The following is a 223,436-nucleotide window of genomic DNA, read 5'->3' as shown; positions in this document are numbered from 1 at the left end:
GATCAGACCTCGGACAGCTCCGAGCTTCTCTACGTCTCGGCGACGTTCGGCGGCCAGACCCGCAACTTCTACCGCTTCCAGATGCAGGACGGCGGCACCGACTATTTCGATGAGGACGGTTCGAGTGCCGAGCAGTTCCTGTTGCGCAATCCCCTGCCCGCCGGGAAATTCCGCTCCGGGTTCGGCGCCCGCAGGCATCCGATCCTCGGCTATGTCCGCATGCACACCGGCGTCGACTGGGCAGCCCCCATCGGCACGCCGATCATCGCCGCCGGCAACGGCACGGTCGAGAAGGTCGGCTGGGCCGGCGGTTACGGCAAGCAGATCATCATCCGCCACGCCAATGGCTACGAAACCTCATACAATCACCAGAGCGCCTTTGCCAAAGGCATCGAACCGGGCGTGCACGTCCGCCAGGGCCAGACCATCGGCTTCCTCGGCCAGACCGGCCTCGCCACCGGCCCGCATCTTCACTACGAGCTGATCGTCAACGGCACCAAGGTCGATCCGATGCGTGTCCGCCTGCCGGTCGGCAAGGTGCTGAAGGGCGATGACCTCGTCGCCTTCAAGCGCGAACGCGAACGCATCGACGAACTGTTGAAGCAGGAAGACAGCGATTCGCTGAAGGTTGCGAGCGCCAAGATCGACGGTTGATCGGCTTCATTCTGGCGTATCTTCGGCCCGTCGCGGCCATGGCAATCGATCACCGGGAATGGTCGTCCAGGCGATGACAGCCGCAAGCAGGCAAAGCAGCGCGGTCACCGAAGAAACCGCGGCAAACGCGGCGTCGCTGGCGGCGAGCCTTGTCGCATCGATGGCCGGGGCAAGCCCGGCTGGCGCCGGTTCACCAAATCCCGGGATGCCGGACGTTGCGCTCGCGTCCAGTGCATTCGCGTAGACCCACGCGGCAAGCGAGCCCATCGCCGCCACCGCGATCAGACCGCCGATGCGTGAGACGGCATTGTTGATGCCGGAGGCCGCCCCCGTGTCCTTGTCCTCCACCGCCGTCATGATCGCGGTCGACAAGGGCGACACGACCAGAGCCATGCCGAGCCCCATCAGCCCCATCAGCGGAAATGTTCCCGTCCAGAAATTGTGGATGCCGGCGTAGGTGAGCAAGGCCAGCCCGGCAAACGCAAAAGCCACGACCAGGCTGCCGCAGGCGATCGGAAAACGCGGTCCGATCCGGTCCGACAGCTTGCCGACAGGTCCCGACAAAAGCGCGATCGATGCCGACAAGGGCAGGAAGATGAAGCCGACCTCGGCCGTGCTCAGCCCCCAGCCGGCGATCAGCAGCATTGGCAGATAGAAAAGGTTGGCCGACAGCGCAAAATAGAGGAAGAACGTCGCCACATTGGCGCCGGCGAAAGCACCGACGCGAAACAGGCTGAGGTCGATCATCGGCTCGCCCTGACGAAGCTCGAAGACGATGAAGACAGCCAGCAATACGACGCCGGCGGCAATGCTCGGCCCTGCCATGAGGCCCTCGCCGCTGGCGCTCATCGAGGTCAGCCCATAGGCAAGCGCACCGAAAGCCAATGTCGCGAGCGCTGCACCGCCGAGATCCAGGCTGCGTTTCTCCGTCGGCGCATCGGCCGGAACCTTGGCCAGCAGAAGCCAGATCGAAATCAAGCCCAGCGGCAGGTTGATGGCGAAGATCGCCCGCCAGATGCCGTCACCGAAGGCCGACAGCACGAAGCCGCCGAACACCGGGCCAAGTGCCGTGGTCAGCGCCGAAGCCGCCGCCCAGATGCCGATCGCGCGGCCGCGTTCTTTCTTCGGGTAGGCCTTGGCGATGATGGCGAGGCTGCCAGGCACCATGATTGCCGCACCGATGCCCTGCAACGCGCGAAATGCGATCAGCACAATTGCATTCGGCGCCAGCGCACAGGCAAGCGAAGCGAGGATGAACAGCGCGATGCCGGCCACGAAGGCGCGGCGCAGACCGAATCGGTCGCCGGCAGCGCCCCCGGCCAAAATCAGCGCCGAGAGCGTCAACGCATAGGCATTGGAAATCCACTGCGCCTCGGCAAGGCTTGCGCCGAGATTGACGCGGATCGCTGGTGTAGCGATGGCCAGGATGGAGCCGTCTATGAAGCCAAGCGCCGAGGCCAGAATTGCCGCGACCAGCACAAATCGTCGCCGCGACTGCGGACAAAACGTTCCATTCGTGACCGGATTGGTCAGCGGGACGGCGGCGGCTTCACTTGGTGAATGCATGAAACCTTGCTTAAACCCCTGGCGCACCGGCAACAACCAGCCAGTGGCTTGCTGTCGCTGAAACCAGCCGTTTGGCCAGGGTCGCACCCTGTCAGATGCAAATGGCGGCAACCATGCTAGGTTTCCGGAAGGTGCCGATGGGGAAACATCGATGAAGCGGCCACTTGAAGCATCGGCTGAGGGACGCGGCCGTATCGTCGGGATCACCGACGGCGTATTCGCCATCGCGCTCACCCTGATCGTTCTCGAAATCAGGGTGCCGGCGCACGAGGCGATCCATTCCGAACGCGAGCTGCTCGCCGCGATCGCCGACCTGGCGCCGCGTTTCCTGACCTACGCCTTGAGCTTCCTGACGCTGACCATCTTCTGGTTTGGCCAGCAGGCGCAGCATGGTCTGATCGCCAAATCCGATCGACGGCTTGCCACGCTGAACCTTTGCTTTCTCGCCTTCATCGCCTTGTTGCCCTTCTCGACCGACCTTCTGGCCGACTTCCTCGAGTTCAGAACCGCGGTGCTGGTCTACTGGCTCAATCTGCTGGCGCTCGGCGTCACGCTGTTCGCGAGCTGGCGTTATGCGGAGAAAAGCGGCTTCGTAGCAGAGGATATCGATGCGGAAACCAAACGCACGGTCTATCTGCGCATCATCAAGGCACAGATCCTGTGGGCGGCCGGCGCCGCACTCTCGCTTGTCAGTCCCTTGCTCAGCGTCGGCTTCATCCTGATCGTGCAGTTGGTCTATGCCGCCGCGCTTCGCGGTTCACTGCTGCGCAAGGTTATCGGCTGAGGGCCCGCCGACAAACTCCACCGTCACGCCCGGCGAAACCAATTTGGCCAGCTCCCGCGCATCCCAGTTGGTCAGGCGTACGCAGCCATGGCTCTCGGTCTTGCCGATCTTCGACGGATCGGGCGTGCCGTGGATGCCGTAGGTCGGCTTATCCAGGGCGATCCAGACCGAACCGACGGGACCGTTCGGGCCCGGCGGAATGGTCAGGACCTTGTCGTTTTGACCCTGCTTGAAATTGATGCTGGGATTGTAGGTGTAGTTCGGATCGAGCGCCACGCGCGACACCGTGTGTATGCCGGACGGTGACGGCGTATCCGACGAGCCGATGGTTGCGGGATAGGCCGCGACCAGTTTGCCGCCGGCGTCATAGGCGAAAACCTCTTTCTTGTCCTTGTCGGCGACGATACGCGCCACCGGCGTCGAAACCAGCCTGCCGAAATTGGCGACCTTGATGATCGTGCCGGGACGATTGAAATCGACCTCCGGGTTGAGCGCCTTGAGATAATTCTCGTCCATGTGAAAGCGCTCCGCGAGCGCCTCGGTCACCGACGTATAACCCATGCGGTCGAGTTGCGCCTTCTGGCTGTAGTCTTCCGGGATCGACGCGACATAGGGACCGGCCGCGTCCTCCGCTGTAATCGTGTAGTTGGCGAAGGCATCGCCGCCGGATTGCGCAAGTGCCGCCTGGATGGCGACCGCGTCGGTCGATCGCAGATTGGCGCCGGTGATCTGGTTGTAGGCGGCGAGCGCCTTGTCGACATTCGAACCGAAACGCCCGTCGATGACGCCAGGCGAAGCGCCACCCCGGTCGAGCAGCACCTGAAGGGCGGCGACATCCTGGCCCGCTCCCAGCGAAAGTGCCGGGGCAACGGTGGTCTTGTCGCCGGCCTTTGGCGGCAGAGCCGCCTGATCGGCGGGTGTCGTCGGCTGGGCAGGGTCTATCGCGGCCTCGTTCAGCGGCTGGCGCTTGATTGTACCCGGCTTAGCCGGCTGCGGCGCGTCGGGATAATTGTCGTCGTAATTGCCATCGTCCTGCGGCGCCGGCGGGTAGGCTTCGGCGGAATTGTCCCCATAGGGATCGTACTCATCCGCCGGCGGCGGGATAACGCGGCCTTCCTCTTCCAACTGCTTGCGCCGGAACCGCGCCATGTCTTCCGGATCGTCGAGATAGTAGCGGTCGTCGCCTTCGGGGGCGCGGCCCAGTTCGCGCAGTCGTGTCTCGCGGCGCAAGGCGCGGCGGTCGAGCCGGGTCTGCGGCGGCTGGATGGCGATGACCTTGCCGGTATCGGCATCGACGATCACGCGGTTGCCCCTGGCGTCGTAGTAGATGTCGAGATTACCGTCCTGGGCGACAAGGATGCCCCCGGTATCGGCAGCGCGGACAACCCTTGGCGCATTGTCCGTCGTCGGCGCGGCGAACGCCCCGGAAGACACAAGCCCGGCGGCTAGCGCCGAGAGGGCAAAGATCGTGCGGAACATCGTGGCCAAATTCTCCGGTCCGTAAATTTGCCGCCGCCGGCATTGTCTTCTGGCGAACCCCTTCGCCAGCAAACCAGTTACACCATCCTATGGTTCCAACATGAACCGGGCATGAAGATGGCGGTTTTCCGGCGCCTCAAGGAATATAGGCTAGCTTTCGGCAAGTCCCAATTCCTTGCGCGCCTGCCTGGTAAGCTTCAGGGCGACAAGGCGATGGCTCTCGCGCAGATAGTCCTTCAGCGCGGCATCATCCATGCTCTGGCTTGTCCGACGCTGGATCCATGTCATGCCGCGCGAGGCAAGATAGGGTGCGGGCCGTAGCCCCGGCTGTTCCTTGAGCACATCATAGGCGATATCGGAACATTTGAAGGTGACGAAGAGCTGCTGGCCATCGTCCCAGCCGCCGATCGCGAAGACCTTGGCCCCCACCTTCCAAACATGGGCGCCACCCCACTGGACGACATGGGTCGTCGAAGGCAGCGAGTCGCAGAAGCTGTTGTAGTCGTCCAGTGTCATCCCCGCCCCACGTTTTATATGAAAACGCCGCGCGTCCAGGAAGGACGCGCGGCGCAGGATCAGGCTGCCGCTTCCGCCGCGACGATCGTCGGTTTGGAGCGGAAATTCAGCCGGTCGGAACCGGCTGTCACTTTGACGGTCGAGCCGTCGAGGATGTCGCCGAGCAGGATCTTCTCCGCCAGTGGGTCCTGCAATTCCTTCTGCATCACCCGCTTCAGCGGCCGCGCGCCATAGGCCGGGTCGTAGCCCTTGGCCGCCAGCCAATCCACCGCCTCCTGGTCCAGCGATAGCGTGATCTTGCGGTCGACAAGCAGGCTCTCGAGCCGCTTGAGCTGGATCTCGACGATGCGGCCCATATCCTGCCGGCGCAGCCGGTGGAACAGGATCACCTCATCGACGCGGTTGAGGAACTCCGGCCGGAACGATGCCCTGACGACGTTCATCACCTCGTCGCGCACCAGATCGACATCCTGGTCCTCGGTGAGGTTGACGAGATATTCGGCGCCGAGGTTCGACGTCATGATGATCAGCGTGTTGCGGAAGTCGACCGTGCGGCCCTGGCCGTCGGTCAGACGGCCGTCGTCGAGCACCTGCAAAAGCACGTTGAACACATCCGGATGCGCCTTCTCGATCTCGTCGAACAGCACGACCTGATAGGGCCTGCGCCGCACCGCTTCGGTCAGCGCGCCGCCTTCCTCATAGCCGACATAGCCGGGAGGCGCGCCGATCAGCCGGGCGACCGAGTGCTTTTCCATGAACTCCGACATATCGATGCGCACCATGGCGCTCTCGTCGTCGAACAGGAAGCTCGCCAGCGCCTTGGTCAACTCGGTCTTGCCGACACCCGTCGGTCCGAGGAACATGAACGAGCCGATCGGCCGGTTCGGATCCTGCAGGCCCGCGCGGGCGCGGCGCACCGCTTTCGACACAGCTTGCACCGCCTCGCCCTGGCCAACGACGCGCTTGCCGATCTCGTCTTCCATGCGCAGCAGCTTGTCGCGCTCGCCCTGCAGCATCTTGTCGACCGGAATGCCGGTCCAGCGCGAGACGATATGGGCGACGTGGTCGGGGGTAACCACCTCTTCGACCATGCCGGCTTTGCCGTCCTGGGCCTCGGCCTCCTTCAGCTTCTTTTCCAGTTCCGGAATCTTGCCATAGGCAAGCTCGCCGGCGCGCTGGAATTCACCCTTGCGCTGGGCAATGGCAAGGTCGTTGCGCGCCTCGTCGAGCTGCTTCTTCAGGTCGGCGGCGAGCCCGAGCTTCTGCTTCTCGGCCTGCCACTTGGCGGTGATCTCGGTCGATTCCTCCTCAAGGCCGACGAGTTCCTTTTCCAGGCGGGCGAGCCGGTCCTTCGAAGCATCGTCCGTCTCGACCTTCAGCGCCTCGCGCTCGATCTTGAGCTGCATGATGCGGCGATCGATCTCGTCCAGCGCCTCGGGCTTGGAATCGACCTGCATGCGCAGCCGCGATGCGGCTTCGTCGACCAGGTCGATCGCCTTGTCCGGCAGGAAGCGATCGGCGATGTAGCGGTTGGACAGCGTCGCCGCCGCCACCAGCGCTGAATCCGAAATGCGCACCTTGTGGTGCTGCTCGTATTTCTCCTTCAGGCCGCGCAGGATCGAAACGGTGTCTTCCACCGTCGGCTCGTCGACGAAAACCGGCTGGAAGCGCCGGGCAAGGGCTGCATCCTTCTCGACATGCTTGCGATACTCGTCGAGCGTGGTGGCGCCGACGCAGTGCAGTTCGCCGCGCGCCAGCGCCGGCTTCAACAGGTTGGACGCATCCATGGCGCCATCCGCCTTGCCGGCGCCGACCAGCGTGTGCATCTCGTCGATGAACAGGATGATGTTGCCGCTGGCCGAGGTGACTTCGGAGAGCACGGCCTTCAGCCGCTCCTCGAACTCGCCGCGATATTTGGCACCGGCAATCAGCGCGCCCATGTCGAGCGCCATCAGCTGCTTGTCCTTCAGCGATTCCGGTACGTCGCCATTGACGATGCGCAGTGCCAGGCCTTCGGCGATCGCCGTCTTGCCGACGCCGGGTTCGCCGATCAGCACCGGATTGTTCTTGGTGCGGCGCGACAGCACCTGGATGGTGCGGCGGATCTCGTCGTCACGGCCGATCACGGGGTCCAGCTTGCCGGCACGGGCATCCGCAGTCAGGTCGCGCGCGTACTTCTTCAGCGCGTCGTAGCCCTGTTCGGCACTCGCCGAATCGGCGGTGCGGCCCTTGCGGACATCGTTGATGACCTGGTTGAGCGCCTGCGCGGTGACGCCGGCCTTGGCCAATATGTCGGCGGTCTTGGCCGACTTTTCCATGGCGAGCGCCTGCAAGAGCCGCTCGACCGTGACAAAACTGTCGCCGGCTTTCTTGGCCAGTTCCTCGGCGGTCGAAAACACTTTCGCCAGCGGCTGGGCCAGATAGAGCTGGCCATTGCCGCCCTCGACCTTGGGCATCGCTTCGAGCGCCGTCTCGACGCCAAGCTTGACGTCGCGGACGTTGCCGCCGGCGCGTTCGATCAGCGACGCGGCCAAGCCCTCGTCGTCGTCGACGAGCACTTTCAGGATATGTTCAGGGGTGAATTGCTGGTGGTTGCGGGAAAGCGCCATAGTCTGCGCGGACTGGATAAAGCCGCGCACGCGCTCTGAGTATTTCTCAAGGTTCATATCTGTCTCCTTCCATCACCGGCCCGCTTTGCGGCACCGGATCCGATTGCGGTGACGGACCCGCTCATTCGAGCCGGGTCCAGTTGAGGCTGATATGGTGCACAGGCCCTGAACCCTCAAGACGTCCCGATATCGGCAACCACATAATATTGCACGGCCGCCCAAACGAAAACGGCGGAGATTTCTCTCCGCCGCTCAATGCCTTGAAATGCCGTTGGGTCAGTTGTCGATATCGACATTGACCGGTTGGGCGTTGCCGCTGTCGGCCGGGGCCGCAGCCACCTCGCCGGCGTCGGTCCCGGAATTGGCATTGTCACTACCGCCATCAACCTGATCGGCGTTGACGCGCGGGCGGCGCGGACGACGCGGACGACGGGCAGCACCGCTTTCGGCGGCCGCCTCGTTGAGTTCGGCCTGGGCGGCAAGACCTGCCGGGGAAAGGTTCTCGAACGACGGAGCCGGTTCGGCCGGCGTCACAGATTCGGCCGGCGAAACGGCTTCGCCCTGGATCGGGGTCTCGTTGCCCTGGGGCTGACCACCTTGCTCGGCGGACGATGAAAAGTCGCGCTGGCCGTTCTGGCCATAGCCGCCATTGGGGCGGCGATCACGATGGCGCCCGCCATTGTTGTCGCGGCCGCCATTGTTGCGCCCGCCATTGTTATCGCGGGCCTCGCGGCCACCTTCCCGGTTCAGCGCGACCTCGGCCGGCGTACCTTCGATAACCGGCTGCGGGCCGGCGCCATGGTTGACCACCGGGATCTGGACGTCGGAAGCAGCGTTGCTGTTGTTGCCGCTATTGTCGAAATCGTCGCGGTCCTCATCGCCGTCATCGTCGAAATCATCGCGATTCTGCTGCGTGTTCTGGATTGGCATCTGCGCCTGTGCGGCCGCGATGATGCGATTGTAATGCTCGGCGTGCTGGAGATAGTTCTCCGCCATGACCCGGTCGCCGGAGCTGTGTGAATCACGGGCAAGGGTGGCGTATTTTTCGGCGATCTGCTGAGCCGAACCGCGGATCTTCACGTCCGGGCCATTGCTCTCGTAGTTGCGCGTCAGGGGATTAGGCCCCTTGCGGTTGTTGTTGTTATTGTTGTTATTGTTACCACCGCCGCCGCCATTGTTGTTGCGACCGCGCATGCGCCTGTTCTGCTGTTGTGGCCTCATCAAACTCTCTTCATTTTGAAATTTTCGAAAAACTCTTCACGAACGGAGGCGCTCATGCAGCCAGCCGTTTCGTCTCTTCACCGGCGTTCGCCCGCATCGATTGCGTTGGCGCCACGTGTCATCCTGTTCCGGTTACATCACTTGCCGGACGATTCCCGCACGAAGCTTGGGCATCGTTTGCGCAAGAAGGCAGCTATTTCCAAGGAAAACCGAATCGCTAAGAGCACTGCCTGCTTCGTCTCATCCGGTTAAGGCGACCCTAGCCGCATTCCCCGGCATTGCCAAGCGCTTTTTTGCACTGCGTCAAGGCTTTATCCTTTCAAAGACAATAACCCTGTCGTTTCCACCGAGGTCACAGAAAACACTGCCCGGCGCATAGCCGGCTGCAGTGAATATCTCGCAGACCTCGTTGCGTTGCGTATGGCCGATCTCGACCGCAATTCTGCCTTCAATTTCCAAAAACCTTGCCGCTTCCGCAGCGATGGTTCTGTAGGGGTTCAGACCGTCCGCGCCGCCATCCAGGGCTAGGCGCGGGTCGAAATTGCGGACTTCGTCCTGCAGATTTCCAATGTCTTCGGAAGATATATAGGGAGGGTTTGCGACAATTACATGGTACCGGCCGGAAACTTTTTCGAACCAGTCCGACTGCAGCGCCGTGAACCGGCCCGCAAGGCCCAGTTGCCCGGCATTGCGGGCCGCCGTCGCCAGCGCACCCGCGGACAGATCGACGCCGGTGGCATTAGCCGTCGGCACGACGCTGAGCAGCGCCAGCGCAATGGCGCCGGTGCCGGTGCCAAGATCGAGGATGCGACACTCGCCTTCCTGCGTCGCAACCGCCTTGACGAAGGACAATATCGCCTCGACCAGCGTTTCGGTATCCGGCCGCGGTTCCAGCGTTTCCGGCGACAGCGACAGGCGCAAACCGTAGAATTCACGATAGCCGAGGATGCGATGCACAGGTTCGCCGCCGGCGCGGCGTCTCAAGGCGGCATCGATTTCGGCAACAGCGCCGGCGCCGACCCTGCGTTCGGGGTCCGCAATGGCTTGCGTGCGCGTCGTGCCCGAGAAATGCTCGACGATCAGCCTGGCATCGAGCGCCGGGTCGTCGACGGTGCTGCCGAGCCGAGCCCGCGCTTCCCGCAGCAGCGGCCCGAGCGCGTTGGGCAGGTCAGTCATCGATGCCGATGTCGGCGAGCAGCTTGGACTGATGATCGGCGATCAGCGCGTTGATGATCTCGTCGAGTTCGCCCATCATCACCCGGTCGAGCTTGTAGAGCGTCAAATTGATGCGATGGTCGGTGACGCGCCCTTGCGGGAAATTATAGGTGCGGATGCGTTCCGAGCGGTCACCGGAGCCGACCTGTGACTTGCGCGATTCGGAGCGCTCCTCGTCAGCCTTGCCGCGTTCGAGATCATAGAGGCGGGCGCGCAGGATCTGCATCGCCTTGGCGCGGTTCTGGTGCTGCGATTTCTCAGCCTGCACGACCATGATGCCGGTCGGCAGATGGGTGATGCGGACGGCCGAATCGGTGGTGTTGACGTGCTGGCCGCCCGAACCCGAGGCGCGCATCGTGTCGATGCGGATGTCTTCGGCCCTGATGTCGATGTCGACCTCTTCGGCCTCGGGCAGCACCGCGACGGTTGCCGCCGACGTGTGGATGCGCCCGCTGGCCTCGGTCGCCGGCACGCGCTGCACGCGATGCACGCCGGATTCGAATTTCAGATGCGCAAAGACGCCCTTGCCCGACACCGTGGCGATGATTTCCTTGTAGCCGCCGGCATCGCCATCGCTGGCCGAGGCGGTCTCGAAACGCCAGCCGCGTTCGGCGGCGTAGCGTTCGTACATGCGAAACAGGTCGCCGGCGAAAAGCGCGGCCTCATCGCCGCCGGTGCCGGCGCGGATTTCGAGAATGGCGTTCTTGTCGTCGGCGGCATCCCTGGGCAACAGCAGGATCTGAATGTCCTTCTGCAGCGCCTCGATGCGGTCCTCGACCCCTGGCAGCTCGGCCTCGGCCAGCGCCCGCATCTCGGCGTCGGTGCCCCTGTCGGCAAGCATGGCTTCGAGGTCGGCCTGTTCATGCTCGGCCGCGCGCAGCGCCCTGACCTTGGCCACCATGTCCTGGATTTCGGCATATTCGGACGCCATCCGCACATAGGCGTCCGGCGCCGGGCCGGCCGACATCTGCGCTTCGAGCATCTCGAAACGCTTGACGACTTGATCCATACGATCGCGGGGCAAATTGACCATGATGAGGCTGCTATAACGGGATCGAACGGTCGTCGGCAAAGGCCTGCAGCAGCGCCCGCATCGGCAGGCCCTGTGCCGGAGCCATCAGATTGTCGTCGAAAAACGCCTTCAATTCGTCCAGCGGCAGTTCCGTCAGCATCGCCTTGACCGGCCCGATCGAAGCCGGCGACATCGAGATCGAGCGGAAACCGAGTCCGATCAACGCCATCGCCGAGATCGGCTTGCCGGCGAGTTCGCCGCACAGCGTCACCGGCGTGTGATTGCGGACGCCGGCATCGGCGATCTGCTTGAGGACGCGCAAGAAGGGTGCCGACAGCGTGTCGAAGCGGTTGGCCAGTTGCGTGTTGCCGCGGTCGACGGCCATGACGAACTGGAACAAATCGTTCGAACCGACCGAGACGAAATCGACCGCTTTCATCAATTCATCGAGTTGGAACAGCAGCGATGGCACTTCAAGCATCGCCCCCAGCTTCAGGCTGGTCGGCAAATGATGGGCAAAGCGCGACAAATGCCGCACCTCGCGGTCGATGATCTCGCGCGCCTGGGTAATCTCGCCGAGCTCGGTCACCATCGGCAGCATCAGCTTCAATTCGCGGCCGCCGCTGGCCTTGAGCAAAGCGCGGATCTGGGTGCGCAGCAGGCCCGGCCGGTCGAGCGTCAGGCGGATCGCCCGCCAGCCAAGCGCCGGGTTCTCTTCCTGGATCGCGCCCTTGAAATAGGGCAGCACCTTGTCGCCGCCAATGTCGATGGTGCGGAAGGTGACGGGCTTGCCGCGCGCCGCTTCGAGCACGTCGCGGTAGAGCTTTTCCTGGGCCTCGGCCCGGGGAAAGGTGGAAGCGACCATGAATTGCAATTCGGTACGGAACAGACCGATGCCGGCCGCACCCGCTTCGGCAAGCTGCGGCAGGTCGACGGCAAGACCGGCATTCATCAACAGGTCGACCTGGACACCATCCCTGGTCGTCGACGGCTTCTTGCGCAGTTCGCGGTAGACCTCTTGCCGGCGCGCCCTGAAACGCACTTTTTCGGCATAAGCGGCCTCGAGATCTGGCTGCGGCCGCAAATGGATCACGCCCTCCTCGCCGTCGACGATGATGGCATCGCCGTTTTCCGCCATGGAAACAGCGCCCTTCATCTGGCCGGCGACGGGGATGCCCATGGCACGCGCGACGATGACGACGTGGCTGGTCGCTGCACCGTCCTCGAGCACCAGCCCGCGCATCTTGTCGCGGGGATAATCGAGCAGTTCGGCAGCCCCCATCGAACGGGCGACGATGATGGCGTCCTTAGGCAGCGATGCCGCGACATCTTCCGGCCCGCGCCCCATCAGCTGGCGCAGCAGGCGGTTGGCGAGGTCGTCGAAATCGCTCATCCGCTCGCGCAGATAGGGATCGGTCATGTGCAGCATGCGGGCGCGCATGTCGCTCTGCACCTTTTCCACAGCGGCTTCGGCCGTCAGGCCGTTGCGGATCGCCTCTTCCAGCCGGCGCACCCAGCCGCGATCGTTGGCGAACATGCGATAGGCTTCCAGCACCTGGCGATGCTCGCCCTCGAAGGCGACGTCGCGGCGTTCCAGCATGTCGTCGATGGACAGCCTGAGCGAGCTGAGTGAGGTCTCCAACCGGCGAACCTCTTCCTCGCTGTCCTCGTTGAACAGATTGGTGACGACGATGCGCGGCTCGTGCAGCACGACATGGCCAAGCCCGACGCCTTCATTGAAGGACAGGCCGGTGAAGCTGACAGGACGGCGCAGATCGAGTTCGAGGCCGGGCCGGGTCAGCCGCGCCAGATCGCCGGTGGCGATCATCTCGGCGATCACCATCGCCGTGGTTTCCAGCGCCTCGACCTCGTCGTCGCGGTAGTGGCGCATGGTCTTGTTCTGCACCACCAGCACGCCCAGCGTGCGCCCTGCCCGCAGCACCGGCACGCCCAGGAACGAGTTGTAGATCTCTTCCCCGGTCTCCGGCAGGTAGGCGAAGGCAGGGTGTTCCTGCGCATTGGACAGGTTGAGCGGCCGCGCGCTGGCGGCGATGGTGCCGACCAGGCCTTGGCCCAGCCGCAACTGCGCCAAATGGACGGCGTTCGGGTTCAGGCCTTCGGTGGCGTAGAGTTCGAGCACCGAATCGGCGCGCAGCACATAGAGCGAGCAGACTTCCGCGACCATGTTGGAGGCGATGTCGCGCACAATCCGGTCAAGCCGCTCCTGCGGCTCCAGCGGCTCCTGCATGAGCTCGCGGAGCCGTTTGAGCAAAACGCGCGGGCCACTGGCCTGATCACGCATCGCGGCTTGTTCTCCAATGGGCATTCTGCCCGCCGCAGTTTCCACCGCGACCGGCGCACACGCAACAACTCAAATCGTTCTCGCTACTGCTTATCCAGACCGTAGACGGAATGCAAAGTACGAACCGCAAGTTCCGTATACGGGCCGTCGATCAGGATCGAAATCTTGATCTCCGAGGTCGTGATGGCGCGGATGTTGATCGATTTGTCGGCCAGCGCCTTGAAAGCGGTGGCGGCGACGCCGGCATGGCTCCTCATGCCGATCCCGATGACCGAAACCTTCGACATGCCGGCTTCCGACTGCACGACATCGTAGCCGATCGAGGCCTTGAGGCGTTCAAGCACGGCCAGCGCCTTGTCGACATCGCCCGACGGCACGGTAAAGGTCATGTCGGTGAACTTGCCGTCCTCGGAAATGTTCTGGACGATCATGTCGACATTGATGTTGGCCTCGGCCAGCGGCCCGAAGATGCCGGCGGCAACGCCCGGCCGGTCGCCGACCCGGCGCAGTGAAATCTGCGCTTCGTCCTTGGCGTAGGCAATTCCGGTGACGACCTGCTGTTCCACGATCTCTTCCTCGTCGCAAATGAGCGTTCCGGGCGGATTGAGCAAATCCCCCATTCCGGGCGCATCGGGATCGTCAAAGGACGACCGCACGAAGGTACGCACCCTGTGCACCATGGCAAGCTCGACCGAACGCACCTGCAGAACCTTGGCGCCGAGCGAGGCCATTTCAAGCATTTCCTCGAACGAGATCTTGGCCAGCCGCCGCGCCTTGGGCTCGATGCGTGGATCGGTGGTGTAGACCCCGTCGACATCGGTGTAGATGTCGCAGCGATCGGCTTTGACCGCCGCAGCGATGGCGACAGCACTGGTGTCGGAGCCGCCGCGGCCGAGAGTGGCAATACGATTGTCCGGGCCGATGCCCTGGAACCCGGCAATCACCGCCACCTGGCCCTCGCCGAAGCGCTTGATCAGGAACGCACCGTCAATGTCGAGGATGCGCGCCGCCCCATGCGCATTATCGGTCTTGATCGGGATCTGCCAGCCCTGCCAAGAGCGGGCGTGCACGCCCATGTTCTGCAAAGTGATGGCCAGCAGGCCGGCCGTGACCTGCTCGCCGGAAGCGACGACCGCATCATATTCGCGTGCGTCATGCATCGGCGAGGCCTCACGCGTCCAGCCGACCAGTTCGTTGGTCTTCCCGGCCATCGCCGAAACGACCACCGCCACCTCATGGCCGGCGTCGACCTCGCGTTTGACGTGACGCGCCACGTTGCGGATGCGGGCGATGTCGGCGACGGAGGTTCCGCCGAATTTCATCACGATGCGCGCCATGGGAGCGAAATGCCTTTGACTGAAGCCGGATCCCAGCCAAAAGCCGGAATCCCGAAAAGCGGAAGGCCGGCTGACGCCGGCCGCTGAATGCGCGGCCTCCTTAGCCAAATGACGAAGGTTTCGCAAGGCTGGCGGCCAATTGCCGGCTCCAGAAGCCGGCATATTGCCTTCCGCCCCGGCGCCGCCTACGAAATGCTGCCTGCGGGGAATTCTTTTGGTTCGGCATAGCAGATGATGATTGCTCGGTTTCGACGTGCCATGCGATGGCAATCGCTCCCGCTTGTCGCAGGCTTTGCGGTGCTGGCGCTTATTGTCGGCAGCCGTGCCATGCTGGTCGAGGAACAGCGGGCCAACCGCGCCGCCGCGCGCGAGGCAATCGAATATCAGCAATTGCTTTCGGGTCTGCTTTCTCTGGCACAGGAAGCCGAGAACGGCCAGCGTGGCTACCTGCTGACCGGCGAGAAATCCTATCTCGAACCCTATCGGAGCGCTGTCGGCGCCATTCCGGGGCAACTTGCCCGTATCGACAGCTTGACCGCCCCCGACGACCAGTTCGTCCAGCCGATCAACCACATCAAGGACGCGCTTTCGCAAAAGCAGGCTGAACTGGCCGAGACGATTGCCCTGTACGACCAGGGCAATGCGACGAAAGCGCTGGATTTGATTCGCAGCGGCCAGGGCAAGGCAGTCATGGACGAAATCCGAACCAGCATGGATACGGTCCGACGCATCAGCGCCGCAGCCGTCGCCGCGCGCGACGCGCATACCGACCAGGTCGAGACCTGGCTACGCATCGGTTCGGTGGCGGCACTGCTGGCGATCTTCCTGCTTGCCGGCTACGCGATCAGGGAATCGCGCCGCCGCTTCCTTGAGGTGGCGGTCGCCCAGGAGGAGTTGGTGCGCAAGAACGTCGCGCTCGGCAGTGAGATCGAGACACGTGAAAAGGCAGAATCCCAGATCCGCCAGATGCACAAGATGGAGGCGGTCGGCCAGCTTACAGGCGGCATCGCCCACGACTTCAACAACATGCTGGCGGTGATCATCAGCGCCATGAACCTCGCCCAGCGCAAGCTGGCGCGCGGCGAGCACGACATCGCACAATTCATCGACGCGGCGATCGATGCCGCGACCCGCGCCGCCAATCTGACGGCCCGGCTGCTCGCCTTCTCGCGTCAGCAGCCGCTGGCGCCGCAGATCGTCGACGCCAACCGCCTGCTGACCGGGATGTCCGACCTGATCCGACGGGCACTCGGCGAAACCATCCGCATCGAAACGGTGCTGGCGGGAGGCTTGTGGAAAACCCATGCCGACCCGAGCCAGATCGAGAACGCCGTTCTCAACCTGGCCGTCAACGCCCGCGACGCCATGGGCGATGACGGCAAGCTGACCATCGAGACCGCCAACAGCCATCTCGACGACAGCTACGCCGCCGCCCATGCCGAAGTCGCGGCCGGCCAGTATGTGATGATCGCCGTCAGCGATACCGGTTCGGGCATGACCCCCGATGTCATGGCCAAGGCCTTCGAACCCTTCTTCACCACCAAGCCGGTCAACAAGGGCACCGGCCTTGGATTGAGCCAGGTGTTCGGCTTCGTCAAACAGTCGGGCGGCCACGTCAACATCTATTCCGAGCCCGGCGAAGGCACGACAATCAAGATCTACTTGCCGCGGTATTTCGGCGCCGAAGAGCCGGCCGTGCCCACCGGGCGCGGCGACAACCCCGCCGCACCGGTCGCCGAAACGATCCTTGTCGTCGAGGATGATGCCCGCGTGCGGGTCTCCACCACCGAGGCCATACGCGAACTCGGATACACCGTCATTGATGCCGCGAGTGGCGAGGAAGCGTTGCAGAAACTGGCGGAAAACCCGAAGGTCGCCCTGCTGTTCACCGACATCGTCATGCCCGTCATGAACGGCCGCAAGCTGGCGGAAGAGGCCGTTGCCCGCATGCCGCTGCTGAAGGTGATCTTCACCACCGGCTTCACCAGGAACGCCGTGGTCCACAACGGCGTGCTCGACCACGACGTGCATTTCCTCGCCAAGCCCTTCACCATCGAGCAACTGGCAGCGAAACTGCGTGACGTGCTTGGCACGACGCAGGTCGCAGCGGGCTGATCACAATCGCTTCAGCCTGACGCAGCCGCGCGTCTCCAAAGGCCGGGATAGTCGACAACGAAGCCGTGCGGCGAGACGTTGAGGGTCTCGTCATAGCCGAACACCGGCGCGGCATAGGCATAGCGAACCGTGTCGAGACGCCGATAGGTCTGATCGAGGCGCACCAGCCTCAGTTCAGGGAAAGTCAGGTAGGCGGCCGGGGCAGGCGACGCTTCGCCGATCCCGAGGCCATACCGGCGGATCGCCAGCAGGTTCGATGCCGGTGTGAAGCCAAGATCGACGTCGACAAGACCGTCGACACCCTGCTGGACTTCGCCGTTCAGCGTCCACTGGCCGTTGAAATCGCGTTCGATCGCATAATGCAGCTGGCGCGTGCCGAGAAAGCCTTCGACAAGCGCCGCCCGTGTGTGCCAGCCGGCATCGCAATCCACCCCGTAGGCGAGGCAGCACGGCTTGCCGTCCTGGATGAAGATGGCTTGTCCCTTGAGGCTGTGCCCGCCATCGGTCTGCGCAAGCAGACAGGCATCATGCCCCTCCACGTCCAGCCGATGCCAGAGGATCGAAGCCGTCATTGCTGTCATCGTCACCTCCTTCGAGTTCAAAACGATGATGTGTTCCTTCGCCCGCCAGGCCAATTGTGTTTCACCGCGGCGCACTCCAGCTGACATGCCCTGACAGAATCCGGCTCCCTGCCGGCAGAGGAAAATTGTTGCCTTGACATTCGCGGCTTCACGCCCGACTTCCTAGCGCATGGCCCCGAAATCGAAGTCGATTTCGGAAAGGATCATGCGCAGAATCTAAAGTGCTACAGCGTCCTTTGCGCGTCCAAGAGGACGCGCGGCGCTGTAGTGTCGAGGAGACCAACCTATGCCAGAGCCCCGACGATCGACGATCGATGCCGGAGAAGTGGAACGCTTTTCCGCCCTTGCCGCCGAATGGTGGAACCCGAACGGCAAGTTCCGTCCCCTGCACAAATTCAATCCGGTCCGGCTGGCCTATATCCGCGACCAGATAGCGACGCGCTTCGGCCGTGACCCACGCGCTGCAAGGCCTTTCGAGGGACTGCGCATCCTCGACATCGGTTGCGGCGGCGGACTTTTGTGCGAGCCGATGGCGCGGCTTGGCGCCGAGGTTGTGGGCGCGGATGCCTCCGAAACCAACATCGAAGTGGCCAAGCTGCACGCCGCCGAAGGCAATGTCAGCGTCGACTATCGCGCCACGACGGCCGAGGACCTTGCCGACGCCGGCGAGAAATTCGACGTCATCCTCAACATGGAAGTGGTCGAGCATGTCGCCGACATCGACCTGTTCGTCGCCAAATGCGGCGAGATGGTGCGGCCCGGCGGCATCATGTTCGTGGCCACCATCAACCGCACGCTGAAGGCGCTGGGCTTAGCCATCATCGGCGCCGAATATGTGCTGCGCTGGCTGCCGCGCGGCACCCACCAGTTCGGCAAGCTGGTGCGGCCGGAAGAGCTCGAAAAGGCGCTTGCCGGCGCCGGCCTGACCATCATCGACCGCACCGGCGTCACCTACAATCCGCTGGCCGACCGCTGGGCGCGGTCGAAGGACATGGACGTCAACTACATGGTCCTGGCGGAAAAAGGCTCGGTCTGACCTTATTCAGAATTCAGCGGCCTGTAGCCGCCGCGCCAGTAGATCAGCGCCTGGCCGGCATCGGACGTGCGCACGGCCTCGACCGAACCGATGACGGTAGAATGCGTTCCGCGATCGATCATTTCATCGAGGCTGCAGTCGAATGCGGCCACCGCATCCGAAAGCAGCAAAGCTCCGGTCTTGAGCGTCACCCATTCGGCGCCCTCATAGCGGTCCTTGCCCTTGATGCCGCCGAAGCCGGAGAACCGCTCGGCCACGCGCTGATGCTGGGGGCCAAGCGAGTTGACGCCGAAATGCCGGTAGCGTTCGATCACCGGCCAGGTCGACGATGACCGGTTGACACAGGCGATCACCCTGGGCGGCTCGGCCGACAGCGAGACGACCGAAATGACCACCAGACCGGAGCGATCCTCGCCGGTGCCGGCGGTGATGACGCTGACATTGCCGACGATCAGCCGCATCGCGGCGCGAAAATCAGCTACATCGACGGCAGTCTCCTCGGATGTCTTCGGTTCGGTCATGGCTTGCTCCAGAGCACGATTCCAAAAAGGGAAAGGTCCTCGGAAAAGACCACGCTCAAACAAGAAGATAAAGCAGATCTGGATACAAATTCAGGTGAGATCGGCTCCAGGCACGAAGGCAGTTCGGATCCCCTGCGACCGCTCACGCCTTCTGGCTTTGTGCCCTGGTGGTGATGAACACGCCGGCGGTGATGATGAGCGCGCCTGCCCAGGTCAGCAGTTGATAGTGCTCGCCGAGGAAGAGGGTTCCGGCAAACAGGCCGACGGCCGCCGCCACATAACCGATCTGGCTGAGATAGACCGGACCGCCGACCGCCTGCAGCCGGAAGAAGAACGCGAACATCGCCGATGCCGACGCAACCTGCGCGACGACGACCAGCGGCACGCCGCCGAGTGGGACGAAAGCTTCGCCGCCGAACAGGAGGAGAATGCCGGCAAGCAGCATCGCCGCCGACGCCAGATGGCTGCCGACGGCAAGCTCGATCGGGCCGGTACCGTCCGGCCAGTCGACCGTGCGATAGATGTTGCCGGCGGCAAGGCTGACCGGGATGAGCAACCCCATCGCCACCCAGAACAAATCGGCCGGCTGGCCGGCCTCGCCGCGCGTCACCGCGACCATGACGGCGCCGACGAAGCCGACGGCGATGCCGGCAATGCCCAGCATGTTGGGGCGCCGGACACGCAGCAGGATCGAGAACACCAGCGTGATGACCGGCGACAGCGTGAACATGATGCCGGTGTAGCCGGCGCCCAGATGCGGGATGGCCGAGAACATCAGGAGATTGGGGACAGCATAGGACACCGCGGCGGTGACGAAGAAATAGCGCAATTTGTGCGCGGTGAGCCGGACCCGCTTGCCGCGAGCCAAGAGCATGCACAGCAAGACCCCGCCGGCGCCGAGCGAGATGACGAAGGCCCAGACCATGGCCGGCACGCCGGCAGCCGTGGCGAGCTTGCCGAACGGCAGCGTCAGGCCGAGCAGGCCGCCGGTGACGACCAGCAGGCCGAGCGCCGAATCCCAGAGAAGCTTCATTGACCGAATCCTGTAGCGCGGCTCTTGGCCGGCATTGCATCTTGCAGTAAGATAACGGAAAGATTCTTAACGTCAAGATAAATGATGGTGAGACAGTTGGACAGGGCAGCACGGGCGATCGAGCAATGGAAGCGGGAACGACCCGATCTGGACGTCTCGCCGATGGGTGTGCTCGGGCGGCTGAACGAGGCCGCCTCGCTGATCGCCCGCGAGCGCCTGGCGCCGTTGTTTGCCCGTTATGGATTGCAGTCCGGGGAATTCGACGTGCTGGCAACGCTGCGCCGCTCTGGATCACCCTACGCCCTGACGCCGACCGCCCTCTATGAAGCGACGATGGTGACGTCAGGCGCCATGACCAACCGGCTCGACCGGCTCGAAACGTCCGGATTGATCTTGCGCGGGCCGCACCCCAACGATCGGCGCGGCATTGTCGTGCGGCTGACCGAAAAGGGTCTCGCGTTGATCGATGAGGCTATTGCCGCCCATGTTGCCAACGAGCATGAGATTCTTTCCGGCCTGACACCGGCCGAACGGGAGACGCTCTCTCGGCTGCTTGAGAAATTGATCGGGAGCGTGAGCTAAGCCGGGTCAGTTCGTAGGCTGCCGCGAGAACCGGCGCCGGTGTTTCCAGCGGCGGTATGATACGGTGAGGTCGACAAGCCGGGTCGGCATGTTGAGGTAGAGCAGAGCATTCCGCAAACCGCTGAGATAGCGCTCACTCATCGCCTTGTCGGAAAAGTCCGGCATGGCCTCGAGTGTCGCTTCGGCTTGCTGGCTCCGGCCCTTTCCGGTCGGCAATCTGGCCGCAAAGGCTATTTCTCGACGCAGACAGACCTGCTCCACGCGATCCCGCAGCGCCTCTTCGTAGCCGATACCACATCGCATAAGCCGCGCGTGGGTGGCTTCATGGACGATAATCGAAGCGACCAATTCCGGCGTCGTCCCTTCGCTGATGATATGGCGCTCGTCCAATTCGCATGCCTTGGAAGAGTTTGCCCATTGCGCGACGGAAGCAGGAAGGGTTGTGACAAATACCTGTCTTACGTCACCAAGCAGCCGTCTGTAGCGCACTGGATCAAAATCACGAATAAGCTGAAGCGCCTCGACGATCTTGTCGGTGCCCTTGTCGCTGATGATGAGCAACCCGTCGATCGTTCGGGTACCGCTAAGCTTGACGGCGCCCCAGCGGGCCAATCGGCCAACGACGGCTCTTATGCTGCGTCGCGGCTCAATCGCTTCTGGGTCGCGCAAAGCTCCCTCGGAACTCAGTTGCGGTCGTCCGGAAACACCGGGATCGGCATGAACTCGACGCCGTCCTCGACCAGGCTCTTGGCCTCGTCCAGCGTCGCCTCGCCATAGATGCCGCGCGGGTCGCTCTCGCCGAAATGGATCTTTCGCGCTTCCTCGGCGAACTTGTCGCCGACATAATCGGCATTCTCGCGCACCTTCTCGGCTATCGCCTTGAGCTGCGCCAAAGCCTGCTTCTGCGCCTCGCCCATGGCCAGCGCTATGGTTTCCTGCTTGCGCGCCGTGGAGACGGCCGGCGCCATCAGTGCTTTCTGCACCTTGTGCGAACCGCAGCTCGGGCAATCGACGAAGCCGCGCTTCTTCTGGGTGTCGAAATCGTCGTTGCTGCGGAACCAGCCTTCGAATTCGTGCTCGTGCTCGCAGATCAGGGCAAAACGGATCAAGAGGCTGCACCCCTGAGCCGCGGCGCCTCGCCCGAGCCGGCATTGACGGCGAAATCCCGCGCATTCCTGAGATTGGGGATCTTCTTGCGCGCGGCAAGCGACTGCGCCGGATCGATCTCGGCGACGATCACCGCCGGTTCGTCATGCGCGGCTTCCGCAATGATCCGGCCCCACGGATCGACGATCAGCGAATGGCCGTAAGTCTCGCGGCCGTCTTCATGCAAGCCGCCTTGCGCGGCGGCGACGACATAGGCGCCGTTCTCGATGGCGCGGGCCCTGAGCAGCACGTGCCAGTGCGCCTCGCCCGTCTGGCGGGTGAAGGCAGCCGGTACGGAAAGCAGGTCTGCGCCGGCCAACGCCTCGGCGCGGAAGAGTTGCGGAAAGCGCAGATCGTAGCAAACGGCGAAGCCGAGCTTTGCACCCTCGATGTCGGTGACGACGGCCTCGGTTCCCGGTTCATAGGCGGCGGACTCACGCCAGCTCTCGCCATTGTCGAGATCGACGTCGAACATGTGGATCTTGTCGTAGGCGGCGAGCGCAGCACCATCCGGCCCGAACAGCAGCGCCCGGTTGGCGAGCTTGCCGTCGGCGCGCAGAATGGCGGTCGAGCCGATATGCAGGAAGATGCCGAGCTCCCTGGCCAGCCTGCGCGCGGTCGCGACGACGATGTCCTTGTCTTCCGACGTGAACGATGCGGCGCGAGCTTCCTTGTCGCGGATCAGCGCGCCGGTCATTTCCGGCGTCTGGATGTAGGTAGCACCCAGGCTGGCTGCTTCACGCACCAGCCGTTCGAGATCGGCGGCGTTGCGCTCGGGGCTCTCGCCTGAGCGCATCTGGATCGCAGCGGCCTTGAAAACACCCATCGTCATTCCCTTAATTCGTCGCGCCGTTGGCGAGCAATTTGTCCAGCCGGCCTTCGGCCTCCAGCTCGTGGAGGTCGTCACAGCCGCCGACATGCGTATCGCCGATGAAAATCTGCGGAAAGGTCGTGCGGCCATGCGCCCGGGAGATCATCTCCTGGCGCAATTCCGGCGAGAAGGAGGCATCGTGCTCGGTAAAGGCGACGCCCTTGCGCTCGAGCAGCCGCTTGGCTGCCGTGCAATAGCCGCACATCATGCGGGTGTAGATCGTGACATCGGTCATGACGAATTTCCGCTGTTCGTTGCCGACTTATATAGTCGCGGACTCGTCCGCCCGAAAGTCCCCCGGCAACACACGCGCAAAGGTCAGCACGTCGACGGCGGCCGCACCTCCCCTTTTCAGCGCCTTGGTGGCGGAACGCACCGTGGCGCCGGTGGTGTAGACATCGTCGATCAAAAGTACCCTGCGGCCGGCGATCTCGATTTCCGCCTCGGCGGGCACCCGGAACGCGGCCCGCACATTCTCCTCGCGTTCGCCGCGCTCCAGCCCGACCTGCTGGCGGGTGAGTTTCACGCGCCGCACCGCCGAGGGGGCGAAGGGCAATCCGCTAAGTGCCGAGACCGCCCTTGCCAGTTCCGCCGACTGGTTGAAGCGCCGCCTGAAAAACCGCCGCCAGTGCAGCGGCACCGGCACCACCACATCCGCTTCGGCGATGAGATCGGCACCCGCACGCATCATCCAGCGCGCCATCCAAGGTGCCAGATCCGTGCGATCCTGGTATTTCAACCCTTGCACCATCTGGCGCGCAACGCCGGAATAGGCGACCGCCGCCCGCGCCCGCTCGAAAGGCGGCGGATCGGCAATCGCCTCGGCCGACAGAAAGCCTTCGCCCATATGGTGGGTGAACCGCGTACCCATGACAGGGCACCATGGCCGCTCCAGCAGCCTGAGCTTCGGCCAGCAGGCGCCGCACAGCACGCCCGGCTGCGAGACATGCCGGCGGCAACCGGCGCAGACCGGCGGAAACAGCATCCGCGCCGGCCAGCCGACAACCGACCGGGCCAGGTTCGTGATCCCGATGGACTTGATCTTGGGCATCGGATCGGCCACGTGGTTGCTCCTGCGCGCCACTATATCAACGATCTCGGAGCGTGGACAAACAAAGGATCTGCCCGTTGCAGCCAATAATGGATACCTCTCTGTGGCTGACGCACAAGCGGCGCGCGCTTGCCCGTCCGGTCGACGGCGCGGACTTCCTCATGCGCCGCACGGCCGAGGACCTTGCCGAACGGCTGGGCGCCGTCGAGCGCCGGTTCGGCAAGGCGGCCGTGCTGTTTTGCCAGACGCCGGCGGCGGCCGAAACGCTCGCCGAAAGCGGCAAGGTCGCCGACATTGTCCGCGTCGAGACGGATACGGCTTTCCTGAGCGGTGGCGATGCCGGCCTGATCGCACCGCTTGAAACCGTGCCGTTCGAGCCGGAAAGCCTCGATCTGGCGGTGTCGCTCTTGTCGCTGCAGGCCGTGAACGACATCCCAGGCATGCTGATCCAGATCCGCCGTGCGTTGCGGCCGGATGGGCTTTTCCTCGGCGCCTTTGCCGGCGCCGGTACGCTTTTCGAGTTGCGCGAAAGCCTGCTTGCGGCCGAGACCGAGCTTTACGGCGGCGCCAGCCCGCGTGTCGCCCCGTTCACCGACGTGCGCGATGCCGGTGCGCTGCTGCAGCGCGCCGGTCTCGCTCTGCCGGTCGCCGACGTCGAGACGGTGACGGTGCGCTATGCCAGCCTGTTCAACCTGATCGCGGATCTGCGGGCCATGGGCGAGACCAATGCGCTCACCGATCGCAGCCGGCGCCCGGGCTCGCGCAAGCTGTTTGCCCGTGCGGCGGAAATCTACGCCGAGCGGTTTTCCGACCCCGACGGCCGCGTCAGGGCAAGTTTCTCGATTGTCTGGATGTCCGGCTGGGCGCCCGACGCTTCGCAGCAAAAACCGCTGAAGCCAGGGTCGGCCAAGGTCTCGCTGAAAACAATCCTGGAGGCGCCCGACGGGCAATGATCCTGCCCCAGGCGCGGGAAAGCCGGATCAGGGAGTGGGTGCGAAAGCGTTCGCAAGCTTGCTGTTGTTGTCGCTGAACAGCCAGATGATCCCGTCGCGGACCTCACCGATACCGCCGACGATGGCCAGCGACAGCACGGCGATGATCACGCCATATTCGACGGCCGTGGCGCCGGTCTCGTCGTTCAGAAAACCCAGCAGCACTGCTTTCATGGCCTCAACCCCTCTGTCCGGGACCTTACAGCCGACCTGTTAAGAAAGGTTAACGGCAAAGGCTTAACAGGCGGTGAAACCGCCGCCTTTGCGAAATTTCTTAACCATGTCAGCAGTCGCCGCTGCTCCGGCCATTGGACCTGATGATGCAGACCGAACTCGGCTGCGACTGCAGCACGCTGCGGCGCAGCGTGTAGGTTTCGCGATGGCCGATCGAGCCTGTGGCCGCCATGTCGAGCCCGCCGAAACCCTCACGGGCCGACAGCGAGCGTGTCTGGCTGTCGAGGAAAGGGGTTGCGATCAGCGCCAGCGCCACCGCGGCCGAACCGAACAGAAGCGTGATGCGCAATATGCCCATGCCCGCATCGGCGGCGCGAAAGCCGCGCTCGGGCCTGATCGAGTCCCAATCCCTGTCTAGGCTCATGCTATCGCTCCCCGGCAAATCGACGGCTCGGCCGCGAACGGCCATGCTTCAATTTTTCACGACGAGATAAATCTTCCATTAACGCTGGCTGATACAACGCCTCGGCCAGGAACCGGCCGGACGGGAGCCTCAGAGAAGATCGATGAGGAACGGGATCAGCGGCTCATCGGCCGGCGGCATCGGGTAATCGCGCATCTGCTTCGGCCGCACCCATTTCAGCGTCTGCCCTTCCCTGGGCTGCGCGATACCGCGAAAGCGGCGACAGATGAACAGCGGCATCAGCAGGTGGAAATCGTCGTAGGAATGGCTGGCGAAAGTGAGCGGCGCCAGGCACGGGATGTCGGTTTCGATGCCGATTTCCTCATGCAGTTCGCGAATGATGCATTGTTCGGGCGTCTCGCCCGGCTCGACCTTGCCGCCGGGAAATTCCCACAGCCCGGCAAGTTGCTTGCCCTGAGGCCGCTGCGCCAGAAGCACCCGGCCGTCGGCATCGACCAGCGCGCAGGCGGCGACCAGCAGCAGGCGCTTGCCGGCGGTCACGACATCATTCATGACCCGGCGGCCGCCGGTAGTGGTAGCGATAGACTTCCTCGAAGCCGAGCGAATGGTAGAGCGCCAGTGCCGGCACATTGTTGGCCTCGACCTGCAGCCAGGCTTCCCGTGCGCCCCGCAGCCGTGCCCATTTCAGTGCCGACAGGATCAGGTTGCGGCCGTGGCCCCTGTTGCGTGCCGACTTGTCGGTGGCGACCTCGAACAGGCCGGCGAGATCGCCGTCATGCACGCAGATCAGCGTCGCCAGCGCTTCTGATCCATCTTCGAGCGCGAACAGCCCGGCTTCGGGCTGGATGGCGCCGATGATCTCCGACAGGCCGGGGCGCAGCGAAACATCCGAACCGCTGACCTTGAGCGACGCGCCGATGAAGCGGCTGATGTCTTTGAGCGGGATCTGGTCCATGGCAGCGTCGAGTTGCGCATCGGCCAGCGGCAGCCGCATGACCAGCGACTCGTCGAACCGGCTCCATCCCTCACGGTCGAGATGACTGGCAAGATCGGGACCCGACAACGGCGACATGCGGAATGTCAGCGGCCTGCCATAGGCATCGAAACGGCGGCTGGCCCGGCCGATACGGTCGGCAATGTGCTGGATGTCGCCGGGATCGAGCGGATTGACCGAGTTCAGCCGCTTGGCCGGATGGCCGGCGGTCAGCCGCACCACCCAGGTGCCGTCATAGTGGACGGCGGCCGCCGGCCAGGCGCGAAAGCCGGCCGCCTCGTAACGGCGTACGATCGCCAGCATGCTTGCCGGATGCCTGGAGCTCAAAACCGTCAGCTCCGGTAATCGCCATTGATGGCGACATATTCCTTGGTGAGGTCGCAGGTCCACACCGTCGCCTTGCCGCGGCCGATGCCGATATCGGCGCGGATGCGGATGTCGTCGCGCTTCATGTAGGCCGACGTCGCCGCCTCGGAATAGCCGGGGTCGCGCTCGCCTTCATGCGCCAGCCTGTTGTCGCCGAACCAGATCGACAGCCGGTCGCGATCGGCGGGCTCGCCGGCCTTGCCGACGGCCATGACGACGCGGCCCCAATTGGCGTCCTCGCCGGCGACTGCCGTCTTGACCAGCGGCGAATTGGCGATCGACAGCGCGATGCGCTTGGCCGAGCGCGCCGATTTGGCGCCGGTGACGGTGACTTCGACCTGCTTGCGGGCGCCTTCGCCGTCGCGCACCACCTGCAGCGCCAGCGATTTCAGCACCTTGCCGAGCGCCCGTCGGAACGTGCCGAGACGGGCATCCTTGGGATCGGTTATCTCCGGCGCGCCGCGCCTGGCGGCCTTGCCGGTGGCGAAGATCAGCAGCGTGTCGCTGGTCGAGGTGTCGCTGTCGACGGTGACCGCGTTGAAAGTCTTGGCCGTGCCGCGCGACAACAGATCCTGCAGGACAGGGGCGGCGATCGGCGCGTCGGTGGCGATGAAGGAGAGCATCGTCGCCATGTCGGGCGCGATCATGCCGGCGCCCTTGGAAATGCCGTTGATGGTGACATCGGTGTCGCCGAGCTTGACGGTCGCGGTCGCCACTTTCGGATAGGTATCCGTGGTCATGATCGCCTTTGCCGCTTCGGTCCACAGCTCGGGCTTGCCGTTGCTGACCAGCCCCGCGAGCAGATGGCTGAATTTGCTGGTGTCGAGCGGCTCGCCGATGACGCCGGTCGAGGCCATGAAAACCTCCGCTGCCGTGCAGCCGGCCGCCTTCGCCGCCGCCTCGCCGGTCAGTGCGGTCGACTCGCGGCCCTTCTTGCCGGTGAAGGCGTTGGCGTTGCCGGAATTGACGACCAGCACCCGCGCCTTGCCCGCGCCGAGATTCTGCCGGCAGAAATCGACCGGCGCCGAGGGGCATTTCGATTTCGTGAACACGCCGGCGACCGCAGTGCCTTCATCGAAGACCATGGTCAAAAGATCGGTGCGGCCCTTGTACTTTATCCCTGCCTCGGCGGTGGCGATGCGCACCCCCTCGATTTCTGGCATTTTCGGGTATTTCTTCGGCGCAAGCGGCGAAATCGTCGTGGACATGGAGGCCTCGGGCGGGAAAATCGCAAGGGAAGGCCGGTTTGCCCGATAGACCGCGCCGGCGCAAGGGCGTTTTCGTTGCTCTTGTCCGGGAGCTCGAACTCGCCCCTCGGAGCAGGGCTCCGAGACGTCGCAAGCCATGCAGTAGACATTGTCCGACGGCCGGTCCGGCGGTGTCAGCCAGTTTGCGCCGGCCGCGGTCATGTTATTAGGAATTTATTCTTGACAGGGTGAGAGCAGCTATGCTACATTTTCGTCCATGGTGCTGATTTGCGCCAGTGACCCGCCTCCGGCGGGTTTTTCTTTTGGGGCCTCGCCAACCAAGACGCCGGTAAGGTTCCAGAAAAACGACCAACCCCTGCCCCGACTAGCCAGTCTCCAGAAGCTTGAAAACGCGCCGTTTCGTTTGAGCGTCGGGTCACCTATATTGCCGGCGAAGTGTTTGGCGAGGACGACAGAGATGGCCGAGGACGCCGATCCGGCGCGCAGATCGATCGGTGCGCGGCGCAATCCCGACAGCGCCGAGGCCATTCTCCAAGCCGCCGAGACCGTACTGGTCGAAGCCGGTTATGCCGGTTTCTCGATCGAGGCGGTGGCGCGGCGGGCCCGCGCCGGCAAACCCACCATCTATCGCTGGTGGCCGAGCAAGGCGGCGTTGCTGCTTGAGGTCTACCAGCGCCAGAAGCGCGTCGATGTTCCCGATACCGGGGTGTTGGAGGAGGATCTCGTCGGCTTCCTGAAGAACCTGTTCGCCCACTGGCGCGAGACATCGTCGGGAAGCGTGTTCCGGTCGCTGATCGCCGAGGCACAGTCGGACGAGACCGCGGCCGCGGCCCTTGCCGACTACTCACTGGGCCGACGGTCCCATACCGCCCAGATCATCGAACGCGCCAAGGCAAGGGGCGAAATCCCGGCCGAAATCGATTCGGCTGTCGTCGCCGACCTGATCGCCTCCTTCGCCTGGAGACATCTGCTGACCAACCGGCTCGACGAGGACGAAGCGACCATCGGCAAGGCCGTCAACTACGTGATGCGAGGCATAGCGGCGCCTGCCTCGTAAAGACGGCAATGAATGAAAAGGGCGCGGCAACCCCTGGCTGCCGCGCCCCTTTTCAAAAAAGCTGCCAGTCTTACTTGGCGCTTTCCAGCGTATCGACCGCCTTCTTCAGGTTGGCGTCGGGGATCTCGACCTTGGCGCCGGCGCGCAGCGACTTGACCAGCGCGAAATACTTGTCGCGGATGACCGCCTGCTTGGCCTGGTCCTTGACGTCGTCGAAGGCCGGCGGCTGCTTGGTGCGCTTGTCCTCGAGCTTGATGACATGCCAGCCGAACTGCGTTTGCACCGGCTGCTCGGTGTATTTGCCGACCTCGAGCGCGGAGGCCGCCTTGTCGAACTCCGGCACCATCTGGCCAGGTCCGAACCAGCCGAGATCGCCGCCGCTGGTCTTGCCTGACGGATCGCTGGTGTGCTCGTTGGCGAGCTTCTGGAAGTCGGCGCCGCCGTCGAGCTGCTTGATGATCGCCTCGGCCTCTTCCTTCGTCTTCACGAGGATGTGACGGGCATGCAGCTCGTTGGTGGGCGGCGTGTTGGCGATTTCCTGGTCGTAACGGGCGCGGACTTCGGCGTCGGTGACCTTGTCGACGACACCCTTCTCGACCATCTCGCCATGCAGCGCGCGCTGCTGCAGGAAGGCCATGCGGCGCTGGAAGTCGGGATCCTTGTCGAGCCCTGTGGTGACCGCCTGGGCGGCCATGACGCGGATCTCGATGGCAGCCGAAAGGGCGGCGGCACGGCGCTGCTCGGGCGGCAATTGTGCGAACTGCTGCGACAATTCCCCTTCGGCAAGCACCAGATCTGCTTCGGTCAGGGGCTGACCGTTGACCGTGGCGATAACCTTATTGGGATCGACCGGTGCCGCGGCTGGCGCTGCTGCATCCGCTGGAGCGGGAGCGGTTTGCTGCGCCATCACAGGCGAGAGCGAAAGGGCCGACAGGCCGACGGCCAAGCCAAGGCTGGCGAGCGACGCGCGGCGAAACAACAGGGACATAGGGGGACTCCGGTGGGGATTGTTAAGAGGGGTGCTTCCAGATCGGCCAGATTGTGGCGGAATTTGGCGCAGCCAGCAGGGCCAGCGCGGCGTTGACATCAGTTGAGCCCCCTCTTATCTGTCCAACGACTTTGCGTCCAGAACCGTTTTCCGGGCGCTTTTTGTGTTTGTCCACGTTCACGTGGAATTGATGGGGCCGCCCGGCGCTCATCTCAAGATTGAGAATTCTATCGAAAGGACCATTGGATGGTCAGTCTCGGCGGTCTCGCCCGTAAGGTTTTCGGTTCCTCCAACGACCGTCGGGTCAAATCGACCCGGCCCCGTGTCGAGGCGATCAACGCCATGGAAAACGAGATGCGGGCGCTTTCCGATGAGGAATTGGTCGGCCGCACCGCGAAATTCCGCCAGGACATCGCCAACGGCGCCACGCTCGACGACCTGTTGGTGCCGGCCTTCGCCACCGCCCGCGAGGCCGCGCGCCGCGTGCTCGGCATGCGCCCCTTCGATGTCCAGCTGATCGGCGGCATGGTGCTGCACAATGGCGGCATTGCCGAGATGCGCACCGGCGAGGGCAAGACCCTGGTCGCGACGCTGCCGGTCTACCTCAACGCGCTTGCCGGCAAGGGCGTCCACGTCGTCACCGTCAACGACTATCTGGCCACCCGCGACTCCGAATGGATGGGCCGCGTCTACAAATTCCTCGGCCTCTCGGTGGGCGTCATCGTCCACGGCCTGTCCGACGAGGAGCGCAGCGCCGCCTACGCCGCCGATGTCACCTACGCCACCAACAACGAGCTCGGCTTCGACTATCTGCGCGACAACATGAAATACGAGCGCGCCCAGATGGTGCAGCGCGGTCACAATTACGCGATCGTCGACGAAGTCGATTCCATCCTGGTCGACGAGGCACGCACGCCGTTGATCATTTCCGGTCCGCTCGAGGACCGTTCGGAAATGTACAACACCATCGACACCTTCATCATCCAGCTGCAGCCGCAGGATTATGAGATCGACGAGAAGCAGAAGACCTCGATCTTCACCGAGGAAGGCACCGAGAAGCTCGAGAACCTTTTGCGCGACGCCGGCCTGCTCAAGGGCGAGTCGCTCTACGACGTCGAGAACGTCGCCATCGTCCACCACGTCAACAACGCGCTGAAGGCGCACCGGCTGTTCCAGAAGGACAAGGACTATATCGTCCGCAACGGCGAGATCGTCATCATCGACGAGTTCACCGGCCGCATGATGCCGGGCCGCCGCTATTCGGAAGGCCTGCACCAGGCGCTCGAAGCCAAGGAGCATGTGGCGATCCAGCCGGAGAACCAGACGCTCGCCTCCGTCACCTTCCAGAACTATTTCCGCCTCTACAGGAAGCTGTCCGGCATGACCGGCACGGCGCTGACCGAGGCAGAGGAATTCGGCAACATCTACGGCCTCGAAGTCACCGAGATCCCGACCAATCTGCCGGTGATCCGCATCGACGAGGACGACGAGGTCTACCGGACGGTCGAGGAGAAATACAAGGCGATCGTCAGGGAGATCCGCGAAGCCAGCGCCAAGGGCCAGCCGACGCTGGTCGGCACCACCTCCATCGAAAAGTCCGAGCAGCTGGCCGAGCGCCTGCGCAAGGAAGGTTTTACCGATTTCGAAGTGCTGAACGCCCGCCATCACGAGCGCGAGGCGGCGATCGTCGCCCAGGCCGGCAAGCCCGGCGCCATCACCATCGCCACCAACATGGCCGGCCGCGGCACCGACATCAAGCTCGGCGGCAATGCCGAGATGCGGATCGAGGAAGAGCTGGGCGACATGCCGGCCGGCCCCGAACGCGAGGCGCGGGAAAAGGAAATCATTGCCGACATTGAGCGGCTGAAGGAAAAGGCATTGGCCGCCGGCGGCCTCTATGTGCTGGCCACCGAACGCCACGAATCGCGCCGCATCGACAACCAGCTTAGAGGTCGTTCAGGAAGACAAGGCGACCCCGGCCGCTCGAAATTCTTCCTGTCCCTGCAAGACGATCTGATGCGCATCTTCGGCTCCGAGCGCATGGACGGCATGCTGCAGAAGCTCGGCCTCAAGGAAGACGAGGCGATCATCCATCCGTGGATCAACAAGGCGCTGGAAAAGGCGCAGAAGAAGGTCGAGGCGCGCAACTTCGACATCCGCAAGAACCTGTTGAAATATGACGACGTCTCCAACGACCAGCGCAAGGTGGTGTTCGAGCAGCGCATCGAACTGATGGACGGCGAAGGCCTCTCCGAAACGATCGCCGAGATGCGCGAAGGCGTCATCGACGAGATCGTCGCCAAGGCCATTCCCGAAAACGCCTATGCCGAGCAGTGGAACGTTGCCGGGCTGAAGGCCGAGATCGCCGAGTTCCTGAACCTCGACCTGCCGGTCGAGGACTGGGCCAAGGAAGAGGGCATCGCCGAGGACGACATCCGCGAGCGCATCGCGCAGGCCGCCGAAGCCGCCGCCAAGGAGCGCGCCGAGCGTTTTGGCCCCGAGGTGATGAACTATGTCGAGCGCTCGGTGGTGCTGCAGACGCTCGACCATCTGTGGCGCGAGCACATCGTCAATCTCGACCATCTGCGCTCGGTCGTCGGCTTCCGCGGCTACGCCCAGCGCGATCCGCTGCAGGAGTACAAGGGCGAGGCGTTCGAGCTGTTCCAGGCGATGCTTGGCAATCTGCGCCAGGCCGTCACCGCGCAGCTGATGCGCGTCGAACTGGTCCGTCAGGCCGCCGAAGCGCCACCTCCGGAAGCCCCCGACATGTTCGGCACCCATATCGACGGCACCACCGGCGAAAACGACTTCGAAGGCGGCGAAACCGCCCTCCTGGTCCGCCCGGAGACAACCGCAATCGTCGCCCCCGAAGACCGCGACCCCAACAACCAGGCCACCTGGGGCAAGGTAGGCCGCAACGAAGCCTGCCCCTGCGGATCGGGGAAGAAGTACAAGCATTGCCACGGGGCGTTTGCGTAAGGGGCGCTTTTCCTTCTCCCCGTTCACGGGGGTGAGGCGTGGTCCGCGTAACGGACGAAAAGCCAATTGCTTGGCTTTTCGAACGACGAACGCCCGGAGCGATAGCGAGGGGCTGGAGTGGCGACGTTCGCGATTTGCCAATCTCCCCACCTGAGGGGGAGATGGCCGGCAGGCCAGAGGGGGGCGCTGTCCCGCCGACTAAGCCGCCTCGAACTCGAACTTCAGCTGCGCGGCCTCATCCTCTGGCAGCCAAGGCACGATCTTGCGATAAAGCCGGGTGCTATCCTGATCGGCAACGTCTCCGTGCTGCGCGCCTCGGCGATGATGAAACAGCGGCGCAACCTCAAACGCCTGCGCCGCCCCTCATCCGCCTGCCGGCACGTTCTCCCCGTATAGGGACGGGGCGAAGGAACTTCTCACCCAACCGTTTCTTAATGTGTCTCCGCTACACCAACGCCTGAAAAAGAAGCGGAAAACGGAGAGAAATCGGGGTGCGCTTTTCCGCGGCCACGACTGCCGGGCGGTTCTTGCCGCAGCGTTGGGCGCTGCGCATGGGGCCGTTGCTTGGCCGCATCGATGCCGTGCTGTTCACCGCCGACGAGCGCGGCGAGGCCAGCCGCATGTCGGTCATCGCCTTCTCGGTCCGCATCGTCAGCGCCGTCATTGCCTTCGTCAGCCAGGTGCTGATGGCACGCTGGATGGGCTCGTTCGAGTACGGCATCTTCGTCTTAGTCTGGGTGACGATGGTCATCGTCGGCAATCTCGCCTGCCTGGGCTTCCACACCTCGGTCATCCGCTACATTCCCGAATACCGCGAGCGCGGCTTGATGGACGAGTTGCGCGGCATCGTGCTGGCCAGCCGTCTGTTCGTGCTGATCGCCTCGACGCTGATCGCCGGGCTCGGCGCGCTCGGCGTCTGGCTGGCGGCACCCTGGATCGAGAACTACTATGTGATCCCGTTCATCCTCGGCGTCATCTGCCTGCCGATGATCGCCATGTCCGACCTCCTGTCGGGACTGGCGCGCGCCAACAGCTGGGCTCTGTTTGCCCTGTCGCCGACCTATCTGGTGCGCCCCATCCTGATCCTGCTGTTCATGGCGCTGATGCTGTTTGCGGGCTACGCACCCGATGCCAGGACCGCAATCTTTGCTTCGATCGCCGCCACCTACGCCACAACGCTCGGCCAGCTTATCGGTGTCACCCAGCGCATGGAACGGCAGATTCCGGCCGGGCCGATGAAGGTCCATTTCGCGCAATGGTTCATCGTCTCGCTGCCCATCTTCCTGGTCGAGAGCTTCTTCTTCCTGCTGACCAATGCCGATGTGCTGATGGTCGGCGCCTATATGGATCCCAACGACGTCGCCGTTTATTTCGCCACGGTGAAAACGCTGGCGCTGGTGCATTTCGTCTATTTCGCCGTTAAGGCCGGCGTTGCCCAGCGCTATGCGCAGTTCACCCATGGCGATCCGCAAAGGCTCGCCGCCTTTGCCCGCGAGACGGTGTCGTGGACGTTCTGGCCTTCGCTGTTGATGGCGCTGCTGGTGCTGGCGCTCGGCGAGCCGATGCTGGTGCTGTTCGGCCCGGAATTCAGCAGCGGCTATCCCTTGCTGTTCCTGCTCGTCTTCGGCGTCGCGGCGCGCGCCGCCGTCGGCCCCTGCGAAAGCCTGCTGACGATGAGCGGCAACCAGAACATCTGCGCCGCCGTCTATGCCATGACGCTGGCCTTCAACATCGCCCTCAACGTGATGCTGATCCCGATGTTCGGCCTGTGGGGCGCGGCCATGGCCACCGCCTTTGCCATGATCTTCGAAGCCGGCGCGCTGTCCTTCACGGTGTGGCGCAAGCTCGGCATCGTCATGCTTATCTTCGTGCCTGCGAAAGGAGCCGCGTGATGGCTGCCATCCCGTTGCTTGAGGAAACCAGCGGCGGCACCGCCGGCGCCATGGTGTCGGGCCTTGCCGGGCTGACCCGTGACGCCGACCCCGCCCATATCGAGATTCTCGCCAACAACCGGCCCGAGCGCAAGCTCGCCATCTACCCGGCATCCGCCGGCTTCGACCTGGTCGAGGAACTGGATTATCTCTGCGCCCGCACGGTCGAGCCCAACGTGTTCTTCAACCCGCGTTTCCTTGCGCCCGCCATGCCGCGGCTGGAAGATCGCGAGGTGCGGCTGGCGGTCATCCGCGACGGCGACGAATACCGCAACCGGCTGCGCCTTCTGGTGCCGTTCTCGGTGGAACGGCCGGTGGTGCCGCTCGGCGTGCCGGTGATGCGCACATGGTCGAGCCCGTTCGGTCCGCTCGGCACGCCGCTGGTTGACCGCGACGACCCGGTGGGCGTCGTCGAGGATTTCTTCTCGATGCTGTCGCGCCCGCATCTCAAGCTGCCGAAAGTGTTCGTCCTGCCCGATGTCCGGCTCGATGGCCCGGTGGCGAGCCTGTTTGCCACCGTGGCCGAGACGCGCGGCCTGATGCTGGTCACCACCGGCCAGACCCTGCGCCCGGCGCTGGAGAGCGAGCTCGACGGCGATGACTATCTGAAGGCCTCGCTGCGTTCGCACCATTATCGCGAGTTCCGCAGGCTGAAGCGGCGCCTTGGCGACCTCGGCAGGCTGGAGCATGTCGTGGCGCGCGGCCCCGAAGACATCCGCCACGCCATCGAAGGCTTCCTGACGCTGGAAGCGGCCGGCTGGAAGGGCCGCGAACGCACCGCCATGGCGATCGACCGTTTCCGCGCCGCCTTCGCCCGCGAAGCCGTGCACCGGCTGGCCGAGCAGGACATGTGCCGCATCCATTCGCTGACGCTCGACGGCCGCACCATCGCCTGCCTGATCGTCTTCGTCGAAGCCGGTATCGCCTACACCTGGAAGACCGCCTATGACGAGACGCTGGCCAGCTATTCGCCGGGCACCTTGCTGATGATCGAGGTGACCAGGCAGCATCTCGACGATCCCAACATCATGATGACCGATTCCTGCGCCGTGCCCGACCATCCGGTGATGAGCCGGCTATGGGCCGAGCGCAAGCCGATGGGCACGCTGGTGATCGGTCTGACGCCGGACGCCGACCGCCTCACCCGCCAGGCCGCCTCGCAACTGCACCTCTACCGCGAAACCCGCAACATGGCCCGCCTGCTGCGCAACCGCATGAAGAGCTTGTTGGGGCGGTGCTGAGAAAAGGCAAGGGTGCGGTTCTGGAAGGATGGCACATTTTCGCTGCAATATTTGACACAGAGGTGGCCGGGACTTTACTTCGATTACCCAAGAGGCAAGCGCTAAGATCGACTTCCGCTTCAAAAAAACGAGATTTCTTGCAGCAATTTTCCGGTGAAACCCGGCAAGATCTACTCGCATTCTTGTCCTTGATGCACGATAGTCTAGTGATTCGGTCCGCGATGAGAGAAAAATGTCGCTGAATCATGAGGCCAACGGCGCCCGGCACATCAGTGCGAACGACAGCGCCGTTGTCCGAAGGGCCGACGAAGACTTCGAAGAACTGATTCGAAGCATCCGAGCCGCCACGCATCAAGCTTTGCCTCTCTTCGAAGAGGAGCCCGTGACCGGATTGGCCCAGTCAGACACGCTGGCCGCCTCCCTCGGCTCGACTTCGGCCCGGACGGGCTCGAGTCAGGCCCACGCCATGCGCGGCTCCTCGCTCTTGTCCAACGATGACGACTTGGCGTGGTCGTTGGTTGAGGACTATGTGGCCAGGCTCGATGCGCAAACGCACGATGCCGACGCTCCCGATACGGACAAATGGGACTTGCAGGAAGAGGTGGCGAAGCTGCAACGCTTGCAGGATCGCACCTCGAAAGAGCTTGGGCGAAAATCGCGCGAGCTATCGATCGCAAGCAAGACCATCGCCGACCTGGAGGTCCAACTCAACAGGGCACGGCAGACCATTGCGCAGGCGGATAGGCATGCCGGCCAGCGCGCAACACGGTTCCTCGAAGCGAATGTCGAGGTCGAGCGCCTGGGACGGAACCTGGCGCGCGTGTCGGGGCAACTCCGCGGCGAGACCATGGCCAGGCAAGCCGCCGAGCAGGCGCGTGAGGACGTTGCATCGCGGCTCGCCAGCTTGCAACAGGCCGCCATGCTGCTTCGTTCCAAGGTCGCGGACTATCAGCTCCACAACGAACGACTGACCGGCAAACTATCTGCGCAGATGCTTGTACAGCAGGACCTGCAAGCGCGGCTGTCCACGGTCGAGCATCAGCGCGGCGTTCTCGGCGATTGCGCCGCCGCCGCGCAGGAACGGGCCGTGGAACTTGAAAAGAGGTTGCGCTCGCTCCAGCGCAGCGCCCCCGATCAAAGCGTGGTCCGCGCAACGCCGAGCGCCGGGCAGCGCGCCGAGGACGTGGCCGAGCATCGGCGCCAAACCTCGGAAACCGAGATTGCGAATTTACGCCAGGAGCGCGACGCGGCGCGCCGGGACTGTGGCGCGGTGAAGGTTCAACTCGCCGATCTCCGCTTGCGCGGCATGACCGACGAACTCGCGCATGCCCGTTGCCGCAACGAGAACCGCCAGCTTCACCAAAGGCTGGAAACGCTGACACGCCAGGATCCGCCCAGCGGACCGGCAGCCGATGACAGCGCCGACCTAGAACGGACATTCGACGAATTGCTGGCAGCTGGCGAGATCGGCCCAGCCAATGACGGCGACCCCAGCGTGGCGCGCAAAGCGTGTTGATCGCCTGCTGAGACGTATCGGGAGCCAAAGCGACCGTGACGCCCTTCGTCTATTGAACTTCGAGTGGCCTGCCACCCGAAGCTCGGAGAGCGAAGGGTGGTGCCCCTAGCCGGGATCGAACCAGCACTCCTTGCGGAACTCGATTTTGAGTCGAGCGCGTCTACCAATTCCGCCATAGGGGCTCAGGCCGGGCGGCCTGGATGGCGCGGGACTATACGGTTGCAGGCCTGTTCGTCAACTGGCCAATTCCTCGTCGCCCCGGATGCGACCAAACTGCGCCTTTCGATTTCGTGACGGGGCTGCCATTGTGCAGCGCGGAAAATCTTTCTAGACAGGCGGCGCATCAAAGCGCGGCACGTCTGCGGGGACGGATGGCGTGCGCTGGGTCTTTGTTCTGTGCATGCCGTTACACCCCAACCTGCCTGCGCAATTGAACGACACGCATTAGGAGTGCCGATGCTTCGCGGACTTTACGACTGGACCCTGTCGCTGGCGGCCCGCAAATCCGCCGAATGGTGGCTGGCCTTCATCGCCTTCGTCGAAAGCTCGGTGTTCCTGGTGCCGGCCGACGTGCTCTATCTGCCGATGGCGCTGTCGCGGCCGGACCGCGCCTACCGCTATGCGCTGATCGCCACCGTCGCCTCGGTGCTGGGCGGCATCGCCGGCTGGTTCATCGGCCACTATGCCTATGACGCGGTCGCCAGGCCGATCCTCGAATTCTACGGCAAGTACGACGAGTTCGAGCAACTGCGCGCGGGCGCCGGCGTCGGCTTCATCGTCCTGATGCTGATCACATCGGGTGCCGCCCACCTGCCGCCGATCAAGGTGGTGACGATCCTGTCCGGCGTCATCGGCGTCAATTTGCTGCTGTTCATCGTGCTGGCGATCGTGGCCCGCGGCGCCCGCTTCCTGCTGCTCGCCTGGCTGCTGCGCCGCTATGGCGAACCGATCCGCGAATTCATCGAAAAGCGCCTCGGTCTGATCGCCGGCGCCGGCGCGGTTGCCCTGATTTTGCTCTATATCCTGGTCAAATACGCGTTCTGAACATTACCATTGCGAGCCGGACGGACCGATTGAAATGACAGCGACCATGAATGCCGACACCGGACGCCAGCGCACGCTGACCGCCTTGTTCCTCGCCGTCGCCATGGCCGCCACTGTCGGCTCGGCGCTCGGCTTCCAGTATCTCGGCGGCTACATCCCCTGCCACCTCTGCCTCGAACAGCGCACACCCTACTATATCGGCGTGCCGCTGATGGTGCTGGCGGTGATTGCGTCGATGCTGCACGCACCCAGCTGGCTGACACGCGGCCTGCTGGCCGTCGGCGGCATCCTGATGCTCTACGGCCTCTATCTCGGCGTCTACCACTCCGGCGTCGAATGGCAGTGGTGGGCCGGCCCGACCGATTGCACGGCGGGCGCCGGGCCGGTCGACACCGGCGGCAAGGGCGTGCTCGACGCGCTCGACAAATTCGTGCCGCCATCCTGCGACAAGGCCGCCTTGCGCATCCTCGGCCTGTCGCTGGCCGGCTGGAACGCCATCGCCAGCCTGATCCTCGCCGCCGTCGCCTTCCGCGGCGCCCTCACCCGCGACTAAGCCAATTCGATTGAACGGCGTGACGCAGAGTTCGCGCAAAAATTCGCCGGGCTGAGTCGGATAGGCGCGGCTTTCGACATCCGAGCCAAGTCGACCCCCACTCCGTCTCGGCTTCGCCGAGCCACCTCTCCCCCGATCGACGGCGTAGAGGAAGGGCGCGAGCCTGTTGTAGCCAGGACTCCTCTAAGAGAGGCTCCCTTCCTCTCCCTCCGGGGGGGAGAGGTGGCGCTGCGAAGCAGCGACGAAGTGGGGGAAGCCGGTCCTTAAGCGCGAAGCGGCTGATAAGTGAGCGCGACTGAGCCCGCGATATCGGGGAGCGTCAGATTATCATGGTCTGAGGAACCCGTGAGCACCGGCCTATGCCGACCGTAGCCTTAACCGCCACGAACACCACGAGTGCTTCGGCCTGCGAAGGCCGGAAGCGCAGACAATTGCTCCAGACGGCCAGCCTCCCGACTTCTCGAACGATCTCAGGGTTCGAGTTCGACATCCCAGTACAGATAATCCATCCAGCTTTCGTGCAGATGGTTGGGCGGGAACAGGCGGCCATTGTTGTGCAGATCGTGAACCGTCGGCTGGAAAGGCTTCTGCAGCGGCCACATCTTGGCATGCGCCGGCATCATGCCGCCCTTCCTCAAATTGCACGGCGAGCAGGCGGCAACGACATTCTCCCACGTCGTCGCGCCGCCGCGATGGCGGGGGATGACGTGATCGAAGGTCAGGTCCTCCGGCGTGCCGCAATATTGGCACTGGAAGCGATCGCGCAGGAAGACGTTGAAGCGGGTGAAGGCCGGGTGCCTGGAGGGCTTCACATAGGCCTTAAGACTGACAACGCTCGGCAGCTTCATCGAGAAGGTCGGCGAGGAGACGGCGTGCTCGTATTCGGCGACGATGTTCACCCGGTCGAGGAACACCGCCTTGATGGCGTCCTGCCACGACCAGAGCGACAAGGGGTAATAGCTGAGCGGACGGTAATCCGCATTCAGCACCAGTGCTGGAAGCCCATCCGGAGATACGGCAACCGTCACGTGTTCACCTCCTTGGTTCTAGACCCGAACGGCACGGATACTGTAAGCCCGACATGACAGGGATGTGAAGCGGATTGTCGCGTCGCTGAAGCGCCAAAAATGCATGATTTTTATGATTTTTCGCGGATTCAGGCCGGTGGCGCGGCGTCCCGCCCTCTGGTTTCACGATAATAGGACCAGAAAAGCCGCGATGCGACACCTCGCCACGGGCTCCATGATTCGGCCAATGCGATCAGCGTTTTCTCCGGCGGACGCGGCTCGATGCCGAGCGCGTGGCCGACCGCGCTCTGCAGCGCGACATCACGCGCGGGGAAAATGTCGGGGTGCCCGGCGGCAAACAACAGGTACACTTCCGCCGTCCACGGGCCGATGCCGGACACCGCCGTCATCGTCGTGATCGCCTCCTCGGCATCGAGCGAACAGAGGTGATGCAGGTCGAGGCCGTCGACCACGGCCTGCGCAATTGCGATCAGGCCGCGCTGCTTCGGCCGCGACAGGCCGGCCTCGCGAAACATGTCCTCGCCGGCGGCCAGGATCGCCTGCGGCGTCAGCGGATCGACGAGCTTGGTCAGCCGGCCGAAGATCGCATCGGCGCTGGCGCGGGACACTTGCTGCGAGACGACGATCGACGCCAGGCTTCGAAACCCCGGTTCGGACAGCCGCAGCGGCACCTCGCCGGCCATGCCGCGCACCTTTTCCAGGCGCGGGTCGATCACGCAAAGCGCATCGAGCCCCCGGGCAATGTCGTCTGATGTCGCGATACGCTGCATGCTTTCTTGTTCCTGAACCGGCAGCACGGTAGCAATTGGCAAAACCGCCGCACAACCCGATTGCCGCCGCAGAGATGACACTCCTGACATTCCGCTTCGCGCCCAGCCCCAATGGCGACCTGCATCTCGGCCACGCCTATTCGGCGCTGCTCAACCAGAAGCTGGCGGCACGGGCGGACGGCCGCCTGCTGCTGCGCATCGAGGATATCGACACGACGCGCTGCACGCCGCAATTCGAGGCCGGCGTGCTTGCCGACCTGAAATGGCTGGGGCTTGGCTGGGAAGAGCCGGTGCGCCGCCAGTCCGAGCATTTCGCCGAATACCAGGCGGTGCTCGAGCGGCTGGTCCGGGAGGAACTCGTCTATCCCGCCTTCATGAGCCGTGGCGAGATCCGCGCCTTCATCGCCGACAGCGAAAAGCGTGGGCGCGATTGGCCGCGCGATCCCGATGGCGTGCCGCTCTACCCCGCCGCGGACAAGGCGCTGCCAGTCAAGGAACGCCAGCGGCGGATCGCCGGGAATGCGCCCTTCGCCTGGCGGCTGGATGTCGATGCCGCCTTGGCGCGTGTCGGCAAGGACCTGTCTTGGACCGAATTCGCCGACGAGACGCTTTCCGCGACACGCTCGATCGAAGCCCGTCCGCAGGACTGGGGCGACGTGATCGTGGCGCGCCGCGATATCCCGACCAGCTACCACCTCGCCGTCGTCATGGACGATGCCCTGCAAGGTGTCAGCCACGTCGTGCGTGGCCAGGATCTGTTTTCCGCCACCGGCGTGCAGCGCCTGCTGCAGCAACTCCTGGGACTGCCGCAACCCGCCTATTTCCATCATCGTCTCATCCTCGGGCCCGACGGGCGAAAACTGTCGAAGAGCCTGGGCGATACCGGCCTTGCCGCCTTGCGCCATGCCGGCGCATCGCCTGACGACATCAGGCGAATGGTCGGGCTTTGAGCTCGGTGAGACCAAGAAGCCACCCCCAGATGGGCCGGCGTTGAATTCCGGTGATCTATGGATCAACCGTTTCGCTTTGCGCGCCGGGGTGAACGGGATTAGAGCATCGCCACGGCAATTCTCTCCAGTGCGGCGGACTCCGGAACATGCACAGCATCAAGCGGTTCATTCCCGCCACCTTCGTCGTTCTGTGGGCGACCGGCTTCATTGGCGCACGCTACGCCATGCCATGGGCGGAGCCGTTCACCTTCCTCGCCGCGCGGTTCGTCATCGCCGCCATCCTGCTGGCCGTCCTGATGCTTGTATTGGGTTCGAAAAAAGCCACCCGCGAGGAGGCGCTGCATGCCACCGGCGCGGGCATCCTGATGCATGGCGTCTATCTCGGCGCTGTGTTCTGGGCCATCCACAGGGGCATGCCGGCCGGCTTTTCGGCCCTCATCGTCGGCCTGCAGCCGCTGATCACGGCGGTGCTGGCCGGCAAATTCCTCGGCGAGGCGATCCTGCCGCGTCACTGGCTTGGCCTTGGCATCGGCCTCATCGGTATCGTCATCGTGCTGTGGCCGAAGCTCGGCGCGCTCGGCGGCGGCGTGACCGCGGCGACATTGACCGCCTCGCTGGTTTCGGTGCTCGGCATGAGCGCCGGCACCATCTGGCAGAAGCGCTTTGCCTCCGGCGGCGACCTCGTCGCGGCGACCATGTGGCAATATGTCGGCGGTGGCTCGCTGATGCTCGTCGCCTCCCTCGCCTTCGAAACCCACACGGTCGTCATCAATGGCGAACTCATCTTCGCCATGGCCTGGCTGGTGCTGGTGCTGTCGCTCGGCGCCATCTTCCTGCTGATGGTGATGATCCGCGACGGCGAGATGTCGAAGGTCGCCTCGCTGTTCTACCTGGTGCCGGCGGTGACGGCGATCATCGCCTGGGCCCTGTTCGACGAGCAGCTCAACGCACTTCAGATTGCCGGCATGGCGATCACGACATTCGGCGTCGGCCTGGCAACGGCGCGGCAGGCCAAGGGAAGAACTGTGGAATTGAGAAATTGAGAAAGAAGCACAGACAGCGCCGGATATGGCCCGCTTTTTCTCCAATTCTTCAATTCCTCAATTCGACCTGTCATCCCACCCGCGCACGCGCCTCCAGATAGCGGCTGATCGCGGCATTGAGCTCGCCGCCGAGGATGAAGATCGCCGAGACCATGTAGAGGAAGACCACGGCGATCATGATCGAGGCCAGGCCGGCATAGGTCGTCACATAGGACGAGAAGTGGTCGAGATAGGTGGCGAAGATGGTCGAACCGATAAGCCATGCCGCCAGCGTGAAGACGATGCCCGGCACCAGCGAGACGAAGCGGCGCTTGCCCGCCGGCAGCCAGAAATGGACGGCAAACAATCCGCCGACAATGACCGCCGAAGCGATGACGTAACGCCATAGCGTAATGGTGCCCATATAGGGCTTGATCCAGTCGATATGGGCTTCCGCGAGCCGCGCCAGCAGCGGCGCGAACACCAGGAGCACGCTGATCGCCAGGAAACCGGCCGTGGCGATGAGAACGAAGATGATGCTCTGCACCCGGCGGTAGATGATGCCGCGCGTTTCCGAGACGCGGTAGGCGCGGTTGAGCGACGTGCGCAGCGCCTCGATGCCGTTCGACGCAAAATAGGCCGCAAGCACCACACCATAGGTCAAAAGGTCGGTGCGCCTGACGGTCAGCACATTGAGCACTTCGCGCGCGATCGGCTTGGCGATCTGTTCGGGCCAGGTGTCGAAGACCAGATGCACGGCCGTGTCGGAGAACGCCTGCGCGCCGAGGAAGCTCGCCAGCGTCGTCGCGAAGATCAGGAACGGGAACAGCGCCATCAGCGAGGTGATCGCTAGATGGCTGGCCATCGCCCAGCCGTCATCGGTGTTGAAATGGCCAAGTGCGTCGTAGAGGACCCGCTTGAGGGCTACGATCTTCCGCAACAAGAACCGCGCCCTCCAATTGTCTCCACGCCGGGAATATGGGAAGGGATTGCGGCAAATGGCAACCCTTGGCGAAACCACGAACAGTCCGGCGCAGAAGTTGCGCTCGATTATCATCACCGGTGCGTCTTCGGGAATAGGCGCGTACTGCGCCCGCGCGTTGAAGGCGGAAGGCTGGCGGGTGTTCGCAACGGCGCGCAAGCCACAGGACCTCGCCGCGCTCGAAGCCGATGGCATCGAGGCCTTCTATCTCGATTATTGCGAGCCGGACTCCATCGCCGCGCTGGTGGCGGCGGTGCTCGACCGCACCGGCGGCCGCCTCGACGCCCTGTTCAACAACGGCGCGTATGCGCAGCCGGGCGCCGTCGAGGATCTGCCCGTTGCCGCGCTCAAGCAGCAGTTCGAGGCGAATTTCTTCGGCTGGCATGATTTGACCCGCCGGCTGGTGCCGGTGATGCGCCGCCAGGGTCAGGGCCGCATCGTCCACTGCTCGTCGATCCTTGGCCTCGTGCCGGTGCGCTTTCGCGGCGCCTATTCGGCGTCGAAGCACGCACTGGAGGCCTTAATGCTCTGCCAGCGCCAGGAACTGGCGGGCAGCGGCGTCCACGTTTCGCTGATCGAGCCGGGGCCGGTGAAGTCGAAGATCGCCAGCAATGGCCTCATTTGGTTTCTCAGCAACATCGACCACGAGAATTCCGTGCACCGCGTGGACTATGCGGCGCAACTCGAGCGACTGCGGGCCGGCGGCAGCCAATCGGCCTTGAAGCCAGGGCCGGAAGTGGTTCATGCGGCGCTGCGCCATGCACTTCTGTCGCGGCGCCCACGCCCGCACTATGTGGTAACAGTGCCCGCCAGGATCGGCGCGGTGCTCAGACGCATCCTGCCGGCATCGATGCTTTACCGCCTGATGGCCAAACGCGCCTGAACGCCAACCAACTGGAACGAAGCAATGGCAACCGTCTTCAACATTCTCGCCATTCTGGTCATGGTCGCCGTTGCGGTCGTGCTTGTTCGCGGCCTCATCAACATGATGCGCGGCGGCTCCGGCGTCACCTCGAACAAGCTGATGCAGGCACGAGTCATGCTGCAGGCCGTGGCGCTGGTGCTGATCCTGCTGGCGGTGTATTTCACCCGCAAGTGAGGATGCCGGCGGCCGGGGAGGCGAAATGGTCAAGCTCAACAAGATCTACACCCGCACCGGCGATGATGGCACCACGGGTCTCGGCACCGGCGAGAGGCGGCTGAAATCCGATCTGCGGGTAGAGGCCTACGGCACGGTCGACGAGGCCAATGCCTGCATCGGCATCGCAAGGGTCCACACGGCCGCGGCCCATCCCGCGATCGACGCCATGCTGTCCCGCATCCAGAACGATCTGTTCGATCTCGGCGCCGATCTCGCCGTACCCGACGACGGCAAGCCGCTCGGCTATGAGCCGCTTCGCATCGTCGCCGTGCAGACCGACCGGGTCGAAAAGGACATCGACCTTCTCAACAAGGAGCTTCAGCCGCTCAAATCCTTCGTGCTCAATGGCGGCACAGCGGCGGCGGCGGCACTTCACCTTGCCCGCACCGTGGCAAGGCGAGCCGAAAGGCTGATGGTCGCACTGGCCCAGGACCCGAACGAGCACGTCAACCGCGACGGTCTGAAATACATCAACCGCGTCTCGGATTTCCTGTTTGTCGCCGCCCGGGCGGTCAATGACAACGGAAACGCCGACGTGCTATGGGTTCCCGGCAAGAACCGCTGATTGTCGAAAGCGGAAGAGGGCCTGGGGCATGTTCATCCCGCTTTACGACACCAACAGGCTGCGCCACATCCGCCTGCAATATGTGACCATCGGGCTGATCGTGGTCAACGCCCTGGTCTACCTCGCCACCGCGCTCGGCGGCGAGAGTTTCTCCAATGCCGCCGTGCTTGGTCTCGGCTTCATCCCGTCGGTCGTCCATGACACCGCCGAGCTCGATCCCCGTTTTATCGTCATCCCCGAAAGCCTGAGCTACCTCACCTATTCCTTCCTGCATGCCGACATCTTCCACCTCGGCGGCAACATGCTGTTCCTGTGGGTGTTCGGCGACAATGTCGAGGACGCGCTCGGTCACATCCGCTACCTCATCTTCTACCTGTTGTGCGCGATCGCCGGCGCCGCCTTCCAGGGCCTCGTCGCCTGGAACTCGCAGGTGCCGCTGATCGGTGCCTCGGGCGCCATCGCCGGCGTGGTCGTCGCCTATCTGATCCTTTATCCCAGGGTGAAGGTCTGGGTGTTGGCCTTCGCCCGCATCCCGCTGCGCATTCCGGCCTTCATCCCGCTCATCCTGTGGGTCCTTTTCCAGGTGGTGATGTTTGCCGCCGGCGGCGAGGATCAGATCTCCTGGGCCTGCCATATCGGCGGCATCATCGCCGGCGCCGTTCTGGTGCTTGTCTTGCGTAGCCGCGGCGTGCCGCTGTTTGCCGGCGCCGACGAAGACGTCGCGCCCGCCGCGCCCGACCAGCCGCCGGTTGCCACGGAACCGTTGATCCCCGATCAACCCGCCGCGACACCGCGCTGGGGACGCGGAAACGCTTCCAGTTCGGACTGAACCGATTTGAGCCACTTGCAGCGTATTGACGTGCAGGGTTGCCGCAACTACGGAAACGTCTCCGCCGCAACCTAAGGCGGGCAAAGACCAGAATTTCCATCCGGCCAGAATTTCCACCTGGAATGTCGGCTTTCGACAACTCAGAACGGGCGCAGGCTGTTATAGCGCGCCCAATTAGCGTGAAGAGGTGACAGGCAAATGAAGATCCTTGTGCCCGTGAAGCGGGTTGTGGATGCGAACGTCAAGGTTCGCGTGAAGGCTGATGGTTCGGCGGTGGAGCTCGCCAACGTCAAGATGGCGATGAACCCGTTCGACGAGATCGCGGTTGAAGAAGCGATCCGGCTGAAGGAAGCTGGCAAGGCGGAAGAAATCATCGTCGTCTCGATCGGCCCGCAGCAGGCGCAGGAAACCCTGCGCACGGCGCTCGCCATGGGCGCTGACCGCGCCATCCTGGTCAAGACCGACGAACAGACCGAGCCGCTCGGCGTCGCCAAGGTGCTGAAGGGCGTCGTCGACGCCGAGCAGCCCGGCCTCGTCATCCTCGGCAAGCAGGCGATCGACGACGATTCCAACCAGACCGGCCAGATGCTGGCGGCACTGTTGGGATGGGCGCAGGGAACCTTCGCCTCCAAGATCGTGCTCGACGGCGACAAGGCCAAGGTGACGCGCGAAGTCGATGGCGGCCTGCAGACGGTGGAACTGAAGATGCCGGTGATCGTCACCGCCGACCTTCGCCTCAACCAGCCGCGCTATGCCTCGCTGCCCAACATCATGAAGGCCAAGAAGAAGCAGCTCGACGAGAAGAGCCCGGCCGACTACGGCGCCGACGTCAAGCCGCGGCTGAAGGTCATCAAGACCGAAGAGCCGAGCGGCCGCAAGGCAGGCGTCAAGGTCAAGAGCGTCGCTGAGCTGGTCGACAAGCTGAAGAACGAAGCCGGCGTGCTGTAAGGAAATCCGATGAGGCCGGCCTGCAAACGGCTGGCTTCTCCGCTTCCGGTGCTCACGTACAGAAGTACGCTCCGCTCCGGTTCTCGAAACCAACCGTTTTCGACTCGGCCTGACCGGATTTCAGGGAGCCGCGAAGACGAAAGTCAGGAATATCATCAATGGCTATTCTTCTGATTGCAGAACACGACAACGCAACCCTTTCCGACCAGACCGCCAAGGCGCTGTCGGCCGCGCTGCAGATCGGCTCGGACGTGCATGTGCTGGTTGCCGGCAAGGGCGCCAAGCCGGCAGCCGACGCTGCCGCCAAGCTGAAGGGCGTGAGCAAGGTGCTGTTGGCCGAGGCCGACGAGCTTGCCGAGCGTCTGGCCGAACCGACGGCAGCGCTCATTGTGTCGCTGGCGGGCGCCTACGACACCATCATCGCGCCGGCGACCTCGTCGGGCAAGAATGTCGCGCCGCGCGTGGCTGCGCTCCTCGATGTCGCGCAGGTGTCCGAGATCATCGAAGTCGTATCGCCCGACACCTTCAAGCGGCCGATCTATGCCGGCAACGCCATCCAGACGGTGCAGTCGAGCGACGCCAAGAAGGTGATCACCGTGCGCACCGCCTCCTTCCAGGCAGCCCCCGAGGGCGGCTCGGCAGCCGTCGAGACCGTTAAGGCCGCGGCCAATCCGGGCCTCTCCACCTTCATCGAGAACAAGCTTTCCGAGACCGACCGTCCGGAGTTGACCTCGGCCAAGATCATCATCTCGGGCGGCCGCGCGCTGGGCTCCTCGGAGAAATTCCAGGAGGTCATCCTGCCGGTTGCCGACAAGCTCGGCGCCGCGGTCGGCGCTTCCCGCGCCGCCGTCGACGCCGGCTATGCGCCGAACGATTGGCAGGTCGGCCAGACCGGCAAGGTGGTTGCCCCCGATCTCTACATCGCGGTCGGCATCTCCGGCGCCATCCAGCACCTTGCCGGCATGAAGGATTCCAAGGTCATCGTCGCCATCAACAAGGACGAGGAGGCGCCGATTTTCCAGGTTGCCGACTACGGCCTCGTCGGCGACCTGTTCGTCATCCTGCCGGAACTGCAAAAGGCGCTTTGACGCTTTCTGCCAAAGCGTATTAAATGGTGAGGGTGGGGTAGACGAAGTCGCCCCGCCCTTTTAGTTTGCACCGCACAAAAAGCAGGCCGCAAAGGCTGAAAGCAATCCAGCAAAGTGCGCAGCGGTTTTGCGTCCGGGATTGCGGTAAAATAAAAGGTGGAGCGCTTTCGCAGTTCAAGCGGAAGGGTTCAGGACGGGATCGGTGTAATGAGCAAGATCGAGACGATCGGCATCATCGGCGCGGGCCAGATGGGTGGCGGCATCGCCCATGTCTCCGCGCTTTCAGGCTACAAGGTATTGATCTACGATATCTCGCCCGACCGCATCGAGAAGGGCATCGCCACGATCAGCGGCAACATGGCCCGCCAGGTGGGGTCCGGCAAGCTCGACGAGAAGGTGCGCAACGATGCGATGGGCCGCATTTCGGCCGCGCCCGCGATGGCCGATCTTGCGGGTGCTGACCTGGTGATCGAGGCGGCGACCGAGGACGAGACGGTCAAGCGCAAGATCTACGCCCAGCTTTGTCCGCAGCTCAATCCCGAAGCCATCCTGGCGACCAACACCTCGTCGATCTCGATCACGCGGCTTGCCGCGCAGACCGACCGGCCCGAGCGGTTCATCGGCATACATTTCATGAACCCGGTACCGCTGATGAAGCTGGTCGAACTGGTGCGCGGCATCGCCACCGAGGACCAGACCTTCGAGGCAGCCAAAACCTATGTGAAGCAGCTCGACAAGACGATCACGGTCTCGGAGGATTTTCCTGCCTTCATCGTCAACCGCATCCTGCTGCCGATGATCAACGAGGCGATCTACACGCTCTATGAGGGTGTCGGCTCGGTCGACGCCATCGACACGGCCATGCGGCTCGGCGCCAACCATCCGATGGGGCCGCTGCAGCTGGCTGACTTCATCGGGCTCGATACCTGCCTGTCGATCATGCAGGTGCTGCATGACGGCCTGTCGGACTCCAAGTACCGCCCTTGCCCGCTACTGGTGAAGTATGTCGAGGCCGGCTGGCTCGGCCGCAAGACCGGGCGCGGCTTCTACGACTATCGCGGCGAGCATCCCGTCCCGACGCGCTGAGCGGATCGTCGGCGCAAATCAGGGACAAGCCTTTCGGTTCAACGGCGACGGGTCTATCAGGAGGCCACCGCCAGTGGCTCTGTCCGGCCATCCACGATCTGTTGTGCGTCGGGCGCCACGGAGACACAGCCACGGCCCGCCGCCTTGGCGGCATAGCAAGCCGCATCGGCCCTGGCGATGATCTCGTCGACCTCGCCACAATTGGCATTGATCGCAGCCAACCCGATGCTGGCGCCGATCACGTGAGGACGGCCGTCCCAGGTGAAGTCTAGCCCGCCGATCGCATCGATGATGGAGCGCGCCGCGATCTTGGCGCCGGCTGCCGAACCCGATTTCAAAATGACCGCGAATTCGTCGCCGCCGAGGCGAGCGACGATGTCGTCTGGACCAAGCACGCCGCGAATAGCCACGGCAACCCGCTTCAGCAGCGCGTCTCCCGCCGCGTGGCCACCCGTGTCGTTGACCAGTTTGAAGTGGTCGAGGTCGATGAACATGAACTGATGTCCGGCGCCTCCGACCGACCTTGTCGTGTCGCCGACCGACCTTGTCGTGTCGCCGACCGACCTTGTCGTGTCGGCGGTGCCGTCCTTGCGCGCCTGGTCGACGAGGTCCTCCATGGCGCGGATGAAGCTGGAGCGGTTGGCAAGGCCGGTCAGCGCATCGTGTGCCGCGGCGTGGGCGAGCTGGCGCTGCAGCGCGCGCGCATCGGTAAAGTCCTGGAAGACGATGACCAGCCCGCAGAATTCGTGGCGGTCGTTGACGATCGGCGACACCACCTGGCGGATGCTGCAGCGCGTGTCGTCGCGCCGGATGAGGACGGCGCGGCTGTTCTGGTCGGCGGGCGCATGAACGCCAACCGCGGGCCGGGTCACGCCGATCCTGTGCCCCGTCTCCTCATCGACCGCCCAGTAGACATGGCCAAGCATCTTGCCGAGAGCCTCGCCGCCGGCAATCCCGGTCAGCTTTTCGGCGACCGGGTTCATGAAGGTGATACGGTTTGCGGCATCGGTGCAGATCACGGCATCGCCGATCGATTGCAGCGTCACCCTCAGCCGCTCCTTTTCATCGGCAAGCATTGCCGCCGACACGGTGAGGCGCTCTTCGGCCTCCTTGCGGCGGGTGATGTCGGTCAAGCTGCCGATGGCCCTGATCAGCCGTCCATCCTCATCACGTTCGATGGCCTTGCCGCGGTCGAGGATCCACACCCAGTGGCCATCCTTGTGGCGCATCCTGAACTCGGCCTCAAAGAACGGTGTCTTGCCCTCGAGATGAGCGCGATCCGCTTCGGCGACAGTCTCGCGATCATCAGGATGGATCATCGTCAGCCAGCGGTCGGTGTCGCCATCGAGCTCGCCATCCGCATAGCCCAGCATCTTGACCCAGGTCGAGGAATAGGTCGTGCCGCCCTTGCGCATGTCGAGGTCCCAGACGCCCTGGCCGGCGCCGGCGAGCGCGAAATTCCAACGCGTTTCCGCTTCGGCAATGCGCGCCTCGGCCTGCTTGCGAGCGTCGATGTTTTCGATTTGCGAGACGAGATAGAGCGGGCGGCCGCTGGTCTCATCGCGAATGACCGAACCGGCAAGATGGGCCCAGACAGGCGTTCCGTCCTTGCGGAGATAGCGCTTCTCGAAATGGAAGGAATTGACCGTGCCCGCCTTCAGATCGTCCATCGTCTTCCGCCCGATCTGCTGGTCGTCGGGATGCGTGATCTGGAAGAAAGTCAGCGCCTCGATCTCTTCGCTTGTGTAGCCAAGCATGGCCGCGAAGGCCGGATTGGTCTGGCGGATGCGCCCATCGAGACCGACAACGACGATACCGATCGCTGAATCCTCCATGGCGCGGCGGAAGCGCAGCTCGCTCTCGGCGATCTGTTGGCGATCCATGCTGATCCTGCGGGTGGACAGGGCGGCGAGGAACAGCGCGCCCGCCGCCACTGCCATCGCGATCTGCAGGCAGAGTTTCAAGGCTTCGGTGCCCAGGTCCAGGTGCGACAGCAGGATCGAGGCCGCCAGCACGCCCAGGCCGGCGACGAGCAACGCCAGCCCTGCACGCCCAAGAGATTCTCGGCTGGTCAATCCTCGCCACATCACGATACGTGCCACCCCCGTGCGCAAACGCATGTTCTCGCCTCAACCTTGGCGGATCGATTTTAAGGAAAGGTTGCGTCAGGCATTCCGGTGCCATCGCTAACCGGCAAACAATTGCCGGCATGATTAAGGATCGGTATGCGCGAGCGGGCGAGCGTGGCGCAACGCTACCAGCGCACGAAAAACCGTCCGCCGAGCGCGCCAAGCAATGCGAGCGCTGCAATCGCTATCGTGTACCAGGTGGCGACGAAAAGCGGCGAATCGTCGAAGCAGTGGGCGGCATAGAAGGTTGCCGCCAGCCCGCCGGCGAGCAGGCCTGCCACCGCACCGGCAAGCACCGGCCGTGTCGGCGCCCCGTAGCGCAGCATCCACAGGAAGATGGCAAGCGGACCGAGGCCGATCAGCGGGATGAATGCCATGCAGATCATCATGTTGGAGCCGACCATTTTGGTTCCCCACAGCGCCTCCGGCACCATGAAAAGCTCCAGAACCACCGCCACGGCTACCAGCACTGGCGCCGCAGCCATCCCAACCATTGCCCGGCCCGTTGATGCACCCGGCGTCGACAAGGCACGGATCAGGGCGAAGGCGCTGACGGCAAGCACGATGGTGAAGACGAATTTGGAAAGGAAGCGCATCGTGTGCGCGGCCGCCATGAAATCCGGGCGTGGGCCGATGGTCAGCAGGAAAACGACGGCCGCGATCACCGCTGCCGCACCGGCGGCCAGCCACCAGGCCGATTGCAGCGGCATCGCCTTGCTGGTTGCATCGGCGTCCAGCGCCTTGATGAGATCGTCCGTTCTCATGTCATTCCCGCCCGAATCGCTTGGCTATCGCGGCAAGTCCGCGATGCAGCGACACCCGCACCGCCGTCTCGCTGATGCCGAACTTTGCCGCCGTCTCGCCGATGGACCGCCCTTCCACCGACACGGCCGAGACCACGGAGCGCTGAGCCGGCGACAGACCGTCCAATGCACGGTTGATGTCGCGCTCGCTGACGGTCTCGGTTTCCGGCTCGGCGAACGTCTCGGCGATATCGTCGACGTCGATCTCGATGCGCCGTCCGCGCCGCCTGAACGCATCGATCAGCTTGAAGCGGGCAATCGCATAGACCCACGGCAACACCGGCGCATCCTGACGCCAGGTATGCCGTTTCACATGAATGGCCAGCAAGGTTTCCTGCACGACATCCTCGGGATCGACCCCGCCCTGCACGATCTTGCGCCTGGCAAAACCGCGAACCAGCGCGGCAATCCGGTGCAGAAAGTCGGCGTAAGCCCTTTCATCTCCCGCGATCGCGGCCCGCATCAGCCGGGAAAGTTCGGCCTCGTCCTTGCCGCTCACAAGAGTTCACTCCCCGATTTTCGCGTCTCGGCGCTGATTTGTTACGTGGCCGGCGAAATAATGTCCAAGCCAAACTGTCGGCAAGTCACGAAAGTTTGCGGCACCGCCGAACCGTGAGCATCACGCGGAATTGTCCGTTCGGCACCGACCTTTGCACGTCAGCGACCGATTGAAGCACACCAACAATGTTGACTATAGCTGTCATGTATCGATAGGTGCAGCCGTGACAGACCTAGGACCCCCGAAATCGAGGACAATGCCATGAAATACGCTCTTTCCACCCTCGCCGGCGCCGCCGCGCTGGCAATCAGCCTCATCGCCGGTCCGGCAAAGGCGGAAGAGGATGGCATCATTGTCTACAACGCCCAGCACGAAAGCCTGACCAAGGCGTGGGCCGAAGGCTTCACCAAGGAAACAGGCATCAAGGTCACCGTGCGCAATGGCGGCGACAGCGATTTCTCCAACCAGATCGTCGCCGAGGGCGCTGCTTCGCCCGCAGACGTCTTCCTGACCGAAAACTCACCGGCCATGGCGCTGGTCGAAAGCGCCGGCCTGTTCGCGCCGGTCGACGCGGACACGCTGGCGCAGGTTCCCCAGGACTATCAGCCGGCCAGCGGCAAATGGGTCGGCGTTGCCGCGCGCAGCACGGTCTTTGCCTATAACAAGACCAAGCTGACTGCCGACCAGTTGCCCAAGTCGATGCTGGACCTCGCCGATCCGAGCTGGAAAGGCCGTTGGGCCGCCTCCCCCTCGGGCGCTGATTTCCAGGCCATCGTCAGCGCCCTGCTCCAGCTCAAAGGTGAAGCCGCTACCGCCGACTGGCTGAAAGCGATGAAAACCAATTTCACCGCCTACAAGGGCAACAGCACGGTGATGAAGGCGGTCAATGCCGGCGAGATCGAAGGCGGCGTGATCTATCACTATTACTATTTCGGCGATCAGGCCAAGACCGGCGAAAACAGCAAGAATGTCGCGCTGCACTATTTCAAGAACCAGGATCCGGGCGCCTTCGTCTCGATCTCCGGCGGCGGTGTGCTGGCTTCGAGCAAGCATCCGAAGGAAGCCCAGGCGTTCCTGAAATGGCTGACAGGCAAAGGCGGTCAGGACGTGCTGAAAACCGGCGATTCCTTCGAGTACGCGGTCGGCAAGGGTGCGGACTCCAACCCGAAGCTGGTGCCGCTCGCCGATCTGCAGGCGCCGAAGGTCGATGCCACGACGCTGAACTCCAAGAAGGTGACCGATCTGATGACGGCAGCCGGCTTGCTTTAGTTGCCATTCGTCCTAAAAGGACACCCGACCACGCTCCCGCGGGAATTCGCCTTCCGCGGGAGTGATTTTGTTTTTCGAGATGGCATTCGTCGATGACGACACGCTGTGTTCCCGACCGCGATCGCGGTCTTTCAATTGCTGCCGCTGGACGGCAACGGCACGGCGTCTGACCTGATGCAGTCCGCGGTCGATCTCGCGCATTCGGGCCTGCCTTCGGGCACAGGCCGAAGGGCTCGGCGACGCGCACCGCTTTGGCTGGTCCTCGCCGCCATCTTCGTTGCGCTGCTGGCGCTGGTGCCGCTTGCCTTCATCATCTGGATCGCGGTGCAGACCGGCTGGGAAACAGTCTCGGCACTGGTCTTCCGGCCGCGTGTCGGCGAGCTTCTGGTCAACACTGTCCTGCTGGTCGCGCTCTCGGTGCCGATCACCATCGTGCTGTCGGTTTCGCTGGCCTGGTTGACCGAGCGCAGCGACCTGCCGGGCGCCCGGCTCTGGGCCTGGCTGTGCGTGGCGCCGCTCGCCATCCCGGCTTTTGTGCACAGCTATGCCTGGGTCACCATGGTGCCGGGACTGCACGGCCTGTGGGCCGGCGTGCTGGTTTCCGTGATCGCCTATTTCCCGTTCCTGTATCTGCCGGTGTCGGCGGCGTTGCGCCGTCTCGATCCCGCCCTGGAAGACGCCGCCGCCGCACTCGGACTTGGGCCCCGGCGCGTGTTCTGGCGGGTCGTGCTGCCGCAATTGCGGCTCGCCATCTGCGGCGGCTCGCTGCTGGTCGGCCTGCATCTGCTGGCCGAGTACGGCCTCTATGTCTTCATCCGCTTCGACACCTTCACCACGGCGATCGTCGACCAGTTCCAGTCGACCTTCAATGGACCGGCCGCCAACATGCTGGCCGGCGTGTTGGTCAGCTGCTGCTTCGTGCTGCTCGGCCTCGAAGTGCTGGTGCGCGGCGAGGAGCGCTATGCCCGTGTCGGCTCCGGCGCGGCGCGCCATCAGCAACGCACAAGCCTCGGACGCGCCACCCTGCCTAGCCTGCTCTTGCTTGTCGTCATCACGCTTTTGGCGCTCGGCGTGCCGTTCGTCACCATTGGCGGCTGGCTTGCCGCCGGCGGCTCCGCTGTCTGGCGCTTGGACGAGATCGGCCTGGCGCTTGGCCAGACGCTGTTCCTGGCGCTCGCCGGCGCGTTGCTCGCCACCGTCGCCGCCATGCCGATGGCCTGGATCTCGATCCGCGCGCCGGGGCCATTGCAGCGTCTTCTGGAGGGCTGCAACTACATCGTCGGCTCGCTGCCCGGGGTCGTCATCGCACTGGCGCTGGTCACCATCACCGTACGCATCGCGCTGCCGCTCTACCAGACCTTGTTCACCATCCTGGTTGCCTATGCGCTGATGTTCCTGCCGCGCGCGCTGGTCAGCCTGCGGGCATCGATCGCGCAGGCGCCGGTCGAGCTCGAACGCGCCGCTTCCAGCCTCGGCCGGCCGCCGCTGCAGGCGCTGTGGTCGACGACGATCCGCCTGTCGGCGCCGGGTGCCGCGGCCGGCATGGCCCTGGTGGCGCTCGGCATCATGAACGAACTGACCGCCACCCAGATGCTGGCACCGAACGGCACCCACACGCTGGCGATGGCTTTCTGGTCCTACAGTGGCGAGATTGATTATGCCTCGGCGGCACCCTACGCCTTCATCATGGTGGCGATGTCGCTGCCCTTGACCTGGCTGCTCTATGTCCAGTCGAAACGGATGGCCGGACGATGAGCTTTCTCGAAATCAGCGGCCTGCACAAGCAATACGGTCCCGTGGCGGCCCTTGCCGGCGTCGACCTGAGCGTCGCCAGCGGCAGCCGCACGGCGATCGTCGGTCCTTCCGGTTGCGGCAAGACGACCCTGCTGCGGCTGATTGCCGGCTTCGAGGCTCCGGACCAGGGCCACATCACGCTCGACGGTGCCATATTGGCCAACGGCGGCGCTGCGGTGCCGGCGTATCGCCGAGGCATCGGTGTGGTGGCGCAGGATGGTGCCCTGTTTCCGCATCTGACCATTGGCGACAATATCGGTTTCGGCATGGGCCGCGGCGAGGACAAGCGCGCTGAGCGCATCGTCGAGCTCGCCTATATCGTCGGGCTCGACAAGGCGATCCTCAAACGCCGCCCGCACGAGCTTTCCGGCGGCCAGCAGCAGCGTGTGGCGCTGGCCCGGGCCATGGCGATGAAGCCCAGGCTGATGCTTCTCGACGAGCCGTTCTCGGCGCTCGATACCGGCCTGCGCGCCTCGATGCGCAAGGCGGTGGCCGAGCTTCTGGAGGCCGCCGGCATCACCACCATCCTGGTGACGCACGACCAGGCCGAAGCGCTGTCCTTCGCCAGCCAGGTCGCGGTGATGCGCGACGGCAAGTTCTCGCAAATCGGCACGCCGCGCGAGCTCTATCTCAAGCCGAAGGACAGGATGATCGCCGAATTCCTCGGCGACGCCATCATCCTGCCGGCCAAGATATCAAATGGCTTCGCCAACTCGCCGCTCGGCCGCATCGCGGTCGACACCCATGACAGCCGCGATATCGCCCGCATCATGCTTCGCCCGGAGCAGATCGCGCTGAAGAGAACGTCGCGCGAGGGTATGTCCGGCACCTCGGACATGCTGTTCGGCGAGGTGACGGAATCCGAATTCGCCGGCTCGATGTGCACGGTCGCGGTGCGGCTCTTGAACAATGCCGATCCGCCCGATGCGGCAGCGATCGGCAACACGCCGCTGGTCCTGCGCAAACCGGGCATGGACGCGCCGGCGGTCGGCGAGATCGTCCGGCTGACTGTATCGGGAAAGGCGCATGTCTTCGCCTGAACGCCGCGTGGGTGGAGCGTAGGCATATCTTTCTGATTAGCCGACGCGCTTTCCGGCCTGATCGAACCAGTGCAGCTTTTCTGCCTTGGCAACCACGCGCAATTGGTTGCCAACCGTGGCGGTGGCGCGACCCGCGACCCGCACGACGATCCTGCTGCCACCTGCAGCACAGTGAAGGAAACTTTCGGCGCCTACCGGTTCGACTGCCTCGACCAGCGCCGGCAGGATGAGCGCGCCGGACGGTGCCTCGGCCCCGAAGGTGACGTCGGCATCCTCGGGGCGGAAGCCGAGCGTGACGGCGTTCGCAGGCGCAAATTCAATCGTCTTGCCATCAGCCAGCGCCGGACCAGCCGGCCCTTGCGAAAGGGGCAGGAGATTCATCGGCGGCGCGCCAATGAAGGAAGCGACGAAGGTCGAGGCCGGCCTTTCGTAGACGTCGAGCGGCGCCCCCATTTGCTCGACCAGTCCGGCATTCATGACGACGAGGATGTCGGCCAACGTCATCGCCTCGAGCTGGTCATGTGTGACATAGACCGACGTGACGCCAAGCGAGCGCTGCAGGTTCTTTATCTCGACGCGCATCTGGCCACGCAATTTGGCATCGAGATTGGAAAGCGGCTCGTCGAAAAGGAAAACCCTCGGATTGCGCACAATGGCACGACCCATGGCGACACGCTGGCGCTGGCCGCCGGAAAGCTCGCGCGGGCGGCGGTCGAGCAGCGCCGAAAGTTCCAGTATTTTCGCCGTCGCGCGGACCCGGCTGTCGATCTCATCTTTCGGCGTGCCGCGGTTGCGCAGCCCATAGGCCATGTTGTCGTAGACTTTCATATGCGGATAGAGCGCGTAGTTCTGGAACACCATGGCGATGTCACGCTCGGTCGGACCGGTTGAATTTACGATCTTGCCGTCGATCGCAACTGTTCCCGAGGAGATGGTTTCAAGCCCGGCGATCATTCTGAGCAGCGTGGACTTGCCGCAACCCGACGGGCCGACCAGCACGCAAAGCTCCTTGTCGGGAACCGCGATTGAAACGCCCTTCACGGCCTCGAAACCGCTGGGGTAGACCTTCTTCACATCCTTCAGATCGACGGTCGCCATCAGCTTCTCACTTTTCGGAATCGACCAGGCCGCGAACGAACCAGCGTTGCATCAGCACCACGACCAGGATCGGCGGCACGATGGCCAGCATCGCTGTAACCATGACCAGGTGCCATTGCGTATCGGCATCGGCGAAGGAGACCATCTTTCTGAGCGCGATGACGATCGTGTTCATGTTGCTGCTGTTGGTGACGAGCAACGGCCACAGATACTGTGTCCAGCCATAAATGAAGAGGATGACGAACAGCGCCGCGATATTTGTCCGCGACAGCGGCAACAGGATATCGAAGAAGAAGCGCCACGGCCCCGCACCGTCGACCCGCGCCGCCTCAACCAATTCGCCAGGAATCGTCATGAAGAACTGGCGGAACAGCAGCGTGGCGGTGGCCGAGGCGATCAGCGGGATGATCAGGCCCGCATAAGTGTCGATCATGCCGAGATCGACCATCACCTTGTAGGTTGGCAGGATGCGCACCTCGACGGGGAGCATCAGGGTGATGAAGATCAGCCAGAAGAAGGTCATGCGCAGCGGAAAGCGGAAGAACACGATCGCATAGGCAGACAGGATCGAGATGAATATCTTTCCCACCGCGATGCCGAGCGCCATGATCGTCGTGTTGAGCAGCAGCCTGCCGACGCTGACGCCGCCGATGCGGCCGACACCGCCGAACAATGCCTCGCTGTAATTGTTCCAGAACTGATCGCCGGGCAGGAGCGGCAATGGCGGCCTGAGGATCGTTTGCAGCGTCTGCGTCGAGGCAACGAACGTGTAGTAGATCGGGAAGGCGACGATCAATATGCCGAGGATCAGCATGGCGTGGGCGATGACGGTGCGGAGCGGTGACTGGCCGATCATCGCTCGCCCTCAGCCGTAATGGACTTTGCGTTCCACATAGCGGAACTGGATGGCGGTGAGCGAGATGACGATGATCATCAGGATGACCGACTGCGCCGCCGAGTCACCGAGGATCAGATTGACGAAGCCGTCATTGTAGACCTTGTAGACCAGCGTCTCAGTCGTCTTGCCCGGACCGCCCCCGGTGACGGCATGGACGATGCCGAACGTGTCGAACAGGGCATAGACGGTGTTGACGACCAGCAGGAAGAAGGTCGTCGGCGCAAGCAGCGGGAAGACGATGGTCCAGAATCGCTTGGTCTCGCCGGCGCCGTCCATGGCCGCCGCCTCGATCAAGGCTTTCGGCACCGCCTGCAGGCCGGCGACGAAGAACAGGAAATTGTAGCTGATCTGCTTCCAGGCAGCGGCGGACACCAGCAGGATCATGGCGTGGGTGCCATTGAGCAGTGGATCCCAGGCGATGCCGAAACTCCTCAGCATGTAGGCCAGCGACCCGATCGAAGGGTTGAAGAGGAATAGCCACAGCATACCGGCAATCGCCGGCGCCACCGCGTAGGGCCAGATCAAGAGCGTGCGGTAGAGACCTTTGCCGCGCACCACCTTCTCTGCCATGACCGCCAGCAGGAGCGCCACGCACATGGCGACGATAGCGGTCGCAAGGGAAAACACCACCGTGACCTTGATCGAGTTCAGGTAGGCCGGATCGGCAAGCACTTTCCTGAAATTGGCGAACCAGACGAACTTGGTCCTCAGCCCGAACGGATCCTGCCTGAGCATGGATTGGTAGAACGCCTGACCGGCCGGCCAGTAGAAAAAAACGAGCGTGATGGCCAGTTGCGGCGCCACAAGCAGGTAGGGAAGGACCTTGTTGGGGAACACGACGCGAGGGGTCACGGAGCCACTCCGAGGTGATGAGGCGGGGGGCACCATGCGGCACCCCTCTCCGCCAAGATGGCTTTGATGAGCGTTTCGGACTGGGCATCATCGACCATTGGCGAAATCGCAAAGCACGGCAAAACTCCCCTCACGAGGGGAGATGCCCGGCGGGACAGATGGGTTCGCCGTAGAGCAAGGACCTGCGCTCGCTCTAATTCCCCAGCGCTTCCTTGATCGCGGCATTGCCACGCGTAACCGCATTGTCGAGCGCCTGCTGCGCGGTCTGCTGGCCGGCGAGCATCTTCTCGAACTCCTCGTTCTGGATATCGCGCACCTGCGGCAGATTCGGCAGACGTACGCCCTTGGAATTGTCGGTCGGCGTCTTACCCGTCATCTGCAGGATCGGGGTCTCGCGGCCGACATTCTTGTCATAGAAACCGGACTTCTTGGTCGCTTCATAAGCCGCCAGCGTTACCGGCAGATAACCCGACTTCTGGTGCAGGTATTCTTGCACCTCGGTCTTCGACAGGTAGGCGAAGAAGGCCGCGACGCCCTTGTATTCCTCATCGGATTTGTCCGCGAAAACCCACAGGCTGGCGCCACCCGGCGTCGTGTTCTGCGGCGCACCCTTGGCGTCGCTGTCATACGGCAATTGGCCAATGCCGTAATTCATGCCGGACTTGACGATATCGCCAAGTCCGCCGGACGATTCGGTCATGATCCCGCATTCGCCCGCAAGGAAGATCTGCTTGGCTTCGGAGGTGCGGCCGCCATATTTGAAGGTGCCGTCCTTGGCGAGGTCCGCCAGCGCCTGGAAATGGTTGACGAAAATCGGCGCGTTGATCTTGAGCTCGACATCGCCGCCGGCCAGACCGTTCTGCTGGGTGGCCCATGACACGTCATTCCAGGCCGCGAAATTCTCCAGATGTATCCAGGTCAGCCAGGTCGAGGTGTAGCCGCAGGCGGCCGCGCCGCTCGCCTTGATCTTCTTGGCGTCTTCCCACACTTCATTCCAGGTCTTGGGTGGGCTATCGACGTCGAGACCAGCCTTCTTGAAGATATCCTTGTTGTAATAAAGGATCGGCGAGGAGGAGTTGTAGGGGAAGGAGAGCATGGTGCCGTCCGGCTTCGAATAATAGCCGACTATGCCTGGCAGATACTGGCGCTTGTCGAAGGTCATTCCAGCGCTGGTCAACACATCGGCTGCGGGCTTGATGGCACCTTCGGCCGCCATCATCACGCCGGTGCCGACGTCGAACACCTGGATGATGTCTGGCGCCTGGCCCGCGCGGTAGGCGGCAATGCCGGCATTCAGCGTCTCGGGATACGTGCCTTTGAACACCGGAACGAGCTCATAGTCGCTCTGGCTGGCATTGAAATCTTTGGAGATCTTGTCGACGACTTCGGCATTGGCGCCAGTCATGGCGTGCCACCAACTGATCTGCGTGACGGCAAAAGCGGAGGTTGAGGAAAGCGTCATAAAGGTAGCGGCAACACCGGCCGCGAAGCCGAAGGACTTCATGTTTCATCTCCCGTTTGTCATTGGCGAAAGGGGGCACTCCCGCGAAGGCAATATGTGTCGCTCATGACAATCAGACAACGGTTTTGTTGCAGATCGACGAACTTCACCCTTTACCTGACGCAACGCTCGCCTCCGCTTGGAGGCATGGAGAGCGATACGGTTAGCCGGCTTAGCGCGACGACAAGCGCGCCAGGAAGCACCGTCGGGACCGTCAAGCTGGCTTTCGGCGTGTCAGCCCTGATTGCAGCCGCAGCAACCCGAAGAGACACGCCAAGGTTGCAGCCGACTTTATCGATCCCTCAACGGCAACGCGCTACTCAATCCTGCTGCCCTGTTTATTTCCAAAGATCAGGTGAAATAAATGCTGACGGTCTACAATTGTATCGTCAACGAACATGATCTGAGACTGGTCGCACTCGCCGCGCTGATCTGCGGAATTTCCTGCTTCTCTGCTGTCAACCTGCTTCAGCACATAAGCCGTTCCACAGATCGGAACCGGCTTGCCTGGCTGATGATCGCGGCCACTTCGACCGGCTTTGGCATCTGGGCAACGCACTTCATCGCCATGCTCGCATTCACACCGGGCATACCCAGTGCTTATGATCCGGCACTCTCCGTGCTTTCGCTCGCTGCTTCGGTCACTTTGACGGCAGCCGGCATGTGGATCGCCACCTTGCGGGATGAGTTCGACTATCATCTCGTCGGCGGCGCCGTGCTGGGCGGCGGTATCGCAGCCATGCACTACATCGGCATGGCGGCGTTCGAGGTTCAGGGCCGTATCGAGTGGAACCTCTTGCTTGTCGCCGTTTCCCTGCTGGCCGGCGTAACGCTCGCGGCGCTGGCGCTGCGTGTCGTGCAGCGCCGCCCCTCCTTGAAGGCGACATCCGGCGGCGCGGTGCTGCTGACGCTGGCGATCTGCACCCTGCATTTCATCGGTATGGGTGCCGTCTCGATCTTCCCCGACCCCTCGATCGTCATATCCGAATACACGATCGAGCCGACCTCGCAGGCTTTCGCCGCCGCCGCCGCCACACTGGTGATCCTGGTTCTGTCGGCATCGGCGCTGTGGATCGATTTACGCTTCCGTCGCCAGAAGCTCGAGGTCGACCGCATGCACGGCCTGGCCAATGCCGCCGTGGAGGGGCTGATCGTCTGCGACGGCAACCGCATCATCAGTGCCAATGACAGTATTGCGGCACTGACGGGCATCGCAACAGCGACGCTGAACGGAATGCAGCTTGGCGATCTCTTCGGATCCGATATGTCGGGCTTCGGCGAACAGCCGCAGGAGGCCGAATTGAGCGGTCGCGATGGCACGAGCATTCCTGTCGAGCTGATCGCCAGGAGCATCGACTACTGTGGCAAACCGCACAACGTGGTCGCGGTCCGCGACATTCGCGAGCGCAAGAAGGCGGAACAGGAGATCCTGCGGCTTGCCCATTTCGATCCATTGACCGGACTGGCCAATCGCCGCAGCTTTTCCGGCCGGCTGGAGACGGAAATCGCTGCGATGGTCCGGACCAGGAAAGGCGGCCAGCTTGCGCTTCTGCTGCTTGATCTCGACCGGTTCAAGGAGGTCAACGACCTGTATGGGCACGGCGCAGGCGACGCCATGCTGCAGAAGGTTGCGCAGTGCGCGACCGGTATCCTTCGTCAAGGGCAGATGGTGGCGCGGCTGGGCGGCGATGAGTTCGCCATCATCGCGCCGAACCTGGCCGACCCGTTGGAGGCGGGCCGTATCGCCAACGCCGTGCTGACAGCCATGCGCGAGGAAAACCGGCTCTCGGTCGGCGGCGGCCTTGTGTCGGCAAGCATCGGCATTGCGCTGTATCCGTCGGATGCCGAAAACCAGGCCAGCCTGATAAGCCACGCCGATACGGCACTCTACCGGGCCAAGACCGAAGGCAAGGACACTTACCGTTATTTCGAAGCATCGATGGGGGCCGAGGCCCGCGACAAGCGCGTCATGGAGCACGAACTGCGCCAGGCGGTCGCACGCCAGGAGTTCTATCTCGTCTACCAGCCGCAGAAAGAGATCAGCAGCGGAAAGATGGTCGGCTTCGAAGCGTTGGTCCGCTGGCGGCATCCGACGCGCGGCGACGTGTCGCCGGCCATATTCATCCCGGTGGCCGAAGACAGCGGCGCCATTGGCCAGATTGGCGAATGGGTGCTGACGGCTGCCTGCGAGGAAGCCGCCCGCTGGGAAAATCCGCTGACAGTGGCCGTCAACGTTTCGGCGGTGCAGCTCCACAACACGAATTTCAGCCGCAAGGTCCACGAAACATTGCTGAATTCCGGCCTGGCGCCCGGCAGGCTCGAGCTTGAGATCACCGAGACGGCGCTTGTCAAGGACATGCCGCGGGCGCTGGCCACCTTGCGGCAGGTCAAGGCGCTGGGCGTGCGCGTGGCCATGGACGATTTTGGAACCGGCTATTCCTCGCTCTCCAACCTCCGCGCCTTCCCCTTCGACAAGATCAAGATCGATGGCTCCTTCATCAAGTCGGTCGACAAGAACGGCCAGGTCGCGGCGATCGTGCGCGCCGTCCTGGGACTTGGACGTGGTCTCGGCCTGCCGGTTCTGGCGGAGGGGGTCGAGACGCTCGGCGAACTGAAATTCCTGGACGCCGAAGCCTGCGAGATCGGCCAGGGCTATTATATCGGCAGGCCAGCTCTCATCGAAGAATTCGGCGAGCTGACCGGTGTCGTCGCACCCGCTGTCGGCAGCAAACCCGCTACCTTGCGCGACAGAAGCGTTCTGGCCTTCGCACCGGCACCTGCGCTAGCCACACGCTAGACTAGAGGCTCTCGGGCTTGAGTGCCGTCTCGACCAGCCGCCTGGCGTCCGGCCCCGACCATTCGGCCGGGCCGTTCATATGGGCGATCAGGCAGCCCTCGCCGTCGACCAGCATGGTGACAGGAAGGCCTAGCGCCAGGCCGCGCTTCTTGAGGTCGTTGAACAGCGCCATCGTCGAATCCCGGTAATAGCCAAGCGTCGCGACGCCGGTATCGCTGAGGAACTTCTTCGGCTTCACATCGTCGCCGGCATCGACATTGACGGCGATCACTTGAAAGGCGTCGCTGCCCTTTTCCTTCTGCAGCGCATCGAGCGCCGGCATTTCGGCACGGCACGGCGCGCACCATGTCGCCCACAGATTGAGCAGCACCGTCTTGCCGGCATGATCGGCAATCGTCATCGGCTTGCCGTCCGGACCGTTGAAGGCAAGGCTCTTCAGGGATTGTGGCGGATCGGCGGGCAAAAGTGCCGCGACCTCACCGGTGGCCGAAGCCGCGACCTTCTTGGCGCGGTCGCTCTTGGCCGCGCAGGCCACGTCGTCCTTGCTCTCACCCACGGCAGCTTGTGCCGGTGCATTGTTGCCAGACCGGCTCTCGCTGACATATACCGCGACCGCGCCCGCCAGCGCGCCCGCCACCAAGGCGGCGAGGATCAGGCGCGGGGCCGGGAAGAATCTACTACCGTCTGCCATTTTCTCAAAACTGCTCCGAAGCACGGGTTATAGCCATGAGCGATAAGAAAACCAGCAACCAGATGTGGGGCGGACGTTTTGCCTCGGGTCCGGCCGCCATCATGGAAGCGATCAACGCGTCTATCTCCTTCGACCGCAAACTCTATGCGCAGGACATCAAAGGCTCGATCGCCCATAGCGAGATGCTGGCGCAAACGGGCATTATTTCGGCGGCCGATCAAGAAAAAATCGCTGACGGGCTGAACACGATCCTGAGAGAGATCGAGGCCGGCAGCTTCGAGTTCTCGACGCGGCTCGAAGACATCCACATGAACATCGAGGCGCGCCTTGCCGATCTGATCGGCCCGGCGGCCGGCCGCCTGCACACCGCCCGCTCGCGCAACGATCAGGTCGCGGTCGATTTGCGGCTCTGGGTCAAGGAGGAGTGCTTTCGCGTCGCCGAGGCGTTGAAGGGGTTGATTGAGACGTTGCTGGAGCGGGCCGAGGAGCATGCGGCGACCGTGATGCCGGGCTTCACCCATATGCAGGCGGCCCAGCCGGTGACCTTCGGCCATCACTGCATGGCCTATGTCGAGATGTTTTCGCGCGACCTGTCGCGCGTACGCGATGCGATCGAACGGATGGATGAAAGCCCGCTCGGTGCCGCCGCACTTGCCGGCACAAGCTTCCCGATCGACCGCCACCGGACCGCCAAGGGGCTCGGCTTCCGCGAGCCGATGCGCAATTCGCTCGACAGCGTCTCGGATCGCGATTTCGCGCTCGAGTTCCTCGCTCTTGCCGCGATCTGCGCCACGCATCTGTCGCGGCTGGCCGAAGAGATCATCATCTGGTCGACGCCGCAATTCGGCTTCGTCAGGCTGTCGGACTCGTTTTCCACCGGCTCGTCGATCATGCCGCAGAAGAAGAATCCCGATGCCGCCGAACTGGTGCGCGGCAAGACCGGCCGCATCACCGGCCATCTGGTCGGCCTGCTGACGGTGATGAAGGGCATGCCTTTGACCTATGGCAAGGACATGCAGGAAGACAAGGAATCGGTGTTCGACGCCGCCGAGACGCTCGACCTGATGCTGGCGGCGATGACCGGCATGGTCTCGGACATGACGGTCAACGCAGCCGCGATGAAGAAGGCCGCCGGCTCCGGCCACGCGACAGCAACCGACCTTGCCGACTGGCTGGTGCGCACGCTCGGCCTGCCGTTCCGAGAGGCGCATCATGTCACCGGCCGGGCGGTGGCGCTGGCCGAAGACAAGAAGGTGGGGCTGGAGAAGCTTTCGCTGGAGGATCTGCAGTCGATCGATCCCGGCATCACGGCCGACATATTCTCAGTGCTGGCGGTGCAGAACTCGGTCAAGAGCCGCACCAGTTTCGGCGGCACCGCGCCGTCGGAAGTGAGGAAGCAGATCCGCGCCTGGAAAAAGCGACTGGCGAAAGCGTAATGCCGGATGTTGCGCCAGCAATATCCCGGACATGCGACCAGCAATATCCGGACGTTGCGCCAGATATTGCGACGAGCAATATCTCGGGGTGCAATGCGCCGAGAACTCGGCTAAAAGCGGCGGCTGACAAACGTTTCGGACGGATGGATCGATGACCGGAAGCAGGATTTTGGTGACGCTGACGCTGCTGGTGGCGATCGCGGCCGTCTCGGCCTGCGGCAGGAGGGGCGGTCTCGACACGCCCTATGAGGCGGCCGTGCAGGCGCGCAAGGATGCCTCGAAGGCCCATCAGCCCGTGCCGCCGGAGCCGGAAAAACCGGTCAAGGACAAGAAGTTCATCCTCGACCCGCTGATCTAGGCCGACGAGAGCGGGGCCTTCCAACCCGATCTCATCGTGCCGCAACTTCCGGAATCACTCCCGTGAACCATTTCGACTACCGCGACGGCGTGCTCCATGCCGAGGACGTGGCGATACCAGATATCGCCGCACAGGTCGGCACGCCATTCTACTGCTACTCGACGGCCACCCTGACCAGGCACTACCGGGTGTTTGCGCAAGCCTTTGCCGGGCTCGACGCGCTGGTCTGCTACGCCATGAAGGCCAATTCCAACCAGGCCGTCCTGCGGACGCTGGCGAAGCTCGGCGCCGGCGCCGACGTGGTTTCGGAAGGTGAATTGCGCCGGGCGCTGGCCGCCGGCATTCCGGCCGGCAAGATCCTGTTTTCGGGCGTCGGCAAGACCGCGCGCGAAATGGACTTTGCCCTTGCCGCCGGCATCCTCTGCTTCAACGTCGAGTCCGAGCCTGAACTCGAGTTGTTGTCGGCGCGAGCCGTTGCTCTTGGCAAGGTGGCGCCGATCTCGCTGCGCATCAATCCCGATGTCGACGCCAGGACCCACAAGAAGATCTCCACTGGCAAGGCCGAGAACAAGTTCGGCATCCCGTGGCAGCGGGCGCGGCAGGTCTATGCCCGCGCGGCAAAGCTTCCCGGCATCAGGATCACCGGCATCGACACCCATATCGGCAGCCAGATCACCGAGCTGCAGCCCTTCGACGACGCCTTCGCCCTGCTTGTCGATCTGGTCGGCGCGCTGCGGGCGGACGGCCATGCCATCGAGCATATCGACCTCGGCGGCGGCCTCGGCATCCCCTATCGCGTCGACAACAACCCGCCGCCGCTGCCCGATGCCTATGCCCAGATCGTCAGGAAGCATGTCACCAAGCTCGGGCTGAAGGTGATGTTCGAGCCGGGCCGGCTGATCGTAGGCAATGCCGGTATCCTCGTCTCGGAAGTGATCTTCGTAAAGGAAGGCGACGCCAAGAACTTCCTCGTCGTCGACGCCGCCATGAACGATCTCATCCGGCCGACGCTCTACGATGCCTTCCACGATATCCGTCCGGTCGTGCAGCCGCCGGCGGACACGCCGCGCATGATGGTCGACGTCGTCGGCCCGGTCTGCGAGACCGGCGATTATATCGGCCTGGACCGCGATCTGCCCATGCTGAAGGCCGGCGACATGATTGCCGTCTCCACCGCGGGCGCCTATGGCGCGGTGCAGGCCGGCACCTACAACACCCGTCTGCTGGTTCCGGAGGTGCTGGTCGACGGCGACCGGTTCCACGTCGTGCGCCCACGCCTGACCTATGACGACCTGATCGGACTGGATTCGATGCCCGACTGGCTTGCATAGAAGCGCCGGAAACACACCTACCCGTCACAGGAAGCAATCATGACGAACGGCATCACCGTCACACGCGAGCGCATTGCCGCGATGGAACCGCGCATCCGCCCCTATATCAGGCACACGCCGGTGCTGCGCGTCGACATGGCCGACTTCGATCGGCCGCCGTTGGCCGTCGACCTGAAGCTCGAATGCCTGCAGCATTCCGGCTCGTTCAAGGCGCGCGGCGCCTTCACCAACCTGCTGGAGCGTGCGGTCCCAAAGGCCGGTGTCGTCGCAGCATCGGGCGGCAACCATGGCGCGGCCGTCGCCTATGCCGCCATGCGGCTTGGCCACAAGGCGACCATCTTCGTTCCCGAAGTGAGCCCGGCGGCCAAGCTGGAACGGATCCGCTCCTATGGCGCCGAGCTGATCGTCGGCGGCGCCCGCTATGCCGAAGCGCTGGCCGCCAGCGAACGGTTCGCCGAGGAGACCGGCGCTTTGCAGATTCATGCCTTCAACCAGGAGGAAACGCTCGTCGGCCAGGGCACGCTTGGGCTCGAAATCGAGGCCGATTTGCCTCGGATCGACACGCTGCTGGTCGCTGTCGGCGGCGGCGGTCTGATCGGCGGCATCGCTGCCTGGTTCGCGGGCCGCATCCGCATCATCGCCGTCGAGCCGGAAGGAGCGCCGACGCTGCATCGCGCCTTCGAGGCCGGACACCCCGTCGACGCGCCGGCCGAGGGCATCGCCGCCGATTCACTGGCGCCAAAGCGCGTCGGCGAAATGATGTTCCCGATCGCCGAGGCCTATGTCGAACGCTCGATCCTGGTCGGCGACGACGACATCGTCGCCGCGCAGAAGGCGCTGTGGAACCGAACCCGCATCATCTCCGAGCCGGGAGGTGCGGCCGCCTTTGCCGCGATCCTGTCGGGCCGCTATGCGCCGGCACAGGGCGAACGGGTCGCCGTGCTGGTCTGCGGGGCGAATGCGGACCCCGCTACCTTCTAAAGGGCCTGCTGCCTTCTAAAGCGATGCAGGATGGAACTATAACGGTCCACTTCACGTTTTTTCGAACCGCCTCGCCTTTGCCGTGTTTGCTGGTATTCTTTGAGTCGTGAGGCGTCGGGCTATCTGCCCGCTCCACAGCGTGATCCCGAAAAATGGAATCCCTTTCGGAACAGATCATGCTCAAAGGGATAGGGCCGCATCCCGGTTTCGGGATGCCATAGGCTCAAGGAAGGGCCGATGACGCAACGACCCACCTTCAGCAGCGATCGCGGCCTCGCCGGGCGGCTGGCTTTGAGCAGGCTGGCCACGCGGGTCTCGATGGTGGTCGAGCGCGGCTGGCCGTTGCTGCTTCCCCTCGTCATCGTTGCCAGCCTGTTCCTCAGCATCTCCTGGCTCGGGCTATTCTCCCGGCTGCCGGATATGACGCGCATCGGCCTGGTCGCTGCCTTTGCCATAGCGGCACTGGCCGCGCTTTATCCCCTGCGTTTCTTCCGCCTGCCGGGCGCCGGCGAAATCGACCGCCGCATCGAGGCAGCCAATCAACTGTTGCACAGCCCGGTGCTGGTGCAGACCGACCGGCCAAGCGGCCGGGAAAGCAGCTTCTCGCAGGCGCTATGGCGCGAACACCAGAAGCGCATGGCCGGAAAGCTCGACAACCTCGGCGCCGACCTGCCGCGCACGCGCGTGCCGGAGCGCGACCCTTGGGCCCTGCGCGCGGTAGCGGCCCTTTTGCTCGTTACCGCCTTCGCCTTCTCCTTCGGGCCGACGGGCGGCAGGATCAGCGACGGGTTCAATGCCCATGGCGCGCGCGATATCGTGCCGCCGCGCATCGACGCCTGGGTGACGCCGCCGTCCTACACCGGCAAGCCGCCGATCTTCCTGACCGCCGACGCCAACCAGGCCATCCCGACCTTTACGGTTCCCGAAGGCAGTGACGTTTCGCTGCGCGTGACGGGCGGCTCAGGCGAGGAAACGCTCGGCTACGCCGACAAGAATGGCAATTCCCGCGCCATCGACCCGGCTGCGCCGCAGGCCGCCGCCAAGCCGGCAAGCCCGGCGACGCCGTCCAAGGTGCGCCAGTTCACCAGCAAGCTGACCGGCGACGGCACGCTGACGCTGACGTCGGGCGAGGACCAGCTCGGCCGCTGGGCCTTCGCGGTCGTACCGGACAAGCCGCCGCAGATCCGCTTCGTCGGCGAGCCCAAGCGCGCCGCCAACGGCGCCTTCGAGCTCAACTACCAGATCGACGACGACTATGGCGCCGCCACCGCCAAGGCGGTGTTCGCGCTTGCCGATCCGCAGGCGCCGAATGCGCGTCCACTGTACGGTGCACCTGAAATGCCGCTGACGCTGCCGCGCCGCGGCGGCAAGTCGAACGCCGCCAGGACCTCGAAGGACCTGACCGAGCATGTCTGGGCCGGCAGCAGCATCAAGCTGACGCTGGTCGCCACCGACGATGCCGGGCACACCGCATCGAGCGAAACCAAGACGCTGCTGATGCCGGAGCGGCCTTTCGCCAATCCGCTGGCACGCGCCGTGATCGAACAGCGCCGCCTGCTGGCGCTCGACGCCAACGCCAAGCCGCGCGTGCTCGACCTGATGGACGCCATCACGCTGCGGCCGGAAGACACCTTCGACAACATGTCCCACTACCTCGCCATCATGAGCGCCCGCACCCGGCTGAAGATGGCCGACAGCGACGATCAATTGCGCAGCGAGGTCTCCTATCTCTGGGAAATCGCGCTCGGCATCGAGGAAGGCAATCTTTCGGCCGCCGAAAAGCGGCTGCGCCAGGCGCAACAGGCGCTGCAGGACGCCATCAAGAATGGCGCCAGCGACGCTGAAATCGAAAAGGCGATGAAGGAACTGCGCGAGGCGATGAACCAGTTCCTGCAGGAATTCGCGGAGCGCGCCAAGCAAAATCCCAACGCCCCGCAGATGCAGCAGAATGGCCAGGAACTGCGCCAGAGCGACATCGATCGCATGATGGACCAGATCGAGAACCTGGCGAAGTCCGGTGATCGCGACAAGGCCCAGCAATTGCTGTCGCAACTGCAGGACATGATGAACAATCTGCAGGCCGGCCGTCAGCAGCAAGGCGGCCAGCAGGACAGCGAGATGCGCCAGCAGATGGACAAGCTGGGCGAGATCCTGCGCCGTCAGCAGGAGATGATGAACGACACCTTCCGCATGGATCAGATGCAGCGCGGCGAGCGCCAGCGCGGGCAGAACCGTGACGAGCAGCTCGGCGAAGGCGGCCAGGATGAGGACAGACCCGGCGTCGGCGAAGACCGCGATCCGCTAGCCCGGCAAAAGCCGATGACGCCCCAGGAATTCGCCGATGCGCTGAAACAGCTGCAGCAGGGTCAGGGCCAGTTGCAGAGCGACCTCGAACAGCTGAAGAAGGGCCTCGAAGGCATGGGTATGGAGCCCAATGAAGGATTTGGCGAGGCCGGCAAGTCCATGGGCAATGCCGAACAGGCACTCGGCGAGGGCGAAGGCGATGCGGCCGTCGGCCATCAGGGCCGGGCGCTGGAAGCGCTGCGCAAGGGCGCCAAGGACATGATGAAGCAGATGCAGGCCATGCAGGGCGACCAGGGTGGCGGCGAGGAAGGCGGCCGCCAGCAGAACGCCGATCGCGATCCGCTCGGCCGGCCGCGCGCCAGCCAGGGTCCCGATTTCGGCGATTCGGTGAAGGTGCCCGACGAGATCGACGTCCAGCGCGCCCGCCAGATTCTGGAAGCGATCCGCAAGCGGCTCGGCAATGCGCTCAGCCCTGACATCGAACGCAGCTATCTGGAACGGCTGCTCGAGCTGAAATAGAGCAATTCCAGGAAATGTGTGAAGCGGTTTTCCGTCCGGAATTGCGAAAAAACAAGGGGATCGCCGCCCCCGTCCATCCCACCTGAAAACCCTCTCGCACGGTTGCACCACCATGCCCAGACTTGGCGCCGTCACACCCATCCTGCGCATCTTCGACATTGCCAAGGCGCGTGAATTCTATGTCGGCTTCCTCGACTTCAAGGTGCAGTGGGAACATCGCTTCGCCGACGACGCGCCGCTCTACATGGCGATCGGCCGCGACGGCTGCGTCCTGCATCTCAGCGAACATCATGGCGACGGTGCACCCGGCATCGCCCTGCGCATCGAGGTCGAGGACATCACGGCTCTTCATGGCGAGCTGACCGGCAAAAACTACCGCTTCGCCAGGCCAGGCGTGGAAGAGACGCCTTGGAAGACCCGCGAGGTATCGGTCGTCGATCCGTTCGGCAACAGGCTGCATTTCTACGAGGATGCCGCCGGCTGACTGAGCCTGTTGACGAAGGCTTCGCGGATCGCATCCTGCATGCCGTCGATCGCCTCGCCTGACGCGTTCGGGTTGCGGTGCATCACCACGTTCGAGGAATCGATGGCGCCGAATCCGTCCGCCGTGGTCAGTTCACGACAGCCGTCCGGAATGTTGCTGCGCGAGATCGGCGCGATCGCCAGTCCGGAGGTGACGGCGAGCTTGAGGCCGCCGGTGGTGTCGCTGGTATAGGCGACACGATAGGCAAGATCGCGCTGCTCCAACGATTTGATGGCGAAGTCCTTGCACCAGCCGGCCCGGTTGTAGAGCGCGATCGGCACCGGCTGTTCCTCATGCATGTGATGCAGGGACGATGTCACCCACACGGTCGGGTCGTGCATCAGCACTTCGCCGCCGGCGGGATCCTGCCATTCGAACACCACGCACAGATCGAGCTCGCCGGCAGCGAGCGCCGCCATCTGCGCCCCGGAATGGGCATAGCGCACGGTGACCTCGACCTGCGTATGACGCTTCGAGAAAGCGCCGAGCGCGCGCGACAGGATGGCGTGGCCATATTCCTCCGGAATGCCGATGCGCACCGGCCCGCCAAGCGGCGCTGCCGCCATCGATGCCGACGTCTCGTCGAGCAGCGAGACAATGCGGCGGGCGTTGACGATGAGTTCGCCGCCGCGCCGCGTCAACGCGACGCCGCGCGAACCGCGCTCGAACAGGCTGGCGCCGATCAGATCTTCGAGCTTCTTCATCTGCATCGACACCGCGGATTGGGTGCGGCCGGCCTGCTCCGCCGCCTTGGTGAAATTGCCGGTCTCGGCAATCGCCACGAAGGTGCGCAGGAGGTCGCTGTCGAGGGTCGGCCGCATGAAATCCGTCATAAGAGAATTTGATTGCTGGCATCATTCCAATTCGTTTGCAACATGTCAAACGGCGGATGATAGTCGCCTCACCCATTGGATATGCGGCTGCGAAATCAGCCGCGGACCAATCAAGAGTCCTCACTCGTGCCCGCTGCCCGAAACGGTGGCGGGTTCTTTTTACCCCGCAGGCGGCAGCTTCGGATCGTACGCGCAGGAGCCTGGATACAGATGCAAAATCGGATGGTGGGCGGCATCCTGAGCCTGTGCCTCGGCGTGCTGGTCTTTTCGCTGCAGGATCCGCTCGTCAAAGCCGTGTCGAGCGGTTATCCAGTGACCGAGGTGATGGCGATCCGCTCGATCGTCGCTCTGCCGATCCTCATCGTTCTGGTCCATGCTGATGTTGGCTTGCGGGCGATCCTGTCGAAGCGATTCGGCATGCTGACGGTGCGCGCCTTCATCCAGTTCACCTCCTATACGATGTACTATCTGGCCATCGCCGCCTTGCCGCTTGCCGATGCGGTGGCGCTTTATTTCATGGCGCCGCTGTTCATCATGGTGCTCGCCGGGCCCTACCTTGGCGAGCGCGTCTCCTGGCAGACACTGGCAACCGTGCTGATCGGCTTGTTCGGCGTCCTCGTGATGCTGCGCCCCGGCGCAGGGCTGTTCGACTGGGCAGCGCTGCTGTCGCTGGGCTCGGCGGCGCTCTATGGTTTTTCGCAGCTGATGGCCCGCAAGATCGGCGACACCGAATCGTCCACCGTGATGGCCTTCTATCAGAACGGCGCCTATCTGGTTGGCGCCGCCGTGGTTGCCGGCGCGTTTCACCTTGCCGGCATAACCCACGCCGTCCACCCCAGCCTGGAATTCCTGGTACGGCCATGGCTTTGGCCGACGCTGCCGGATTTTCTCAAGATGGCCGCCTGCGGTTTCGTCGCCTCCGCCGGCATGATCCTGCTGTCGCAGGCTTACCGGATGGCGCCGGCCAACCGCGTTGCCACCTTCGAATATACCGGCATCCTGTGGTCGCCGCTGTGGGGTTTCCTGTTCTTCGCCGAGGTGCCGCGGTCGACGACCGTGATCGGTGCCGCCTTGATCATCGGCGCCGGCCTGCTGGCGCTCAGCACCGAACGGCGCAAGAGTACTCCACCTGTGCTCGCTGCCGCCGACCCAGCCTGATCAGGCGAAGCAGATCAGCGCCCGTTCGACGCGCGAGCGGATTTCAGCCAGCGTGAAAGGCTTCTGCACGACATCGAGGATGATGCCGTTCAATTCCTCGGCGCGCTCGCGCTGGTCGGCATAGCCGGTCATCAGCACGATCTTGATGGCGGGAAACAATGTCGCCGCCGCTATCGCCATCTCGATGCCGTCCATCTCCGGCATGCGGATATCGGAGACGACGAGATCATAGCCGCCACGCGCGGCCTGGATCAGCGCAAGCCCCTGCGCGCCATCCGCCGCGATATCGATTGTGTGCCCGGCGCGTTCAAGCGCGCGGGCGGCCAGGGTGCGGACGGACTCATCGTCCTCGACGATCAGAAGCTTTGCCATGGCCGGCATATTTGGCCGCCAAAAGTTGACTTTTCCTGAAAGCGCTGAGGATCAGCAAACCTTTTTGCTGCCGCTCAGGCATCCCCTTTGACGACACCGACAAAGGGCAACTCGCGAAAGGCATGGGCTACATCCATGCCGTAGCCGACGACGAAATAGTCGGGGCAGTCGAAGCCGACATAGTCGGCATTGAGTTCGGTCTGGCGGCGCATGCGCTTGTCGAGCAGCACGGCGATCGAACAGCTCTTGGCGCCCCGCGACAGCATCAGCTCCCGGGTGAAGCTCAGCGTCTTGCCCGATTCGAGAATGTCGTCGATCAGCAGCACGTCGCGGCCGGCGACCTCATTGTCGATGTCGCGCAGCACCCTCACCTCGCCGCTGCTGGTGCCGGCGCCATAGCTGGAGATGAAGATGAATTCCACCTCCGGCGACAGGCCGACATCGTGCATGGCGCGGATGAGATCTGCGGCGAAGATGAACGACCCCTTCAGCACCGAGATCACCAGGAGGTCATGGTAGTCGTGTCCGGCAATCTCCTTGGCGAGTTCGAGATTGCGCCGCGCGATCGCCGATGCAGAAAACAGGACTTCGATGTCCTTGCCGCGTACAATTGGCATTTTTCGCCCCGCTGATTTTCTTGCCTAAACGCGTTCACGCCCAGCATGTGTTGAGATTCAGGTCAGGCTGAGTCGAAAACGGTGGTTTCCGAGAACCGGAGCGGAGCGTACTGAAGTACGTGAGCACCGGAAGCGCAGGAAACCGCCGTTTGCGGCCAGTCTCACCTGAATATCAGCACACGCTATTCGGCGAAGGTGACCGATACAGTTCTTACACCGTTTCTAGGCACGTCGAGCCGGCTGGCAAAGCCGAATCTTTCGCCAGAGGCCAGCGAACGGCCGGATGTCCCCAACGTATAGCGGGTGATGTGCCCGTCATTGCCGGTCACCCGGATTTCAAGCGGCGGCAGCTGCGCCGGTTTGGCGCCGTCATTGGCGGCCTCGCCATCGACGAACAGCGCAGGGTTCGGTCCGGAAGCATCGACGCGTGACGTGACGCCCGAAATGCTGAGCGCCGACGCTTGCGCGCTGGACAGGAACGGCACCTGGCGCACCAGCGCGTGCCCGCCCGAAACCCAGAAGGCGGCCAAGGCAGCGCCGATGCCGGCGATCCAGAAGATCGGCCCGCCGCGCGAGGCTGGCGGCCGCTCCGGCGGGGCTTCGGGCTTGCGCAGCATGTCCATGCCCTCGATGGGTGGCATGACGATCGCACGCGGCAGCGGCGAAACGCTTTCCACGGCAGGTGCAGGGCGCGGCATCACCACGTAATCGGCATCGATGATGTCGGCGGCCGAACCGCGCATGAACCGGTCCGCCGCGGCAATTGCCGCCGGATCGGTCATGATTTCGCCGGAAACCGGGCGCGCGGTTCGATCGTCAGCCATCATGGCCCCAGCATTGCAGCACGTGTTCGCTTTTCGTTTCTTTTGCGTAAACACAAATGGTTAACGCTTCCCCACCGGAGCCCTCGTGACGAGTCGAAAGAGCCTAGGAATTAACCGCCGGTTAACCATGCCGGCCGATGGTCTTTACCCAGAACAGGCCGGCTCGCTGCCGTGCCGAATTTCAGGTCGTCGAAATTGATTCGCTTCGAAAATGTCGGCCTCCGCTATGGCATGGGTCCGGAAATCCTCCGCGACATCTCCCTGCACATTCCGGAGCGCTCCTTCCAGTTCCTCAGCGGGCCTTCGGGCGCCGGCAAGACGACCTTGCTGCGCCTGCTGTTCATGTCGCTGAAGCCGACGCGCGGGCTGATCACCATCTTCGGCAAGGATCGCTCCCGCATTTCCCGCACCGAGCTGCCGCATCTCAGACGCCGGATCGGCGTGGTGTTCCAGGATTTTCGGCTGCTCGACCACATGACCACCTATGAGAACGTCGCGCTGCCGCTGCGCGTGCGCGGGCGCGAGGAGGCGAGCTACCGCACCGATGTCACCGAGCTGTTGAAGTGGGTCGGGCTGGGCGAACGCATGCATGTGCTGCCGCCGGTTCTGTCCGGTGGCGAGAAGCAGCGCGCCGCGATCGCGCGGGCGCTGATCGAGCAGCCGGAAATCCTGCTCGCCGACGAACCGACCGGCAATGTCGATCCGCCGCTGGCGCGACGCCTGCTGCGGCTGTTCATCGAACTCAACCGTCTCGGCACCGCCGTGGTGATCGCCACCCACGACCTCGGCTTGATGGAGCAGGTCGACGCGCGCCGCATGATCCTGGCCGGGGGAAGGCTGGACATCTATGACTGAACTGTCCGCCGAACATTTTGTGGAAAGGGAGCAGGACGCCGAGGCGACCGAAGCAAAGCCGCGCGCCCAGCGCAGGATGGCGCCGATCGTGCCGGCGCAGAACATCGCCGGCCGGGCGCTGGTGCTGGTCATCGCCATCATGACCTTCCTGTCCTGCCTGACTTTCGGCGCGGTGACGCTGGTGCGCGACACAGCGTCCGTCTGGGAGAACCAGATTTCACGTGAGGCAACGATCCAGATCAAGCCGGTCGACGGCCTCGACATGGAAGCAGCCCTTACCCAGGCCTCGCAGATCGCCGGCGAATTCCCCGGCGTCAAGGCGACCCGGATCATCGACCGCGAGGCGACCGCGCGGCTCCTTGAGCCCTGGCTGGGCTCGGGCCTCAACATCGACGAATTGCCGGTGCCGCGACTGATCATCGTCACCATCGACGAGAACAGCCCGCCCGATTTCGCCGCCATACGCGCCGCGATCACCCCGAAACTGCCGAGCGCATCGCTCGACGATCACCGCACTTGGGTCGACCGGCTGGTGGCGATGGCCCGCACCACGGTGACCATCGGCATCGCCGTGCTGGCGCTGATGCTGTCGGCGACCGTGCTGACCGTGGTGTTCGCGACGCGCGGCGCCATGGCCGGCAACGGTCACATCATCGAAGTCCTGCATTTCGTCGGCGCCGAGGCACGCTTTATCGCGCGCGAATTCCGCCGGCATTTCCTGGTCACCGGCATGAAGGGAGCGGCGGCCGGCGGTGCCGCCGCAGTGCTCGTGTTCATCGTCTTTTCCTGGTGGTCGTCGCGCAATATGGCGACGCCGCAGGCCGACCAGGCGACCGCCCTGTTCGGCAATTTCGCCATCGGTTCGGCAGGCTATCTCGGTGTCGTCTTGATGGTGCTGGTGATCGGCGGACTGACGGCGGCAACCTCGCACGCCACCGTCGTTGCCTATCTCAGCGACATCGATGTCCGCCAACCGGATGCAGGTTAATTCATGTCGCCCAAAAGTGGGAACGGGTTTTGGGACAACGACATGGATAAAACAGGGTGATCACGAATAGAGAATTCGCGTAACGCAAAGTGCGTCTTTTACCTACCCAAGGCCGCATTTCAGGATTAACCATATGGCGATGGACGCGCGGGATTCGACCGGTACGGCTGGGCAGATGCCAGTGGTGGTTGCACGTTCGCATGACCGCCGCGCTGTGAGCCGTCTAAGAGCAACGTTGCGCCTGTCCGCCCTCTCCGTCCTCATCCTCGCAACTTTGTTTGCCGGCGGTTTCGGTTGGTTCGCCAACAAGGTCAGTCACCTGACGACGCCCGCCAATCCGGCCAGGGCAGACGCGATCATTGTCTTGACCGGGGGCCAGTCCCGCCTCGATGCCGCGATGGATCTGCTGGCGTCCGGCAAGGGCGAACGGCTGCTGATCAGCGGCGTGCATCCTTCGGCCAGCCGTCGCCAGCTGCAGGCGGCAACCGGCGGCGACAAGAATCTGTTCTCCTGTTGCGTCGACATCGACCGCGCCGCGCTCGATACGATCGGCAATGCCGAGGAAAGCGCCAAATGGGTCGAGAGCCACGCCTATGGCACGGTGATCCTCGTCACCAACAATTATCATATGCCGCGCAGCCTGCTGGAAATGGGCAGGCTGCTGCATGGCGCCAAGCTCGAGCCCTATCCGGTGGTCAATTCCAACCTCGACAATGGCGGCTGGCTGACCAAGCCGCGGGCATTGCGCGTGCTGTTCACCGAATACAACAAATATCTGCTTGCGCTGGCGCGCGGCATCGTGCCTGTCAAGCCGACGCCCAACGGCATCGCGCTGGCCGAAACCGCGGCCGGCGGCTGATTATTCCCCTGCGGCCGCGCCCGAATTTCCCCTGAGCCGTGCGATCTCCTGCTCAAGGCGTTCGATACGCTTGTCCCGCTCGCCGAGTGCCGCCGCGACGTCGGCTGCCTCGAACCGTTGTGGAATATGCTGCGGGCAGTTGGCATCCCAGGCCGAGACCGTGAACAGGACGACCTGCTCGGGGCGCGCTCCGTAGCCTTGCGGCATCAGCTTCGCCATCAGTTCGGCATCGTTCTCGACGACGCGCGCGGTGCCCCAGAGCTTGATGCGCTGGCGGTGCATATAGTCGATCAGGAACAGGAACGCCCTTGGATTGTCGGCCAGATTGCCCTGCGTGATGAACTGCCGGTTGCCGGAAAAATCCGCGAAGCCGATCGTATGTTCATCCAGCACCTTGAGGAAGCCGGCCGGCCCGCCGCGATGCTGGACATAGGGCTGCCCCTCGCGGTTGGCGGTCGACAGGAAGACGCTGGTCTGCATTTCGATCAAGGCGGCAAGGTCCGGGGTGATGCCGGCCTGCCAGCCGCCACGCTCCTCGACGCGGGCATAGGACTGACGTGAGCCCTTGCGGGCCTGGATCGCCTTGACGGTCGGCGTGAAGGCGACGTCGCTGGTGAAAGCATGCGCGTTCATCGAAAGCTTCCTTGCGGCAAGATGCTAAAGGCCGAGCTCCGGCAATGTCGGGTGGTCGTCCGGCCGCCGGCCGAGCGGCCAGTGATACTTACGATCGGCCTCGCCGATCGGCAGGTCGTTGATGCTGGCGATGCGCAGACGCATCAGCCCCTGTTCGTCGAATTCCCAGTTCTCGTTGCCGTAGCTGCGGAACCATGAACCGCTGTCGTCGCGCCATTCGTAGGCGAAACGCACGGCGATGCGGTTGCCGTGGAAGGCCCAGACCTCCTTGATCAGCCGGTAGTCGAGCTCGCGGCTCCATTTGCGCGTCAGGAAGGCCTGGATGGCGTCGCGCCCTTGCAGGAACTCGGCGCGGTTGCGCCAGCGGCTGTCCTTTGTATAGGCGAGCGCAACCCGCGCTGGATCGCGTGAATTCCAGGCATCCTCGGCCATGCGCGCCTTCTGCGCTGCGGTCTCGGCGGTAAACGGCGGCAGCGGCGGGCGGGCTTCGGACATGGCAACTCCTGTGCGAGGCCATGCTGCAGGCAGGGCCGACAGACCGGAATATAAGCCTTCCATCATTCAAAGGCAGGTGGCATATTCGTAACTTGTCCTTCCATTTTTCGGAAGAAGCTATGGATCGTCTCGAGGCCATGTCGCTCTTCGTCGCCGCGGTGGAGGCCGGCAGCCTTTCCGCGGCCAGCCGCCGTTTCGGCATTCCGCTGGCGACGGTCAGCCGCAAGATTTCCGATCTCGAGCGCCATCTGAACACACGCCTCCTGAATCGTTCGACGCGACGGCTGACACCGACCGATGCCGGCCAGGCCTATCTTGCCGCCTGCCGCCGCATCCTGGACGACGTCGGCGAGGCCGAACGCACGGCCGCCGGCGAATACAGTGTTCCGACCGGCGAACTGGCCATCACCGCGCCGGTCGTCTTTGGCCGCCTGCACGTGCTGCCGATCGTCACCGGCTTTCTCGCCGCCTATCCCGACGTGGACATCCGCCTGACATTGGCCGATCGCATAACCCAGCTGGTCGAGGACCATTTCGATCTCGCCATCCGCATCGGCCGATTGCCCGATTCGAGCCTGGTCGCCATCGGCGTCGGCGCGATCCGCCGCGTCGTCTGCGCCAGCCCGGCCTATCTGGCCGAACACGGCACGCCAACGACCCCGGAGGATCTGGAAACACACGATTGCATCACCTTCGAGGGGCTCGCCTCCGCCGCCAGTTGGAGCTTCATCAAGGGCAAGGCCGAAATCCCGGTTCGGGTCCGCTCGCGGCTTCAGGTCAACACCGCCGAAGCGGCCATCGATGCCGCGATTGCCGGCGTCGGGCTGACGCGTGTGCTTTCCTACCAGATCGAAGCCGCGCTGCGGTCCGGCGCGCTGCGCGTCCTGCTGCAGGAATTCGAGCCGGCGCCATGGCCGGTAAGCCTGGTGCATGCGGGCCATGGCCTGCTGCCGGTCAAGCTGCGCGCCTTCCTCGATTTTGCCGCTCCGCGCCTGAAGGCGCGGCTGGCGCGGCTGATGTAGCGGAACCAGGCCAACCCATCGGTGGCCGTTCTTCGTCGCCACCCAAAGCGCCCTGCGGCCATTTCCTTTTTTCCCGCGCTTGGTGTAACCAACGCTCACCTCCTCACCGGGCTCCCCCAATGCTCTACATCAGATCGCTGACGTTCAATTTCGTCTTCTACGTCAACCTGATCGTCCAGATGATCCTCTGGACCCCCTACTATTTCCTGTCGCCCCGGCACCGCGCCTGGTTCGTGCCGAAATTCTGGTCGCGCACCTCGATGTGGCTTTACGAAAAGATCGCCGGAACGAAGAACGAGATCACCGGCCGGGAAAACCTGCCCGAAGGCTCCTTCATCCTGGCACCAAAGCACCAGTCGTTCTGGGACGCGATCGCCTTCTTCCCCTTCCTTCAGGACCCGCTCTACATCCTCAAGCGCGAGCTGACCTGGATCCCGTTCTTCGGCTGGTACATCATGAAGATGCGCATGATCCCGGTTCATCGCGGCAGCCGTTCGAAAGCACTGAAGGCCGTGGTCGCCGCGACCAAGGAAGAGATGGCGCGCAACCCTCGCCAGCTCATCATCTACCCCGAAGGGACAAGACGCGCGCCGGGCGACGAACCGGCCTACAAATACGGCATCGTTGAAATCTACACGCAGCTTGGTGTTCCGGTGGTGCCGGTTGCCCATGTCGCCGGCCTCTATTGGCCGCGCCGCAAATTCCTGCGCTATCCCGGCACCATCAAGGCGCGTTTCCTGCCGCCGATCCCACCGGGACTGAGCAAGGACGAATTCATGGCCCGGCTGATCGGCGAGACCGAAGCTGCCTGCGACCAGTTCCTGATGGATGCGGCGCGCGGCCCGAACCCGCCTGCCTTGCCGCCGACAGCGGCGAAAAGGCTGCAAGAGCTGGACAACGCCGCAAGAACCAAAGTCTGAACCGGAAGTCTCCGGCCGGCAGTTCTCAGCCGAACACCGCCAGCGCGGTGGTCAACACCAGCGTCACGGCAAAGATCAGATTGATGATCCGCGAGGCCGCCGGCCGGCGCAGGAAGCGCGCGAACCCAGCCCCCGCGACAAGCCACAGAGCGTGGATGGCAACGATCATCAGGGCGAGAACCGCCAGCTTCAGCCATAGACCAGGCTCAGTGGCGCCCTGTTTGGACGAAGCACCGGCGAACACGGCGGCGATCGCCACATAGGCCTTTGGATTGGCGACCGCGAGAAGAAATCCAGCCAGCCATGTGGGACGCGAAGTCTCGGCGGCGCGCGCGGCCAGCGGCGGCGCCGTAGCGATCTTGAAGGCGAGATAGAGGATGTAGGCCGCGGAAGCCAAAGCCAGCAACGGCGCCAGCTTCGGCATCGAGGTGAGCACTGCCATGACCCCGGTCGCGACAACCAAAAGCACGGCGATCGTGCCCAGGATGATTCCCCAGGCATAGCCCAGGGAATGGCGCAAACCGAAGGCGGCACCAACGGCGGTGACGCTTATCGTTGCCGGCCCCGGGCTGCCCATGACGACGGCGGAGGCAAGCACGAGCGCGCACAACTGGCGCCAAAGATCCGGCTGCAAAAGAAGCGGCTCAGTCATCTCACCCTCTGTCTTGCCCCGTGCGAAGGAGGCTATGGCAAGACAAGAGGGTCGTCTTGGACGTTCGTGCGAGGAGCGGCCGCCGAAACTTCAGTCGCTTGCTTTGTCGAGTTCGGCCATGTCGGCGGCGCTCAGCTTCAGCGACGCCGCCTTGATCAGGCTGTCCATCTGCTCGGGCTTGGTGGCGCTGGCGATCGGCGCGGTGACGCCCGGCCGAGCGATCACCCAGGCAAGCGCGACTTCCGCCTGCTTGGCCGAATGCCTTGATGACACCGCGTCGAGTGCCGCAAGGATGCGCATGCCGCGCGCATTGAGATAGTCCTTCACGCCGCCGCCACGCGGGCTTTGGCCGAGATCGGCCTCGCTGCGGTATTTGCCGCTGAGGAAACCTTTGGCCAGGCTGAAATAGGTGATGACGCCGATGTCCCCGGCCACGCACAGATCGCGCAACGGCCCGTCAAAGGATGAGCGATCGTAGAGATTGTATTCCGGCTGCAGCACCTCGTAGCGCGGCAGACTGCGCAGGCTCGCCACATCGAGTGCCGCACGCAACTGGCCGGCGTCGAGGTTAGAGCACCCGGCATAGCGAATCTTGCCCTTGGCGAGCAGCTTCTCGTAGGCGCCAAGCGTTTCCTCATAGGGCGTCGCAGGATCCGGCCAATGCGACAGATAGAGATCGATGAATTCGGTCTGCAGCCGCTTCAACGATGCGTCGACGGCTTTTTCGATGTAGGCGGCGGACAGGTCCTTGTGCCCCTGTCCCATATCCGAACCGACCTTGGTGATCACCACGACCTTGTCGCGATTGCCACGGTCTTTCATCCATTTACCGATGATGGTTTCCGATTCGCCGCCCTTGTGGCCTGGAACCCAGCGCGAATAGGCGTCCGCCGTATCGATGGCGTTGAGGCCGGCGCCGACGAAGCGGTCGAGCAGGTCGAACGAGGTTTTCTCGTCGGCAGTCCAGCCGAAGACGTTGCCGCCCAGAACCAGCGGCGCGATGGACAAGTCGGTGCGACCGAGACGACGTTTCTGCAAGGCGGATCTCCGGGATGATTGGGCGGGCAAATGGCGCCCGCGGTCTGAGGTTGGAGCCTAACCTAGGTCTTGCCTGAACGAGGTCAAAGGCCTGACGGCCTTTTTCCGCAGAGCCAGCTTCACAAAGGCGCGACCTGCAGCGCCACCTCTTCCAGCCAATGATCGCGAATGCCCAGCGCCTCGAGATGCTCCAGCGTGCTCAGCACATAGTCCTCGTTGTTGCCGGACTGGCCGACCGCACCGCGCACCACGGCCGCCGCATCTGCAGCGTCGAGCGCTCCGGCATATTGCTCGTGCTGGCGGTCGACAATGTAAACCACCGCGTCGACCGTACCGCCGCCGTCGAGGCGAACCTTGAGCAGACGCTCCAGATAGACATTGGTGACCAGCTCGCGCTCGCGCAGATAGGCCATAACCTCGTCGCGCAAGTCGCCGGGGACGCGGAATGCGAGGCCGACGCAGGACCCGCCACGATCGAGGCCGAGCACCAGCCCCGGCCGCTCGCGCGTGCCGCGATGCACGAAGGAATAGACGCACAGCGAGCGCCGGTAGCCATGCAGGCGGGCACGCTGTGTTTCGACATGCGCGAATCCCGGCCGCCAGATCAGCGAGCCATAGCCAAACACCCAAAAATCGCCCATATCGCCGCGCCTGATTGCAAAAGATGCCAACACCGCACCCGGACCGGTGTTTTTTCCGCCCGTCCCGTCTAACTATTCGTCTGTCCACCTGGCGGAATCGACTACCCGTCCGCAATACCCATGCGTTAACGAGAGCCAAAGCATGACGTCAAGTGACGAACGCCAGCCGAACAAACGTCGCCGCCTGATCTGGCTTGCAGCATTCATCGTCGTGCTGTTCGCCCTCTACAGCGGCGGCTGGTTCTATCTGGCTGACCGCGTCAGGAGCGAGGCCGACAAGGCGGTTGCCACGCTCAACAAGAATGGCGTCGAGGCCGGCTGCGCCAATCTCCAGGTCAGCGGCTATCCCTTGAGCTTTACCGTCTCCTGCGACAACCTCGCCTATGAGGACGATGCCAAGAACATTGCGGCCTCGGCCGGCAGTTTCAACGCAGCCGCCCAGATCATCCAGCCTCTGTCGCCGGTTGCCAATCTGCGCGGCCCGCTCAGGACCTCCGTTCCGGACATGGTGCCGCTGTGGATCGACTGGGACAATCTGCAGGCCAACTTCAAATTGTGGTGGCCGCTGCCGCGGCGGATTTCGCTGGAGGCAGAGGGCCTTTCCGGCCAGACCGATCCGGCCGACGATACCGATCCGGTGCAACTGTTCAGTGCCGGCAAAGCATCAGGTCAGTTGCAGCCCAACGGCGAGGATATCGACTATCTCGGCAGTTTCGGCGATCTCGAGGTCGACCCCGACGCAATTGGAGGGCGCGTGCTTCCGGCGCTCGATGCCAGCGGCGACGTGACATTGAAGAACGGCGTCGCACTGATCGGCACGCGGGTGAAGAGCCTTCGTGGCCAGGCGATCGAAATCCGCAACCTTGACCTGTCGTCGGGGACGGCGCGCATCACCGTTTCGGGACCGCTCTCGGTCGATGCCGAGGGCCTGGTCAACGCCGACCTGATGATCAGGTTGAAGGACCCGAAAGCGGTGGCGGCCATCCTCGGCACCGCCATACCCGAGCAGAAAAGCCAGATCGAACAGGGTTTTTCTGCCCTGGCGGTGCTCGGCAACGAACCGTCCATGCCGCTGAAGGTGGTCAGGGGCAAGGCCTCGCTCGGCTTCATTCCGCTGGGCAAGATCAAGCCGGTCGAATAGCTCAGCCATGGCAAAACCGGTGAAGCTGCTGAGCGTTGGCGCATTGACGCTGGACACCATCCTGCGCGTCGAGACGCTGCCCATACATCAGGGCAAGTTCATGGCCTCCGACGGCGTCCAGATCGCCTCGGGCATGCCACCAGCGCCGCCTGCGCCGCCCATCGCCTGGGCGCCGAGGTATCGCTGTGGGCGAGTGCCGGCGACGATGCCGTCGCCGACCAGCTCATCGCCGGCATAGAGGCCGAAGGCGTCGATTGCACCTTCGTGCGGCGCGTCAGAGGTGCCCGCTCGGCGCTGGCCTCGATCCTGGTCGACGCGCATGGCGAGCGCATCATCGTGCCGTTCTATGACAGGCTTGCCCAGGCCGATACCGACGTCCTGCCGGTCGCCGACCTCATGGCATTCGATGCCGTTCTGGCCGATGTCCGCTGGCCGGGTGCGGCGGCACTCGCCCTGAAGGCGGCGCGCGCCATCGGCCGTCCGGCGATCCTCGATGCCGACACCGCGCCGCTGGAGGTCCTTGAGCAGTTGTTGCCGCTCGCTACGCACATCATCGCTTCGGAGCCGGCAGCGCGCATCGTCTGCGGCCAGGCGCTCGATCCGGAAACGGCTTGCGCCGATCTCGCCAGCCGCACCGACGCTTTTGTCGCAGTGACAGGCGGCGCGGCGGGCAGTTGGTGGCACGACCGTCGCGCTGGCTGCGTGCGCCATGTCGCGGCGCCGAAAATCAAGGCGGTCGATACGCTCGCCGCCGGCGATGTCTTTCACGGCGCCTTCACCGTCGGGCTGGCGGAAGCCATGCCGGTCGAGCAGGCTTTGCGGTTTGCCAGTGCGGCCGCGGCGCTCAAATGCCTGCGCTTCGGCGGCAGGCTTGGCGCGCCGAACCGAGCCGAGACGCTGGCCATGGTTGCGCAGACCTGGCCTGCCTGAGACAGACCTAGCCTTTCGCGGGGTGCTCGACCGCCTGACGGCCGAAATCGGGAACGTCGATGTCCTGGCCGGCTTCGATGATCGAGCGGCGCACGGCGCGGGTGCGGGTGAACAGGTCGAAGAGTTTTTCGCCGTCGCCCCAGCGGATTGCGCGCTGCAGCGACGCCAGATCTTCCGAGAACCGCGCCAGCATTTCGAGGATGGCGTCCTTGTTGTGCAGACAGACATCCCGCCACATGGTCGGATCGGAGGCGGCAAGGCGGGTGAAGTCGCGGAAGCCGGAAGCCGAATATTTGATCACTTCGGATTTGGTCACCGACTGCAGATCATCGGCGGTGCCGACGATGTTGTAGGCGATGATGTGCGGCAGATGCGAGACGATGGCCAGCGTCATATCGTGATGCTGGGGATCCATCGTGTCGATGTTGGCGCCGCAGCGCCGCCAGAACTCCGACAGCCTCTCCAACGCGTCCGGGTCGGTGTCGGGCAGCGGCGTGAAGATGCACCAGCGATTGTCGAACAGGTCGGCGAAACCGGCGTCGGGGCCGGATTTTTCTGTGCCCGCCAGCGGGTGGCCGGGAATGAAATGGACACCTTCAGGCACATAAGGCTGCATTTGCGCAATGACAGACGCCTTGGTCGAGCCGACATCGGTGAGGATCGCGCCCGACTTCAGCGCCGGCGCGATTTCCTCGGCAACCGCGCCGGACGATCCAACCGGCACCGAAATGATGACCAGGTCGGCATCGTGCACAGCTTCTCTCGCATCGGTGCTATAGCTATCGCCCAGCCCAAGCTCCTCAGCCCGCGCCAGCGTCGCCGCACTGCGCGTTGATATGGCCACGTGGCGGGCGAGGCCCTCGCGGCGGATGACGCGGGCCAGCGACGAGCCGATCAGGCCGATGCCGACCAGCGCGATCTTTTCAAACATCGGTGATGTCATGGTTCCTAGCTTTTCAGGAATGTCGTGAGAGCGGCGACAACGCCGCGATTGGCCTCTTCGGTGCCGACGGTCATGCGCAGCGCGTTGGGAAAGCCATAGCCCGAAACGCGCCGCAATATATAGCCGCGCGCCGTCAGATAGTCGTCCGCCGCCGCCGCCGAATGTTTCTGGTCCTCGGGAAAATGAATGAGGATGAAATTGCCGACGCTGGGCGTCACCCGCAACCCAAGCTTTGTGAATTCCTCACTCAGCCAGGCCAGCCAGGTCTCGTTGTGCGCCACGCTGCGCTCGACATGGGCGCGATCGCGAATGGCGGCGATGCCGGCCTCGATCGCCGTCGCATTGACGTTGAAGGGGCCGCGCACGCGGTTGATGGCGTCGACGATGTGCATCGGCGCATACATCCAACCGATCCGCGCGCCGCCGAGGCCGATCTTGGAGAAGGTCCGGGTCATCACCACGTTCTCTGCGCTGCCGACCAGTTCGATGCCGGCCTCATAGTCGTTGCGGCGGACATATTCGGCATAGGCCGCGTCGAGCACCAGAAGCACGTGCCTGGGCAGACCGGCATGCAGCCGGCGCACCTCCTGGAACGGCACATAGGTGCCGGTCGGGTTGTTGGGATTGGCGAGGAACACGATCTTGGTGCGTGGCGTGACGGCGGCCAGGATGGCGTCGATATCGGCGCGCTCGTCTGTTTCCTTGATCGTCACCGGAACGGCGCCCGCCGACTGGATGTAGATCTTGTAGACCATGAAGGCGTGTTCGGTGATGACGGCCTCGTCGCCGGGCGCCAGATAGGTCTGCGCCAGCAGGCCGAGGATCTCGTCGGAGCCGTTGGAGCAGATGATGTTCTGCGGGTTGAGGCCATGCACCTCGGCGATCGCTTCGCGCAGCCGCCTGGCGGTGCCGTCGGGATAGATGTCGAGCTTGCCGGCAATCTCGCGCGCGGCTTCGATCGCCTTCGGCGAGGGCCCGAGCGGGTTCTCGTTGGAGGACAGCTTGTGGACCTTGGCGACGCCGACAGGCGCCGTGCTCTTGCCCGGCACATAGGCGTCTATGTCCATGATGCCCGCGCGCGGGGTTGGACGTGCCTGGTCCGGTGTCTGGCTCATGTCGCAAAATCCGTCGAGAACGCTTCCTGAGGGAAGCCGCAGCGGAAATACAAGCCGTGGCCTGCAATGTCGAGAGGCGACAGCCTCCCGCCCAAGGCAGGCCGTTGACGCCGGGGCGCCACAGCCCTAGAAGGGGAGCGAACTTCCGTGGTGATTTGGCCGGTCGGCTTGCAGCCACGTTAAACAACTTGCTAAAGGGCCGTTTGCATCCTGTAACCGGCTTTGCGACCGCAATGCCGGTTTTTTGTTGTCCGCGCCGGCCGGACACCCGTATCGGCATCGACTTTCGACGAGTGCGATGCGTGGGCTCAAAGTGTGAGATGGATGTCATGGCCGTTCTGCGTGCCCGCAAAACCAACAACGAGGTCGACCAACCGTCGAGCCCGGTTTTGCGTTTTGGATCCGACAAGCCGCTCAAGCTGGACGCCGGTACGCTGCTGTCACCGTTCCAGATCGCCTACCAGACCTACGGCACGCTGAACGATGCCCGCTCCAACGCCATCCTCGTCTGCCATGCGCTGACCGGAGACCAGCACGTCGCCAGCACCAGTCCGGTGACCGGCAAGCCAGGCTGGTGGGAAGTGCTGATCGGGCCCGGCAAGATCATCGACACCAATCGTTTCTTCGTCATCTGCTCCAACGTCATCGGCGGTTGCCTTGGCTCCACCGGCCCGGCTTCGACCAATCCGGCCACCGGCAAGCCGTATGGGCTCGACCTGCCGATCATCACCATCCGCGACATGGTGCGGGCGCAGCAAATGCTGATCGACCATTTCGGCATCGAGAAACTGTTTTGCGTGCTCGGCGGCTCGATGGGCGGCATGCAGGTTCTGGAATGGGCGTCGAGCTATCCGGAGCGCGTCTTCTCGGCACTGCCGATCGCCACCGGCGCGCGCCATTCCTCGCAGAACATCGCCTTTCATGAGGTTGGCCGGCAGGCTGTCATGGCCGATCCGGACTGGCATGGCGGCAAATATTTCGAGCACGGCAAACGCCCGGAAAAGGGCCTGGCGGTAGCGCGCATGGCCGCCCACATCACTTACCTGTCGGAAGCCGCCCTGCACCGCAAGTTCGGCCGCAATCTGCAGGATCGCGAAGCGCTGACCTTCGGCTTCGACGCCGACTTCCAGATCGAAAGCTATCTTCGGCACCAGGGCATGACCTTCGTCGATCGCTTCGACGCCAATTCCTACCTCTACATGACGCGGTCGATGGACTATTTCGACCTCGCCGCAGACCATGGCGGCCGGTTGGCCGATGCCTTCGCCGGCACGAAAACCCGCTTCTGCCTGGTGTCGTTCACCTCGGATTGGCTGTTCCCGACCGAGGAGAGCCGCTCGATCGTGCATGCGCTCAACGCCGCCGGCGCATCGGTATCCTTCGTCGAGATCGAGACCGACCGTGGCCACGACGCATTCCTGCTCGACGAGCCGGAACTGTTTGCCGCCATTAACGGCTTCATCGGCTCGGCCGCCCGGGCGAGAGGGCTGAGCGCATGATCTCGAAAAATTGCAGGCTTTTCGGATCGGGATCATGCGCCAGGCGGGAGGCGAAGCCATGAGCGTCAACCGCGACCAGCGCGTCGACCTCGAAGTCGTCGCCAACCTCATCCCGCCACAGTCGCGCGTGCTCGATGTCGGCTCGGGCGACGGCTCGCTGCTCGAACTGCTGCAGGACACCAAGCAGGTCGACGGCCGCGGACTCGAGCTGTCGCAGCGCGGCGTCAACGAATGTGTGGCGCGCGGCCTCTCGGTCATCCAGGGCGACGCTGACAAGGATCTCGAATTCTATCCCGACAAGGGCTTTGACTTCGTCGTCCTGTCGCAGACGCTGCAGGCCACCCGCAACCCCAAGCTGGTGCTGGACGAACTGCTCAGGATCGGCAACCGCGCCATCGTCTCCTTCCCCAATTTCGGCCATTGGCGTGTGCGCCTGTCGCTGTTCCTCAACGGCCGCATGCCGGTGACCAAGGACCTGCCCTATTCCTGGTACGACACGCCCAACATCCACTTCTGCACCATCCGCGATTTCGTCAATCTGTGCGACGAACTCGGCGCGACAGTCGAGAAGGCAACCGCCCTCGACGCCGCCGGCCAGAAGATCGGCTTGTCGATGCCGTGGTGGTTCTGGAATTTCTTCGGCCAGCAGGCAGTGTTCTTGCTGAAACGGTAATTTCCTCACCGATCAAAGACCCGACTCGCCAAGCAACAGTGTGTTTGGCGCCGAGCAAAGTCGCCCTGTATGACGATCGCGAACCAGTGTAAATGGCGTCGACTGTTTGACAGCGGGCTAGTGCGGCTATAGCCACACTGACGGCTCGGGGGGGCAAAAAATGGTCGAAGAACGCGCAACTTATTCACTCGTCGTCGAAATGGAGAATGCAAAATCGATCGACTGGGGCGAGATCGGCGTTGGGATGAAGGCCTTGGCTCGGGAAATCTCATCGGTTTCAGCAACCGGTTCAGCGCGACCAAGGATCGTCATCTCTCACGGCGGAGCAGAGTCGGACAAAGAGGCGTTGCGTCGTGAGATTTCGAATGAGGCCCCGCAGCTCGGTCAGGTTGCCGAACTCGTCTTCACAGCTTTCCCTGGCGGCCGATATTACGACCTGAAGAACAACGGTATGCTGGCATCGGACGGAGATATCGTCATCTTTCTGGATTCCGACGTGGTCGCGGAACCAGGATGGCTATCAGGACTGCTTGAACCCTTTGAAAACTCTGAAGTTATCTGCGCAAACGGATATACATACCTTTCATACGACGACTTCTTTTCAAGAACCTTTGCGTTGATCTGGTTTTTTCCTATGGCCCGTGGAGACGGGCGATTTGCCTCGAAGCGAGCGATCAACGCCAACAATGTAGCGTTTCGACGCGAGTGGATCCTCAGCCATCCTTTTCCAAAACATAACGGCTTCAAGGTTTCCTGCACTTTGCTGATGCGCGAACTGCTGCGGGAGGGCCACAAAATTCATAATGTCAACGCACGCGTTTATCACTATTCGCCGCGGGGCTGGCGGTTCTTTTACTGGCGCGCCCTGGTTACAGGTCGCGACGCCGACCGGAAGTTCGTTGCGCTCAATTCGCCGAGCCGCACGCGACGGATAGTCAAGTCCTTCAGCCGGTGGCTCACCATGTCATGGCGCACGACACGACGGATCGTAGGCCATGCCCGGGAAACCGGGATGCCGCTTTGGCAGGTTCCCTTTTCTCTGATTGTCGGTCAGGCATTTTATGGTTTGGCGTTTTGGGGCCAGTTCAGTTTCGCAACTGGCATGGTTCGCGACAAAATCGAAACGGTGCCAGACTATGTTGGGCATAGCTAGACGCTGTACCGCCATTCCTTGAACCGCAGTTCAGCGTCCAGTTGATCCTTGATCCGGCGATTGCTCCAGAATATCCGTGGCCTTGTGCGGATGTTCGACGCCGTCGACGAACACCACATCGGCCTCCGAATTGTCCGTGCGCAGCGCCAGTATCGCTTGGTAGGCCGGCGAATTGTACCAGCCATGCACATGCTGCCTGTCGGGAAATTCTATGATGATCAGATGGCCAGGCCAGTCGTTCTCGATCACCTCCACATCGCCGCCATGGACCAGAAAACGGCCGCCGAAAGGTTCCAGCGTGGCATCTATCCTATGCAGATATTCGACGATCTGCGGACCCATTGTGGCTTGGCGCATATGGGCGACGGCGTAAGCGGCCATGACTGAACTCCCTTGTCATCGAAGCCGAGTTGCCGGCCTCTGCATGGGCAATCTGACCAAAGGCCGAGCGCTAAGCGATTACGTCTGAGGTAATGGGATGTATGCTATCTGTCATGATGGGTTGCTTCCACGGTGATTCGTAATGCTATGTGCGGCGGTGCTGTTGCAATTGGAACGCTAAGAGCGGGGATTCGTTGTCTCGCCTGGATTGAGTACCGGCACGGTGGGTGACAGGGGCAGTCGTTTTTTATAGCGTCGCGCCGACTGTGATGTGGTGTAGAGAAAGGGAAGTCCAATCCATTCGACCGTTCTGAAAATCGAAAAGTCCTGGACAGACGCGCAACCCTGCGCAGGAAACAGCTGACAGACATGGCCGGGATCGATCCAGTACCTCTCATCACGGTCATTACGCCGACCCACAACCGACGCGAAACAGTGTTGCGCGCCGTGGAAAGCGTATTCTCCCAGAGCATGTCGAGGTTTGAGCACATTGTCGTCGACGATGGTTCGACCGATGGGACCGAAGCGGCGCTGGCCCGCATCCAGGACCCGCGGCTGATCTATGTCGGGGCGAAATGGCGAGGCGCCAACGCCGCCAGGAATGCCGGCATCGAGCGGGCGCGGGCACCGTTGGTGACGTTCCTCGATTCCGACGACATCTACATGCCGCACCGGCTTGAACGAACCCTGACCTGGTTCGATGAAAATCCTGCACTGCAAGTGCTGATCAGTTCGTTCGTGTCCCTGAAGGGCAATCGCATCACAAACTGCGCCAACCCCGAGGCATTCGTGAGCCCCGCAATGCTTGAGCGGACGCTGGTTGGGCAGACCATCTTCATCGCCGGCTCCGCGATCACTGCTCGCCGTGAAGCCTTGCTGGCCATCGGCGGCTACGACAGCGACATCACCCGCATGCAGGATCGCGAATTGCTGCTGCGCCTTGCCCGGCGCTTCGGTGCGCAACTGTCCGGGGACCTCGACTGGACGAAATACAATTCGGAGAACTCGATTTCCGGCCGCCGTGACGGCTATGTCGAGGCCTATGCGAACCTGATGGGCAAACATCCTCATATTGCCCACGCCTACCCGCACATTCCGCCTTACATGATCTCGCGGCAGCTCATCGCCGATATCCTGCGAGGCAGGATACCGGAGGCATTCCAGGGCTATATGGCCAACCGTTCGTCGAAAGCGCTTGGCTACTCGCTGCCGGAATTGATGCAAGGCTATGTCCATGGCCGACGCTGGCGCCGCGATCTCTCCAACGAGTTTCGCAACCAATGTGGCGCCCGGCTCGCCTGAACCCAGAGCAACTCCAGGAAAATCGTGGAACGGTTTTCCCTCCGGATTGCGTGAACCGCACTATCGAGAGCTCAGCGGTCAAGTTCGGGAAAATACGGATCCGATAAAAACCGCCTGTCCCGTTCGCCCTGCAGGCAGTCTATCGGCTTGGCCGCGTCGACGGGGGTGATTCTCGCCTTGTCCCGAATGCCGCTCACTTCGAGGATCAGCTTGCGCCGGATGGCTGTCGAAAACTCCGCGGCGGCATAGATGGGCAGCACGAAGGAACCGGGCCCGCCGGTCACGCACTGCGCGTAATACTGGTCGAGATGGCTGAAGGTGGGCGACGGGCTGATCAGGATCGGCAGGCCGTTGACGACGATGCCTTTGGCAGTCGCCGCATCACGCGTCGCGGTGACTGGCGGCCCGATATTGTTCGGTCCGTCGCCCGAAATGTCGATGACGCTACGTTCGCCCTGGAAAGACGTGCGGTCGAAAAGCTCGGCACCGAAGGCCAGCGCGCCGGAAATCGAAGTGCCGCGAAAGCTGCGGAACGGGCGCGCCGCGACCTCGTCGGCAAAGCTGTTGGCGCTCTCGGCACTATCGATGATCTGCCAGCCGATGACCGCGTCGTCGCGCACCGTGCCGGCCCACTCGAAATAGGTCAGCGCTATGCGGCCCGTGGCGCCGGCGCGGACAGCCTTGATGAAGTGGGGATGCCGCAGCGCCTCGACATAACCGGCGCGCTGCAGCGCGAACTCCTTCTCGTCCATCGACAGCGAGATGTCGACTGCCAGCACCAGCTCGACGTCGACGGCGAGCGCATCCCGCGGCGAGGCGGCGGGGGCAGCCTGGGCGCAGGCAAGACAGGCAAGCAGGCGCAGAGCATCAAGCATGGCCGTCGCCAGGTTGTTCTCCCGAAGAGCTTCCCTCGCGATCACGGCAAAATAAAGCTTTGCTTCCCCGTCCGGATATCAGCTCATTTCTTGCCGCGGGCGGCGACTGGCGGCGGTTCGATCGCGCCGGCTCTGACGCGGGCGGGCTTCAGCGCTGGCGCACCGGAATCCTTGACGATCGTCAACGCGCGCGGGAAGAAGTGATTGTTGTGCTGGCCGCGCCCGATGTTGAGGATCGCTGTCGCCGGCAAACGCTTCTCGAGCATCGACAGCACGCGTCTTAGCGATGGGCCGTCGAATGCATCCAGCGCCTCGTCGATGATCACCCATTTCGGCTGCCGCAACGCGAGCCTGGCGAAGGCCAGCGAGCGTTGTTCGTCATCGCCCAACTCATGGTCCCAACGCCCGGCGCGGTCGAGCGATGAGGATAGCCGTCCCAGACCGACCTCGGCCAGCACCGCCGAAATGTCGGCATCGTCCGCCGGCGCGGGGCCGTTCGGGTGATCGAGGACTTCGCGCAATGTGCCGACCGGAAAATAAGGCACGCGCGGCACGAATATGGGGGTTTCTCCCGCCGGCAGGCCGATCCGGCCGCTTCCCCATGGCCACAGGCCGGCAATGGCACGAAAGAACAGCGTCTTGCCCGCACCGGGATCGCCGGTGATCATGACGCGCTCGCCGGGGCGGATTTCGACATGCGGGTCGGCGAGCCTGGTGCAGCCCTCCGGCGAGGCCACTTCGAGCTTCTCGAAAGTCAGGCTGCCACTGACGTTTTGGCCGAAGGCGATGCGCTTTTCGGTGTCGTGCAGCGCATCGGTTTCATCGAGCGCGATGCGGAAATCGGCCACGCGCATCAGCGTGGCGCGCCAATCGGCAATGCTGCCGATGTTGTTGATGAACCAGCGCAAGGAGGAGTGGACCTGGTTGAATGCGCCGACCGCCATCATCAGCCCGCCAAAGCTGATATCACCTGAGAAATAGACAGGCGAAGCAACCAGTATGGGCGCCACGACGGTGATCCAGCCATAGGTGTCGGTCACCCAGGACAGGTTGATCTGGGCGGTGTAGATGCGCCGCATGGCGCCCAGCACCGTGCCGAGATCGAGTTCGAGCCGCCGCCTGGCGTCGGCCTCGCCATGATACAACGCAATGGCATCGACATTCTCGTTGACGCGCACCATCGAGGAGCGCAGCTCGGCTTCGCGTGTATAGCGGTCGCTGTTCAGGCGGATGAGCGGCCGCCCGACCAGCCAACTCAGCCAGGAGGCGATACCGGCGTAAAGGATGGCGGCCCAGACCATATAGCCAGGTATGGCCAGCGAGGTCCCGCCGATGTGGAACACGAAGCCCGAGGACAGCTCCCACAGCACGCCGACGAAGGACACGAGCAGGATGCACGACTGCAGCAGGCCGACGCCGAGATCGGTTGACAGATCGGACAGATGCGCGGCGTCCTGCTGCATGCGCTGGTCGGGATTGACGCCGATGGCGCCGGCATTGGCCAGCCGGAAGGCGCGCGCCGGCCGCATCCATTGATCGATCAGATCCAGCGTCAGCGCCTCGCGCAGCTTGAGCCTGATCATCTGGTTGAGCCAGGTCTGGCCGATATTGAGCACCAGAAGTCCCCCGGCTATGGCCGCGAAGACGAGGAGCTGGTGCAAAAAGGCCGCCATGTCGCGGCGGGCAAGCGCATCGTAGAAAGGCTGGTTCCAGCGGTTGAGCAGAACCTGGCCGATCGACGTTGCGATGATCACGGCCATGATGCCGACCGATGTCCACAGCAACCATCTGCGAACCGGCGATCCCGCAAGCGCCCGCCGGATCGTCATCACCTGATCGTGCAGGCTGCTGGCCTCGACCGCCACGGCAACCGGCTGAACGGCGGCGGCATTGTCCGGTTGATCAGCCATGGCCGAGGTCCTTGCGTCAGTGCTGCAACCGGATGGAGAAACTTGACAGGCGTTCGTATGGGCTGCCGGATGGGCTGTCGGTCTGCTTGCGACAGATAGGCAGGGAAACGACGTCAGGCACGCTTGCCGCGATCACGAAGCCGTCACCCGCGCAGCCAAGGGCTTGGCATCCGCTTTGTGACGGCCAAGCCGGGTGGCGCCATGCGGCGACAGCACCGGCACGAAGACGCGGCGCGATGCGCGCTGCGCCACCGGCACGCCTTGATAGAGCCGCTTCTGCGCCTCGACCACGATGACCCCGGAAAAGATCGGCCACAGCCGCCGGCCGGCGCGCTCCAGTACATTGTGGAAGCGCATCATGAAACGGCGCCGCGATGGCGGAAAGAACAGCGCATCGGACCAAGCGGCGGGCGTGAAATTGGCCTCGCGCAGCAGTTCCGTAAGCTGGCCGCGCGAAAAGGGCCGGCCGTTGCCGAATGGGGTGTGCTCGAAGCGCGCCCAGACACCGCGCCGGTTGGGCACGACGATGACCACCCGGCCGGCCGGCGACAGCACGCGCCAGATCTCGTTCAGCGTCTCACGCGGGTTCTCGACATGTTCGAGCGAATGGACGAGCAGCATGCGGTCGATGCAGGAATCGACCAGCGGCAGTTCCTCGTCGAAGACCAGTGCCGTCGCCGTCGGCCCCGTCGCCGGCCACACCACCGCGCCTTGCGTTGCCGGCATGAAGGCGAAGACCCGCTCGGCGTCGCTGCCGAACCGCTCCAGCCACGGCAAGGTGTAGCCCAGACCAACCAGCCGCTCGTTGGGAACGGCCGCCCATATCGACGACAACGCCATGGTGATCGAACGCTCGGCGAACCGGCCGAGCGTTGTCGAATAGAACGAGCGAAGATCGACGATGTCGGAATGCATGGCAGGGATGTAGCCGTGATGTCGCCAGGTTTCAACAAAAGGCCGCGACGACCCGACATTCCGGGAATGTCATTCGACATCCGGGATGACATCGACCCGCAAGCGCCCTATGTCTGCGGCCATAACGGAGAGATGTGATGCCGGTCGAAATCGAACAGTTCATGTGCCGCAGCGACAATTTCGGCGTGCTGGTGCATGACCCCAAAAGCGGCCAGACCGCGATCATCGATGCGCCCGAGGAAGCGCCAATATTGGCCGCGATAAAGCGCACCGGCTGGACGCCGACGATGATCCTGACCACACATCACCACATGGATCACGTTGAGGCCAATCTGACGCTGAAGGAGCGCTTCAAGCTGCGCATCGTCGGCCCGGAGGCCGAAAAGGCCAAGATCCCCGGCATAGACGAGACCGTCGAAGACGGCTCGGTTCTCCATCTTGGCGATGAAAGGATCGAAGTCATCGCCACCCCCGGCCACACTGCCGGCCACGTTTCCTATTATTTGCCGGCCTCGAGCGTGGCGTTCACCGCCGACACGCTGTTTGCGCTGGGTTGTGGGCGGCTGTTCGAATGCAAGCCGCCGGTAATGTATGATTCGCTGAAGAAGCTGGCTGCACTTCCAGCTGAAACGGCCATCTATTGCGGCCACGAATACACGCTCTCCAACGCCCGTTTCGCGCTGACCGTCGACCCGTCCAATTCAGCATTGAAGGAACGCGCCGCCAGGATCGAAAAGCTGCGCGCCGAGAACAAGCCGACGCTGCCGACGACGATCGGCGAGGAACTGTCGACCAATCCCTTCCTGCGCTGGCACGATCCGGCGATCCGCAAGCATCTTGGGCTGGAGAAGGCTTCCGACGCCGAGGTCTTTGCCGAAATCCGCAAGCGCAAGGACAACTTCTAGAGCCCGTGATATCGTCGACGCCATGACCAGCTCCGCCGAAATCATCGCGACGCTCGGGCTGAAGCCGCATCCGGAAGGCGGCTGGTATGCCGAGACCTTTCGCGATGGCACTGGCGGCGCGCGCGGCCATTCGACCGCCATTTATTTCCTGCTTGAGGAGCATCAGGTTTCGGCCTGGCACCGGGTCAAGGACGCCGCCGAGGTCTGGCATTTCCATGCCGGCGCCCCGCTGGCACTGGCAATGTGGGAAGAAGGCAGCACCGTTGTGGAGCAGGTGCTTGGAATCGATCTCGCAGCCGGTGAGCGGCCGCAGATCGTCGTGCCGGCGGGCCGGTGGCAATCGGCGCGCAGCCTCGGCGAATGGACGCTGGTCGGCTGCACCGTCGCGCCGGGCTTCGAGTTTGCCGCCTTCGAACTGGCAGCACCCGGCTGGCAGCCGAAACAACCGTAGCTCAATAAGAGCCCGGATATAGCAGGGACCCAAGCGTGATCGCGAGTTGGGCGGCGTAGTACAGCGCCCAGACGGCGAAGCGCACCCAGGCGCGGTGCGGCGAGATGGCGGCCACCAGGAATTTCTCCGTGGCGAGCAGCCCGTCGGATGCCATGAACAGCAGCGCGCCGCCGATCACGGAGACGTTGCTGGTGGTCAGCGCCGAGATACCCATTGCCAGGATCGCAGCGACATAGACGGCGATCGGGATACGCAGGCCGGGACCGACGCGCCGCCACAGCGCCGCCAGCATGACGGCCGCAAACACCGCCATGGCGAGCGCGATCGCTCCGCGCCACGACTCGGCGCCAAGCACCCCCAACCCGCCACCGCTGCGCAGGAACAGCGCGACATAGACGATGTGGGCGACAAGAAAACTGGCCAGCCCGCCGAGGAAGGCCTTTTCACCGTCGCGCGACAGGAATGCGTCGCCAACGGCGCTGAGGGCGAGCGCGGCGGCCAGCAGCAGTGGGCCGCCCTGCAGCCCGGCCAGCACGGCAAGCATCGCCACGGCGAGCGTCTTTGCCGCCGAGCGGGCGAGCGTTGGTGGCATGCCAAGCGTAAAGGCGTAGATCACCGCCGCCGCCAGCGAAAAGATCAGTGTCGCATTGGCATTTGCGTCGATGCCGCCGGCAAACGGCATCGTCATGCCCCGGCTCCGCTTTGGGATGCCCTGGCTCCGCTCTCAGCCGCCGGTTTGCGCAGAAACAGCGACTTCGCTGCAAGTGCGGCCCCGCCGGTGATGAGCACGCAGGCGGCGAGGATGCGCAGCGACGGCTCGGCGACGCCGGCCGCGATCAGCACCAGCGTCGACAACAGCGGTGCGGCGTAGCTTGCAGCACCCAGCACCTGGATATTGCCGCGCTTGACGCCGATGTCCCAGGCATAGAAAGCAGCACCCACCGGCATCAGGCCAAGGCCGAGCACGGCCAGCCACTGGCCGGGACCGTCAGGCAGAATCGTCTGTTCCAGCGCTAGGTGGCAGGCGAGCGACAGCACGGCGGTCGCTGCGCAGAACCAGGTGACGATGCTGGTCGGCACCGACGGGAAGCGCCGCGACAACAGTGAATAGGACGACCACAGCACGGCGCAGACGGCAGCCATGGCATAGCCGAAGGCATAGCGGGCGTCGAAGGCCAGCCCCCCGCCCTTGGTGACGATCAGCACGGTGCCGGCAAGGCCGAGCAGCGCGCCGACGACATGGTTCCAGGCCAGTTTTTCGCCCGGCATCAGCGCCGAGCCGAGCACGATCAGCAAAGGCCATAGATAGGCGATCAGGCTCGCCTCCACAGCCGGCGCATTGCGCAGCGCTGTGAAATAGAAGAAGTGGTAGCCGAACAGCCCGGCAATGCCGATCAGCCACACCTGCGGCGGTATCCTCTGGCTCTTGTCGGGTGCCGGCATGAACAGCCGCGCGACCAGCCCGACACCGGTGCCGATCGAGAAGGTGATCGCCGACAAGAGGAACGGCGGCACCTGGCCCGAGGCATCGGTGAGCAGTGCGAGCAGCGCCCACATGGCGACCGCCGAAAAGCCGATCAGTGTTGCGCGCCCCATTCTGTCTCCAGTGGCGCGCCAATTCTGCGCCTGGCTATTGTACCGCTTCGAAACGTCCGGCGCTGATGGTCAAGGTGCCGATCTGCGTGCCCACCGTGGCATGGATCGGCGCATATACGCCGGTTTGGCCGAGCGGTGCAAACGTCACCATCATGCGGCTTTTGTTCTTGAGATAGTTGAGCGCCTTGCGGCCCTTGCGATAGCCAGCCACCGGCTCGAAGCCCATCCGGCAGGTAACCGTGTCGCCCTTGTAGCCCGGCACCGAGATCGTGCCCTTCGAAGCGTAGGTCAGCGTCAGATCGGCGCGCATCTCGCCGTCGTAGAACTTTACCGTGCGGCCGCAGACCTGGTCGAGGCTGTCGGCATGGATGACGGTGGCAGCCATCGGATCGAGCACCGATGCCAGGTCGCTGGCACCGAGCGGCACCCAACTCTTGGGGTCGCGCTTGCCCGGCGCCGGGACGACCTGCGTCGAGGTGACCCTGCCATTGGCAAAGCGGATGTCGACCACCGATGCCTTCTTGCCGGAGGTGTAATCGGCGCGGAATGCCTGCGGCACCATCCTCTTGCCCGCAATCGTGCCTTTGGACGAGATCGTGCCACGCGTGTCGTCGAACAGTTTTGCCAACCCTGCCGCGCTGACGCTGCCTTCGATCGCGTAGGCGCCGTTCTCATAACGGCTGGAAAACGTTGATTTCGCTATGGAAAGTCCAAGGAACGACACCGTATACTCGCCCTTGAACGACTGCGGCGAGGCAGCAGACGCGGCGGACGGCAAGGCTGCGGCAAGCATGGCGGCAAAGGCATGTGACGAACGAAGCATGGCGGGATCGGGTCCTTGATTTTCGGCCGGAGGCGGGCAACTCCGGTCTGGCATGTCCCTATGAGACCGCTTATAGGATGAATTCCGGCCTTAATATGAAAATGCCGGGCGCGCCGTGGGCAATGCAGGAGCTTGACGCCTCGGCGAAATGCAACTATGGAACGCCAACTTTTTCCATAAGGCCGCCTGACCAGAACCGCGCGCCACCCGGCGTGGGCTTGAGTGTTTGGCAGACCCCGAGAACTGAAGGTTAGAACAATGTCCCGCACCTGCGAACTCACTGCCAAGGCAGTCATGTCCGGCAACAATGTGAGCCACGCCAACAACAAGACCAAGCGTCGCTTCCTGCCGAACCTCGTCAATGTGACGCTGATTTCGGAAGCGCTGAACCAGAATGTGCGCCTGCGCATTTCGGCCAACGCACTGCGTTCGGTCGAACATCGCGGCGGTCTCGACGCCTTCCTGGCCAAGGCCGACGTCAAGGAATTGTCGCAGCGCGCCCGTCTGCTGAAGAAGCAGATCGCCAAGAAGACCGCCGAGCAGGCTGCCGCTTAAACAGTTCAAAGGCGGGGGACGACCGCCCTGGCCAACATCTTGTTGGCCTTGGGGCATCGGATCGAAGCCGCAAGGTTTTGGCAATCCGGTGCCCACATACGAAGGCGAGCATCGCCCGCATGGGCATGATGCTTGGCTGGTTCCATTACCCAGGATAAAAAAATGACTTCCTTCTCGCGGTATTTGCCTTTCGTGGCCGCCATGGCGCTTGTCGTCGTGGCATCGAACATTCTCGTGCAATTCCCGATGCAGGGCCAGATCGGGGGCCTCTCGCTGGCCGACCTTCTGACTTGGGGGGCCTTCACCTATCCCTTCTCGTTTCTGGTCACCGACCTCGCCAACCGCCGCTACGGACCCACTGTGGCGCGCCGGATCGTCCTTGTCGGCTTCATGACGGCGGTGATCTGCTCGATCCTTGTCCCGCCCTTCCTGTTCCGTCACGGCCTGATCGAATTCGAGACCGCCGCCGACCGGCTGGTGCGTATCGCGGCCGCGTCCGGAGCGGCGTTCCTTTCCGCGCAACTGCTCGACGTCACCGTGTTCAACCGGCTGCGCCGGCAGAGCTGGTGGCGGGCGCCGATCATCGGCACGCTGGTCGGGTCGGTGTTCGACACCGCCGTGTTCTTCACCGTCGCTTTCTCGGCTGCCTTTGCCTTCGCCGGACCAAACGACGGCTTTGCGTTGGAAAACGCACCCTTGATGGGCGTCTTCCATGTCGAGGCGATGCGCTGGATCTCCTGGGCGCTTGGTGATCTCTCGGTGAAGCTGATCATCGCCGTCGTCGCACTCATCCCCTACCGGCTGCTCGCCGCCCGCTGGAGCCAGCCCGCGGTTGCGGCTTAAACCATGATCCCGAAAAGTGGGACCCAGTTTTCGGAAAAGATCATGGTCGGACAAAGATCATGATCCCGTGGATCCAGCTCGATTCAGCGAAGACCCCAGACGGCGGACAAGAACTTCGCCTCAAGCGGCGCGGCACCGAATTCTCGATCATGCTGGGCACCAACGAGCTCATGAACAGCCGCCTCAGCGGTTCCGAGGAAGCGCTGGCAAAACTGTCCTGCGGGCGGATTGCCGGCCATAGCCAGCCAACAATCCTGATCGGTGGGCTTGGCATGGGTTTTACCTTGCGCGCCGCGCTTGCAGAATTGGCCAATGATGCCGGAATCGTCATCGCTGAACTGGTGCCGGCCGTTGTCGCCTGGGCGCACGGTCCGATGGCCGAAATCTTTGGCGGCTGTCTCGACGATCCGCGCGTCACCATCCAGGAGACCGATGTCGGGCAGCTGATACGCTCGCAGCCCGCGGCCTGGGACGCCATCCTGCTCGATGTCGACAACGGCCCGGAAGGCATCGTCCACAAATCCAACGACGCGCTCTACAGCCTGCAGGGCCTCGCAGCCGCACGCAGCGCCCTCAAGTCGGGCGGCGTGCTGGCGGTGTGGTCGCAAGGCCCCGACATCGGCTTCACGCGGCGGCTGAAGCAGGCAGGCTTCGGGGTCGAAGAGGTCAGTACGCGCGCCAACGGCAAGCGCGGCGCGCGCCATATCATCTGGATCGCCACCAAGACGTAAAGCCGGCGGGCTCAATCCTGGTGCAGGATGAATTCCAGATAGAGGTTGCGCTGCAGGATCGAGTGGTTGTCGTCGGAGATCAGCGACACCATCAGCGCGCCGTCGTCGCGGGTCCAGACGTCGAGCCCTTCCATATTGTCGATCTGGTAGCCCATGTCGGCCTCCAGCAGCACCGGCCCGTCGGCGACCGCGCCCTTCTCGACGCTTTCGCCATAGATGCGCCGCAGCCGCATCTTGACGCCCCTCGCCATCGAGAAACTGCGCTCCAGAAGCAGCAGATCGCCATCCGGCAGGAAGGCGCCGTCGGTGATGTCGAAATCGCCGTTGCGCTTGACAGTAAAGACGCCCTTGTGCGGCCCCTCGATGATGGCGGCATAGATGTTGCCGGCCTTGTCGAGGCTCTTTTCGGAGACCACGACCAGGCCGCCCTCATGCTGACCGTTGGCATTGGCGTGGGTGACGGTCTCGAAGCCGCGATTCTGGCGCAGCTCCTGGGCCGGAACGACGAAATCCAGCGGCTTGAACGGCGCCTTCATGTCGTTGGGGTCGATCTTGAACTGGGCGACGCGGTGGCTGCGCTCGAAGCCGACGGTGGCAATGCCGTCCTTGACCGCGAGGCCTTCCGCATCGACCTCCCATTTCCTGTCGATCGGCCGGCCGGTCTCGTCGACCATCTGCTGCATGCGGAAATTCTGGATGCCGGAGGGCCGCTTTTCCGCGTCGCGGACCACCGTGCCGAAGAACCAGAAGCCGGTGTCGGCAACGCCGATGAAGTCACTCCCGGCCTTCAGGAAGCGGAAGGCCGACAGCGCGCCGAAATCGCGTGTCGGCGAGGTCATCTCCAGCCCGCCGACGAATTCGAAAGGGCCGAATTGCTTGTCGGCACGGCCAATGTGAAATTCGGTGATCGGGCGGGCCGAGATTTCGACCGGTTCGACAGAACCAGAGTCGGGCGAACCGGCTGCCGCCGAAGCCATACCGGAAAGCAGGGCGATGGCGGCGAAAAGCGTCTGCTGAAAGCCGCCGCGCCTGGAGATCATCCGGCGCGCCGCATACCACCACCGCGCCGCGTATCCTTCGCGCTTTCCTCGGCAAACAGCGAAGCCAGCTGCTCGGTCATGGCGCCAGCCAGCTCCTCGGCATCGACGATGGTGACGGCGCGGCGGTAGTAGCGCGTGACATCGTGGCCGATGCCGATGGCCAAGAGTTCCACCGGCGAACGCGTCTCGATCAGCTCGATGACGGCGCGCAGATGGCGTTCGAGATAATTGCCCGGATTGACCGACAGCGTCGAATCGTCGACCGGCGCGCCGTCCGAGATCATCATCAGGATCTTGCGCTGCTCGGGCCGGGCGATCAGCCGGTTATGCGCCCACAGCAGCGCCTCGCCGTCGATATTTTCCTTGAGCAGGCCTTCGCGCATCATCAGGCCGAGATTGCGCCGTGCCCGCCGCCACGGATGGTCGGCCGATTTGTAGATGATGTGGCGCAGATCGTTGAGCCGGCCAGGATTCGGCGGCTTGCCGTCCTTCAGCCATTTCTCGCGCGCCTGCCCGCCCTTCCACGCCCGCGTGGTGAAGCCGAGGATCTCGACCGAGACGCCGCAGCGCTCCAGCGTGCGCGCCAATATGTCGGCGCAGGTGGCGGCGACCGTGATCGGCCGGCCGCGCATCGAGCCGGAATTGTCGAGCACCAGCGTCACCACCGTGTCGCGGAACTTGGTGTCGCGCTCCTGCTTGAACGACAGCGGCTGCATCGGATCGATGACGACCCGCACCAGCCGTGCCGGGTCGAGATAGCCCTCTTCCAGGTCGAAGTCCCAGGAGCGGTTCTGCTGCGCCATCAGCCGGCGCTGCAGGCGGTTGGCCAGCCGCCCGACGACGCCGGACAGGTTGGCGAGCTGCTTGTCGAGGAAGGCGCGCAGCCGGTCGAGCTCTTCTTCTTCGCACAGCTCCTCGGCGCCGACCGTCTCGTCGAAAGCGGTGGTGAAGACCTTGTAGTCGATCTCTTTCGGCAGATTGGTGAAGGGATTGTCGTTGCGGCGCGCTTCGCCGGGTGTTTCGGCATCGGCGTCGTCATCGTCGGACAAATCGTCGGCGGTGGCGTCGGAGGCTTCCGTCTCGGCCGACTGCTCGTCATCGGCCGAAGCTTCGGCATCCTCGGACTGCGACTGTTCGGAGCCGGAATCCTCTTCGCCGCCCTCCTCGCTCTGCTCCTCGCCTTGCGGCTGGTTGTCATCATTGTCCTCGGAATCTTCCGTCTCCTGGTCGTCGCCGAGTTCCTCGGCCATTTCCATGGAGGCCAGCATCTCGCGCACGACCCGGGCGAACGCCTGCTGGTCGCCGAGCTTGGCCGACAATCCGTCGAGGTCGGCCTTGGCCTTCTCCTCGACCCAGGGGCGCCAAAGTTCGACCAGCCGCTCGCCACTTTTCGGGACCGGACGGCCGGTCAGCTTCTCGCGCACCATCAGGGCAAGAGCTTCCTCGATCGGCGCGTCGGCCTTGTCCTTGATGTCGACGAGGTTGGCCTTGGCGTATTTGTCCTCCAGCATCGAGCCGATATTGTCGGCGACGCCCTGCATGGCGCGTGAGCCTATCGCCTCGACGCGAGCCTGCTCGACCGCGTCATAGATGGCGCGGGCCGCCTTGCCTTCCGGCGCCAGCTTGGTGTGGATGCGCACATCATGGCAGGCGCGCTTCAGCGCCATGGAATCGCCGAGGCCGCGGGTGATCGCGATATCGGTCTTCGATGCCTTCTTGGGCAGCTCCGGCAAGCGCGCGCGGCTGCCGGCGAGCGCCGGCCGGTCCTTGGCGAAACCGACTTCCAGTTCCTTGTCGCCGGCAATGGCGCGCATGCAGACGGTGACGGCACGCTTGAAGCTGTCGGCTTCAGAGCCCGTCTTCGACTTGTTGCGCGTGTTGTCGCCCGGACCCGCCATCATCTATCTCTATTGTACCGCTGGCCGCTGGCCAAGCTGAGTGCGCAGGAGGCCGATAATCTCTTCGACCGAGATCGTAAAATAGCCGCCTTTCCCACTGTCATATGCCTGTCTCCAATGACTGTATCCGTGGTCAAACCCGTCGGGAATTGGACGAACACCCTCAAGTTCAACCAGACTTTCTCTCAGTACGTCAGCCGCTACAGGGAGGTGAGGGATTGTTTGCAGCTGCTTTCCGTCATTAGATATCGGCGCGTCAGAGACTGAGATCGATACGATCGGCTGACTTTCGCCTTCCAGATAATCGACAGCGCCTATGATCACACGCGAGGATACTGGTGTCGCGCCGTGATACGCCCAAGTCTGCCCAGGTTTGAGTGGTTGGTTCTGGGCCATGGCTGCCTGACTGAAACCAAAGCAGAGGAATACAAGACTCCATAGGAACGTCCGGTGGGTCGTTCCCATGGAGCGGTCTTAGCCCAGGACCACGTTGGCGGCGCTCTCGGGCAGATCCTCGCCGAAGGCGCGCTGGTAGAACTCGGCCACCACCGAGCGCTCCAGTTCGTCGCACTTGTTGAGGAAGGTCAGCCGGAACGCCATGCCGATATTGCCGAATATCTCGGCATTCTCTGCCCAGGTGATCACCGTGCGCGGGCTCATCACGGTCGACAGATCGCCGTTGATGAAGGCCGAGCGCGTCATGTCGGCGACGCGCACCATCTTGTTGACGATGTCCTTGCCCTTGCCGTCGCGATAGTGCTTGGCCTTGGCCAGCACGATGGCGACTTCATTGTCGTGCGGCAAATAATTCAGCGTGGTAACGATCGACCAGCGGTCCATCTGGGCCTGGTTGATCTGCTGGGTGCCGTGATAGAGGCCGGTGGTGTCGCCCAGGCCGACCGTGTTGGCGGTCGAGAACAACCGGAAGGCCGGATGCGGGCGGATAACCCGGCTCTGGTCGAGCAGCGTCAGCCGGCCTGACGATTCCAGCACGCGCTGGATGACGAACATCACATCCGGACGGCCGGCATCATACTCGTCGAAGCACAGCGCGACATTGTGCTGGTAGGCCCAGGGCAGGATGCCGTCGCGGAATTCGGTGATCTGCAAGCCGTCCTTGACCACGATCGCGTCCTTGCCGACGAGATCGATACGGCTGACATGGCTGTCGAGGTTGACGCGCACGCAGGGCCAGTTGAGGCGGGCGGCGACCTGTTCGATATGGGTCGACTTGCCGGTACCGTGATAGCCCGACACCATGACGCGGCGGTTGTAGGCAAAGCCCGCAAGGATCGCCATCGTCGTGTTCTTGTCGAACAGATAGTCCGGGTCGATGTCGGGCACATGCTCCGATGTCACCGAATAGGCCGGCACCACCATCTTGGATTCGAAGCCGAATTTCTCCTTCACCGACACCGTCGTGTCGGGCAGGTTGGCGATGTCGCGATCGACCTTGTTCATATCTCTCAACGTCTCCACGGGCGAAACGTCTGATTTCGCCGGCAATCGATTTTGTCCGGGGGCGGTCTTAAAGCCTTTTCCAACCTTATGAAAGTTGGAAAACGACACGAACCGTATGGTCGCTCAGCACAGGCCCGCCTGTTTGAGCACGCGATAGGCTTGCAGCACATCGCGGAACCGGTCTTCCGAACCTCTGTCGCCACCATTCGCATCCGGATGGTGTAGTTTCACCAGTTCCTTATAGCGCGCCTTGATCTCCTTGCCAGTCGCCTTTGTATCAAGACCAAGCGTTTCCAGCGCCTTGGCCTCAAGCGGCTTGGCCTTGCGCTCGCGCGCCTCGCGCGGATCCTTGGGTCCCTTGAACAGGTCGAACGGGTCGCGCATGCGGTTATAGTAGCCGGCGCGGCCGGAACGCATCTGGGCCATATCGGGCGACGACCGGGTCGAGGCCCCGTTGGCGCCCATCTTCCAGGTCGGCCGGTGCCCGGTCATGGCTTCCTTCTGGAAGCGCGCGACCTCGGTGTCCGGCACGCCGGAAAAGTAGTTGAAGCCCTTGTTGTACTCGCGCACATGATCGAAGCAGAAGTGGAAATACTCACCCTCCTTCATGCGTCCGACCGGCGCACGATGGGTGCCCGCTTCCTTGCAGCCGTCCCACTGGCAGATCGGCGAGTGCGACTTCAGCTCCGCGTCCTTGTCGGGGCGGACGCGAATCTTCTCGAAATATTTGGGGTACGGCTTCATCTTACCCATTTATGGGGCGTTCGCAGATGCGAAACAAGAATTGACATTTTCGCGATCATCGCCCTAACCGCTGAATCGCGGCATAAAGCAGGCGAATGGCGGATTTTGTTGCGCGGCGGTGGCCCCTCGCGAAACCGATTTTCGGTTTCCAGGCCGAGACGCCAACGATATGTGGTGAAGGGAGATGGCGATGTCCATACAGGCGACCATGGAAGACAAGCTCAACAAGGCATTTTCGCCGGACAGGCTGGTTATCATCAACGAGAGCCATCTCCATGCCGGCCACCACCATCACGGCTCCGACCATCACGGCACTTACGACGGCACCGGCGAGACGCATTTTCGCGTCCGCGTCGTCGCTTCCGCCTTTGCCGGCATGAGCCGCATCGACCGTCACCGCGCCGTCAACGAACTGCTTGCCGACGAACTGAAGGCCGGCGTGCACGCGCTGGCGATCGAACCCGCGGCTCCCGGCGAAAAGACCCGCTGGTAGGTCGCTTCCCCGCGCTCAGAGCACCGCTTCGATGAGGAACGGCCCGCGCCGTGACAGCGCACTGTCCAGCAACGTGTCGAAGCGCTCGCACGTATCGGCGCGAGCCGCCTCCACGCCCATGCCTTTGGCCAGCGACACCCAGTCTAGCGAGGGATGGTCGAGGTCGAGCATGCGCCTGGCGTTCTCGCCGATGGCGCCGACGCCGACATTCTTCATCTCGCCATGCAGGATCGCATAGGTTCGGTTGGAAAACACGATCGTCACCACGTCGAGCTTTTCCCGCGCCTGCGTCCACAGTCCCTGCACCGTGTACATGCCGCTGCCGTCGGCTTCGAGATTGACCACCTTGCGGTCGGGACAGGCGATTGCCGCCCCGGTCGCCATCGGGATGCCGCCACCGATCGATCCGCCCGTGCCCATCATGTAGTCGTGCGGCGCGGCAAAGGCCGACAGCGCGAAGAAACGCCTGGCCGAGGTGACCGCTTCATCGCAGACGATCGCATCGGCCGGCAGTTTGCGCGCCACCGAAAGTGCGACGGCATCTTCCGTCAGCTTGCCGTTCGGCGTTGCCTCGTCGGGAAAAGCGGCCGCCAGCACCTTGTGTTGCGACGGCTTGATGCCAAGTTCGTCGCGAAGCGCCTCCAGCGCCGCATGCAGATCGTCGCCATGGGCGGCCAATGTCAGCACCTCGCAGCCTTCCCGGACAAGCCGTCCCGGTTTTCCCGGATAGGCGAAGAAGGCAACCGGCTCCTTTGCGCCGACCAGGATCAGAACATCGACGTCGCTCAGCACAGCCATCGCCGCATCGACCGGATAGGGGATGCGGGTCGGCGCGACACGCCCGCGCCCGCGTTGCATCCGTGCGATCAGAACCTCGCCGAACAGCCGGACGTCGCTGCCCGCCGAGATCTGCCCGGCGATGGCAAGCGCATCGGCGCGCGCGGCCTTTCCGCGAACGATCATGCCGGCCCGCCCCGGAGCGGCACGGATCGCCGCGGCGATCTTGCGTACCGCGTCCATATCGACGGCCGGCGTCGGCGCCAACGTCACCTTGCCGGGCAAAACGGCGTCGACTTCGCCCCAGGCGGCATCCGCCGGCAGGATCAGGGTCGCGACGCCGGGTGGTGTCAGCGAGGCGCGAAAGGCCGCTTCAGCTGCCGGCACGACATCGGCCGGACCCTTGACGCGGCCGACCCAGTTGGACATCGGCGCCGCAAGGCTCTCGATATCGCTGGTGAGTGGGGCATCGAGCGGCAGATGGTAAGAGGCGTGGTCGCCGACGATGTTGATCATCGGGCTGAAGGCACGCCGGGCATTGTGCATGTTGGCCAGCCCATTGGCCAGGCCGGGACCGGTATGCAGCAGCGTCGCGGCCGGCCGATCGGTCATCCGCGCATAGCCATCGGCGGCACCCGTCACCACGCCTTCGAACAGCCCGAGCACGCAACGCATGTTCGGCTTGCGGTCAAGCGCTGCAACGAAGTGCATTTCGGAGGTGCCGGGATTGGCGAAGCAGACCGTCACATCATTGGCCAGAAGCACGTCACACAGGACATCGGCGCCGTTCATGCAATTCCCTCCCGCTCAAGATCGCAGAGCAGTTGCACCCGCGAGCACCTGCAGCAATGTCTTGCCGCTACTTTTGATCTAATCCGGTGCCGTAAAGATCAGCCAACCGTCGATTTCAGGAATGCCAGCGCGGCCGCGGTCAGCGCGTCGCCGTCCGCGCCGAAATCGCGATTGATCGACATATGCGTATAGGCGCTGCCGTCGAACAGCGTAACCTTGGTGCCCGTCGCGCGCAGGCGCTCGGCAAAGGCCTTGGAGTCCTCGCTCCGGCCCGATGCCCGCGAATAGGCGATGAAAGTCGGCGGGTGCTTGCGGCCGTCGACATAGCTGGCCGGCGAAAGTGCCGCCCATTGCGCGGGATCGGAAAAGACGCGGGCATAGGCCCGGACCATACCGCCATTCTTGGCAAGTGCTGCAAGATCATAGGCCCTGGTGTCATCGAGGATGAGCGCGGCTATGCCCGGCAATCCGCCGCGCATGCCGGTCAGCGCAACCAGATGGCAGCCGGCCGAATGGCCCATGCCGACGATGCGGTTGGGATCGCCGCCATGCCGGGCGATGTTGGCTCTGATGTAGGCGTAGGCCTTTTCGACGTCACCGGCCTGGGTGGCGACATCGGCCTGCGGCAGCATGCGGTAATCGATGGAGACGAAGCAGAAGCCGTTGGCGAGCAGGAAGGCCGGTTTGGCGTCCACCTGACTGCGTTTGCCAAACTGCCAGGTGCCGCCATGAACGAAAAACACGACCGGCAGGCCGGTTGCACCATCGGGCGCGTAGATGTCGAGCTTGGCCGGCCCGTAGTCGAAGGTTTCTGGCGTGGGCCGGCGTGTTTTCCACGCGGCCGACGCTTCCAACGGCAGCATCGCCGCCATGGAGGCCATGATCAGGCTTCGTCGATCGATCATCATTGTCTCCTGGCAAGGCAAGACTGCACGCGGCCGCCCCAGCCGTCCAGTCAGGGGTTCGCAACACACCCGCTACCCGCGCTGAATACGGCGCCGCAACGAGCGCTTTGGTCTCGCGGAGTAGCCTCAATCCTTAAGATCGCGGCCACCTCTTCACATGAAGGGAACAAACGGTGCCCCCCGGCAGTTGAATGCGTGGTGAGCCGAATGGAAGCCACAGCGGCTCCGAGGGCAAAAGCATCATGCGAGAGAACCAGTCTGACGTCTTCGATCTCTTTTCGGAAATTTACACCAACGCGGCGCAGGAAGAGATCAGCATCCAGCAATATCTCCTTGCCTGCCGCGAGGACAAGTCGATGTATGCCTCGGCGCCTGAACGGATGGTCGAGGCGATCGGCGAGCCGAACCTGGTCGACACCAGCAAGGATGAGCGGCTCGGCCGTATTTTCTCCAACCGGACCCTGAAAGTGTACCCCTCCTTCGCCGATTTCTACGGCATGGAGGATACAATCGAGCGCATCGCCGGCTATTTTCGCTATGCGTCCCAGGGGCTCGAGGAGCGCAAGCAAATCCTCTATTTGCTCGGCCCGGTGGGCGGCGGCAAATCCTCCCTTGCCGAGCGGCTGAAGAAGTTGATGGAACAGCGTCCGATCTACACGCTGAAGGTCGGCAACCAGGTCAGCCCGGTTTTCGAATCGCCGCTTGGCCTTTTCCATCCCGATCGCATGGGCGACCTGCTGGAGGATAAATACGGCATTGCCCGGCGCCGCTTGAACGGGCTCATTTCGCCATGGGCGGCCAAGCGGCTCGACGAACTTTCCGGCGACATTTCCAAGTTCAGCGTCGTCAAGCTGATGCCGTCGCGACTGCGCCAGATCGGCATCGCCAAGACCGAGCCCGGCGACGAGAACAATCAGGACGTTTCGGCCCTGGTCGGCAAGGTCGACATCCGGCAATTGGAAAACTTCAGCCAATCCGATCCGGACGCCTATTCCTATAGTGGCGGACTGAACCGGACCACCCAGGGCCTGCTTGAATTCGTCGAAATGTTCAAGGCGCCTATCAAGGTCCTGCATCCGCTGCTGACCGCCACCCAGGAAGGCAGCTACAACGGCACCGAAAATTTCGGCGCCTTTCCCTACCAGGGGATCATCGTGGCCCATTCCAACGAGTCGGAATGGCTGCAGTTCAAGAACAACAAGAACAATGAGGCTTTTCTCGATCGCATCCTCGTCGTCAAGGTGCCGTATTGCCTGCGGATAACCGAAGAGCGGCAGATCTACGAGAAACTGCTGCGGGAGAGCGAATTGGCCGCCAGTCCCTGCGCTCCAGAGGTGCTGGACATCCTCAGCCGGTTTACCGTCTCGACCCGCTTGGCCGAGCACGACAATTCGCCGCTCTACACCAAGATGCGCGCCTATGATGGCGAGAACCTCAAGGAAGTCGACCCCAAGGCAAAGTCGGTTCAGGAATATCGGGACGCCGCCGGCGTCGATGAGGGCATGGCAGGCGTCAGCACGCGCTTTGCCTTCAAGATCCTGTCGCAGACCTTCAACTACGACACCGAAGAGGTGGCCGCCGACCCCGTGCATCTCATGTACATCCTGGAGGAGGCAATCAAGCGCGAACAGTTTCCGAAGGAGACGGAAGCCGCCTATCTGGAGTTCATCAAGTCCGAGCTGGCCGCGCGGTATGCCGAATTCATCGGCCATGAGATCCAGAAAGCCTATCTGGAATCCTACAGCGAGTACGGCCAGAACCTTTTCGACCGCTACATCGCCTATGCCGACGCTTGGATCGAAGACCAGGACTACAAGGATCCCGACACAGGCCAGATCCTCAACCGCGAGGTTTTGGACAACGAGCTTTCACAGGTCGAAAAACCGGCCGGCATCGCCAATCCCAAGGACTTCCGCAATGAGGTGGTGAAATTCACCCTGCGCGCCCGTGCAAGAAACCATGGCCGCAACCCGGCGTGGACAAGTTACGAAAAGCTGCGGGAAGTCATCGAAAAACGCATGTTCGGCCAGGTCGAGGACCTCCTGCCGGTGATCAGTTTCGGCTCCAAGCAGGACAGTGTCACGGAAAAGCGGCACAATGAATTCGTGCAGCGGATGGTCGAGCGCGGCTACACCGAGCGGCAGGTGCGTCGCCTTGTGGACTGGTACATGCGGGTGAACAGGGCGGGTTAGAGAACCCGGATGGTTCCATGCCGATCTTCATCGACCGCCGCCTGAACCCGAAAGACAAAAGCCTCGGCAATCGCCAGCGCTTCCTGCGACGCGCGCGCGAGGAATTGAAACGCAGCATACGCGATCAGATCCGCACCGGCAGGATCGCCGACGCGGATTCCGAGCATGCCGTGCGCATGCCCGAAAGAGGCACAAGCGAGCCGAGTTTCAACAACGCCCGCGACAGCGGCAGGCGCCAGCACATCTTGCCGGGCAACAGGCATTTCTCCGCTGGAGACCTGATCCCCAAGCCCGGCGGGGGTGGCGGGGGAGCATCGTCGCCGGGAAACAAGGCATCTGAAGACGACTTTCGTTTCGTGCTGTCGCGCGAGGAAGTGCTCGATCTTTTCTTCGAGGATCTCGAGCTCCCGGACATGGTCAAGCTCAACCTCAAGGAGATCCTTGCCTTCAAGCCGCGCAGAGCCGGCTTCGCCGCCACAGGTTCGCCGACCAACATCAATGTTGGCCGCACGATGCGCAACAGCCACGGCCGCCGCATTGCGCTGAGGCGCCCCAAGCAGGTCGAACTGGATGCGATCCTCGAGGAAATCGCCTCGCTCGAGTCGACGCCATCCAGCGCCGACGCGCGCCAGCGTATTGCGGCATTGCGCGAAGAACTCGACCGGCTGGAACGCCGCCGCCGCCGGATTGCCTATGTCGATCCGGTCGACATCCGCTTCAACCGCTTCGATTCCCGGCCGGTGCCGAACGCCAATGCCGTCATGTTCTGTCTTATGGACGTGTCCGGGTCCATGGGCGAGCGCGAGAAGGATCTGGCCAAGCGCTTCTTCGTCTTGCTGCACCTGTTCTTGAAACGGCGCTACGACCGCATCGAGATTGTCTTCATCCGCCACACGCACCTGGCTCAGGAGGTCGACGAGGAAACATTTTTCTACAACACCCAAAGCGGCGGCACCGTCGTTTCCACCGCGCTGGAGGAAATGCACCGTATTATCACCAGCCGCTACCCGGCCCATGACTGGAACATCTATGCCGCCCAGGCCTCGGACGGCGACAATTTCGCCGGCGATTCGGAGCGATGCATTTCGCTGCTCAATGGCGAGCTCATGCGGCTGTGCCAGTATTTTGCGTATGTCGAGATCATCGACGAGCGTGAAGCTCATATTTTCGGCTCGACAGAAAACGGGACATCGCTGTGGCGTGCCTACAACTCCATCGACCAGAAATGGCCGAACTTCCAGATGAGCCGCATCGCCACACCCGCCGATATCTATCCGGTTTTTCGCCAGCTCTTCGGCAGGCAACCGGCCGCCCTCAAGAGGGCATGAGGGTTCCCGATGGCCAGACAAGCGAGCAAATCCAGCCTGCTTTTTTCAGGGTCCGACTGGGATTTCAAAACATTGTCGCGGGCCTATGACGCTATCGAGGCACTTGCGGTCGAAGAGCTTCATCTGGACACCTATCCCGTTCAGATGGAGATCATCTCGTCGCAGCAGATGCTCGACGCCTATTCGTCCATCGGCATGCCATTGATGTACCGTCACTGGTCTTTCGGCAAACATTTCCTCCACCAGGATCTGCTCTATCGCAAGGGTGGGCGGGGGCTTGCCTATGAACTGGTCATCAATTCCAATCCCTGCATCGTCTATCTGATGGAGGAAAACACCATGGCCCTGCAGGCCCTGGTGACGGCCCACGCAGCGCTCGGGCACAATCATTTCTTCAAGAACAATCAGCTGTTCAAACAGTGGACGGATGCGGGTGCGATCCTCAGCTACCTGGACTTCGCCAAGGGCTACATAGTCCGCTGCGAGGAGCGGCACGGCCTCGCCGCCGTCGAGGCTGTTCTCGATTCCGCCCACGCGCTGATGGATCAGGGCGTGTTCCGCTATCACCGGCCGCCGAGGTTGTCGTCGGAACGGCAACGCGAAGGAATTCGCGAGCGTCTCGAATACGAGGAACGCTCCTACAACGACTTGTGGCGTACGCTGCCGGCCTCGCAGCAAGCGGCCAACGACAAGGGCCAGGACCCAGAGTGGAAGAAATCGCTCAATCTGCCCGAGGAAAACCTGCTCTATTTCCTGGAAAAGAACAGCCCAGTCCTGGAGCCCTGGCAGCGCGAGATCATCAGGATCGTTCGTGTCATCGCGCAATATTTTTACCCGCAACGGCAGACACAGGTGATGAACGAAGGTTGTGCCACTTTCGTGCACTATACGCTGATGAACATGCTGTTCGACCGCGGCCAGATCAGCGAAGGCGCCATGCTCGAAATCCTGCGCAATCATTCCAACGTGGTCTTCCAGCCGGCCTTCGACGATCCGCGTTTTTCAGGCATCAACCCGTATGCTCTCGGCCTCGACATGATGCAGGACATTCAGCGCATCTCGACCAAACCCACGGCCGAGGACCGCGATTGGTTCCCCGACATGGCCGGCCAGGGCAACTGGCGCGAGGTCCTGCTGGACGCCTGGGCCGAGCATCGCGACGAATCCTTCATCCGCCAGTACCTCAGCCCGGCCTTGATCCGGAAATGGCGGTTTTTTGTGCTCGGCGACGCTGCCGACCAGCCGCATTGCCTGGTCGCGTCCATCCACGATGAGCGCGGCTACGCCAAGATACGCGCCGCGCTCGCCAACAGTTATGATCTCGGCGCGAACCGGCCGGACATTCAGGTGGTGGATGTCGATCTGCTCGGCGACCGCCATTTGCGGCTGCAGCACAAGGTCAATGACGGCATCCTTCTCGAGGATGCCAGCCGCGACGCCACGCTTCGTCACATCCGCAGGCTTTGGGGTTATGAAGTCAGCCTGGCGGCCATGGATGCCGAGACCGGCGCGACGATCCACGAACGCTCGACGAGCCAGATCGCGGGATGACGGCACCCGGTCTCCCGGCGCACATCAGGCGTCGCCGGCTGGCCTGATCCTCAGCCTTGCGATCCGGTTCTTGTCGCGTTTCATGACGATGAAGCGCTTGCCGTGGAACGTAAAAGCCTGCTTCTCCTCGGGGATCGATTGCGTCTCGTGGATGACGAGGCCGGCAATGGTGGTTGCCTCCTCATCCGGCAGGTTCCAGTCGAGAGCCCGGTTGAGGTCACGGATCGGCACCGTACCGTCGACGACCACGGAGCCGTCGGCCTCCTGCTTGACGCCCTGTATGTCGACATCGTGCTCGTCGGCGATCTCGCCGACGATCTCCTCGATAATGTCCTCCAGCGTCACCAGCCCTTCGACCTCGCCATATTCGTCGACGACGACGGCGAAATGCGCCTTGCGGCGAAGGAAGGCGTTGAGCTGTTCCTGCAAGGTCGTGGTGTCGGGCACGAACCAAGGTTTCGAAGCGATCTTCATGACGTCGATCCTGGAGAAATCGTTGCCGACTTCGTTCAAGGCGCGCAGCAGATCCTTTGCATGCAGCACGCCGACGATGTTGTCGAGCGAACCTTTCCACAGCGGCATGCGGGTGTGCGGGCTTTGCAAAATCTCGCGCACCACCGCTTCCGGCGCATTGTCGGCATTGACCGAGCGCATGTTGGTGCGGTGGACCATGATGTCGGAGACTTCGAGCTCGGCGAGATCGAACAGGCCGCCGACGCGGTCGCGATCCTCGCGCACCACCTGGCCGTCGCGGCGGAAATCGTCGACCGCGCCGCGCAATTCGTCCTGGCTGGAGCGCTGCGGCTCGATGCGTGAAAGCTCGTACCCGAACATGGCAAGCAGGCGCGTGCGCACGGTAACGAGCAGCACGATGAGGATGGCAAGGACGGCGACAACGATCCAGCCGGGCTCGTTCATCTCCGGTCGCTTTCCTTTGGGTGGTTCTCCCTCAGAAACGACAGCACTTCCGATGCCGGAACATCCTTGGCAATGAAAGCCTGGCCGATGCCGCGCGTCAGGATGAAGGTCAGCGCGCCGCGCGACACCTTCTTGTCCTGGGTAATGAAGGCAAGCAGCGCCTCGGCATCAGGCAATTCGCCCGGGATGTCGGCTATCCGCCAGGGCAGGCCGACGGCGCGCAGATGCGCCTCGACGCGCGCGGCATCGTCGGGGCTGGCCAGATTGAGCCGCGACGAGAACCGGTAGGCCAGCGCCATGCCGATGGCGACCCCTTCGCCATGGACGAGGCGGCTTCCGTCATATTGGGTGGCGGCTTCCAGCGCGTGGCCGAATGTGTGGCCGAGATTGAGCAGCGCGCGGTCGCCGGTCTCGAACTCGTCACGCGCAACCACGTCGGCCTTGGCGCGGCAGGCTTCGGCAATCGCCTGCGCCCTCTCCGGCCCGCCGGCAAAAACCTGGACCCAATTCTTTTCCAGCCAGGCGAAAAATTCCGGCCGGTCGATGAGCCCGTATTTGGCGAGCTCGGCATAGCCGGCGCGGAATTCCCGGATCGGCAGCGTGTCGAGCACCCCTGTGTCGGCCAACACCAGTTTCGGCTGATGGAAGACGCCGACAAGGTTCTTGCCGCGTGGGCTGTTGATGCCGGTCTTGCCGCCGACCGAGGAATCGACCTGCGCCAGCAGCGAGGTCGGAATCTGCACGAAATTCATGCCGCGCCGAACGATGCCGGCGGCAAAGCCGGCAAGGTCGCCGATAACGCCGCCGCCGAAGGCGATGACGATGTCGCCGCGCTCCAGTTTCGCAGCCAGCACACCGTCGACCACCTCTTCGAGATGGGCAAAACTCTTGGTCTTCTCGCCAGGCGGCAGGGTGATCACCGCGGTCTGGATGCCACCCGTTTCGAGGCTGGCCTTCAGCGCATCGAGATGCGCTGCCGCGACATTGGCGTCGGTGACGACCGCGGCGCGTGTGCCCGGCAGCCGGCGCGCAATCTCGGCACCCGCGCGGGCCAACAACCCCGAGCCGATCAGAATGTCGTAGGTCCGGTCGCCAAGGCCTACTTCGACGACAACGGGTGCCTCGATGCTCACTGTTCCACCTCGCCCGTCGCAGCCGCCTGATCAATGCCGAAATGCCGGCACAGCGCGTCCACCACCTCGGTAGCGATGACTTCCTTGCGGTCGTCGCGGGTCGGCACTGTGACGTCCGATGTCGCGTAGACCGGATAGCGCTCGCCCATCAGCCGCTCCAGCACGGCGCGCGGGTCGGCGCTTTTCAGGAGCGGCCGGTTCTGTTTCTTGGCGACGCGATCCATCAGAAGGTCGAGTTCGGCCTTCAGCCACACCGAGACGCCCTGCGCTGCAATCGCCTCGCGCGTCTGCGCATTCATGAAGGCGCCGCCGCCGGTCGACAGCACCTGCGGCCCGTTTTCCAGCACGCGCAGGATGACGCGCTGCTCCAGCGCCCTGAATTCGGTCTCGCCGTAGCGCTCGAACAGTTCCGGAACGGTCATGCGCGAGACGCTTTCGATCTCCTGGTCGCTGTCTATGAAGGGCAGCGCCAGCATCGTCGCCACCTTGCGGCCGATCGCCGTCTTGCCGGCGCCCATCAGTCCGACGAAGACGACGGAACGGCTGCCCAGCCTGCCGAGCAACGCGGCGTGGTTCTCGTCTGGAGGATTTGCTGGCAGCGCGTTCATCGGATGTTTCGAAGGCCCTCTTTGCCGGCGTATCGACATGAAAAGCCCGTTTGCGTCAAGCGTGGCAAGTGCCTTGAACCCGATATGGACCGGCAGGGTCTGCATCAGAAGTTGCTAACAGGCCCCAGCTTCTTCCTTGAATTGGCCGGATTGGCGTCCCATAAGGGGACAGGGTTTGGAAACGCAGAACAAGAAGACGGGCGAAAATTGATGCCGACACTGTTTCGCTTTGTCGTGGTAACGGCGATTCTGGCTGGCATTGCCTATGGTACGATGTTCGCACTGGTGATGTTCGTCGAGCCAAAGAAGGGGGAAATGAGCGTGCGCATCCCTCCGGAAAAGCTCAATCCCAAGAAAAGCTGAATGAACAGCGCGGCCCGCATCGAAGCCTTTCTGGAAATGATGAGCGCCGAGCGGGGCGCGGCCGAAAACACGCTTTCCTCCTACCGCCGCGACCTCGAGGACGCTTCCGGCGCGATCGATGGCGGGCTGGCCGGTGCCGCCGCCGCCGATATCCGCGCCTATCTCGACGACATTGCCGCCCGCGGCTTTGCCGCCACGTCGCAGGCGCGCAAACTGTCGGCGATCCGCCAGTTCTTCAAATTCCTCTACGCCGAAGGCCTGCGCGGCGATGACCCGACCGGCACGCTGGACAGCCCGAAAAAGGGCCGCCCGCTGCCCAAGACGATGAGCGAGGCCGACACCGGCCGGCTGATCGACCGTGCAGCAATTGAAGCCGGCGATGTCTCGTCGGGCGATGGGGACAGCCTGGCATCACTGCGCCTGCATGCGCTGGTCGAGGTGCTTTACGCCACCGGCCTGCGCGTTTCCGAGCTGGTCGGCTTGCCGGTGACGGTGGCGCAACGCGACGACCGCTTCTTCATGGTGCGCGGCAAGGGCGACAAGGAGCGCATGGTGCCGCTCTCCGCCAAGGCACGCGCGGCGATGAAGACCTGGCTTGCCGCCCGCGCCAAGGTGCCAGCCTTGGCCGACAGTCCGTTCCTGTTTCCGGCCGCCTCGGACAGCGGCTATCTCTCGCGCCAGGTCTTCGCGCGTGACCTGAAAGGGCTGGCGGCAAGGGCCGGCATTGCCTCGGCGAAGATCTCGCCGCACGTGCTGCGCCATGCTTTCGCCAGCCATCTCCTGCAGAACGGCGCCGATCTGCGGGCCGTGCAGCAATTGCTTGGCCATGCCGACATATCGACGACACAGATTTACACCCATGTGCTGGAAGAGCGGCTGGTGCGGCTGGTCAACGATCATCATCCGCTTGCCGACTAGGCCTCATATCGCTATGTGAGGACGACATTTCACCGCCCGGAGCCTTGGATTCAAGGGTTCCGTCAGCCACTGCCTTCCGACGTATCGGTCCGCTCACGCATGTATAATTACCTCGATTTCGAAAAGCCGGTGCAGGACCTCGAGGGCAAGATCCTCGAGCTGAAGAAGCTTGCCGAGAATGGCGAGGCGGTCGATGTCGGCGACGAGATCAACCGTCTCGAGAAGCGCTCCCGCGACGCATTGCGCGATGCCTACAAGGCGCTGACGCCTTGGCAGAAGGTGCAGGTGGCGCGCCATCCCGACAGGCCGCATTGCGTCGACTACATCAAGGGCCTGTTCACCGATTTCACGCCGCTGGCCGGCGACCGCAATTTCGGTGAGGACCAGGCGATCGTCGGCGGTTTCGCCCGTTTCCGCGGCGAACCCATTGCCATCATCGGCCAGGAAAAAGGTTCCGACACAGCCAGCCGCCTGAAGCACAATTTCGGCTCGGTTCGGCCGGAGGGCTACCGCAAGGCGGTACGGCTGATGGAACTGGCCGACCGCTTCAAGATCCCGCTCCTGACGCTGGTCGACACGGCCGGCGCCTATCCCGGAGTCAACGCCGAGGAGCGCGGCCAGGCGGAGGCTATCGCCCGTTCAACCTCGACCTGTCTCGGCCTGAAAGTACCGTCGATCTCGGTGGTCATCGGCGAAGGCGGTTCGGGCGGCGCCATTGCCATCGCCACCGCCAACCGCGTCTACATGCTCGAACACGCCATCTATTCGGTGATTTCGCCGGAAGGTGCCGCCTCGATCCTGTGGCGCGACACGACACGATCGAAGGACGCGGCGACCAACATGAAGATCACCGCGCAGGATCTTCTGGAACTGAAGATCATCGACGCCATCATCCCCGAGCCGCTCGGCGGTGCGCATCGCGGCGCCGAAACCGTGATCGCCGCGACCGGAGACCTCATCGCCAGGACGATGAAGGACTTCGCCGGCGCCAACACCGATTTCCGCGAACAGCGCCGCGAAAAATACCTGGCCATGGGCCGCAGTCTCTGACCACAGGCACCCTTGGCCGCAACAATGTGGCGGAGCGGAGCATTTTTGCCACAAAAATGCCGCTGCATTCGGCTCAATGAGACTGCCGCAGGGGGATGCGTCGGCACTTGCGGTAAGGAATTTATTAGGGTTAACGGGCTTAGGGTCCGTCGATGCGCAGTGTAGCAGCCGGGGCAGGAAACGTCCTGGCGCCAGAGAAAAGACGATATCCGTAGCCATGTTTGTCAAGCTTGCCCGCACCGGAATCCTGATCGCTGCCCTCGGCGTTGCCGGCTGCAACAATTCGTCGATGAAGGATTTTTCCCCGGAGGCCAACAAGCCGCTGCCCGACAAGATCCTCGCCGACATGAGGGCCAAGGGCATGGTCCGCACCTCGTCGGTGATGGCCCGCATCTTCAAGGAAGAAGGCAAGCTCGAGATCTGGAAGGCCAAGACCAACGGCCGCTATGACATGGTCGCCAGCTACGACATCTGCAAATGGTCGGGCAAGCTCGGGCCGAAATACACCGAAGGCGACCGCCAGGCGCCGGAAGGCTTCTACACGGTGCGCCCGGCGCAGATGAATCCGCGCTCGAACTACCATCTGTCCTTCAACATCGGCTATCCCAACGCCTATGACCGCGCCAACGGCCGCACCGGCTCCAATTTGATGGTGCACGGCGCCTGTTCGTCGTCGGGCTGCTATTCGATGACCGATGCGCAGATCGAGCAGATCTATGCCTTCGGCCGCGATGCTTTCCAGGGCGGCCAGACCGAGTTCCAGATCCAGGCGTTTCCGTTCCGCATGACCGCCGCCAACATGGCGCGCTACCGCAACGACCCGAATTACGACTTCTGGAAGATGCTCAAGGTCGGCTACGACAATTTCGAGATCACCAAGGTGCCGCCGAAGGTCGATGTCTGCGAGAAGCGTTATGTCTTCAACCAGGTAGCCGCCGACGGTCAGACATTCGATCCGACTGGCGCCTGCCCGGCGACGACGCAGCCTGATTCGCTGAAGAGCGCCTACAATTCCTACATGAGCACCTATGACGCGGCGTTCAGCGGCGCGGTCAAGGCCAGCGTGCCGGCGCCCAAGCCGACCATCGCCGGTATCAAGGAAGCCAGCATCGTCTCCGACTGGTCCAAGCGCCGCGCACGCGGCGAACGCGTACCGATCGATCCGCCGTCGCTCAACAATGACGGCTCGGTCACCGAGACGGCACGCATGGGCCGCATCGATTCGCCCGCCGGCCGCAAGATGGCGGCTCTTGATGCCGAAAAAGCTGCCAAGCAGAAGGCCGAGGAGCAGAGGCTGGCTGCCATAGAGGCGGCCAAGCAAGCCAAGGAAGCCGCCAAGGCCCAGGCTCTGGCCGAAAAGGAGGCCGAGAAGGCCGCCAAGGAGGCCCCAGTCGCCACCGCGACCATCGCGGCCCCTTCGGAAGCGGCGCCAATGGCTGAAACGCAAGCGGCGAGTGCCGACGAAAGCCGGGTGACGAAGCTGAAGAACAAGCTGCTCGGCATGTTCGGCGGTTGATATCGCCCGTGGCTGATCGCGCCGCTATTTATGACCTCAAGGGGCTGAACTGCCCCTTGCCCGTGCTCAAGGCCAAGAAGCGCCTGGCGGGGATGCAACCGGGCAGTCGGCTCTGGTTGGAGACCACCGACCCGCTCGCCGTCATCGACATTCCGGCATTCTGCTCCGAGAGCGGCCACCAGTTGATTGAAACGGCCGCGGTCTCCGGCGGCCATCGCTTCCTGGTCGAGCGCGGCGCGCCGTAATCGTTGGGGGCTACCGCCCGGCGATCGCCAGCGGATTGTTTTCCAGCGCCGCGCGGTCGGGCGTGTCAACCGACGGCCGGTCGGTGAAGGCGGCGAACAGCCTGCGGATATAATCTTCCGGCATGTCGAGCGTGATCAGCACCAGCCGCGTGCCACGCTGGCCATCCGGCCAGGACGGCAATTGCACCGGCGGATGCAGGATCTTCTGCACGCCATGGATCACCAGCGGCCGCGACGGGTCTTCCCTGAGCTCGATGACGCCCTTCATGCGCAGCAGGCGCTCGCCATGGGTCGAACGCAGCAGGTCGAGGAACATCTCGATCGCCGAAAACGGCACCGGGCCGTCATGCACCAGCGAATAGGAGCGCACGCGCTGATCGTGACGATGGCCGTGGTCATGGCCATGCTCGTGATCATGACCAGCATGATGGTGATGATCGTGCGCCGCTTCCTCGCCAAGCCAGCGCCGCACATCGGCGGATTTGGTTGCCGGGTTGTAGAGGCCGCAATCAAACAGCGCCGCCACGCCTGTCTCCGTGTCGCCGGCATCGAGCAGTTCGGCGCCCGGATTGATCTGCCGCAGGCGCGCCCGCAGCATTTCCAGCTCATTGGGGTCGGTGGCCAGATCGGCTTTGCTGAGCACGATGCGGTCGGCGACGGCAACCTGCTTTACCGCCTCGACATGGGCATCGAGCGTGGCGTTGCCGTTGACGGCATCGACCAAAGTGATGACGCCGTCGAGCCGGAAGGCCTGGATCAGCGCCGGATGCGCCATGATCGACTGCAGCACCGGCGCCGGGTCGGCAAGGCCGGTGGTTTCGACGATGACGCGGGCGAGCCGGGCAATGCGGCCGGTCTGCAGTCTGTCGACCAGGTCGGCCAGCGTATCGACCAGTTCGCCGCGCACCGTGCAGCACAGGCAGCCGTCCGACAGCTGGATGATGCCGTCGGAAGACTGCTCGACCAGCAAATGGTCGATCGCCACCTCGCCGAACTCGTTGATGATCACCGCGGTGTCGGCCAGCGCCGGATCCTTGAGCAGCCGGTTGAGCAGCGTCGTCTTGCCGGCGCCGAGGAAGCCGGTCAGCACCGAGACTGGGATCGGGAAGCCGCTGCCCATTGGCTAGTTCGCAACCTTGACCGGCTGGTCGCCCTGCGCGGCGGAGCCGGCAATCTTCGGGCCGGTGCCGGCCGGTGCCGGCCTGTCGGGCCGCCAGCTCGGGATCGGCACATCGGCAAATTCCTGCGCGCCCTGGTCGAGGATGGCCTTCGGCGCCGGACCGGTGGCGCCGCCAAGGCCGACGGCAACCAGCGTCGGCACATGGTCGAGCTTTTCCTGATAGGGTGATTTCGGCACGTTCTTGGCGGCGGCCGGCGGCGCCTCGGACTGCTCCTGCGGCGTCTTCTTCTTGCAGACCTCGTCCTGCATGTCGTTGGGTGAGACCGTGTCGCCATAGGGCGCCAGCGTGATGACGGTGGCCGAGCCGGCGACAGGCGTGTCGAACCCCTGATCGAGCAGTTTTGCCGCCGTCTCGGCGCGGGTGACCGCCGACTTCTCGCCAAGCACAACCGCGACCAGCGTGCGCCCGTTGCGCGTCGCCGAACCGATCATGTTGAAGCCGGAGGGGCAGACAAAGCCGGTCTTCATGCCATCGGCGCCGGGATAGCGGCCGATCAAGAGATTGTAGTTGGGGATCGCCTTCTTGCCGACGGCAAGGCCCTCGATCGAGAACCACGGCACATATTGCGGAAATTCGCGGCGGATCGCCATCACCAGCACGGCGAGGTCGCGCGCCGTCGTGTACTGATCCGGCGAATAGAGCCCGTTCGGATTGACGAAATGCGTGCCGTTCATGCCGAGCCGGGTCGCCTCGGCGTTCATCCGGTCGGCAAAGGCCGCCTGCGAACCGCCGACATTTTCGCCGACAGCCATGGCAATGTCGTTGGCCGATTTGACCAGCATCATCTTCAGCGCATTGTCGAGCCGCATCACCGAGCCCGGCTTGAAGCCCATCTTGCTTGGCGGCTCGGCGGCGGAGTGTTTGGTCACCTTGATCGGCGAATCGAGCTGTACCTCGCCGGCCGCGATCGCCCGAAAGGTGACGTAAGCGGTCATCAGCTTGCTCAGCGATGCCGGATACCAGCGCTTGAACGCATCCTGATGCTGCAGGATCTTGCCGCTGCCGAGGTCGAACACGACCACCGGATTGGCCAGCGCCGGCCCGGCCACAACCGACAGCGCGATTGTGCCAGCCGAGAATAGTTTGAGGAAATGCCTGTACCGCATGATCAAATCCGAAATCGCCTCTTGCCGTAGTCGCCCCTGGCTCCGTAAGATTTCATTACGCGATCGCCAGCATATGGTCCGACCCTCAAAACCCGGACCCCATTGTTGCGGTGCTATTTACTCTATGTGACGCCAAGATGGCAAAGTGCCTGGCGATCACAATTGCAAGGCAGCGGCCAACACCCGCCGTCCCAACAGCGAGATGGAACCATCATGCCAATCCTGAACCGTGCCGCCGAAATGCAGGACGAAGTTGCCGGCTGGCGCCAGCATCTGCACCAGACGCCAGAACTGAACTTCGACGTCTTCAAGACCGCCGCCTTCGTCACCGAGAAGCTGAAGGCTTTCGGCTGTGACGATGTGGTCACCGGGCTCGGCAAGACCGGCGTGGTCGGCATCATCCGCGGCCGCCAGGGCGAAGGTCCCACCATCGGCCTGCGCGCCGACATGGACGCGCTGCCGCTCAACGAGATATCAGGAAAGCCCTACGCCTCGACCATCCCCGGCAAGATGCATGCCTGCGGCCATGACGGCCACACGGCGATGCTGCTGGGTGCGGCCAAATACCTCGCCGAGACGCGCAACTTCACCGGTTCGGTGGCGGTGATCTTCCAGCCGGCCGAAGAGGGCGGCGGCGGCGGCAACGAGATGGTCAAGGACGGCATGATGGAGCGTTTCGACATCTCCAGGGTATTCGGCATGCACAACATGCCGGGCCTGCCTGTCGGACAGTTCGCCATTCGCCCGGGCCCGATAATGGCGGCGACCGCCGAATTCACCATCACCGTGCGCGGCAAGGGCGGCCACGCGGCGATGCCGCACGGTACGATCGACCCGATCGTCATCACCAGCCAACTGGTCGGCGCCTTGCAGACGATCGCCTCGCGCAGCACCGATCCGGTCGAGGCCGTGGTGGTGTCGGTGACCAAGTTCCACGCCGGCGATGCCTACAACATCATCCCCGAAACCGCCGAAATCGCCGGCACCGTGCGCACCTTGCGAAAAGAAATCGCCAAGAAGTCCGAAGAGCGCATCCGCAGCATTTGCGACGGGCTGGCGACCGCGTTCGGGGCCAGGATCGAGGTTGACTACCAGGCGAATTATCCCGTGACCTTCAACCACGCGGAAGAGACGGTGTTTGCCGGTGACGTCGCGATGAGTGTCGCTGGCGACGCCCATGTCCACCGCGGCATCCAGCCGGTGATGGGCGGCGAGGATTTCTCCTACATGCTCGAAGCCCGCCCCGGCGCCTTCATCTTCATCGGCAATGGCGACACCGCCGGTCTGCACCACCCGGCCTACGATTTCAACGACGAGGTCATCCCGCACGGCATGAGCTACTGGGTGAAACTGGCTGAAACCGCGCTGGCCGCCTGACAGCGGCAGCGCAAAGCCGGCCGAATTGCCTTCGGCCGGCCTCTTGGCGAAACGATCCGAAGCGGCTATGTGTCTGGCCGCGTGGTCCCGTAGCTCAGTAGGATAGAGCGGCAGATTCCTAATCTGTAGGTCACAGGTTCGATTCCTGTCGGGATCACCATTGGTTTGCATCAGCTTAGCAAATTGACGTCGTACTTTTCGCGAAACAGTACGACGAATTCTAATCTCGGCGGGAATGCATCACCGAACAAGGAACGATCAGCTTCGCTACGAAGAGCGGGCACTACAATGGCCCTTTTGTCTGGCCGAAGGCTGCCTGCAGGATCATTAGGAGCTGATGGTTGACCGTGGTGCGCTGTGACCTAGCTTAAAGTTCATGATGGACAGTCCTAAGCCCGGAAATGGCGAATTGTCCGCACCGGCGAACTCTCGCGAGGTTGCTATGCAGAGGCGCAAACCGGCGTTTCAGAGCCCTGCATGCGTCCTTGGTCGGCCATTGCCCGCTACGGAATATCAACTGCGGCGATCTATCGGTACGCGACCGGCGCCCCGCCATCCGCAACAATTCGCAAGGACCAGAAGGATCCCGAAGAAAGCGACGCTCCGAGAGCGGTAAGGCCTTGGCATACCAAGGCGAATGACCAGACATCGCTTATGAACTTGGCGATACACCCAGAACGCACGGGCACGGCAATGCCAAATTATCTTGCCGAAATGTATGCAAACGACGTAAATCTGGCCATTCTGAGCGCAGTGGTGACGCTTGCATCGGTGGGCGTCTATCTTGTGCTCCGGCGTATCCTTGCCGCGGTGCGACGACGCCGCCTTGCAGCGTTTGACGAAGGCAGATCCGGTTTCGCCGACGAGGCTTCTTGGGAATGGGAAAGCCCGGCCGGACTTGTCGCCGGGCCTGCTTCTTCCAAGGCTGCCAACCCTTTGCATGCGGTCGGCCTGAATGTTCGGGCTCAAAATACCAACTACTCTCGGTTCGGAGTGCGAATCGAACATTTCGCCGCGACATCCGAACCCAGCGGGAGCTCGTCAGTGGTCGAGACCGGTGCTCCTGCACCGAACAGAGTGCAGTCTGGCCGGCTTGCAGCATCCATCAGCGCGATCGCGGAACGTGGGAAGCGGATTTGCGGGTCGGCATGGAACCAATTGCGCCATAAGGCTTCACCGCCAAAAACTGCTCCGTTGGCCTATGCTGCGGATCGCGGTTTGAATTTCACAGCTCAGATGGGAGATCCCGACCCGGCCATGGCGCCTGCCTCAAACCCTGTCGTTCGCAGGCCGATCGTTCTTGTATCGCGCTTGGGTCTCGCCGCCATTTGTCTGGCTGCGCCGATTGGCTATGCGATGACGAGACAAATCTGGGTCGAAAGCGCTTCCGCCATCTCGCAAACCCAAGATCAGGCCCATCGAGACCTTTCGCGCCCGCTGGGACTTCAGGCGAGTGCCGAATTGCTTGGCCCGGATCTCACGGCTAACCAGGCGCAAGCCGGGACGGATCGTGCTCAGGCTGCCGCTGCAAGACAATTGGCCGACCAGGAGCACCGGGCGGCGGAAGGCGAGCGTGCCAGGAGCGCCGCTCTGCAGGGAGCGCTCTTCGAGGCGAGCAAGCAGATCCACACGCTGAGGGCAAGCATGGCAGCTGCCGATGACGCGCGCGAGGAGCGGTTGCGCAATGAACTCGCGGCAGCCCGCACTCTTGACGCGTTGCGGCGCATTGCGGGAGAGGCCCGCACGATGCTGAGCGAGGCCGCCAGCTATGTCCTTAAGGAGATGCCCGCTGCTCATCTCGAGCAGGAGCAAGCCCAAAGGCGGGCGCACGATTTCTCGCAAGCGCGCGTCCAAATTGAACAGCTTGAGACCGAGGCCGCCAAGGATCGCGCCACGGCCAAGGCTTCACTGGCGCAGGCGAGCGGCATACTCGACGACGAGCGCCGGAAGACGGAGCTGCTTCGTGGCGATCTCGCCGAAGCGAAACTGGCCAATGCCGCACTCATGAAGCGTACGGCTGCGGCTGAGCAGGAACAGACCGACGCGGTCACAGCGAGGCGACAAGTGGAGCGGACCGCAGCTGACACGGAGCGAACGCTCGCACGAGAACGCGCTGCAGCAGCAGCGGCCGTTGAGGAGCTGAAAGAAGCTCGCATCGAGCGCCAGGCGGCTGAACTGGAGCGAGCCAAGGCAGTCTCAGCGAAAGAGCGTGCCGAGCAGGCCGCAACCGAGACGGCACAGGCCCTGGCACGGGAACGTACTACAGCTGTCATGAATCGTGAGGATCTCGACAGAGCACGCATCGAGCGCGAAGCCGCCGCCCAAGCTCTTTTGGTGCGTGTCGCTAAGCTTCAGGAGGCTCTGGACGAGCAACGCGAGGCCACTGTTTCTCTTGCCCGCGACTTGGCTGCGGCGCGCGGGGACAACGACAGGCTCAGGACTGAGCGCCGCAGCGCGCAGATCGAACCGCCCCTGAAGCCGCGTTCTGGCCGCGCGGCAGCCAGCCAGGTGAAGGCCGTCAGCAAGAAGATTGGCAAGGTTCGCAACCCTTCGCGGATGACCCGGGTGCGTTCGATCACACTTCCTTATTCGCTCTTGCCAAGACACGTGACACCGCAGTGATTTCCGACTGCGCGGTCGCTTCCGTGGAAGGCCATTTTTGATGCCCCGCACCCCTTCGTAACGCACCCGAGGCCTGCTGCCATTTCGGCCAAAGATGAATGGCCTCTCGAATTCACCCTGCTTCATCAGCGAGAGTGTTCTGCGCGATGCGCTATGTCAGACCGATCACGCTGCCTGTCGCGTCCAATTCGCATTGGATCGCCGCCTGCCGCGTTTCCACGCTGCCTTGCCGCGCATAGTCGATGCTGACCTCGATGGGGGCCGAGATCGTCGCCCGACTCAACTGATGTACGAAGCCCGCGCTGGTGACGCGCACGCTGGTCGCCCCCAACGGAGCGGCGGCCGACTCGATGGCATCATGGCAGGCCCGAACGACTTTATCCGGGACGCCCGGCAGCGCCTCGGTTCGGCTGACTGTTGATTGAGTTTTGCTGTCGCCGGGAGGCTGGAGAGCGGCCGGGAGGTCGAGCGACTGTCCGCCCCTTGCGGACGCAACAGCAGTGGCGGTGGCCGTACCTACCGTCCCCGGGGCTGTCGTAGTGCCGCTTGTGCTGGTCTCGCCGTCGTCCGCCGACGAACTGGAGCCGCCGGGGTCGTCGCCAGTCCCTTTGTGCGAGCCGCCCTGGTTGCCGCCGGCGTCATGACCTCCACCGCCACCATGGCCACCAGAACCATGGCCGCCGTTGCCATGCCCTCCGCCTTGCTGACCACCGGTTGCAGCTCCTGCGCAAACTACCGCGATCGAGCAAGCTAAGACGAAATACGCACAGGTGAATCCACGCGATTGACGCACGACGACCTCCATGGATGCGTCGGTCCAACCGTCTTTCCGCGGCGTGCAGTCAGAACGGCGCGAACCGCCGCTGCCCCCGAGGCAACCTCGCGATTGCCGCGCCCCCGAAAGAACTAGGGGATCAATCCGGTGTATCAAGGATACTTGGCCGGTAAGCACCGATGAGAGGGCGCTTGGCTGGCGAGTGCCGTATCATTCATGTCGAGGCCGACCGTCTGGATGACGCCACAGACGCCTTCATGACCCAATGACCTGAGTCCGAGGAGTGGCCTGGCCGAGGCCCCGGCGAATGCAGAGATCAGCGAATACGCTTACCGCGCCCAGGTCAGCGCACCTCCTCCGAGCCATCGGCGACACCCAGGCGATGTCGGGTGGGATGGCCTCCAAAAGGCCCCCGGAGGCACGAAAAAGCTTCGCTTGAGCACTCGCCGCGATGGCGCGGCCAGACGGATCACCCCGCTTCAGCCAACCCGCACGACAAAATGCTTCGTCACCGGCTCGATGATCTTCCAGGTTCCCTTGAAATCCGCTTCCACCACGAAGGCGTCGCCGGGGCCGACCTCGACCGGCGTGCCGCCGTCCGGCGTGATGATGATGCGGCCGGCGATCATGTGCACGAACTCATAGTCGGTATAGGTGGCGTGATAGGTGCCGGGCGTCGCCCGCCAGGTGCCCGACAACACCTTGCCGTCCTCGGTCGTGTGCTGGACGGCGGTTTGCATGGTCGGCCTGCCCTCGACGACGATCCAGCCAGCCAGATCGCCTGCGTCCGCGTGTTCGACGGTGCCGAATTTGAGGATTGTCTCGCGTGTCATGTGCCGAACTCCGTTTGGGGATTGCGTGGCGCTGTTTGCCTGGCCGGTCAGATAACCGATGCACCTGCCGCGAGCAATGCCGCCGCCATACGGCCGGCACCTTGGCTGACGGTGCATCAAACAAAAACCCGCCTGTGCGGCGGGTCACTGGCGCAAATCAGCACCATAGGCAAAAATGTACCATAGCTGAGGTCACCGAGTCAAGAAAAAATTCCTATCGCGAAAAAGCTGGCGGCGCAAAAGCTGCCAGCACTGGCTGCCATAAGGCCGTTTGTTGATTTGAAGTCAGAGCCCTGCCATGCGGCGCACGCAGCGCCCTCTCGACGGGCGGGTCAGGGTTTGTGGCGCGCCGAAACGAGTTCCGCCTTGCGCCTTGCCGTCTCCAGCCCGAGCCCGATGAAGGCGCGCGCGTGCTTGGCCAGCGCCATGTTGTCCGTCCACAGATTGCGCCAGATGGCGGTCTTCTTCGACAGGTGCTCATCGACGATTTCCGAAGAGAAGGATTCGAAGCTGAGATCGTCGCTGTAGCCGATCGCCGTCAGCGCATCGAAGATCGCGGCGAAATCGATATTGCCGGTGCCGAGGAAGCCGCGATGGCTTTCGCCGATATGGACATAGCCGATCTTGTCCGCGGCTTGACGGATGGTCAGCCCGACATCGGCCTCCTCGATGTTCATGTGGAACGTGTCGAGATGCAGGAAGATGTTGTCCGAGCCAGTGTCCTCGATGAAGGCCAGTCCTTGCGCGGCGGTGTTGAGCAGATTGCTTTCGAAGCGGTTGACGATCTCGAGGTTGAGCGTGACGCCGGCCGCCTTGGCTGTTTCGGCAACCTTGGCCAGCGTGCCGGCACTGCGCTGCCATTGATCGCGCGTCGGCGCCTCGACCTGCAATCCGTGGCTGGTCGAGAGAATGCCGGCGACCTTCCGGCCGCCGAGATCGCGCGTCAGCGCGATGGTATCGTTGAGGATTTCGACGCCGCGCGCGGCAATCGCCCTGTCGGCGCTCGAAATATCGCCATTAACAGGCAATCCGATGCTGATCGCCACGCCGAGGCCAAGATCGGCGATGCGCCTGGCGAGCCCGCCGATGTCGACATTGGCGGGGTCGAGATAGGAGAATTCGATGAGGTCGAAGCCGGCCTCCCTGGTGTTGGCCAGCGTGCGCTCCAGATCGGCCTGAGCCGAGCTCGCCGACCAGACGAAAGAATGGATTCCAATACGCGACATCATCGTCTCCGGTGCTGACAAGGTGCGGCCGGGTCATCCCGGCCGCACCGGCCTTGGGAAGAATTTAGCGGGCTGCGGTCCAGCCCTTGTAGTCCTTCAGGTTCTCGGCCGTGATCAGCTTCGGGTCGAGCAGAACGGTCGGCTCCGCCGGCTTCTTGCCGGCCAGCAGTTCGGCCGCCATCGTCAGTGACTGGCCGGCCATCACATAGGGATCCTGCGAGGCCGAGGCCTTGATCATCGAGGTGCCGGAAGAGAGTTCCTTCTCGATATCGGGCGCGCCGTCGACGGCGGTGAAGATGAACTCCGAACGGTTGAGCTGCTTGGCAGCGAGCTGGGCGCCGATCGCCGTCGGGTCATTGATGGCAAACACCGCATCGATCTTGTCGAAGCGGGTGAGCAGCGACTGGAACACCTTCAGGCCGCCGTCGCGCGAGCCTTCGGCATTCTGGTCGTCGGAGAGGATCTTGATGTCGGGATGCTGCGAAAGCACGTTCTTGCAGCCCTTCACCCGCTCCAGGATCGACGACGATGCCGGTCCATTGAGAATGACGTAGTCGCCCTTGCCGCCGGTGTGGTCGACCAGGTACTGGCAGGCCTCTTCGCCGGCCTTGACGTTGTTGGTCATCACGGTGACGTCGGCGCCCGGAGCCGAAACGTCGAAGGCGGCAACGACGATGCCCGCGGCCTGTGCCTTCTTCACCGCCGGCGCGATCGCCTTGGCGTCGACGGCATTGAGCATGATCACGTCGACACCGGCGGCGATGAACGAATCGACCTGCGAGACCTGCTTGTTGAGGTCATAGTCGGCCGATACCGAGGTCACCTCGACTTTCGGGTTGATCTTCTTGGCCGCGTCCTCGATGCCCTTGATGGTGGCGACGAAGAAGGGATTGCCGAGTAGGCCGACCGAGATACCGACCTTGTTGAGGTCCTTGGCCGAAGCAGGCGCGATGGCGAGCGACGCGAGTGCGACGCCGCAGAGCAGTTTGGCGATGGTTTTCATTGCTTTCCTCCGATTGCCCCGCGCCTCTCACGGTGCGTTACACAAACCGGTCGTTGACGCCGGCGACTAAGGTCAATCACGTTCTTGCTCCTGCCTGGAGCCTGTAGCGGTCGAGGGCGACCGCCACGATGATGACCAATCCCTTGATGATGTACTGCCAGATGTCCGAGACACCGGCCAAGATGAGCCCGTTGGAGAGCACCGCGATGATCAGGCCGCCGATCAGCGTTCCCCAGATCGAGCCGACGCCGCCGACGAAGCTGGTGCCGCCGAGAATGACCGCGGCAATGGCGTCGAGTTCGTAGGACTGGCCCAGCTGCAAGCCGTTGGCGGCGTAGAGCCGGGCCGCCGACATGGCGCCGCCGAGGCCGGCCAGCAGGCCGGAAACGCCATAGACGAAGAGCAGCACCAGCGGCACCTTGATACCGGTCAGCCGCGCCGCTTCGGCATTGCCGCCGACGGCGTAGATCCAGGTGCCGAGCACGGTGCGCTTGAGCACCAGCCAGGACAGCACCACCACCGACAGTGCGATGATGACCAGCCACGGGATGCCGAACAGCGAACCGTTGCCGATGAAATCGAACGGCAGGTCCGAATTGAACACCGTCGTGTCCTGGCCGAGCAGGCGGGCGACACCGCGCACCGCGGTCAGCGAACCCAGCGTGACGATGAAGGGCGGCAGCTTGATGTAGGCGATGAGCAGCCCGTTGATGAGGCCGAAGCCGAGGCCGACCAGAATGGCCGCCGGCACGCCGAGCAAACCCCAGTCCGACACCAGCGATACGATCACCGCCACCATCGCCGATGCGGCGAGGATGGCGCCGACAGACAGGTCGATGCCGCCGGTGAGGATGACGAAGGTCATGCCGGCCGCCAGCACGATGTTGATCGACGACTGCTGGGTGACGATCAACAGGTTGGTCTCGGTCAGGAAGCGCGGGTTCAGGAACTGGAAGCCGGCCGCCAGCAGGATCAGCACCGGCAGCATGCCAAGGGCAGCGAAAGCCGTGCGCAACCGTCGGCTCGTGCCGGTGGCCTGGCCGCCTGCGCTGATCTCGGTCGCCTTGTCGGTCATTGCTGAGCCGCTCCCGTTGCAAGTTCCATGATTTCCTCCTGGCTTAGCGGTTCGCCTTGCGATGCCGTCACCTCGCCCGATATCTTTCCGTCGCGCATCACCAGCACGCGATCGGCGACACCGATCACCTCGGGCAGTTCGCTGGAGATCATCAGGATGGCGATGCCCTGCTTGGCGAGATTGTCGATCAGCCGGTAGATTTCCGATTTCGCTCCGACATCGACGCCGCGGGTCGGCTCGTCGAGGATGACGACCTTCGGCTCGGTCTCGAGCAGGCGGGCGAGCAGCACCTTCTGCTGGTTGCCGCCCGACAGCGAGCCGGCATTGGCCTGCACCGAACTGGTGCGGATGGAGAGATCGGCAACGGCCTTGGAAGCACGCCTTTCGGCGGCCGCGAAGTCGCGCAAGCCGCCGGCGCGCGAATCCCGCGCCAGCACGCCCATGCTGATATTGTCGGAGATCGACATGTCGAGGAACAGACCGAGTTCCTTGCGGTCCTCGGTCAGATAGGCGATGCCGGCATCGAGCGCCTCGCGCGGCGAGCCGATGGTTACAGGTTTGCCGTCGAGTTCCAGCGTGCCTGAAATGTGCCTGTCGGCGCCGAAGATCAGCCGCGCCAGCTCTGTGCGGCCGGAACCGACCAGACCCGCCAGCGCCAGCACCTCGCCCTTGTGCAGGTCGAACGAACAGTTTTTCAGGAGACGGCCGTCGGACATGGCGCGCACCGAGAGCGCCACCGCGCGCTTTTCGTCCGGCGGCCGATGATCCTTCTTGTAGAAAGCCGACAAATCGCGGCCGACCATCATCGAGACGAGGCGCGAGGCACTGAGGTCGGCACGCTCGAGCGTGCCGACATAACCGCTGTCGCGCAGCACGCTGACGCGGTCGGCAAGCTGGTAGACCTCTTCCATGCGGTGGCTGATGTAGATGATGGCGATGCCTTGCGATTTCAGCGTCGCGATGACCTCGAACAGCCGGTCGGTCTCGCGCGAGGTCAGCGACGTGGTCGGCTCGTCCATGACGATGATGCGCGCATTGGTCGATAGCGCGCGGGCGATCTCGACCAGCTGGCGCTCGCCGAGCGACAGGCTGGAGACCATGTCGCGGGCCGAAAAGGAAACGCCGAGCCGCTTGATGATCTCGCTGGCGCGCCGGGTGCACTGGTCGCGATCGACGATGCCGAAGCGTCGCGGCTCGTTGCCGAGGAAGATGTTCTGCGCCACCGTCAGATTGGGCGCCAGCGACAGCTCCTGATAGATCACCGCGACGCCGCTGGCGCGCGCCTTGATCGGATCGCCGGTCGCAGCCGGCATGCCGTCGATCAGGATCTCGCCGCCGGCATCCGGCCGATAGGCGCCTGAAAGCACTTTCATCAATGTCGACTTGCCGGCGCCGTTCTCGCCCATCAAGGCGTGCAGCTCCCCGGCATGGACGCTGAGCGAGACATCGTGCAAGGCACGGATCGCGCCGAACGTCTTGGAGATGTGCCGCATCTCCAGCACCGGCTGGCGCGCCGTCTCGGCCTGGGCAATCGCACTCATCGCGCACCTCCCACTGCCGCACCGGCGACGCCCTGGTCCATCGTGGCGTCACGCCAGTTGCTGCGATAGCCTGCCAACCCGGTGAAACGCGACGCGTGCACCGGCTCTGGAACTTCGGCGGCGAATTCGCGCCCGACGCTCTCGAAGGCGAGCGCCGCTGCACCCGTGGCGCTGCCCTCCAGCGTGGCGCCCTGCAGGAAAGCCTGGCCGGGACGCAACTGCGCCAGCAGTCCGGCCAACACACCGCCTGTGTTCAGCCCGCCATCGACGATCACCGTGTTGTTCGAATGGATGAGGTCGAGCGACAGATCGACCATCAGCGCGACGTAGAGCAGCGCCGCCGCCGCGCGTTCCTCGGCATCGGGCGTGCGCCCCACCAGCCGGCCGGACTGACTGGGCATCGGCCCACCTGGCGCGAAGCTCGGCAGCGCCATGATGCCGGCATCGATCACCCGCTGCACCACCGGACGGGCGATCTCGCCTTGCCAGCCGCCGCTGATGGTTGCGAATTCGCGCCCGCCCATGAAGCGAATGGTCGGCACCGGGCCGCCATCGACATCGACGTTGACCAGCATGTCGCGATCCCGGTCGAGCGTGTCGAGCGGGCAGTCCGGATTGAGCACGACGACCCAGGTGCCGGTCGAAACGACGGTGACCGGGCCAAGCTCCTGCCGGCGATAGGCATAGAGCGCCGCATTCGAATCATGGACGCCGTTGTGGATGGCGATCGGTCGCGCCGCAGCGCCGAGGCGGTGCTCGCCGATAACGGTGCCGGCGCGCTCGAAGCCAGGCATCCGGTCACGCCAGCCCTGCGCGTCGACCAGCGAGGAAAAGTCCTGGCTCCGCGGCGCCCACAGATGCGAATGGCAGCCGAGATAGGACACTTCCGAGACCGCCCGCCCGCCAAGGCGCCAGCTCCAGTATTGCGGATAGCCGAGGATCGATTTCGACGTAGCGAACGCGTCGGGATCGACCTCCTGCAGCCACAGCATGTGGCGGCCGTAGTTGAAGCCGAGCGGCAGCCGCGGCGAAAAGGTCTCCGAAAAGTCCGGAATGCGGCGATCGATCCGCGCGGCAATCTCGGCCGGCGGCTCTTGCTCGTAGTCGAGGATCGGATGCGTCAGCGCCGCTTCGTCGACCAAGGCAAAGGTGCAGCCATGGCCCGACACCATGACCCCTTCCACTCCATGACCGTCGACCGTATCGGCAACGGCGCTGAGCGCCCAATGGTGGAGCGCCGCCTCGTCGAGCACGCTGAAGCCGCCTTGGCGCATCCATTTCGGCTGTGTCCGGCGCTCGTCGATGATCCGCCCGTCCTGGCCGAAGACGAACAGCTTCGAATTGGTCTTGCCGAAATCGAGGACAGCCACCTTCACTGGATGGCTCCCGAGGCTATCCGCACCATGACGCCGGCGTCCTCCAGCATGCGCGCATCGGCGTCGGAGAGACCGTCGTCGGTGACCAGCGTGCCGATGCGGGAAAGCGGCAGCGCGACGTTGCGCGCGTGGATCGACAGTTTGCGGCTGTCGGCCAGCACCACGATCTGGTCGGCGCAAAGGCTGAGATCGACGATCGAGCGTACCAGCAGCGGGTGCGATTCCATCACGCCTTCCTGGCCAAGGCCTTGCGCGCCGAGAAAGAATTTGGAGGCATAGAAGGGCACGGCCTGGCTGAGCGAATGGATGATGCCGGGTTCGCGATGCAGATCACCGCCCGCAACCGTCAGGCTGCAATGGCCGTGGTCGCTGAGATAGGCCGCCAGCGGCATCGAGTTGGTGTAGAGGCGGATGTTGCGCTCGGCGAGCTTGACGCCCAGATGGAAGCAGGTCGAGCCGCCATGCACGATGACGGCGTCGCCGTCGCGCACCATGGTCGCCGCGAGAGCAGCGATCTGCCGCTTGGCCTCGACCGCAAGGTCGCGGTTCTCGTCGTAGGGCCTGGCGTAGGCAACACCGGCCTGGGAAGCGCCGTCGAGCGCCGAGATGCCGCCATAGACCTTCCGCGCTTCGCCGGCCTCGTCGATCCTGTCGATATCGCGCCTGACCGTCGCGGCTGAAACGCCAAGCCGCTCCTGCAACTCGCGCACCGAAGCGAACGGACGATCCCGCAACAGTTCGACGATCTGACGCTGACGGCCGGAGTCGCTCAATTCTTTCCTCCCGGATGCCATTTTCCATGGCAATTGGCGTAACTTACTCAACATTAGTCGGATTGCAAGCGTGTTTGATGACAGTAGATCACTATTGACGTAGATCACTCGTTTCTGCGATATCAGCGCCAATTCGATCCCGGCAACGGGATTTCGCGCAGGACACGGCCGAGCCGTTGGAGGAAAAGCGCCATGGCGACCCAAGCTGACGCGCAGGAACTGGCGGCCTTGCGGGCGCTTTCGGCCAGCATCGGGCGGAGCCCGCATCTCACCCAGGGGGCAGGCGGCAACACCTCGCTGAAAGCCGGCGACACGCTGTGGATCAAGGCCTCCGGCACCTGGCTGAAAGACGCGCTCGTCGATGACATCATGGTGCCGGTGGCGATGGCGCCGCTGCTGAAAGCCGTCGAACAGCGCGATCGCGCCGCCGACCAGCCGCAGGGTTTCACCATTGCAGCGCTCAACCCGCGCGGCCTGCGGCCATCGATCGAGACCACGGTGCACGCTTTGATGCCGCAGCGCGTCGTTCTGCATGTCCATTGCGTCGACACCATCTCGCTTGCCGTGCAGGCCGATGGCGAGGCCGAGGTCGCCAAGCGGCTCGATGGCATCGAATGGGCCTATGTGCCCTATTTCCGGCCCGGCCTGCCGCTTGCACGCGGCATTGCCGAAAAACTGCGGCCTGGTGTCGACGTGCTGATCCTTGGCAATCACGGTCTGGTCGTCGCTGCCGAAACCGTCGCCGGGGCGGAGCTTCTGCTGCGCCGTATCAGGTCATTGCTGGCCCGGCCGGCGCGCGCGACCGCCGCACCCGACCTCGACGCCTTGGCCGCGCTCGCCGGCGACAGCGGCTACAGATTGCCGGCCGATGTCGAAGCGCATGCGGTTGCGCTCGACCCTGAGAGCCGCCGCGTGGCGCAGGCCGGCAGCCTCTATCCGGACCACGTCATCTTCCTCGGCCAGGGCTCCGTCGTGGCGAAGCCAGGCGAGGCCGTGGCTGATGTCGTTGCACGACTGGGCACGTCGCCTGCGGCGATCCTGTTTCCCGGCGCAGGCGTGCTGATGCGCGGCGACGCCAGTGCCGGCGCCGATGCCATGCAACGCTGCCTCGCCGACGTGACGGCGCGCATCGACATCGCCGCGCGGCTGAACTATCTCACCGCTTCCGAGAATGACGAGTTGGTCAACTGGGACGCCGAGCAGTATCGCCAGAAGCTCAACGCGGCTGGCGGCTAGCATGGACATGATGCCACTTGTCATCGGCATCGACATTGGCACATCAGGTGCGCGCGCCGTCGCCATGCGCCCTGACTTTTCCATAGCCGGGCATTCGGCCGTCCCACTCGACAGGTTTGGCGGCGATGGCCGAGCCCCCACGGCGTGGTGGCAAGCGGTGAAGGCGGTGCTGACGGAGCTGCTTTCCGGCATCGACCGCACGGCGGTCCGCGCCATCGCCGTCGACGGCACCTCCGGCACGCTGCTGCCGGTCGACGCCGCCGGGCGGCCGCTGGCCGAACCGCTGATGTACAACGACAAGGTCGATGACGACGACATCCTGGCCGCGATCGCCCGCACCGCGCCGGCTGCAAGTGCAGCGCACGGAGCGACATCCGGCCTCGCCAAGGCCCTGCGCTTCCTGCATCTGCCGGGTATTGCAATGGTGCTGCATCAGGCCGACTGGATTGCCGGAAACTTCTCCGGCCGCTTCGATGTCAGCGACGAGAACAATGCCCTGAAGACAGGTTATGATGTCGAGGCCCGCCGCTGGCCGGAATGGATCGCGGCGACCGGAATGCGCATGGAGTTGCTGCCGCGCGTGGTCGTGCCGGGCGAGGTCACGGGCGCCCTCACCGCGGAAGCCGGGGAACTGTTCGGCTTGCCGCGCGATGTGGCCGTCGTCGCCGGCACCACGGATGGCTGCGCCTCGTTCCTGGCGACCGGTGCTGCCGCGATCGGCGACGGCGTCACTGCGCTGGGATCCTCGCTGACCATCAAGATTCTGTCCGACCGGCCGATTTCGGCGCCGCGCTTCGGCATATACAGCCATCGGCTCGGCAACGCCTGGCTGGCGGGCGGTGCCTCGAACTCGGGCGGCAAGGTGCTGGCCCAGCACTTTCCGCTCGCCCGTATCATCGAACTCAGCGCGACAATCGACCCGGAGACGGGCACCGGCCTCGATTACTATCCGCTTCCCGCCACGGGCGAACGGTTTCCGATCGCCGATCCGGCGCTGCCGCCTCGCCTTGCGCCGCGGCCGGCGGACGACGCCGATTATCTGAAAGCGATGTTCGAAGGCATCGCCGCGATCGAAGCGCTCGGCTATGACAGGCTTGCCGAACTCGGCGCGCCCACGCTGATATCGGTCAGGAGCGTCGGAGGCGGGGCAGCGAACCCGGCCTGGACGGCAATCCGGCGTCGCAGGCTCGGCGTCGATTTCCTGCCCGCGCTTTCCGACGAGGCCGCCGCCGGCACGGCGCGGCTGGCGCTGATGGGTGCAAGCCGGGCAGGACTCCTATGAGCGCGAAAACGATCGAACGTCTCGACGGCCTCGGGCCGCTGGCGGAGCGCTATAATGTGTTTCTGCTCGACCAGTTCGGCGTGCTGCATGACGGCACGCGGCCCTATCCAGGCGCGGTGGCAGCGCTATCGGCGCTGAAACGCGCCGGCAAGACCGTGGTGCTGGTTTCGAACTCCGGCAGGCGGGCTCAACCCAATGAAAGCCGGCTCATGAAACTCGGCTTCGAACCGGGAAGCTGGGATCATTTCGTTTCTTCCGGCGAGGTGGCGTGGCGATCCTTTGGGGAGATGGCGACGTCGGGAAAGCTGCGCCCGGGGACAAAATGCCTGCTGATCAGCCGCGACAATGACCGCTCCGCGATCGAAGGCCTGCCATTTGCGCTGACCGGGTCCGGCGATGAGGCCGAGCTGGTGCTGATCGCGGCCAGCGAGGGTGACCGCTTTGACTTTGACCATTATCGCAGGCTGTTCGCGCCGGCGGCGGAGCGGCGGGTGCCGTGTTTCTGCACCAATCCCGACATCATCATGCTGACGGCCGTTGGCCCTCGCTTCGGCGCCGGCCAGTTGGCCGATCTCTACGAAAGCCTGGGCGGCAGCGTTACCCGCATCGGCAAGCCCGACACCGCGATTTTCGACGCCGCGCTGGCGCTGGCCGGCGAGCCGGACCGTGGCACCGTGGTCTGCGTCGGCGACAGCGTCGAACACGACATATCGGGGGGAAACAGCACCGGCATCGCCACCGCGCTGGTGCTGAGCGGAATACTGGCGGACACACCGGATCTCGCCGCTGTTTTCGACGAACAGCAGGCCTGGCCGGACTACATCATGGACAGCTTCAGCTTCCGCTGACCGCTTCCAGCATGCGCCGCGCGCTCTCCTCGTCGGTGATCAGGATGGTTGGGGCGATGAGGGTCATGGCGCCGAGCAGCGCTTCGGTCTTCTCCTCGCCACCGGAGGTGAGGATGCGGATCGGCGCCTTGCGCAGACGGTCGACATCCACCGACATCACGTGGCTGTTGACGGGATGGTCGACCAGATCGCCGTTGCGGTCGAAGAAATGGAACAGGAGGTCACCCACGGCGCCACGCGCAAGCAGGGCCTCCCGATCCGCCTCCTTGAGGAAGCCACCACGAGAGAAGGTGGTGGCCGAGGCGATCCCGCCGACGCTCAGCAGAACGGCATCGAGCACGTCGGCCATTTCGAAAATCTCCTGCAGGCCGCAGCGCTCGATCAGGGCGATCTTGGTCTCGACGCTGTCGACCACGGCTGGTGTCGGCATCAGATAGCCGTCGCCCTGGAATATCTGAGCGAAGCGCCAGGCGAACTCGGCTGGGTTGACCCGGCGCACGACGCCGACACCGCCAAGCAGCGAAATCACCTTGAAGTCGGTGAGCGACTTGGCGCTGATGAAAGGCAGGCTCGAGAACAGCGTCTGCCCCCAGCCGACGCCGACCCGCATGCCGGACTTCATCGTGTCCGACAGGAAGCTGCCGGTCTTGGCGCTGATCGCTGGTATGGGATCGGCATCGGCTGCCGAAAGCGGCGCCACCAGCGCCTGCTGCAGCCCGAACGTCTTCTCCAATGCGCGCTCAAGCCGCACGATTTCCGACAATTCGCTCTCGATGGTGATCTTCACTTCGTTGCGCGCCCGGGCATCCGCCAGCATGCGCACGATGGTGACGCGACCGACGCCGAGCACGTCGGCGATCTCGTTCTGCGTCATCTGTTCGACGAAATACATCCAGGCGGCGCGAATCCTGAGGCGATCCGTCCGGCTTTCGCTGGCGACCAGCTCGGTTGCCTCGCCTCGACCGTCTTCGCTTTCGCCCTGTCGTCGTCTGCCCAAGTCTGTCTCTCCCCCTGCGGCGACGGACGAGGGCGCCGCCGCCGATTCTGCATGCTGGTCTAGTATCGCCTATTGATCTACCTATCGATAGGAACAATGTAGAGAGTGGCGGCTGCCCGGTCGGCTATCCGCAGCAAATTTCAAGGCGATCCGCGATGCTCCGACAAATCTCCGAAGATGTCCGCGTCAATCTGAAGGACCGGCTGCGGGAAGTCCGCGAAATCATCCGCCAGAGCCGCCATGACGGCAGCGGCGATGCCAGTATCCTGCGCGAAGCAACCAGCCATCTGCCACCGTTTCCAGGCAAGGGCATCGAAGGCCTGCTCAGCCATGCCGCGAGTGCCGTCGACGAAGCACTGTCGATCGCCGAAGCTTTCGTCCCGCATGAGCGCCCGATCAAGGTGGACGGCACCACGGTGAAGGGCCTCGGCACCTATTTCCCGGTCGGCAACGAGGATCGCCAACTGGATGCCGAGCGCCTGTTCCGGCGCGATATGTATTATCTGACCAAGGCGGTGCTTGCCGGCCTGAACATCGACAATGCCCGCATCCACGAAGCCGATTTCGCGGCCGTCCATGCCACGATGCGCAAGCGGCATGGCGATCTCCTGGCCGCATTGGCCGCGCCGGGTGCCGGACTGCAGGCAATCGCGGCCCCCTGCTCGGCGCTGCTGGTCGAGTGCCTCAATCAGCGTCCCGTTCGCTTTGCCGAGACCGAGCCGGGAACGCCGACGGGCGGCCGGGCGCTCGACATAAGCTGCCTGGCGCCGCTCGCTTTGGCCTGCGGCCTGGCGACCACCGGCAGCGACGGCGCGCCGGAGCCGGACATGCTGGAGATCGCGATCCTGGCGGCGGATATTCGCCACGATCGCATCGTTCAGGCTTGCGCCAAGGCAAACCCGATCAGTGAATTGACACCGGTCTTCGCCACCTTGCTTGCCCATCTGCCGTAGTCAGCCGGCCTGGGCTAGCCTTCAGTGGCCATGGCCATGATCGCTTTCTTGGCGCGCTGGATCGAAGCCGGGCTCATCGAGAGTTCGGTCAGCCCCATCTTCACGAAGGTCGCAATCAGATCCGGACGGCCGGCTGCCTCACCGCACATGCCGACCATGATACCGGCGGCGACGCCGGCTTTTGCCGTCATTTCGATCGCCGACATGACGGCCGGATTGGTGACGTCGTTGAGCTTGGCGACGGTCGGATTGAGCCGGTCGGCGGCCATGATGTACTGGGTCAGATCGTTGGTGCCGATCGAGAAGAAAGCGACCTCCTTGGCCAGCGCCGGGGCGATGAGCACGGCGGCCGGGGTTTCGATCATGACGCCGAGATCGAATGATGCGTGCGGCACGCCTTCGGCTTTCAGCTCGGCCGTGCATTCGTCGACCAGCACGCGCGTCTGCCTGACCTCCGAGAGGTCGGACACCATCGGCAGCATCACCTTGATGTTGCCGTGCACGGCTGCGCGCAGCAGCGCCCGCAGTTGGCGCTTGAAGATGTCGGGCCGGTCGAGACACATGCGGATGCCGCGCCAGCCGAGGAAGGGGTTTTCCTCGTCGGGAAATTCGATGCCGGCAATCGGCTTGTCACCGCCGATGTCGAGCGTGCGCACAATGACCGGATAAGGCGCAAAAGCCTTGGCCAGCGCCGCATAGGTCTCGGCCTGCATGTCTTCCGAGGGCAGATGCATATGGCGCATGAACAAAAGCTCGGTGCGGAACAGGCCGATGCCCATGGCACCAGCCTCTTGCGCCGCTTCGATTTCCTCGAGTGAGCCGATATTGGCCGCCACCTCGATGATCCTGCCGTCCGCGAGCTTCGGCGTCACCGTCTTGAAGATGGTCAGCCCGGCGCGCTCCTTTGCCGCCGCTTCGACGCGGCCGGCGAAATCGGCACGGGTCGCCTCGTCGGGGTCGATGATCACATGGCCGGCATTGCCGTCGAGCGCGACGTCTCGCGCGGTACGCAAGGCATTGACCTGGTCGCCGAGGCCGAGCACGGCCGGAATGCCGTGCGAGCGCGCGATGATGGCGATGTGCGAGGTGGCGCCGCCATGACCGCACACCACGCCGCCGATACGCTTCAGCGGCGCGCGTGCCAGATCCCAGGCGCCGATGTCGTCGGCGATCAGGATAGCCCCTTCGGGGATGTTTTCGAGGCTGACATCGTCTTGGCCCAGCAACACCAGGCAAATCTGCCGCCCAACGGCGTGGACATCATCCGCCCGCGCGTTGAGATAGTGATCGTCGACGGCGCTGAATTCGGCGGCAATGGTGGAGGCGGCGGTGATGACGGCGGAAACCGCGTCGTTGCCGCCCTTGATCAGGCCCTCGGCCTCACCAGTCAGGCTGTTGTCGGCGGCGATATCGCGCAGCGCGGCGACGATGCCGCGGTCTCCAGCCGACAGGCTGTCCTGCGCCAACGCATGATCCATGCGGGCCTGGACCGCGCCGACAGCCGTGCGGAACCTGTCGATCTCGCCTTTTATCTCCTCGGCCCGCAACATGCGGCCCTGTCCGGCGATATCGGGTGGGAAATGCGCAAAGGCCGGGCCGATGGCGAAACCTTCGCTGGCGGCCACGCCACGCAAGCGGTTTGCCCCGCCAGGTGCCGCCGGCACGGATCCCGGCGCGGGTGCCGCTTCCTGCCCGGCATCGTTGGCTGGGCTCTGCGCTTCCGCTTCATCATCGAGGCCGGCCCGCGGATTCTCGAGATAGCCGATCAGCGCCTCGAGCGCCTCGATGGCATCGGCACCATTCGCCCGCACCGTGACTTCCTGGTTCTCCTTGACCGCCAGCAGCATCAGCTTGACCGAACTCTTGGCGCTGACCGCCTTGCCGTCCTTGACCAGTTCGACGTCGGATTCGAAGCCCTTGGCGAGCTTCACGAACCGCGTCGCGGGACGGGCGTGCAAACCTTCATGCACTCTGACGATGGTCGAGCGTTCCATGGCAAATACTCTGGTTTTGGGCGCCGCTCCCAATATAGGCCGCGGCGCGAATGCTGTCAGGCGGCGATGGTGATGATCGCGCCGGTCTTCAGGGCGGCCACGAGCGCTTGCGGATCGACTTGCGACGCACAGATCTCGCCCGGTCTCTCAGCCTCGGTAGCGCCGTTGAACGAAATGACGACATGACCCATTTCCAGCACCTTGCTCCACGCGCTGGAGCCGACCGCTGTGATAACAGCGGCAACCGGGCCGAGGGTGATCGAAGCGCCCTTGGCGGGCGCTCCGTCACTTGGTCCCTGCTCCGCCTTGTGGAGCACCGAAACCTCGGCAAGCTCCGGCGGCGAGCCATCCGCAAACAGGATGACCACGCCCCCTTCGGCAAGGTCCGCCACTTCGGGGCCGATGGCAGTGACCCGTGTTCTCAAAAGAACCGTCATATGGCGAACCTCATTTTCTCAACTTTCCCTAGAGCGGTGAACCGCTCTATCTCTTTGTTTGACGCAGTTTCCAAGGGAAAGCATTGTGCGCTTTTCCCGGAATTGCCTTAGAACACGATCAGGCTGACGACCCAGGCGATCAGCACCGAGACCGGCCCCATGATCTGGCGGCTGATGAGCACCGCCGGAACGCCGATTTCGATCGTCTTGGGCTTGGCCTCGCCGAGCGCCAGGCCGACGGGGACGAAGTCGCAGCCCACCTGGGTATTGTAGGCAAACAGCGCCGGCAGTGCCATTGCCGGCGAAATCGTGCCGTTGGCGATCTGCGGGCCGATGATGGCAACGCCGATGACCTGCGCGATGACAGCGCCTGGCCCGAGGATGGGCGACAGGAACGGCAGGCCGCAGATCGCCGAGATGATCAGCAGGCCGACGATGTTGTTGGCCAGCGGACCCATGGGCTGCGCCAGCACATCGCCGATGCCGGTATACAGGATCAGACCGATGAGCATGGTCACGAAGGCCATGAACGGCAGCACGTTGCGAATGACCTGATCGATGGTGCGGCGGCCGGCATTGAAGAAGATGCCGACGATACGTCCCATGACGCGGCCGATCGTGCTGATGAGGCCGATCAGCCCACCTTCGCTCGGCAGCGGCTGTGGTGCCGCGGTCGCATTGTTGCTTGAACTCATCGCTGCTGCTCCCCCTGCAGTCGTGATCGTTTCGGATCCGTCCGCCATTGTGATGTTGGCCGGCTTCACGCCCGAAACGTAGATGTCCTCGGTGATGAACTGGGCCAGCGGCCCGGATTGACCGACCGGCGTCAGATTGACGGTCGGGATACGTTTGCGCGGATAGACGCCGCATCGTGCGGTGCCGCCGCAATCGACGACGACAACCGCCATCTCGCTTTCGATCGGCGGTGCCCTGAAGCCGTCGACGGCCTCGGCGCCGGTCATGTCGGCGATCAGCTGCGCCACCGGGTGAATGCCACCACCGGTGACGGAAACCACCTTGCTGCGCTGTTCGGTCGGCTCGATGATGAGCGGGCCACCCCAGCCGGTTTTGCCCTGGGAGATCTTTACGGCTTTATATGTCTTGGCCATGATGTCCTCCCCGCCCTTACAGCTCGACGCCTTGGCGGCGTGCCATGATCGCGGTGATGCGTTCGGTCAGCATGCCCTTGAGCAGGATGACGACGAGGCCGACGATGGCGTACCAGATCGCCACCTTAACGTGGTAGCCGGCGACGACGACGCCCTTCTTTTCCAGCTCCAGCAGCGCGACGAGAATGCCGCCCCAGACGAAATACTCGCCGGGATTGATGTGCGGGAACAGCCCGAGCGGCGGGTGCACATAGGACACGGCCGCGTCATAGAAGGCTGGCTTGTGCTTTTCTTCCAGGAACGATCCGAACGTATAGGCCATCGGATTGGTGAGGAAGAACACCGCCAGCAGCGGCAAAAGCGTGTAGCGCGTCAGCGCGATCCGGCCGGCGCCGCGCGCCAGGCCATGCACGCGCTCTTCACCGACCAGTTCGGTGACGGCATAGAAGGCCGTCATCAGCACCACCAGCGTCGGAATGATGCCGGTGACGAAGCCGGCGAAGACCTCGCCACCCTTCTGGAAGATGCCGATGAAGTACTTGCCGATGGCGGTCAGCCAGCCGAGCTGCTCTTCCTGCTGGACGTCCTTCAGCTTTTCCTTGAACTGATCGACGGTGATCGGTCCGCTGTCCGCTTGTGCGAGGACAACGAGATGGTCGGAGGCATGCTCGACAGCGAGCTTGCCATGCAATGCGGCATCCGAAACCATGGCACCTGCGACATGCAGATTGTGCACGGCCATGTCGGCATGCTGCGCCAACAACGAAAATACAGACATTTCTCCTCCTTATGCCACCCGCCGGTTGATCCCAGTCGGTGCGCGGCGTCCTCTATCCCTTTGATTTAGAGCCCGAAATCATCCGGCTCTAAGCCCTTGCTACGTTCAAACCGGACAGGCCCGGCTTCTTCCCCGGCTCCGACCGTGTCTTGTCGATCTGCTCGATCGCCCGTTTCACGGCCTCGGCCACACCGGGTTCCCCCTCCCCCATGATTGCAGGGTTGGACCGGAGTCGATCGAGGGGAACACCCTCGAATTCTTCATGTCTCTTGAACTTGGTGAAGACGGAACGGCCGCTCATCACCATCAGGCGGCGCACGACCAGATCGGGCGTCACTACCACGAGCGCGATGGTGCCCTTGGCCAAGCGGCCGCGAAAATTGCCGGCTCCGACGAAGCCGTCCTTGTACTGGTCGGTGACGCCCCTGAAGACATCCGAATAATGCCGCATCTGCAGCCAGACGCCGAGCGACTGCAGCGCCCACACGATAACCAGCAGAAGCAGTCCCCACTGCCAAATCGCCATTCGGTTCTCCTCCCGAAGCCTCAGTTGAATCGCACCTTGGACCGGCGCGTGACAACAGCAAAGTGAGAACATTTGTTTCCGAGAATGTCAATATGTATGATATTGGCCTCTGAAGCGGTCATCCACAGGGCCGCTGACAGATTTCGGCGGCGGCGCGCTTGTGCTAGGCTGACCGGGAAACAGGATACGAGGAAACATGGACCTGCCCTTCAGGGAAGAACTGGCCTTGATGCCCGATCTTCGCCATCGGCTGCGGCAGTTGCGCTGGTTCCGCGCCACCTTTCGCGGCAGCGCCAAGGTGGTCGCGGACACGTTCGGCGTGCGCTTCGAGATCGACGAGGCCAAGCTCACCAGGGCCTTTCTCGACTGGGTCGAGATCATGGAGGCGCAGAAGCGCTTCGCCGCGATCGACCGCGCCGACTTCATCGTCTTTGCCGCCGGCCTCGTGCTGCGTGAGCTGATAAAACAGGCGCCGGCCAGGGAAATCTCCGGCCTCACGCAGCTGATCGAGACGGAAACGAACGCCGGCACGCTGGAAATCGTCCGCTTCTGGCCAGAGGGTTTCCTCTACACCAACTACTGCGTCTCGGTGATTTCGGCGATCCACGAGCAGGAATTCGGTACGGCACCCGGCATCGACAAATGCGCCGACGATTTGCGCACCTGGTGGTCCTATCGCGAGAATGTGACCGAGATGCCGGCCTATGCGGTGGCTTTCCTCGACCGCTTTCTCGGCGCCGAACCGAACTGGATCACCCCGGATCGCGCGCAGTCCCGGCAAGCCATGCAACGGGCGCTCGGGTCTTCCCGTGCGAGCGATGCGTTGCGCCAGCTTTGAGCCGCTCTTCGCGTCCCCAAAAACGCACGTGCTATTGAACATTTGACTTTTTGCCGATAGCGATGTGCGAAAATTGACTCGAGAGGGAAACGCGTGGCGCGACCAAGGCCTATTATTTTCGATTGCGACGGCGTTCTTGTCGACAGCGAGCCTCTGGCCGCCCGCGCCTATGAGCGCGTCTACGAAAAGCACGGCATGCCCGGCGTCAACACCAGCATCATCGCCCAATGCATCGGCATGAAGCAGTCCGATATCATCGCCAGGATCAAAGATTTGACCGGCCACCAGTTTCCGGCGGCGGCGGACGGCGACATCTGGGCCGAGACCAAGGTGCTGTTCTCGCAGGAATTGAAGCCGACACCGGGAATCACTGCGTTTCTGGATGCGCTCGCGGGCGATCGCTGTGTCGCCTCGTCCTCCTCCGTCGAGCGCATAAACCACAGCCTTGCGGTGACCGGGCTGGCGCGTTTCTTCGGCGATGCGATCTACAGTTCCTCGATGGTCAAGAACGGCAAGCCCGCGCCGGACATCTTCCTCTTCGCGGCGGACAAGATCGGCGCCAATCCCGTTGACTGCATCGTCATCGAGGACTCGCCCTTCGGCATCCAGGGCGCGATCGCCGCCGGCATGACGGCGATCGGCTACACCGGCGGCGGCCATACCTATGCCGAGCACGCCGCGCGGCTGACGGCTGCCGGTGCCGATTTCGTCTGCGCTGACTGGCAAGAAGTTAGCCGGCAATTGGCTAGGTTTGGTGTGCCGGCCTAGTTTAGACGATACTTTGTGAATCCACGGCTGGCCCATTCGCCAGGCGGCACGAGTGAGCCCACACGGAAGTTGAAGGACAGGACCCTCGTCGCATCGGCGTCGACTTCGCATCGGAAATTTAGGTTGTACCAAGCGTTTCTGGTGCTGAAGGCGGCCTGCGGAGGATTGAGAACATTGCCTTTGTCCAGCGTAATGGTTGGCACCCATTTGACCGTATAGTCGGCACTTTGCAGTTCCCGGCTCAGAACATTGCCGCAAAGGGTGGCCACCCGCTGACCGCGCGGCACATTCTCCATGGAGCTTGTAGCGAACGCATTGCCGGTTGCCCCTTGCGAGTAAAGCTTTCTGACGCCCGGAAGGCCGGAATAGATCGGCGATCCTGCAACGTCGTTGTTGGTGGGATTTGACCTTCCAGCATTCCCGATCGGCGCTTTGAAAGCTCTTGCGGGTTTGAACGTCATTGTCTTGGCAGGTTTGGACTTTGCCTTTCCAGTCGAAGCTGGAGGCGCCGGCTTGTCACCGGTCTCAGCCGTCAATGGCTTTGGCGTCACGACGGCTTGCTTTTCGTCAGGTTGCGGTGCGAGTTCTTGTTTGTCCGGCTGCTGTTTGTCGGTGTCCTCGGTCGCCTGCTTTTCCTCGCTTTGCGCGGGCTTTTCGTCCGGCGCAACGGTGGCCGGCTTCTCGTCAGGCTTGCTGGGGTCTGCCTTCTGCTGTGGCGTTGCAGCCGGGGCGGGCTCCGTCGGCGCGGGTGTCGGCGCGACAGGCGGCTTTGCAGCCTCATCCTTGGCCGGCGACGGCGTGTTGGGTTTAGCGCTGCTTCCGTCGAGCGATTTCTCCGGCCCGGTATCTTTCTGGCCGTACTGGAAAACGCGCTTCAGAACCTGGTCGTCTGGCGGTTTCGGCGGCGGCGGCTTTTGTTCAGGCGGCTTTTCAGCCTTCTTTTCAGGTGTCGGTTCCGGCGGCTTTGGAGCAGGTTTCGGCTTGGGCTTCTCGGGCGGCGGCACGATCGCGACATTGACGGGCTGTTCCTGCTGAACCGGCTGCTGCTCGGGTCTCGGCAGGCCATAGATCAGAAACGCTGCGATGAGCGCATGCAGGATCAGCGATGCGGGCAAAGCCCACAGCAAATGCCGCCGCCGTTCTCCTGTTTCGCCCTTCATCCGCACCGATGTGGAATGAAATAGCGGCGGCTTCAAGCATAGGTAGTGGATTGGCTTGATTTAACCGCTGACAGGTTGGTGATCGGATGACGACGCGCAGACCTCAGGTCAGCCAGTTTGCCGCTGGCGCGGGATCCCGTCCAGAAACCGTTCGTCCAGCCGCGTCTCGCCAAGCCAGTTCAGCCGGTTGATGCTGATGAAGCCGGCATCGATCGCGTCGTTCTCGTCGCCCGGCTGGCTGTCGTGAGCCCGCCCGCGCGGCACGGTGATGACCGTGCGGTCGCCGTCGCTCTCCACGATCTCGGCCTTGCGGGCGATCTTGTCGCGACCGATGCGCGGCTGGCGGATTTCGGCCGGCAGCGAGGTCGGCAGGTTGATGCTCAGCCAATGACCCTCAGCGGCCCAGTCGGCGCGCGATTGCCACAGGGACACGATCAGCGCGCCAAGCCATTGGTCGTCGCCATCGGTGAAATCAGGATTTTTCACGCGTGAGAAGCCAATGGCCGGAACGCCCCAGAAAGTCGCCTCCCGCGCGATGCCGAGCGTGCCGGAATAGGCAAGGTCCTCGGCAACGTTGCGGCCATCGTTGACACCCGACAGCACCAGATCTGGCTTCTTCGTATCGGCGAACAACCAGGTCATGGCGCTTACCACGCAATCGGCCGGGGTGCCGGAACAGGCGTACCAGTTCGGTTTGAGGCGCCGCATGGTCAACGGCCGGGCAATCGTCAATGACGAGCCGGCGGCGGTGCGCTTGCCGTCGGGCGCGACCACCCAGACATCGCCGCTCAACGCGCTGGCGGCCGCGACCAGACGGGCAAGCCCCGGCGCTTCGATGCCGTCATCGTTGCAGATCAGAATTCTCATCGTTTTCTTGCCTCCGACACCACTATGTGCTGGCCGGTGCGGCACTGCGTGCGCAGCGACGGGATGTGGGTTTGCAGGTCGCCGAGAAGGTCCGGAGTGCAGGAGTGACCGAGTGCCGCGGGACGGCCGGCCTTCTCCCAGATATCGACATTGCCCGACAGCGTCGGATGGGTCGGCATGCGTACCCAGTCCGCCCGGCCGGCCTTGTGCAACAGATCGCCCGGCGAACCTGACGGCAGATGCCCGGTAAGCAGCACCGGAAAACCGGAATGGTCGGCACGCGGCAAGAGGCGCGACGATGGGCCGGCTTCACCCATGCCGTCATCCGCCAGCAGCGGCATGGACGGCAGGGGATCGGCATCGGTCCAGTCGGCTGCGTCTTGCAGGCGGCGGCGCAGCAACGTTGAAACGCCCGGCAACAGGGCTGCCGTGGCGCCGATCTGCGCTTCCAGGGACGAGCGCATGCCGGCATGGATGGCGAACGGCCCTGGCAAGGCCGCGATCAGCTCCAGCGACCGACCCGAGAGCGGCGTCGGCAAAAGACACCCGCCCGAATGCCTCGCAACCCATTGCGAGATTTCGCGCGCACGCGCCGCCCCCGGCACCGGATCGGCGCCGTAGGAGGCATCGAGGACAAGCAGGTCGCAGTGCGGGATCGTGTCCATGACGAAGACATTGCTGTCCGGCACCACATCGGCGGAATAGGCGACGCGGCTCTCGCCATCCTCCACGGCAAACCAGACGCCGCCCACGACATGCCCGGAGCGTCCCGTCCGGATCGTGAGGTTGCCGCTGTCCAGCGTGTCGCCCGGCTCGAACAATTCGACGCGGTCTTCGGGAAAAGGAAACCGCCTGAAATCCTCGGGCTCAGCATAGCCCGCGAGCGTGGCAGGCGCCTCGTCGCGGGTCTCGGCGGTCATGAAGATCGGACCGGCATAACCGCGCGACAGCAGCCAGCTCAGCGCGCCGATATGATCCTCATGCGCATGCGAGACGAACAGCGCATCGATGTCGGCAACCGAACCATCCAGCGCCGGATAGTAGTCCGCCCCCGAGGCGCCGACCTTGATGCCGACGTCGAGCAGGATGCGATCCTTGCCGCTGCTGACAGCAAGGCTGGTGCGGCCCTTTTCGCCAAAGCCGCCGAGCAGGTCGAGCATCATCACGATGCCGCTCCCGCCGCCGGGATCAGCCAGCCGGAGCGTATCCGCAGGCGTGCCTGGGCTCCGCTCTCCAGCGCGACCGGATCGGGCTGTTCGAAATGCAAGGTGAGGTCGGGATTGGTCGAAGGCGTGAATTCGATGCGCGCCGAGCCACCCTGGTAGATCACCCGCTTGACCAGACCATCGAAGCCGGGGCCATCCGGCGACACGTCGAGATCGGCCGACCGGCAGCAGACCTTTGCCCCGGTTCGCGGCCGCTCGCCTGGCCGGCAGCGGACAATCAGTTCAGCGCCGAGAACGCGGACCTTGCAGTGCCCTCTTTCTTCCGCGCTCAACACATCCGCAGGCAGCAAAATGCCCTGCGAAATGAAGGAAGCCACCATTTCATTTGCCGGCTCATGATAGAGTTCGCGTGGCGTCGCCAGCTGGGCAAGACGCCCGCCATCCATCACCGCGATCCGATCGGCCAGCGCCATCGCCTCGGCCTGGTCATGGGTGATGTAGACGATCGTCGTGCCGGTGCGCTTGTGGAAGGACGCGAACTCGTCCTCCATCGAAGCCCTCAGATGCACGTCGAGATTGGCCAGCGGCTCGTCGAACAGAACCAACGAGGGCGCGGCGACAAGGCAGCGCGCCAATGCCACGCGCTGGCGTTGGCCGCCGGACAGATTGGCCGGCCGACGCTCGCCCAGCCCTTGCAGATTGACCAGGGCGAGTGCGTCTTCAACCTTCTGGCGCGCGACGGCCTTGTCGAGCTGCGCCACCTTCAGCGAATAGCCGATGTTTTCGGCGACCGTCATGTGCGGCCACAGCGCGTAGTTCTGGAAGACGATGCCGACGCGCCGCTTTTCCGGCGCGACGCTGCCGCCCTTGCCCGACACGACCTCGCTGCCGATACGGATCTCGCCTGACGTCACCTTCTCGAATCCGGCAACGAGCCGCAGCAGCGTGGTCTTGCCGCAGCCGGACGGCCCGAGCACTGCCAGGAACTCGCCGTCGCCGACATCGATCGATACGTCCTTGACGGCATCGAAATTGGCGAAGCTCTTGGTCACATTGTCCAGGCTCAATCGCGCCATGGCAGCACTCCGGTCGGAAGGTAGGGGGCAAGCAGATTGGTCACCAGCATCAACAGGAAAGTGACCGCCACAGTGATGACGGACATCGCCGCCGCATAGTTGGAATCGCCGCCCTGCTCGAAGGAAAACATCACGACACCGATCGTCTCCGACCCGGACGACCACAGCAGCGCCGAGACGGTAAGTTCGCTGAGCGCCGTCATGAAGATCAGTAGTCCGCCGGCGATCGCCGCCGGTGCCACCAGGGGAAAGATGATCGTGCGCATGCGCGTGAACAGCCCGGCGCCCGCTACTTGCGCCGCCTCCTCCAGCGCCCGGTCGATCTGGTGATAGCCGCTGATGGTCGGCCGCAGCGCCAGCACCAGGAAACGGGCGAGATAGGCGTAGAGGATGATCCAGACGGTGTTGTAGAGCTGGATGCCGGTGAGCGGGATCGGCCGCAGGAACATGAGCAGCGAGGCGATCGCCAGCACCACGCCGGGCAAAGCATAGGGCAGCTCGACCGACAGATTGAGCAGCCGCACCCAGCGCTGCTTGCCCCATGCGATCAGATAGCCGATCGGCACTGCGACCAGGACCGCGAAGAAGGCCGCCGCGATCGACAGCCAGAAGCTGTTGAAGAAGGCGCGGCTGGCCGCGTCATGCTCGAACAGCACGAAGCGATAATTGTCGAGCGTTGCCGTCTTGGCGGTGAGCGCGATGCCGTAGCCCGGCACCAGCGATGTCAGAACCAGCCCGAACAGCGGCAGGAACAGCACCACGATGATCAGCAGCCACATGCCGGCCTGGACCGTAGGCCGCCAGCGACCGAGTTCATAGGGTTCGGCCGAAAGCGACGTGGAGCTGATGCGATAGTCGCGGCGGCGGCTCATGATCTCCTGGGCAAGGATACCCGCCATGGCGATGATGCCGATCAGCACCGATAGGAATGCGGTTTCGCCGAGCACGGCGGGGCCGCCGCCGGCCAGCTTCTGATAGATCAGCGTCGGCAGCACGAGATAGTTGGCGGGAATGCCGAGAAAGGCCGGAATGCCGAAATTGCCGACGCATGAGACGAAGGCAAGGGCAGCGGCCGCCATGATCGACGGCGTCATCAAGGGCAGCACGATGGTGACCAGCACGGTGAACCAGCCGGCACCGCCCGCCCGCGCGGCTTCGACCAGCTCGCGCGGCAGCTTGCGCAGCCCGGCGCGCACCAACAGGAAAACCAGCGGGCCATACTGCACGCCGAGCAGCAGGATGATGCCCGATGTCGAATAGAGCGGGTTCCTGGTACCGAGCGGCGGTGCCGCCCCGAACAGCTTGAGGAACGGGCTTGCCGGGCCGAACAATTGCAGCCAGGCCAGCGCCGTCACCTGCGGCGCGATCATCAAGGGCATGACGTAACAGAGCACCATGGCGCTGCGAGCGCGGATATCGGTCAGAGTGACGAGGACGGCCACCAGCGTTCCAGACAGCACCGCAAGCAGGGTGCCGCCGATACCGACGACCAGTGTGTGCCAGGTGGCGATCCAGGTCGCCGGACTGGCGAGCCCCGCCTTTATCGCGACGGTCGACAGCGTGCCGCCGGGCGCCACGATCTCCTTGATCAGGCGCAGCATCGGCAGCAGGGAAAGCAGGACGATGACGATGGCTACCGCCGCCGTCAGGACCATTTCCTGGCCCCGGCTTTCCCTGATCCGTGTTGACATGATTGCGTTTCCTGGGGTCGATCAGCCGATGCGATCGGGGTTTTGCCCGTCAGGGATACCGCTGGGACGGCACCCCTGACTGGATTGCCGGCTCAGCCCCCGAACAATTCCGAGAACTTCGCCTTGTCGGCGTCGGTTTTGGCGACGATTGCCTTGGTGTCGAACGGCATCACCTTGACCTTGACGCCTTCCGGCAGCCATTCGGGGCGGCCGACCGAGGCGCGCGCCGGCAGATAGCCCATCGAAAGCGCAAGCTTCTGGCCGTCATCGGAAAGAATGAAGTCGACGAACTTCTTGGCGCCGTCGACATTCCTGGCGGTCTTCATGATGGCGACCGGTTCGGTCACTGCCGGCACACCTTCCGAGGGGAACACGAACTCGACCGGGGAACCCTTCTTCTTGGCGTTCATCGCCATGAAGTCGACCAGGATGCCATAGGGCTTTTCGCCCGATGCCACCGACTTCAGCACCGCACCATTGCCGCGCACGCTGACGGTGTTGTTGGTCTTCAGCTTCTGGAAGAAATCCCAGCCATAATTGGCGTCGCCGACGAAGCCCGAAAGCAGGTAGGCGGCGGCACCCGAATAGAGCGGGCTCGGCATGACCAGGCCATCGGCATAGGCGGGCTTGGCAAGATCGGCCCAATGCTGCGGCTTCTCGGCCGCGGCGGTGTTGTAAACGATGCCGGTGGTGATCAGCTTGCTGCCGAAATAGGTCTTGTCGGCGTCATAGGCATCCGCCTCGATGCCATCGAGCTTTGCCTCGGGATAGGGCAGTAGCCGGTCGTCCTTCTTCAACAGCTCCATCGAGACCGCATCGGCGATCAGAAGCACGTCGGGCTGCGGGCTGCCGGCGGCAAACTCGGCCGCCATCTTGGTGAGGATGTCGCTCGTTCCGGAGCGATAGATATTCACATCGATACCCGGCTGCGCCTTCTTGAAGGCATCCACGGTCTTGGCCGCGTCGGCTTCCGGCTGGGACGTGTAGAGCGTCAGTATTTCGGCGTTTGCCACGCCGGCAAACAAAGTTGCCGCGAGCGCCAGCTGGCTGGCCAGCAGCTTGATGAAGTGCGTCTTCAATGAGACCTCCTGTCTTTCTGTGCATGACCGGTCCGGCTCTGGCCGGCTCCCCGTCTCTTCCTCCCTGCACGGCGCATATGACTGGTGGATGACACAGCGCGTGAAACCCACAAAATATGTTCATATGTACGATGTCAATTACAAATGAACAGAAATGTGCGACAATCGACACGCCGCAGATCCGGCATCAGTTGACATCCGGCCGGTATTTCCTTGATGAGCACCGGTCAGGCCACGGCTCATGAGGGACAGGAACCGATGACCACAGAAAAACCCAGACAGGCTCGCCTGCCGATGGTCTCGTCGGACCTTACCGTCAAGACGGCATGGCTCTACTATGTCGAAGGTTTCACCCAGGAACAGATTGCCGAAAAGCTCGATGTCTCCAGGGTGAAGGTCATGCGTACGCTGGCCTCCTGCACCGCCGAGGGCATTGTCGTCACCATGATCAACGCGCCGACCGCCGGGCAGGTGGCGCTCGAGCGGGGACTGGAAAAGCGCTGGGGTCTGAATGCCGCCGTCGTCATCCCGACGCCTTCGGCGCATGACCATCTGGAGAAAGCCATCGGCCATGCCGTCGCGGCCTATCTCGGCGAGCAGATGCAGGACGGCATGACGCTCGCCATCGGTGGCGGCGCGACCCTGCATGCCAGCCTCGGCTTCCTTGCCCGCCGGCAGTTGAAGCGTGCCTGTGTGGTGGCGCTCGTCGGCAGCCTGCCGCACTCGCAATGGATCAATCCGTCCATCGTTGCCGCCAAGGTAGCCGATGTCTTCGAGGTCGACAGCTACCAGATCACCGCGCCGGTCACGGTCGACAATTCCTCGCTGCGCGATCTCCTCTGGGCGCAGCCGACCCTGCAGGATGTACGCCAACGCGCGGCCGCCGCCGACATCGCGCTGCTCACCGTCGGCGACATGTCGCCCGACGCCACCATCTTCCGGCATGGCATCGTTCCGTCATCGCTGATCGCTCCGTTGAAAGCGAAGGGCGCGGTCGCCAACATGCTGTGCTATTTCGTCGATGCCAATGGCCGTTTGGTGGACCACGAGGTCAACGGGCGTGTCATGGCCATCGATCTCGATGTGGTCGGCCAGGTGCCGAATGTGGTTCTCGCCGCGGGCGGCAAGCGCAAGGTCGCGGCGATCCTCGCCGCACTGAAAGCAGTCGACACCAATGTGCTGATCACTGACAGCGACACCGCCACGGCGCTGCTTGCCAAAGGCGGTTAGATGAGCCCGCGCTCGCGCAAAAAATCCTCGACGCCGACATGGGTCATGGATTCGAATTCGGCGATCGCCTCGGCCACCCGCTTGCGCTGCGCCGCCAACAGTGTGAACACCTGCTTCATCTCGCCGGAAACACCAAAACGGCTCCACCGCTCGGCGATATGCGTGGGCAGACCGATGTCGGCGCAGAACGCGTCCAGACTGTCATAGCCGAGGCTGGCGACGAGCTGCCTGGTCTCCTCCGCCGACATGCGAGGCTCGAAGGCGTGGTCGTGCAGGCGCTGCGCCACCAGCTTGATGTCGGATGGCGACGCACCCATGACCTTGCCGAACAGGGTTTTGACGTCAGATGGGTCGAATGCAGGCATATTTGGCCTCCCTGGATCGCAATCCAGATAGAACATGGGTCAAGGGTCAGCGCCTGACAAGTCGTTTCTGTCGCAAGCCGGCGCATCAGTCGGCGCCGGCTTCTGCTTGGTGGATCAGACCAGCAGGCCCATCGGATTTTCAAGGAGGTTCTTGAAGGCGACCAGCAGTTCGGCACCCAGCGCACCGTCCACGGCGCGGTGGTCGGTCGACAGCGTCACCGACATCATGGTGGCTATTCTGATCTCGCCGTTCTTGACCACTGCCCGCTCCTCGCCGGCGCCGACTGCCAGGATGGTCGCGTGCGGCGGGTTGATGACCGCGGCAAAATCCTTGATGCCGAACATGCCGAGATTGGACACCGCCGTGGTGCCACCCTGATACTCTTCCGGCTTCAGCTTGCGGCTGCGGGCGCGACTGGCGAGGTCCTTCATCTCGTTGGAGATGGTGGACAGCGTCTTTTCGTCGGCTTTGCGGATGATCGGTGTGATCAGCCCGCCGGGGATCGACACGGCAACGCCGACATCGGCGTGCCTGTGCTTGACCATGGCGCTTTCGGTCCACGAGGCATTGGCATCGGGCACCGCCTTCAGCGCCATCGCCATCGCCTTGATGACCATATCGTTGACCGACAGCTTATAGGCCGGAGCATCACCCGTGTCGGTCTTCTTCACCGGGGCTGCCGCATTGATCTGCGTGCGCAGCGCCAGCAGCGCATCGAGCTCGCAGTCGAGCGTCAGGTAGAAATGCGGAATGGTGGTCTTGGCCTCGACCAGGCGGCGCGCAATGGTCTTGCGCATATTGTCATGCGGGACGAGGTCGTAGGAGCCCTGTTCGAACAGTTTCAGCACCTGATCGTCCGACATCGCCTTTACCGGCGCGGCAGGAGCAGCAGCGGGCACGCCAGCCGGAGCCTTGGCGGCAGGCGCCGCCTGGGCGCCGCCACCGGCAATCGCCGCGTCGACATCCGCCCTCACCACCCGGCCATGCGGACCGGTGCCAGATATGGTCGAGAGGTTCAGGCCGGCCTCACGGGCCAGGCGCCGGGCAAGCGGTGTTGCACGGCCGGCCGATGGCGATTGGCCGATCTCCGCCCTTGTGGGGGAGATGCCAAGTGGCGGCAAAGAGGGCAGGGCAGAGGGGTGCGTGACAGAATGAGACGTTGGCGCGACAGCGCCCCCCTCTGTCGACTTCGTCGACATCTCCCCCGCGGGTATGGAGATTGGCGCGACGTCCTGCTTTGCCGCAGCAGCATCAGCCCCATAGGCCTCACCGTCGACATAGATCCACGCCACGGCAGCGCCGACCGCAATATCGACACCCTCTTTGCCGGTGACATCGCGCAGGACGCCGCTGGCCGGCGCATCGATTTCCATCGCCGCCTTGTCGGTCTCGATCTCGAACAGCACATCGCCCTTCTTGACGTGCGCGCCCTCCTCGGCAAACCAGCGCGAGATCTGTCCGGTCGCCATGTCCATGTCGACCTTGGGAAGAATGACTTCGGTCGGCATGGGCTAGCGGACCCCTTTCACGAGGTCGCGCGCGGCGGTGATGATGTCCGGAATTTGCGGCACCGTCGCCTTCTCGAGTTCCGGATTGTAGGGGATCGGCGTTTCGGCGCCGCCCAGCCGCACGATCGGCGCGTCGAGATAGTCGAACGCTTCGCTCTCGGCGATCATGGCGCTGACCTCGGCGCCGATGCCCAGCGTCTTGACCGCTTCGTAGACGCATAGCAGCCGCGACGTCTTCTTGACGCTGTCGATGACGGTCTGCTTGTCCATCGGCCGGATGGTCCGGAGATCGACGACTTCGACGTCGATGCCTTCGCTCTCCAGCACGGCCGCCGCGTCGAGCGCCTTCTGCACCATGATCGAGGTGGCGACGATGGTGAGATCCCGGCCCTCGCGGCGGATATCTGCCTTGCCGATCGGCACGGTATAATAGCCTTCGGGCACCGGTCCCTTCATCTTGTAGAGCAGCTTGTGCTCGAAGATCATGACCGGATCGGGATCGGCGACCGCCGCCAAAAGCATGCCCTTGGCATCATAGGGGGTCGCCGGCTGGATGACTTTCAGACCCGGCACATGGCCGAGCCAGGCTTCGAGGCTCTGGCTGTGCTGAGCCGCCGCACCGGTGCCGGAACCGGCGGGAAAGCGCATCACCACGGGAACAGAAACCTCGCCGCCCAGCATGAAGCGCATCTTGGCCGCCTGGTTGACAATCTGCTCCATGGCAAGCGTGGCGAAATCGGAAAACTGGAACTCGAAGATCGGCCGCATGCCGGTGAGCGCAGCGCCCACCGCGACACCCGCGCCGCCCAGTTCCGAAATCGGCGTGTCGATGACGCGGTCAGCGCCGTAACGTTCGACCAGGTCGCCGGTGACCTGGAAGGCGCCGCCATAGACGCCGATATCCTCGCCCATCAGGAAAACGCGTTCGTCCATGTCCATGGCGATCGCCATGGCTTCCTGGATCGCCTGGGCGTAGCTCAGTTCACGCACCATCGCGTCCATCACGCCTGCTCCGTATACACGTAATTTCCCGTCTCGCTGATATCGGGCGATGGGCTCGCCTTGGCGAACTCGATGCCCTCGGCGATCTCTTGCGCCACGGCATCGCGAATGGCCTCGATGCCCTTGTCGTCGATGAAGCCGAATTCCCTGAGCTCGCTTTCGAACAGGGTGATCGGATCGCGGTTCGACATCCAGTCCTCGATCTCTTCCTTGGTGCGATAGCGGTTGCGGTCGCTCTTGGAATGGCCGCGATGGCGATAGGTCTTGGACTCGATCAGCGTCGGTCCCTCGCCGGCGCGGGCTCGGGCAACAGCCTGATGAGACGCCTCGGCGACCTCGGAGAAGATGTTGCCGTTGACGATGACGCCCGGCATCGAATAGGCGGCGGCGCGCTCGGCGATGTTCTTGACCGCGGTCGAGCGGGCTGTCGATGTCGACATGCCGTAGCCATTGTTCTCGCAGACGAAAATGACAGGCAGCTTCCAGACCGCCGCCATGTTGAGCGCCTCGTGGAAAGCGCCTTCATTGTTGGCGCCATCGCCGAAGAACGAGACCACGACTTTGCCGGTCTTCATCATCTTGGAGGACAATGCCGCCCCCACGGCGATCGGGATACCACCACCGACGATGCCATTGGCGCCGAGATTGCCCTTGCCGACATCGGCGATGTGCATCGAGCCGCCACGGCCCTTGCAGTAGCCTGTGGTCTTGCCGAAGAACTCGGCGAACATGCGCTTGACCTCGGCGCCCTTGGCAATGCAGTGGCCGTGACCGCGATGCGTCGAGGTGATCTGGTCATCCTCGGCAAGCGGCATGCAGATGCCCATGGCGCTGGCTTCCTGGCCGATCGACAAATGCATGGTGCCATGGATGAGGCCGCGCGTGTAGCACTCCTCCGCGCCCTCTTCGAAGCGGCGGATCAGGTACATCTTGTGGAGCACCTGCTTGAGCTGCTCGGCGCTGTACTGGCGGTAGACGAAGGGCAGATTGGCGCGACTGTCAGTGACGGCTTTGCTGGCTGTGGCCATGATCACGCTCCCCCGGTCCCATAGACGAGCTTGTCCTGGCGAGCGCGCAGTTCGGCGATCTTGGAGCCCGCCGCGGGCGCTGCATTCGCGTAGGTTATGAGTTCGCCCTTCTTGATCGGCGCGGTGACCGAGCCGCCCTGCAGCAGGCCGCAGGGAATGGCCTTGGCAGCGCGCGCCTCAGGCGTCGTCATGATCCAGGCGCGGTAGCAATATTCGCCGATCGCATCGAGCTTCTCGCCGGGCTTCATGTCCTTCTTGGCCATGGCGGCGACTTCGGCCACCGGCTTTGCCAGCGGCACCATGTCGGCCTTGCCGTAGAGCACGACGCGCGCGCAGGTCAGCGGCACCTCGAGCGAGGTCAGGTGATAGGGACGATGGAAAGTGAAATACGGGCCTTTGCCCATCTTCAGATCTTCCATGCGCTCGGAGATGCGCGGATGCGACATGTCGGCAACGACGAAGACGCCGGGCGCGACACCCTTGCCGATCGAATAGTCGACGACGCCGACCTTCGACAGAACGCCGCCATCCTTCTGCGGCACCAGCACCTTGGACAGTTCGCCAAGCGTCGCCGCCGGGCCATGCATGCCGGCCTTGTCTGGAACCAGGCCGGTGGCATTGGCGATTGCCGCCATCTCGACCATGGTCTTGGAGCCGTCGACGAATTCGACCAGCATGCGGACATTCATGTGCCGGCGCTTGGCTTCCTCCTCATAGTCCGGGGGAATAGCGTCGATGTTGAGCGGATTGTTCTTGCCCTTGCCGGCGGCAACGATCGGGTGACCCATGGCCGAGACGAACTCGATCAGCTCCATGCAGGAGGACGGCTCATCGCCGGCGCCCAGTGAATAGGTGACGCCGAGCCGGTCGGCCTCGCTTTTCAGATAGGCGCCGATGGTGACGTCGGCCTCGACATTCATCATCACCAGATGCTTGCCATGTTCCATGGCGCGCAGCCCGATCTCGGCGCCAACGGCGGGAACCCCGGTGGCGTCGATGACGACATCGATCAGATCATTGTTGATGACAAGGTCGGCGTCGTTGGTGACCGCGACCTTGCCGGCTTCCATCGCCGACGTCATAGCCGAAGCATTCGACACTTCGCGCGCATGCCCGGTTTCCTGGAAAGCGATATCGACGGCCTTGCTGGCAGCCGGCAGGTTCAGTTCGGAAATGGCGCCGATCTCGATGCCCGACATATGGGCGACACGAGTGACGATGTCGGTTCCCATCTCGCCCGAGCCGATCAGGCCGATGCGGATAGGCTTGCCCGACTTTGCGCGTTCCTCGAGATCGCGGGCAAGACCCGTCAACGAAACATTGGAAGCCATACCGCTCGTTCCTCCCATAATGCAGGCTTGTTCGATTGCCTGACGGGTATTGAACATCTGTATTTCTGTCAAGACTAATGTCCATATTCCCGTGCTTTTTGGACACTTTCACCGTAGTCCGGCGGGACGAGAAAGAGGCTGGGAAACCCGATGCCGCGCAGTCGCCGTCAGTGCGCGGATGGGCATCGGTTGGGATCGTTCAGTTCAGCAACGGCGCAGCCTGTTGCGCTGCCGTGCAATAGGCCGGCACATGCGACTGGCGGCATCTTGGCCCTCGCGGGAAGTCTTGCTCAGTGTCCCGCTAAGCCTGCCGGAGACGGGCAACCCGCCGCGTCGATCGGAAAATCATGGAAATGCACGACCACGGCATCCGCATCGATTAAGATCACGGCATAGGCGGGTGCTTTTCTGCCAGCGCCCAGCGGCACCAGCAGGCAAACGGAACGCTTGGATTATCCTCTACTGTGCCGTCCAGCCGCCATCCATCGGCAAGGTGGTGCCGGTGACCTGCCTGGCCGCGTCCGAACACAGGAACAGCGTCAGCGCGGCGAGCTCGTCGACGGTGACGAATTCCTTGGTCGGCTGGGCGGCGAGCAGCACATCGTGCTTGACCTGTTCCTCGGTCATGCCGCGCGCCTTCATCGTGTCGGGAATCTGCCTTTCGACCAGCGGCGTCCAGACATAGCCCGGCGCGATCGCATTGACGGTGACGCCGTCGAGCGCTGCTTCGAGCGCTACCGTCTTGGTGAGGCCCGCAATGCCGTGCTTGGCCGACACATAGGCCGACTTGAACGGCGAGGCGACCAGCGCATGCGCCGAGGCGGTGTTGATGATACGGCCCCATTTGCGCGTCTTCATGCCCGGCAGTGCCGCCTTGATGGCGTAGAACGCGGCGAGCAGATTGATGCGGATGATGGCTTCCCACTTGTCATCGGGAAACTCCTCGATCGGCGCGACATGCTGGATGCCGGCATTGTTGACCAGGATATCGAGACTGCCGAAGGCAGCCTCGGCCTCACGCACCATGGCGCTGACCGCCGCGCCATCCATCATGTTGGCACCGGAATAGCGGCACTTGACGCCGAAATCCCTCTCGATGCCGGTGCGCTCCTGCTCGATGGCAGCCGCATCGCCAAGGCCGTTGATGGTGACATTGGCGCCTTCGGCGGCAAAGGCGCGGGCGATGGCCAGGCCGATGCCGCTGGTCGAGCCGGTGACGAGGGCGTTCTTCGAAGACAGGAAACCCATGATGATCTCGCAAGAGGTGGGAGGGAACGAACGGGGCCGCCTTTGTGCGCCGCACCATGACAGTGCCATAGCCATATGTCGGTGCGATTACAGGATTGAGACGGCCGTCGACAGGCCTCTTGGGCGGCTGTCCGGCGGCTGACACGGCACTGTCATGGTGCCGTGCAACATAATCCGGAGCGCATTGGCGCAGTCATTCCTGAACCAAAATGGGGCTACAGCCTTGCAGATCGCCGATGTCGTGAAGCGCGCCTATGCGATGCCGCTGACCAACCCCTCCTTTCCCCCCGGGCCGTACCGTTTCTTCAACCGCGAATACGTCATCATCACCTACCGCACGACGCGCGAGGCGCTAGAGGCTGTCGTGCCGGAGCCGCTGGAGATCGACGAGCCGCTGGTCAAATACGAATTCATCCGCATGCCTGACTCGACCGGTTTCGGCGACTACACCGAGACCGGCCAGGTCATCCCGGTGCGCTACAAGGGCCAGCACGGCGCCTACGTCCATTCGATGTATCTCGACGACGACGCGCCGATCGCCGGCGGCCGCGAACTGTGGGGCTTTCCCAAGAAGCTTGCCAATCCCAAGATCGTGCATGAAGGCGAGGTCATCGTCGGCACGCTGCACTATGGCAGCGTTCTGTGCGCCACCGGCACGATGGGCTACAAGCACAAGAAAGCCGATCACGGCTCTGTCCTCGCTTCGCTGGCCGCGCCCAATTTCCTGATCAAGATCGTCCCGCATGTCGACGGCACGCCGCGCATCTGCGAACTGGTCCGCTACCACCTCACCGACATCACGCTGAAGGAAGCCTGGACTGCGCCCGCCGCACTCGATTTGCGGCCGCACGTCATGGCCGACGTGGCGCGGCTGCCGGTGCTCGACATCGTATCCGCCGTCCACTTCACCGCCGATCTGACGCTTGGGCTGGGCGAAGTGGTTCACGATTATCTCGCCGACCGCACCTGAGCTGCACAAGCCTTTCAGAGCCCAAACAGAAGTCGGAGACCAAAGCCGTGCTCGAACGCAATCGCAACAAGGAGGCCACCGCCACCATCGCGGAGATCTCGGCGCAGTATGACCGCGTCGCGCTGGTGTTTCAGGGAGGCGGCGCGCTCGGCGCCTACCAGGCTGGGGTGTACCAGGCATTGGCAGAGGCCGGCTGCGAGCCGAGCTGGCTTTCCGGCGTGTCGATCGGCGCCATCAATGCGGCGATCATCGCCGGCAATGAATCGAGCCGCCGGCTGCAGCGCCTCGAGCAATTCTGGCAGACGATTTCGGGTCGCAAGATCTGGGCCTATACGCCGGAAGGCGACATCTACCGTGATATCCGCAATCGCACCAGTTCGTGGATGACCATGGTCATGGGGCAGCCGGGCTTCTTCAAGCCGCGCAATCCTAACCCCTGGATGGAGCAGCCCGGCGCCGAGGGCGCCACCAGCTTCTACGACACGGCCGAGCTGAAGGAGACGCTGCAAAGCCTGATCGATTTCGACATCCTCAACGACGGCAAGAAGCGGTTGAGCGTCGGCGCGGTCAACGTCCGGACCGGCAACTTCGTCTATTTCGACACCGACAAGGTCCGCATCGAACCGGAGCACATCATGGCCAGCGGCGCGCTGCCGCCGGCGTTCCCGTCGATCCGCATCGAAGGCGAATATTACTGGGACGGCGGCATCGTCTCCAACACGCCGCTGCAATATCTGCTCGACCAGGAAGAGGACCGTTCCTCGCTGGTTTTCCAGGTCGACCTGTTCAGCGCGCGAGGCGTCCTGCCGCGCAGCATGCCGGACGTGCTGTCGCGCCACAAGGACATCATGTATTCGAGCCGCACACGGCAAAACACTGACAATTTCAAACGCATCCACGGTCTCAAGATGCGCCTGCTCGATGCACTGAAACGGGTGCCGAAGGAGTTGCGGACGCCGGCCGAGGAAGCGCTGATCGAGGACTATTCGGACGCCGGCACCGTCAACATCGTGCACCTGATCTATCAGCACAAGGGCTATGAGGGTCACGCCAAGGACTATGAGTTCTCAGGCACCTCGATGCGCGAGCATTGGGAGACAGGGTTGGAGGACACGCAGCGCACCTTGCGCCATCGTGAGTGGCTGACGATGCCGACCAATGTCGACGGTGTGGCCATCCATGACCTGCATCGCGAAGACCCGACGTAGCCAGGCCGGGTATGCCCAACGGTTCAGCGTTGTTGGCCAGGATTCGTTTGAACGGCCATCGCCGACGCTCGAGATTGGCCGACGCCTCCAAACTTCGTCATCCCTGGGCGAAGCAGGAGCGAAGCTCCGTCGCGGAGACCCTGGGATCCATGCCGTGACCTTTGCCACGGAGTGCAGCGGAGCAGAATTCTGCACCGCGGCAACGCTCAGGAGTCGCGGCATGTATCCTATGGTCTGCGCCGCGTCGCTTCGCTCCCTGCTCCGCCACAGGATGACGAAGCGAAAGGCGTTTCGGCCAATTTCCTAGGCATGTTCCACGTCAACAGAAACGAATACGTCTTCGCCCCTTGAACGCAGTGCTCACTTAAAGAAAAAAGGCAGCGCCGGTCACCCGGCGCTGCCTTTTCTTTGGACGCTTATACGCTCGGCTCAGAACACCTGGCGGAAGATGATGAACAGCACGAAGGCCAGCGTGATCGAGCACGGCAGCGTCAGCACCCAGGCAAGCAGCAGATTGCGCACCGTCGCCCATTGCAGCCCCGAACCGTTCGCCGCCATCGTTCCGGCAACGCCCGACGACAGCACATGAGTCGTCGACACCGGCAGTCCCAGCCGATCGGCCATGCCGATGGTCACCATCGCCACGAGTTCGGCCGCCGCACCCTGGCCGTAGGTCAGATGGCTCTTGCCGATCTTCTCGCCGACCGTGACGACGATGCGTTTCCAGCCGACCATGGTGCCGAGGCCGAGCGCCAGCGCGACGGCGACCTTCACCCAGATCGGGATGAACTTCGTCGCGTTGTCGACGGCCTTGTGATAGTCGGTGACCGCTTTCAGATCGGCCGCCTCCATCGGCAGCAATTGCTTCTTGTCGATCAGCTTGAGCGCTTCGCCGATCAAATAGATGTCGTTGCGGGCGTTGCTGACCAGATCGGTCGGCACCGTCTCGACCGAGGCATAGGGCTGCAGGCCAGCCGTCGTGTTGTGGATGTAGGTCTGCAGCGCAACCGTCGTCTGGTCGTTCCAGGTCCTGGTGCGCACGGCATCCTGGACGGCGGCCTTGGCATCGGTGACGGTGACCCCGGGCTTGGCATATTTGCCCAGCGCCGTTTCGACGCTGACCGAGGCAGACTTGTAGGCTTCGAGATAGTTGATGTCGGGGGTGCGGTTCAGCGCATAGGCCGTCGGCACGACGCCGATCAGGATCAGCATGATCAGGCCCATGCCCTTCTGTCCGTCATTGGAGCCATGCGCAAAGCTGACGCCGGTGCAGGTGAAGATGAGCAAGCCACGGATCCACCATGGCGGCGGCGTGTTGCCCTTCGGCGCCTCGTAGAGCGCCGGATTGCGCACCAGCAGCTTCATTACATAGAGCAGGATCGCCGCGGCGAAGAAGCCGATGATCGGCGACACCAGCAGGGTGACGCCGACATTGGTCGCCTGCGACCAGTCGACGCCGCTGGTGGCGCTGCCGGCGGGCGCCATGAACTGATTGGCAAGGCCGACGCCGATGATCGAACCGACCATCGTGTGCGAGCTCGACGCCGGCAGTCCGAGGAACCAGGTGCCGAGATTCCACAGGATCGCCGCCACAAGCAGCGCGAACACCATGGCGAAGCCCGAGGACGAGCCGACCTGCAGGATCAGCTCGACCGGCAGCAGCGACAGGATGCCGAAAGCGACCGCGCCGCTGGAGGTGAGAACCCCGAGGAAATTGAAGGCGCCCGACCACATGACGGCGAATTCGGCCGGCATCGAGCGCGTGTAGATGACCGTCGCCACTGCATTGGCGGTGTCATGGAAGCCGTTGACGAACTCGAAGCCGAGCGCGATCAGCAAGGCGATGCCAAGCAGGATCCACGGCACGGTCTTGGCCACCGCAAGATCCTGGCTGAGCGCGTAGCCGACATAGGCGATGCCGACGAGCACCAGCACGCCGAAGGCCGGCAGGAACCACTTCGCGCTGCCCGATTGATCCAGCGGATGATCCGGTCTCGGAATGCCCGCCTCGCTAGAAACTATGTCCACCATGTCCCACTCCAGATGCATTGCAGCAAAGAACTGGGAAGACGCTATGTCCGCACGATGAACCCTGTGTGACGCCGGCGAACGCCGCGTTCACGAACAGGCCCGCCGAAAAGCGGGTGGGCGGCGCCTATTTGGCAATCTCGAGCAGGGACGATACCAACAACTGGCGCTCGTCTTTCGACAGGACATCCGAATCGAAGAGGTTCATGCTGCGCAATCCCTCGATGGCGAGATAGCAGATCAACAGCGATTTGAGATCCGGCGTCTCGCCCTTCAGCCGCTCGAAAAGCTGCCGCTTGAAGGTCTTTATCGGCATCATGAAATCGGGATCCTCGGCGATGGCCGAGAAGATCCAGGACGCCGACGGCTGCTTTTCCTCGCAATCATCGGCCGACAGCCTGATGTAGACGGCCAGGGGATTTTCGTCCTTGTCATTTGTGCGGGCGGCTTCCAGCGCGTGCTCGAACTCGCGCAGATAGCCTTCGACCAAACCTTGCATCAATTTGGCCTTGGTCGGGAAATTGTAGAGGAGCCCTCCCTTCGACACGCCGGCACGGCTGGCGACGGCATCCAGCGACAGGCTGCCTGGTCCGGATTCCCGGGCAACATCAGCCGCCGCGGCGAGAATCTTCTCGCGCGAATTCGGTCTTTGGGCTCTCATGGTGCCTCCCGTCGCAAGCTTAGGCCCAATTGACAAGACCGTCCAGACGGTACAGGAAGACCGCCATTATTTGAAATCGGGACCCGCAGTCGGTATGTGTCCCGATATCCGCGCTTCGCGCCGGATTTCGACTGAGGGGACTTCCTTGTTCAAGCGCATACTTCGTATCTTTATCATTGTTCTGATTCTGGCACTGCTCGTCGTCGTGGTCGGCGGCATCGTCGGCTTCAACTTCCTGCGCGACAACGGCATCAAGCAGTACTTCGCATCGATGAAGCCGCCGGCGGCAACCGTTTCGACGACCATCGCCAAGCCTTCGGCCTGGACGCCAGGCGTCGAGGCGATCGGCACGGTCAAGGCGGTGCGCGGTGTCGACCTGACGGTCGAGACTACCGGTATCGTCAAGGACATCCTTTTCCATGCCAACCAGAAGGTGGCGGACAATGCGGTTCTGCTGCAACTCGATGACGCCGTCGAGCGCGCCGACCTCGATGCACAGAAGGCGCAAGCCGCGCTAGACCAGACCTCACTTGCCCGCGCCATCGAACTGACCAGGCGTGGCGTTGGCTCCGACTCGACGCTGGACACGGCGCGTGCGGCGGCCTCGGCCTCGGCATCCCAAGTCACCAAGCTGCAGGCCGTGCTCGACCAGAAGCAGCTGACGGCGCCTTTCGGCGGCACGGTGGGTATCCCGAAGATCGATGTCGGCCAGTATCTGGCGCCCGGCACCGCCGTGGTGACATTGCAGGACCTCGACACGATGCGGGTCGATTTCACGGTTCCCGAACAGCAACTCGCCTTGCTCAAGATCGGCCAGACGATTCGATTGGGCTTTGGCGGCGAGGACAGGCCATTCGCAGGCGCCATTCGTGGCATAGACCCGAAGATCGACTCGTCCAGCCGGCTGGTGAACATCCGGGCGGAAGTCGCCAATCCCGATGGCAAGCTGACCCCCGGCCAGTTCGTGCAGGTGCGTGTCGAACTGCCCGAAGAGCAGAACGTGCTGACCCTGCCGCAGACGGCGCTGACGACAAGTCTCTATGGCGACTACATCTTCGTGGTGCAGCCAGCCAAGCCCGCCGAGACAGCGCCAGCTGCCAAGCCGGAGGAAAAACCCGCTGCGCCGGCAGCCGACAAATCGGCTGACGCCAAGCCTGCGGACACCAAGCCGGCCGATGCCATGAAGCCGGCGGCTGATGCAGCCAAGCCTGCCGCCGATGCGGCAAAGCCAACTGACAAGGCTGCCGATGGGGCCAAGCCGGCGGCGGAAGGTGACAAGCCCGCGCTCGTGCTGTCTCAGGTGTTCGTCAAGCCCGGCCGCCGCAATCAAGGCATGGTCGAGATCGTCGAGGGGCTGAAGGCCGGCGACGAGGTCGTCACCGCCGGTCAGAACCGCCTCTTCAACGGCATGTCCGTCGTTGTGGACAACACCATCGACCCGACCAAATCGGCGAACAAGCAGGCCGACCAGCAATGAGCTTTTCAGATCTCTTCATTCGCCGGCCTGTTCTTTCGACGGTCCTTGCTTGCATGATCCTGCTCCTGGGTTTCCAGGGCATCTTCAACCTGTCGATCCGGCAGTATCCGAAGGTCGATGAAACGGCCATCACGATCACCACGGCCTATCCAGGCGCCAGCGCCGATCTGATCCAGGGCTTCATTTCCGCCCCGATCGCCCGCGCCGTCGCCTCGACCGAAAACATCGACTACGTCACCTCGTCCAGCCGCCCGTCCTCCAGCACCGTGACGGTGCAGATGAAGCTCGGCTCGAACCCCGACGTCGCGCTGACCGAAGTTCTGTCCAAGGTCCAGGGCGTGCGCGGCACTTTGCCGGACGCGTCGAAGGACCCTGTCATCGTCAAGGGCACCGGCCAGCAGTTCGCGATGATGTACATCTCGATGCAGAATCCGAACATGACGAAGGAGCAGCTGACGGAGTATATCGAGCGCGTCATCAGACCGCGCATGTCGACGGTCGAAGGCGTCGCCGACGTGCAGATCTTCGGCGCCCAGGAATACTCGATGCGCGTCTGGATCGATCCGGTCAAACTTGCAGCGCGCGGCGTGACCGCCTCCGAACTGCTGACGGCGATCAACAATTCCAACTTCCTGTCGGCGCCTGGCAACACCCAGAACGAGTATGTCGTTTCCTCGATCACCGTGCGCTCGACATTGCAGACGCCGGAGGCATTCGCCGAGCTGCCGCTGCGCTCGACCGACGGCAATGTGGTGCGGTTGCGCGACGTGGCTCGCGTCGAACTCGCCGCCGAGAACACCGATACCAGGGTCTCGTTCAACGGCAAGCCAGGCACCTTCCTCGCCATCTTCCCGACGCCGGCGGCCAATCCGCTGACCACGGCGGCTGCGCTCACCAAGCTGGTGCCGCAGATTCAGGAGACACTGCCGAAAGGCATGACGATCGAGGTCGTCTACGACGCGACCGGGCAGATCAGCGCCTCGATTGAAGAGGTGTTCAAGACCATCGGCGAGGCGGTTGCCATCGTCGTCGTCGTCATCCTTCTGTTCCTTGGCTCCTTCCGGTCGGTGATGATGCCGATCATCACCATCCCGTTGTCGCTGATCGGCGTCTGCTTCCTTTTGTTCGCGGTTGGCTACTCGATCAACCTTCTGTCGCTGCTGGCCATGGTGCTGGCGATCGGCCTGGTCGTCGACGACGCCATCGTGGTGGTGGAGAACATCCACCGTCACATGGAAGAAGATCACATGTCGCCGATGCAGGCTGCGTTCAGCGGTATGCGCGAAATCGCATCAGCCATCGTTGCCATGACCATGACGCTGGCCGCCGTGTTCGCACCGCTGGCATTTACCGGCGGCCTGACCGGCGCGCTGTTCCGTGAATTCGCGGTCACGCTCGCCGGCTCGGTGGTGCTGTCGGGTGTCATCGCCATCACCATCACCCCGATGATGTCGGCACGCCTCTTGAAGTCCGGCACGCCGGGCCGTTTCCAGCGCATTGTCGACGGCACCTTCGCGCGCGTCGAGCATGTCTATGAACGCGCCGTCACCGGATCGCTGAACTATCGCCCATTGACGCTGATCATCGTGCTTGCGCTTGTCGGCGTCACCGGCTTCATGTTCACCAAGACCTCGAGCGAACTTGCGCCGGAAGAGGACCAGGGCTTTCTGCTCTCGATTGTGACGGCGCCGCGTTATGCGACGTCCGATTACACCGAGACATACGTCAACCAGATCCTCGGCCTGGTGAAGGATATTCCCGAAACACGGGCGCAGTTCTCGGCCGTCGCCTTCGGCGGCACGACAAACAGCGCCTTCGTCGGCTATGCCTTCAAGGACTGGGCGGAACGCAAGCGCAATTCGAAGGAACTGCAGGCTGACATTACGGCCCGTATCGCCAAAGTGGCCGGTGTCGAGGCCTTCGTCTTCGCACCGCCGACGCTGCCGGGCTCCGGCGGCGGCCTGCCCATTTCCATGGTGGTGCGATCGACCGGCGCTTCCTCGGAAGTGTACGAGGTGGCCGAGCAGATCAAGAACAAGGCGCAGGCCTCCGGCCGCTTCATCGTCGTGCAGAATTCGATGGCTTATGACGCACCGGAGGTGACGGTGACCATCGACCGCGACCGCGCCGCCGCGCTGAACCTGCCGATCGCCGATATCGGCCGCACGCTGACCTTGCTGGTCGGCGGCGCCGAAGTGGCGCAGTTCGACCGCGATTCCAACAGCTACGACATCATCCCGCAGGTGCCGCAGGAGTTCCGCGACGACCCCGACAAGCTCGGCGAATATTTCGTACGCAGCGTGACCGGCGAGATGGTGCCGCTATCGGCGGTGGTCAAGATTACGACCAATGCGGCGCCGGCGGCGATCGAGCAGTTCAACCAGCTGAATTCGTCGACGATTTCGGCGCTTCCGCTGCCCGGCGTCACCACCGGCGACGGGCTGAAGGCGCTGGAGGACATCGCCAAGGAGAGCCTGCCCGACACGTTCTTCATCGATTATTCCGGTCAATCGCGGCAGGAAAAGGAACAGGGCAACACCATCCTGATCGCTTTCGCGGCCGCAGTTGTCGTCATCTATCTGGTGCTGGCGGCGCAGTTTGAAAGCTTCCGTGACCCGCTGATCATCATGATGGCGGTGCCGTTATCGATCTTCGGCGCGATCGTGCCGCTCAATCTGGGCCTCGGCACGCTCAACATCTACACGCAGGTCGGCCTGATCACACTGATCGGTCTGATAACCAAGCACGGCATCTTGCTGGTCGAGTTCGCCAACCAGCAGCGTGAAAAGCATGGCATGCGGCGGCGCGATGCCATCATCGCCTCGGCCAAGGTGCGCCTGCGGCCGATCCTGATGACGACGGCGGCGATGGCGCTCGGCGTTGTGCCGCTGATCACGTCCAGCGGCGCTGGTGCCGCGGCCCGCTATTCGATGGGCCTGGTCATCTTCACCGGCATCCTGGTCGGCACCATGTTCACGCTCTTCGTCGTGCCCATGTTCTACACCTTCATCGCCAGCAAGGACCTGCCTCATCTGGCGGAGAAGCCGGACCCCAAGCTGATGCCGGCACTGCCGAGCTAGGACGGTCGAGGGAGTCCCGCCCAGAAATGCGCGGGGCAGATTGATGGAAACAAAAGAAAAGAGGCCGGGAAATTCCCGGCCTCTTTTCTTTTTGGCTGGGCTCGATACCGCCGGTTTGAACTGTACGCAATACCGCAGCGTTTCCGGAGGGAGCTTTGAGGCGCGGCAGCATGCTGCCACGCCACCGTTTCCAGCCTGCTACTTGACGATGACGATGCTGGTGTTGGTCGCCCCGAAGGTTTCGACGAGCTGGTAGAAATCGGCGGCGTTGTCGGGGTGCAGCCGCACGCAGCCATGCGAAGCCGGCTGGCCGAGGCGCTTGATCGCATAGGTCGCGTGCACCGCATAGCCGCCGCTGAAGAAGACCGAGTGCGGCATCGGGGCGTTGTCGTATTTCTTCGAATACCACATTTCATGCATGCGGGTCGGCTTGAACGAGCCGGTCGGCGTCACATGGGCCCGGTCGCCGGTGGAGACTTTCCAGGCGAAGGTCGGCCGGCCGTCGACGGAGACTTCCATGATCTGCTGCGAAAGCGAAACGCGCGCCACAATCTTGTTGGCGGCATGCGCGGCGCCCGAGCCGAACAGCAGTGCGGCACCGGTCAGCGCGGCGGCGGCGATGTTGATGAGCTTGGCGGAAATGGCGGTATGCATGAAGAAAATCCCCTCTCTCTGCCGGTCCAGCCGGCTCGGAGAGATTTCGCAAAATGCTCATTTGTGTTTCGAATCTGTTTCCACTGGTTAACAAACGCCAACCCCATTAGAGCCGTCGGTGGCCCGCCAGCGAGACCCTAGCAAGACCAAGGTCAGGAACATGGGTATCCGTCGCTAAACGAAAGTGCGAATTAGCAGTATTCGAAAGGGCCGCCGTAGATCTCGAAACCGAACTGCAACAAAGCGAGGTTTCAAGCGGCATGATCCGGATACGGGCCGCAAGCAAAGTTGACGCAACGAAAACAGCCGGTAACGAACATGGGAACGAAATCGAACGCGCTGTCCTGGCTTTTCAGGATCAGCATCGCGGCAGCGGTCATCGGCGGCGTCGGCACGGTTGCCGGCACCCCGCTGACAAGCCTCGGCGCGATGACTTCAGGCGAGATTTCGACCCTGCACGCCGCACTGTTTTTCGCCACGGTCTGGATTGTTTCCAGCCTGCGCATCGCCCGGCTAAAGGCCCTCTGGCGGGTCGGCCTTAGGCTGACGGGTTTGCGCGGCGCCTCCGGCAACTTGCTGCCGAGAGGACCGAAGGCCCGCGCCGAGACGGGGGGTTCCGTGGGCGGCGCGGGCGCTTCGGGGGGTATCCTGAAGCGACCAGCAACAAACCATTTTGGGGAATTGGTACGATGAAAACGAAATTTGCCGCTTCGGTGCTTTCCGCACTGCTTTACGCCCAGGGCCTGCTCGGCTTTGCCGGCCTTGCCACCGTGCTGCTCAGGGACCGCGCCCACGCTGGCGAGCTGACCATGGGCAGTGACATGCCGGTGGGTCCATCGCTTCTGCTGGTACGCTGAGCGCCAAGAGCGTCGGGGCCGGAGATGGAAAATCCGATGCCCGAAACCAGAGACTGCGTCAGTGCCCGGCAATCAGTCCGCGAATTGCCGCGGCGGATCGAACCGGTAGCCGGCGCCGCGTATGGTGGTGATGGTTTCGGTGTCGAGTTTGCGGCGCAGCCGCACGATGCGCGAATCGATCGAGCGATCGAAGGCATCGGCGTTTTCGGCAGGCGCCGCGGCGATGATGTCGTCGCGCGTCAAAACCTTGCGCGGACTGGCCAGGAACAGCCTGAGCAGCGCCACCTGACCGGGCGAAAGCTGTTCCTCCGTGCCGGAGCGATGCATGACCATCGCCGATCTCAGATCGACGGTCGCGTTCTCCAGCACGATCAGTTCCTGGGTGCCCCTGCCGCGGCGCGAAAGCAGGCCGCCGACACGGGCGGCCAGTTCACGGACATTGAGCGGGCTCTCGACGACGTCGGCCGCACCAAGCTCCAGCGCCAGCACCTTGTCGACAAGATCGGCCGGGCGGCAGATCAGGATGAAATCCGGTCCGCCCTCACCGCCTCCTCCTTGGCCGCCATAACGTCTGAGCAGGTCCCGCCCCTCCGCCTGGCTGAGGCTGTCGCCGACGACGACGACGTCGATGCCCTTTCCCGACAGCAGAGATTCGGCTTCCCAGGGCTGGCGTGCCTGATGCACGTCATGGCCGCGCCGTTCAAGATGGTCGGCGAGTTCGGTCGCGACCACTTCGGCTACCGAAACGAGCGCAATGACGGATCGTGCGGCCATGTTTTCCAACCGTTCCCTGGCAACCCGGATATGAGTGCTGGACATGATGTTTATACCCAATCTACTTTCCACTGAAAGTGGGAGCGAAAGCATCGTGCGGGCAAGAATTGTCATCGTCGAGGATGAGCCCGACCTGAGGGACGCTGTCGCCGAATACCTTGGCGCCGCCGGATATGACGTGGCCACCGCTGAAAGTGCGGCCGCCGCGCGCAGCCTCGTTGAAACGCAGTCGTTTCATCTTGCCATTCTCGACATCGCCATGCCCGGCGAGGACGGCCTCTCGCTTGGCCGCTGGCTGCGTTCGAAACTGCCGATCGGCATCATCTATGCGACCGCGGCCGGCACCGCGCTCGACCGCATTGTCGGGCTGGAACTCGGTGCCGACGACTACATCGTCAAGCCTTACGAATTGCGCGAAGTGCTGGCCAGGGTGCGCAGCGTGTTGCGCCGGGTTCCCCAGCCCAAAGAGCTGCAGGACAAGAGGGCCGGGGCGGATCGCCGTTCCGTTGCCTTCGGCCCCTTCCAGGCCGATCTCGACGGCAGGCTGGTCACCGGCGCCAATGGCGTGGTGATCGACATGGCCAAGAGCGAGTTCGACGTGCTGGAGATTTTCCTCACCCGCGCCAACCGGCTGCTGACCCGCGCCGCTATCTCCGAGGCGATCGGTTTCACCGAAGATCCGGAATCGTCACGCGCGGTCGACATTCGCATCATGCGGCTGCGCAAAAAGATCGAGGCCGATCCCGCCAATCCGAAATTCCTGCGCACGGTGCGCGGCGAGGGCTATATCTTCTCGCTGCCGGCCGGCGACGGCAACTGAGCACCGGGCCAGAAGGATGTGGTTGCTCGCCGGCCGAATTGGCGCGACTCCGGAATGACAGCACAAGATGATCGCTGAAGCAGCAAGCACCGATATGCAAGGGTTCCGGCAGGGCGCGGCGATGGCGGCCGTGCGCGTCGTTCGCCGGCTGCGCGAGGCCGGCGACTGGCAGCGCGAGATGGACGGCATACTGGAAACGCTCTGCCGGGCCATGGATTGCCAGCGCGGCATCCTGTTTCGCTTGCGCGAACTGCCCGGCCAGGGCTTCGCCCAATCCGTCGCCGCCTACTGGATCGACCCTCTTTTCGGCGGCGAACTGGCATCACCGACCGTCATCATGCAATCGATCGTCAATTCCGACCCGCTGCTGGAGCGGCTGGCCGAGGACGAGAGGCAAGGCAAGATCTTCGCCGGCCATACGCGCGACCTCGAAGGCTTCCTGAGGACCGATTTCGAGAAGCAGAACATCAAATCGTTCCTCTCGGTCTCGGTCTTCGCGCACGGCCATCTCTGGGGCACGCTGGCGGTCAATGACTGCATCAACGAGCGTGCATGGACCGACGAGGAAGAGGCGACGCTGCACATCATCGCGCTGGCCATCGGCGACGCCATAGAGCGCTCGCCCTCCGACGCCCACGCCAGCGAGGTCATTCGCCGCACCATGCTGCAGGCCTCGCTCGACGCCATTGTCGTCATCGACGAGACCGGCTCGATTATCGAATTCAATCCGGCCGCCGAGAAGATGTTCGGCTTCCAGCGCAGCGACATCCTCGGCAAGGACCTGCTCGATACGATCGTGCCGATCTACTACCGCAAGGGCTATGCCTCAGGAGCCGAATACATGTCCGGCCGCGGCGCGCCGATGGTCGGCCAGCGGCTCGAGACGGTGACCCAGAATGCCGCCGGCGAAGTGTTCCCGATCGAGCTGACGGCCACCGAGATGCGGGTTGCCGACCGCCGCCTGATCTTCGGCTCCATCCGCGACCTGCGCGACAAATTGCGCGCCGAGGAGGAAATCGGCCGGCAACGCGAGAAGCTGCACCAGAACGAGAAGATGGCGGCCATGGGTTCGTTGCTGGCCGGTGTGTCGCACGAGCTCAACAACCCGCTGGCCGTGGTTGTGGCGCAATCGACGCTGCTGCACGAATTCGCCTCCGATCCGCAAACCAAGGTGCGCGCCGAAAAGGTCCGCGCGGCCGCAGAGCGCTGCGGCCGCATCGTCAAGAGCTTCCTGTCGATGGTCCGCCTCCATCCCGCGGCACAAGCCGAGACCGACCTCAACCAGGTGATCCGGGCGGCACTTGAAGTGACCGCCTATGGCGCGCGCTCAAGCGGCATCATCATCGACACCGATTTCGCCGCAGGCCCGCTGCTGGCCATGGCCGACGCCGACCATGTGACGCAGGTGGCGGCCAATTTCCTCATCAACAGCCAGCACGCTTTGGCTGGCATTGCCGGCGACCGGCTGATCAAGGTGCGGACGTTCCGCAGCGACCGGGATCATCCCTGCTTTTCGGTCGAGGACAATGGGCCCGGCGTGCCCGAAGCGATCCGCGGCCGCATCTTCGAATCCTATTTCACCACCAAGCCGGTCGGCGTCGGCACCGGCATCGGCCTGTCGATCTCGAAATCGATCATCGAGCGGCACAATGGCAATGTCTGGTTCGAGGAAGTGCTCCCGAGAGGCGCGCGTTTCGTCGTCCAGCTGCCGGCCATCGTGGCCGGCCTCGCCACCGCCGGCGACAACCAGCCGCGATCGAGCGGCCTGCGCCATGCCTTGATCATCGACGACGAGCCGGATGTCGCCGGCTCGCTCTCCGACATCCTCGAACTGATGGGCATCAAGTCGCGGATCGTGCCGGTCTGGGAATCGGCCGCCGCCACCTTGAGCGGCCATATGCCGCCGGACATCGTTTTTTCGGACCTGCGCATGCCCGGCGTCAGCGGCATATCGATCTATCGTGAGCTGCTCGCCGAAAAGCCCGATTTGGCGCGACGTTTCGTGCTGGTCACCGGAGACCTGATCGGTGCCAAAGCCGAAATCGAAGCCTTGCCGGCGCACCAGCGACCGCAGATTCTGGAAAAGCCGTTCAGCACGCTGGATGTGCGCAGCGTGCTCTCCGCCATCGCCGAACAGGCGGCCTTGAAAGGATAAAAAAAGAGGCTCCCGGGGGCGGGAGCCAAAAGGAGCGCACTGGAGGGCGCTCGGGGAGGTCAGAGCATGGTCCACAAAACGGGAACGGTTTTCGGGATCATGCTTCGACGGAAATCAGAAAATATTCGGCGTGCCGGTCAACGGCGCGGCATTGGCGATCATGCGGATCGCCCGGCTTTTGTGTGTTCCGGACTGTTCGGCGATGGCGCGCAGGCAATCCATGCTCTCGGCACCCCAGGCCTGGCCCTTGCAGGCGAAGTCGGTCACCGGCACCGGCAGACGCGCGGTCCTGGTCGTCGTCTGCGCGCCGTCGATGAGATTGGCCGGCGGATTCAACGAAGCGAAGGCCGGCCCGATTGTCGGCGTGAACGCCATGCCGACGAAGGCGCAAGCAGCCAGCACCATGAACATCGCCATGGGGTGGTCGCTGGCCCGCTGGCGCAGCGCCAGTTTCGGACGGCGGTCATAGCGCTCTGGAGCCTGAAGGCGCCCCTCGCCGCGGATCGTCTGGATTTTCGCATGCATTACCTTCCCCTTCGCTGAGTTTCTTTTGGCGGTGAAATGAACTTATCCGCGCTTTGTAACGGTGATGGGGTGGCGAAGGATTGGCATTGTAACGAATTCGAAACAGCATTTCGGGCGAAGTCGGGTAAAATCGGGCATGGCTTCGACGGCGCCAGGGCTCGAGGCGCAATTTGACCGATCTTGCCAAACAGTTTTTCGAAAAGATCAGGCTCAGCCCGGAGCTTGAAGCTCGGCAATGATCTTGTGCGCGGCGATGCGCCCGGCAATGATGGCGCCCTCGACATACCCCGGAAACGATGGCGAGAGTTCTGAAGAGGCGAGATACACCGGCGGTGCGCCGGCAAGGATCGTTCGCTCGGCGTCTGTCGCTGTAACATCGACAATAAGATCGCTGTACGCGCCGCCGCTCCAGCGATCTCCTATCCAGTCACGCAAACTGAAATCGATGACGTCACCGGCGTCCGGACCAAGGGCTGCCTCCAGCCGGCCGGTCACCTCCGCACGCAGTTCCGCCTCGCCGAGGTCGCGCCAACGCAGCGCGAGCGGGCCGCCGGCGAACACGACGAGCGCCGCATGCTCCGCATCCTTGCCGGCGTCGCAGGCAAACAGCCCCGGCGGCTCGAGCCACATCACCATGCCGCTCAAACCCCGCGCCCGCCAAAACGGTTTGGCATAGCGCACCAGGATCTTGATAGCCGCGCCGCTTTCCCAGGCGCCGAGTGCCCGCCCCAGTCCGGCCGGCAAAGCGGGGGCAAAGGCGAGCTCCGTCACCGTCGCCGGCGGGACGGCCACCAGAACCGTGCGCGCCTCGACGGCACCCCCGGCCGAAACGACAAGAACACCTTGCGAACTGTGCTCGATGCGGGTGACCGGCTCGCTTAGCCGCAACCGATCGCCAAGGTCTCGGGCCAGATCGTCGGCCAGCGAATGCATGGTTTCGCGCACAGAATATTGCAGTTCCGTCACCTCGTTGGTGACCCGGCGGTCATTGCCGATCAAATACCAGAGAGGAATCTGGTCCAGCGCCATGCACCAGAGACCTTCGATCATCGAACGGAAAGCCATCCTTGCATCGGCCGAATCGTGCTGGCAGGCAAGCCAGTCGGCGACGGTCAGTCCGGCAATCGAGGCATCGTCCGGATCGATCCCGTTCATGCGCTCGCGGATCGCCATCGCGGCATGATAGGTCCGCTCTGCTCGTTGTGCGGACATCGTCGGCTGGGTGATGAAGTCGCCATCGACATAGGTTTCAACCAGCGTCTTGCCGCGCGCCTCGACCATGGCCATCAATTCCGGCATGTCCTCGCACAGGAACTGGCCACCACTATCGATGCGTTCGCCAAGTCCGTTCAGTCGGGACTCGACGCGTCCGCCGACGCGGTCGCGTGCTTCGAGCAGGATGAAATCGATGCCGGCCTTCTTCATCTCAAGCGCCGCCGACAGGCCGGTGAAACCCGCACCGACGATGACGACATCGGTTCGCTCGAATTCGCCGCCCTCATCCGTGAAGGTCTTCAGCATTGCCGGCTATCCACCCAATCGCATCCGGCTTCCACCGACGAACTATGTCCTTGTCGACATATGCCGGCGGGCCGAACACACCATGCCGCAGGCTGTCTCTAACCTATCGTTTTCTCGAGCATATTGAGCCAGTTGCGATAGGCGATTTTTTCGATCAGCGCGCGGCCGAAACCGCGTGCCGCCAATGCATCGATCAGCTTCGGCAGGCCGGCGACATCGCCGATGACGGCCGGGATCATGGCGCCGTCGAAATCGGAGCCAAGACCAACGCCGTCCTCACCCAGCGCCTGCAGCAGCGAATCGATATGGCGCACCATGATATCGAGGCTGGTGTCGGCATTCATGCGACCGTCCTCGCGCAGGAAGCCGGTTGCGAAGTTCAGCCCGACCATGCCGCCGGTTTCGCGGATCGCGCCGAGCTGCCAGTCGGTCAAGTTACGCGAATGGCCGCAGATCGCGTGCACGTTGGAATGGGTCGCCACCAGCGGCGCATCGCTGAGTGCGGCGACATCGCGAAAGCCCTTCTCGTTGAGATGCGACAGGTCGATCATGATCTTCAACTGGTTGCAGGCCTTGACCAGCGCCTTGCCGGCATCGGTCAGGCCAGGGCCGGTGTCGGGCGAAGACGGGAAGCGGAACGGCACGCCGTGGCCAAAGGCGTTCGGACGGCTCCAGACGATGCCGAGCGAGCGCAGGCCGGCTTCATGCAGCACGTCGAGCATGGTGAGCTCGGGATCGATCGCCTCGACCCCTTCGATGTGGAACACCGCGGCGATCGACCCTTGCGCCATGGCATTGCGCACATCGCCGGCGCTGCGGCAGACGGTGAGCGCTCCGGCCCGTTCCAGCCTGAACAGGATCGAGGCCATCGCGATGGTCGAGGTCAGCGCCTCATCGCGCGGAACCTCGGGCGGCAGCGGTTCTGCGGCGCCCGGCGCCAGGGGCACGGCGCCGCGCCTGGATTTCTCGACAGGCGGCGGAAAGATGGCGAACATGCCCCCGGCGAAGCCGCCGGCTTTCGCGCGTGGCAGGTCGATATGGCCGCCCGATTTCCCCTCGATGAACAGTTTTTCGACGTCCGTGTCTTTCGACTGATGGAGTCTGAGCAACGTATCGTTGTGGCCGTCGAAGACGGGAACGCGATCGGTTTCGGTCATTGGGGGATCATTCGGTTCGTTTGTCGGCGCGGCTAAGATATATCCTATCTACTTAGGCAGGATGCGCCACCCGCGCAAATGCCAAAGCCGCCCCGGTGGGATGGCAGCCGCTTGCCGCGCCGTTTCCAAGCAACGAATCCCTACCGCTTCAGCACGTCGGCCCATTCCTGATGGCGGCGGAACTGGGCGTTGGCGAACGGGCAGAGCGGGATGATCTTCTTGCCCGCCGCACGCGCATCCTCGACGGCGCGGGTGACGAGCCGAAGCCCGGCACCCTGGCCGCGAAAGACGTCCGGCACTTCGGTGTGGTCGATGATGATCTGGTGCTCACCGATCTTGGTGAAAGTCATCTCGGCCTCGGCGCCATCGGGTCCACGCAGGACATAGCGGCCCTTGGAACCGCGATCCTCAAGTTCGATCTCAGGCAGTTGGTCAGGCATTGCTATGCTCCTTGGGCAGTATCGGCAAAGAACCGCCGTGCCGCCTCGATCTCGTTTGGCCGCACCTCGTGCCCGCCATCGTGCCATTCCACTGTGACATCGGCGCCGTCGGCACGCAAATAGGCCTCGAGCCGCGTGGTCAGGTTCGGTGGACAGATCGGATCGCGCTTGCCGGCGGTCACCAGGATATGGCGGCCGGCGAGGCTGCCCTTGACCTCAGGTTCGAACGGGATCAGCGGATGCATCAGCACCGACGCGTCGAACAGCGCTGGAACCGCGAACACCACCGAGGCCAGGACATTGGCCCCGTTGGAATAGCCGAGACCAAGCACGGCCGATGGCTTTGCTGCTTCAACATGGGCCTTGACGAAGCCCACCATCTTGGTCGTCGCCCGCGCCAGGTCGTCCATATCGTAGATGCCCTCGGCGGCGCGGCGAAAGAAGCGCGCGGCACCTTGTTCCGACACATCACCGCGCGGCGAGACGATGGTTGCCTGGGGCGCGAGATCGCGCCCCAGCGACAGAAGCTGATTCTCATCGCCTCCCGTGCCATGGAAGACGAACAGCAATGGACCGCCCGGCGAACCGGGCAGCACCTTGTGGATGTAAGCGTCCTTGCTCATGGTCTCAGCCTTCCAACTTCTGCAGATGCTGTTCGAGATAGGGCCGCAGGTGCTGGTGCTGCGTCGGCAGCTTCAGCGCCTCGCCCAGATGAGCGGTATCCTCGTCGCGATCGAATCCCGGCTCGTTGGTGGCGACTTCGAACAGCACGCCACCCGGTGTGCGGAAATAGATCGCCCAGAAGTAGTCGCGGTCGATCACCGGCGTCACTCCATAGCCGGTATCCATCAACGCCTTGCGCACTTCGAGCTGCCTGGCGCGGTTCTCGACCGCGAAGGCGACGTGATGGACGGAGCCGGCACCGAGATCGGCGAAGGCCGTGCTCGGCAGCGATTCGATGTCGATGACATCGGCGCCATTGCCGTTCTTCACCGCCAGCCGCCTGAGATTGCCGGACTTGTCGACTTCCTCATAGCCCATGAACTTCAGCAGCTCTTCCGTGGCGCCGCCATCCTTCAGCCTGAGCGACACGGAATGAAAGCCTCGGATCGCCTCATCCGTGGGAACGCCGCCTTTCGACCAGGGTGCTCTGCTGTCGCTCTTGCACTCGACCAGCGCGAAGCCGTCACCATCCGGTCCGGCAAAAGCCAGGCGCTTCTCACCGAAGGTTTCTTCGCGCGAGAGGCCGGTGACGCCCTCATCGGCAAAGCGTTTTTCCCAATAGCCAAGCGTGCCTTCCGGCACCGAGTAGACGGTGGTTCCGACTTCCCCGACCCCATGCCGGCCCTTGCCGATGTCGGGGAAGGGGAAATAGGTCATCACCGAACCCGGCGTACCGGCCTCGTCACCGTAATAAAGATGGTAAACATCAGGCGCGTCGAAATTGACGGTCTTCTTGACCCGGCGCTGACCGAGTTTCCTGGTGAAAAAATCGTTGTTCTGGCGGGCATCCCTGGCCATCGACGTGACGTGATGCAGGCCCTTGATCTGGTCGAGCATTGTCTTGCTCCTTCCCTTGGTCATGTGCGGCCCTCGCCGCTGTCCACGCCAATATGAGGACCAGGGCAGTTTCCGCAAAGGCGGCAAACACAGAATGGACTGTGTCATAAAAGTGAACGATGGAACAAGGTTCGTTCACCAATTGGCTCGCAGGTCAGACTTGCGCCATGGCCAGAATTCGGTTCCATAAACGGCGTTCGACATCCTGGGACAAAGGTATCGTGAGTGACTGGAAAAGCCAGGCGGCCTAACATTCTCCTGATCACATGCGACCAGTGGCGCGGCGATTGTCTGTCCGCCGCCGGTCATCCGGTCGTGCGAACGCCGAATGCCGACGCTTTGGCCGCGGAGGGCGTGCTGTTCAAGCGGCATTATGGCGGCGCGGCGCCCTGCTCGCCCGCCCGCGCCTGCCTCTACACCGGCCTCTACCAGATGAACAACCGCGTCTGCCGCAATGGCACGCCGCTCGACGCTCGCCACGGCAACATTGCGCTTTCGGCTCGCGCCCTGGGCTATGATCCGACGCTGTTCGGCTACACCGATGTGTCGCTCGATCCGCGCCTGCTGGCGCCGGGCGATCCGCGGCTGCAAAGCTATGAAGGCGTGCTGCCGGGCTTTACGGTGCGCCAGTTGCTGCCCGAGCATCAGAAGCAATGGCTATCCTGGCTGGAGCTGCAAGGTGTCGACGCCAGCGCCGGATCCCCCGACATCCATCGCCCGGTGGCCGACGGCGCAGTCGGGACCACTGTCGGCAACACACCGCCCGTCTACTCCGGGCAGCAAACCCCGGCGGCCTTCCTGACCGGCGAATTCGCGCGTTGGCTTGGCGAACAGGAGCACGCCGCGCCGTGGTTCGCGCATCTTTCCTTCATCAGCCCGCACCCGCCCTTCATAGTGCCGGAGCCCTACAACACAATGTACGATCCGGCTGACGGCCCGGCCTTCCGGCGCGCGGCAAGCTGGCAGGAGGAGGCGGAAAACCATCCCTATCTAGCCTATGATCTCGGCCGGCAGAAACAGATGAAATTTCGCCCCGACGCCAGAGGCAAGGTGCACGACTGGAGCGAAGACGATTTTCGCGTCCTCCGCGCGATCTATTACGGCATGATTTCCGAGGTCGACGCCCAGCTCGGCCGCATCTGGCAAGCGGTCAAGGCGGCCGGCGCGTGGGACGACACCATCATCGTGCTGACCTCGGACCATGCCGAGATGATGGGCGACCATTTCATGCTGGGCAAGGGCGGCTATTTCGACGGCAGCTACCACATTCCGCTGATCATCCGCGATCCGCGCCACGGCAAGGCGGCCGGCGGCAAGGTAGACAGCTTCACGGAAGCGGTCGACATTTTGCCGACGTTTCTCGACCTGCTCGGCGAAGAGCCCGCGCCGCATCTCGACGGCAGGTCGCTGAAGCCGTTCCTGAGCGGGGAAACCCCTGCGGCGTGGCGCGATGCCGCGCATTGGGAGTTCGATTTCCGCTCGGTTGTCGCGGGCGAGGCCGAACGCCATTTCGGCATCGCCTCACGCCAATGCAATCTCGCCGTTATCCGCACGGAGCGTTTCAAATATGTGCATTTCGGCGGCAACCTGCCGCCGCTGCTGTTCGATCTGGAAAACGATCCGGACGAATTGGACAATCTCGCGGCCGACCCCAGCCATCTCACCGTGCGTCTGGAATTCGCCGAACGGCTGCTCGCCTGGCGAGCCGAACATCTCGACCAATCGCTGGCACTGGCCGAATTGACCGAGAACGGCCTCGTCGGCCATGCCGCTGGCCTGCCTCCATGCCACACATGAACACAGGCCCGCATCGTTGCCGGCGCGGGCCTGTATCCGACTGGGTGGAAACTACCTGACGATCATGCGCTGCTGATCGCGCTTCTCGGCATAGCTGCCCTTGTCATAGGCGGTTTGTGCCTCGAGCTGTTCCTTGGTGAAGGTCGTGTACAGGTATTTGTTGCCCGCCTTGTCGGTCATGAATTTGAGATTATCCATGCCGACCGCGACTTCCTTCTCGCCAATGCCGAGGAAGCCACCGACATCGACGATCACCGCATCGGCCTTCTTGTCGGGCGCAAGCACGACATCGCCGATCTCGCCGACCTTGGCGTCGTTGGCGCCATAGACAGTCGTGCCCTTGAGGTCATCGGCGCGAATCTCACCAACCGGCATCTCGGTCAGCGTCGACTTGTCGATGGCTGCGGTCTTTGTCTGGTCCGGAGCCGAGGCATCGGGGGTCGTGGGCGCCGGAGCCTGTGCCGTCTTGTCGGACGGAGCGACGGCAGGGGCTGCGGCGGGCGCGACTGCTGCCGGCGCATTCGAAGCCGTCGTTGCCGGCGCCGGGTCATAGGCCTTGCGGTTGAAATCCGGCTGCGCCTGCAATTCTTCCTTGGTGGTCTGGGCGACCAGCCAGCGGTCGCCATTCTTCTCGGCCCACTGCGCCTTCGAGAAGTCATAGGTGACGTTCTTGGCGCCAAGGCCTAGGAAACCGCCGACGCCGATGACCAAGTACTGCGCCTTGCCATCCTTGGTCAGCACAATGTCGTTGACGTCGCCGATGTTCTGGGCGTCATCGCCGGTGCCGTTGTAGACGTTCTCCCCGATGATGTTGGTGGCGAGATTGCCGTCGGCGCGCTTGACTGATTCTGCCGAAGCGGCGTTCATGTCGACAGGCTTTTGCGCTGTGTCCGTCGTCGCGGGTGCTGCCGGCGCTGTTGCGTCGGTCGATGCCGCAGGTGCTGGGGTCGGGCTGTAAGGCTTTTTATCGAATTCTGCCTGCGCCGTCAGTTCGTCCTTGGTCGTCTGGGCCACCAACCAGCGGTCGCCATTCTTTTCGGCCCACTGCAGCTTGCCGTAATCGAAAGCAACGCTTTTGGCGCCGACACCCAGAAAACCGCCGACGTCGATGACAACGGATTTCGCCTGCCCATCCTTGTCGAACACGACGTCGCTGACCTTGCCGATGTTTTCGGCATCGTCGCCGGTGCCGTTGTAGACGGACTCACCGATGATGTTGGTGACGATGCTGCCCTCTGCGCGTGCCACAGGAGCGGCGGCGGGCTCCTGGACGGCGGGCGTGGCAGGCGCCGTATTTGTTGCGTTCTGCGCATAGGCGCCGGTCGCGACAAAGGTTGCGAGCGCCGTCGTGGCTAAAAGATTGCGGATCATGGTAGTCTCTCCTCGTGCCTGATCTCATGCGCCGCGTCTTCCTTGGGGAACGCGGCATCTACAGGTTCACAACGTCGTGACCGGGTCAGTTGTTCCGACAAAGCGCTGCGGTCCGGGAACGAAACCACGGAAATTATTGAGCCGCTGGGGTAGTCACCCCGCGGCAAGGGGAACCTTTCTGTCGACGCCGCGTTTCAGCCGTTGGCTGGGTATATCCCGGCCGCCTTTTGGCTGACCTGGTGGAGCGGGGCATGAGATTTGCAGCGGTGCTGAACCGGGACGGCGGCACTTTGCGCACCACCGACCTCGCTGCTTTCTCCGACAGGATGCATCAGACGTTGGAAACGGCAGGCCACTCGCTCAGCATCGAAATTGTCGCCGGCAAGGATGTGGTGGAGACGCTGGACAACGCCGCTTCGCGTCGCTCGGTCGACATCGTGCTGGCGGGTGGCGGCGACGGGACCATTTCCGCCGCGGCCGCCCGACTGATGGGCACGAAGAAGGCGCTTGCCATATTGCCAGCCGGCACCATGAACCTGTTCGCACGCGGGTTGGGCATTCCGCAGTCGCTCGACGGGGCGCTGAAATCCTTCGCCGACGGCGAAATCATTGCTGTCGATGTGGCGACGGCCAATGGCCAACCTTTCGTGCACCAGTTCTCGATCGGCATGCACGCCAAGATGGTGCAACTGCGCCAGAAGATGGAGTTCGGTTCGCGGTTGGGAAAGATCCGCGCCTCGGCCAAGGCGGCTTGGGCAACGATCAACAATCCACCTGCGATGAATGTGACCCTCAGCATCGGCGATGCCGAAATGGCGGCACGCATCACCGGCATCGGCATCACCAACAACTTATTCGGTGAAGGCCATCTGCCTTATGCCGACAATCCTGCGGGCGGCGTGCTCGGTGTCTATGTCACGGTGGCGAAGCAGCGCGCCGAACTGGTCAAGTTCTTCTTCAACATGGCGCGCGGCAAATGGCGCGACAACGAACATGTCGAAATCCACCAGACAAACAGAACGGTGCTGAAAATCCATTCGGGCAGCCGCAAATTTCGCGCCGTCATGGACGGCGAACTGGTCAGGCTTGACCGTGAAACGGTAATCGAGATCCAGCCTGGCGCACTGAATGTATTGGTTCCGGCGAGCGCGGCCCAGTCGAGAGCCGCCTGATGAGGTGCGACGCAACGGACAGGTCGGCTTTACCCGGCAGGAGCCTGCTCGGTGGTGTTGGGCGGTGTGGGGACATGCTGTTCATCGCTGTTAGGCGCCTTGATCAACACACCATAGATCTCGGCAATGCCCCATGCAGCAAACACCAGAAGCAGTGCGGCGATCAGGATCCGAAATCCATGCCAGCCCCATCGCCCCTGCCGCGCCTTGTTTTCTGGAATGATCTTGGCCATGCTCGATCCCTGTCTCATTCTGCACCAACTGGCGCGCCCGGCAAATCATGGTCGGGTAACGGTTCCTCGCTAGGATGGTTCCGGAAAAGCGTGCTGGCCTTGCAGCAGCGCAAGCATGCGGCGACGAAGACCGGGACGAGGCAATTGGGGTGATTGGCAAGACGCAAACAGCACCCGATCTGCCGGCCGAAGTTGCGCTAGCAGTCATGGATATCGACCGGCTGGCCGTGCTGCACGGATTGGAGATGCTGGATACGGCGGCCGACCCCGATTTCGACCGCGTCAGCAGCCTTGCCGCAACGGTGATGCAGGTGCCGATGGCCCTGGTCACACTCGTCGACCTTGAACGACATTGGTTCAAATCCTGCTTCGGCCTGGACGAGACCGAAACCGCGACCAACGTCTCCTTCTGCGCCCATGCGATTGCCGCAGGCGACGAGCCGATGGTGGTCGTGGATGCAACGGCGGACCCCCGTTTCAAGACCAACCCGCTGGTCACCGGAAAGCACCATGTCCGCTTCTATGCCGGCGCGCCGATGATCGTGGCAGGTGCCCGCATCGGCACGCTGTGCGTGCTCGACCGCGAGCCGCATGGTTTTCCATCCCGAGCCGAGCTCGACCAGTTGAAGGCGCTCGCCGGCCTCGCCGCCAACCTGTTCACCCTAAAGGACGCAACCCGCAGCGGCGCGATCGCCGAGGCCGCACTTGCGCGCGAGGAAAAACGACGCGCCATCGCACTCGATGCGGCCTCGCTCGCCAGCTGGGCATGGGATATCCGCACCGATGTCATCGAATGCGACACATTGATGTCGGAGCTGTTCAACCTGCCGCGCTCCAACCGGCTGCGCGCACGCGACATCCTCACCGCCATCGATCCGCGCGACGTCTACCAGACCGAAACCCGCTTTCGCGACGCCTTGACCGGCAGCGACGACTATTTCGGCGAATACCGGGTGAAGGGCTTTCACCCGCCGCGCTGGCTCGCCACGCGCGGCCGTGTCATCGAGCGTGACGGCGACGGCAAGCCGACATTGATCTTCGGCGTCAATTACGACATCTCCGAGCGCAAGCTCGGCGACGAACGGCAACGGCTGCTGCTGCGTGAACTCAACCATCGCGTCAAGAACACTCTGGCGACCGTCCAGGCGCTGGCAACCCAGACCGTGCGCCATGCCCGCCAGCCAAGCCAGTTCCTCGAGGCCTTCGGCGCCAGGCTTCAGGCCTTGGGCATCGCCCACAATCTGTTGTCGGACCGCGAGTGGCGTGGCATCGGCATCAGTGAACTCGTCCAGATCGAGGTCAGACCTTTCGAAACGGCCGAGCAGCCGCGCATGACGATCTCCGGCGACGACCTGCTGCTGTCGCCCGACCAGGCCGTCGGGCTTGGCCTGATCCTGCATGAACTCGCCAGCAACGCGCTGAAATATGGCTCGCTGTCGGTGCCGTCAGGCAGGGTCGACCTCGGCTGGAGGACGCAAGGCAGGAAGGATGCCCGGCGTCTTGTGCTGACCTGGCGCGAAAGCGGCGGGCCGCAAGTCGCTCCGCCGGATCGGCAAGGCTTCGGCTCTATCCTCATTCGCCGCAGCCTGGCCAAGGTCATTTCCAGCGAAGTGACCCATGAATTCCGGCCGGAAGGCGTGTTTGCCGAAATATCGATGCCCCTGGAAGAGCTGTCGAAGTGATCTCTCAACAGCTCTACGTCCGCTCGCTCTCATCCGGATCGTCGGATTTCACATTCTCGCGGTAGATGGCGTAGGCCGCGAGCGCCACGGCCGGCCCCAGAATGGCGCCGAGACCGCCTTTTCCCTTGAGCAGGCTCGGCAGCACGGCGAGTGCGGCGGTGACGCCGATCGCCTTCATGTCGGCATTGCGGCGCTGCGCCCGGCGCCGGGCGCGCGAACCTGCGGATATCCGGTAGATCAGCAGGATAAGTCCGGCGAGCACCAGGAAACCGGCGCCAAACCCCAGCGCGGCGGCAAGCGACCCGTAGCGCATCGCCGTCCAGATATAGGCGGCCCCGACCAGAAAGCCGAGACCGCAAAGCGCAGCGGCCATGGCGATCACATAGACGATTGCCGCCGTGCGCGCCCGATGAACGGCGGCCACGGTTTCCCCCGAGGCGAGGCCCGAGATCAGGGTTGCCAACATTCCCATCTGTAGCGCGACTAGCGACGCGCGATGAGCGCGAAAAGGAAGCCGACGCCAGCGGCGATTGCCAGTGACGTCACCGGCTTTTCACGCACGCTTGCCATCATCTGCGCTTCGATGTCCTTGGCATTGCTGCGCAAGCTGTCAAAGGCTGCTTCGCCCTGCGCGCGCAACTGCTCGACCCCTTCTGTCGCTGCACGGCGCGCGGTGCCATAGCCATGCTCGCCGGTCTTGGCCAGTTGTTTGGTGAGCTTGTCGATGTCGGCCTTCAACTGCCTGATGTCGGCTTCCAGGTCCGCATTTGCACGGGCGTCGGTTGCGGTCTTTCCTGCGGCAGTGGCCATGGCTTAACTCCTTGTGATTGCTCGGTTTCAAACGCGCTGCGCGCCTCATGGTTCCGGCACTGCGGACAAAGTAGCCGAAAACGCATCGGCGCGCACCCGATCCGCCGGCTTCGCAAAAAGACGCTTCCTCAGATTAGTGGCCGGCGCGCCTCGCCCAGTCCTTCCCAGCCGGCGAGCCGCTTGAGCCCTTCATTGTCGGAGACCGCGCAGCCGCCGTCGCGCCAGACGATCAGCTTGCGATCCATCAGCTTGCGGATCGTCTTGTTGGTGTGAACCAGCGACAGGCCGAGCGTATCGGCAATGTGCTGCTGCGTGATCGGTATCTGGACGGATTGGCTGCCATTCAGTCCGACGACCTTGGCCCGGCTGCCGATGAAGGCGATGAGATAGGCGGCGCGCTCGATCGCACTGCGGCGCCCGAGGCTGAGCAGGTTCTCGTCCAGCATCCGCTCCTCGCGCGATGCGATCCAGGTGATGTCGTAGGCCAGCCCGGGATGATTGCGGTACAGTTCGTGCAGATATTCGCGCTCGAAAACACACAGCAGCATCGGTGAGAGTGCCTCGACGGAATGCTGCATCTCGCCCATCACACTGCCTTGCAGGCCGATCAGATCCCCGGGCATGAGATAATTGAGGATCTGGCGACGGCCGTCCCGCAGCAGCTTGTAGCGAAACGCCCAGCCGGAGAGCACGGTGTAGAGATGGGCGCTATGGCTTCCCTCCACCAGCACCGTGTCGCCCTTGTCGACCGCGAGTTCGCCCTTCTTGAATTTGCTGATGAACGCCAGCTCCTGTTTTTCGAAGTCGCGGAAAACCGGCAACGGCCGCAATGGGCAGTTCTCGCAGGGATATTGGCGGCTGGAGAAAGCGTTATTGTTCTGGACTGACATTTCGCCCCCTTCGAAAGCCCGCTCGACCCCCTTCGAAAGCCGCTCTTGGAGAGCCGCGTTTCAACGCGTTGCAAGGATTGAGGTTCCGCCCGCTGGCCACATGTCTTTTTTAAATGACAGCAAGCCAATTAGCGATCATGACTCCGGCGTTTCAAGGAGTCTTTGCCTGTGCCCACATTGCTTGACGGATTGCGGATTCTCGTTTTGGAGGACGAATTTCTCATCGCCATGGATGTCGAGCAACTTTGCCGCGATCATGGCGCCGATGAGGTGGTGATCGCCCGTGACCTGACCGAGGTCGATGGCCGGGAAGTCGCCACGCGATTCGATGCAGCCATTGTCGACTTGATGCTGGGCGGCGCCTCGACGATCGATTTCGCTTCCGGGCTGCGCGCGGCAGGCATACCTTTCGTGTTTGCGTCCGGCTATTCGGATGCCGATGAAATCAAGGCATCGTTTCCGGACGTCAGGCTGGTTGGCAAACCCTACTCAGGCGAAGACCTGGTGCAAGCGGTCGCGGCGGCCTGCGGACGCGCTTGAGACGCGATCGCGGTCAGCTCGCCGGCGAACTCGTTACCTGGGCCGAAATCGCGTCCGGACCATACTCGTCCTCACCTGATATTTTCAGGATCTCCTGCAAGCGGGTACGGGCTCGGCTGACGCGGCTCTTGATCGTCCCCACCGCGCAGCCGCAGATCTCCGCGGCCTCCTCGTAGGAGAAACCAGATGCGCCGATGAGGATGATGGCTTCGCGTTGGTCCTCCGGCAACTGCTCCAGCGCCCCGCGAAAGTCCTTCAGGTCGAGTTGACCGTGCTGGGCCGGATGAACGGCAAGCCTGGCCGTCATGATACCGTCGCTGTCCTGCACTTCGCGCCCGCGCTTGCGCATTTGCGAATAGAACTCGTTGCGCAGGATGGTGAAAAGCCAGGCCTTGAGATTGGTGCCGGGCTGGAAGCTCTCATGCTTGTCCCAAGCCTTGACGAGTGTTTCCTGGACGAGGTCGTCGGCTTTATCGGCATTTTGCGTCAGCGACACGGCAAACGCGCGCAGACTTGGGATTGCCCCAAGCAGATCAGTCTTGAAGCCTTGTGAGACCGCGGCCATGCCTCAGTCCTTCTTCTGTGCGGGTTCAGCCTGTTCCAGTTGGCTAAGCAACTGGGAAAAGCGATCCGGCACATCGTCGGAGACCAGCGCGTCGTAATATTGTTTGAGTTTGCGTCCGATTTCGGAGTTCGGCCCAAGAGCGTCACCAGAACCGTTCCGGCGCCTGCTCTCGGCGCCAGTCAGAATATCTTTCGTCATATCCTTCATTTTGCCCTTGTATTCCCAGCGCTCAAGCCGCTCTTACCGTACTCAACACAACGCAAGCGGCGCCCTCGTCTGGTTGCCCATCCCCACCACAAACGCCACTCCCCGGCTTTTGTTCCGTCGCGGTGGAACTTTTTCAAAAAATCCGCGTTTATCACGGCTTGCAGTCAGCTTGACCTGCTACGCAATCGCGTCATTCTGAGGGAGACGTCTTACCATGAGCTTATCCGCCACCATCGCACCACATCTGCCCTTCCTGCGCCGCTTCTCGCGGGCTGTTTCCGGGTCGCAAGAGAGTGGTGACGCGCTGGTCGCTGCGATGCTTGAAGCCATCATCGCCGATATCGAGATATTTCCCGAAGCATCGAGCGACCGCATCGCGCTGTACAAGGTTTTCGCCAAGCTTTTCACATCGGTCGCCATCCGCGTTCCACAGGAACAGGCGCAATCGGCGTGGGAACAGCGCACCGCCGCCAATCTGAATGCGATCGCGCCGCGGCCCCGTCAGGCCTTCCTGCTCGTGGCGGTCGAAGGCTTCAGCGAGGAGGAAGCGGCTGAGATCCTTGACGTCGGTGATCAGGAGTTTTCAGAGTTGCTTGCCCAGGCGAGCAACGAGATATCCCGTCAGGTGGCAACCGACGTTCTGATCATCGAGGATGAACCGCTGATCGCCATGGATATCGAAGAAATGGTCGAGAGCCTCGGGCACCGCGTCGTTGGAACGGCGCGCACCCATGCCGAGGCAGTGATGATGTTCGGCAAGACGCGACCGAAGATGGTGCTGGCCGACATCCAGCTTGCCGACGGCAGTTCCGGCATCGAGGCCGTGAACGAAATCCTGTCATCGACGTCGGTGCCGGTCATCTTCATCACCGCCTTCCCCGAGCGCCTGTTGACTGGTGAACGACCGGAACCGGCCTTCCTAGTCACCAAGCCGTTCAATCCCGACATGGTCAAGGCGCTGATCAGCCAGGCACTGTTCTTTGACCGGCAGGCGAAAGCCGCCGCATAGTCGGGAATTGGGAGTGGAGGAATTGACGAACCCAAGGCGATAGCCTCGCTCCCGAATCTCTCCAGATGATCAATTCGTCACTTCGTGCCGCCTGATGCACCCGGGCGGCGAGGTGAATTCCTACGCTTCCGCTCGAACGATTTGCAAGCACGGTCTTTTTCGGCAAAGGGTGGGAACAAACCGCAACCACCCACGTTTTCATCGCACCATTCGAAGGAGATGGATCATGCTTTACTGGGCGCTCGTATTTCTCGTCGTTGCCATCATCGCCGGCGCGCTTGGTTTCGGCGGCATCGCCGGTACCTCCGCCGGCATAGCGCAGATATTGTTTTTCATCTTCCTCGCCTTCCTGGTCATTTCGCTTCTTGCGGGCCTGTTCAAACGGGCTTCGTAAGGACGGACGGCCGAACACTGGAAGCCGCACCCCTCAAACGGTTTCCAGCCACCGCCGGGCGGTGTCCCTCAAAGGACGCCGTCCGGCGGACCGTTTTTGGCGGCGGGTTTTCCGGAAACCTGTTTGGAACCCATTCAACGATGAGCCGTTCAGCCTGAATTGGGTGGACAGATTGGCCGATGGGTTCCAGGACCGGAAACAGGAAAGACGCCGTGCAAAGCGATGAAGTCATCGCCCTCCATCCCGCCGACAGCGGCATGCAGCTCGGTCGTGCTCTTCTTCACGCGTTGCACAATGCCGGCATTTCCGTTCTCTACCAGGATCGCGAGATGAAAACCGTATGGGCGCGCAACATGCGTGCGCCCTGGGTTTCGGACACCGCCGACAGCATCGGCATCCTGCCGGAGGCGCAGGCCGACCGCATCGGCGCGGCCAAGCGCGACGTCATTGCATCCGGCAACCCCCAACGTCTCGAGATCAGCGTTCCCGTCGAGGATGGCAGCCGCTGGTTCGAGGTGTGGATCGATGCCGATCACGGCGATGGTGGCACCGTGCAAGGCGTCGTCACCACGATGGTCGAGACGACGGAGCAGAAGCGCCGCGAGCAGACCCTGACGACGCTGTTGCGAGAGGTGAGCCATCGCTCCAAAAACCTGCTGGCGATCATCCAGAGCATAGCCACCCAGACCGGCCGCTACTCCGACAGCATCGGCGATTTCCTGACACGCTTTCGCGGCCGGCTGCAATCGCTGGCCTCGTCCCAGGATCTCGTGACCTCTTCCAACTGGCGGGGTGCAGCACTTCGCGAACTCGTGTCGGGCCAGGTTGGCCGCTATGGCGGCGATCCGGTTCGGAGCCTGAGGTTTCAGGGGGCAAACCCCTATCTCAATCCCAACGCTGCCTTGCATATCGGCCTTGCGATGCATGAACTCGCCGTCAATTCGGTGAGCTACGGCGCCCTGTCGCGGCCCGGCGGGTACGTCAATGTTACAGCCAACCTGACCGCCGACGACACGGGAACCTCCCTGTCCCTGACATGGGCGGAGGCAATCGGCGCCAGTGATGTCAGGCGTAGCGAGAAGCGCTTCGGCAGCGTCGCACTCGAACGGGTCGTGCCGGCGTCACTGAACGGAACGGCGACGCTCGAAATCGCGGCTGGCCGCCTTGAATACCGCCTTGTCGTTCCGCACGGCAATTTCGAGACGGATTGAGCGACCTTCCTTAACCCGCCGTTCACCATAAAAGCAGATGCTGTTTTTCCCAGATACCGCTGGAACTTGTTGCATCACCGAACATTTCCGCAGCAGGATTTGCAGTATGGTGGGAGGAATGCCTTGACGGTTGCCGACATGAACAGACTGGAGCAGGCCGCCCGGATTTCCATGGGCGAGTTTGAGGACTCCGAGGCTTCCGCGCCACCGCTGGCTCCTGTTCCCAACGGAGCTTTGCGCCTTGTTGCGCTGGCCTTGGTGGCGGTGATCATGGCGGTCGCCCTGCACCAACTGGTCTACTAGGCCACGTCGTTTCGGCCGGTGGCCGAATCGGCTGTAGCGCCATCTTATTTCCCCGGCCGATCAAGCCAGCCAGGAACTTTGGCGAATGTAGACCGTTACTATGGCGAGAGGACTTCTCGCCATGGAACATATCGCTGCATTGTTGCTGGTCATCGGTTGCTCGAACACGATGGCCGACTGCCGTGAACTCCAGGTGCCCGTAAGCGTTTTCGCGACGGCCGAGCAATGCGTGGCCGAACGCCCATTCGTCTTGGGCGACGTGCAAGGGCAGGCTGACCGCATCGTCGCCAAATGTCTTGCGGTCGATCCGGCGCTTGAGGACGACTATGATCAGATCGTCTGGAGTGTGCGCGCCGATGGTACGCTTGACGCGTCTTTGGCAATTTCCAGCCTGGTAATGGCATCGAACACGATACGCCCAGAAAAAGACTATCTTCACCAACAATAGATTGCAGCAGCAAAGGCCGTCATTTCATGCTAAATGGCGGCTGGAGCTTACTAAAGTGAGGACACAAAGTGAGGAGTGACTCTATGCGGAAGATGATTATTGCCCTGGTTGCGGTGGTCGCGGTCAGCGGCTGCACCTCGACTGAGAAGGACGTGGTTGGCGGCGGCTTGATCGGCGCCGGTGTCGGCGGCTTGGTCGGCGGCGGTAAGGGCGCGCTGATCGGCGCGGCCGTGGGTGCCGGTTCCGGCCTGCTGGTGCGCAACCTGCGCAACGGCTATTGCCAATATCGCGATCATCGCGGCCGGATCTACACGGCTCGCTGCAACTAATTCGGCGATAATCGAAACGTCGATCCGGAGGCCGGTCCGCCGGCTTCCGGGTTTTTGATGTCTGGATGCTTCCCCCTTGTCGGCAACGGTCGCGCTCAATTGGCGAGTGGAATTTTGATTTCCACGTTCAGCCCATTGGCTTGGTAATCCCGTTTGATCGTACCGCGCAATTCGCGCGTCACGTTGAGGTCGATCAGCTTGGTGCCGAATCCGGTCTCGGCGGGCGCTTCAAGTTTCTTCTGCCCGTTTTCGCGCCAGTTGAGAGCCAGCACCCTGTCGCGCCCTCGGCCTTCGAGCGACCAGTCCACCTTCAGCGCCCCAACGGAATTGCCGGCCTCGCCGTATTTCAGCGCATTCGTCGCCAGTTCGTGGAAGGTCAGGCCGAGCGCTTGCGTCGTGGTTTCGTCGAGCAGCACCTGTGGTCCCGACAACAGCTCATCGGGCAGCTCCTTGCCGAACACCTGACCCAGCTCGATGCGCAGGAGATCGCCAAGATCGGCCTTCTGCCAGCGTGAGCGCGTCAGCATGTCCTGGGAGGCCGCCATCGCCTGCAGCCTAGCCGAGAAGGACGCTGAAAACTCGTTGACGTCGGTCGCCCGCGATGCCGTCTGACGCGCGATCGCCAGCACCCTGGTGATCGAATTCTTGATGCGATGCTTCATCTCCTGCAGCATCAGGTCTTTTTCGATCAGGCTCTTTTCCGTCGTTTCGTGCAATCGCGACGCTGCCTCATAGGCCCGCTCCTGATAGCGCGCCACAAGCGCGATTGCGCCCGCCAACAGCAGGCCGAACAGCCCCAGCATCACCGGAATGGCGCGCGACGACGGCTGCGAGAAGGCGCTTGTCGGCCGGAACAGGACAGTCCATGGCTGTCCGGCGACGATGATCTTTCGCGTGACCAGCAGCCTGTTCCCGAAAGTGGAAGCCGGCGGCGTCTCCGACCGGAACAACAGATTGTCGCCGTTCACGGCACCATCGCCATCATAGATTTCGGTGTTGACCGGCAAAAGCGGCGACCGGCTGAGCGCGGTCTGGAACAGATCGCGAGCCCGAAAGGCCGCATAGAGAAAACCTGATGTCGAGGATCTCGAAGCATTGATGACGTCGGGAGCGGTTTCGACATTGAGCCGCACGAAAACGAAGAAGCCGGTGAACGTCTGCGCGGCGCCCGTGTCCTGGCCTAGCTGCACCAGCCCGCTGGCATGCTGCTGGTCGTCGGACATCGCCTTTTCGATCGCCGCACGCCGCACCGGTTCGCTGAACATGTCGTAGCCGATGCCGGCTTGATTGGATGGATCCAGCGGTTCGAACAGCACGATAGGGGTGCGCCAGGGTTGCGTGGTGTCCGGGTAGATTGGATGACTGACGCCATAATCGTGCAGCATGTCGCGTTCGACCGTCGCCTCGTCGCCCGTCTTTGCCAGCCTGAGGAAGCCGATACCGCGCAAGCCGGCGAAATTCTTGTCGACATCGAGCGCGGTGAAGAAGGCCTTGAACTCATTGCGAGAAATATCGCCATTGCGGGCGTCGAACAGGGCCTGCGTCGAGCGCAGCAGCGACAGATGCAGGTCGATGCGGCTCTCGATCCGGTTGAGCGCATCGTCGGCAGTCGCCTCGAACTTGATGCGCGCGGCTTCCTGCGTGGCGAAGTAGGCAAAACCTGCCATCACCATGCTGATCAGCGCGACGGCGATAAAGGCGATGATCGGGAAAAGCTTCTTCAACGGATCGTGCGGTCCCTGAGCAATGTCGGACCTTTATGCGCAAGTCGCCCTGCCAACACAATGCCAAGGCCAAGCCATCCCTACGGCTGGCATATCACGTGTCCGGCAACCGCGATCTGGCTTGATCTCAGGCCGCGATCTTCAGCGCGCCCGGTCCGGGAATGGCGCCTGGCGGGCATTTGCCCAGAATGATCATGCCCAGCACCTCATCCTGGGTGACATCAGTGGTGCGGGCGGTGCCGACCACCTGGCCGTTCTTCATGACGCAGACCCGGTCGGCAAGCTCGAACACATCGTGGATGTCGTGGCTGATCAGGAAGATGCCGATGCCGTCGGACTTCAGCTGCTTGACCAGTTCGCCGACCTGCGCCGTTTCCTGCGGACCAAGTGCGGCCGTCGGCTCGTCCATGATCAGGATGCGGGCGTTGAACAGGATCGCACGCGCGATCGCCACCGATTGCCGCTGGCCGCCCGACAGCTTGATCACCGGCTCCTTGAAACGCTGGAACCGGGGATTGAGCCGACCCATCACCTTGCGCGCCTCGGCCTCCATGGCAACGTCGTCGAGCGTGCCCCAGGCGGTCATCAACTCGCGGCCGAGGAACAGATTGGCGGCGGCGTCGACATTGTCGGCCAACGCCAGCGTCTGGTAGATCGTCTCGATGCCGTATTTCTTGGCGTCGCGCGGGTTGGAGATCGATGCCTCCTCGCCGTTGACGAAGATCTGGCCCGAATCGCGCTTGTAGGCGCCGGACAGGATCTTGATCAATGTCGACTTGCCGGCGCCATTATGGCCAAGCAGCGCCACGACCTCGCCGGGGAAAAGATCGATCGAGGCGTCGTCGACGGCGCGGATGCCGCCAAACGCGATCGAGATGTTCCTCATGTCGATCAGCGCGGTGGCTGCAGGAGCAGTCTTGTCAGTCATGGCATGCCCTCCTAGACGCGCTTGCGATAGACGGTGTCGAGCCACACGGCGATCACCAGTACGGCGCCGACGACGATGCTCTGCAGCGGCGAGTCGACACCAAGCAGCACCATGCCGGACTGCAGCGACTGCATCAGCAGGGCGCCGAGCGTGGCGCCGATGATCGTTCCCGACCCGCCGGCTAGCGATGTGCCACCGATCACGGCGGCTGCAATGACGAGCAGCTCGTCGAGCGTTCCAAGCACGTTGGTGGCCGAATTCTGCCGGGCCGACGAGATCGCCGCGGCAATCGTGGCCAGCACGCCCATGATCATGAACACCTTCATGGTGATCCAGCGCGTGTTGATGCCGGCGAGATTGGCCGCCTCGGGATTGCCGCCGATGGCGAAGACATAGCGGCCGAAACGGGTGCGGTTGGTGATGAAGGTCATGACCAGCCCGACGGCGACCGCCATCAGCACCGGTATGGCGATACCGTGGGCGATGAACAGGCCGCCTTCGGGAACGGTGATGTTGTTGGCGGCCGCATATCTGTTCACGATGCCGATCGGCCAGGGGTAGGAGTTGGCGAGCCAAACCGCACCCATGATGGCGCCGCAGGTGACGACACCGAGCAGCGCCTCGGCCCAGATCGGACGTAGCGGAAAACGGAAACGCTTGCGCTGCACCCGCCCGTTGAACAGCCCAAACACCACGGCGAGGCAGGCGACGATCCCGACAACCCAGCTCCAGGTTGCGCCGATCGATCCCGCCGGCCCGCCGCCCATCAGCTGAAAGGTGGCGTTAAGCGGCGCCACGGTCTGGCCTGATGTGACCCACCAGGCAGCACCGCGCCAGACCAGCAGGCCGCCCAGCGTCACGATAAAGGCGGGCACTTCGAGATAGGCGATGACGAAGCCTTGAAAGGCGCCGATCAACAGGCCGAGCGCCAGGCCGATGACCAGCGCCAGGACCCAGATCCACGGATTGCCGAGTTCGAGCCCGACAAAACGCACCAGGAAATGCACCTGGGCAAACCCCATCACCATGCCGATCAGGCCCTCGGCGGAACCGACCGACAGGTCGATGTTGCGCATGACGATGACCAGCACCATGCCGCAGGCCATGATGGCGACCGCGGATGTCTGCACCGACAGGTTCCACAGATTGCGCGGCGTGAGAAAGGTGCGGCTGTCGAAATCGAGCGGGTTGACGCCGAGGCGCAGGCTGGAAATGACATGCAGCCCAATCCAGATGACCAGCAGCGCGCCGATCATGCCGATCATCCGGGTGTCGATCTCGGTCGCCTTCAGGAACCGGGCGACGGCGCCGAGTTCCGACGCGCGCGCCGTATCGGCCTGCGGGTTGGACGTCGTGTCGGTCATGATTTCCTCCCACCGGCTGGCCGTCTGACGCGCATGCCGGAGCCCAGCCTAGAAGCTATCCGCATGATGCGGAAACACAATTCTTTGAGAAAACGCCGCGGCTTTTGGGCCGCGGCGTTCAGATATTTCGAAGTGGTCCGGATCAGTTACAGGCCGCGACGGTGCCGGCAGCGACACCCGCGCAGACTTCGTCCTTCTTGATCCAGCCAGCGTCGATGACGACGTTGAGATTGTCCTTGGTGATGGCAACCGGGGTCAGGAACAGCGACTTGACGGTGTTGCCGCCCGGCGTCGTGAAGTCCTTGGCGCCGGCGATGTCGCTCGTCTTCTTGCCGTCGGCCAGTTGCGAGGCGATCTCGGCGGCATTCTTGCCGAGCTCGCGCGCGTCCTTCCACACCGAGACGGTTTGCGTGCCCAGGGCGATGCGGTTCAGCGCGGCGTGGTCGCCGTCCTGCCCCGAGACCGGCACGGTGCCGGCCAAGCCTTGAGCCGTCAGCGCCGCGACGACGCCACCGGCAGTGCCGTCATTGGCCGCGACCACCGCGTCGACCTTGTTGTCGTTGGCGGTCAGGAACTGTTCCATGTTCTTCTGGGCGTTGGCGGGCAGCCAGCCATCCGTGTAGGCTTCGCCGACATTCTTGATCTTGCCGCTGTCAATGGCTTCCTTGAGCACTTCCATTGAGCCCGAGAACAGGAAGTCGGCATTGGGATCGGCACCGGAGCCCTTGATGAAGACGTAGTTGCCTTCCGGCTTGACCTTGAACACTTCGCGGGCCTGCATGCGGCCGACTTCCTTGTTGTCGAAGGTCAGATAGAAAACATCCTTGTTCTCGATCAACCGGTCATAGCCGACGACCGGAATGCCTTCGTCCAGCGCCTTCTGCACGGCCGGGCCGATGGCCGAAGCATCCTGCGCCAGGATGATCAGGGAATTGGCGCCCTGCGAGATCAGGCTTTCGACGTCGGTAAGCTGCTTGCCGGGATTGGACTGCGCATCGGCGGAGATGTACTTGTCGCCGGCGGCCTCGATCGCCGTCTTCATGGCGGCCTCGTCGGTCTTCCAGCGTTCCTCCTGGAAGTTGGACCACGAAACGCCGACGACTTTGTCCTTCGCCTGCGCGACAGACGCGAGCGTCAGCGACATGGCGGCACCCGCCAGGATGGCGGCTGTGAATCTTTTCATATTATCCTCCCTGCGCCGCGTATGGCGCGACCAAACTGGCCCGAGGGCCGGCACAGAGGCCCTATTTTTTCGAGCCTCGAAAAAATACTGGGCCAACGCCCGAACGCTGTCAACATCGATTCTGATGGATTTTGATGTCGTTTCGAATTTTTTTCGGGCCTCGGAATAAATAAATGACACGGCGCGCGGCTTCTGCCAGTATTTGACCGCGTCACCGACAGCGTTCCAGGGCAGGAAGAACCGCGGCGACCGGGAGGATATGAAAGAGCATGTCGGTCGGAATCCGCCACGACGATTTGCGCCGCCGCAACCGCGCGATGGTGATCGCGGCGGTGCGCCGCGCCGGACAGCCGTCGCGCACCGAGATCGCCGCAACCACAAGCCTCAGCCATTCGACGATCTCGGCGATCTCATCCGACCTGATCGTCGCAGGCATCCTGACCGAAAGCAAGCCGAGCGAGGCCGGCTCGCTCAAACGCGGCCGTCCGCAGGTCGGCCTCAGCCTCAATCCAGAAGCGGCCGCGGTAATGACCGTGGTGCTGTCGCTGAACTTCCTCTCGGTCGCCGTCATCGACTATGCCGGCCAGGTAATATCCGAGGAACAGCGTCGGCTCGACACGCTGACGATGTCGCGCGACTCGCTGATCGGTGAGTGCACGGCAATCGTGCGGCGCCGCCTGGAGGATCCCGACCTGGACGTGCGCAGCGTCGCTCGTATCGCGCTGGCCGTCCAGGGCATCACCGACACCCGTGCCCGCGCCATGCTGTGGTCGCCGATCACGCCGCACACCGACATCGCCTTCGCCGACATATTCGAAGAGGAGTTCGGCATCCCCGCCATTATGGAGAACGACTGCAACATGATGGCGGTGGCGCTGCGCTGGCGCGACCCCGATCGTTACCGCGACGATTTCATCGCCATCCTCCTGTCGCACGGCATCGGCATGGGGCTGGTGCTGAAGGGCGAATTGTTCACCGGCACCCATTCCTCGGGCGGCGAATTCGGCCACATGATCCATCGGCCGAACGGCGCGCTGTGTCGCTGCGGACGGCGCGGCTGCGTCGAAGCCTATGCCGGCAATTATGCCATCTGGCGCAACGCGCGGCAGATGGGCGAGGATGCAGAGCCCGTCGCCGATGTCAGCGACGCCGACATACGCGCCCTGGCTGCTGCCGCCCGCGAAAGGGACGGGCCCGAACGGGAAGCCTATCGCAAGGCCGGCGAAGCGCTCGGCTACGGCCTCGGCAGCCTGTTTGCGCTGATCGATCCGGCGCCGGTCGCCATGGTCGGCGTCAGCGCCGCCGCCTTCGACCTGATCGAGCCGGCATTGCGGCAAGCGATTGCCCAGACCGCCGGCGGCCAGCATTCCAAGTCGATTTCCTTCGACACCGAGCCGAACGAACTGCCGCTGATCCGCGAAGGCTGCGCCATGCGGGCGCTGATCTTCGTCGATCAGGAGATTTTTGCGCCGGGCGTGCAGGCGAGATCCGGTCTCGGCGGCAAGAACGTGGCGTGAGTTCAAACGAGGGAGTTCAGTCCTCGCGAATGGCGTAACCCGCCCCACGGATGGTGCGGATGACATCGGGCATACGGCCGTTGTTGACCGCCTTGCGCAGCCGGCCGACATGCACATCGACCGTGCGTTCGTCGATGTAGATCGTCTCGCCCCAGACATTGTCGAGCAGTTGGCTGCGCGAGAACACGCGGCCTGGATGGCGCATCATGAATTCAAGCAGGCGGAATTCCGTCGGCCCGAGCCGGATCTCGCTCTTCTTGCGATAGACACGGTGCGATTCGCGATCGAGCACGATATCGCCGACCTTGAGCACGCTGGACAGCACTTCCGGCTTGGCCCGGCGCAGCAGCGCCTTGACCCTGGCCATGAACTCCGGCGTCGAGAAAGGCTTGACCAGATAGTCGTCGGCACCGGTCGAGAGGCCGCGCACGCGGTCGCTTTCCTCGCCTCGCGCGGTCAGCATGATGATCGGCAGCCGCTCGGTCTCGGGACGCATCCTTAGCCGGCGGCAGAGTTCGATACCGGAAACCGCAGGCACCATCCAGTCGAGCACCAGAAGGTCTGGAACGTTCTCCTGCAGCCGGATTTCGGCCTCGTCGCCGCGCGTCACCACTTCGACCTGATAACCTTCGGATTCGAGATTGTAGCGGAGCAGCACGCCTAGCGGCTCCTCATCCTCCACCACCATGATGCGTGGCGCGATCATCGGCTGGTCACCCCTGTCATGCCGCTGGCGCGGACATTGCCGTCTCGTCCTGCTTCGGACGATTGGCTGGTAACTGCGTGCCGGTCAAAACATAATAGGCATTTTCGGCGATGTTGGTCACGTGGTCGCCGATCCGCTCGAGGTTCTTGGCGCAAAACAACAGGTGCGTGCACGCCGTGATGTTGCGCGGATCTTCCATCATGTAGGTCAGCAGTTCGCGGAACACCGATGTGTATTTGACGTCGATGCGTTCATCATTGTTTCTGAGCGTGGCAAGCGCTGCCGCGTCAGCGGCGGCATACTCGTCGACGACCCCCTGCACCTGGATCAGCACCAGCTGCGCCATTGCGTCGATCGAATGCGAAAGGTCGTGCGGCGTGACGCTCAGCCCGACAGTGCCGACGCGCTTGGCGATGTTCTTGGCAAGGTCCCCGATGCGCTCGAGGTCGCCGGCCATGCGGATCGAACCGACCACCGCACGCAGATCGTTGGCCATCGGCTGGCGCTTGGCGATCAGCGTGATGGCACGATCGTCCAGCTCGCGCTGGCGTGCATCCATGATGGCGTCATCGGAAACCACCCGCTGCGCCAGCGCATTGTCCGAATTGAGCAAAGCCCTGGTCGAGCCACCGACCATCGAGCGGGCGAGATCGCCCATGTCGCGGATCAGCTGGCTGATCTGCTCCAGATCCTCATCGAAAGATGCGACGGTATGTTCACCCATGATCTTCGTCCCTCATATGCCTGAGATCAGCCGAACCGGCCGGTGATGTAGTCCTGGGTGCGTTTGTCGTCGGGGGTGGTGAACATCTTGTCGGTGGCGCCCTCCTCGACCAGATAGCCAAGATGGAACATCGCGGTGCGCTGCGACACGCGCGCTGCCTGCTGCATCGAATGCGTGACGATGACGATCGTATAGTTCTGACGCAGTTCGTCGATCAGTTCCTCGACGCGAGCGGTGGCGATCGGGTCGAGCGCCGAACACGGTTCGTCCATCAGGATCACCTCGGGCGACACGGCGATGGCGCGTGCAATGCACAGGCGCTGCTGCTGGCCACCGGAAAGACCCGTGCCAGGTTCCTGCAAACGGTCCTTGACCTCGTTCCAGATCGCCGCCTTCTTCAGGCTGGACTCGACGATCTGATCCATGTCGGCCTTGCGCTTGGCCAATCCGTGGATGCGCGGCCCATAGGCGACGTTCTCGTAGATCGACTTTGGGAACGGATTGGGTTTCTGGAACACCATGCCGACGCGCGCCCTGAGTTCGACGACATCGATGTTCTTGTCGTAGATGTCCTCTTCGTCGAGCGTTATCTTGCCGGTTACCCGTGCTGAATCGATGGTGTCGTTCATGCGATTGAGGCAGCGCAGGAAGGTGGACTTGCCGCAGCCGGAGGGGCCGATCAGCGCCGTCACCTGGTTCAGGCGGACGTCGAGATCGACGTCGAACAGCGCCTGCTTCTCGCCGTAGAACACGCCGACCTTGTCGCCGCGCATTTTGATCACTTCGTTCGACTTCATCTTGTCGCCCACTGCGTTTTCAAGGGACTGTTCGGTCATGATGTTCATACCAAAATGCCTTTTTTCTACCAGCGCCGCTCGAACCGACGCCGAAGCACGATCGCGGTGATGTTCATGGCCATTAGGAAGACGAGCAGGATGATGATGGCGCCGGACATGCGCTCGACGAAGGCGCGTTCGGCCTCGTTCGCCCACATATAGATCTGCACCGGCAGCGCGGTGGCCGGATCGAAAGGCGTCGTCGGTGGATCGGCGACGAAGGCGACCATGCCGATCAACAGCAGAGGCGCGGTTTCGCCGAGCGCGCGCGCAAGACCGATGATGGTGCCGGTGAGGATGCCGGGCGCGGCAAGCGGCAGGATGTGCTGGAACACCATCTGCATCTTGGAGGCGCCAAGACCGAGAGCTGCCGAGCGGATCGACGGCGGCACCGCAGCAAGCGCGGCGCGCGTCGCGATGATGATCGTCGGCAGCGTCATCAGCGTCAGCACCAGGCCGCCAACGAAAGCGGCGGAGCGCGGCATGCCCAGGAAATTGATAAACACCGCGAGGCCGAGCAAGCCGAAGACGATTGACGGCACTGCGGCCAGATTGTTGATGTTGACCTCGATAAGGTCGGTGAAACGGTTCTTCTTGGCGAATTCCTCCAGATAGATGGAGGCGGCGACGCCGATCGGCAGCGCGAGCAGCAGCACGATCACCATCATATAAAACGAGCCGATGATCGCCACGCCCATGCCCGAGGTTTCCGGGCGGCTGGAGGCGCCGTAGGTGAACAGGCCGCTGTTGAAGTGCTCGGCCATCGCGCCCTCGGCCTTGAGCTTGTTCATCCAGGTGATCTGCTGGTCCGAGACCTTGCGTCGCGCTTCCTCGACACTGAGGTCGATCTGGCCCTTGAAAGCGGAGTCGAGATTGGCGGCGGCGAGGATGTTGACGTCGCGTGTCGTGCCGATCACCGAGGGATCGGCGGCAACGATGTCGCGCAACTGGACGCGGGCGCCTTCCGAAAGGAAGCCCTTGAGCTTCTGGATCATCGGCTTGTCATCAGGAGAGATGCCGAGCTTGGCCACCAGCGCGTTTTCTGCGAGCTTGGGATAATTCGCCTTGATCAGAACGCTCGGATCGGTTGCGCGCTTGCCGGAAGGATCGATCACCTTCTCGTCGAACGTGATCGGCAGCGATACCGTCGTCTGCCAGAAGGCGGTGTAGCCTTTCGAGACGATGGTGATCAGCATGATTGCCAGGAACGCCAGGCCTACGGAAATCGCCACGACGCCATAGATGCGGAAACGGCGTTCGGCGGCGTAACGGGCCTTCAGGCCGATGTCGCGGCGCGGATGGGCCGCCGGCCTGACCATCGTATCCATGGGAATGTCGGTCATTCGTACTGCTCCCGATATTTGCGCACGATGTAGAGCGCGACGATGTTCATCACCAGCGTCAGCGTGAACAGCGTCAGCCCGAGCGCGAAGGCGACCAGCGTCTGCGGCGAATTGAACTCGAGGTCGCCGGTGAGCTGGTTGACGATCTTGACGGTGATGGTCGTCATCGCCTCGAACGGGTTGATGGTGAGGTTGGCGGCGACGCCCGCCGCCAGCACGACAATCATCGTTTCGCCGATGGCGCGCGAGGCAGTCAGCAGGATGGCGCCGACGATGCCGGGCAGTGCCGCCGGCAGGATCACCCGCTTGATCGTCTCGGAGCGGGTCGCGCCGAGGCCGAGCGACCCGTCACGCATGGCGCGCGGCACCGCGGTTATGATGTCGTCTGAGAGAGAGGAGACGACCGGGATCAGCATGACGCCCATGACCAGGCCGGCGGTGAAGATGCTCTGGCCCTGGATGAACGGCGAGCCGCCGGTCAGCGCCGCGGACAGGTCGCGCAGGAACGGCCCAAGCGTGACGACGGCGAAGATGCCGTAGACGATGGTCGGTATGCCGGCCAGCAGTTCAAGCGCCGGCTTGACCACCGAGCGCACCCTGGGCGTTGCGTATTCGCCCATGTAGACAGCCGACATCAGCCCGACCGGCACCGCAACCAGCAGCGCGACGGCGGCGATATAGAGCGTGCCGGCAAGAAGCGGGATCAGGCCGAACTGGCCCTGGCTGCCGCCCGAACCGGCAGCGGCAAAACGCGGATCCCAGACCGTGCCGAAGAAGAAACTCATCGGCGAGACGCTCTCGAAGAAGGTGATCGTCTGGAACAGCATCGAAAGCACGATGCCGACGGTGGTCAGGATGGCGATGGTGGAGGCGGCAAGCAGCCCCCACAGCATCAACCGCTCGACATTGTTGCGCGCCCTGGCGCGCGGCTCGATCTGCCTGAGCGCATAGAAGGCGCCGGCGATCGAGGAAGCGAGAATGACAATGGCACCGAACAGGCTGAGCCGGTCCTGGACCTTGTTCGCCTCGACGGCGATCGGGATCATGTAATCCTGTGTGTCGCTCGCCAGTGCCACGCCCTTGGCGGCGAGCAGCGGCTGCAACTCGGCAAAGCTGGCAGGCATTGCGGCCAGTGTGCCAGCATCGAGTTTGCGCAGGCCCCTGGCGAGGCTCTTTACCAGGCTGACATCCAGTGCCTCGCTGGCAACCTTGCTGTCGACGGTACGCTCCGGCAAGGCAGCGTGGATGTGCCGGTCAAGATAGACCGAAGAACCGACGGCCCAGACGGCAAGCAGCAAAAGAGCAGGCAGGACGGCAAGCAGGAAGGCCCACCAGCCGTGATAGTGGGCACGCGAATGCGGCTTGACCTTGCCATTGTCCTGGGCCGCGGCACGCTGCCGGCCGATGAAAAAGGCAACCAGGCCGACGGCAACGACGATGGCCAGTACGAGCAAGGACGACATGGACCCACCCCAAGGGAAATTCTAACGCAGCCGCCATTGCGGCCTGCGGTGAAACCGGGGCGCGGATTTGACCCGCACCCCGGTTCGGCAGCTTGATTACATCGACTTTCCGGCGGCGAAAGCGTCACGCTGGGCCTGACGCTCGGCATCCGGAGCAGCAACGAGGCCGTATTCGGCGAGCGGGCTTTCCGGGCCAACCATCTGGTCGTCGAGGAAGAACTCGACATATTCCTTGAGGCCGGGAACGACGCCCAGATGCGCCTTCTTGACGTAGAAGAACAGCGGGCGCGAGACGGGATACTTGCCGCTGGCAATCGTCTCGGTCGAAGGCACGATACCTTCCACGGTGGCGACCTTCAGCTTGTCGGCATTGTTCTCATAGAAGGCGAGGCCGAACACGCCGACGCCGGTCTTGTTGGAGTCGATGCGGGCGAGCGTCTCGGTATAGTCGCCATCGATGTCGACGGCCTTGCCGTCCTTGCGGATGGCAATGCAGGTTTTGCCGATTTCCTTGTCGTCGGCAATGCCGGCGGCCTTGAGAGCAGCCTTGTCACAGCCGGCATCGAGGAGCTTGGTCTCGAACACTTCGCGCGTGCCGTGCTTTTCGCCCGGAATGTAGGCGGCGATGTCCCAGTCGGGCAGCTTCGGATTGACCTGGCTCCACTTGGTGTTCGGATTGTCGACGAGCTTGCCGTCGACGACCAGCTTGGCCGCGAGCGCCTTGTAGATGTCGGCGGGAACCAGCGCCCAGTCCGGGCCCTTGATGTCGGTGGCGAAGACGATGCCGTCATAGCCGATCCGGACTTCCTGGACTTCCTTCACGCCGGCGGCGGCGCAGGACTTGAGTTCGTCCGCCTTGATCGGACGCGACGAGTTGGCGATGTCGATCGTGTCTTCGCCGACGCCCTTGCAGAATTCCTTGATGCCGGCGCCGCTGCCGCCGGATTCGACGACCGGGGTCTTGAAGTTGGTGAACGTTTCGCCGAACTGCTCGGCAACGATCTTGGCATAAGGTAACACGGTCGATGATCCGGCGACCTGGATCTGGTCGCGCGCGGCGGCGAAGCCGGACGACGCGGCGAGCGCAAGCGCAGCGGCCGACGCCGTATAGAGGAATTTCTTCATGTGGCCTGCTCCTGTTCGGAAGATGGTCTCTCGGCGCTCGTCAGTCGGCGCCCGCTGAGGCCAATAGCCTTCGATTATAACAGTCGCATGACAGTTTGATGTCACCCCGGTAACGCGTCATCGCGATGAGCAAAACGCCGCCTGGCCGGCACTGACCACGCAGCCCGGCTTTGTCCCCGGAATCAGAGACTTGCTCCGTTTGGGGCCGAGACTGGCCGGCGATTTGGGGTTAGCCGGCCTTTACGAAAAAAAGCCGGACGGGAGCGCGTTGCTCTCAGCCAGACGGTGTCATGGCCGGGCCATCGCCGAAAACAGGTCCGTTGGGGTAGGTTGACGCTGTCTCATGCCGGCGGTCGCTGCTCCCGCCCGTAACTGGAAAGGGAGGAATCGAACGCCGCCATTGTCTCGACTGGATACAACCTTTGATATGGTGCGATCGCACCATAGTCTTGGCCGCTGGCAGGGCGCGAATCTTCGCCGTATTTCCGGCACTCGGACAGGCAGGACCGGCCCTACCCGGCGTTGCGCTGAGCCTGCCGGCTGGCGCCGACCCAGCGCTCGACCTTCTCGAGCAGCGCCCGGGGACTGATCGGCTTGGGCAGATAGTCGTCCATGCCTGCCTCCAGGCAGCGCTCGCGGTCGCCCTTCAGCGCATGCGCGGTGACGCCGACGATCGGCACATGCGTGCCGGTTTCTTCCTCCAGCCGGCGAATGGCGGCGGTCGCTTCGAGACCGTTCATCTCCGGCATGGAGACATCCATCAGGATCATGCACGGGTTGAGCCGGCCGAAGGCGTCGAGCGCCTTGCGGCCATTGCCGACGATCTCGAAACCATAACCGGTCTCGCCGAGGATCTGGGTGAACACCATCTGGTTTACCTCATTGTCCTCGGCCACCAGTATGTCCAGCCTGTCGCCACCAGCCGCCACCGGTGGCCGCGGGCGAATCGAAGGCGGCTGCAGCAGCGCCCGCTGTTCGGACGGTGCCGAGGGCTGCGGCCGCGTCACATTGCTCGCAGCGACGTCGGCCGCGAGCGGCTGCGCGTCGCTGCCGCCAGTGTTGTGGCGATGCCGCTGGATGGTGGCGACCAGCGTTTCCAGCAGCACCGAAGAGCGCGCCGGCTTGATCAACTGGGCATCGATGCCGAGATCGCGATAGCTGGTGTTGGCGAGCGACTGGTCGACCGAGGTCAGCATGATGATCGGCGTTCCGGCAAGGCCAGCGGTGTTGCGCACGATCCGCGCCATTTCGGCGCCGCTCATTTCAGGCATCTGGTAGTCGAGCACGACGCAATCGACCGGCACGCCATAGGCGGCTGCGGCGATCAGCACCTTGAGGCCTTCGGCGCCGCTTTCGGCCGCGCAGGAATCGAACGTCCATGATGTCATCTGCTCGGTCAGGATCGCCCTGTTGACGGCATTGTCGTCGACGATCAGCACGCGCGCGCCGGTCACGTCGATCGGCATGATGCGTTGTCCGTTCTGCTGTCCGGCCCTCGGCAGCGTCACCGAAAACCAGAACGTCGAACCCTTGCCTTCGGCGCTTTCGACCCCGATGTCGCCGCCCATCAGCTCGACGAGCCGCGAGGTGATGGCGAGGCCGAGGCCGGTCCCCTCGTGCCGCCGCGTCGATGAAGTGTCGACCTGGCTGAATTTCTCGAACACCAGTTTCAGTTTTTCCTCGGGGATACCGATGCCCGTATCGGTGACCGAAATGGTGAGCTTCGTTCCGGTTGGAACCCTCTCGCCGGTGACGTCGACCAGCACATGGCCCTCATCGGTGAATTTCACCGCATTGCCGAGCAGGTTGGTGACGATCTGCCTGATGCGGCCGACATCGCCAATGAACAGGCTCTCGAGCCGAGGCTCGACACGTACGATCAGCTCGAGGTCCTTCTCCTTGGCGCGCGTCGACACCAGCGTCGCCACGTCCTCGATCGCCTCGGCAAGATTGAACGGCGCCGGATCGAGCACCAGCTGACCGGCATCGATCTTGGAGAAGTCCAGTATGTCGTTGATGATGGTGAGCAGCGCATTGCCCGACTTCACGATGATGTCGGTAAACGTCTTCTGCTTCGGGTCGAGGTCCGATTTGGCCAGCAGTTCGGCCATGCCGAGCACGCCGTTCATCGGCGTACGTATCTCATGGCTCATATTGGCGAGGAATTCCGACTTGGCGCGGTCGGCGAGCACGGCGCGCTGACGCGCCTCGCGCAGTTCGGCCTCCCGCATCTTCAGCTCGGTGATGTCGGTGGTCGAGCCGATCAGGTAGAGCGAACCGTCGGAGGCGATCATCGCGCCCTTGCGGGCGAATTGATGCCTGACGCTGCCGTCGGCCAGCGTCACCGTCTCTTCGACCTCCTGAGTTTCGCCGGTGCGCAGCACGGCGAGGTCGCCATTGACAAAGGCCTCGCCATCCGGCCCGAAAATCTCGATGTCGGTCTTGCCGATGGCCTCTTCCTTGCTGAAGCCCGTCAGATCGCACCAACCCTTGTTGACATAGAACTGCCGGAGATCGGAGCGCTTGGCGTAGATCGATACCGGTACATTGTCGATCAGGCTGCGGAACACCTCGTTCTCGCGCATGCTTTCTTCCAGCGCACGCTCGCGTGCCTTGACGTCGGTGATGTCGGTGCTCGAACCGACCAGATGCACCGACCCGTCCAGCGCCACCAGGCGGCTCTTGCGGGTCATCAACTGCCGAACCGTGCCGTCGCGATGGGTGACGGGTTCCTCGACCTCCTTGACGACGCCCGTCACGGCGACTTGCGTGTCGTCATGGCTGTAGCCATCCGCGTCCTGCGCGCCGAACAACTGCCGGTCGGTGCGGCCGATGACATCCTCCTTGGCCAAGCCGGTGATCGCGCACCAGGCCTTGTTGACGAATTCGATGCTCAGGTCCTGCGCCTTGATGAAGGCGGCCACCGGCAACTCGTCCATCACATGCCGGAACAGGTCGATCTGGCGCATGGAATCGCGCAATGCCGCCTCGCGGCTCTTGATCTCGGAGATGTCGACGCGAACGCCGATGAAGGTGCCGTCGTCGGTCCGCATGTCGTAGACCTGATACCAGCGGCCATCGGGATTGTGACGCTCGTAGGAGGAACTGGGCAAGCGGTAGCGGGCGAGGATCGCGTCCAGCCAGCGGTCATGATCGCTGTCGTAGAGCTGGTCGATTTGCGGATCGCCGCTGCTGCGGAAATAGCCGTTCGCATGACCCAGCACGAGTGCTTCGCGGAATGTACAGCCGGGCTGCCACGCCGGCTTCAAGGCCGGCAGCGTATCCTGGATCTTGCGGTTGGCGAAAACGAACCTGTCGTCGCGATCGTAGATGATCACGGCGGCCGGCAAGGATTCCAGCACGCTGGCGAGATGCTTGCGTGCGTCCTGCGCCTCCGTCTCGCGGCGCTTCATGTCGGAAATGTCGAACAGGAAGCCGGCAACGTAGTTGCGGCCGCTGGCCATGCCGACGCGGCTCTTCCGGACGATGCGCGAGCGGCTGGCGCCGTCGACCTCGAAATTCTCTTCCACTTCGTACGGCCGCCCGGTGGCAAGGACGTCACGTTCGCTCTGCTCGAAAAGCGCGACAGCGTTCGTTGGGAGGAAATCGCCGCCGGGCTTGCCGAGCATGGCTTGCGGCGTCTGGCCAAACAGAGCGGCGAACGCCTCGTTGACGAAGACGAAACGCAGATGGTCGTCCTTGACGAAGATCGGATCCTTGACGGCGTTGATCACCGCTTCCGCCAGCCGCGCTTTCTCCAGCGCGTCGGCAAGTTCGGCCTCCCGGTCCTTCATGTCGGTGACGTCGACATAGGAGATCAGCCGCTTGCCGCCGGCCAGCGGCGCCATCGACGATATCAGCGTGCGGCCGTCATTGCGCGGGAACTGCCGCGATCCGGCGATCCCGGCCCTGATTTCCGCCTCGCGCTCGGCGACATGCCGCTGCCATGACGCATCGTCGGCACCAAACGGATCGATGTCGCGGCTGGCGTCCATCAGATCGCGGAAGCTGCAGCCGATCTCGGCGCGCCGGGCGTCGATCTGCCAGAAATCATAGAAAGCACGGTTGATGATCTCGGCGCGCATATCGGCGTCGAGCACGAGGACACCGATCGGCATCTGGTCGACCATTGTGCGGAGACTGGCGAAGGTCTCGGCATTCCTGGCATTGGCGCTTTTGATCTCCGCATCGCGCTGCTTGATCTCGGTGACCTCATAGTAGGTCAGCAGCCGCTTGCCCCCGGACAACGCCGTCACCGAAAACATCATCGTCCTGCCGTTGGCATGGACAAATTCGCGCGGCGCGACGGATCCGGCGCGAATCTCGTCGAGGCGAGTAGCGAGGTAGCGCTGCCATTGCTGTTCGTCGATGTCGCCATAGATGCCGCTGCTGCGGTTGAGCTCCATCAACAGGCTGAACGGAGCGCCGACGGCAACAGCGCCGTCCGGAATCCTCGAGAGGTCGCGATAGGCCTTGTTGACGATCAGCGTGTCGAGCCTGGCATCGAGAAGCACGACGCCCATATGCATGGCGTCCATCGTCCGCTCGAGGTCGGCCAGATGCTGGTCGGGCTCGCCGTCACCCGATGATTCCCGCCCCAGATTTTTGAAGGCGCCGGCCAGAGCCGTGACGTTGCGGCCGATGCCGCGATAGCCGGCAAATCTTCCTTCGTCGTCGAATTTTGGAAAGCCTGACGTCAAAACCCAGCGACAGTCGGCGCTGCCAGCCTTGAGCTCGTAGATGAAGTCGCGAAAAGGCCGGTGCGCCTGCAGATCCTCCAGATGCGCCGCGCCACTGCGATCGCCGTTCAGGACCTGGTTGAGGAAGTCGAAGCGGAACCGGCCAAGCACGTTTGCCGGATCGATGCCGGTGGCGGCCTGGTAATTTTGCGAAAGCCAGGAGAAGCGCAGTTCGGCGTCCGTTTCCCAGACCCAGTCCGAACCGGCTTCGACGAGTCGGCGAAGCGCATCGTTCGAATCCATGCAAGAGGCGGACGATGAGGCATCGTCGCCATGCACTGTGGATCTGCGAGGCCCGCGCTTGCCGCGCGCGCCGATTGTTTCGTCCGCTTCCGCCATGCCGTCCCCACCCCGAAAACCAAGGCCGAACCCTCCTCCGCGGTTCGTCGGCGGAATCTGCCCGAGAAGCATTAAGGATCCGCTAACCTTAACGGTCGGTTGGACAGGATTGCGCGGCGCGGTCTGCTTCATTCCGCCCGGTTGTCGGCGGGGTCGAACCCGCTATATAAGCAACGGCAGGGGTATTGCTGATGCTTGGACGGATTGTGCCTTTTTTCATGGGGCTGGCGCTGCTTTTCGGCGGCGGTTGCTCGCGCAGTTATGACGGCACGGTCGTCATCCCGAGACCGCTTGATGTCCGGCGATTCTGGGATCGGCCGCCACCGAATGTCGACTATGGGCAATCCGAGGTCGAGAACGGCGCTTTTCCTGTGGCGCCGCAGCCGGACCGGCGTTTTTCCGAGCGCAAGGTCAGCCATGCCGCACCGAGACGGCACCAGACGAGGTTGCCTGCGTCCGCTTCCCTATCGGCGCCAGCGAAACCGCTGACCTGCAGGAACGTCAGCGAGCCCGGCAAGAGAGCTCGCATGGTCTGCGATTAGATCGGAGCGGGTCCCTAAAAGCGGGACCCGGTTTTCGGATGCGATGCGATCAAGACGCGATCCGCGGATAGCTTCGGTGACCCGGCCTCAAAGTGAAGCAGCACCCTTTTTCGGCTCCTTGGCACCGAGCTTGTCGAGTGCAAGACGAACCTGACGCAGATCTTCCTGCCAGCCGTCATCGTCGTCCATCGGACCCTCCGAGGCAGCCCGCTGCAGCCCACGCGCCTCGGATTCGATCTCGCGCAGTTCGGCGATTTTCTGTTCGGTGGTCAGCGAGTCATCTTCGACGATCTCCAGCACCCGCATTTCCCGGAACGTAGCCACGGCGTTTCTCCCGGCTGATGTCGATCACAACGCCGTGAGCGCCTCTCTGTTCCAGCCGGATCAGGCAACCGCATCGCAGCAGGCACGCCGCAGCCGGTGATCGCCAATTGGGGAAGCCGGCGATCATTCGGCCGGGAAAAACGCCGGGCCGACCACGCGCACCGACCGCTTGCCGGCCTCGATCGAAAGGTGCTGGGCGGCACCTGGCGCTTCGGCATCGATTCCAGGGACGGCCGCAACCGTGCCGAGATCCGGCTTCGCCGTCGGCAGCGGAATAATGGCATTGCGCATGTTGGCGGGCGTCACAGTCCTGGCTCGCAGTTCGGTGACCCGCTGGTAGTATCGCTTGACGTCGCATGCCTTGAAATTCGCATCATCGCGATATCTGAAGGCTGCCGGCAGTTCGGTATAAGGCTTGCGCGTGTCGAGCGCGACCATCTGGTCGGTTTCGAGGCTGGCATCGCTCAACGTGTAGAGGTCGACGCTGGGGTCATCGCAGATGTAACGGCATTGATCGGCCGTCTCCTTCAGATCGCTGCTGGCGGCGAATTGCGACTTTGGCGCCGGGAAGAAATACCCGTCCGACAGACGCACGCAAAACAGCATCGCATTGCCGCCGAACGTGGTGCTCGCCGATTGGGTGCCGGGCGCGGCGCGCGCAGACCGTTGCTTTGCCGAAGGCGCGCAGCCAAGCGCCACGAGGCGCGCTTGCAGACCCGCCGTGTCGCGGCCTGAATTCCCGGCGGCAGCGATCCGGCGCTGCACATCCGAGCGGCTCCTGGCGAGATCGGCGCAAGCGTTGAAGAGACCACCAAGCGAACTTTTCGCCGTGCACTGGCGCTGTCTCTCGATAGTCTGGATGGCTGCAAGTTGCCGGCGCAGTTGAGCAAGCTCCGGGTTCGCCCCGTTGCTGCGGCCACCCGAAAGCAACTGGCTTCTGATCGCGCCGCAGCTGTCCGCGTAGGACGAAAGCGTCCCGAACAAAACCGCCGCCAGCGAAATCAATGCGACCATCATGGAAGGCCAGAAACGGATCATCGGGACAACTCGGTCCTTTTTGCTGAGAACCCGGAATTACAGTCCATAACTTACACAAGCTTCAGCTATATGAGTAAACTCTAATTATCTCAAGAACTTCAGACCGAGTAAGCTTTTGTCTATTGTATTATGTCATCTCGTGTAAATTCGATATTACATTTTTATTTCAAGATTGAGACGAACCTCGAAGGAAAGCGCAAGCCCGACCCTCGCCGCGGACCTGCAACGAAACGGACCGCCATTATCGCCAGGCGTTCGAAACCTTTGCCCGGTCTTCCGCGTTGAAGGACCAAAGGGAGAACGCAGATGTCGATCCACTTCACCGTCTCGGACCTGACAAGAAACCTGTTTCACTCGCTGGGGCTGGATCAGCGCGCGCCAAGGCCTCTCAATCCCGAACAAAGCCTGTTGCTGGAATGCTATCTGGCCGGTCAGGTTCCGGAATCGGCCTGGAACGACTACGTCTTCGAAACGCCCGATCTTGCCCGGCATGCCGCGGCAAGGCGCAGTCACCATTGAGCCGGCGGCGGGTGCCTACTTGGGAGAGGCGAATTGCAACGTGAACACGTTGCCGGCGATGCCTTGCGCCAGTTTCGCTGAGAAGGTCAGGGGCAGACAATTCTGCAAGGCGGTCGTTGCGGCGTCGACAAAGGACTTCTTCGCCTTGGCATCGCCTTCCACCTTGATGGCTGTCGGCCTCGGTGGGCCGATCAGCGTGCCGTCCCGCTTGAAGCTGAAGCTCAAGGTGACGCTGGCGGTTCCCGCTCCCGCCGGCGGTGTCCAGCAAGCCTGGATCGCGGCCCCGACATCGTCCATCGTGTTGAGTTCAGCTGCACTTGACGCATGAACAGCGCCCGCCAGCATCACGCCCGCAACCGCAATCCGTCTCGCAACGCTTTTCATCGCCAGCCCTCATCTCACGCCTGACCACGGTCCATCTGGGACGCTCAATGGATGGTAGGGCCAACGTCGGCAATGGCAATATCTCTCGGCAAACTTGACGCCGAAAAAGCGACACCTGACTGGGCTTCCGCGGTCTGATCGCTGCTCGATCGCGCCTGGCGATAAAGCAATGCCGGTTAAGTGTGAAACGGTTTTCCCGGAAAGGCGCATAACGCTTTTCCCTTGGGAATTGCGTCGAACAAAGCGTGCGAAAAGCAAAAGGCCGGCATTGCGCCGACCTTTCCTATCGCTGCGACGTTCTGCGCCAGTACATCCGTGGTCGCGGGCCGAAAGCGAATTGCCTGCAGTAGACAGGGCTTTGGTTAACGAACCCTTAAGCTCAGGCCTTGGCCTGGGACTTCACAAGGGCGATATAACCGCGCACGTCGCCGGCCGGCTCGCTATAGGCCTTGCCGAGCTTCTTCTCGATCGCCGCCACATAGTCCTTCGCCCATGTGGGCAAGGCATAGTCGATGACGGCCAGAAATTCGAGCGTCGCCGCCAGCCGGATATCGGCGATCGACGGATGCTTGCCGCCGATGAACGGCTTGCCGTCCCTGAAGAACGAGTGGAAGACCTCCAGCGGCTCGGCAATCGCAGCCATCGCCGCCTTCTGGGCTTCGGACTTCTTGTCGGGATGGGCGTCGCTGTGGCCGACCTCGCCGGCATAGTGCGGGAAGCCGAGCGCCGGATAGGTGGCGCGCGCCACATAGGGGTAGAGCGTGCCGATCAGGTAGAACATCGCACTGTCGACCATCGCCCGCTTGGCCGGCGCCTTCGGATAGAATTTCTCCAGCCCGTGCTTGTTGGCGAGATATTGCATGATGGCGCAGCTTTCCCACAGCACGCCTCTGGGCAGGCCCTTGTCCTCGATCATCGGTGTCAAATGCGCGGGATTTCGCGCCATGAACTCCGGCGAACGGGTGTGGCCCCAGGCATCGGTCTCGGCGTGGTCGAAACCCGCCGCGCGCACAAACACCCGCACGGTCATGTTGTTGACGCTGGGCTTCAGCATGCTGAGCTTCAGCGCCGGCTTCTTGGCCGGCTTGGCCTTGGCCCTGGGCGCGGCATTTGCCGTCGCCTTCACGGCAGGCTTGGCGGCCGCCTTGGCTTTTGGCTTTGCCGCAGCTTTCGCCGCCGGCTTGGCGGCAGCTTTGGCCGCGGATTTCCCGGCAGTCTTCGTCGCTGTCTTGGCCATCTTGTTCCTCCCTCTGGTCTGTTCAGTATGGGTTCTTCGGCGCCCGATCGTCCGACAGGGTGGCACGGGAACGCTCTACGAGCGTCTGGATCGCATCGGCGAGATGCACTTCGGCGATGTTGTAGTCGCCGCGCCCGACCCGCAACCTGTGCGCTTCCATCAGCACATCCGCATGGGTGAAGCCCGCCGGCGGTTCGAAGCGGTAGGACGCCAACTCGATCAGCAAGCCGAGCGGATCCTCGAAATAGATCGAATCCATGAAACCGCGATCCTTGACGCCGCTGTGCTTGATGCCGCGCTCGTCAAGCCGGGAGACCGCCTGCAGGAAGGTGACGCGCGACACCGAAAAGGCGATGTGGTGAACACAGCCCGGATCGGTCGGCGTGCGCCGCTTCTCCGGCGTCCGGCTCTCGTCGGTGAAGATAGTGATCAGCCGGCCGTCGCCGGGATCGAAATAGAGGTGGCTTTCCCTCGGCTTGTCGAGATTGGGTTGTTCGAAGATGAACGGCATGCCGAGCACGCCTTCCCAGAAATCGATAGAGGTCTGGCGCCCGGCGCCGACCAGCGTGATGTGATGGACGCCCTGCGATTGCAGCTTCTGCATTGGCCTTCCTCCCCCATGGATCAACTGGCCTTACGGACAGCGCGGCGTTCTGCGCGCCGCTGGAGCCGTACCCCAGGATCCATGATGTGATGCTAATGCAAACAGCTCCGCGGCGCCAGAAGCGACGAACGCGGTGACGCAACGGATAAAGCCGACTGATGGAAAGTGCGCCGTCCGCACTTCCGATGCCCGGCATCGGAAGCACGTACGCGCTGCGCTTTGGAGGCTGAGATCGGCGAATCCGGCCGATAGCCGACCGAATTGATGTACCGACTTACGAGCCGCTGCTGTTGACCGTAGTGCCGACGGTCGTGAAGATCCCGTTGAGCGAATTGCCAACCGCCCCGGCGCCGGTGATGATCGCGAGCGCGATGAGAGCCGCGATCAAGCCATACTCGATCGCGGTCGCGCCAGACTCGTCCCAAGCGAAACGACAAGCTATTTTCTGCATTTCAACCTCCTACAGCTACTAAAGCGAAAACTAATATTCGCCGTGAGTTGCGGGGACGTTAAGGTTCTCGGTTTCGCGTCCGTTAACATTTGCCAGACGAATGAAATAAAGGCCGGGTTGGTTGGTGCCACTGGGAGTTTTTAAGGCTGCGGCTACCTGTGCAGAGCGGGTTTCCCGGACGCCACAGCATCGAGGCTCCGGGACTTCAGAAACGAAATCGACGGCATCCTGCAAAGTTGTCGAAAAACTTGGTACGCCCAAGGGGAATCGAACCCCTGTTCCCGCCGTGAGAGGGCGGTGTCCTGACCGCTAGACGATGGGCGCGTTCAAGAACCGGCGATATAGGCTGAGCGCTGGGAAAAAGCAACTGGGGTTAGGCCGCTTTCCCCGGTCGAGGAAAAGCCGGCCGTCAGCCTATCGTTTCGGTTCGATCAGATCCCAGAGATTGCCATGCAGATCGGCGAAAACCGCCACCGTGCCGTAGGGCTCGAAGCGCGGTGCTTCGCGGAATTCGACGCCTTTCTCCAGCATCGCCGCGTGGTCGCGGGCAAAGTCGTCGGTTTCCAGGAACAGGAAGACACGCCCGCCGGTCTGATCGCCGATACTTTTGCTTTGCGCCTCGTCGGAAGCCTCGGCCAGCAGCAGCCTGGCGCCCTGCCCGTTGGCCGGCGCCACTGTGACCCAGCGCTTGCCGCCGCCGAGATCGACATTTTCGACGAGCAGGAAACCCAGCCTCTCGACATACCAGGCAATCGCCTCGTCATAATTGGCGACGACCAGGGCGACCGTGGCGACGCGACGATGTTCGGCGAACCCGCTCATCCCCGAGGCTTGCTCATGGGCCTGCTGCCGTTCATCGTTGCGGCTCGGTCACTTGTTGCGGATCGCAAAGCGGCCGATGAGGCGTCGCTCAGTGATGTCGTAGACGAAGATCGTCCGGCTGCCGTCGGCAAGCTCGGCGTCGATCGAGACACGGTTGCCGGACAGCGACTGGCTGACCACCTTGGCCCCGACCGGCAGCACGATGTCGCCGCTGACCGGTTCGCCGGCGGGTGTCTGGATATCCCCGGCCAGCGGCGGGTTCGCCGGCGGTGCATTGCGCGCTTTGTAGACAAGGGCGCCGATCACCACCATAAGGGCGAGGAACAGCAGGCCGAGATTGATCCCGACGAAGCGGACGAGTTTCCTGCGCACCTTTTCGACCTCGGGGTCGAGCGGCTTATCCTGGTCTTCTTCGGCGATCGGGCTGGCCATGGCAAACAGTTCCGGAACGGTTTTTCAATGAGCGCTCATAACGAAGAGGCCCCTGAATTGATAGAGGCGGTACCGACCGTGCTGGTGGCGGATGCGGACGCGGCCGGTCAGCGCCTCGACCAGTGGCTGGCGGCAAGGCTTGGTCCGGACATGTCACGCAGCCGCGTGCAGATGCTGATCAGGCAGGGCGCGGTCTCGGTCGACGGCAAGCCTGTCGATGAGACCAAGCGCAAGATGGCGCCGGGCGAAAGCGTGTCGGTTACCATGCCGGAGCCGGAGCCGGCGGAGCCGCAGGGCGAGAACATCGCACTCGATGTGCTTTATGAGGACGACGAGCTGATTGTCATCAACAAGCCGGCCGGGCTTGTCGTGCATCCCGGAGCGGGCAACTGGACCGGTACGCTGGTCAACGCGCTGATCCATCATTGCGGCGACAGCCTTTCCGGCATTGGCGGCGTGCGGCGGCCAGGCATCGTTCACCGCCTCGACAAGGAGACCAGCGGCGTCATGGTGGTCGCCAAGACTGACCGCGCCCACAAGTCACTCTCCGAGGCTTTCGCCGATCACGGCCTCACCGGCGATCTCGAACGTGCCTATCTGGCGCTGGTCTGGGGCATACCGCAGAGGCCGACCGGAAGGGTCGACGCGCCTCTCGGCCGCGCCGCCGACCGCGTGCGCCGTGCCGTGGTGCCGGAAGGACGCGACGACGCCCGCCATGCGGTCACCCACTTTGCCGTGCAGGAGCGCTTCGGCGAGAGCCAACAGGAGTTCGCCACCGCCAGCATGGTCGAATGTCGGCTTGAGACCGGCCGCACCCACCAGATCCGTGTCCACATGGCGCATATCGGTCATCCGGTGATCGGCGACCCCGATTATGGCCAGGCCTTCCGCACCAAGGCCAACCGGCTGCCGGAACCGCTGAAAAGCCAGGTCAAGGCATTTCCCCGGCAAGCTTTGCATGCCTGGCTCCTTGCATTTCGCCACCCCACTACCCATTTAACGATGAGGTTCGAGGCGCCGTTACCGAGGGACATGGAGGAACTCGTCGGCGGCTTCCGCAAACTCTGAACCCGTCACCGACAAGCCATCAAAAAACCTGACTGGCATTGTTCACTTCACCGTGACACACTGTTTCGTGTTGAACAAATGCCTGTCTTTTCTGGTTTTGTTCCTGTATAAGATCCGATGTCGCGGGCGAGCCTTTTGGTGCTCGCGTCACATGCCCGCCGCGTTTCGGGGGCATCACTCCAATAGAGAGGGGGCGCTATCATGGCCCAGTCATTACCCAGTATCGTTTCCGGCGAAGGCGGCCTCAGCCGCTACCTGGAAGAAATCCGCCGCTTTCCCATGCTGCAGCCGCAGGAAGAGTACATGCTCGCCAAGCGTTATGCCGAGCATGAAGACACCTCCGCTGCGCACAAGCTCGTCACCAGCCACCTCAGGCTCGTCGCCAAGATCGCCATGGGCTATCGCGGCTATGGCCTGCCGATCGGCGAAGTGATCTCGGAAGGCAATGTCGGCCTGATGCAGGCCGTCAAGAAATTCGAACCCGAGCGCGGCTTCCGCCTCGCGACCTATGCCATGTGGTGGATCAAGGCCTCGATCCAGGAGTACATCCTGCGCTCGTGGAGCCTGGTCAAGATGGGCACGACCGCCAACCAGAAGCGCCTGTTCTTCAACCTGCGCAAGGTGAAGGGCAAGATCCAGGCGCTCGACGACGGCGACTTGAAGCCCGATCAGATCGCCGAGATCGCCACCAGGCTGAACGTTTCCGAAGCCGAAGTGGTGTCGATGAACCGCCGCCTGGCAGGCGATGCCTCGCTCAATGCCCCGATCCGGGCGAGCGAAGGTGAGTCCGGCGAGTGGCAGGACTGGCTGGTCGACGACCACGAAAGCCAGGAAGAGATGCTGATCGAGCAGGACGAGCT

The 223,436-nt window shown here is 63.3% G+C and carries 214 protein-coding genes, 3 tRNA genes, 1 pseudogene and 1 riboswitch (2 of these 219 running past the window's edge); of the genes and pseudogenes, 90 read left to right on the top strand and 128 right to left on the bottom strand.

Annotation, left to right across the window (positions count from 1 at the left end; translation table 11 throughout):
* Window positions 1–654 carry the final stretch of a M23 family metallopeptidase gene (locus tag A9K65_RS08275; RefSeq protein ID WP_064993099.1) on the top strand. Its footprint begins 1,314 nt before the window's first position, so 654 of the gene's 1,968 nt are visible here — the last part of the coding sequence; the start codon falls outside the window, past its left edge; it ends in the stop codon at window positions 652–654.
* A gap of 6 nt (window positions 655–660) precedes the next feature.
* On the opposite strand, the gene A9K65_RS08270 is transcribed toward A9K65_RS08275, so the two are convergent.
* Entirely contained in the window at window positions 661–2,220 is a 1,560-nt protein-coding gene (locus A9K65_RS08270) for an MFS transporter (protein WP_064993043.1), read from the bottom strand.
* 151 nt (window positions 2,221–2,371) lie between these two features.
* On the opposite strand from A9K65_RS08270, the gene A9K65_RS08265 reads away from it, so the two are divergent.
* Window positions 2,372–3,004 carry a TMEM175 family protein gene (locus A9K65_RS08265; protein WP_064993044.1) on the top strand — a complete coding sequence of 211 codons (633 nt, stop codon included), beginning with the start codon at window positions 2,372–2,374 and terminating at the stop codon, window positions 3,002–3,004.
* Here A9K65_RS08265 and A9K65_RS08260 read toward each other — a convergent pair.
* The 8 genes from A9K65_RS08260 to A9K65_RS08225 form a co-directional block, all read right to left on the bottom strand.
* Complete coding sequence (locus A9K65_RS08260; RefSeq protein ID WP_064993045.1) at window positions 2,978–4,483, bottom strand: L,D-transpeptidase family protein; 1,506 nt, start codon at window positions 4,481–4,483, stop codon at window positions 2,978–2,980. The genes A9K65_RS08265 and A9K65_RS08260 overlap by 27 nt on opposite strands.
* A gap of 150 nt (window positions 4,484–4,633) precedes the next feature.
* Complete coding sequence (locus A9K65_RS08255; protein ID WP_013529465.1) at window positions 4,634–4,999, bottom strand: MmcQ/YjbR family DNA-binding protein; 366 nt, start codon at window positions 4,997–4,999, stop codon at window positions 4,634–4,636.
* 59 nt (window positions 5,000–5,058) lie between these two features.
* Window positions 5,059–7,665: an ATP-dependent chaperone ClpB gene (gene clpB, locus A9K65_RS08250; protein ID WP_013529464.1), complete on the bottom strand. Its 2,607-nt coding sequence runs from the start codon at window positions 7,663–7,665 to the stop codon at window positions 5,059–5,061.
* A 219-nt stretch (window positions 7,666–7,884) separates the two neighbouring features.
* Window positions 7,885–8,829: a DUF4167 domain-containing protein gene (locus tag A9K65_RS08245; protein ID WP_027163521.1), complete on the bottom strand. Its 945-nt coding sequence runs from the start codon at window positions 8,827–8,829 to the stop codon at window positions 7,885–7,887.
* Window positions 8,830–9,132: 303 nt separating this feature from the next.
* Window positions 9,133–10,005 carry a peptide chain release factor N(5)-glutamine methyltransferase gene (gene prmC / locus A9K65_RS08240; protein WP_064993046.1) on the bottom strand — a complete coding sequence of 291 codons (873 nt, stop codon included), beginning with the start codon at window positions 10,003–10,005 and terminating at the stop codon, window positions 9,133–9,135.
* The gene (gene prfA, locus A9K65_RS08235; protein ID WP_013529461.1) at window positions 9,998–11,077 is read right to left on the bottom strand and encodes a peptide chain release factor 1; all 1,080 of its coding nucleotides are present in this window, start codon (window positions 11,075–11,077) and stop codon (window positions 9,998–10,000) included. Before prfA ends, prmC begins: the two co-directional genes overlap by 8 nt.
* 10 nt (window positions 11,078–11,087) lie before the next feature.
* The gene (gene ptsP, locus A9K65_RS08230) at window positions 11,088–13,358 is read right to left on the bottom strand and encodes a phosphoenolpyruvate--protein phosphotransferase (protein ID WP_063169068.1); all 2,271 of its coding nucleotides are present in this window, start codon (window positions 13,356–13,358) and stop codon (window positions 11,088–11,090) included.
* Window positions 13,359–13,441: 83 nt separating this feature from the next.
* Window positions 13,442–14,695 carry an aspartate kinase gene (locus A9K65_RS08225; protein ID WP_013529459.1) on the bottom strand — a complete coding sequence of 418 codons (1,254 nt, stop codon included), beginning with the start codon at window positions 14,693–14,695 and terminating at the stop codon, window positions 13,442–13,444.
* A gap of 258 nt (window positions 14,696–14,953) precedes the next feature.
* Here A9K65_RS08225 and A9K65_RS08220 point away from each other — a divergent pair, with 258 nt between their 5' ends.
* On the top strand, window positions 14,954–16,810 hold the full coding sequence (locus A9K65_RS08220; protein WP_064993100.1) for a CHASE3 domain-containing protein: 1,857 nt from the start codon (window positions 14,954–14,956) through the stop codon (window positions 16,808–16,810).
* 11 nt (window positions 16,811–16,821) lie between these two features.
* On the opposite strand, the gene A9K65_RS08215 is transcribed toward A9K65_RS08220, so the two are convergent.
* Window positions 16,822–17,391, bottom strand: coding sequence for a putative glycolipid-binding domain-containing protein (locus tag A9K65_RS08215; RefSeq protein ID WP_084015620.1), 570 nt, complete (start codon window positions 17,389–17,391; stop codon window positions 16,822–16,824).
* 286 nt (window positions 17,392–17,677) lie between these two features.
* Between A9K65_RS08215 and ubiG the strand changes: the two genes are divergently transcribed.
* Complete coding sequence (gene ubiG, locus A9K65_RS08210) at window positions 17,678–18,427, top strand: bifunctional 2-polyprenyl-6-hydroxyphenol methylase/3-demethylubiquinol 3-O-methyltransferase UbiG (protein ID WP_013529456.1); 750 nt, start codon at window positions 17,678–17,680, stop codon at window positions 18,425–18,427.
* A gap of 2 nt (window positions 18,428–18,429) precedes the next feature.
* On the opposite strand, the gene A9K65_RS08205 is transcribed toward ubiG, so the two are convergent.
* Complete coding sequence (locus tag A9K65_RS08205) at window positions 18,430–18,948, bottom strand: flavin reductase family protein (protein WP_064993047.1); 519 nt, start codon at window positions 18,946–18,948, stop codon at window positions 18,430–18,432.
* Between the two features lie 142 nt (window positions 18,949–19,090).
* On the bottom strand, window positions 19,091–19,981 hold the full coding sequence (locus A9K65_RS08200) for a DMT family transporter (protein WP_013529454.1): 891 nt from the start codon (window positions 19,979–19,981) through the stop codon (window positions 19,091–19,093).
* A 96-nt stretch (window positions 19,982–20,077) separates the two neighbouring features.
* Here A9K65_RS08200 and A9K65_RS08195 point away from each other — a divergent pair, with 96 nt between their 5' ends.
* Window positions 20,078–20,563: a MarR family transcriptional regulator gene (locus A9K65_RS08195; RefSeq protein ID WP_013529453.1), complete on the top strand. Its 486-nt coding sequence runs from the start codon at window positions 20,078–20,080 to the stop codon at window positions 20,561–20,563.
* A 6-nt stretch (window positions 20,564–20,569) separates the two neighbouring features.
* Here the strand turns inward: A9K65_RS08195 and A9K65_RS08190 are convergent, their stop codons facing one another.
* From A9K65_RS08190 to A9K65_RS08170, 5 genes are all read right to left on the bottom strand, one after another.
* On the bottom strand, window positions 20,570–21,124 hold the full coding sequence (locus A9K65_RS08190; protein WP_064993048.1) for a hypothetical protein: 555 nt from the start codon (window positions 21,122–21,124) through the stop codon (window positions 20,570–20,572).
* Window positions 21,125–21,246: 122 nt separating this feature from the next.
* Window positions 21,247–21,672 carry a DUF1178 family protein gene (locus A9K65_RS08185; RefSeq protein WP_064993049.1) on the bottom strand — a complete coding sequence of 142 codons (426 nt, stop codon included), beginning with the start codon at window positions 21,670–21,672 and terminating at the stop codon, window positions 21,247–21,249.
* Complete coding sequence (locus tag A9K65_RS08180; protein WP_013529450.1) at window positions 21,669–22,535, bottom strand: carbon-nitrogen hydrolase family protein; 867 nt, start codon at window positions 22,533–22,535, stop codon at window positions 21,669–21,671. Before A9K65_RS08180 ends, A9K65_RS08185 begins: the two co-directional genes overlap by 4 nt.
* Window positions 22,536–22,545: 10 nt before the next feature.
* Window positions 22,546–22,815 carry a glutaredoxin 3 gene (gene grxC / locus A9K65_RS08175; RefSeq protein WP_024503792.1) on the bottom strand — a complete coding sequence of 90 codons (270 nt, stop codon included), beginning with the start codon at window positions 22,813–22,815 and terminating at the stop codon, window positions 22,546–22,548.
* A gap of 27 nt (window positions 22,816–22,842) precedes the next feature.
* On the bottom strand, window positions 22,843–23,643 hold the full coding sequence (locus A9K65_RS08170) for a ComF family protein (protein ID WP_064993051.1): 801 nt from the start codon (window positions 23,641–23,643) through the stop codon (window positions 22,843–22,845).
* 65 nt (window positions 23,644–23,708) lie between these two features.
* On the opposite strand from A9K65_RS08170, the gene A9K65_RS08165 reads away from it, so the two are divergent.
* Window positions 23,709–24,584 (top strand): methyltransferase domain-containing protein, encoded by an 876-nt coding sequence (locus tag A9K65_RS08165; protein ID WP_064993052.1) that lies wholly within the window; start codon window positions 23,709–23,711, stop codon window positions 24,582–24,584.
* Between the two features lie 27 nt (window positions 24,585–24,611).
* Here the strand turns inward: A9K65_RS08165 and A9K65_RS08160 are convergent, their stop codons facing one another.
* The 5 genes from A9K65_RS08160 to argJ all read right to left on the bottom strand — a co-directional run bounded on the left by A9K65_RS08160 (window position 24,612) and on the right by argJ (window position 27,789).
* On the bottom strand, window positions 24,612–24,797 hold the full coding sequence (locus tag A9K65_RS08160; RefSeq protein ID WP_013529446.1) for a Flp family type IVb pilin: 186 nt from the start codon (window positions 24,795–24,797) through the stop codon (window positions 24,612–24,614).
* Window positions 24,798–24,906: 109 nt separating this feature from the next.
* Window positions 24,907–25,221, bottom strand: a complete 315-nt coding sequence (locus A9K65_RS08155; RefSeq protein WP_064993053.1) for a hypothetical protein — start codon at window positions 25,219–25,221, stop codon at window positions 24,907–24,909.
* 129 nt (window positions 25,222–25,350) lie between these two features.
* A complete protein-coding gene (gene mutT, locus A9K65_RS08150; protein WP_013529444.1) occupies window positions 25,351–25,773 on the bottom strand; it encodes an 8-oxo-dGTP diphosphatase MutT in 423 nt (140 codons plus the stop codon).
* On the bottom strand, window positions 25,766–26,518 hold the full coding sequence (locus A9K65_RS08145) for a GNAT family N-acetyltransferase (RefSeq protein WP_013529443.1): 753 nt from the start codon (window positions 26,516–26,518) through the stop codon (window positions 25,766–25,768). The genes mutT and A9K65_RS08145 overlap by 8 nt, the downstream gene beginning before the upstream one ends.
* A gap of 29 nt (window positions 26,519–26,547) precedes the next feature.
* Window positions 26,548–27,789, bottom strand: a complete 1,242-nt coding sequence (gene argJ, locus A9K65_RS08140) for a bifunctional glutamate N-acetyltransferase/amino-acid acetyltransferase ArgJ (RefSeq protein ID WP_013529442.1) — start codon at window positions 27,787–27,789, stop codon at window positions 26,548–26,550.
* A 457-nt stretch (window positions 27,790–28,246) separates the two neighbouring features.
* Between argJ and A9K65_RS08135 the strand changes: the two genes are divergently transcribed.
* A complete protein-coding gene (locus A9K65_RS08135; RefSeq protein ID WP_013529441.1) occupies window positions 28,247–28,846 on the top strand; it encodes a TetR/AcrR family transcriptional regulator in 600 nt (199 codons plus the stop codon).
* A gap of 70 nt (window positions 28,847–28,916) precedes the next feature.
* Here the strand turns inward: A9K65_RS08135 and A9K65_RS08130 are convergent, their stop codons facing one another.
* Window positions 28,917–29,834: a peptidylprolyl isomerase gene (locus tag A9K65_RS08130; protein ID WP_024503787.1), complete on the bottom strand. Its 918-nt coding sequence runs from the start codon at window positions 29,832–29,834 to the stop codon at window positions 28,917–28,919.
* Window positions 29,835–30,080: 246 nt separating this feature from the next.
* On the opposite strand from A9K65_RS08130, the gene secA reads away from it, so the two are divergent.
* The 4 genes from secA (at window position 30,081) to A9K65_RS08110 (ending at window position 37,501) form a co-directional block, all read left to right on the top strand.
* The gene (secA, locus tag A9K65_RS08125; protein WP_064993054.1) at window positions 30,081–32,813 is read left to right on the top strand and encodes a preprotein translocase subunit SecA; all 2,733 of its coding nucleotides are present in this window, start codon (window positions 30,081–30,083) and stop codon (window positions 32,811–32,813) included.
* Between the two features lie 491 nt (window positions 32,814–33,304).
* Window positions 33,305–34,705: a lipopolysaccharide biosynthesis protein gene (locus A9K65_RS08120; RefSeq protein ID WP_064993055.1), complete on the top strand. Its 1,401-nt coding sequence runs from the start codon at window positions 33,305–33,307 to the stop codon at window positions 34,703–34,705.
* Window positions 34,705–35,985: a GNAT family N-acetyltransferase gene (locus A9K65_RS08115; RefSeq protein ID WP_064993056.1), complete on the top strand. Its 1,281-nt coding sequence runs from the start codon at window positions 34,705–34,707 to the stop codon at window positions 35,983–35,985. Before A9K65_RS08120 ends, A9K65_RS08115 begins: the two co-directional genes overlap by 1 nt.
* 232 nt (window positions 35,986–36,217) lie before the next feature.
* Complete coding sequence (locus tag A9K65_RS08110) at window positions 36,218–37,501, top strand: hypothetical protein (protein WP_064993057.1); 1,284 nt, start codon at window positions 36,218–36,220, stop codon at window positions 37,499–37,501.
* Window positions 37,502–37,598: 97 nt separating this feature from the next.
* On the opposite strand, the gene A9K65_RS08105 is transcribed toward A9K65_RS08110, so the two are convergent.
* Window positions 37,599–37,683 (bottom strand) — tRNA-Leu (locus A9K65_RS08105).
* 274 nt (window positions 37,684–37,957) lie between these two features.
* Here A9K65_RS08105 and A9K65_RS08100 point away from each other — a divergent pair.
* Together A9K65_RS08100 and A9K65_RS08095 are read left to right on the top strand one after the other, a co-directional pair.
* Window positions 37,958–38,545: a YqaA family protein gene (locus A9K65_RS08100; protein ID WP_013529435.1), complete on the top strand. Its 588-nt coding sequence runs from the start codon at window positions 37,958–37,960 to the stop codon at window positions 38,543–38,545.
* Window positions 38,546–38,579: 34 nt separating this feature from the next.
* Entirely contained in the window at window positions 38,580–39,098 is a 519-nt protein-coding gene (locus tag A9K65_RS08095) for a disulfide bond formation protein B (protein ID WP_013529434.1), read from the top strand.
* 470 nt (window positions 39,099–39,568) lie between these two features.
* Here the strand turns inward: A9K65_RS08095 and A9K65_RS08090 are convergent, their stop codons facing one another.
* A complete protein-coding gene (locus A9K65_RS08090; RefSeq protein ID WP_006328497.1) occupies window positions 39,569–40,126 on the bottom strand; it encodes an HNH endonuclease in 558 nt (185 codons plus the stop codon).
* A 128-nt stretch (window positions 40,127–40,254) separates the two neighbouring features.
* Complete coding sequence (locus A9K65_RS08085; protein WP_013529433.1) at window positions 40,255–40,896, bottom strand: DNA-3-methyladenine glycosylase; 642 nt, start codon at window positions 40,894–40,896, stop codon at window positions 40,255–40,257.
* 74 nt (window positions 40,897–40,970) lie between these two features.
* On the opposite strand from A9K65_RS08085, the gene gluQRS reads away from it, so the two are divergent.
* Together gluQRS and A9K65_RS08075 are read left to right on the top strand one after the other, a co-directional pair.
* Window positions 40,971–41,846 carry a tRNA glutamyl-Q(34) synthetase GluQRS gene (gluQRS, locus tag A9K65_RS08080; RefSeq protein WP_064993102.1) on the top strand — a complete coding sequence of 292 codons (876 nt, stop codon included), beginning with the start codon at window positions 40,971–40,973 and terminating at the stop codon, window positions 41,844–41,846.
* A gap of 146 nt (window positions 41,847–41,992) precedes the next feature.
* Entirely contained in the window at window positions 41,993–42,889 is an 897-nt protein-coding gene (locus A9K65_RS08075) for a DMT family transporter (RefSeq protein ID WP_063169083.1), read from the top strand.
* 70 nt (window positions 42,890–42,959) lie between these two features.
* On the opposite strand, the gene A9K65_RS08070 is transcribed toward A9K65_RS08075, so the two are convergent.
* Window positions 42,960–43,811 carry a YihY/virulence factor BrkB family protein gene (locus A9K65_RS08070; protein WP_013529430.1) on the bottom strand — a complete coding sequence of 284 codons (852 nt, stop codon included), beginning with the start codon at window positions 43,809–43,811 and terminating at the stop codon, window positions 42,960–42,962.
* Between the two features lie 55 nt (window positions 43,812–43,866).
* Here A9K65_RS08070 and A9K65_RS08065 point away from each other — a divergent pair, with 55 nt between their 5' ends.
* The 7 genes from A9K65_RS08065 to A9K65_RS08035 all read left to right on the top strand — a co-directional run bounded on the left by A9K65_RS08065 (window position 43,867) and on the right by A9K65_RS08035 (window position 49,507).
* Entirely contained in the window at window positions 43,867–44,733 is an 867-nt protein-coding gene (locus tag A9K65_RS08065) for an SDR family oxidoreductase (RefSeq protein ID WP_084015606.1), read from the top strand.
* A 24-nt stretch (window positions 44,734–44,757) separates the two neighbouring features.
* Window positions 44,758–44,949, top strand: a complete 192-nt coding sequence (locus A9K65_RS08060) for a twin transmembrane helix small protein (RefSeq protein WP_013529428.1) — start codon at window positions 44,758–44,760, stop codon at window positions 44,947–44,949.
* A gap of 25 nt (window positions 44,950–44,974) precedes the next feature.
* The gene (locus A9K65_RS08055) at window positions 44,975–45,556 is read left to right on the top strand and encodes a cob(I)yrinic acid a,c-diamide adenosyltransferase (protein WP_013529427.1); all 582 of its coding nucleotides are present in this window, start codon (window positions 44,975–44,977) and stop codon (window positions 45,554–45,556) included.
* A gap of 28 nt (window positions 45,557–45,584) precedes the next feature.
* Window positions 45,585–46,385, top strand: coding sequence for a rhomboid family intramembrane serine protease (locus tag A9K65_RS08050; RefSeq protein ID WP_064993058.1), 801 nt, complete (start codon window positions 45,585–45,587; stop codon window positions 46,383–46,385).
* A gap of 198 nt (window positions 46,386–46,583) precedes the next feature.
* On the top strand, window positions 46,584–47,333 hold the full coding sequence (locus A9K65_RS08045; RefSeq protein WP_013529425.1) for an electron transfer flavoprotein subunit beta/FixA family protein: 750 nt from the start codon (window positions 46,584–46,586) through the stop codon (window positions 47,331–47,333).
* A 158-nt stretch (window positions 47,334–47,491) separates the two neighbouring features.
* Window positions 47,492–48,421: an electron transfer flavoprotein subunit alpha/FixB family protein gene (locus tag A9K65_RS08040; protein ID WP_024503779.1), complete on the top strand. Its 930-nt coding sequence runs from the start codon at window positions 47,492–47,494 to the stop codon at window positions 48,419–48,421.
* Window positions 48,422–48,628: 207 nt separating this feature from the next.
* Window positions 48,629–49,507, top strand: coding sequence for a 3-hydroxybutyryl-CoA dehydrogenase (locus A9K65_RS08035; RefSeq protein WP_013529423.1), 879 nt, complete (start codon window positions 48,629–48,631; stop codon window positions 49,505–49,507).
* A gap of 56 nt (window positions 49,508–49,563) precedes the next feature.
* On the opposite strand, the gene A9K65_RS08030 is transcribed toward A9K65_RS08035, so the two are convergent.
* The 3 genes from A9K65_RS08030 to A9K65_RS08020 form a co-directional block, all read right to left on the bottom strand.
* Window positions 49,564–51,627, bottom strand: a complete 2,064-nt coding sequence (locus A9K65_RS08030; RefSeq protein WP_084015608.1) for a PAS domain S-box protein — start codon at window positions 51,625–51,627, stop codon at window positions 49,564–49,566.
* A gap of 134 nt (window positions 51,628–51,761) precedes the next feature.
* Window positions 51,762–52,400 (bottom strand): NrsF family protein, encoded by a 639-nt coding sequence (locus tag A9K65_RS08025; protein ID WP_013529421.1) that lies wholly within the window; start codon window positions 52,398–52,400, stop codon window positions 51,762–51,764.
* A 1-nt stretch (window position 52,401) separates the two neighbouring features.
* Window positions 52,402–52,938 (bottom strand): sigma-70 family RNA polymerase sigma factor, encoded by a 537-nt coding sequence (locus A9K65_RS08020; RefSeq protein WP_064993059.1) that lies wholly within the window; start codon window positions 52,936–52,938, stop codon window positions 52,402–52,404.
* Between the two features lie 261 nt (window positions 52,939–53,199).
* Here A9K65_RS08020 and A9K65_RS08015 point away from each other — a divergent pair, with 261 nt between their 5' ends.
* The 3 genes from A9K65_RS08015 to A9K65_RS08005 all read left to right on the top strand — a co-directional run bounded on the left by A9K65_RS08015 (window position 53,200) and on the right by A9K65_RS08005 (window position 57,041).
* On the top strand, window positions 53,200–54,207 hold the full coding sequence (locus A9K65_RS08015; protein WP_013529419.1) for an iron ABC transporter substrate-binding protein: 1,008 nt from the start codon (window positions 53,200–53,202) through the stop codon (window positions 54,205–54,207).
* Between the two features lie 174 nt (window positions 54,208–54,381).
* Window positions 54,382–55,962, top strand: a complete 1,581-nt coding sequence (locus A9K65_RS08010; protein WP_064993105.1) for an iron ABC transporter permease — start codon at window positions 54,382–54,384, stop codon at window positions 55,960–55,962.
* Window positions 55,959–57,041: an ABC transporter ATP-binding protein gene (locus tag A9K65_RS08005; protein WP_013529417.1), complete on the top strand. Its 1,083-nt coding sequence runs from the start codon at window positions 55,959–55,961 to the stop codon at window positions 57,039–57,041. The genes A9K65_RS08010 and A9K65_RS08005 overlap by 4 nt, the downstream gene beginning before the upstream one ends.
* A gap of 36 nt (window positions 57,042–57,077) precedes the next feature.
* Here the strand turns inward: A9K65_RS08005 and A9K65_RS08000 are convergent, their stop codons facing one another.
* From A9K65_RS08000 to ugpB, 4 genes are all read right to left on the bottom strand, one after another.
* Complete coding sequence (locus tag A9K65_RS08000; RefSeq protein ID WP_013529416.1) at window positions 57,078–58,139, bottom strand: sn-glycerol-3-phosphate import ATP-binding protein UgpC; 1,062 nt, start codon at window positions 58,137–58,139, stop codon at window positions 57,078–57,080.
* A 7-nt stretch (window positions 58,140–58,146) separates the two neighbouring features.
* The gene (ugpE, locus tag A9K65_RS07995) at window positions 58,147–58,995 is read right to left on the bottom strand and encodes a sn-glycerol-3-phosphate ABC transporter permease UgpE (RefSeq protein WP_013529415.1); all 849 of its coding nucleotides are present in this window, start codon (window positions 58,993–58,995) and stop codon (window positions 58,147–58,149) included.
* A 9-nt stretch (window positions 58,996–59,004) separates the two neighbouring features.
* Complete coding sequence (gene ugpA, locus A9K65_RS07990; RefSeq protein ID WP_050580468.1) at window positions 59,005–59,925, bottom strand: sn-glycerol-3-phosphate ABC transporter permease UgpA; 921 nt, start codon at window positions 59,923–59,925, stop codon at window positions 59,005–59,007.
* Window positions 59,926–60,082: 157 nt separating this feature from the next.
* Window positions 60,083–61,393 carry a sn-glycerol-3-phosphate ABC transporter substrate-binding protein UgpB gene (ugpB, locus tag A9K65_RS07985; RefSeq protein WP_064993060.1) on the bottom strand — a complete coding sequence of 437 codons (1,311 nt, stop codon included), beginning with the start codon at window positions 61,391–61,393 and terminating at the stop codon, window positions 60,083–60,085.
* 361 nt (window positions 61,394–61,754) lie between these two features.
* Here ugpB and A9K65_RS07980 point away from each other — a divergent pair, with 361 nt between their 5' ends.
* On the top strand, window positions 61,755–64,187 hold the full coding sequence (locus A9K65_RS07980; protein WP_064993061.1) for an EAL domain-containing protein: 2,433 nt from the start codon (window positions 61,755–61,757) through the stop codon (window positions 64,185–64,187).
* 1 nt (window position 64,188) lies between these two features.
* Here A9K65_RS07980 and A9K65_RS07975 read toward each other — a convergent pair whose 3' ends face one another.
* Entirely contained in the window at window positions 64,189–64,878 is a 690-nt protein-coding gene (locus A9K65_RS07975) for a TlpA disulfide reductase family protein (RefSeq protein WP_063169085.1), read from the bottom strand.
* Window positions 64,879–64,913: 35 nt separating this feature from the next.
* Between A9K65_RS07975 and argH the strand changes: the two genes are divergently transcribed.
* The 6 genes from argH to A9K65_RS07945 all read left to right on the top strand — a co-directional run bounded on the left by argH (window position 64,914) and on the right by A9K65_RS07945 (window position 72,291).
* The gene (gene argH / locus A9K65_RS07970; RefSeq protein WP_064993062.1) at window positions 64,914–66,314 is read left to right on the top strand and encodes an argininosuccinate lyase; all 1,401 of its coding nucleotides are present in this window, start codon (window positions 64,914–64,916) and stop codon (window positions 66,312–66,314) included.
* A 151-nt stretch (window positions 66,315–66,465) separates the two neighbouring features.
* Window positions 66,466–66,672 (top strand): lipoprotein, encoded by a 207-nt coding sequence (locus A9K65_RS07965; protein ID WP_013529409.1) that lies wholly within the window; start codon window positions 66,466–66,468, stop codon window positions 66,670–66,672.
* 62 nt (window positions 66,673–66,734) lie between these two features.
* Window positions 66,735–68,003 (top strand): diaminopimelate decarboxylase, encoded by a 1,269-nt coding sequence (lysA, locus tag A9K65_RS07960; RefSeq protein ID WP_064993063.1) that lies wholly within the window; start codon window positions 66,735–66,737, stop codon window positions 68,001–68,003.
* A 39-nt stretch (window positions 68,004–68,042) separates the two neighbouring features.
* Complete coding sequence (locus tag A9K65_RS07955; protein WP_064993064.1) at window positions 68,043–68,984, top strand: threonine/serine dehydratase; 942 nt, start codon at window positions 68,043–68,045, stop codon at window positions 68,982–68,984.
* A gap of 237 nt (window positions 68,985–69,221) precedes the next feature.
* Entirely contained in the window at window positions 69,222–71,807 is a 2,586-nt protein-coding gene (locus A9K65_RS07950; RefSeq protein ID WP_064993065.1) for a TIGR02302 family protein, read from the top strand.
* Between the two features lie 112 nt (window positions 71,808–71,919).
* Window positions 71,920–72,291, top strand: a complete 372-nt coding sequence (locus A9K65_RS07945; protein WP_064993066.1) for a glyoxalase superfamily protein — start codon at window positions 71,920–71,922, stop codon at window positions 72,289–72,291.
* On the opposite strand, the gene A9K65_RS07940 is transcribed toward A9K65_RS07945, so the two are convergent.
* A complete protein-coding gene (locus A9K65_RS07940; RefSeq protein ID WP_024503767.1) occupies window positions 72,270–73,151 on the bottom strand; it encodes a LysR family transcriptional regulator in 882 nt (293 codons plus the stop codon). The two genes, A9K65_RS07945 and A9K65_RS07940, sit on opposite strands and share 22 nt — an antisense overlap.
* Window positions 73,152–73,373: 222 nt before the next feature.
* On the opposite strand from A9K65_RS07940, the gene A9K65_RS07935 reads away from it, so the two are divergent.
* Complete coding sequence (locus A9K65_RS07935; RefSeq protein WP_024503766.1) at window positions 73,374–74,321, top strand: DMT family transporter; 948 nt, start codon at window positions 73,374–73,376, stop codon at window positions 74,319–74,321.
* On the opposite strand, the gene A9K65_RS07930 is transcribed toward A9K65_RS07935, so the two are convergent.
* From A9K65_RS07930 to A9K65_RS07920, 3 genes are all read right to left on the bottom strand, one after another.
* The gene (locus A9K65_RS07930; protein ID WP_063170346.1) at window positions 74,322–74,693 is read right to left on the bottom strand and encodes a response regulator; all 372 of its coding nucleotides are present in this window, start codon (window positions 74,691–74,693) and stop codon (window positions 74,322–74,324) included.
* A 74-nt stretch (window positions 74,694–74,767) separates the two neighbouring features.
* The gene (hpt, locus tag A9K65_RS07925; RefSeq protein ID WP_013529401.1) at window positions 74,768–75,310 is read right to left on the bottom strand and encodes a hypoxanthine phosphoribosyltransferase; all 543 of its coding nucleotides are present in this window, start codon (window positions 75,308–75,310) and stop codon (window positions 74,768–74,770) included.
* Window positions 75,311–75,492: 182 nt separating this feature from the next.
* Window positions 75,493–76,137: a hypothetical protein gene (locus tag A9K65_RS07920; RefSeq protein WP_013529400.1), complete on the bottom strand. Its 645-nt coding sequence runs from the start codon at window positions 76,135–76,137 to the stop codon at window positions 75,493–75,495.
* A gap of 192 nt (window positions 76,138–76,329) precedes the next feature.
* Between A9K65_RS07920 and ftsE the strand changes: the two genes are divergently transcribed.
* From ftsE to A9K65_RS07905, 3 genes are all read left to right on the top strand, one after another.
* A complete protein-coding gene (gene ftsE / locus A9K65_RS07915) occupies window positions 76,330–76,989 on the top strand; it encodes a cell division ATP-binding protein FtsE (protein ID WP_010911739.1) in 660 nt (219 codons plus the stop codon).
* Window positions 76,982–77,977, top strand: coding sequence for an ABC transporter permease (locus tag A9K65_RS07910; protein WP_013529399.1), 996 nt, complete (start codon window positions 76,982–76,984; stop codon window positions 77,975–77,977). The genes ftsE and A9K65_RS07910 overlap by 8 nt, the downstream gene beginning before the upstream one ends.
* A 133-nt stretch (window positions 77,978–78,110) precedes the next feature.
* Window positions 78,111–78,836 carry a YdcF family protein gene (locus A9K65_RS07905; RefSeq protein ID WP_024503762.1) on the top strand — a complete coding sequence of 242 codons (726 nt, stop codon included), beginning with the start codon at window positions 78,111–78,113 and terminating at the stop codon, window positions 78,834–78,836.
* Here A9K65_RS07905 and A9K65_RS07900 read toward each other — a convergent pair whose 3' ends face one another.
* Both A9K65_RS07900 and A9K65_RS07895 read right to left on the bottom strand, forming a co-directional pair.
* Window positions 78,837–79,469 carry a pyridoxamine 5'-phosphate oxidase family protein gene (locus A9K65_RS07900; RefSeq protein WP_064993067.1) on the bottom strand — a complete coding sequence of 211 codons (633 nt, stop codon included), beginning with the start codon at window positions 79,467–79,469 and terminating at the stop codon, window positions 78,837–78,839.
* 24 nt (window positions 79,470–79,493) lie between these two features.
* Complete coding sequence (locus A9K65_RS07895; protein ID WP_064993068.1) at window positions 79,494–79,964, bottom strand: DUF1348 family protein; 471 nt, start codon at window positions 79,962–79,964, stop codon at window positions 79,494–79,496.
* Window positions 79,965–80,083: 119 nt separating this feature from the next.
* On the opposite strand from A9K65_RS07895, the gene A9K65_RS07890 reads away from it, so the two are divergent.
* Both A9K65_RS07890 and A9K65_RS07885 read left to right on the top strand, forming a co-directional pair.
* The gene (locus A9K65_RS07890; protein WP_064993069.1) at window positions 80,084–80,986 is read left to right on the top strand and encodes a LysR family transcriptional regulator; all 903 of its coding nucleotides are present in this window, start codon (window positions 80,084–80,086) and stop codon (window positions 80,984–80,986) included.
* A 119-nt stretch (window positions 80,987–81,105) separates the two neighbouring features.
* Window positions 81,106–81,906, top strand: coding sequence for a 1-acyl-sn-glycerol-3-phosphate acyltransferase (locus tag A9K65_RS07885; RefSeq protein ID WP_064993070.1), 801 nt, complete (start codon window positions 81,106–81,108; stop codon window positions 81,904–81,906).
* A gap of 25 nt (window positions 81,907–81,931) precedes the next feature.
* On the opposite strand, the gene A9K65_RS07880 is transcribed toward A9K65_RS07885, so the two are convergent.
* The 3 genes from A9K65_RS07880 to A9K65_RS07870 all read right to left on the bottom strand — a co-directional run bounded on the left by A9K65_RS07880 (window position 81,932) and on the right by A9K65_RS07870 (window position 84,237).
* Entirely contained in the window at window positions 81,932–82,558 is a 627-nt protein-coding gene (locus A9K65_RS07880) for a LysE family translocator (RefSeq protein ID WP_063169095.1), read from the bottom strand.
* Between the two features lie 90 nt (window positions 82,559–82,648).
* A complete protein-coding gene (locus tag A9K65_RS07875) occupies window positions 82,649–83,596 on the bottom strand; it encodes an aldo/keto reductase (RefSeq protein WP_064993071.1) in 948 nt (315 codons plus the stop codon).
* A gap of 119 nt (window positions 83,597–83,715) precedes the next feature.
* Entirely contained in the window at window positions 83,716–84,237 is a 522-nt protein-coding gene (locus tag A9K65_RS07870) for a gamma-glutamylcyclotransferase (RefSeq protein ID WP_013529391.1), read from the bottom strand.
* A gap of 142 nt (window positions 84,238–84,379) precedes the next feature.
* Here A9K65_RS07870 and A9K65_RS07865 point away from each other — a divergent pair, with 142 nt between their 5' ends.
* On the top strand, window positions 84,380–85,378 hold the full coding sequence (locus A9K65_RS07865) for a DUF2125 domain-containing protein (protein ID WP_064993072.1): 999 nt from the start codon (window positions 84,380–84,382) through the stop codon (window positions 85,376–85,378).
* A 7-nt stretch (window positions 85,379–85,385) separates the two neighbouring features.
* A pseudogene (locus A9K65_RS07860) lies at window positions 85,386–86,308 on the top strand (sugar kinase).
* 7 nt (window positions 86,309–86,315) lie between these two features.
* On the opposite strand, the gene A9K65_RS07855 reads toward A9K65_RS07860, so the two are convergent.
* Window positions 86,316–87,251 carry a prephenate/arogenate dehydrogenase family protein gene (locus A9K65_RS07855; RefSeq protein WP_198327568.1) on the bottom strand — a complete coding sequence of 312 codons (936 nt, stop codon included), beginning with the start codon at window positions 87,249–87,251 and terminating at the stop codon, window positions 86,316–86,318.
* Between the two features lie 5 nt (window positions 87,252–87,256).
* Window positions 87,257–88,366: a histidinol-phosphate transaminase gene (gene hisC, locus A9K65_RS07850; protein WP_064993074.1), complete on the bottom strand. Its 1,110-nt coding sequence runs from the start codon at window positions 88,364–88,366 to the stop codon at window positions 87,257–87,259.
* Window positions 88,367–88,503: 137 nt separating this feature from the next.
* A riboswitch (SAM riboswitch) is annotated at window positions 88,504–88,581 on the top strand.
* Window positions 88,582–88,695: 114 nt separating this feature from the next.
* Here hisC and A9K65_RS07845 point away from each other — a divergent pair.
* From A9K65_RS07845 to A9K65_RS07835, 3 genes are all read left to right on the top strand, one after another.
* The gene (locus A9K65_RS07845; RefSeq protein ID WP_064993106.1) at window positions 88,696–89,865 is read left to right on the top strand and encodes a homoserine O-acetyltransferase; all 1,170 of its coding nucleotides are present in this window, start codon (window positions 88,696–88,698) and stop codon (window positions 89,863–89,865) included.
* A gap of 58 nt (window positions 89,866–89,923) precedes the next feature.
* Complete coding sequence (metW, locus tag A9K65_RS07840; protein WP_013529385.1) at window positions 89,924–90,538, top strand: methionine biosynthesis protein MetW; 615 nt, start codon at window positions 89,924–89,926, stop codon at window positions 90,536–90,538.
* A gap of 160 nt (window positions 90,539–90,698) precedes the next feature.
* Window positions 90,699–91,691: a glycosyltransferase gene (locus A9K65_RS07835; RefSeq protein ID WP_063169100.1), complete on the top strand. Its 993-nt coding sequence runs from the start codon at window positions 90,699–90,701 to the stop codon at window positions 91,689–91,691.
* Between the two features lie 30 nt (window positions 91,692–91,721).
* On the opposite strand, the gene A9K65_RS07830 is transcribed toward A9K65_RS07835, so the two are convergent.
* A complete protein-coding gene (locus A9K65_RS07830; protein ID WP_064993075.1) occupies window positions 91,722–92,072 on the bottom strand; it encodes a DUF1330 domain-containing protein in 351 nt (116 codons plus the stop codon).
* 369 nt (window positions 92,073–92,441) lie between these two features.
* Here A9K65_RS07830 and A9K65_RS07825 point away from each other — a divergent pair, with 369 nt between their 5' ends.
* Entirely contained in the window at window positions 92,442–93,374 is a 933-nt protein-coding gene (locus tag A9K65_RS07825; protein ID WP_064993076.1) for a glycosyltransferase family 2 protein, read from the top strand.
* Window positions 93,375–93,445: 71 nt separating this feature from the next.
* Here the strand turns inward: A9K65_RS07825 and A9K65_RS07820 are convergent, their stop codons facing one another.
* The 3 genes from A9K65_RS07820 to A9K65_RS07810 all read right to left on the bottom strand — a co-directional run bounded on the left by A9K65_RS07820 (window position 93,446) and on the right by A9K65_RS07810 (window position 97,074).
* Window positions 93,446–94,249 (bottom strand): DUF1194 domain-containing protein, encoded by an 804-nt coding sequence (locus A9K65_RS07820; protein ID WP_064993107.1) that lies wholly within the window; start codon window positions 94,247–94,249, stop codon window positions 93,446–93,448.
* A gap of 83 nt (window positions 94,250–94,332) precedes the next feature.
* Window positions 94,333–96,159: an ABC transporter ATP-binding protein/permease gene (locus A9K65_RS07815; RefSeq protein ID WP_064993077.1), complete on the bottom strand. Its 1,827-nt coding sequence runs from the start codon at window positions 96,157–96,159 to the stop codon at window positions 94,333–94,335.
* Between the two features lie 132 nt (window positions 96,160–96,291).
* Window positions 96,292–97,074, bottom strand: a complete 783-nt coding sequence (locus A9K65_RS07810; protein WP_013529379.1) for a methyltransferase domain-containing protein — start codon at window positions 97,072–97,074, stop codon at window positions 96,292–96,294.
* A 137-nt stretch (window positions 97,075–97,211) separates the two neighbouring features.
* Between A9K65_RS07810 and gloB the strand changes: the two genes are divergently transcribed.
* Entirely contained in the window at window positions 97,212–97,979 is a 768-nt protein-coding gene (gene gloB, locus A9K65_RS07805) for a hydroxyacylglutathione hydrolase (protein WP_027162918.1), read from the top strand.
* A 22-nt stretch (window positions 97,980–98,001) separates the two neighbouring features.
* Window positions 98,002–98,430 carry a cupin domain-containing protein gene (locus A9K65_RS07800; RefSeq protein WP_024503746.1) on the top strand — a complete coding sequence of 143 codons (429 nt, stop codon included), beginning with the start codon at window positions 98,002–98,004 and terminating at the stop codon, window positions 98,428–98,430.
* A 1-nt stretch (window position 98,431) separates the two neighbouring features.
* On the opposite strand, the gene A9K65_RS07795 is transcribed toward A9K65_RS07800, so the two are convergent.
* Genes A9K65_RS07795 through A9K65_RS07785 form a run of 3 tightly spaced genes read right to left on the bottom strand, consistent with a single transcriptional unit; the run spans window position 98,432 to window position 100,849 of the window.
* Window positions 98,432–99,118, bottom strand: a complete 687-nt coding sequence (locus A9K65_RS07795) for a lysoplasmalogenase (RefSeq protein WP_064993078.1) — start codon at window positions 99,116–99,118, stop codon at window positions 98,432–98,434.
* Window positions 99,115–100,026, bottom strand: coding sequence for an EamA family transporter (locus tag A9K65_RS07790; protein ID WP_064993079.1), 912 nt, complete (start codon window positions 100,024–100,026; stop codon window positions 99,115–99,117). The genes A9K65_RS07795 and A9K65_RS07790 overlap by 4 nt, the downstream gene beginning before the upstream one ends.
* Window positions 100,027–100,060: 34 nt before the next feature.
* Entirely contained in the window at window positions 100,061–100,849 is a 789-nt protein-coding gene (locus A9K65_RS07785) for a DUF3108 domain-containing protein (protein ID WP_064993080.1), read from the bottom strand.
* A 258-nt stretch (window positions 100,850–101,107) separates the two neighbouring features.
* Between A9K65_RS07785 and rpmB the strand changes: the two genes are divergently transcribed.
* The 3 genes from rpmB (at window position 101,108) to A9K65_RS07770 (ending at window position 102,978) form a co-directional block, all read left to right on the top strand.
* Window positions 101,108–101,404 (top strand): 50S ribosomal protein L28, encoded by a 297-nt coding sequence (gene rpmB / locus A9K65_RS07780; protein ID WP_013529373.1) that lies wholly within the window; start codon window positions 101,108–101,110, stop codon window positions 101,402–101,404.
* A gap of 162 nt (window positions 101,405–101,566) precedes the next feature.
* Window positions 101,567–102,247: a queuosine precursor transporter gene (locus tag A9K65_RS07775; protein ID WP_024503743.1), complete on the top strand. Its 681-nt coding sequence runs from the start codon at window positions 101,567–101,569 to the stop codon at window positions 102,245–102,247.
* A 59-nt stretch (window positions 102,248–102,306) separates the two neighbouring features.
* A complete protein-coding gene (locus A9K65_RS07770; RefSeq protein ID WP_064993081.1) occupies window positions 102,307–102,978 on the top strand; it encodes a hypothetical protein in 672 nt (223 codons plus the stop codon).
* An 11-nt stretch (window positions 102,979–102,989) separates the two neighbouring features.
* Here the strand turns inward: A9K65_RS07770 and A9K65_RS07765 are convergent, their stop codons facing one another.
* The 4 genes from A9K65_RS07765 to A9K65_RS07745 all read right to left on the bottom strand — a co-directional run bounded on the left by A9K65_RS07765 (window position 102,990) and on the right by A9K65_RS07745 (window position 108,130).
* Entirely contained in the window at window positions 102,990–104,018 is a 1,029-nt protein-coding gene (locus A9K65_RS07765) for an esterase-like activity of phytase family protein (RefSeq protein ID WP_064993082.1), read from the bottom strand.
* On the bottom strand, window positions 104,015–105,919 hold the full coding sequence (gene cobT / locus A9K65_RS07760) for a cobaltochelatase subunit CobT (RefSeq protein WP_174299058.1): 1,905 nt from the start codon (window positions 105,917–105,919) through the stop codon (window positions 104,015–104,017). Before cobT ends, A9K65_RS07765 begins: the two co-directional genes overlap by 4 nt.
* A gap of 471 nt (window positions 105,920–106,390) precedes the next feature.
* Window positions 106,391–107,377: a cobaltochelatase subunit CobS gene (gene cobS, locus A9K65_RS07750; RefSeq protein ID WP_013529367.1), complete on the bottom strand. Its 987-nt coding sequence runs from the start codon at window positions 107,375–107,377 to the stop codon at window positions 106,391–106,393.
* A gap of 123 nt (window positions 107,378–107,500) precedes the next feature.
* Entirely contained in the window at window positions 107,501–108,130 is a 630-nt protein-coding gene (locus tag A9K65_RS07745; protein WP_013529366.1) for a J domain-containing protein, read from the bottom strand.
* Between the two features lie 181 nt (window positions 108,131–108,311).
* Here A9K65_RS07745 and A9K65_RS07740 point away from each other — a divergent pair, with 181 nt between their 5' ends.
* Complete coding sequence (locus A9K65_RS07740) at window positions 108,312–108,614, top strand: BolA family transcriptional regulator (protein WP_013529365.1); 303 nt, start codon at window positions 108,312–108,314, stop codon at window positions 108,612–108,614.
* Between the two features lie 15 nt (window positions 108,615–108,629).
* Here the strand turns inward: A9K65_RS07740 and A9K65_RS07735 are convergent, their stop codons facing one another.
* The gene (locus A9K65_RS07735) at window positions 108,630–110,183 is read right to left on the bottom strand and encodes an acetolactate synthase large subunit (RefSeq protein WP_064993084.1); all 1,554 of its coding nucleotides are present in this window, start codon (window positions 110,181–110,183) and stop codon (window positions 108,630–108,632) included.
* Between the two features lie 98 nt (window positions 110,184–110,281).
* A complete protein-coding gene (locus tag A9K65_RS07730) occupies window positions 110,282–111,088 on the bottom strand; it encodes an alpha/beta hydrolase (protein WP_064993108.1) in 807 nt (268 codons plus the stop codon).
* Window positions 111,089–111,330: 242 nt separating this feature from the next.
* Here A9K65_RS07730 and A9K65_RS07725 point away from each other — a divergent pair, with 242 nt between their 5' ends.
* From A9K65_RS07725 to A9K65_RS07715, 3 genes are read left to right on the top strand one after another with little or no spacing between them, the layout of a single operon-like run.
* Window positions 111,331–113,280 (top strand): PrkA family serine protein kinase, encoded by a 1,950-nt coding sequence (locus A9K65_RS07725; RefSeq protein ID WP_013529362.1) that lies wholly within the window; start codon window positions 111,331–111,333, stop codon window positions 113,278–113,280.
* A gap of 17 nt (window positions 113,281–113,297) precedes the next feature.
* Window positions 113,298–114,608 carry a YeaH/YhbH family protein gene (locus A9K65_RS07720; protein WP_024503738.1) on the top strand — a complete coding sequence of 437 codons (1,311 nt, stop codon included), beginning with the start codon at window positions 113,298–113,300 and terminating at the stop codon, window positions 114,606–114,608.
* 9 nt (window positions 114,609–114,617) lie between these two features.
* Window positions 114,618–116,159 carry a SpoVR family protein gene (locus A9K65_RS07715; protein ID WP_013529360.1) on the top strand — a complete coding sequence of 514 codons (1,542 nt, stop codon included), beginning with the start codon at window positions 114,618–114,620 and terminating at the stop codon, window positions 116,157–116,159.
* Between the two features lie 24 nt (window positions 116,160–116,183).
* Here the strand turns inward: A9K65_RS07715 and A9K65_RS07710 are convergent, their stop codons facing one another.
* The 3 genes from A9K65_RS07710 to A9K65_RS07700 are packed head-to-tail and all read right to left on the bottom strand — an operon-like array spanning window position 116,184 to window position 118,818.
* Window positions 116,184–117,077 carry an HlyC/CorC family transporter gene (locus A9K65_RS07710; protein WP_064993085.1) on the bottom strand — a complete coding sequence of 298 codons (894 nt, stop codon included), beginning with the start codon at window positions 117,075–117,077 and terminating at the stop codon, window positions 116,184–116,186.
* Window positions 117,074–118,210: a 3-dehydroquinate synthase gene (aroB, locus tag A9K65_RS07705; protein ID WP_064993086.1), complete on the bottom strand. Its 1,137-nt coding sequence runs from the start codon at window positions 118,208–118,210 to the stop codon at window positions 117,074–117,076. Before aroB ends, A9K65_RS07710 begins: the two co-directional genes overlap by 4 nt.
* The gene (locus A9K65_RS07700; RefSeq protein ID WP_024503735.1) at window positions 118,207–118,818 is read right to left on the bottom strand and encodes a shikimate kinase; all 612 of its coding nucleotides are present in this window, start codon (window positions 118,816–118,818) and stop codon (window positions 118,207–118,209) included. The genes aroB and A9K65_RS07700 overlap by 4 nt, the downstream gene beginning before the upstream one ends.
* A 210-nt stretch (window positions 118,819–119,028) precedes the next feature.
* On the opposite strand from A9K65_RS07700, the gene A9K65_RS07695 reads away from it, so the two are divergent.
* The 5 genes from A9K65_RS07695 to A9K65_RS07675 all read left to right on the top strand — a co-directional run bounded on the left by A9K65_RS07695 (window position 119,029) and on the right by A9K65_RS07675 (window position 122,910).
* Window positions 119,029–119,181, top strand: coding sequence for a hypothetical protein (locus A9K65_RS07695; RefSeq protein ID WP_013529356.1), 153 nt, complete (start codon window positions 119,029–119,031; stop codon window positions 119,179–119,181).
* On the top strand, window positions 119,182–120,099 hold the full coding sequence (locus A9K65_RS07690) for a site-specific tyrosine recombinase XerD (protein WP_063169115.1): 918 nt from the start codon (window positions 119,182–119,184) through the stop codon (window positions 120,097–120,099). It begins immediately after the preceding gene.
* Window positions 120,100–120,198: 99 nt separating this feature from the next.
* Window positions 120,199–121,149 carry an acetyl-CoA carboxylase carboxyltransferase subunit alpha gene (locus tag A9K65_RS07685; protein ID WP_024503734.1) on the top strand — a complete coding sequence of 317 codons (951 nt, stop codon included), beginning with the start codon at window positions 120,199–120,201 and terminating at the stop codon, window positions 121,147–121,149.
* A gap of 217 nt (window positions 121,150–121,366) precedes the next feature.
* Window positions 121,367–122,665: a murein L,D-transpeptidase family protein gene (locus A9K65_RS07680; RefSeq protein ID WP_064993087.1), complete on the top strand. Its 1,299-nt coding sequence runs from the start codon at window positions 121,367–121,369 to the stop codon at window positions 122,663–122,665.
* 8 nt (window positions 122,666–122,673) lie between these two features.
* Window positions 122,674–122,910: a sulfurtransferase TusA family protein gene (locus A9K65_RS07675; RefSeq protein ID WP_024503732.1), complete on the top strand. Its 237-nt coding sequence runs from the start codon at window positions 122,674–122,676 to the stop codon at window positions 122,908–122,910.
* Window positions 122,911–122,920: 10 nt separating this feature from the next.
* Here A9K65_RS07675 and A9K65_RS07670 read toward each other — a convergent pair whose 3' ends face one another.
* Together A9K65_RS07670 and A9K65_RS07665 are read right to left on the bottom strand one after the other, a co-directional pair.
* A complete protein-coding gene (locus tag A9K65_RS07670) occupies window positions 122,921–124,030 on the bottom strand; it encodes a GTP-binding protein (RefSeq protein ID WP_027162928.1) in 1,110 nt (369 codons plus the stop codon).
* A 3-nt stretch (window positions 124,031–124,033) separates the two neighbouring features.
* Window positions 124,034–125,197: a D-alanyl-D-alanine carboxypeptidase family protein gene (locus tag A9K65_RS07665; protein WP_064993109.1), complete on the bottom strand. Its 1,164-nt coding sequence runs from the start codon at window positions 125,195–125,197 to the stop codon at window positions 124,034–124,036.
* A 213-nt stretch (window positions 125,198–125,410) separates the two neighbouring features.
* Here A9K65_RS07665 and A9K65_RS07660 point away from each other — a divergent pair, with 213 nt between their 5' ends.
* The 3 genes from A9K65_RS07660 to A9K65_RS35905 all read left to right on the top strand — a co-directional run bounded on the left by A9K65_RS07660 (window position 125,411) and on the right by A9K65_RS35905 (window position 129,196).
* Window positions 125,411–126,574, top strand: coding sequence for a M20 aminoacylase family protein (locus A9K65_RS07660; protein WP_063169116.1), 1,164 nt, complete (start codon window positions 125,411–125,413; stop codon window positions 126,572–126,574).
* A gap of 83 nt (window positions 126,575–126,657) precedes the next feature.
* Window positions 126,658–126,734: transfer RNA gene (locus tag A9K65_RS07655), tRNA-Arg, on the top strand.
* A gap of 317 nt (window positions 126,735–127,051) precedes the next feature.
* Window positions 127,052–129,196, top strand: coding sequence for a hypothetical protein (locus A9K65_RS35905; RefSeq protein ID WP_245321997.1), 2,145 nt, complete (start codon window positions 127,052–127,054; stop codon window positions 129,194–129,196).
* A gap of 151 nt (window positions 129,197–129,347) precedes the next feature.
* Here the strand turns inward: A9K65_RS35905 and A9K65_RS07645 are convergent, their stop codons facing one another.
* From A9K65_RS07645 to A9K65_RS07610, 8 genes are all read right to left on the bottom strand, one after another.
* Complete coding sequence (locus A9K65_RS07645; protein WP_064993088.1) at window positions 129,348–130,001, bottom strand: hypothetical protein; 654 nt, start codon at window positions 129,999–130,001, stop codon at window positions 129,348–129,350.
* A gap of 449 nt (window positions 130,002–130,450) precedes the next feature.
* Window positions 130,451–130,804 (bottom strand): cupin domain-containing protein, encoded by a 354-nt coding sequence (locus A9K65_RS07640; RefSeq protein ID WP_024503728.1) that lies wholly within the window; start codon window positions 130,802–130,804, stop codon window positions 130,451–130,453.
* A 332-nt stretch (window positions 130,805–131,136) separates the two neighbouring features.
* Window positions 131,137–132,030 carry a sugar phosphate isomerase/epimerase gene (locus A9K65_RS07635; RefSeq protein WP_064993111.1) on the bottom strand — a complete coding sequence of 298 codons (894 nt, stop codon included), beginning with the start codon at window positions 132,028–132,030 and terminating at the stop codon, window positions 131,137–131,139.
* 64 nt (window positions 132,031–132,094) lie between these two features.
* A complete protein-coding gene (locus A9K65_RS07630) occupies window positions 132,095–133,033 on the bottom strand; it encodes an ABC transporter substrate-binding protein (protein ID WP_013529341.1) in 939 nt (312 codons plus the stop codon).
* Window positions 133,034–133,109: 76 nt separating this feature from the next.
* Complete coding sequence (locus A9K65_RS07625; RefSeq protein WP_064993089.1) at window positions 133,110–134,108, bottom strand: ribose ABC transporter permease; 999 nt, start codon at window positions 134,106–134,108, stop codon at window positions 133,110–133,112.
* Window positions 134,105–135,649, bottom strand: a complete 1,545-nt coding sequence (locus A9K65_RS07620; RefSeq protein ID WP_024503725.1) for a sugar ABC transporter ATP-binding protein — start codon at window positions 135,647–135,649, stop codon at window positions 134,105–134,107. The genes A9K65_RS07625 and A9K65_RS07620 overlap by 4 nt, the downstream gene beginning before the upstream one ends.
* A complete protein-coding gene (locus A9K65_RS07615; protein WP_064993090.1) occupies window positions 135,646–137,025 on the bottom strand; it encodes a carbohydrate kinase in 1,380 nt (459 codons plus the stop codon). Before A9K65_RS07615 ends, A9K65_RS07620 begins: the two co-directional genes overlap by 4 nt.
* The gene (locus A9K65_RS07610; protein WP_013529337.1) at window positions 137,022–137,798 is read right to left on the bottom strand and encodes a DeoR/GlpR family DNA-binding transcription regulator; all 777 of its coding nucleotides are present in this window, start codon (window positions 137,796–137,798) and stop codon (window positions 137,022–137,024) included. Before A9K65_RS07610 ends, A9K65_RS07615 begins: the two co-directional genes overlap by 4 nt.
* Before the next feature lie 192 nt (window positions 137,799–137,990).
* On the opposite strand from A9K65_RS07610, the gene A9K65_RS07605 reads away from it, so the two are divergent.
* From A9K65_RS07605 to A9K65_RS07595, 3 genes are read left to right on the top strand one after another with little or no spacing between them, the layout of a single operon-like run.
* Window positions 137,991–139,034 (top strand): class II aldolase/adducin family protein, encoded by a 1,044-nt coding sequence (locus A9K65_RS07605; RefSeq protein ID WP_064993091.1) that lies wholly within the window; start codon window positions 137,991–137,993, stop codon window positions 139,032–139,034.
* 7 nt (window positions 139,035–139,041) lie between these two features.
* Window positions 139,042–140,316 (top strand): FGGY-family carbohydrate kinase, encoded by a 1,275-nt coding sequence (locus tag A9K65_RS07600; protein WP_064993112.1) that lies wholly within the window; start codon window positions 139,042–139,044, stop codon window positions 140,314–140,316.
* Complete coding sequence (locus tag A9K65_RS07595; RefSeq protein ID WP_064993092.1) at window positions 140,313–141,164, top strand: TIGR01459 family HAD-type hydrolase; 852 nt, start codon at window positions 140,313–140,315, stop codon at window positions 141,162–141,164. The genes A9K65_RS07600 and A9K65_RS07595 overlap by 4 nt, the downstream gene beginning before the upstream one ends.
* Here A9K65_RS07595 and A9K65_RS07590 read toward each other — a convergent pair.
* The gene (locus tag A9K65_RS07590) at window positions 141,151–142,161 is read right to left on the bottom strand and encodes a sugar-binding transcriptional regulator (RefSeq protein WP_024503720.1); all 1,011 of its coding nucleotides are present in this window, start codon (window positions 142,159–142,161) and stop codon (window positions 141,151–141,153) included. The genes A9K65_RS07595 and A9K65_RS07590 overlap by 14 nt on opposite strands.
* Before the next feature lie 155 nt (window positions 142,162–142,316).
* On the opposite strand from A9K65_RS07590, the gene A9K65_RS07585 reads away from it, so the two are divergent.
* Entirely contained in the window at window positions 142,317–143,114 is a 798-nt protein-coding gene (locus A9K65_RS07585) for a hypothetical protein (RefSeq protein ID WP_064993093.1), read from the top strand.
* Window positions 143,115–143,128: 14 nt separating this feature from the next.
* On the opposite strand, the gene ptsP (A9K65_RS07580) is transcribed toward A9K65_RS07585, so the two are convergent.
* The 5 genes from ptsP (A9K65_RS07580) to A9K65_RS07560 all read right to left on the bottom strand — a co-directional run bounded on the left by ptsP (A9K65_RS07580) (window position 143,129) and on the right by A9K65_RS07560 (window position 147,958).
* Window positions 143,129–145,108 carry a phosphoenolpyruvate--protein phosphotransferase gene (gene ptsP, locus A9K65_RS07580; protein WP_064993094.1) on the bottom strand — a complete coding sequence of 660 codons (1,980 nt, stop codon included), beginning with the start codon at window positions 145,106–145,108 and terminating at the stop codon, window positions 143,129–143,131.
* Window positions 145,109–145,164: 56 nt separating this feature from the next.
* Window positions 145,165–145,545 (bottom strand): PTS glucitol/sorbitol transporter subunit IIA, encoded by a 381-nt coding sequence (locus tag A9K65_RS07575; RefSeq protein WP_013529330.1) that lies wholly within the window; start codon window positions 145,543–145,545, stop codon window positions 145,165–145,167.
* 107 nt (window positions 145,546–145,652) lie between these two features.
* Window positions 145,653–146,654 (bottom strand): PTS glucitol/sorbitol transporter subunit IIB, encoded by a 1,002-nt coding sequence (locus A9K65_RS07570; RefSeq protein ID WP_024503717.1) that lies wholly within the window; start codon window positions 146,652–146,654, stop codon window positions 145,653–145,655.
* A 16-nt stretch (window positions 146,655–146,670) separates the two neighbouring features.
* Window positions 146,671–147,432 carry a PTS glucitol/sorbitol transporter subunit IIC gene (locus A9K65_RS07565; RefSeq protein WP_013529328.1) on the bottom strand — a complete coding sequence of 254 codons (762 nt, stop codon included), beginning with the start codon at window positions 147,430–147,432 and terminating at the stop codon, window positions 146,671–146,673.
* Between the two features lie 88 nt (window positions 147,433–147,520).
* Window positions 147,521–147,958, bottom strand: a complete 438-nt coding sequence (locus tag A9K65_RS07560) for a transcriptional regulator GutM (RefSeq protein ID WP_013529327.1) — start codon at window positions 147,956–147,958, stop codon at window positions 147,521–147,523.
* A 196-nt stretch (window positions 147,959–148,154) separates the two neighbouring features.
* Between A9K65_RS07560 and A9K65_RS07555 the strand changes: the two genes are divergently transcribed.
* Both A9K65_RS07555 and A9K65_RS07550 read left to right on the top strand, forming a co-directional pair.
* Complete coding sequence (locus A9K65_RS07555; protein WP_064993095.1) at window positions 148,155–148,796, top strand: hypothetical protein; 642 nt, start codon at window positions 148,155–148,157, stop codon at window positions 148,794–148,796.
* 93 nt (window positions 148,797–148,889) lie between these two features.
* Window positions 148,890–149,564, top strand: coding sequence for an HAD family phosphatase (locus A9K65_RS07550; protein WP_027162940.1), 675 nt, complete (start codon window positions 148,890–148,892; stop codon window positions 149,562–149,564).
* Here the strand turns inward: A9K65_RS07550 and A9K65_RS07545 are convergent.
* The 6 genes from A9K65_RS07545 to A9K65_RS07520 all read right to left on the bottom strand — a co-directional run bounded on the left by A9K65_RS07545 (window position 149,561) and on the right by A9K65_RS07520 (window position 156,603).
* Window positions 149,561–150,724, bottom strand: coding sequence for a DUF930 domain-containing protein (locus A9K65_RS07545; RefSeq protein WP_024503714.1), 1,164 nt, complete (start codon window positions 150,722–150,724; stop codon window positions 149,561–149,563). The two genes, A9K65_RS07550 and A9K65_RS07545, sit on opposite strands and share 4 nt — an antisense overlap.
* Before the next feature lie 108 nt (window positions 150,725–150,832).
* A complete protein-coding gene (locus tag A9K65_RS07540; protein ID WP_027162942.1) occupies window positions 150,833–151,591 on the bottom strand; it encodes a 5'/3'-nucleotidase SurE in 759 nt (252 codons plus the stop codon).
* Entirely contained in the window at window positions 151,588–152,754 is a 1,167-nt protein-coding gene (locus tag A9K65_RS07535) for an MBL fold metallo-hydrolase (RefSeq protein ID WP_064993096.1), read from the bottom strand. The genes A9K65_RS07540 and A9K65_RS07535 overlap by 4 nt, the downstream gene beginning before the upstream one ends.
* A complete protein-coding gene (locus A9K65_RS07530) occupies window positions 152,754–153,833 on the bottom strand; it encodes an ABC transporter ATP-binding protein (protein WP_064993097.1) in 1,080 nt (359 codons plus the stop codon). The genes A9K65_RS07535 and A9K65_RS07530 overlap by 1 nt, the downstream gene beginning before the upstream one ends.
* Window positions 153,821–155,524 carry an iron ABC transporter permease gene (locus A9K65_RS07525; RefSeq protein WP_063169128.1) on the bottom strand — a complete coding sequence of 568 codons (1,704 nt, stop codon included), beginning with the start codon at window positions 155,522–155,524 and terminating at the stop codon, window positions 153,821–153,823. Before A9K65_RS07525 ends, A9K65_RS07530 begins: the two co-directional genes overlap by 13 nt.
* 92 nt (window positions 155,525–155,616) lie before the next feature.
* Window positions 155,617–156,603, bottom strand: a complete 987-nt coding sequence (locus A9K65_RS07520) for an ABC transporter substrate-binding protein (RefSeq protein WP_064993098.1) — start codon at window positions 156,601–156,603, stop codon at window positions 155,617–155,619.
* A 258-nt stretch (window positions 156,604–156,861) separates the two neighbouring features.
* Between A9K65_RS07520 and A9K65_RS07515 the strand changes: the two genes are divergently transcribed.
* Entirely contained in the window at window positions 156,862–157,833 is a 972-nt protein-coding gene (locus A9K65_RS07515) for a sugar-binding domain-containing protein (RefSeq protein WP_064993113.1), read from the top strand.
* Here A9K65_RS07515 and A9K65_RS07510 read toward each other — a convergent pair.
* The 6 genes from A9K65_RS07510 to A9K65_RS07485 all read right to left on the bottom strand — a co-directional run bounded on the left by A9K65_RS07510 (window position 157,830) and on the right by A9K65_RS07485 (window position 164,316).
* The gene (locus A9K65_RS07510; protein ID WP_013529317.1) at window positions 157,830–158,198 is read right to left on the bottom strand and encodes a hypothetical protein; all 369 of its coding nucleotides are present in this window, start codon (window positions 158,196–158,198) and stop codon (window positions 157,830–157,832) included. The two genes, A9K65_RS07515 and A9K65_RS07510, sit on opposite strands and share 4 nt — an antisense overlap.
* Before the next feature lie 114 nt (window positions 158,199–158,312).
* Window positions 158,313–159,707: a pyruvate dehydrogenase complex dihydrolipoamide acetyltransferase gene (locus A9K65_RS07505; protein WP_086081293.1), complete on the bottom strand. Its 1,395-nt coding sequence runs from the start codon at window positions 159,705–159,707 to the stop codon at window positions 158,313–158,315.
* Window positions 159,708–159,710: 3 nt separating this feature from the next.
* Window positions 159,711–160,709 (bottom strand): alpha-ketoacid dehydrogenase subunit beta, encoded by a 999-nt coding sequence (locus A9K65_RS07500; protein WP_027163140.1) that lies wholly within the window; start codon window positions 160,707–160,709, stop codon window positions 159,711–159,713.
* On the bottom strand, window positions 160,709–161,737 hold the full coding sequence (locus tag A9K65_RS07495; protein WP_063169131.1) for a thiamine pyrophosphate-dependent dehydrogenase E1 component subunit alpha: 1,029 nt from the start codon (window positions 161,735–161,737) through the stop codon (window positions 160,709–160,711). The genes A9K65_RS07500 and A9K65_RS07495 overlap by 1 nt, the downstream gene beginning before the upstream one ends.
* A 2-nt stretch (window positions 161,738–161,739) precedes the next feature.
* Window positions 161,740–163,068 carry an NAD(P)H-dependent oxidoreductase gene (locus tag A9K65_RS07490; RefSeq protein ID WP_064993236.1) on the bottom strand — a complete coding sequence of 443 codons (1,329 nt, stop codon included), beginning with the start codon at window positions 163,066–163,068 and terminating at the stop codon, window positions 161,740–161,742.
* A 459-nt stretch (window positions 163,069–163,527) separates the two neighbouring features.
* Window positions 163,528–164,316: a 3-hydroxybutyrate dehydrogenase gene (locus A9K65_RS07485; RefSeq protein ID WP_027163142.1), complete on the bottom strand. Its 789-nt coding sequence runs from the start codon at window positions 164,314–164,316 to the stop codon at window positions 163,528–163,530.
* Between the two features lie 223 nt (window positions 164,317–164,539).
* On the opposite strand from A9K65_RS07485, the gene A9K65_RS07480 reads away from it, so the two are divergent.
* Window positions 164,540–165,286 carry an acetoacetate decarboxylase gene (locus A9K65_RS07480; protein ID WP_063169133.1) on the top strand — a complete coding sequence of 249 codons (747 nt, stop codon included), beginning with the start codon at window positions 164,540–164,542 and terminating at the stop codon, window positions 165,284–165,286.
* Between the two features lie 47 nt (window positions 165,287–165,333).
* The gene (locus A9K65_RS07475; protein WP_024503027.1) at window positions 165,334–166,494 is read left to right on the top strand and encodes a patatin-like phospholipase family protein; all 1,161 of its coding nucleotides are present in this window, start codon (window positions 165,334–165,336) and stop codon (window positions 166,492–166,494) included.
* A gap of 429 nt (window positions 166,495–166,923) precedes the next feature.
* On the opposite strand, the gene A9K65_RS07470 is transcribed toward A9K65_RS07475, so the two are convergent.
* On the bottom strand, window positions 166,924–168,525 hold the full coding sequence (locus tag A9K65_RS07470) for an inorganic phosphate transporter (RefSeq protein WP_013529309.1): 1,602 nt from the start codon (window positions 168,523–168,525) through the stop codon (window positions 166,924–166,926).
* Window positions 168,526–168,649: 124 nt separating this feature from the next.
* Complete coding sequence (locus A9K65_RS07465; RefSeq protein ID WP_064993237.1) at window positions 168,650–169,183, bottom strand: TetR/AcrR family transcriptional regulator; 534 nt, start codon at window positions 169,181–169,183, stop codon at window positions 168,650–168,652.
* 145 nt (window positions 169,184–169,328) lie between these two features.
* Between A9K65_RS07465 and A9K65_RS07460 the strand changes: the two genes are divergently transcribed.
* Together A9K65_RS07460 and A9K65_RS07455 are read left to right on the top strand one after the other, a co-directional pair.
* The gene (locus A9K65_RS07460; RefSeq protein WP_064993238.1) at window positions 169,329–170,660 is read left to right on the top strand and encodes an efflux RND transporter periplasmic adaptor subunit; all 1,332 of its coding nucleotides are present in this window, start codon (window positions 169,329–169,331) and stop codon (window positions 170,658–170,660) included.
* The gene (locus A9K65_RS07455) at window positions 170,657–173,740 is read left to right on the top strand and encodes an efflux RND transporter permease subunit (protein WP_064993239.1); all 3,084 of its coding nucleotides are present in this window, start codon (window positions 170,657–170,659) and stop codon (window positions 173,738–173,740) included. The genes A9K65_RS07460 and A9K65_RS07455 overlap by 4 nt, the downstream gene beginning before the upstream one ends.
* 198 nt (window positions 173,741–173,938) lie before the next feature.
* Here the strand turns inward: A9K65_RS07455 and A9K65_RS07450 are convergent, their stop codons facing one another.
* A complete protein-coding gene (locus tag A9K65_RS07450) occupies window positions 173,939–174,394 on the bottom strand; it encodes a L,D-transpeptidase (RefSeq protein WP_013529305.1) in 456 nt (151 codons plus the stop codon).
* A gap of 251 nt (window positions 174,395–174,645) precedes the next feature.
* Complete coding sequence (locus tag A9K65_RS35605; protein WP_198327566.1) at window positions 174,646–174,900, bottom strand: hypothetical protein; 255 nt, start codon at window positions 174,898–174,900, stop codon at window positions 174,646–174,648.
* 183 nt (window positions 174,901–175,083) lie between these two features.
* Here A9K65_RS35605 and A9K65_RS07440 point away from each other — a divergent pair, with 183 nt between their 5' ends.
* Window positions 175,084–175,251: a hypothetical protein gene (locus A9K65_RS07440; RefSeq protein ID WP_013529303.1), complete on the top strand. Its 168-nt coding sequence runs from the start codon at window positions 175,084–175,086 to the stop codon at window positions 175,249–175,251.
* Window positions 175,252–175,323: 72 nt separating this feature from the next.
* On the opposite strand, the gene A9K65_RS07435 is transcribed toward A9K65_RS07440, so the two are convergent.
* Window positions 175,324–176,025 (bottom strand): response regulator transcription factor, encoded by a 702-nt coding sequence (locus tag A9K65_RS07435; RefSeq protein ID WP_013529302.1) that lies wholly within the window; start codon window positions 176,023–176,025, stop codon window positions 175,324–175,326.
* A gap of 94 nt (window positions 176,026–176,119) precedes the next feature.
* On the opposite strand from A9K65_RS07435, the gene A9K65_RS07430 reads away from it, so the two are divergent.
* On the top strand, window positions 176,120–176,845 hold the full coding sequence (locus tag A9K65_RS07430) for a response regulator transcription factor (protein WP_024503023.1): 726 nt from the start codon (window positions 176,120–176,122) through the stop codon (window positions 176,843–176,845).
* Between the two features lie 67 nt (window positions 176,846–176,912).
* The gene (locus tag A9K65_RS07425) at window positions 176,913–179,000 is read left to right on the top strand and encodes an ATP-binding protein (protein ID WP_027163147.1); all 2,088 of its coding nucleotides are present in this window, start codon (window positions 176,913–176,915) and stop codon (window positions 178,998–179,000) included.
* Between the two features lie 114 nt (window positions 179,001–179,114).
* Here A9K65_RS07425 and A9K65_RS07420 read toward each other — a convergent pair whose 3' ends face one another.
* From A9K65_RS07420 to A9K65_RS07395, 6 genes are all read right to left on the bottom strand, one after another.
* Entirely contained in the window at window positions 179,115–179,525 is a 411-nt protein-coding gene (locus A9K65_RS07420; protein ID WP_064993241.1) for a hypothetical protein, read from the bottom strand.
* A gap of 210 nt (window positions 179,526–179,735) precedes the next feature.
* Window positions 179,736–181,046 carry a flavin monoamine oxidase family protein gene (locus A9K65_RS07415; protein WP_064993242.1) on the bottom strand — a complete coding sequence of 437 codons (1,311 nt, stop codon included), beginning with the start codon at window positions 181,044–181,046 and terminating at the stop codon, window positions 179,736–179,738.
* Between the two features lie 98 nt (window positions 181,047–181,144).
* Complete coding sequence (locus tag A9K65_RS07410; RefSeq protein WP_064993243.1) at window positions 181,145–182,203, bottom strand: dipeptidase; 1,059 nt, start codon at window positions 182,201–182,203, stop codon at window positions 181,145–181,147.
* 140 nt (window positions 182,204–182,343) lie between these two features.
* On the bottom strand, window positions 182,344–182,643 hold the full coding sequence (locus tag A9K65_RS07405) for a GNAT family N-acetyltransferase (protein ID WP_013529296.1): 300 nt from the start codon (window positions 182,641–182,643) through the stop codon (window positions 182,344–182,346).
* A gap of 2 nt (window positions 182,644–182,645) precedes the next feature.
* Window positions 182,646–183,266 carry an alpha/beta hydrolase gene (locus tag A9K65_RS07400; protein WP_064993244.1) on the bottom strand — a complete coding sequence of 207 codons (621 nt, stop codon included), beginning with the start codon at window positions 183,264–183,266 and terminating at the stop codon, window positions 182,646–182,648.
* A gap of 4 nt (window positions 183,267–183,270) precedes the next feature.
* Entirely contained in the window at window positions 183,271–184,203 is a 933-nt protein-coding gene (locus A9K65_RS07395) for a VOC family protein (RefSeq protein WP_063173190.1), read from the bottom strand.
* Between the two features lie 225 nt (window positions 184,204–184,428).
* Between A9K65_RS07395 and A9K65_RS07390 the strand changes: the two genes are divergently transcribed.
* The gene (locus A9K65_RS07390) at window positions 184,429–186,000 is read left to right on the top strand and encodes an alkaline phosphatase family protein (protein ID WP_064993245.1); all 1,572 of its coding nucleotides are present in this window, start codon (window positions 184,429–184,431) and stop codon (window positions 185,998–186,000) included.
* Window positions 186,001–186,051: 51 nt separating this feature from the next.
* Here the strand turns inward: A9K65_RS07390 and A9K65_RS07385 are convergent, their stop codons facing one another.
* Window positions 186,052–187,371: a PRC-barrel domain-containing protein gene (locus A9K65_RS07385; protein ID WP_064993246.1), complete on the bottom strand. Its 1,320-nt coding sequence runs from the start codon at window positions 187,369–187,371 to the stop codon at window positions 186,052–186,054.
* Between the two features lie 251 nt (window positions 187,372–187,622).
* Between A9K65_RS07385 and A9K65_RS07380 the strand changes: the two genes are divergently transcribed.
* A complete protein-coding gene (locus A9K65_RS07380; RefSeq protein ID WP_013529291.1) occupies window positions 187,623–188,543 on the top strand; it encodes a diacylglycerol kinase family protein in 921 nt (306 codons plus the stop codon).
* 29 nt (window positions 188,544–188,572) lie between these two features.
* Here the strand turns inward: A9K65_RS07380 and A9K65_RS07375 are convergent, their stop codons facing one another.
* On the bottom strand, window positions 188,573–188,776 hold the full coding sequence (locus A9K65_RS07375) for a hypothetical protein (RefSeq protein WP_013529290.1): 204 nt from the start codon (window positions 188,774–188,776) through the stop codon (window positions 188,573–188,575).
* 206 nt (window positions 188,777–188,982) lie between these two features.
* On the opposite strand from A9K65_RS07375, the gene A9K65_RS07370 reads away from it, so the two are divergent.
* Window positions 188,983–190,458 carry an HWE histidine kinase domain-containing protein gene (locus A9K65_RS07370; protein WP_064993277.1) on the top strand — a complete coding sequence of 492 codons (1,476 nt, stop codon included), beginning with the start codon at window positions 188,983–188,985 and terminating at the stop codon, window positions 190,456–190,458.
* A gap of 13 nt (window positions 190,459–190,471) precedes the next feature.
* Here the strand turns inward: A9K65_RS07370 and A9K65_RS07365 are convergent, their stop codons facing one another.
* The 3 genes from A9K65_RS07365 to A9K65_RS07355 form a co-directional block, all read right to left on the bottom strand.
* Window positions 190,472–190,930, bottom strand: coding sequence for a hypothetical protein (locus A9K65_RS07365; RefSeq protein ID WP_013529288.1), 459 nt, complete (start codon window positions 190,928–190,930; stop codon window positions 190,472–190,474).
* An 11-nt stretch (window positions 190,931–190,941) separates the two neighbouring features.
* On the bottom strand, window positions 190,942–191,268 hold the full coding sequence (locus A9K65_RS07360; RefSeq protein ID WP_013529287.1) for a DUF883 family protein: 327 nt from the start codon (window positions 191,266–191,268) through the stop codon (window positions 190,942–190,944).
* A gap of 128 nt (window positions 191,269–191,396) precedes the next feature.
* On the bottom strand, window positions 191,397–192,158 hold the full coding sequence (locus A9K65_RS07355) for a Crp/Fnr family transcriptional regulator (protein WP_063173193.1): 762 nt from the start codon (window positions 192,156–192,158) through the stop codon (window positions 191,397–191,399).
* A 168-nt stretch (window positions 192,159–192,326) separates the two neighbouring features.
* Here A9K65_RS07355 and A9K65_RS07350 point away from each other — a divergent pair, with 168 nt between their 5' ends.
* Window positions 192,327–192,698, top strand: coding sequence for a response regulator (locus A9K65_RS07350; protein ID WP_084015667.1), 372 nt, complete (start codon window positions 192,327–192,329; stop codon window positions 192,696–192,698).
* Window positions 192,699–192,711: 13 nt separating this feature from the next.
* Here A9K65_RS07350 and A9K65_RS07345 read toward each other — a convergent pair whose 3' ends face one another.
* Both A9K65_RS07345 and A9K65_RS07340 read right to left on the bottom strand, forming a co-directional pair.
* Window positions 192,712–193,263 (bottom strand): RNA polymerase sigma factor, encoded by a 552-nt coding sequence (locus A9K65_RS07345; RefSeq protein ID WP_013529285.1) that lies wholly within the window; start codon window positions 193,261–193,263, stop codon window positions 192,712–192,714.
* 3 nt (window positions 193,264–193,266) lie between these two features.
* Window positions 193,267–193,470: a NepR family anti-sigma factor gene (locus tag A9K65_RS07340; protein ID WP_032809255.1), complete on the bottom strand. Its 204-nt coding sequence runs from the start codon at window positions 193,468–193,470 to the stop codon at window positions 193,267–193,269.
* Window positions 193,471–193,684: 214 nt separating this feature from the next.
* On the opposite strand from A9K65_RS07340, the gene A9K65_RS07335 reads away from it, so the two are divergent.
* From A9K65_RS07335 to A9K65_RS07310, 6 genes are all read left to right on the top strand, one after another.
* Complete coding sequence (locus tag A9K65_RS07335; RefSeq protein ID WP_013529283.1) at window positions 193,685–194,479, top strand: response regulator; 795 nt, start codon at window positions 193,685–193,687, stop codon at window positions 194,477–194,479.
* 226 nt (window positions 194,480–194,705) lie between these two features.
* A complete protein-coding gene (locus tag A9K65_RS07330; protein ID WP_013529282.1) occupies window positions 194,706–194,873 on the top strand; it encodes a DUF1328 domain-containing protein in 168 nt (55 codons plus the stop codon).
* A 179-nt stretch (window positions 194,874–195,052) separates the two neighbouring features.
* Window positions 195,053–196,084, top strand: coding sequence for a sensor histidine kinase (locus tag A9K65_RS07325; RefSeq protein WP_063169141.1), 1,032 nt, complete (start codon window positions 195,053–195,055; stop codon window positions 196,082–196,084).
* A 123-nt stretch (window positions 196,085–196,207) separates the two neighbouring features.
* Entirely contained in the window at window positions 196,208–196,387 is a 180-nt protein-coding gene (locus A9K65_RS07320; protein ID WP_013529280.1) for a hypothetical protein, read from the top strand.
* A 121-nt stretch (window positions 196,388–196,508) separates the two neighbouring features.
* Window positions 196,509–196,835 (top strand): hypothetical protein, encoded by a 327-nt coding sequence (locus tag A9K65_RS07315; RefSeq protein WP_064993279.1) that lies wholly within the window; start codon window positions 196,509–196,511, stop codon window positions 196,833–196,835.
* Between the two features lie 83 nt (window positions 196,836–196,918).
* On the top strand, window positions 196,919–197,164 hold the full coding sequence (locus A9K65_RS07310) for a YMGG-like glycine zipper-containing protein (RefSeq protein ID WP_013529278.1): 246 nt from the start codon (window positions 196,919–196,921) through the stop codon (window positions 197,162–197,164).
* Window positions 197,165–197,259: 95 nt separating this feature from the next.
* Here A9K65_RS07310 and A9K65_RS07305 read toward each other — a convergent pair whose 3' ends face one another.
* From A9K65_RS07305 to xylF, 4 genes are all read right to left on the bottom strand, one after another.
* Window positions 197,260–198,888: a CHASE domain-containing protein gene (locus A9K65_RS07305; RefSeq protein ID WP_063169143.1), complete on the bottom strand. Its 1,629-nt coding sequence runs from the start codon at window positions 198,886–198,888 to the stop codon at window positions 197,260–197,262.
* 127 nt (window positions 198,889–199,015) lie between these two features.
* Window positions 199,016–199,816, bottom strand: coding sequence for an ATP-binding cassette domain-containing protein (locus A9K65_RS07300; RefSeq protein WP_013529276.1), 801 nt, complete (start codon window positions 199,814–199,816; stop codon window positions 199,016–199,018).
* Window positions 199,817–199,827: 11 nt separating this feature from the next.
* The gene (locus tag A9K65_RS07295) at window positions 199,828–201,180 is read right to left on the bottom strand and encodes a sugar ABC transporter permease (RefSeq protein WP_064993247.1); all 1,353 of its coding nucleotides are present in this window, start codon (window positions 201,178–201,180) and stop codon (window positions 199,828–199,830) included.
* Between the two features lie 142 nt (window positions 201,181–201,322).
* The gene (gene xylF, locus A9K65_RS07290; RefSeq protein WP_013529274.1) at window positions 201,323–202,363 is read right to left on the bottom strand and encodes a D-xylose ABC transporter substrate-binding protein; all 1,041 of its coding nucleotides are present in this window, start codon (window positions 202,361–202,363) and stop codon (window positions 201,323–201,325) included.
* Between the two features lie 269 nt (window positions 202,364–202,632).
* On the opposite strand from xylF, the gene A9K65_RS07285 reads away from it, so the two are divergent.
* Window positions 202,633–203,880 carry an ROK family protein gene (locus A9K65_RS07285; RefSeq protein WP_064993248.1) on the top strand — a complete coding sequence of 416 codons (1,248 nt, stop codon included), beginning with the start codon at window positions 202,633–202,635 and terminating at the stop codon, window positions 203,878–203,880.
* 16 nt (window positions 203,881–203,896) lie between these two features.
* Here A9K65_RS07285 and phoB read toward each other — a convergent pair whose 3' ends face one another.
* The 7 genes from phoB to A9K65_RS07250 form a co-directional block, all read right to left on the bottom strand.
* Complete coding sequence (phoB, locus tag A9K65_RS07280; RefSeq protein ID WP_010911896.1) at window positions 203,897–204,586, bottom strand: phosphate regulon transcriptional regulator PhoB; 690 nt, start codon at window positions 204,584–204,586, stop codon at window positions 203,897–203,899.
* Between the two features lie 16 nt (window positions 204,587–204,602).
* The gene (gene phoU / locus A9K65_RS07275) at window positions 204,603–205,310 is read right to left on the bottom strand and encodes a phosphate signaling complex protein PhoU (RefSeq protein WP_013529272.1); all 708 of its coding nucleotides are present in this window, start codon (window positions 205,308–205,310) and stop codon (window positions 204,603–204,605) included.
* Between the two features lie 26 nt (window positions 205,311–205,336).
* Window positions 205,337–206,155 carry a phosphate ABC transporter ATP-binding protein PstB gene (gene pstB, locus A9K65_RS07270; RefSeq protein ID WP_013529271.1) on the bottom strand — a complete coding sequence of 273 codons (819 nt, stop codon included), beginning with the start codon at window positions 206,153–206,155 and terminating at the stop codon, window positions 205,337–205,339.
* Between the two features lie 17 nt (window positions 206,156–206,172).
* Window positions 206,173–207,489, bottom strand: coding sequence for a phosphate ABC transporter permease PstA (gene pstA / locus A9K65_RS07265; protein ID WP_013529270.1), 1,317 nt, complete (start codon window positions 207,487–207,489; stop codon window positions 206,173–206,175).
* The gene (gene pstC / locus A9K65_RS07260; RefSeq protein ID WP_064993249.1) at window positions 207,486–208,952 is read right to left on the bottom strand and encodes a phosphate ABC transporter permease subunit PstC; all 1,467 of its coding nucleotides are present in this window, start codon (window positions 208,950–208,952) and stop codon (window positions 207,486–207,488) included. The genes pstA and pstC overlap by 4 nt, the downstream gene beginning before the upstream one ends.
* Before the next feature lie 96 nt (window positions 208,953–209,048).
* Window positions 209,049–210,077 (bottom strand): substrate-binding domain-containing protein, encoded by a 1,029-nt coding sequence (locus A9K65_RS07255; protein WP_027163159.1) that lies wholly within the window; start codon window positions 210,075–210,077, stop codon window positions 209,049–209,051.
* A 512-nt stretch (window positions 210,078–210,589) separates the two neighbouring features.
* Complete coding sequence (locus A9K65_RS07250; protein ID WP_245321995.1) at window positions 210,590–215,155, bottom strand: PAS domain-containing protein; 4,566 nt, start codon at window positions 215,153–215,155, stop codon at window positions 210,590–210,592.
* A gap of 191 nt (window positions 215,156–215,346) precedes the next feature.
* On the opposite strand from A9K65_RS07250, the gene A9K65_RS07245 reads away from it, so the two are divergent.
* Window positions 215,347–215,697: a hypothetical protein gene (locus A9K65_RS07245; RefSeq protein ID WP_013529266.1), complete on the top strand. Its 351-nt coding sequence runs from the start codon at window positions 215,347–215,349 to the stop codon at window positions 215,695–215,697.
* A gap of 87 nt (window positions 215,698–215,784) precedes the next feature.
* Here the strand turns inward: A9K65_RS07245 and A9K65_RS07240 are convergent, their stop codons facing one another.
* Both A9K65_RS07240 and A9K65_RS07235 read right to left on the bottom strand, forming a co-directional pair.
* A complete protein-coding gene (locus A9K65_RS07240; RefSeq protein WP_013529265.1) occupies window positions 215,785–216,021 on the bottom strand; it encodes a hypothetical protein in 237 nt (78 codons plus the stop codon).
* 123 nt (window positions 216,022–216,144) lie between these two features.
* Entirely contained in the window at window positions 216,145–217,059 is a 915-nt protein-coding gene (locus tag A9K65_RS07235) for a DUF2865 domain-containing protein (protein ID WP_064993251.1), read from the bottom strand.
* A gap of 306 nt (window positions 217,060–217,365) precedes the next feature.
* Between A9K65_RS07235 and A9K65_RS07230 the strand changes: the two genes are divergently transcribed.
* Entirely contained in the window at window positions 217,366–217,578 is a 213-nt protein-coding gene (locus tag A9K65_RS07230; protein WP_013529263.1) for a hypothetical protein, read from the top strand.
* A 15-nt stretch (window positions 217,579–217,593) separates the two neighbouring features.
* Here A9K65_RS07230 and A9K65_RS07225 read toward each other — a convergent pair whose 3' ends face one another.
* The 7 genes from A9K65_RS07225 to A9K65_RS07195 all read right to left on the bottom strand — a co-directional run bounded on the left by A9K65_RS07225 (window position 217,594) and on the right by A9K65_RS07195 (window position 221,508).
* Window positions 217,594–217,923 (bottom strand): hypothetical protein, encoded by a 330-nt coding sequence (locus tag A9K65_RS07225; protein ID WP_224620216.1) that lies wholly within the window; start codon window positions 217,921–217,923, stop codon window positions 217,594–217,596.
* Between the two features lie 418 nt (window positions 217,924–218,341).
* Window positions 218,342–219,199 carry a glutathione S-transferase family protein gene (locus tag A9K65_RS07220; protein ID WP_064993252.1) on the bottom strand — a complete coding sequence of 286 codons (858 nt, stop codon included), beginning with the start codon at window positions 219,197–219,199 and terminating at the stop codon, window positions 218,342–218,344.
* Between the two features lie 22 nt (window positions 219,200–219,221).
* Complete coding sequence (locus A9K65_RS07215; RefSeq protein ID WP_013529260.1) at window positions 219,222–219,803, bottom strand: VOC family protein; 582 nt, start codon at window positions 219,801–219,803, stop codon at window positions 219,222–219,224.
* Between the two features lie 274 nt (window positions 219,804–220,077).
* Entirely contained in the window at window positions 220,078–220,254 is a 177-nt protein-coding gene (locus A9K65_RS07210; protein ID WP_013529259.1) for a Flp family type IVb pilin, read from the bottom strand.
* 249 nt (window positions 220,255–220,503) lie between these two features.
* Window positions 220,504–220,578, bottom strand: a tRNA-Glu gene (locus A9K65_RS07205).
* A gap of 90 nt (window positions 220,579–220,668) precedes the next feature.
* The gene (locus A9K65_RS07200) at window positions 220,669–221,076 is read right to left on the bottom strand and encodes a VOC family protein (protein ID WP_063169153.1); all 408 of its coding nucleotides are present in this window, start codon (window positions 221,074–221,076) and stop codon (window positions 220,669–220,671) included.
* Between the two features lie 48 nt (window positions 221,077–221,124).
* Window positions 221,125–221,508, bottom strand: coding sequence for a fimbrial protein (locus A9K65_RS07195; protein ID WP_013529257.1), 384 nt, complete (start codon window positions 221,506–221,508; stop codon window positions 221,125–221,127).
* 27 nt (window positions 221,509–221,535) lie between these two features.
* Here A9K65_RS07195 and A9K65_RS07190 point away from each other — a divergent pair, with 27 nt between their 5' ends.
* Both A9K65_RS07190 and rpoH read left to right on the top strand, forming a co-directional pair.
* A complete protein-coding gene (locus tag A9K65_RS07190) occupies window positions 221,536–222,576 on the top strand; it encodes an RluA family pseudouridine synthase (protein WP_064993253.1) in 1,041 nt (346 codons plus the stop codon).
* 201 nt (window positions 222,577–222,777) lie between these two features.
* On the top strand, window positions 222,778–223,436 hold the 5' portion of the coding sequence (gene rpoH, locus A9K65_RS07185; protein ID WP_064993254.1) for an RNA polymerase sigma factor RpoH. Its footprint extends 253 nt past the window's final position; 659 of the gene's 912 nt are visible here — the first part of the coding sequence; it begins with the start codon at window positions 222,778–222,780; its stop codon lies beyond the right edge, outside the window.

This window comes from Mesorhizobium sp. WSM1497, assembly GCF_001672455.2.
Taxonomy (GTDB): Bacteria; Pseudomonadota; Alphaproteobacteria; order Rhizobiales; family Rhizobiaceae; genus Mesorhizobium; species Mesorhizobium ciceri.
Note: the sequence above shows the minus strand (reverse complement) of the source record. Positions and strands in the feature narration are given on the sequence as shown.

Excerpts from the sequence above, each read along its gene's own strand:
- A9K65_RS08270 (WP_064993043.1), bottom strand. The coding sequence starts at position 2,220 with ATGCATTCACCAAGTGAAGCCGCCGCCGTCCCGCTGACCAATCCGGTC.
- A9K65_RS08265 (WP_064993044.1), top strand. The coding sequence starts at position 2,372 with ATGAAGCGGCCACTTGAAGCATCGGCTGAGGGACGCGGCCGTATCGTC.
- A9K65_RS08260 (WP_064993045.1), bottom strand. The coding sequence starts at position 4,483 with ATGTTCCGCACGATCTTTGCCCTCTCGGCGCTAGCCGCCGGGCTTGTG.
- A9K65_RS08255 (WP_013529465.1), bottom strand. The coding sequence starts at position 4,999 with ATGACACTGGACGACTACAACAGCTTCTGCGACTCGCTGCCTTCGACG.
- clpB (WP_013529464.1), bottom strand. The coding sequence starts at position 7,665 with ATGAACCTTGAGAAATACTCAGAGCGCGTGCGCGGCTTTATCCAGTCC.
- A9K65_RS08245 (WP_027163521.1), bottom strand. The coding sequence starts at position 8,829 with ATGAGGCCACAACAGCAGAACAGGCGCATGCGCGGTCGCAACAACAAT.
- prmC (WP_064993046.1), bottom strand. The coding sequence starts at position 10,005 with ATGACTGACCTGCCCAACGCGCTCGGGCCGCTGCTGCGGGAAGCGCGG.
- prfA (WP_013529461.1), bottom strand. The coding sequence starts at position 11,077 with ATGGTCAATTTGCCCCGCGATCGTATGGATCAAGTCGTCAAGCGTTTC.
- ptsP (WP_063169068.1), bottom strand. The coding sequence starts at position 13,358 with ATGCGTGATCAGGCCAGTGGCCCGCGCGTTTTGCTCAAACGGCTCCGC.
- A9K65_RS08225 (WP_013529459.1), bottom strand. The coding sequence starts at position 14,695 with ATGGCGCGCATCGTGATGAAATTCGGCGGAACCTCCGTCGCCGACATC.
- A9K65_RS08220 (WP_064993100.1), top strand. The coding sequence starts at position 14,954 with ATGCGATGGCAATCGCTCCCGCTTGTCGCAGGCTTTGCGGTGCTGGCG.
- A9K65_RS08215 (WP_084015620.1), bottom strand. The coding sequence starts at position 17,391 with ATGACAGCAATGACGGCTTCGATCCTCTGGCATCGGCTGGACGTGGAG.
- ubiG (WP_013529456.1), top strand. The coding sequence starts at position 17,678 with ATGCCAGAGCCCCGACGATCGACGATCGATGCCGGAGAAGTGGAACGC.
- A9K65_RS08205 (WP_064993047.1), bottom strand. The coding sequence starts at position 18,948 with ATGACCGAACCGAAGACATCCGAGGAGACTGCCGTCGATGTAGCTGAT.
- A9K65_RS08200 (WP_013529454.1), bottom strand. The coding sequence starts at position 19,981 with ATGAAGCTTCTCTGGGATTCGGCGCTCGGCCTGCTGGTCGTCACCGGC.
- A9K65_RS08180 (WP_013529450.1), bottom strand. The coding sequence starts at position 22,535 with ATGGGTGTTTTCAAGGCCGCTGCGATCCAGATGCGCTCAGGCGAGAGC.
- grxC (WP_024503792.1), bottom strand. The coding sequence starts at position 22,815 with ATGACCGATGTCACGATCTACACCCGCATGATGTGCGGCTATTGCACG.
- A9K65_RS08160 (WP_013529446.1), bottom strand. The coding sequence starts at position 24,797 with ATGAAAGCAGTGCTGCTGGGTTTTCTGAACGACGAGACCGGCGCCACG.
- A9K65_RS08155 (WP_064993053.1), bottom strand. The coding sequence starts at position 25,221 with ATGAGCCTAGACAGGGATTGGGACTCGATCAGGCCCGAGCGCGGCTTT.
- mutT (WP_013529444.1), bottom strand. The coding sequence starts at position 25,773 with ATGAATGATGTCGTGACCGCCGGCAAGCGCCTGCTGCTGGTCGCCGCC.
- A9K65_RS08145 (WP_013529443.1), bottom strand. The coding sequence starts at position 26,518 with ATGCTGGCGATCGTACGCCGTTACGAGGCGGCCGGCTTTCGCGCCTGG.
- argJ (WP_013529442.1), bottom strand. The coding sequence starts at position 27,789 with ATGTCCACGACGATTTCGCCGCTTGCGCCGAAGAAATACCCGAAAATG.
- A9K65_RS08135 (WP_013529441.1), top strand. The coding sequence starts at position 28,247 with ATGGCCGAGGACGCCGATCCGGCGCGCAGATCGATCGGTGCGCGGCGC.
- A9K65_RS08130 (WP_024503787.1), bottom strand. The coding sequence starts at position 29,834 with ATGTCCCTGTTGTTTCGCCGCGCGTCGCTCGCCAGCCTTGGCTTGGCC.
- secA (WP_064993054.1), top strand. The coding sequence starts at position 30,081 with ATGGTCAGTCTCGGCGGTCTCGCCCGTAAGGTTTTCGGTTCCTCCAAC.
- A9K65_RS08115 (WP_064993056.1), top strand. The coding sequence starts at position 34,705 with ATGGCTGCCATCCCGTTGCTTGAGGAAACCAGCGGCGGCACCGCCGGC.
- A9K65_RS08110 (WP_064993057.1), top strand. The coding sequence starts at position 36,218 with ATGTCGCTGAATCATGAGGCCAACGGCGCCCGGCACATCAGTGCGAAC.
- A9K65_RS08100 (WP_013529435.1), top strand. The coding sequence starts at position 37,958 with ATGCTTCGCGGACTTTACGACTGGACCCTGTCGCTGGCGGCCCGCAAA.
- A9K65_RS08095 (WP_013529434.1), top strand. The coding sequence starts at position 38,580 with ATGACAGCGACCATGAATGCCGACACCGGACGCCAGCGCACGCTGACC.
- A9K65_RS08085 (WP_013529433.1), bottom strand. The coding sequence starts at position 40,896 with ATGCAGCGTATCGCGACATCAGACGACATTGCCCGGGGGCTCGATGCG.
- gluQRS (WP_064993102.1), top strand. The coding sequence starts at position 40,971 with ATGACACTCCTGACATTCCGCTTCGCGCCCAGCCCCAATGGCGACCTG.
- A9K65_RS08075 (WP_063169083.1), top strand. The coding sequence starts at position 41,993 with ATGCACAGCATCAAGCGGTTCATTCCCGCCACCTTCGTCGTTCTGTGG.
- A9K65_RS08065 (WP_084015606.1), top strand. The coding sequence starts at position 43,867 with ATGGCAACCCTTGGCGAAACCACGAACAGTCCGGCGCAGAAGTTGCGC.
- A9K65_RS08060 (WP_013529428.1), top strand. The coding sequence starts at position 44,758 with ATGGCAACCGTCTTCAACATTCTCGCCATTCTGGTCATGGTCGCCGTT.
- A9K65_RS08055 (WP_013529427.1), top strand. The coding sequence starts at position 44,975 with ATGGTCAAGCTCAACAAGATCTACACCCGCACCGGCGATGATGGCACC.
- A9K65_RS08050 (WP_064993058.1), top strand. The coding sequence starts at position 45,585 with ATGTTCATCCCGCTTTACGACACCAACAGGCTGCGCCACATCCGCCTG.
- A9K65_RS08045 (WP_013529425.1), top strand. The coding sequence starts at position 46,584 with ATGAAGATCCTTGTGCCCGTGAAGCGGGTTGTGGATGCGAACGTCAAG.
- A9K65_RS08040 (WP_024503779.1), top strand. The coding sequence starts at position 47,492 with ATGGCTATTCTTCTGATTGCAGAACACGACAACGCAACCCTTTCCGAC.
- A9K65_RS08035 (WP_013529423.1), top strand. The coding sequence starts at position 48,629 with ATGAGCAAGATCGAGACGATCGGCATCATCGGCGCGGGCCAGATGGGT.
- A9K65_RS08030 (WP_084015608.1), bottom strand. The coding sequence starts at position 51,627 with ATGCGTTTGCGCACGGGGGTGGCACGTATCGTGATGTGGCGAGGATTG.
- A9K65_RS08025 (WP_013529421.1), bottom strand. The coding sequence starts at position 52,400 with ATGAGAACGGACGATCTCATCAAGGCGCTGGACGCCGATGCAACCAGC.
- A9K65_RS08015 (WP_013529419.1), top strand. The coding sequence starts at position 53,200 with ATGAAATACGCTCTTTCCACCCTCGCCGGCGCCGCCGCGCTGGCAATC.
- A9K65_RS08010 (WP_064993105.1), top strand. The coding sequence starts at position 54,382 with ATGCAGTCCGCGGTCGATCTCGCGCATTCGGGCCTGCCTTCGGGCACA.
- A9K65_RS08005 (WP_013529417.1), top strand. The coding sequence starts at position 55,959 with ATGAGCTTTCTCGAAATCAGCGGCCTGCACAAGCAATACGGTCCCGTG.
- A9K65_RS08000 (WP_013529416.1), bottom strand. The coding sequence starts at position 58,139 with ATGGCGACCGTCGATCTGAAGGATGTGAAGAAGGTCTACCCCAGCGGT.
- ugpE (WP_013529415.1), bottom strand. The coding sequence starts at position 58,995 with ATGATCGGCCAGTCACCGCTCCGCACCGTCATCGCCCACGCCATGCTG.
- ugpA (WP_050580468.1), bottom strand. The coding sequence starts at position 59,925 with ATGGTGCCCCCCGCCTCATCACCTCGGAGTGGCTCCGTGACCCCTCGC.
- ugpB (WP_064993060.1), bottom strand. The coding sequence starts at position 61,393 with ATGAAGTCCTTCGGCTTCGCGGCCGGTGTTGCCGCTACCTTTATGACG.
- A9K65_RS07980 (WP_064993061.1), top strand. The coding sequence starts at position 61,755 with ATGCTGACGGTCTACAATTGTATCGTCAACGAACATGATCTGAGACTG.
- A9K65_RS07975 (WP_063169085.1), bottom strand. The coding sequence starts at position 64,878 with ATGGCAGACGGTAGTAGATTCTTCCCGGCCCCGCGCCTGATCCTCGCC.
- argH (WP_064993062.1), top strand. The coding sequence starts at position 64,914 with ATGAGCGATAAGAAAACCAGCAACCAGATGTGGGGCGGACGTTTTGCC.
- A9K65_RS07965 (WP_013529409.1), top strand. The coding sequence starts at position 66,466 with ATGACCGGAAGCAGGATTTTGGTGACGCTGACGCTGCTGGTGGCGATC.
- A9K65_RS07955 (WP_064993064.1), top strand. The coding sequence starts at position 68,043 with ATGACGAACGGCATCACCGTCACACGCGAGCGCATTGCCGCGATGGAA.
- A9K65_RS07950 (WP_064993065.1), top strand. The coding sequence starts at position 69,222 with ATGACGCAACGACCCACCTTCAGCAGCGATCGCGGCCTCGCCGGGCGG.
- A9K65_RS07945 (WP_064993066.1), top strand. The coding sequence starts at position 71,920 with ATGCCCAGACTTGGCGCCGTCACACCCATCCTGCGCATCTTCGACATT.
- A9K65_RS07940 (WP_024503767.1), bottom strand. The coding sequence starts at position 73,151 with ATGCGGCCGACCCTCGACAGCGACCTCCTGCGCACCTTCGTGGCGATT.
- A9K65_RS07935 (WP_024503766.1), top strand. The coding sequence starts at position 73,374 with ATGCAAAATCGGATGGTGGGCGGCATCCTGAGCCTGTGCCTCGGCGTG.
- A9K65_RS07930 (WP_063170346.1), bottom strand. The coding sequence starts at position 74,693 with ATGGCAAAGCTTCTGATCGTCGAGGACGATGAGTCCGTCCGCACCCTG.
- hpt (WP_013529401.1), bottom strand. The coding sequence starts at position 75,310 with ATGCCAATTGTACGCGGCAAGGACATCGAAGTCCTGTTTTCTGCATCG.
- A9K65_RS07920 (WP_013529400.1), bottom strand. The coding sequence starts at position 76,137 with ATGATGGCTGACGATCGAACCGCGCGCCCGGTTTCCGGCGAAATCATG.
- A9K65_RS07910 (WP_013529399.1), top strand. The coding sequence starts at position 76,982 with ATGACTGAACTGTCCGCCGAACATTTTGTGGAAAGGGAGCAGGACGCC.
- A9K65_RS07905 (WP_024503762.1), top strand. The coding sequence starts at position 78,111 with ATGGCGATGGACGCGCGGGATTCGACCGGTACGGCTGGGCAGATGCCA.
- A9K65_RS07900 (WP_064993067.1), bottom strand. The coding sequence starts at position 79,469 with ATGAACGCGCATGCTTTCACCAGCGACGTCGCCTTCACGCCGACCGTC.
- A9K65_RS07895 (WP_064993068.1), bottom strand. The coding sequence starts at position 79,964 with ATGTCCGAAGCCCGCCCGCCGCTGCCGCCGTTTACCGCCGAGACCGCA.
- A9K65_RS07890 (WP_064993069.1), top strand. The coding sequence starts at position 80,084 with ATGGATCGTCTCGAGGCCATGTCGCTCTTCGTCGCCGCGGTGGAGGCC.
- A9K65_RS07885 (WP_064993070.1), top strand. The coding sequence starts at position 81,106 with ATGCTCTACATCAGATCGCTGACGTTCAATTTCGTCTTCTACGTCAAC.
- A9K65_RS07880 (WP_063169095.1), bottom strand. The coding sequence starts at position 82,558 with ATGACTGAGCCGCTTCTTTTGCAGCCGGATCTTTGGCGCCAGTTGTGC.
- A9K65_RS07870 (WP_013529391.1), bottom strand. The coding sequence starts at position 84,237 with ATGGGCGATTTTTGGGTGTTTGGCTATGGCTCGCTGATCTGGCGGCCG.
- A9K65_RS07865 (WP_064993072.1), top strand. The coding sequence starts at position 84,380 with ATGACGTCAAGTGACGAACGCCAGCCGAACAAACGTCGCCGCCTGATC.
- A9K65_RS07855 (WP_198327568.1), bottom strand. The coding sequence starts at position 87,251 with ATGACATCACCGATGTTTGAAAAGATCGCGCTGGTCGGCATCGGCCTG.
- hisC (WP_064993074.1), bottom strand. The coding sequence starts at position 88,366 with ATGAGCCAGACACCGGACCAGGCACGTCCAACCCCGCGCGCGGGCATC.
- A9K65_RS07845 (WP_064993106.1), top strand. The coding sequence starts at position 88,696 with ATGGCCGTTCTGCGTGCCCGCAAAACCAACAACGAGGTCGACCAACCG.
- metW (WP_013529385.1), top strand. The coding sequence starts at position 89,924 with ATGAGCGTCAACCGCGACCAGCGCGTCGACCTCGAAGTCGTCGCCAAC.
- A9K65_RS07835 (WP_063169100.1), top strand. The coding sequence starts at position 90,699 with ATGGTCGAAGAACGCGCAACTTATTCACTCGTCGTCGAAATGGAGAAT.
- A9K65_RS07830 (WP_064993075.1), bottom strand. The coding sequence starts at position 92,072 with ATGGCCGCTTACGCCGTCGCCCATATGCGCCAAGCCACAATGGGTCCG.
- A9K65_RS07825 (WP_064993076.1), top strand. The coding sequence starts at position 92,442 with ATGGCCGGGATCGATCCAGTACCTCTCATCACGGTCATTACGCCGACC.
- A9K65_RS07820 (WP_064993107.1), bottom strand. The coding sequence starts at position 94,249 with ATGCTTGATGCTCTGCGCCTGCTTGCCTGTCTTGCCTGCGCCCAGGCT.
- A9K65_RS07815 (WP_064993077.1), bottom strand. The coding sequence starts at position 96,159 with ATGGCTGATCAACCGGACAATGCCGCCGCCGTTCAGCCGGTTGCCGTG.
- A9K65_RS07810 (WP_013529379.1), bottom strand. The coding sequence starts at position 97,074 with ATGCATTCCGACATCGTCGATCTTCGCTCGTTCTATTCGACAACGCTC.
- gloB (WP_027162918.1), top strand. The coding sequence starts at position 97,212 with ATGCCGGTCGAAATCGAACAGTTCATGTGCCGCAGCGACAATTTCGGC.
- A9K65_RS07800 (WP_024503746.1), top strand. The coding sequence starts at position 98,002 with ATGACCAGCTCCGCCGAAATCATCGCGACGCTCGGGCTGAAGCCGCAT.
- A9K65_RS07795 (WP_064993078.1), bottom strand. The coding sequence starts at position 99,118 with ATGACGATGCCGTTTGCCGGCGGCATCGACGCAAATGCCAATGCGACA.
- A9K65_RS07790 (WP_064993079.1), bottom strand. The coding sequence starts at position 100,026 with ATGGGGCGCGCAACACTGATCGGCTTTTCGGCGGTCGCCATGTGGGCG.
- A9K65_RS07785 (WP_064993080.1), bottom strand. The coding sequence starts at position 100,849 with ATGCTTCGTTCGTCACATGCCTTTGCCGCCATGCTTGCCGCAGCCTTG.
- rpmB (WP_013529373.1), top strand. The coding sequence starts at position 101,108 with ATGTCCCGCACCTGCGAACTCACTGCCAAGGCAGTCATGTCCGGCAAC.
- A9K65_RS07775 (WP_024503743.1), top strand. The coding sequence starts at position 101,567 with ATGACTTCCTTCTCGCGGTATTTGCCTTTCGTGGCCGCCATGGCGCTT.
- A9K65_RS07770 (WP_064993081.1), top strand. The coding sequence starts at position 102,307 with ATGATCCCGTGGATCCAGCTCGATTCAGCGAAGACCCCAGACGGCGGA.
- A9K65_RS07765 (WP_064993082.1), bottom strand. The coding sequence starts at position 104,018 with ATGATCTCCAGGCGCGGCGGCTTTCAGCAGACGCTTTTCGCCGCCATC.
- cobT (WP_174299058.1), bottom strand. The coding sequence starts at position 105,919 with ATGATGGCGGGTCCGGGCGACAACACGCGCAACAAGTCGAAGACGGGC.
- cobS (WP_013529367.1), bottom strand. The coding sequence starts at position 107,377 with ATGAACAAGGTCGATCGCGACATCGCCAACCTGCCCGACACGACGGTG.
- A9K65_RS07745 (WP_013529366.1), bottom strand. The coding sequence starts at position 108,130 with ATGGGTAAGATGAAGCCGTACCCCAAATATTTCGAGAAGATTCGCGTC.
- A9K65_RS07740 (WP_013529365.1), top strand. The coding sequence starts at position 108,312 with ATGTCCATACAGGCGACCATGGAAGACAAGCTCAACAAGGCATTTTCG.
- A9K65_RS07735 (WP_064993084.1), bottom strand. The coding sequence starts at position 110,183 with ATGAACGGCGCCGATGTCCTGTGTGACGTGCTTCTGGCCAATGATGTG.
- A9K65_RS07730 (WP_064993108.1), bottom strand. The coding sequence starts at position 111,088 with ATGATCGATCGACGAAGCCTGATCATGGCCTCCATGGCGGCGATGCTG.
- A9K65_RS07725 (WP_013529362.1), top strand. The coding sequence starts at position 111,331 with ATGCGAGAGAACCAGTCTGACGTCTTCGATCTCTTTTCGGAAATTTAC.
- A9K65_RS07720 (WP_024503738.1), top strand. The coding sequence starts at position 113,298 with ATGCCGATCTTCATCGACCGCCGCCTGAACCCGAAAGACAAAAGCCTC.
- A9K65_RS07715 (WP_013529360.1), top strand. The coding sequence starts at position 114,618 with ATGGCCAGACAAGCGAGCAAATCCAGCCTGCTTTTTTCAGGGTCCGAC.
- A9K65_RS07710 (WP_064993085.1), bottom strand. The coding sequence starts at position 117,077 with ATGAACGAGCCCGGCTGGATCGTTGTCGCCGTCCTTGCCATCCTCATC.
- A9K65_RS07700 (WP_024503735.1), bottom strand. The coding sequence starts at position 118,818 with ATGAACGCGCTGCCAGCAAATCCTCCAGACGAGAACCACGCCGCGTTG.
- A9K65_RS07695 (WP_013529356.1), top strand. The coding sequence starts at position 119,029 with ATGCCGACACTGTTTCGCTTTGTCGTGGTAACGGCGATTCTGGCTGGC.
- A9K65_RS07690 (WP_063169115.1), top strand. The coding sequence starts at position 119,182 with ATGAACAGCGCGGCCCGCATCGAAGCCTTTCTGGAAATGATGAGCGCC.
- A9K65_RS07685 (WP_024503734.1), top strand. The coding sequence starts at position 120,199 with ATGTATAATTACCTCGATTTCGAAAAGCCGGTGCAGGACCTCGAGGGC.
- A9K65_RS07680 (WP_064993087.1), top strand. The coding sequence starts at position 121,367 with ATGTTTGTCAAGCTTGCCCGCACCGGAATCCTGATCGCTGCCCTCGGC.
- A9K65_RS07670 (WP_027162928.1), bottom strand. The coding sequence starts at position 124,030 with ATGGGCAGCGGCTTCCCGATCCCAGTCTCGGTGCTGACCGGCTTCCTC.
- A9K65_RS07665 (WP_064993109.1), bottom strand. The coding sequence starts at position 125,197 with ATGCGGTACAGGCATTTCCTCAAACTATTCTCGGCTGGCACAATCGCG.
- A9K65_RS07660 (WP_063169116.1), top strand. The coding sequence starts at position 125,411 with ATGCCAATCCTGAACCGTGCCGCCGAAATGCAGGACGAAGTTGCCGGC.
- A9K65_RS35905 (WP_245321997.1), top strand. The coding sequence starts at position 127,052 with ATGCGTCCTTGGTCGGCCATTGCCCGCTACGGAATATCAACTGCGGCG.
- A9K65_RS07645 (WP_064993088.1), bottom strand. The coding sequence starts at position 130,001 with ATGGAGGTCGTCGTGCGTCAATCGCGTGGATTCACCTGTGCGTATTTC.
- A9K65_RS07640 (WP_024503728.1), bottom strand. The coding sequence starts at position 130,804 with ATGACACGCGAGACAATCCTCAAATTCGGCACCGTCGAACACGCGGAC.
- A9K65_RS07635 (WP_064993111.1), bottom strand. The coding sequence starts at position 132,030 with ATGTCGCGTATTGGAATCCATTCTTTCGTCTGGTCGGCGAGCTCGGCT.
- A9K65_RS07630 (WP_013529341.1), bottom strand. The coding sequence starts at position 133,033 with ATGAAAACCATCGCCAAACTGCTCTGCGGCGTCGCACTCGCGTCGCTC.
- A9K65_RS07625 (WP_064993089.1), bottom strand. The coding sequence starts at position 134,108 with ATGACCGACAAGGCGACCGAGATCAGCGCAGGCGGCCAGGCCACCGGC.
- A9K65_RS07620 (WP_024503725.1), bottom strand. The coding sequence starts at position 135,649 with ATGAGTGCGATTGCCCAGGCCGAGACGGCGCGCCAGCCGGTGCTGGAG.
- A9K65_RS07605 (WP_064993091.1), top strand. The coding sequence starts at position 137,991 with ATGGCGACCCAAGCTGACGCGCAGGAACTGGCGGCCTTGCGGGCGCTT.
- A9K65_RS07600 (WP_064993112.1), top strand. The coding sequence starts at position 139,042 with ATGATGCCACTTGTCATCGGCATCGACATTGGCACATCAGGTGCGCGC.
- A9K65_RS07595 (WP_064993092.1), top strand. The coding sequence starts at position 140,313 with ATGAGCGCGAAAACGATCGAACGTCTCGACGGCCTCGGGCCGCTGGCG.
- A9K65_RS07585 (WP_064993093.1), top strand. The coding sequence starts at position 142,317 with ATGCTCCGACAAATCTCCGAAGATGTCCGCGTCAATCTGAAGGACCGG.
- ptsP (WP_064993094.1), bottom strand. The coding sequence starts at position 145,108 with ATGGAACGCTCGACCATCGTCAGAGTGCATGAAGGTTTGCACGCCCGT.
- A9K65_RS07575 (WP_013529330.1), bottom strand. The coding sequence starts at position 145,545 with ATGACGGTTCTTTTGAGAACACGGGTCACTGCCATCGGCCCCGAAGTG.
- A9K65_RS07570 (WP_024503717.1), bottom strand. The coding sequence starts at position 146,654 with ATGGCCAAGACATATAAAGCCGTAAAGATCTCCCAGGGCAAAACCGGC.
- A9K65_RS07565 (WP_013529328.1), bottom strand. The coding sequence starts at position 147,432 with ATGTCTGTATTTTCGTTGTTGGCGCAGCATGCCGACATGGCCGTGCAC.
- A9K65_RS07560 (WP_013529327.1), bottom strand. The coding sequence starts at position 147,958 with ATGGCGATTTGGCAGTGGGGACTGCTTCTGCTGGTTATCGTGTGGGCG.
- A9K65_RS07555 (WP_064993095.1), top strand. The coding sequence starts at position 148,155 with ATGGACCTGCCCTTCAGGGAAGAACTGGCCTTGATGCCCGATCTTCGC.
- A9K65_RS07545 (WP_024503714.1), bottom strand. The coding sequence starts at position 150,724 with ATGAAGGGCGAAACAGGAGAACGGCGGCGGCATTTGCTGTGGGCTTTG.
- A9K65_RS07540 (WP_027162942.1), bottom strand. The coding sequence starts at position 151,591 with ATGAGAATTCTGATCTGCAACGATGACGGCATCGAAGCGCCGGGGCTT.
- A9K65_RS07535 (WP_064993096.1), bottom strand. The coding sequence starts at position 152,754 with ATGATGCTCGACCTGCTCGGCGGCTTTGGCGAAAAGGGCCGCACCAGC.
- A9K65_RS07530 (WP_064993097.1), bottom strand. The coding sequence starts at position 153,833 with ATGGCGCGATTGAGCCTGGACAATGTGACCAAGAGCTTCGCCAATTTC.
- A9K65_RS07525 (WP_063169128.1), bottom strand. The coding sequence starts at position 155,524 with ATGTCAACACGGATCAGGGAAAGCCGGGGCCAGGAAATGGTCCTGACG.
- A9K65_RS07515 (WP_064993113.1), top strand. The coding sequence starts at position 156,862 with ATGACCACAGAAAAACCCAGACAGGCTCGCCTGCCGATGGTCTCGTCG.
- A9K65_RS07510 (WP_013529317.1), bottom strand. The coding sequence starts at position 158,198 with ATGCCTGCATTCGACCCATCTGACGTCAAAACCCTGTTCGGCAAGGTC.
- A9K65_RS07505 (WP_086081293.1), bottom strand. The coding sequence starts at position 159,707 with ATGCCGACCGAAGTCATTCTTCCCAAGGTCGACATGGACATGGCGACC.
- A9K65_RS07500 (WP_027163140.1), bottom strand. The coding sequence starts at position 160,709 with ATGGACGCGATGGTGCGTGAACTGAGCTACGCCCAGGCGATCCAGGAA.
- A9K65_RS07495 (WP_063169131.1), bottom strand. The coding sequence starts at position 161,737 with ATGGCCACAGCCAGCAAAGCCGTCACTGACAGTCGCGCCAATCTGCCC.
- A9K65_RS07490 (WP_064993236.1), bottom strand. The coding sequence starts at position 163,068 with ATGGCTTCCAATGTTTCGTTGACGGGTCTTGCCCGCGATCTCGAGGAA.
- A9K65_RS07485 (WP_027163142.1), bottom strand. The coding sequence starts at position 164,316 with ATGGGTTTCCTGTCTTCGAAGAACGCCCTCGTCACCGGCTCGACCAGC.
- A9K65_RS07470 (WP_013529309.1), bottom strand. The coding sequence starts at position 168,525 with ATGGTGGACATAGTTTCTAGCGAGGCGGGCATTCCGAGACCGGATCAT.
- A9K65_RS07465 (WP_064993237.1), bottom strand. The coding sequence starts at position 169,183 with ATGAGAGCCCAAAGACCGAATTCGCGCGAGAAGATTCTCGCCGCGGCG.
- A9K65_RS07455 (WP_064993239.1), top strand. The coding sequence starts at position 170,657 with ATGAGCTTTTCAGATCTCTTCATTCGCCGGCCTGTTCTTTCGACGGTC.
- A9K65_RS07450 (WP_013529305.1), bottom strand. The coding sequence starts at position 174,394 with ATGCATACCGCCATTTCCGCCAAGCTCATCAACATCGCCGCCGCCGCG.
- A9K65_RS35605 (WP_198327566.1), bottom strand. The coding sequence starts at position 174,900 with ATGCGCAGGCTGGAAACAATCCAGACCGTGGCGAAAAACAGTGCGGCG.
- A9K65_RS07440 (WP_013529303.1), top strand. The coding sequence starts at position 175,084 with ATGAAAACGAAATTTGCCGCTTCGGTGCTTTCCGCACTGCTTTACGCC.
- A9K65_RS07435 (WP_013529302.1), bottom strand. The coding sequence starts at position 176,025 with ATGGCCGCACGATCCGTCATTGCGCTCGTTTCGGTAGCCGAAGTGGTC.
- A9K65_RS07425 (WP_027163147.1), top strand. The coding sequence starts at position 176,913 with ATGATCGCTGAAGCAGCAAGCACCGATATGCAAGGGTTCCGGCAGGGC.
- A9K65_RS07420 (WP_064993241.1), bottom strand. The coding sequence starts at position 179,525 with ATGCATGCGAAAATCCAGACGATCCGCGGCGAGGGGCGCCTTCAGGCT.
- A9K65_RS07415 (WP_064993242.1), bottom strand. The coding sequence starts at position 181,046 with ATGCTGAAGACCTTCACGGATGAGGGCGGCGAATTCGAGCGAACCGAT.
- A9K65_RS07410 (WP_064993243.1), bottom strand. The coding sequence starts at position 182,203 with ATGACCGAAACCGATCGCGTTCCCGTCTTCGACGGCCACAACGATACG.
- A9K65_RS07405 (WP_013529296.1), bottom strand. The coding sequence starts at position 182,643 with ATGCCTGACCAACTGCCTGAGATCGAACTTGAGGATCGCGGTTCCAAG.
- A9K65_RS07400 (WP_064993244.1), bottom strand. The coding sequence starts at position 183,266 with ATGAGCAAGGACGCTTACATCCACAAGGTGCTGCCCGGTTCGCCGGGC.
- A9K65_RS07395 (WP_063173190.1), bottom strand. The coding sequence starts at position 184,203 with ATGCTCGACCAGATCAAGGGCCTGCATCACGTCACGTCGATGGCCAGG.
- A9K65_RS07385 (WP_064993246.1), bottom strand. The coding sequence starts at position 187,371 with ATGATCCGCAATCTTTTAGCCACGACGGCGCTCGCAACCTTTGTCGCG.
- A9K65_RS07380 (WP_013529291.1), top strand. The coding sequence starts at position 187,623 with ATGAGATTTGCAGCGGTGCTGAACCGGGACGGCGGCACTTTGCGCACC.
- A9K65_RS07375 (WP_013529290.1), bottom strand. The coding sequence starts at position 188,776 with ATGGCCAAGATCATTCCAGAAAACAAGGCGCGGCAGGGGCGATGGGGC.
- A9K65_RS07370 (WP_064993277.1), top strand. The coding sequence starts at position 188,983 with ATGGATATCGACCGGCTGGCCGTGCTGCACGGATTGGAGATGCTGGAT.
- A9K65_RS07365 (WP_013529288.1), bottom strand. The coding sequence starts at position 190,930 with ATGGGAATGTTGGCAACCCTGATCTCGGGCCTCGCCTCGGGGGAAACC.
- A9K65_RS07360 (WP_013529287.1), bottom strand. The coding sequence starts at position 191,268 with ATGGCCACTGCCGCAGGAAAGACCGCAACCGACGCCCGTGCAAATGCG.
- A9K65_RS07355 (WP_063173193.1), bottom strand. The coding sequence starts at position 192,158 with ATGTCAGTCCAGAACAATAACGCTTTCTCCAGCCGCCAATATCCCTGC.
- A9K65_RS07345 (WP_013529285.1), bottom strand. The coding sequence starts at position 193,263 with ATGGCCGCGGTCTCACAAGGCTTCAAGACTGATCTGCTTGGGGCAATC.
- A9K65_RS07340 (WP_032809255.1), bottom strand. The coding sequence starts at position 193,470 with ATGAAGGATATGACGAAAGATATTCTGACTGGCGCCGAGAGCAGGCGC.
- A9K65_RS07335 (WP_013529283.1), top strand. The coding sequence starts at position 193,685 with ATGAGCTTATCCGCCACCATCGCACCACATCTGCCCTTCCTGCGCCGC.
- A9K65_RS07330 (WP_013529282.1), top strand. The coding sequence starts at position 194,706 with ATGCTTTACTGGGCGCTCGTATTTCTCGTCGTTGCCATCATCGCCGGC.
- A9K65_RS07325 (WP_063169141.1), top strand. The coding sequence starts at position 195,053 with ATGGGTTCCAGGACCGGAAACAGGAAAGACGCCGTGCAAAGCGATGAA.
- A9K65_RS07315 (WP_064993279.1), top strand. The coding sequence starts at position 196,509 with ATGGAACATATCGCTGCATTGTTGCTGGTCATCGGTTGCTCGAACACG.
- A9K65_RS07310 (WP_013529278.1), top strand. The coding sequence starts at position 196,919 with ATGCGGAAGATGATTATTGCCCTGGTTGCGGTGGTCGCGGTCAGCGGC.
- A9K65_RS07300 (WP_013529276.1), bottom strand. The coding sequence starts at position 199,816 with ATGACTGACAAGACTGCTCCTGCAGCCACCGCGCTGATCGACATGAGG.
- A9K65_RS07295 (WP_064993247.1), bottom strand. The coding sequence starts at position 201,180 with ATGACCGACACGACGTCCAACCCGCAGGCCGATACGGCGCGCGCGTCG.
- xylF (WP_013529274.1), bottom strand. The coding sequence starts at position 202,363 with ATGAAAAGATTCACAGCCGCCATCCTGGCGGGTGCCGCCATGTCGCTG.
- A9K65_RS07285 (WP_064993248.1), top strand. The coding sequence starts at position 202,633 with ATGTCGGTCGGAATCCGCCACGACGATTTGCGCCGCCGCAACCGCGCG.
- phoB (WP_010911896.1), bottom strand. The coding sequence starts at position 204,586 with ATGATCGCGCCACGCATCATGGTGGTGGAGGATGAGGAGCCGCTAGGC.
- phoU (WP_013529272.1), bottom strand. The coding sequence starts at position 205,310 with ATGGGTGAACATACCGTCGCATCTTTCGATGAGGATCTGGAGCAGATC.
- pstB (WP_013529271.1), bottom strand. The coding sequence starts at position 206,155 with ATGAACATCATGACCGAACAGTCCCTTGAAAACGCAGTGGGCGACAAG.
- pstA (WP_013529270.1), bottom strand. The coding sequence starts at position 207,489 with ATGACCGACATTCCCATGGATACGATGGTCAGGCCGGCGGCCCATCCG.
- pstC (WP_064993249.1), bottom strand. The coding sequence starts at position 208,952 with ATGTCGTCCTTGCTCGTACTGGCCATCGTCGTTGCCGTCGGCCTGGTT.
- A9K65_RS07255 (WP_027163159.1), bottom strand. The coding sequence starts at position 210,077 with ATGAAGAAATTCCTCTATACGGCGTCGGCCGCTGCGCTTGCGCTCGCC.
- A9K65_RS07250 (WP_245321995.1), bottom strand. The coding sequence starts at position 215,155 with ATGGCGGAAGCGGACGAAACAATCGGCGCGCGCGGCAAGCGCGGGCCT.
- A9K65_RS07245 (WP_013529266.1), top strand. The coding sequence starts at position 215,347 with ATGCTTGGACGGATTGTGCCTTTTTTCATGGGGCTGGCGCTGCTTTTC.
- A9K65_RS07235 (WP_064993251.1), bottom strand. The coding sequence starts at position 217,059 with ATGATCCGTTTCTGGCCTTCCATGATGGTCGCATTGATTTCGCTGGCG.
- A9K65_RS07230 (WP_013529263.1), top strand. The coding sequence starts at position 217,366 with ATGTCGATCCACTTCACCGTCTCGGACCTGACAAGAAACCTGTTTCAC.
- A9K65_RS07225 (WP_224620216.1), bottom strand. The coding sequence starts at position 217,923 with ATGCTGGCGGGCGCTGTTCATGCGTCAAGTGCAGCTGAACTCAACACG.
- A9K65_RS07220 (WP_064993252.1), bottom strand. The coding sequence starts at position 219,199 with ATGGCCAAGACAGCGACGAAGACTGCCGGGAAATCCGCGGCCAAAGCT.
- A9K65_RS07215 (WP_013529260.1), bottom strand. The coding sequence starts at position 219,803 with ATGCAGAAGCTGCAATCGCAGGGCGTCCATCACATCACGCTGGTCGGC.
- A9K65_RS07210 (WP_013529259.1), bottom strand. The coding sequence starts at position 220,254 with ATGCAGAAAATAGCTTGTCGTTTCGCTTGGGACGAGTCTGGCGCGACC.
- A9K65_RS07200 (WP_063169153.1), bottom strand. The coding sequence starts at position 221,076 with ATGAGCGGGTTCGCCGAACATCGTCGCGTCGCCACGGTCGCCCTGGTC.
- A9K65_RS07195 (WP_013529257.1), bottom strand. The coding sequence starts at position 221,508 with ATGGCCAGCCCGATCGCCGAAGAAGACCAGGATAAGCCGCTCGACCCC.
- A9K65_RS07190 (WP_064993253.1), top strand. The coding sequence starts at position 221,536 with ATGAGCGCTCATAACGAAGAGGCCCCTGAATTGATAGAGGCGGTACCG.